Source organism: Allorhizobium sonneratiae, from assembly GCF_023700755.1.
Taxonomy (GTDB): Bacteria; Pseudomonadota; Alphaproteobacteria; order Rhizobiales; family Rhizobiaceae; genus Allorhizobium; species Allorhizobium sonneratiae.
In genome coordinates, this window is sequence record NZ_JAMKOJ010000004.1 from 230,687 (window position 1) to 454,901 (window position 224,215).

The 224,215-nt window shown below is 58.6% G+C and carries 221 protein-coding genes, 15 pseudogenes and 1 riboswitch (2 of these 237 cut by a window edge); of the genes and pseudogenes, 122 read left to right on the forward strand and 114 right to left on the reverse strand.

Translation table 11 applies throughout. The annotated features are described in order from the left end of the window. The 4 genes from NAC44_RS09220 to NAC44_RS09235 form a co-directional block, all read right to left on the reverse strand. Positions 1-329 carry the start of an ATP-binding protein gene (locus NAC44_RS09220; protein ID WP_250940116.1) on the reverse strand. The gene continues 730 nt to the left of window position 1, outside the view, so the window shows 329 of its 1,059 coding nt (coding positions 1-329); the start codon lies at positions 327-329; its stop codon lies off the left edge, out of view. Further along, positions 322-1,017: a response regulator gene (locus tag NAC44_RS09225; RefSeq protein ID WP_250940117.1), complete on the reverse strand. Its 696-nt coding sequence runs from the start codon at positions 1,015-1,017 to the stop codon at positions 322-324. The genes NAC44_RS09220 and NAC44_RS09225 overlap by 8 nt, the downstream gene beginning before the upstream one ends. Before the next feature lie 251 nt (positions 1,018-1,268). Next, the gene (locus NAC44_RS09230) at positions 1,269-2,246 is read right to left on the reverse strand and encodes a malate dehydrogenase (protein WP_250940118.1); all 978 of its coding nucleotides are present in this window, start codon (positions 2,244-2,246) and stop codon (positions 1,269-1,271) included. 24 nt (positions 2,247-2,270) lie between these two features. Next, a complete protein-coding gene (locus NAC44_RS09235) occupies positions 2,271-3,032 on the reverse strand; it encodes a substrate-binding domain-containing protein (protein ID WP_250940119.1) in 762 nt (253 codons plus the stop codon). Between the two features lie 127 nt (positions 3,033-3,159). On the opposite strand from NAC44_RS09235, the gene NAC44_RS09240 reads away from it, so the two are divergent. Then, positions 3,160-4,068 carry a LysR family transcriptional regulator gene (locus NAC44_RS09240; RefSeq protein ID WP_250940120.1) on the forward strand — a complete coding sequence of 303 codons (909 nt, stop codon included), beginning with the start codon at positions 3,160-3,162 and terminating at the stop codon, positions 4,066-4,068. A gap of 202 nt (positions 4,069-4,270) precedes the next feature. On the opposite strand, the gene NAC44_RS09245 is transcribed toward NAC44_RS09240, so the two are convergent. Further along, positions 4,271-4,594, reverse strand: a complete 324-nt coding sequence (locus NAC44_RS09245) for a winged helix-turn-helix transcriptional regulator (protein WP_250940121.1) — start codon at positions 4,592-4,594, stop codon at positions 4,271-4,273. A gap of 142 nt (positions 4,595-4,736) precedes the next feature. On the opposite strand from NAC44_RS09245, the gene NAC44_RS09250 reads away from it, so the two are divergent. Further along, entirely contained in the window at positions 4,737-5,372 is a 636-nt protein-coding gene (locus NAC44_RS09250) for a glutathione binding-like protein (protein WP_250940122.1), read from the forward strand. Between the two features lie 165 nt (positions 5,373-5,537). Here NAC44_RS09250 and NAC44_RS09255 read toward each other — a convergent pair whose 3' ends face one another. Together NAC44_RS09255 and NAC44_RS09260 are read right to left on the reverse strand one after the other, a co-directional pair. Beyond that, positions 5,538-7,166, reverse strand: a complete 1,629-nt coding sequence (locus tag NAC44_RS09255) for a thiamine pyrophosphate-dependent enzyme (RefSeq protein WP_250940123.1) — start codon at positions 7,164-7,166, stop codon at positions 5,538-5,540. A 32-nt stretch (positions 7,167-7,198) separates the two neighbouring features. Then, positions 7,199-8,386, reverse strand: coding sequence for an amino acid aminotransferase (locus NAC44_RS09260; RefSeq protein WP_250940124.1), 1,188 nt, complete (start codon positions 8,384-8,386; stop codon positions 7,199-7,201). 133 nt (positions 8,387-8,519) lie between these two features. On the opposite strand from NAC44_RS09260, the gene NAC44_RS09265 reads away from it, so the two are divergent. Both NAC44_RS09265 and NAC44_RS09270 read left to right on the forward strand, forming a co-directional pair. After that, a complete protein-coding gene (locus tag NAC44_RS09265) occupies positions 8,520-9,005 on the forward strand; it encodes an Lrp/AsnC family transcriptional regulator (RefSeq protein WP_250940125.1) in 486 nt (161 codons plus the stop codon). Between the two features lie 247 nt (positions 9,006-9,252). Continuing rightward, a complete protein-coding gene (locus NAC44_RS09270) occupies positions 9,253-9,480 on the forward strand; it encodes an SGNH/GDSL hydrolase family protein (RefSeq protein WP_250940126.1) in 228 nt (75 codons plus the stop codon). Positions 9,481-9,687: 207 nt separating this feature from the next. On the opposite strand, the gene NAC44_RS09275 is transcribed toward NAC44_RS09270, so the two are convergent. Continuing rightward, positions 9,688-10,161 (reverse strand): VOC family protein, encoded by a 474-nt coding sequence (locus NAC44_RS09275; RefSeq protein WP_250940127.1) that lies wholly within the window; start codon positions 10,159-10,161, stop codon positions 9,688-9,690. 535 nt (positions 10,162-10,696) lie between these two features. On the opposite strand from NAC44_RS09275, the gene NAC44_RS09280 reads away from it, so the two are divergent. The 6 genes and pseudogenes from NAC44_RS09280 to NAC44_RS09305 all read left to right on the forward strand — a co-directional run. Further along, positions 10,697-11,167, forward strand: a complete 471-nt coding sequence (locus NAC44_RS09280) for a hypothetical protein (protein WP_250940128.1) — start codon at positions 10,697-10,699, stop codon at positions 11,165-11,167. Between the two features lie 153 nt (positions 11,168-11,320). Next, the gene (locus NAC44_RS09285) at positions 11,321-11,647 is read left to right on the forward strand and encodes a hypothetical protein (protein ID WP_250940129.1); all 327 of its coding nucleotides are present in this window, start codon (positions 11,321-11,323) and stop codon (positions 11,645-11,647) included. Positions 11,648-11,827: 180 nt separating this feature from the next. Beyond that, positions 11,828-12,595: a TylF/MycF family methyltransferase gene (locus tag NAC44_RS09290; RefSeq protein ID WP_250940130.1), complete on the forward strand. Its 768-nt coding sequence runs from the start codon at positions 11,828-11,830 to the stop codon at positions 12,593-12,595. A gap of 13 nt (positions 12,596-12,608) precedes the next feature. Next, positions 12,609-13,496: a CgeB family protein gene (locus NAC44_RS09295; RefSeq protein WP_250940131.1), complete on the forward strand. Its 888-nt coding sequence runs from the start codon at positions 12,609-12,611 to the stop codon at positions 13,494-13,496. Further along, on the forward strand, positions 13,493-14,518 hold the full coding sequence (locus NAC44_RS09300; RefSeq protein ID WP_250940132.1) for a glycosyltransferase family 2 protein: 1,026 nt from the start codon (positions 13,493-13,495) through the stop codon (positions 14,516-14,518). Before NAC44_RS09295 ends, NAC44_RS09300 begins: the two co-directional genes overlap by 4 nt. 64 nt (positions 14,519-14,582) lie before the next feature. After that, positions 14,583-15,023 (forward strand): annotated as a pseudogene (locus NAC44_RS09305) (IS6 family transposase); the annotation flags it as partial. A gap of 63 nt (positions 15,024-15,086) precedes the next feature. On the opposite strand, the gene NAC44_RS09310 reads toward NAC44_RS09305, so the two are convergent. Then, positions 15,087-15,815, reverse strand: coding sequence for a GntR family transcriptional regulator (locus tag NAC44_RS09310; RefSeq protein WP_250940133.1), 729 nt, complete (start codon positions 15,813-15,815; stop codon positions 15,087-15,089). A 136-nt stretch (positions 15,816-15,951) separates the two neighbouring features. Here NAC44_RS09310 and NAC44_RS09315 point away from each other — a divergent pair, with 136 nt between their 5' ends. The 8 genes from NAC44_RS09315 (at position 15,952) to NAC44_RS09350 (ending at position 22,723) form a co-directional block, all read left to right on the forward strand. Beyond that, positions 15,952-16,986 carry an ABC transporter substrate-binding protein gene (locus tag NAC44_RS09315; RefSeq protein ID WP_250940134.1) on the forward strand — a complete coding sequence of 345 codons (1,035 nt, stop codon included), beginning with the start codon at positions 15,952-15,954 and terminating at the stop codon, positions 16,984-16,986. Next, complete coding sequence (hydA, locus tag NAC44_RS09320) at positions 16,983-18,422, forward strand: dihydropyrimidinase (RefSeq protein ID WP_250940135.1); 1,440 nt, start codon at positions 16,983-16,985, stop codon at positions 18,420-18,422. The genes NAC44_RS09315 and hydA overlap by 4 nt, the downstream gene beginning before the upstream one ends. Beyond that, on the forward strand, positions 18,413-19,174 hold the full coding sequence (locus NAC44_RS09325) for an SDR family oxidoreductase (protein ID WP_250940136.1): 762 nt from the start codon (positions 18,413-18,415) through the stop codon (positions 19,172-19,174). Before hydA ends, NAC44_RS09325 begins: the two co-directional genes overlap by 10 nt. Next, positions 19,167-19,928 carry a D-glutamate cyclase family protein gene (locus tag NAC44_RS09330; protein ID WP_250940137.1) on the forward strand — a complete coding sequence of 254 codons (762 nt, stop codon included), beginning with the start codon at positions 19,167-19,169 and terminating at the stop codon, positions 19,926-19,928. Before NAC44_RS09325 ends, NAC44_RS09330 begins: the two co-directional genes overlap by 8 nt. A gap of 16 nt (positions 19,929-19,944) precedes the next feature. After that, entirely contained in the window at positions 19,945-20,379 is a 435-nt protein-coding gene (locus NAC44_RS09335; RefSeq protein ID WP_250940138.1) for a GlcG/HbpS family heme-binding protein, read from the forward strand. Further along, entirely contained in the window at positions 20,376-21,215 is an 840-nt protein-coding gene (locus NAC44_RS09340; protein WP_250940139.1) for an ABC transporter ATP-binding protein, read from the forward strand. The genes NAC44_RS09335 and NAC44_RS09340 overlap by 4 nt, the downstream gene beginning before the upstream one ends. Next, positions 21,212-21,991 (forward strand): ABC transporter permease, encoded by a 780-nt coding sequence (locus NAC44_RS09345; protein WP_250940140.1) that lies wholly within the window; start codon positions 21,212-21,214, stop codon positions 21,989-21,991. The genes NAC44_RS09340 and NAC44_RS09345 overlap by 4 nt, the downstream gene beginning before the upstream one ends. Before the next feature lie 384 nt (positions 21,992-22,375). Next, positions 22,376-22,723 carry a serine hydrolase gene (locus tag NAC44_RS09350; protein WP_338022079.1) on the forward strand — a complete coding sequence of 116 codons (348 nt, stop codon included), beginning with the start codon at positions 22,376-22,378 and terminating at the stop codon, positions 22,721-22,723. 57 nt (positions 22,724-22,780) lie between these two features. On the opposite strand, the gene NAC44_RS09355 is transcribed toward NAC44_RS09350, so the two are convergent. Further along, on the reverse strand, positions 22,781-23,680 hold the full coding sequence (locus tag NAC44_RS09355; RefSeq protein ID WP_250940142.1) for a LysR substrate-binding domain-containing protein: 900 nt from the start codon (positions 23,678-23,680) through the stop codon (positions 22,781-22,783). 136 nt (positions 23,681-23,816) lie between these two features. Between NAC44_RS09355 and NAC44_RS09360 the strand changes: the two genes are divergently transcribed. The 3 genes from NAC44_RS09360 to NAC44_RS09370 are packed head-to-tail and all read left to right on the forward strand — an operon-like array spanning position 23,817 to position 25,579. Next, the gene (locus NAC44_RS09360; protein WP_250940143.1) at positions 23,817-24,362 is read left to right on the forward strand and encodes a sugar ABC transporter; all 546 of its coding nucleotides are present in this window, start codon (positions 23,817-23,819) and stop codon (positions 24,360-24,362) included. 6 nt (positions 24,363-24,368) lie between these two features. After that, a complete protein-coding gene (locus NAC44_RS09365) occupies positions 24,369-24,695 on the forward strand; it encodes a hypothetical protein (protein WP_250940144.1) in 327 nt (108 codons plus the stop codon). Between the two features lie 20 nt (positions 24,696-24,715). Next, on the forward strand, positions 24,716-25,579 hold the full coding sequence (locus NAC44_RS09370) for an MBL fold metallo-hydrolase (protein ID WP_250940145.1): 864 nt from the start codon (positions 24,716-24,718) through the stop codon (positions 25,577-25,579). Here NAC44_RS09370 and NAC44_RS21425 read toward each other — a convergent pair. After that, complete coding sequence (locus tag NAC44_RS21425) at positions 25,543-25,689, reverse strand: hypothetical protein (protein WP_420839910.1); 147 nt, start codon at positions 25,687-25,689, stop codon at positions 25,543-25,545. The genes NAC44_RS09370 and NAC44_RS21425 overlap by 37 nt on opposite strands. Here NAC44_RS21425 and NAC44_RS09375 point away from each other — a divergent pair. Then, a complete protein-coding gene (locus NAC44_RS09375) occupies positions 25,677-26,138 on the forward strand; it encodes a winged helix-turn-helix transcriptional regulator (protein WP_250940146.1) in 462 nt (153 codons plus the stop codon). The two genes, NAC44_RS21425 and NAC44_RS09375, sit on opposite strands and share 13 nt — an antisense overlap. Positions 26,139-26,146: 8 nt before the next feature. On the opposite strand, the gene NAC44_RS09380 is transcribed toward NAC44_RS09375, so the two are convergent. Next, positions 26,147-26,707 (reverse strand): GNAT family N-acetyltransferase, encoded by a 561-nt coding sequence (locus NAC44_RS09380; protein ID WP_250940147.1) that lies wholly within the window; start codon positions 26,705-26,707, stop codon positions 26,147-26,149. Positions 26,708-27,103: 396 nt separating this feature from the next. Here NAC44_RS09380 and NAC44_RS09385 point away from each other — a divergent pair, with 396 nt between their 5' ends. Continuing rightward, positions 27,104-27,247 (forward strand): hypothetical protein, encoded by a 144-nt coding sequence (locus NAC44_RS09385; RefSeq protein WP_250940148.1) that lies wholly within the window; start codon positions 27,104-27,106, stop codon positions 27,245-27,247. Positions 27,248-27,270: 23 nt separating this feature from the next. Here NAC44_RS09385 and NAC44_RS09390 read toward each other — a convergent pair whose 3' ends face one another. The 3 genes from NAC44_RS09390 to NAC44_RS09400 are packed head-to-tail and all read right to left on the reverse strand — an operon-like array spanning position 27,271 to position 29,295. Then, a complete protein-coding gene (locus NAC44_RS09390; RefSeq protein ID WP_250940149.1) occupies positions 27,271-28,179 on the reverse strand; it encodes an alpha/beta fold hydrolase in 909 nt (302 codons plus the stop codon). Continuing rightward, positions 28,176-28,631, reverse strand: coding sequence for a DUF1330 domain-containing protein (locus NAC44_RS09395; RefSeq protein ID WP_250940150.1), 456 nt, complete (start codon positions 28,629-28,631; stop codon positions 28,176-28,178). Before NAC44_RS09395 ends, NAC44_RS09390 begins: the two co-directional genes overlap by 4 nt. A gap of 22 nt (positions 28,632-28,653) precedes the next feature. Next, positions 28,654-29,295, reverse strand: coding sequence for a DUF2239 family protein (locus tag NAC44_RS09400; protein ID WP_250940151.1), 642 nt, complete (start codon positions 29,293-29,295; stop codon positions 28,654-28,656). A gap of 291 nt (positions 29,296-29,586) precedes the next feature. Between NAC44_RS09400 and NAC44_RS09405 the strand changes: the two genes are divergently transcribed. Continuing rightward, positions 29,587-30,168 (forward strand): LysR substrate-binding domain-containing protein, encoded by a 582-nt coding sequence (locus NAC44_RS09405; RefSeq protein WP_274706843.1) that lies wholly within the window; start codon positions 29,587-29,589, stop codon positions 30,166-30,168. Positions 30,169-30,335: 167 nt separating this feature from the next. On the opposite strand, the gene NAC44_RS09410 is transcribed toward NAC44_RS09405, so the two are convergent. The 3 genes from NAC44_RS09410 to NAC44_RS09420 all read right to left on the reverse strand — a co-directional run bounded on the left by NAC44_RS09410 (position 30,336) and on the right by NAC44_RS09420 (position 32,550). After that, positions 30,336-30,971, reverse strand: coding sequence for a TetR/AcrR family transcriptional regulator (locus NAC44_RS09410; RefSeq protein ID WP_250940153.1), 636 nt, complete (start codon positions 30,969-30,971; stop codon positions 30,336-30,338). Between the two features lie 185 nt (positions 30,972-31,156). Further along, complete coding sequence (locus NAC44_RS09415; RefSeq protein ID WP_250940154.1) at positions 31,157-31,459, reverse strand: putative quinol monooxygenase; 303 nt, start codon at positions 31,457-31,459, stop codon at positions 31,157-31,159. 74 nt (positions 31,460-31,533) lie between these two features. Next, positions 31,534-32,550: an NADP-dependent oxidoreductase gene (locus tag NAC44_RS09420; RefSeq protein ID WP_250940155.1), complete on the reverse strand. Its 1,017-nt coding sequence runs from the start codon at positions 32,548-32,550 to the stop codon at positions 31,534-31,536. Positions 32,551-32,641: 91 nt separating this feature from the next. On the opposite strand from NAC44_RS09420, the gene NAC44_RS09425 reads away from it, so the two are divergent. Next, positions 32,642-33,544 carry a LysR family transcriptional regulator gene (locus tag NAC44_RS09425; protein WP_250940532.1) on the forward strand — a complete coding sequence of 301 codons (903 nt, stop codon included), beginning with the start codon at positions 32,642-32,644 and terminating at the stop codon, positions 33,542-33,544. A gap of 52 nt (positions 33,545-33,596) precedes the next feature. Here NAC44_RS09425 and NAC44_RS09430 read toward each other — a convergent pair whose 3' ends face one another. From NAC44_RS09430 to NAC44_RS09440, 3 genes are all read right to left on the reverse strand, one after another. Next, positions 33,597-34,328 carry an SDR family oxidoreductase gene (locus tag NAC44_RS09430; protein ID WP_250940156.1) on the reverse strand — a complete coding sequence of 244 codons (732 nt, stop codon included), beginning with the start codon at positions 34,326-34,328 and terminating at the stop codon, positions 33,597-33,599. Between the two features lie 294 nt (positions 34,329-34,622). Further along, positions 34,623-35,384 carry an MBL fold metallo-hydrolase gene (locus NAC44_RS09435; protein ID WP_250940157.1) on the reverse strand — a complete coding sequence of 254 codons (762 nt, stop codon included), beginning with the start codon at positions 35,382-35,384 and terminating at the stop codon, positions 34,623-34,625. A gap of 134 nt (positions 35,385-35,518) precedes the next feature. Then, on the reverse strand, positions 35,519-36,421 hold the full coding sequence (locus tag NAC44_RS09440) for an alpha/beta fold hydrolase (protein WP_250940158.1): 903 nt from the start codon (positions 36,419-36,421) through the stop codon (positions 35,519-35,521). A gap of 186 nt (positions 36,422-36,607) precedes the next feature. Here NAC44_RS09440 and NAC44_RS09445 point away from each other — a divergent pair, with 186 nt between their 5' ends. Then, on the forward strand, positions 36,608-37,561 hold the full coding sequence (locus NAC44_RS09445; protein ID WP_250940535.1) for a GlxA family transcriptional regulator: 954 nt from the start codon (positions 36,608-36,610) through the stop codon (positions 37,559-37,561). 257 nt (positions 37,562-37,818) lie between these two features. Here NAC44_RS09445 and NAC44_RS09450 read toward each other — a convergent pair whose 3' ends face one another. The 4 genes from NAC44_RS09450 to NAC44_RS09465 are packed head-to-tail and all read right to left on the reverse strand — an operon-like array spanning position 37,819 to position 40,773. Beyond that, complete coding sequence (locus NAC44_RS09450; protein WP_250940159.1) at positions 37,819-38,448, reverse strand: NAD(P)-dependent oxidoreductase; 630 nt, start codon at positions 38,446-38,448, stop codon at positions 37,819-37,821. Between the two features lie 51 nt (positions 38,449-38,499). After that, positions 38,500-38,889 carry a hypothetical protein gene (locus tag NAC44_RS09455; protein ID WP_250940160.1) on the reverse strand — a complete coding sequence of 130 codons (390 nt, stop codon included), beginning with the start codon at positions 38,887-38,889 and terminating at the stop codon, positions 38,500-38,502. 2 nt (positions 38,890-38,891) lie between these two features. Further along, a complete protein-coding gene (locus tag NAC44_RS09460; protein ID WP_250940161.1) occupies positions 38,892-39,851 on the reverse strand; it encodes an alpha/beta hydrolase in 960 nt (319 codons plus the stop codon). A 43-nt stretch (positions 39,852-39,894) separates the two neighbouring features. Beyond that, entirely contained in the window at positions 39,895-40,773 is an 879-nt protein-coding gene (locus tag NAC44_RS09465) for an NmrA/HSCARG family protein (RefSeq protein ID WP_250940162.1), read from the reverse strand. 116 nt (positions 40,774-40,889) lie between these two features. On the opposite strand from NAC44_RS09465, the gene NAC44_RS09470 reads away from it, so the two are divergent. Then, entirely contained in the window at positions 40,890-41,789 is a 900-nt protein-coding gene (locus tag NAC44_RS09470) for a LysR family transcriptional regulator (protein WP_250940163.1), read from the forward strand. Between the two features lie 532 nt (positions 41,790-42,321). Here NAC44_RS09470 and NAC44_RS09475 read toward each other — a convergent pair. Beyond that, positions 42,322-42,951 carry a TetR/AcrR family transcriptional regulator gene (locus NAC44_RS09475; protein ID WP_250940164.1) on the reverse strand — a complete coding sequence of 210 codons (630 nt, stop codon included), beginning with the start codon at positions 42,949-42,951 and terminating at the stop codon, positions 42,322-42,324. A gap of 102 nt (positions 42,952-43,053) precedes the next feature. Here NAC44_RS09475 and NAC44_RS09480 point away from each other — a divergent pair, with 102 nt between their 5' ends. From NAC44_RS09480 to NAC44_RS09505, 6 genes are all read left to right on the forward strand, one after another. Then, positions 43,054-43,437: a DUF4267 domain-containing protein gene (locus tag NAC44_RS09480; protein ID WP_250940165.1), complete on the forward strand. Its 384-nt coding sequence runs from the start codon at positions 43,054-43,056 to the stop codon at positions 43,435-43,437. Between the two features lie 38 nt (positions 43,438-43,475). Further along, positions 43,476-43,910, forward strand: coding sequence for an ester cyclase (locus NAC44_RS09485; RefSeq protein WP_250940166.1), 435 nt, complete (start codon positions 43,476-43,478; stop codon positions 43,908-43,910). A gap of 168 nt (positions 43,911-44,078) precedes the next feature. Continuing rightward, positions 44,079-44,522 (forward strand): MarR family winged helix-turn-helix transcriptional regulator, encoded by a 444-nt coding sequence (locus tag NAC44_RS09490; protein WP_250940167.1) that lies wholly within the window; start codon positions 44,079-44,081, stop codon positions 44,520-44,522. A gap of 33 nt (positions 44,523-44,555) precedes the next feature. After that, positions 44,556-45,119, forward strand: a complete 564-nt coding sequence (locus tag NAC44_RS09495; protein WP_250940168.1) for an isochorismatase family protein — start codon at positions 44,556-44,558, stop codon at positions 45,117-45,119. 2 nt (positions 45,120-45,121) lie between these two features. After that, positions 45,122-45,451: a hypothetical protein gene (locus NAC44_RS09500; protein WP_250940169.1), complete on the forward strand. Its 330-nt coding sequence runs from the start codon at positions 45,122-45,124 to the stop codon at positions 45,449-45,451. Positions 45,452-45,534: 83 nt separating this feature from the next. Next, positions 45,535-46,911 carry a DHA2 family efflux MFS transporter permease subunit gene (locus tag NAC44_RS09505; RefSeq protein WP_250940170.1) on the forward strand — a complete coding sequence of 459 codons (1,377 nt, stop codon included), beginning with the start codon at positions 45,535-45,537 and terminating at the stop codon, positions 46,909-46,911. Positions 46,912-46,922: 11 nt separating this feature from the next. Here the strand turns inward: NAC44_RS09505 and NAC44_RS09510 are convergent, their stop codons facing one another. Next, entirely contained in the window at positions 46,923-47,831 is a 909-nt protein-coding gene (locus NAC44_RS09510; protein ID WP_250940171.1) for a LysR family transcriptional regulator, read from the reverse strand. Between the two features lie 96 nt (positions 47,832-47,927). On the opposite strand from NAC44_RS09510, the gene NAC44_RS09515 reads away from it, so the two are divergent. Beyond that, complete coding sequence (locus NAC44_RS09515) at positions 47,928-48,749, forward strand: SDR family oxidoreductase (protein ID WP_250940172.1); 822 nt, start codon at positions 47,928-47,930, stop codon at positions 48,747-48,749. A gap of 211 nt (positions 48,750-48,960) precedes the next feature. Here NAC44_RS09515 and NAC44_RS09520 read toward each other — a convergent pair whose 3' ends face one another. Then, on the reverse strand, positions 48,961-49,827 hold the full coding sequence (locus tag NAC44_RS09520) for an aldo/keto reductase family oxidoreductase (RefSeq protein WP_250940173.1): 867 nt from the start codon (positions 49,825-49,827) through the stop codon (positions 48,961-48,963). A 117-nt stretch (positions 49,828-49,944) separates the two neighbouring features. Here NAC44_RS09520 and NAC44_RS09525 point away from each other — a divergent pair, with 117 nt between their 5' ends. After that, positions 49,945-50,847 (forward strand): LysR family transcriptional regulator, encoded by a 903-nt coding sequence (locus tag NAC44_RS09525; RefSeq protein WP_420839917.1) that lies wholly within the window; start codon positions 49,945-49,947, stop codon positions 50,845-50,847. 184 nt (positions 50,848-51,031) lie between these two features. Here NAC44_RS09525 and NAC44_RS09530 read toward each other — a convergent pair whose 3' ends face one another. Together NAC44_RS09530 and NAC44_RS09535 are read right to left on the reverse strand one after the other, a co-directional pair. Next, a complete protein-coding gene (locus tag NAC44_RS09530; protein WP_250940537.1) occupies positions 51,032-52,285 on the reverse strand; it encodes a type II toxin-antitoxin system HipA family toxin in 1,254 nt (417 codons plus the stop codon). After that, the gene (locus tag NAC44_RS09535; RefSeq protein ID WP_250940177.1) at positions 52,278-52,589 is read right to left on the reverse strand and encodes a helix-turn-helix domain-containing protein; all 312 of its coding nucleotides are present in this window, start codon (positions 52,587-52,589) and stop codon (positions 52,278-52,280) included. The genes NAC44_RS09530 and NAC44_RS09535 overlap by 8 nt, the downstream gene beginning before the upstream one ends. Positions 52,590-52,829: 240 nt before the next feature. On the opposite strand from NAC44_RS09535, the pseudogene NAC44_RS09540 reads away from it, so the two are divergent. After that, positions 52,830-52,982 (forward strand): annotated as a pseudogene (locus tag NAC44_RS09540) (DDE-type integrase/transposase/recombinase); the annotation flags it as partial. On the opposite strand, the pseudogene NAC44_RS09545 reads toward NAC44_RS09540, so the two are convergent. The 3 genes and pseudogenes from NAC44_RS09545 to NAC44_RS09555 all read right to left on the reverse strand — a co-directional run. Continuing rightward, positions 52,983-53,359: pseudogene (locus NAC44_RS09545) on the reverse strand (helix-turn-helix domain-containing protein); the annotation flags it as partial. 207 nt (positions 53,360-53,566) lie between these two features. After that, the gene (locus NAC44_RS09550; protein WP_250940179.1) at positions 53,567-54,331 is read right to left on the reverse strand and encodes a class II aldolase/adducin family protein; all 765 of its coding nucleotides are present in this window, start codon (positions 54,329-54,331) and stop codon (positions 53,567-53,569) included. Further along, positions 54,328-55,470, reverse strand: a complete 1,143-nt coding sequence (locus tag NAC44_RS09555; protein WP_250940181.1) for a TauD/TfdA family dioxygenase — start codon at positions 55,468-55,470, stop codon at positions 54,328-54,330. The genes NAC44_RS09550 and NAC44_RS09555 overlap by 4 nt, the downstream gene beginning before the upstream one ends. Before the next feature lie 114 nt (positions 55,471-55,584). Between NAC44_RS09555 and NAC44_RS09560 the strand changes: the two genes are divergently transcribed. Then, positions 55,585-56,472 carry a LysR family transcriptional regulator gene (locus tag NAC44_RS09560; RefSeq protein ID WP_250940183.1) on the forward strand — a complete coding sequence of 296 codons (888 nt, stop codon included), beginning with the start codon at positions 55,585-55,587 and terminating at the stop codon, positions 56,470-56,472. 140 nt (positions 56,473-56,612) lie between these two features. Here the strand turns inward: NAC44_RS09560 and NAC44_RS09565 are convergent. Continuing rightward, positions 56,613-56,789: pseudogene (locus tag NAC44_RS09565) on the reverse strand (IS3 family transposase); the annotation flags it as partial. On the opposite strand from NAC44_RS09565, the pseudogene NAC44_RS09570 reads away from it, so the two are divergent. Continuing rightward, positions 56,783-56,983: pseudogene (locus NAC44_RS09570) on the forward strand (ISL3 family transposase); the annotation flags it as partial. The pseudogenes NAC44_RS09565 and NAC44_RS09570 sit on opposite strands and share 7 nt — an antisense overlap. A 282-nt stretch (positions 56,984-57,265) precedes the next feature. Here NAC44_RS09570 and NAC44_RS09580 read toward each other — a convergent pair. From NAC44_RS09580 to NAC44_RS09630, 11 genes are all read right to left on the reverse strand, one after another. Beyond that, a complete protein-coding gene (locus NAC44_RS09580; RefSeq protein ID WP_250940185.1) occupies positions 57,266-58,516 on the reverse strand; it encodes a Zn-dependent hydrolase in 1,251 nt (416 codons plus the stop codon). A gap of 10 nt (positions 58,517-58,526) precedes the next feature. Beyond that, positions 58,527-59,297, reverse strand: coding sequence for a glutamine amidotransferase (locus tag NAC44_RS09585; protein ID WP_250940186.1), 771 nt, complete (start codon positions 59,295-59,297; stop codon positions 58,527-58,529). Between the two features lie 18 nt (positions 59,298-59,315). Further along, on the reverse strand, positions 59,316-60,416 hold the full coding sequence (locus tag NAC44_RS09590; RefSeq protein WP_250940541.1) for a phosphotriesterase family protein: 1,101 nt from the start codon (positions 60,414-60,416) through the stop codon (positions 59,316-59,318). Between the two features lie 2 nt (positions 60,417-60,418). Then, a complete protein-coding gene (locus NAC44_RS09595) occupies positions 60,419-61,429 on the reverse strand; it encodes an ABC transporter permease (protein ID WP_250940188.1) in 1,011 nt (336 codons plus the stop codon). Beyond that, entirely contained in the window at positions 61,426-62,226 is an 801-nt protein-coding gene (locus NAC44_RS09600; protein WP_250940543.1) for an ATP-binding cassette domain-containing protein, read from the reverse strand. The genes NAC44_RS09595 and NAC44_RS09600 overlap by 4 nt, the downstream gene beginning before the upstream one ends. A 92-nt stretch (positions 62,227-62,318) precedes the next feature. After that, positions 62,319-63,221, reverse strand: a complete 903-nt coding sequence (locus NAC44_RS09605) for an ABC transporter substrate-binding protein (RefSeq protein ID WP_420839918.1) — start codon at positions 63,219-63,221, stop codon at positions 62,319-62,321. A gap of 190 nt (positions 63,222-63,411) precedes the next feature. Beyond that, positions 63,412-64,023, reverse strand: a complete 612-nt coding sequence (locus NAC44_RS09610; RefSeq protein ID WP_250940545.1) for a cupin domain-containing protein — start codon at positions 64,021-64,023, stop codon at positions 63,412-63,414. A gap of 150 nt (positions 64,024-64,173) precedes the next feature. Beyond that, positions 64,174-65,091: a ribokinase gene (locus NAC44_RS09615; RefSeq protein ID WP_338022076.1), complete on the reverse strand. Its 918-nt coding sequence runs from the start codon at positions 65,089-65,091 to the stop codon at positions 64,174-64,176. A gap of 104 nt (positions 65,092-65,195) precedes the next feature. Continuing rightward, entirely contained in the window at positions 65,196-66,038 is an 843-nt protein-coding gene (locus NAC44_RS09620) for a BtpA family protein (protein ID WP_250940194.1), read from the reverse strand. A gap of 331 nt (positions 66,039-66,369) precedes the next feature. After that, positions 66,370-66,663: a type II toxin-antitoxin system RelE/ParE family toxin gene (locus tag NAC44_RS09625; protein WP_250940196.1), complete on the reverse strand. Its 294-nt coding sequence runs from the start codon at positions 66,661-66,663 to the stop codon at positions 66,370-66,372. Further along, positions 66,663-66,917 carry a type II toxin-antitoxin system ParD family antitoxin gene (locus NAC44_RS09630; RefSeq protein ID WP_250940198.1) on the reverse strand — a complete coding sequence of 85 codons (255 nt, stop codon included), beginning with the start codon at positions 66,915-66,917 and terminating at the stop codon, positions 66,663-66,665. The genes NAC44_RS09625 and NAC44_RS09630 overlap by 1 nt, the downstream gene beginning before the upstream one ends. 129 nt (positions 66,918-67,046) lie before the next feature. On the opposite strand from NAC44_RS09630, the gene NAC44_RS09635 reads away from it, so the two are divergent. Then, positions 67,047-68,036: an IS5 family transposase gene (locus tag NAC44_RS09635; RefSeq protein WP_250940200.1), complete on the forward strand. Its 990-nt coding sequence runs from the start codon at positions 67,047-67,049 to the stop codon at positions 68,034-68,036. 74 nt (positions 68,037-68,110) lie between these two features. On the opposite strand, the gene NAC44_RS09640 is transcribed toward NAC44_RS09635, so the two are convergent. Continuing rightward, the gene (locus NAC44_RS09640) at positions 68,111-69,007 is read right to left on the reverse strand and encodes an AraC family transcriptional regulator (protein ID WP_274706846.1); all 897 of its coding nucleotides are present in this window, start codon (positions 69,005-69,007) and stop codon (positions 68,111-68,113) included. Positions 69,008-69,183: 176 nt separating this feature from the next. Here NAC44_RS09640 and NAC44_RS09645 point away from each other — a divergent pair, with 176 nt between their 5' ends. Next, entirely contained in the window at positions 69,184-70,134 is a 951-nt protein-coding gene (locus NAC44_RS09645) for an aldo/keto reductase (protein ID WP_250940201.1), read from the forward strand. Between the two features lie 264 nt (positions 70,135-70,398). Here the strand turns inward: NAC44_RS09645 and NAC44_RS09650 are convergent, their stop codons facing one another. Continuing rightward, entirely contained in the window at positions 70,399-71,004 is a 606-nt protein-coding gene (locus NAC44_RS09650; RefSeq protein ID WP_250940202.1) for a TetR/AcrR family transcriptional regulator, read from the reverse strand. 76 nt (positions 71,005-71,080) lie between these two features. On the opposite strand from NAC44_RS09650, the gene NAC44_RS09655 reads away from it, so the two are divergent. Continuing rightward, positions 71,081-71,503: a DUF1330 domain-containing protein gene (locus NAC44_RS09655; protein WP_250940204.1), complete on the forward strand. Its 423-nt coding sequence runs from the start codon at positions 71,081-71,083 to the stop codon at positions 71,501-71,503. A 212-nt stretch (positions 71,504-71,715) separates the two neighbouring features. Here the strand turns inward: NAC44_RS09655 and NAC44_RS09660 are convergent, their stop codons facing one another. The 6 genes from NAC44_RS09660 to NAC44_RS09685 all read right to left on the reverse strand — a co-directional run bounded on the left by NAC44_RS09660 (position 71,716) and on the right by NAC44_RS09685 (position 75,194). After that, positions 71,716-72,078, reverse strand: a complete 363-nt coding sequence (locus NAC44_RS09660; RefSeq protein WP_250940205.1) for an FMN-dependent NADH-azoreductase — start codon at positions 72,076-72,078, stop codon at positions 71,716-71,718. Positions 72,079-72,132: 54 nt separating this feature from the next. Further along, entirely contained in the window at positions 72,133-72,597 is a 465-nt protein-coding gene (locus NAC44_RS09665; RefSeq protein ID WP_250940207.1) for a nuclear transport factor 2 family protein, read from the reverse strand. Next, on the reverse strand, positions 72,594-73,211 hold the full coding sequence (locus NAC44_RS09670; protein WP_250940209.1) for a pyridoxamine 5'-phosphate oxidase family protein: 618 nt from the start codon (positions 73,209-73,211) through the stop codon (positions 72,594-72,596). Before NAC44_RS09670 ends, NAC44_RS09665 begins: the two co-directional genes overlap by 4 nt. Continuing rightward, on the reverse strand, positions 73,211-73,606 hold the full coding sequence (locus NAC44_RS09675; RefSeq protein ID WP_250940211.1) for a nuclear transport factor 2 family protein: 396 nt from the start codon (positions 73,604-73,606) through the stop codon (positions 73,211-73,213). Before NAC44_RS09675 ends, NAC44_RS09670 begins: the two co-directional genes overlap by 1 nt. Positions 73,607-73,690: 84 nt before the next feature. After that, positions 73,691-74,551: an alpha/beta fold hydrolase gene (locus tag NAC44_RS09680; protein ID WP_250940213.1), complete on the reverse strand. Its 861-nt coding sequence runs from the start codon at positions 74,549-74,551 to the stop codon at positions 73,691-73,693. An 88-nt stretch (positions 74,552-74,639) separates the two neighbouring features. After that, entirely contained in the window at positions 74,640-75,194 is a 555-nt protein-coding gene (locus tag NAC44_RS09685) for a carboxymuconolactone decarboxylase family protein (protein ID WP_250940215.1), read from the reverse strand. 114 nt (positions 75,195-75,308) lie between these two features. Between NAC44_RS09685 and NAC44_RS09690 the strand changes: the two genes are divergently transcribed. The 3 genes from NAC44_RS09690 (at position 75,309) to NAC44_RS09700 (ending at position 78,047) form a co-directional block, all read left to right on the forward strand. Then, positions 75,309-76,253 (forward strand): LysR family transcriptional regulator, encoded by a 945-nt coding sequence (locus tag NAC44_RS09690; protein ID WP_250940217.1) that lies wholly within the window; start codon positions 75,309-75,311, stop codon positions 76,251-76,253. A gap of 187 nt (positions 76,254-76,440) precedes the next feature. Next, positions 76,441-77,007 (forward strand): TetR/AcrR family transcriptional regulator, encoded by a 567-nt coding sequence (locus NAC44_RS09695; RefSeq protein WP_250940219.1) that lies wholly within the window; start codon positions 76,441-76,443, stop codon positions 77,005-77,007. A gap of 53 nt (positions 77,008-77,060) precedes the next feature. Then, positions 77,061-78,047: a quinone oxidoreductase family protein gene (locus NAC44_RS09700; RefSeq protein WP_250940221.1), complete on the forward strand. Its 987-nt coding sequence runs from the start codon at positions 77,061-77,063 to the stop codon at positions 78,045-78,047. A gap of 771 nt (positions 78,048-78,818) precedes the next feature. Here the strand turns inward: NAC44_RS09700 and NAC44_RS09705 are convergent. Then, positions 78,819-79,847 carry a threonine ammonia-lyase gene (locus NAC44_RS09705; protein ID WP_250940223.1) on the reverse strand — a complete coding sequence of 343 codons (1,029 nt, stop codon included), beginning with the start codon at positions 79,845-79,847 and terminating at the stop codon, positions 78,819-78,821. A 353-nt stretch (positions 79,848-80,200) separates the two neighbouring features. On the opposite strand from NAC44_RS09705, the gene pyc reads away from it, so the two are divergent. Then, entirely contained in the window at positions 80,201-83,662 is a 3,462-nt protein-coding gene (pyc, locus tag NAC44_RS09710; RefSeq protein ID WP_250940225.1) for a pyruvate carboxylase, read from the forward strand. A gap of 163 nt (positions 83,663-83,825) precedes the next feature. On the opposite strand, the gene NAC44_RS09715 is transcribed toward pyc, so the two are convergent. Next, positions 83,826-84,731 (reverse strand): LysR family transcriptional regulator, encoded by a 906-nt coding sequence (locus tag NAC44_RS09715; RefSeq protein ID WP_250940226.1) that lies wholly within the window; start codon positions 84,729-84,731, stop codon positions 83,826-83,828. A gap of 148 nt (positions 84,732-84,879) precedes the next feature. Here NAC44_RS09715 and NAC44_RS09720 point away from each other — a divergent pair, with 148 nt between their 5' ends. The 9 genes and pseudogenes from NAC44_RS09720 to traR all read left to right on the forward strand — a co-directional run bounded on the left by NAC44_RS09720 (position 84,880) and on the right by traR (position 92,845). Further along, complete coding sequence (locus NAC44_RS09720) at positions 84,880-86,052, forward strand: aminotransferase class I/II-fold pyridoxal phosphate-dependent enzyme (RefSeq protein ID WP_274706847.1); 1,173 nt, start codon at positions 84,880-84,882, stop codon at positions 86,050-86,052. Between the two features lie 104 nt (positions 86,053-86,156). After that, positions 86,157-86,813: an RraA family protein gene (locus NAC44_RS09725; protein ID WP_250940228.1), complete on the forward strand. Its 657-nt coding sequence runs from the start codon at positions 86,157-86,159 to the stop codon at positions 86,811-86,813. A 65-nt stretch (positions 86,814-86,878) separates the two neighbouring features. Next, a complete protein-coding gene (locus tag NAC44_RS09730) occupies positions 86,879-87,715 on the forward strand; it encodes an ABC transporter substrate-binding protein (protein ID WP_250940230.1) in 837 nt (278 codons plus the stop codon). A gap of 74 nt (positions 87,716-87,789) precedes the next feature. Next, positions 87,790-88,488, forward strand: coding sequence for an amino acid ABC transporter permease (locus NAC44_RS09735; protein WP_250940232.1), 699 nt, complete (start codon positions 87,790-87,792; stop codon positions 88,486-88,488). 9 nt (positions 88,489-88,497) lie between these two features. Then, complete coding sequence (locus tag NAC44_RS09740) at positions 88,498-89,247, forward strand: amino acid ABC transporter permease (RefSeq protein ID WP_250940233.1); 750 nt, start codon at positions 88,498-88,500, stop codon at positions 89,245-89,247. Next, on the forward strand, positions 89,244-89,969 hold the full coding sequence (locus NAC44_RS09745; protein ID WP_250940235.1) for an amino acid ABC transporter ATP-binding protein: 726 nt from the start codon (positions 89,244-89,246) through the stop codon (positions 89,967-89,969). Before NAC44_RS09740 ends, NAC44_RS09745 begins: the two co-directional genes overlap by 4 nt. 34 nt (positions 89,970-90,003) lie before the next feature. Continuing rightward, the gene (locus tag NAC44_RS09750; RefSeq protein WP_250940237.1) at positions 90,004-91,236 is read left to right on the forward strand and encodes an NAD(P)/FAD-dependent oxidoreductase; all 1,233 of its coding nucleotides are present in this window, start codon (positions 90,004-90,006) and stop codon (positions 91,234-91,236) included. Then, positions 91,233-91,985 (forward strand): prephenate dehydrogenase, encoded by a 753-nt coding sequence (locus NAC44_RS09755; protein WP_250940239.1) that lies wholly within the window; start codon positions 91,233-91,235, stop codon positions 91,983-91,985. Before NAC44_RS09750 ends, NAC44_RS09755 begins: the two co-directional genes overlap by 4 nt. Positions 91,986-92,141: 156 nt before the next feature. Further along, positions 92,142-92,845: pseudogene (traR, locus tag NAC44_RS09760) on the forward strand (autoinducer-binding transcriptional regulator TraR). Positions 92,846-92,848: 3 nt separating this feature from the next. Here the strand turns inward: traR and NAC44_RS09765 are convergent. The 3 genes and pseudogenes from NAC44_RS09765 to NAC44_RS21435 all read right to left on the reverse strand — a co-directional run. After that, the gene (locus NAC44_RS09765) at positions 92,849-93,157 is read right to left on the reverse strand and encodes a transcriptional repressor TraM (protein WP_250940240.1); all 309 of its coding nucleotides are present in this window, start codon (positions 93,155-93,157) and stop codon (positions 92,849-92,851) included. A gap of 322 nt (positions 93,158-93,479) precedes the next feature. Then, positions 93,480-93,731 (reverse strand): annotated as a pseudogene (locus tag NAC44_RS21430) (lysozyme family protein); the annotation flags it as partial. Then, positions 93,698-93,835: pseudogene (locus NAC44_RS21435) on the reverse strand (MobA/MobL family protein); the annotation flags it as partial. The pseudogenes NAC44_RS21430 and NAC44_RS21435, both read right to left, overlap by 34 nt. Positions 93,836-94,000: 165 nt before the next feature. On the opposite strand from NAC44_RS21435, the gene traC reads away from it, so the two are divergent. From traC to NAC44_RS21440, 3 genes and pseudogenes are all read left to right on the forward strand, one after another. Next, complete coding sequence (gene traC, locus NAC44_RS09775) at positions 94,001-94,327, forward strand: conjugal transfer protein TraC (RefSeq protein WP_250940243.1); 327 nt, start codon at positions 94,001-94,003, stop codon at positions 94,325-94,327. Further along, positions 94,302-94,379, forward strand: a pseudogene (locus tag NAC44_RS09780) (hypothetical protein); the annotation flags it as partial. The gene traC and the pseudogene NAC44_RS09780, both read left to right, overlap by 26 nt. A 259-nt stretch (positions 94,380-94,638) precedes the next feature. Then, complete coding sequence (locus NAC44_RS21440; protein WP_420839911.1) at positions 94,639-94,896, forward strand: WGR domain-containing protein; 258 nt, start codon at positions 94,639-94,641, stop codon at positions 94,894-94,896. A gap of 45 nt (positions 94,897-94,941) precedes the next feature. Here NAC44_RS21440 and NAC44_RS21445 read toward each other — a convergent pair. Continuing rightward, positions 94,942-95,590 (reverse strand): annotated as a pseudogene (locus NAC44_RS21445) (IS5 family transposase); the annotation flags it as partial. A gap of 149 nt (positions 95,591-95,739) precedes the next feature. Between NAC44_RS21445 and NAC44_RS09800 the strand changes: the two are divergent. After that, on the forward strand, positions 95,740-96,204 hold the full coding sequence (locus NAC44_RS09800) for a nuclear transport factor 2 family protein (protein WP_058321991.1): 465 nt from the start codon (positions 95,740-95,742) through the stop codon (positions 96,202-96,204). A 2-nt stretch (positions 96,205-96,206) separates the two neighbouring features. Then, complete coding sequence (locus NAC44_RS09805; RefSeq protein ID WP_250940247.1) at positions 96,207-96,830, forward strand: TetR/AcrR family transcriptional regulator; 624 nt, start codon at positions 96,207-96,209, stop codon at positions 96,828-96,830. Between the two features lie 154 nt (positions 96,831-96,984). On the opposite strand, the gene NAC44_RS09810 is transcribed toward NAC44_RS09805, so the two are convergent. Then, the gene (locus NAC44_RS09810) at positions 96,985-97,257 is read right to left on the reverse strand and encodes a helix-turn-helix transcriptional regulator (protein ID WP_250940250.1); all 273 of its coding nucleotides are present in this window, start codon (positions 97,255-97,257) and stop codon (positions 96,985-96,987) included. Between the two features lie 107 nt (positions 97,258-97,364). Continuing rightward, positions 97,365-98,021 (reverse strand): annotated as a pseudogene (locus NAC44_RS21450) (cupin domain-containing protein); the annotation flags it as partial. Here NAC44_RS21450 and NAC44_RS09820 point away from each other — a divergent pair. Both NAC44_RS09820 and NAC44_RS09825 read left to right on the forward strand, forming a co-directional pair. Further along, a pseudogene (locus tag NAC44_RS09820) lies at positions 97,950-98,330 on the forward strand (SDR family oxidoreductase); the annotation flags it as partial. The pseudogenes NAC44_RS21450 and NAC44_RS09820 sit on opposite strands and share 72 nt — an antisense overlap. Positions 98,331-98,343: 13 nt before the next feature. Then, positions 98,344-98,982 (forward strand): annotated as a pseudogene (locus NAC44_RS09825) (site-specific integrase); the annotation flags it as partial. Between the two features lie 67 nt (positions 98,983-99,049). On the opposite strand, the gene NAC44_RS09830 reads toward NAC44_RS09825, so the two are convergent. Together NAC44_RS09830 and NAC44_RS09835 are read right to left on the reverse strand one after the other, a co-directional pair. Then, positions 99,050-100,735, reverse strand: a complete 1,686-nt coding sequence (locus NAC44_RS09830) for a Na/Pi cotransporter family protein (protein WP_250940254.1) — start codon at positions 100,733-100,735, stop codon at positions 99,050-99,052. Between the two features lie 225 nt (positions 100,736-100,960). After that, positions 100,961-101,968: a LacI family DNA-binding transcriptional regulator gene (locus tag NAC44_RS09835; protein ID WP_250940256.1), complete on the reverse strand. Its 1,008-nt coding sequence runs from the start codon at positions 101,966-101,968 to the stop codon at positions 100,961-100,963. Positions 101,969-102,154: 186 nt separating this feature from the next. On the opposite strand from NAC44_RS09835, the gene NAC44_RS09840 reads away from it, so the two are divergent. The 11 genes and pseudogenes from NAC44_RS09840 to NAC44_RS09890 form a co-directional block, all read left to right on the forward strand. Then, a complete protein-coding gene (locus tag NAC44_RS09840) occupies positions 102,155-103,183 on the forward strand; it encodes an ABC transporter substrate-binding protein (RefSeq protein ID WP_250940258.1) in 1,029 nt (342 codons plus the stop codon). 69 nt (positions 103,184-103,252) lie between these two features. Next, positions 103,253-105,493 (forward strand): ABC transporter permease, encoded by a 2,241-nt coding sequence (locus NAC44_RS09845; protein WP_250940260.1) that lies wholly within the window; start codon positions 103,253-103,255, stop codon positions 105,491-105,493. Next, positions 105,490-106,554: an ABC transporter ATP-binding protein gene (locus tag NAC44_RS09850; RefSeq protein WP_250940262.1), complete on the forward strand. Its 1,065-nt coding sequence runs from the start codon at positions 105,490-105,492 to the stop codon at positions 106,552-106,554. The genes NAC44_RS09845 and NAC44_RS09850 overlap by 4 nt, the downstream gene beginning before the upstream one ends. A 47-nt stretch (positions 106,555-106,601) precedes the next feature. Then, the gene (locus NAC44_RS09855; protein WP_250940264.1) at positions 106,602-107,402 is read left to right on the forward strand and encodes an inositol monophosphatase family protein; all 801 of its coding nucleotides are present in this window, start codon (positions 106,602-106,604) and stop codon (positions 107,400-107,402) included. Positions 107,403-107,453: 51 nt separating this feature from the next. Next, a complete protein-coding gene (locus NAC44_RS09860; RefSeq protein WP_250940267.1) occupies positions 107,454-107,879 on the forward strand; it encodes a MurR/RpiR family transcriptional regulator in 426 nt (141 codons plus the stop codon). 134 nt (positions 107,880-108,013) lie between these two features. Continuing rightward, positions 108,014-109,324, forward strand: a complete 1,311-nt coding sequence (gene ugpB, locus NAC44_RS09865) for a sn-glycerol-3-phosphate ABC transporter substrate-binding protein UgpB (RefSeq protein ID WP_274706848.1) — start codon at positions 108,014-108,016, stop codon at positions 109,322-109,324. A 57-nt stretch (positions 109,325-109,381) separates the two neighbouring features. Continuing rightward, positions 109,382-110,263: a sn-glycerol-3-phosphate ABC transporter permease UgpA gene (ugpA, locus tag NAC44_RS09870; protein WP_250940269.1), complete on the forward strand. Its 882-nt coding sequence runs from the start codon at positions 109,382-109,384 to the stop codon at positions 110,261-110,263. A gap of 9 nt (positions 110,264-110,272) precedes the next feature. Continuing rightward, complete coding sequence (gene ugpE / locus NAC44_RS09875; protein WP_250940271.1) at positions 110,273-111,121, forward strand: sn-glycerol-3-phosphate ABC transporter permease UgpE; 849 nt, start codon at positions 110,273-110,275, stop codon at positions 111,119-111,121. Then, positions 111,121-112,200, forward strand: coding sequence for a sn-glycerol-3-phosphate import ATP-binding protein UgpC (locus tag NAC44_RS09880; protein WP_250940273.1), 1,080 nt, complete (start codon positions 111,121-111,123; stop codon positions 112,198-112,200). The genes ugpE and NAC44_RS09880 overlap by 1 nt, the downstream gene beginning before the upstream one ends. Positions 112,201-112,293: 93 nt before the next feature. Beyond that, positions 112,294-113,001 (forward strand): annotated as a pseudogene (locus NAC44_RS09885) (IS6 family transposase). 54 nt (positions 113,002-113,055) lie between these two features. Next, positions 113,056-113,274, forward strand: a pseudogene (locus tag NAC44_RS09890) (ATP-binding protein); the annotation flags it as partial. A 347-nt stretch (positions 113,275-113,621) separates the two neighbouring features. Here the strand turns inward: NAC44_RS09890 and NAC44_RS09895 are convergent. Both NAC44_RS09895 and NAC44_RS09900 read right to left on the reverse strand, forming a co-directional pair. After that, entirely contained in the window at positions 113,622-115,010 is a 1,389-nt protein-coding gene (locus tag NAC44_RS09895; protein WP_250940275.1) for an MFS transporter, read from the reverse strand. A gap of 170 nt (positions 115,011-115,180) precedes the next feature. Continuing rightward, entirely contained in the window at positions 115,181-116,128 is a 948-nt protein-coding gene (locus NAC44_RS09900; protein WP_250940277.1) for a dihydrodipicolinate synthase family protein, read from the reverse strand. 163 nt (positions 116,129-116,291) lie between these two features. Here NAC44_RS09900 and NAC44_RS09905 point away from each other — a divergent pair, with 163 nt between their 5' ends. After that, positions 116,292-117,317 (forward strand): LacI family DNA-binding transcriptional regulator, encoded by a 1,026-nt coding sequence (locus tag NAC44_RS09905; protein ID WP_250940279.1) that lies wholly within the window; start codon positions 116,292-116,294, stop codon positions 117,315-117,317. 249 nt (positions 117,318-117,566) lie between these two features. Here NAC44_RS09905 and NAC44_RS09910 read toward each other — a convergent pair whose 3' ends face one another. The 4 genes from NAC44_RS09910 to NAC44_RS09925 are packed head-to-tail and all read right to left on the reverse strand — an operon-like array spanning position 117,567 to position 121,303. Continuing rightward, positions 117,567-118,340: an ABC transporter permease gene (locus NAC44_RS09910; protein ID WP_250940281.1), complete on the reverse strand. Its 774-nt coding sequence runs from the start codon at positions 118,338-118,340 to the stop codon at positions 117,567-117,569. Then, positions 118,324-119,157 (reverse strand): ABC transporter ATP-binding protein, encoded by an 834-nt coding sequence (locus tag NAC44_RS09915; protein WP_420839912.1) that lies wholly within the window; start codon positions 119,155-119,157, stop codon positions 118,324-118,326. The genes NAC44_RS09910 and NAC44_RS09915 overlap by 17 nt, the downstream gene beginning before the upstream one ends. A 12-nt stretch (positions 119,158-119,169) precedes the next feature. Then, positions 119,170-120,171, reverse strand: a complete 1,002-nt coding sequence (locus tag NAC44_RS09920; RefSeq protein WP_250940283.1) for an ABC transporter substrate-binding protein — start codon at positions 120,169-120,171, stop codon at positions 119,170-119,172. A 49-nt stretch (positions 120,172-120,220) separates the two neighbouring features. After that, positions 120,221-121,303, reverse strand: coding sequence for a 4-oxalomesaconate tautomerase (locus NAC44_RS09925; protein WP_250940284.1), 1,083 nt, complete (start codon positions 121,301-121,303; stop codon positions 120,221-120,223). Between the two features lie 105 nt (positions 121,304-121,408). Here NAC44_RS09925 and NAC44_RS09930 point away from each other — a divergent pair, with 105 nt between their 5' ends. The 3 genes from NAC44_RS09930 to vapC all read left to right on the forward strand — a co-directional run bounded on the left by NAC44_RS09930 (position 121,409) and on the right by vapC (position 123,306). Beyond that, positions 121,409-122,311 carry a LysR family transcriptional regulator gene (locus tag NAC44_RS09930; protein ID WP_250940286.1) on the forward strand — a complete coding sequence of 301 codons (903 nt, stop codon included), beginning with the start codon at positions 121,409-121,411 and terminating at the stop codon, positions 122,309-122,311. Between the two features lie 363 nt (positions 122,312-122,674). After that, the gene (vapB, locus tag NAC44_RS09940) at positions 122,675-122,911 is read left to right on the forward strand and encodes a type II toxin-antitoxin system VapB family antitoxin (RefSeq protein WP_250940288.1); all 237 of its coding nucleotides are present in this window, start codon (positions 122,675-122,677) and stop codon (positions 122,909-122,911) included. Further along, the gene (gene vapC, locus NAC44_RS09945) at positions 122,905-123,306 is read left to right on the forward strand and encodes a type II toxin-antitoxin system tRNA(fMet)-specific endonuclease VapC (RefSeq protein WP_250940290.1); all 402 of its coding nucleotides are present in this window, start codon (positions 122,905-122,907) and stop codon (positions 123,304-123,306) included. Before vapB ends, vapC begins: the two co-directional genes overlap by 7 nt. Before the next feature lie 228 nt (positions 123,307-123,534). Here vapC and NAC44_RS09950 read toward each other — a convergent pair whose 3' ends face one another. After that, the gene (locus NAC44_RS09950) at positions 123,535-124,431 is read right to left on the reverse strand and encodes a helix-turn-helix transcriptional regulator (RefSeq protein ID WP_250940292.1); all 897 of its coding nucleotides are present in this window, start codon (positions 124,429-124,431) and stop codon (positions 123,535-123,537) included. 62 nt (positions 124,432-124,493) lie between these two features. Here NAC44_RS09950 and NAC44_RS09955 point away from each other — a divergent pair, with 62 nt between their 5' ends. Beyond that, positions 124,494-125,744: an MFS transporter gene (locus NAC44_RS09955; protein ID WP_250940293.1), complete on the forward strand. Its 1,251-nt coding sequence runs from the start codon at positions 124,494-124,496 to the stop codon at positions 125,742-125,744. Positions 125,745-126,212: 468 nt separating this feature from the next. Here the strand turns inward: NAC44_RS09955 and NAC44_RS09960 are convergent, their stop codons facing one another. Next, positions 126,213-127,220: an ABC transporter substrate-binding protein gene (locus tag NAC44_RS09960; RefSeq protein ID WP_250940295.1), complete on the reverse strand. Its 1,008-nt coding sequence runs from the start codon at positions 127,218-127,220 to the stop codon at positions 126,213-126,215. A gap of 129 nt (positions 127,221-127,349) precedes the next feature. On the opposite strand from NAC44_RS09960, the gene NAC44_RS09965 reads away from it, so the two are divergent. The 11 genes from NAC44_RS09965 (at position 127,350) to NAC44_RS10020 (ending at position 138,753) form a co-directional block, all read left to right on the forward strand. Further along, positions 127,350-128,399 (forward strand): amidohydrolase family protein, encoded by a 1,050-nt coding sequence (locus NAC44_RS09965; RefSeq protein ID WP_250940297.1) that lies wholly within the window; start codon positions 127,350-127,352, stop codon positions 128,397-128,399. Further along, entirely contained in the window at positions 128,396-129,316 is a 921-nt protein-coding gene (locus tag NAC44_RS09970) for an SMP-30/gluconolactonase/LRE family protein (RefSeq protein WP_250940557.1), read from the forward strand. Before NAC44_RS09965 ends, NAC44_RS09970 begins: the two co-directional genes overlap by 4 nt. A 39-nt stretch (positions 129,317-129,355) precedes the next feature. Beyond that, entirely contained in the window at positions 129,356-130,063 is a 708-nt protein-coding gene (locus NAC44_RS09975; RefSeq protein WP_250940299.1) for an IclR family transcriptional regulator, read from the forward strand. 132 nt (positions 130,064-130,195) lie between these two features. Continuing rightward, a complete protein-coding gene (locus tag NAC44_RS09980) occupies positions 130,196-131,209 on the forward strand; it encodes an ABC transporter substrate-binding protein (protein WP_250940301.1) in 1,014 nt (337 codons plus the stop codon). Further along, on the forward strand, positions 131,209-132,039 hold the full coding sequence (locus tag NAC44_RS09985) for an ABC transporter ATP-binding protein (protein WP_250940304.1): 831 nt from the start codon (positions 131,209-131,211) through the stop codon (positions 132,037-132,039). The genes NAC44_RS09980 and NAC44_RS09985 overlap by 1 nt, the downstream gene beginning before the upstream one ends. Continuing rightward, a complete protein-coding gene (locus NAC44_RS09990) occupies positions 132,032-132,922 on the forward strand; it encodes an ABC transporter permease (RefSeq protein WP_250940306.1) in 891 nt (296 codons plus the stop codon). The genes NAC44_RS09985 and NAC44_RS09990 overlap by 8 nt, the downstream gene beginning before the upstream one ends. A gap of 111 nt (positions 132,923-133,033) precedes the next feature. Continuing rightward, on the forward strand, positions 133,034-134,035 hold the full coding sequence (locus tag NAC44_RS09995; RefSeq protein ID WP_250940308.1) for a hydroxyacid dehydrogenase: 1,002 nt from the start codon (positions 133,034-133,036) through the stop codon (positions 134,033-134,035). Positions 134,036-134,056: 21 nt separating this feature from the next. Then, complete coding sequence (locus NAC44_RS10000; protein WP_420839919.1) at positions 134,057-134,734, forward strand: RraA family protein; 678 nt, start codon at positions 134,057-134,059, stop codon at positions 134,732-134,734. Between the two features lie 156 nt (positions 134,735-134,890). Further along, positions 134,891-136,222: an MFS transporter gene (locus tag NAC44_RS10005; RefSeq protein WP_250940312.1), complete on the forward strand. Its 1,332-nt coding sequence runs from the start codon at positions 134,891-134,893 to the stop codon at positions 136,220-136,222. A 398-nt stretch (positions 136,223-136,620) separates the two neighbouring features. Further along, positions 136,621-137,106: a MarR family winged helix-turn-helix transcriptional regulator gene (locus NAC44_RS10015; RefSeq protein WP_250940314.1), complete on the forward strand. Its 486-nt coding sequence runs from the start codon at positions 136,621-136,623 to the stop codon at positions 137,104-137,106. A gap of 243 nt (positions 137,107-137,349) precedes the next feature. After that, positions 137,350-138,753 (forward strand): M20 family metallopeptidase, encoded by a 1,404-nt coding sequence (locus tag NAC44_RS10020; protein WP_250940316.1) that lies wholly within the window; start codon positions 137,350-137,352, stop codon positions 138,751-138,753. Positions 138,754-138,759: 6 nt separating this feature from the next. Here NAC44_RS10020 and NAC44_RS10025 read toward each other — a convergent pair whose 3' ends face one another. Next, positions 138,760-139,233, reverse strand: coding sequence for a 6,7-dimethyl-8-ribityllumazine synthase (locus tag NAC44_RS10025; RefSeq protein WP_250940318.1), 474 nt, complete (start codon positions 139,231-139,233; stop codon positions 138,760-138,762). A gap of 116 nt (positions 139,234-139,349) precedes the next feature. Next, a riboswitch (FMN riboswitch) is annotated at positions 139,350-139,498 on the reverse strand. Between the two features lie 87 nt (positions 139,499-139,585). Then, positions 139,586-140,485, reverse strand: coding sequence for a LysR family transcriptional regulator (locus tag NAC44_RS10030; RefSeq protein WP_250940321.1), 900 nt, complete (start codon positions 140,483-140,485; stop codon positions 139,586-139,588). Positions 140,486-140,595: 110 nt separating this feature from the next. On the opposite strand from NAC44_RS10030, the gene NAC44_RS10035 reads away from it, so the two are divergent. Then, positions 140,596-141,879: an NAD(P)/FAD-dependent oxidoreductase gene (locus NAC44_RS10035; protein ID WP_250940323.1), complete on the forward strand. Its 1,284-nt coding sequence runs from the start codon at positions 140,596-140,598 to the stop codon at positions 141,877-141,879. Positions 141,880-141,898: 19 nt separating this feature from the next. Here NAC44_RS10035 and NAC44_RS10040 read toward each other — a convergent pair whose 3' ends face one another. Continuing rightward, a complete protein-coding gene (locus tag NAC44_RS10040; RefSeq protein WP_250940325.1) occupies positions 141,899-142,792 on the reverse strand; it encodes an SMP-30/gluconolactonase/LRE family protein in 894 nt (297 codons plus the stop codon). Between the two features lie 159 nt (positions 142,793-142,951). On the opposite strand from NAC44_RS10040, the gene NAC44_RS10045 reads away from it, so the two are divergent. After that, positions 142,952-143,371, forward strand: coding sequence for a GlcG/HbpS family heme-binding protein (locus NAC44_RS10045; RefSeq protein WP_250940327.1), 420 nt, complete (start codon positions 142,952-142,954; stop codon positions 143,369-143,371). Beyond that, positions 143,368-144,243, forward strand: a complete 876-nt coding sequence (locus NAC44_RS10050; RefSeq protein WP_250940328.1) for an NAD(P)-dependent oxidoreductase — start codon at positions 143,368-143,370, stop codon at positions 144,241-144,243. The genes NAC44_RS10045 and NAC44_RS10050 overlap by 4 nt, the downstream gene beginning before the upstream one ends. Before the next feature lie 99 nt (positions 144,244-144,342). Here NAC44_RS10050 and NAC44_RS10055 read toward each other — a convergent pair whose 3' ends face one another. After that, a complete protein-coding gene (locus NAC44_RS10055; RefSeq protein WP_250940330.1) occupies positions 144,343-145,371 on the reverse strand; it encodes an L-idonate 5-dehydrogenase in 1,029 nt (342 codons plus the stop codon). Positions 145,372-145,450: 79 nt separating this feature from the next. On the opposite strand from NAC44_RS10055, the gene NAC44_RS10060 reads away from it, so the two are divergent. Genes NAC44_RS10060 through NAC44_RS10075 form a run of 4 tightly spaced genes read left to right on the forward strand, consistent with a single transcriptional unit; the run spans position 145,451 to position 148,479 of the window. Next, positions 145,451-146,209 carry an SDR family oxidoreductase gene (locus NAC44_RS10060; protein WP_250940332.1) on the forward strand — a complete coding sequence of 253 codons (759 nt, stop codon included), beginning with the start codon at positions 145,451-145,453 and terminating at the stop codon, positions 146,207-146,209. Between the two features lie 20 nt (positions 146,210-146,229). Next, positions 146,230-147,126 carry an NAD(P)-dependent oxidoreductase gene (locus NAC44_RS10065; protein WP_250940334.1) on the forward strand — a complete coding sequence of 299 codons (897 nt, stop codon included), beginning with the start codon at positions 146,230-146,232 and terminating at the stop codon, positions 147,124-147,126. Further along, positions 147,123-147,458, forward strand: coding sequence for a hypothetical protein (locus NAC44_RS10070; RefSeq protein WP_250940336.1), 336 nt, complete (start codon positions 147,123-147,125; stop codon positions 147,456-147,458). The genes NAC44_RS10065 and NAC44_RS10070 overlap by 4 nt, the downstream gene beginning before the upstream one ends. A 7-nt stretch (positions 147,459-147,465) precedes the next feature. Continuing rightward, positions 147,466-148,479 carry a LacI family DNA-binding transcriptional regulator gene (locus tag NAC44_RS10075; RefSeq protein WP_250940338.1) on the forward strand — a complete coding sequence of 338 codons (1,014 nt, stop codon included), beginning with the start codon at positions 147,466-147,468 and terminating at the stop codon, positions 148,477-148,479. Between the two features lie 240 nt (positions 148,480-148,719). Here NAC44_RS10075 and NAC44_RS10080 read toward each other — a convergent pair whose 3' ends face one another. Continuing rightward, positions 148,720-148,899 carry a hypothetical protein gene (locus NAC44_RS10080; protein WP_250940340.1) on the reverse strand — a complete coding sequence of 60 codons (180 nt, stop codon included), beginning with the start codon at positions 148,897-148,899 and terminating at the stop codon, positions 148,720-148,722. Between NAC44_RS10080 and NAC44_RS10085 the strand changes: the two genes are divergently transcribed. Then, complete coding sequence (locus NAC44_RS10085) at positions 148,882-149,736, forward strand: hypothetical protein (RefSeq protein WP_250940342.1); 855 nt, start codon at positions 148,882-148,884, stop codon at positions 149,734-149,736. The two genes, NAC44_RS10080 and NAC44_RS10085, sit on opposite strands and share 18 nt — an antisense overlap. 159 nt (positions 149,737-149,895) lie before the next feature. Beyond that, positions 149,896-150,726, forward strand: a complete 831-nt coding sequence (locus NAC44_RS10090; RefSeq protein ID WP_250940344.1) for a hypothetical protein — start codon at positions 149,896-149,898, stop codon at positions 150,724-150,726. 55 nt (positions 150,727-150,781) lie between these two features. Here the strand turns inward: NAC44_RS10090 and NAC44_RS10095 are convergent, their stop codons facing one another. Next, on the reverse strand, positions 150,782-151,645 hold the full coding sequence (locus NAC44_RS10095) for an alpha/beta hydrolase (protein WP_250940345.1): 864 nt from the start codon (positions 151,643-151,645) through the stop codon (positions 150,782-150,784). A 117-nt stretch (positions 151,646-151,762) separates the two neighbouring features. Between NAC44_RS10095 and NAC44_RS10100 the strand changes: the two genes are divergently transcribed. From NAC44_RS10100 to kynU, 4 genes are all read left to right on the forward strand, one after another. Further along, complete coding sequence (locus NAC44_RS10100) at positions 151,763-152,263, forward strand: MarR family winged helix-turn-helix transcriptional regulator (RefSeq protein WP_250940347.1); 501 nt, start codon at positions 151,763-151,765, stop codon at positions 152,261-152,263. Positions 152,264-152,392: 129 nt separating this feature from the next. Beyond that, entirely contained in the window at positions 152,393-154,012 is a 1,620-nt protein-coding gene (locus NAC44_RS10105) for an AMP-binding protein (RefSeq protein WP_250940349.1), read from the forward strand. Then, positions 154,009-154,848 (forward strand): tryptophan 2,3-dioxygenase, encoded by an 840-nt coding sequence (locus tag NAC44_RS10110; protein WP_250940351.1) that lies wholly within the window; start codon positions 154,009-154,011, stop codon positions 154,846-154,848. Before NAC44_RS10105 ends, NAC44_RS10110 begins: the two co-directional genes overlap by 4 nt. Before the next feature lie 2 nt (positions 154,849-154,850). Beyond that, positions 154,851-156,047, forward strand: a complete 1,197-nt coding sequence (kynU, locus tag NAC44_RS10115; protein WP_250940353.1) for a kynureninase — start codon at positions 154,851-154,853, stop codon at positions 156,045-156,047. A 74-nt stretch (positions 156,048-156,121) separates the two neighbouring features. On the opposite strand, the gene NAC44_RS10120 is transcribed toward kynU, so the two are convergent. Both NAC44_RS10120 and NAC44_RS10125 read right to left on the reverse strand, forming a co-directional pair. After that, on the reverse strand, positions 156,122-159,217 hold the full coding sequence (locus NAC44_RS10120; protein WP_250940355.1) for an efflux RND transporter permease subunit: 3,096 nt from the start codon (positions 159,215-159,217) through the stop codon (positions 156,122-156,124). Between the two features lie 9 nt (positions 159,218-159,226). Then, a complete protein-coding gene (locus tag NAC44_RS10125; protein ID WP_250940357.1) occupies positions 159,227-160,351 on the reverse strand; it encodes an efflux RND transporter periplasmic adaptor subunit in 1,125 nt (374 codons plus the stop codon). Between the two features lie 922 nt (positions 160,352-161,273). Between NAC44_RS10125 and repA (NAC44_RS10130) the strand changes: the two genes are divergently transcribed. The 5 genes from repA (NAC44_RS10130) to NAC44_RS10150 all read left to right on the forward strand — a co-directional run bounded on the left by repA (NAC44_RS10130) (position 161,274) and on the right by NAC44_RS10150 (position 167,269). Next, a complete protein-coding gene (gene repA, locus NAC44_RS10130; RefSeq protein WP_420839920.1) occupies positions 161,274-162,440 on the forward strand; it encodes a plasmid partitioning protein RepA in 1,167 nt (388 codons plus the stop codon). A 98-nt stretch (positions 162,441-162,538) separates the two neighbouring features. Continuing rightward, positions 162,539-163,522, forward strand: a complete 984-nt coding sequence (gene repB / locus NAC44_RS10135) for a plasmid partitioning protein RepB (protein WP_250940361.1) — start codon at positions 162,539-162,541, stop codon at positions 163,520-163,522. Between the two features lie 293 nt (positions 163,523-163,815). Beyond that, positions 163,816-163,953: a hypothetical protein gene (locus NAC44_RS10140; RefSeq protein ID WP_250940363.1), complete on the forward strand. Its 138-nt coding sequence runs from the start codon at positions 163,816-163,818 to the stop codon at positions 163,951-163,953. An 11-nt stretch (positions 163,954-163,964) separates the two neighbouring features. Continuing rightward, positions 163,965-166,301: a glucose/quinate/shikimate family membrane-bound PQQ-dependent dehydrogenase gene (locus tag NAC44_RS10145; protein ID WP_250940365.1), complete on the forward strand. Its 2,337-nt coding sequence runs from the start codon at positions 163,965-163,967 to the stop codon at positions 166,299-166,301. A 461-nt stretch (positions 166,302-166,762) separates the two neighbouring features. Further along, positions 166,763-167,269, forward strand: coding sequence for a sigma-70 family RNA polymerase sigma factor (locus NAC44_RS10150; RefSeq protein WP_250940366.1), 507 nt, complete (start codon positions 166,763-166,765; stop codon positions 167,267-167,269). A 45-nt stretch (positions 167,270-167,314) separates the two neighbouring features. Here the strand turns inward: NAC44_RS10150 and NAC44_RS10155 are convergent, their stop codons facing one another. From NAC44_RS10155 to NAC44_RS10185, 7 genes are all read right to left on the reverse strand, one after another. After that, positions 167,315-168,085 carry a cyclase family protein gene (locus NAC44_RS10155; protein ID WP_250940368.1) on the reverse strand — a complete coding sequence of 257 codons (771 nt, stop codon included), beginning with the start codon at positions 168,083-168,085 and terminating at the stop codon, positions 167,315-167,317. A 99-nt stretch (positions 168,086-168,184) separates the two neighbouring features. Then, positions 168,185-169,333, reverse strand: coding sequence for an MFS transporter (locus tag NAC44_RS10160; protein ID WP_250940370.1), 1,149 nt, complete (start codon positions 169,331-169,333; stop codon positions 168,185-168,187). Between the two features lie 150 nt (positions 169,334-169,483). Next, positions 169,484-170,614 carry an FAD-dependent oxidoreductase gene (locus NAC44_RS10165; RefSeq protein WP_250940372.1) on the reverse strand — a complete coding sequence of 377 codons (1,131 nt, stop codon included), beginning with the start codon at positions 170,612-170,614 and terminating at the stop codon, positions 169,484-169,486. A 1-nt stretch (position 170,615) separates the two neighbouring features. After that, positions 170,616-171,041 (reverse strand): Rieske (2Fe-2S) protein, encoded by a 426-nt coding sequence (locus NAC44_RS10170; protein ID WP_250940374.1) that lies wholly within the window; start codon positions 171,039-171,041, stop codon positions 170,616-170,618. An 87-nt stretch (positions 171,042-171,128) separates the two neighbouring features. Beyond that, positions 171,129-172,079 carry a VOC family protein gene (locus NAC44_RS10175; RefSeq protein WP_250940376.1) on the reverse strand — a complete coding sequence of 317 codons (951 nt, stop codon included), beginning with the start codon at positions 172,077-172,079 and terminating at the stop codon, positions 171,129-171,131. Positions 172,080-172,136: 57 nt separating this feature from the next. Beyond that, positions 172,137-172,781 (reverse strand): EthD domain-containing protein, encoded by a 645-nt coding sequence (locus tag NAC44_RS10180; RefSeq protein ID WP_250940377.1) that lies wholly within the window; start codon positions 172,779-172,781, stop codon positions 172,137-172,139. After that, the gene (locus tag NAC44_RS10185) at positions 172,781-173,950 is read right to left on the reverse strand and encodes an alpha/beta hydrolase family protein (protein WP_250940379.1); all 1,170 of its coding nucleotides are present in this window, start codon (positions 173,948-173,950) and stop codon (positions 172,781-172,783) included. Before NAC44_RS10185 ends, NAC44_RS10180 begins: the two co-directional genes overlap by 1 nt. Positions 173,951-174,201: 251 nt before the next feature. On the opposite strand from NAC44_RS10185, the gene NAC44_RS10190 reads away from it, so the two are divergent. The 6 genes from NAC44_RS10190 (at position 174,202) to NAC44_RS10215 (ending at position 182,093) form a co-directional block, all read left to right on the forward strand. Beyond that, positions 174,202-175,125, forward strand: coding sequence for a LysR substrate-binding domain-containing protein (locus tag NAC44_RS10190; protein ID WP_250940381.1), 924 nt, complete (start codon positions 174,202-174,204; stop codon positions 175,123-175,125). A gap of 556 nt (positions 175,126-175,681) precedes the next feature. Then, complete coding sequence (locus tag NAC44_RS10195) at positions 175,682-176,581, forward strand: SphA family protein (RefSeq protein ID WP_250940383.1); 900 nt, start codon at positions 175,682-175,684, stop codon at positions 176,579-176,581. 343 nt (positions 176,582-176,924) lie between these two features. Further along, complete coding sequence (repA, locus tag NAC44_RS10200) at positions 176,925-178,100, forward strand: plasmid partitioning protein RepA (RefSeq protein WP_250940385.1); 1,176 nt, start codon at positions 176,925-176,927, stop codon at positions 178,098-178,100. Then, a complete protein-coding gene (gene repB, locus NAC44_RS10205; protein WP_250940387.1) occupies positions 178,097-179,101 on the forward strand; it encodes a plasmid partitioning protein RepB in 1,005 nt (334 codons plus the stop codon). The genes repA (NAC44_RS10200) and repB (NAC44_RS10205) overlap by 4 nt, the downstream gene beginning before the upstream one ends. A gap of 153 nt (positions 179,102-179,254) precedes the next feature. After that, on the forward strand, positions 179,255-180,988 hold the full coding sequence (repC, locus tag NAC44_RS10210) for a plasmid replication protein RepC (protein WP_250940389.1): 1,734 nt from the start codon (positions 179,255-179,257) through the stop codon (positions 180,986-180,988). Positions 180,989-181,616: 628 nt separating this feature from the next. Then, positions 181,617-182,093, forward strand: a complete 477-nt coding sequence (locus NAC44_RS10215; RefSeq protein WP_250940558.1) for an Lrp/AsnC family transcriptional regulator — start codon at positions 181,617-181,619, stop codon at positions 182,091-182,093. Between the two features lie 36 nt (positions 182,094-182,129). On the opposite strand, the gene NAC44_RS10220 is transcribed toward NAC44_RS10215, so the two are convergent. The 6 genes from NAC44_RS10220 to NAC44_RS10245 all read right to left on the reverse strand — a co-directional run bounded on the left by NAC44_RS10220 (position 182,130) and on the right by NAC44_RS10245 (position 189,930). Next, a complete protein-coding gene (locus NAC44_RS10220) occupies positions 182,130-183,794 on the reverse strand; it encodes an ABC transporter ATP-binding protein (protein WP_250940390.1) in 1,665 nt (554 codons plus the stop codon). A gap of 2 nt (positions 183,795-183,796) precedes the next feature. Then, positions 183,797-184,645: an ABC transporter permease gene (locus NAC44_RS10225; protein ID WP_250940392.1), complete on the reverse strand. Its 849-nt coding sequence runs from the start codon at positions 184,643-184,645 to the stop codon at positions 183,797-183,799. Next, positions 184,645-185,595 carry an ABC transporter permease gene (locus NAC44_RS10230; protein ID WP_250940394.1) on the reverse strand — a complete coding sequence of 317 codons (951 nt, stop codon included), beginning with the start codon at positions 185,593-185,595 and terminating at the stop codon, positions 184,645-184,647. Before NAC44_RS10230 ends, NAC44_RS10225 begins: the two co-directional genes overlap by 1 nt. Before the next feature lie 295 nt (positions 185,596-185,890). Then, complete coding sequence (locus tag NAC44_RS10235; RefSeq protein ID WP_250940396.1) at positions 185,891-187,492, reverse strand: ABC transporter substrate-binding protein; 1,602 nt, start codon at positions 187,490-187,492, stop codon at positions 185,891-185,893. 189 nt (positions 187,493-187,681) lie between these two features. Then, on the reverse strand, positions 187,682-189,055 hold the full coding sequence (locus NAC44_RS10240) for an aspartate aminotransferase family protein (protein ID WP_250940399.1): 1,374 nt from the start codon (positions 189,053-189,055) through the stop codon (positions 187,682-187,684). 20 nt (positions 189,056-189,075) lie between these two features. Beyond that, positions 189,076-189,930, reverse strand: coding sequence for a GNAT family N-acetyltransferase (locus tag NAC44_RS10245; RefSeq protein WP_250940401.1), 855 nt, complete (start codon positions 189,928-189,930; stop codon positions 189,076-189,078). Positions 189,931-190,264: 334 nt separating this feature from the next. Between NAC44_RS10245 and NAC44_RS10250 the strand changes: the two genes are divergently transcribed. After that, positions 190,265-190,933 (forward strand): haloacid dehalogenase type II, encoded by a 669-nt coding sequence (locus NAC44_RS10250; RefSeq protein ID WP_250940403.1) that lies wholly within the window; start codon positions 190,265-190,267, stop codon positions 190,931-190,933. 47 nt (positions 190,934-190,980) lie between these two features. Next, on the forward strand, positions 190,981-192,255 hold the full coding sequence (locus NAC44_RS10255) for an NAD(P)/FAD-dependent oxidoreductase (RefSeq protein WP_250940560.1): 1,275 nt from the start codon (positions 190,981-190,983) through the stop codon (positions 192,253-192,255). Positions 192,256-192,447: 192 nt separating this feature from the next. On the opposite strand, the gene NAC44_RS10260 is transcribed toward NAC44_RS10255, so the two are convergent. From NAC44_RS10260 to argE, 6 genes are read right to left on the reverse strand one after another with little or no spacing between them, the layout of a single operon-like run. Continuing rightward, positions 192,448-193,905 (reverse strand): NAD-dependent succinate-semialdehyde dehydrogenase, encoded by a 1,458-nt coding sequence (locus NAC44_RS10260; protein WP_250940405.1) that lies wholly within the window; start codon positions 193,903-193,905, stop codon positions 192,448-192,450. A 13-nt stretch (positions 193,906-193,918) separates the two neighbouring features. After that, complete coding sequence (locus NAC44_RS10265; protein WP_250940407.1) at positions 193,919-194,962, reverse strand: tartrate dehydrogenase; 1,044 nt, start codon at positions 194,960-194,962, stop codon at positions 193,919-193,921. A 10-nt stretch (positions 194,963-194,972) separates the two neighbouring features. Then, on the reverse strand, positions 194,973-196,436 hold the full coding sequence (locus NAC44_RS10270) for an aldehyde dehydrogenase family protein (RefSeq protein ID WP_250940409.1): 1,464 nt from the start codon (positions 196,434-196,436) through the stop codon (positions 194,973-194,975). Between the two features lie 36 nt (positions 196,437-196,472). Next, positions 196,473-196,826, reverse strand: coding sequence for a cupin domain-containing protein (locus NAC44_RS10275; RefSeq protein ID WP_250940411.1), 354 nt, complete (start codon positions 196,824-196,826; stop codon positions 196,473-196,475). A gap of 20 nt (positions 196,827-196,846) precedes the next feature. After that, positions 196,847-197,770 (reverse strand): 2-hydroxyacid dehydrogenase, encoded by a 924-nt coding sequence (locus NAC44_RS10280; RefSeq protein WP_250940413.1) that lies wholly within the window; start codon positions 197,768-197,770, stop codon positions 196,847-196,849. An 11-nt stretch (positions 197,771-197,781) separates the two neighbouring features. Beyond that, positions 197,782-198,906, reverse strand: coding sequence for an acetylornithine deacetylase (gene argE / locus NAC44_RS10285; protein WP_250940415.1), 1,125 nt, complete (start codon positions 198,904-198,906; stop codon positions 197,782-197,784). A 234-nt stretch (positions 198,907-199,140) separates the two neighbouring features. Between argE and NAC44_RS10290 the strand changes: the two genes are divergently transcribed. Beyond that, the gene (locus NAC44_RS10290; RefSeq protein ID WP_250940563.1) at positions 199,141-200,031 is read left to right on the forward strand and encodes a GNAT family N-acetyltransferase; all 891 of its coding nucleotides are present in this window, start codon (positions 199,141-199,143) and stop codon (positions 200,029-200,031) included. A 32-nt stretch (positions 200,032-200,063) separates the two neighbouring features. On the opposite strand, the gene NAC44_RS10295 is transcribed toward NAC44_RS10290, so the two are convergent. The 10 genes from NAC44_RS10295 to NAC44_RS10340 all read right to left on the reverse strand — a co-directional run bounded on the left by NAC44_RS10295 (position 200,064) and on the right by NAC44_RS10340 (position 210,081). Beyond that, on the reverse strand, positions 200,064-201,074 hold the full coding sequence (locus tag NAC44_RS10295; RefSeq protein WP_250940417.1) for a zinc-binding alcohol dehydrogenase family protein: 1,011 nt from the start codon (positions 201,072-201,074) through the stop codon (positions 200,064-200,066). Next, positions 201,071-202,387, reverse strand: a complete 1,317-nt coding sequence (locus tag NAC44_RS10300; RefSeq protein ID WP_250940420.1) for an L-fuconate dehydratase — start codon at positions 202,385-202,387, stop codon at positions 201,071-201,073. Before NAC44_RS10300 ends, NAC44_RS10295 begins: the two co-directional genes overlap by 4 nt. 30 nt (positions 202,388-202,417) lie before the next feature. Continuing rightward, the gene (locus NAC44_RS10305; protein ID WP_250940422.1) at positions 202,418-203,263 is read right to left on the reverse strand and encodes a fumarylacetoacetate hydrolase family protein; all 846 of its coding nucleotides are present in this window, start codon (positions 203,261-203,263) and stop codon (positions 202,418-202,420) included. A gap of 26 nt (positions 203,264-203,289) precedes the next feature. Next, a complete protein-coding gene (locus tag NAC44_RS10310) occupies positions 203,290-204,024 on the reverse strand; it encodes an SDR family oxidoreductase (protein WP_250940424.1) in 735 nt (244 codons plus the stop codon). A 27-nt stretch (positions 204,025-204,051) separates the two neighbouring features. Continuing rightward, a complete protein-coding gene (locus tag NAC44_RS10315; RefSeq protein WP_250940426.1) occupies positions 204,052-204,381 on the reverse strand; it encodes an L-rhamnose mutarotase in 330 nt (109 codons plus the stop codon). Between the two features lie 10 nt (positions 204,382-204,391). Beyond that, a complete protein-coding gene (locus NAC44_RS10320; RefSeq protein WP_250940427.1) occupies positions 204,392-205,204 on the reverse strand; it encodes an amidohydrolase family protein in 813 nt (270 codons plus the stop codon). Continuing rightward, positions 205,201-206,211 (reverse strand): aldo/keto reductase, encoded by a 1,011-nt coding sequence (locus tag NAC44_RS10325; protein WP_250940429.1) that lies wholly within the window; start codon positions 206,209-206,211, stop codon positions 205,201-205,203. The genes NAC44_RS10320 and NAC44_RS10325 overlap by 4 nt, the downstream gene beginning before the upstream one ends. 57 nt (positions 206,212-206,268) lie before the next feature. Next, complete coding sequence (locus NAC44_RS10330) at positions 206,269-207,210, reverse strand: ABC transporter substrate-binding protein (RefSeq protein ID WP_250940431.1); 942 nt, start codon at positions 207,208-207,210, stop codon at positions 206,269-206,271. 95 nt (positions 207,211-207,305) lie between these two features. Then, entirely contained in the window at positions 207,306-208,355 is a 1,050-nt protein-coding gene (locus NAC44_RS10335; RefSeq protein WP_250940433.1) for an ABC transporter permease, read from the reverse strand. Positions 208,356-208,533: 178 nt separating this feature from the next. Beyond that, positions 208,534-210,081 carry a sugar ABC transporter ATP-binding protein gene (locus NAC44_RS10340; RefSeq protein ID WP_250940435.1) on the reverse strand — a complete coding sequence of 516 codons (1,548 nt, stop codon included), beginning with the start codon at positions 210,079-210,081 and terminating at the stop codon, positions 208,534-208,536. A gap of 169 nt (positions 210,082-210,250) precedes the next feature. Between NAC44_RS10340 and NAC44_RS10345 the strand changes: the two genes are divergently transcribed. After that, on the forward strand, positions 210,251-210,922 hold the full coding sequence (locus tag NAC44_RS10345; protein WP_250940437.1) for a FadR/GntR family transcriptional regulator: 672 nt from the start codon (positions 210,251-210,253) through the stop codon (positions 210,920-210,922). A 58-nt stretch (positions 210,923-210,980) separates the two neighbouring features. Here NAC44_RS10345 and NAC44_RS10350 read toward each other — a convergent pair whose 3' ends face one another. The 3 genes from NAC44_RS10350 to NAC44_RS10360 all read right to left on the reverse strand — a co-directional run bounded on the left by NAC44_RS10350 (position 210,981) and on the right by NAC44_RS10360 (position 215,654). Further along, entirely contained in the window at positions 210,981-211,631 is a 651-nt protein-coding gene (locus tag NAC44_RS10350) for a BON domain-containing protein (RefSeq protein WP_250940438.1), read from the reverse strand. Positions 211,632-211,740: 109 nt separating this feature from the next. Beyond that, on the reverse strand, positions 211,741-214,152 hold the full coding sequence (locus tag NAC44_RS10355) for a YbcC family protein (RefSeq protein ID WP_250940440.1): 2,412 nt from the start codon (positions 214,150-214,152) through the stop codon (positions 211,741-211,743). Between the two features lie 11 nt (positions 214,153-214,163). Further along, positions 214,164-215,654 (reverse strand): proton-conducting transporter transmembrane domain-containing protein, encoded by a 1,491-nt coding sequence (locus NAC44_RS10360; RefSeq protein ID WP_250940442.1) that lies wholly within the window; start codon positions 215,652-215,654, stop codon positions 214,164-214,166. Positions 215,655-215,800: 146 nt separating this feature from the next. Between NAC44_RS10360 and NAC44_RS10365 the strand changes: the two genes are divergently transcribed. After that, positions 215,801-216,691, forward strand: coding sequence for a LysR family transcriptional regulator (locus NAC44_RS10365; RefSeq protein WP_250940444.1), 891 nt, complete (start codon positions 215,801-215,803; stop codon positions 216,689-216,691). 3 nt (positions 216,692-216,694) lie between these two features. On the opposite strand, the gene NAC44_RS10370 is transcribed toward NAC44_RS10365, so the two are convergent. Next, positions 216,695-217,072 (reverse strand): hypothetical protein, encoded by a 378-nt coding sequence (locus NAC44_RS10370; protein WP_250940446.1) that lies wholly within the window; start codon positions 217,070-217,072, stop codon positions 216,695-216,697. Here NAC44_RS10370 and NAC44_RS10375 point away from each other — a divergent pair. After that, the gene (locus NAC44_RS10375) at positions 217,028-218,047 is read left to right on the forward strand and encodes an NAD-dependent epimerase/dehydratase family protein (RefSeq protein WP_250940448.1); all 1,020 of its coding nucleotides are present in this window, start codon (positions 217,028-217,030) and stop codon (positions 218,045-218,047) included. The genes NAC44_RS10370 and NAC44_RS10375 overlap by 45 nt on opposite strands. A gap of 6 nt (positions 218,048-218,053) precedes the next feature. On the opposite strand, the gene NAC44_RS10380 is transcribed toward NAC44_RS10375, so the two are convergent. Continuing rightward, a complete protein-coding gene (locus NAC44_RS10380) occupies positions 218,054-219,079 on the reverse strand; it encodes a GlxA family transcriptional regulator (RefSeq protein WP_250940450.1) in 1,026 nt (341 codons plus the stop codon). A 288-nt stretch (positions 219,080-219,367) separates the two neighbouring features. Here NAC44_RS10380 and NAC44_RS10385 point away from each other — a divergent pair, with 288 nt between their 5' ends. Then, positions 219,368-220,624, forward strand: a complete 1,257-nt coding sequence (locus NAC44_RS10385) for an ATP-grasp domain-containing protein (RefSeq protein ID WP_250940452.1) — start codon at positions 219,368-219,370, stop codon at positions 220,622-220,624. Next, the gene (locus tag NAC44_RS10390; protein WP_250940454.1) at positions 220,621-221,871 is read left to right on the forward strand and encodes an MFS transporter; all 1,251 of its coding nucleotides are present in this window, start codon (positions 220,621-220,623) and stop codon (positions 221,869-221,871) included. Before NAC44_RS10385 ends, NAC44_RS10390 begins: the two co-directional genes overlap by 4 nt. On the opposite strand, the gene NAC44_RS10395 is transcribed toward NAC44_RS10390, so the two are convergent. After that, positions 221,834-222,547 (reverse strand): GntR family transcriptional regulator, encoded by a 714-nt coding sequence (locus NAC44_RS10395; protein WP_250940565.1) that lies wholly within the window; start codon positions 222,545-222,547, stop codon positions 221,834-221,836. The two genes, NAC44_RS10390 and NAC44_RS10395, sit on opposite strands and share 38 nt — an antisense overlap. 129 nt (positions 222,548-222,676) lie before the next feature. Between NAC44_RS10395 and NAC44_RS10400 the strand changes: the two genes are divergently transcribed. Both NAC44_RS10400 and NAC44_RS10405 read left to right on the forward strand, forming a co-directional pair. Beyond that, positions 222,677-223,729: an amidohydrolase family protein gene (locus NAC44_RS10400; protein WP_250940456.1), complete on the forward strand. Its 1,053-nt coding sequence runs from the start codon at positions 222,677-222,679 to the stop codon at positions 223,727-223,729. After that, on the forward strand, positions 223,722-224,215 hold the 5' portion of the coding sequence (locus tag NAC44_RS10405) for a VOC family protein (protein ID WP_250940458.1). The gene runs 400 nt beyond the window's last position; the window shows 494 of its 894 coding nt (coding positions 1-494); it begins with the start codon at positions 223,722-223,724; its stop codon lies beyond the right edge, outside the window. Before NAC44_RS10400 ends, NAC44_RS10405 begins: the two co-directional genes overlap by 8 nt.

The following is a 224,215-nucleotide window of genomic DNA, read 5'->3' on the forward strand; positions in this document are numbered from 1 at the left end:
CCGAAGCTCCAGCGCACGTTTTCAGCACGGGTCGAGAAATCGCCGGCCGCAATGGCGCGAGCGGCGGTTGCGACGGAATGGAGTGGCGCCGCGATATTGCGCGCCAGCCGCCAGCCGACGAATGACGCCGCCACGATGCCGGTTGCAAGGATCAGTCCCAGCACGACGAAATCAACCAGCTGCCATTTCTCTTCATAAACCGCGTCAGGATAGAGGGCGGGGTAGATGACGAAGTAAAAGAGCGTGATGCCGCCATACATGACGGCAAAAGCCAGAAGCGTCAGCCCGATCATGCTGATGAGGATATGGGTGTTGAGCGGTTTAGCCATGCGGTGCGGCCACCTTGTAGCCGACGCCCCGCACACCGGTCAGCAGGCCTTCGGCACCAGCGGCAGAAAGCTTGCGCCGGAGATTGGAGAGATGGCTGTCGACCGTGCGGTTCAGCGCATCGCCTTCCGGCAGGCAGGCGTCCACCAGCTCAGAGCGCTCGAACACCCGGTTGGGTGCGCTGGCCATGTGGCTGAGAAGCCGGAATTCGGTTCTGGTGAGTTCCAGCGGCACGACCCCTTTGGCCGAGTCCACCTGCGCGGAATGCGCTTCCGGATCGATGGTAAGCGACCCGACGCGGATCACGTTTCCGGCCTGCCGGCGCGAAGTCCTGCGCAGCACGGCCTTGGCGCGCGCCACGACTTCCAGCGGGTTGAAGGGCTTGACGACATAATCGTCGGCCCCGATGCGCAATGCCTGCAGCTTGTCGAGATCTTCGGCGAGCGCCGTGACCATGATCACAGGCGTGTCGCCGCGCCGGCGAATAGCAGCCAGAACCTCGTAACCGTCCTGTCCGGGAAGCTTGACGTCGAGGATCACGAGGTCCGGCTTGAGCGTGGCGTGGTGCGCCAAACCGATCACGCCATCGCCGGCGCTGATGGTCCGGAACCCCTCGCGAATGAAATAGGCTTCGAGAATTTCGGCAATCTCAGGCTCGTCTTCGATGATCAGAACGAGTGCGTTGTCCATGCCGCCCTCCCTGTTGCGTCTCTTCAATATGAGCTCAAAAGAAGCTGCCCAAACGCAAAGGTCAACGCGTTCTTTGCGCCTCCATCAAATCTCCACGGAAACTGCACGGAAGCTGAATGGCTGGAGACCCGATAGGCTCAGGCACAGGAGACGGCCATAGAAGACAGACGTTCGATCATCATGGGGCAAATACCAACGGTATCCTGCCATCCATCTGGTGATCCAGGTTCAATTTGGATCTCGCGACGACCTCAGGATAACGCGTCGCGCTCGCCAACGAGTTCTGCGATCGTCTTCTCCAACATGTCCCTTGCGAAGCCGTCGAGATCGAGCCCCGAAACGACGCTGTAATCACCCTCTGCACAAATGACAGGTACGCCACAAACCAGTCCTTCCGGAATGCCATAGTGGCCCTCCGAGGAAACGGCCATCGACGTCCAGCGTCCATCCGTCCCGTGCACCCAATCACGCATTTGATCGATGGCGGCATTTGCGGCGGATGCGGCAGAGGATGCACCCCTTGCCTCAATGATTGCTGTGCCCCGTCTTGCCACCTCTGGGATCAGCACCTCCTTGTACCAGTGATCGTCGGCGATAATCGTCGACAGGGGCTTGCCTGCAACCTTTGAAAAGGTCCAATCGGCAAACATGGTTGGGGAGTGGTTGCCCCAGACCACAAGCTGGTCGATTTCGCCGACGCCGCAGCCGGCCTTCCGCGCAAGTTGGGTCAATGCCCTGTTATGATCGAGCCGGATCATGGAGCTGACTTGTCTGCGATTAAAGTCCGGAGCATTGGCGATCAGGATGGAGGCATTGGTATTGGCCGGGTTGCCGACGACGAGGATTTTGGCCTGACGTCCGGCGAATTCGTTGATCGCCCTGCCTTGAACCTTGAAAATCTCTGCATTTGCTGCGAGCAGGTCCCGCCGTTCCATGCCCTTTGAACGCGGCCGCGAGCCGACAAGAAACGCTGCATCGACACCCTCAAACGCCTGGCTGGGATCGGCAGTCATGACGATGTTGTGCAGCAGCGGAAAGGCACAGTCTTCAAGCTCCATGACGACGCCGCGAACGGCATCCTGGGCTTGGGGCAGGTCGAGAAGTCGCAGTTCGATCGGCTGCGACTTGCCGTAAAGATCACCATTCGCCAGCCGGAACAGAAGGGAATAGCAGATCTGGCCAGCTGCGCCGGTCACGGCAATTTTTTTGGGAGTGGATTGCATTGCCATTTGTCTTTCCTGAGTAGAGTTGGGTTATTTCCTGGCCGTAGTCCAGCCGGCCTTTGCAAAGATGGCCTTGGCTTCAGAGCCCTGAAGAAACTGCGAAAACGCCCTGGCGCTGGCATTGCTGGCACCACGGTCGGTCAAAACGATCGCTGTGTCGCGATAAATGCGATAATCCGGTTCAACCTCAACAACGTCCGCAAGCGTGGGATTGGCAACCCGCCAGATGTTCCAGATGATCCAGGCGTCGAACGACTTGTCCTCGGTCCATATTTTCTTGGCTTCGGCGCTATTGGCGGCAAACGTCCTGATGTTGGCGCGAAGAGCCTTTACCTTCTCGATGTCGCCGGTGCGCCCCGCCATGTCTTCCCAGAGACCGTTCTGCCCGGCACCGTTGACAACCAGCACCTTGTGGCCCGGCTTGAACAGATCGGTGAGGCCTGTGATCTTGTCCGGGTTGCCTGGACGCACGAGAATTGTCGAGGGGCGCAGGTAGAGCGGTACGACATCGGCATCCTTGATCTGGCCATCCATGGCTTTCACGAAGTCCGACATCATCGTTTCGGAGCCACTGAAGATCAGGTCGGCATTGTTTCTCGCCATACCAATCCATTGTGATGTCGGGCCCGCCGTAACGATCACCTTATCACCGGAACTCTTCTCGAAGGCCGCCGCAGCCTCTTGAATGGCCGGCAGTGGACCACCTGGACCATAGACGTGGATCTCGGCGGCTAACGTTGGCGCTGTTGTGGCAATGAGTACGGCCGCGCCGGTGATGATGGATTTGAGCATCGTGTTTCTTCCTTGTCTGACAGGAAAGAGATTAGCCCCATCCCGCATGAGTTCCATCGCATAATTTCGCTACGAACGTTCGATAAAATCGATTATACTGGAGAATAAATCAAAGGTTGTAATTCCCATGACACTCGATCAGTTGCGCATCTTCGTCGAAGTCGCACGCCATCAGCACATCACCAAAGCCGCCAAGGCGATGAACATGACACAGTCGGCTGTCAGCGCCGCCGTCATCACCCTTGAGGAGCGGCATGGCGTGGCGCTGTTCGACCGCATCGGCCGCTCGATTGTGCTCAACCAGACTGGAGAAATTTTTCTGGAACACGCGCTACAGGTTCTCGCCGAAGCAAAGGCTGCAGAGGCCGCGCTCAGCGACTTGGCGGGTCTGTTGCGCGGGGAACTTTCGGTCATGGCCAGCCAGACGATCGGTGCCTATTGGTTGCCGTCGCGGCTTGCCAAGTTTCATGCGCTCTATCCCGGCCTCAGTCTTGATGTCGGGATCGGGAATACAGAAGCGGTCGCCGATGCCGTCCAGTCCGGGCGGGTCGAGCTTGGCGTGGTTGAAGGCACGGTCGGTCGCCCTAACTTGTCATCGCGAATTATCGCCACGGATCAGATGATCATCGTCGTTTCGCCAGCCCATCCCTGGGCCGAAGGCAAAAAGCTCGCTCATGCGGATTTTGCCAAAGCGACATGGGTACTGCGCGAAGCCGGATCAGGCACCCGTCTCGCCTTCGAGACCATGATAGCCAAGGAGAAGGAGACGTTGAAGCCGCAGGTCTTAGATGTTGCGATCGTCCTGCCCGGAAACGAGGCTGTACTCGGTGCGGTCAAGGCTGGCATGGGGGCGACGCTGATCTCGCGAAGTGCTGCCCAGACTGAACTCGCCAGCGGCCTGCTGGTCGAAGCAAACCATCCCCCGCTTCCACGCCCATTTTTCCTGATCAGGCACAAGGAACGATATCGCTCGAAGGCGGCGGATGCATTCGAAGAGCTGCTATTAGAACAGGCCGACAACCTATCACGGAACTGAGGCGAAGCTGCTCTGTGATTAAGCTTTGAAGTTTGACCGCTTTCGGCGCAGAAGAGTGACCCCGGTTAGTACAGGTTAACACGCTGATCTATTTTCCGTTTCTTCGGCGTGGCGGGGCAGCCTTCGGCGCCGATGGTGGGTCAAATGCCACGCCGGAACACACACCTTAAATCACACCCGATTTAAGAAATGATGCAGTAGGTCAGCTTGCATCCCTGTCCTTCAGCCAAAGCCCGAATTCCTTCACGACTGCGACAACTTTACCCAGCCTGCATCCTTCTTCGGTCAGCGCATACTCCACCCTTACGGGAACCGTGGGGTAAACGGTTCTGGAGATCAAGCTAGCGTCCTCCAATGCGCGAAGGTCAAGGCTCAGCATCCTATGAGAAATGCCAGGTATGAGCCTCCTGAGCTCGTTGAACCGTTTCGGACCATCGATGAGATAGGATGCGATGAGCAACCGCCATCGTCCGCCCAGCAGATGCATGGCGAGCTCAACGGAACAACCGGTGACGGTGTCTTTCAAATTCGCACCTCGTGAAAGCAGGGATAATTTATGTACCTAGATGACATTATTTTGCGTTCTTACATTTTTATACCGTCACAACTAAGTGGGTTTCGGTTCTCGCACAACATGTCGCGAGGTGTTGAAATCCAGGAGCCGATTCATGAAACTCTACTACATGCCCGCCGCTTGCTCGCTCTCACCACACATCGTTGCCAATGAACTGGAGTTGGATATCGAATTTGTCAGGGTGAACTTCAAAGATCATAAAACTGAAGAGGGCCAAGATTATTACGACATCAATCCCCATGGCTACATTCCAGCCTTGGACCTGGGGAACGGCACGATGCTTTTCGAGGGGCCAGCCATCGTCCAGTACATGGCCGATCTGAAGCCGCAATCCGGCCTAGCTCCGGCCAACGGCACTTTCGAGCGTTACAAGCTGCAGGAGATGCTGAGTTTCCTGTCGACCGAAATCCACAAGGGCTTCATTCCACTTCTTTATGCGAAACAGGCGGGCGCCTATCTCGAAACAGCAACGCCGAAGCTGGAAAAGCGTTACGCATGGATCGACAATTTGCTGGCATCGCGGCGTTTTTTGATGGGCGAGAATTTCACGGTCGCCGATGCCTATCTGTTCGCTCTCACAAGCTGGGGGCAGGCATCGTGGCTGACGTCATACTATGATGCAAATATACACTTTGACGACCTTCTCAATCTCAGAGATTGGTATCTATGCGTCAAGGAACGGCGCGCGGTGAAACAGTCCATACTTGAAGAAGGCTTATCGCTGAGCTGAGTTCATCATTTTTCCAGCGCGCTCTATGACCGCTTTTGTCATATTCCTGTGTTTCGGCGTGGCATTTGCCCCCTTTCGGCGCCGAAAGAAGGCAAACTTCAAAGCTTAATCACAGGGACCGGCATAAATGTCTGTCATGTCAACAACTCGCATCGATAGCGGAACTTATGCCGTCGGCGGCGCCGGGTGGATGAACGGCCACGGGCTGGCCTCGGAGCCCTTCTCGATCGGCACTTCGATCAACACCGGTGTGTTCAGTTCCAGTGCCTCTGTCACCATGGCCTTCAATTCCGCCGGAGACGTTGCCCGATAGGTCTTCACGCCGAAGCTATCGCCCAATTTGACGAAATCAGGGTTGGTGAGGTCGGAGCCGATGTATCGGCCGGAATAGGTCTGCTTCTGGTCGCGAAGAACGTTTCCGTAGGCATTGTTGTTGAAGACGATGGCAACCACGGCAATGTTGTGCTGGACGGCCGTTGCAAGCTCCTGAACGCCGAACATGAAACCGCCGTCGCCTGACACCGAGACGACCGCTTTGTCCGGGTTGCCGACTTTCACGCCAAGCGCCGTGTTATAGCCGAAGCCGAGATTGTCTTGGTAACCGCACGTCACGTACTGGCGCGGGCCGTAGACCGGGAAAGCAAAGCGGGCGGTAAAACCCATCTGGCTGACTTCCTCGACGAAGAAGCCATCGCGCGGAAGTGCTTCACGAATAGCGTTGAGATAGTCCACTTGCGGCTGTACGACAGAGAACCGTTCCCGGGCCTGCCGGTTCAGATCCGCAAATTCCCCGACGCGGCTCGGCATTGCCTTCCGGGCAATGGCCTGTGTCAGTGCGGCAGTTCCCGCCGTCGCATCAGCGACGATCGCAACATCGGGCTTCAAACGCACCATTTCCGTCGGATCGATGTCGATGCGGATGACCTTCAGCCCCTTGGGGAGCCATTTCCAGCGCATGAACTCAAGTTCAAGACGGCTACCAATGCCGATCAGGACGTCGGTCTTCTTCCAGTAATCGAATGCCGCCACGAAGTTGAGGTAATTCGGATGGTCGTCGCTGACGACGCCCTTGCCGGAGCGATGCGACGTGACTGGAGCATTCAGCGCCTCTGCCAGTGCAGCGATCTCCAGACCGGCATTGACTGCGCCGCCGCCGACCATGATCAGTGGGTTCTTGGCGTTGGCGAGGATCTCAGCTGCGGCCTTGATCGCATCCGGGTTGATCTTGGGATTTGCAGCAGGCCGCGTTTCAGGAAGATCAACTTCCGGTCCAGACATGCCAAAAACATCCCACGGCGCTTCCACCGCTCCCGGTCCCTGCCGCCCCGAGAGCATCTTGCCGATGACATCCGCCATCACGGCCCCGGTCTGGGACTGATGGTCAATGCGCTCGGCAATCTTGGTGATACCGCGCATTGTCGCCAGTTGGTCCGGCAACTCGTGCAACTGACCCCGGCCCTGCCCGATCAGATGCGACATGATATTGCCGGTCAGACAAAGAACGGGCGAGTTGGCGCCGTAAGCGGTGCAAAGCGCTGCTCCAGAATTGAGGACCCCTGGGCCGGGAACAACGGTATAGGCACCGATGCGGCCCGTGGACTTCGCATAGCCGTACGCCATGTAGCCAGCGCCTTGCTCATGACGGGTATGGATGAAGCGGATCTGATTGCGCCTCTCATAAAGAGCGTCATTGAAGTCGTACATGTGGGCACCAGGGATACCAAATACGGTATCAACTCCATTCTGTACGAGAGAGCGAGCAATGGCCTGACCAGTCGTTTCCTTGTTTGTCATCTTGTTATCCAGTCTTTCTGTCCAGGTCCCGTTCAGGCTGCGGTGCGGCTGCCGATCGTTCCCTCGGCGACGAGAGCCTTCACGATTGCCTTCGCATCGGCTGGCTGCATTCCTGCCAGATTCATCCGGCCAGAATCAGCCATGTAGATCCCGTGCTTGTTGCGCAACGCAACCGCGGTGTCCTTGGACATGGACAGATTGGAGAAAAGGCCGCGCTGCCTGGCGATGAATTCCAGTTCAGGGTGAGCCGACGCAAGAGCGGTCCGGTTACCGTTGATGCGCGCGCACATCTGCAGGAGTTCCTGCCTCCAGATCTCCGTGAGCTCAGCGCTTTGAAGAATAACCCGGACAATTGCGGCCCCATGATCCGGCGGCATTGACCAGTTGACACGTGCCAGCGCGGCCATGTTGCCGTCTGCGACCTTCAATTGCTCAGGGTCCCGACTGACGAGATAGAGCGCACCCACACGCTCGCGATAGAGGCCGAAATTCTTGTCGCACGAGTAGGCAACCAGGGCTTCATCCACGGAATCAAGAATGAGACGTGTTGCTTCGGCGTCCTGCTCAAGCCCATCACCCAAACCTTGATACGCCAGATCGATGAAGGGGATCAGCTTCCGCTCGGTCAGCAGGGCTGCGATGTGCTCCCACTGCGCCCGGTCGAAATCAAGGCCGGTCGGGTTATGGCAGCATCCGTGGAGAAGAATGATGTCGCCAGCGCTGGCAGCACGCAGAGCGTCGAGAACACGATCGAACTCGATCTGCTGCTTGGCGAGATCGACAAAGCGATAACCTTTTACCGCAAGACGAGCAGACTGGAAGATCGGTGCATGGTTCGGCCAGCTCGGCGTTCCCAGCCAAATTTTGGCATCAGTGCTCGCGGAGGCGATCAGTTCGGCACCGAGCCGCAATGCACCGCTGCCCCCCGGCGTCTGAATTCCGACAACCCGCGTCTGATCGAAATCCGGGCCGAAGATGATCGGCTTGAGGAGATCGACAAACGTAAGATCACCCTCAGGGCCGAGGTAACGTTTGCTATCCTGCGTCTCCAGCAAATGCGTCTCGGCAAGCTTTACAGCACGCATGACCGGGGTGTGGCCGTTTTCGTCGCGATATACGCCAACGCCCAGATCAACCTTGTCGCTGCGTGGATCAGCCTGAAATGCCTTGATGAGAGCCAACAGACTGTCGGCAGGCTGCGCATTGAGTTTTTCGAACATGATCTTTCCTCCGTGGGACATGACGTGAATGATATAGCCGACTGGAGGAAGAAAACTTGCAATTTTTCGAATATTTTGCCAATATGATGCAAGGAATTTTCGATTTATCACCATTCAATGCAAGAGATTCGACATGAGGCCCGCATTTTCGTCGCTCGATCAATTTGACGTCAAGCTTCTGGCAGCCATTCAGAAGAATGCCGAGCTTACGCAGGTCGAGTTGTCGCAGATGGTAAACCTGTCGGCGGCGCAATGTTCAAGACGGCTGGAGCGACTTCGTGGAGATGGGCTGGTCCAGAATGTTGTTGCGATACTGAACCCGGAGAAGCTTGGTTTTTCCGTGGTGGCCCACACTTTGGTGAGCTTGCGGTCCCACACGGACGAGGGAAACGCGCAGCTTCATCGCTTCATCGAGACTGCGCCGGAGATTCTGGAGTGTTATTCTCAAACGGGAGACGCCGACTTCCTGATGAAGATCGTCGCGCGAGACCTCGATCATCTTAGCGTATTCCTGGAACGGATGATCAAGGTGACAGGCGGGCTGGCGTCTGTAACATCCAGCATCGTCCTGAAGACATTGAAAAAAAGCACGGAACTGCCCCTGCAGATCTTGCAATGAACAAGCCCCCTCGTCCTTACCGAGTTGTTCAATTGACTTTGTTATAGGTCAGGATAACGGCGTCTATTCCTCGCGATATGATAGGTCGATCAGCGAGAGAAACCACGCCCCATGAGCTTAAGATCGTCGCCGCCGCGACAAGGCCAAAATAGAGCAAGCTGCGATTCCGTACAAACTGCTGCATTGCATTCTTGATCACGACGCCAATAAGCATCACACATGATGATGGGGAGGATGGTGGAAGACATTGCTGTCCGACATCAGCGAGCACCTAAAAGGCATCGTTGAGCAACGTGCGCACGACGACGCCAACATCCGTTATCTCGACGGGCTGGAGCTTTACGGCGCGTTGGACCATGCACGTCTGCCGCTGCCAGATCGACTGCACCCTGATGCCGACACCCATCGCCTTATCGGGGACCGGTTTGCGCCCATCCTGAGAGAAATGATGCGGTTGGTGACAAACAAAAGCTGATCGCCCAACATATTCCAAAGTCGTCCACGCGGCGTCTGCTCTGCGCCATCCTCGTTTCGAAGCAGACACTCCGCTAACCACCCCTTGTCGTCATTGCCTTGAGGTGAGCGGATCTTCCGTTTTCAGGACATCGGAGCGGCGGCTTGAACGGCCCGAATGGGGCCCCAACTTCAGCTCTTGAAAACGGCACCCCCGCCCGGCAGGGTCTCAGTCATTTTGGGTGGTTGCTAACGGTTGCATGAACTCGATCGTCGCGCCGTCAGGGCCAACGACGTAGATCACCCGTGTTCCAGCCCGCGCGCCACCGGCGATCGACTGCGGCGTGCCTTGTGCCTTCCAGCCATATGCGGCGATTTTCAGGAGGAGTGCGTCGATGTCGTCGACCACGAGTGCGAGATGCGCGAAGCCTGGGTCAAACGGCTTGGCCGATGCGCTCGGCCGATCTACGCCTTGGTACTCAAGAAGTTCGATCGTCTGATCCGCCAGCGACACGATCGCCATGCGCACCTGTGCCCCATGCGCACCCGTCACTTGGCCGAGGAACTCGCCCCCCATCTCGCCGGTGCGCAAGAGCCGCGCGCCGAGTCCATCAACCCAAAACGAAAGCGATTCATCGAGGGATGCGACCGCGAAGCCTACGTGGTCAGCACGCCGCACCTGAAAGTTTGATTGCTTGGTCATGCGCTAGGTCCTACCGGCAAACGGGCAGCTCGTCCACTGTTGTGTGTGATTAAGCTTTGAAGTTTGACCCCTTTCGGCGCAGAAGAGTGACCCCGGTTAGTACAGGTTAACACGCTGATATATTTTCCGTTTCTTCGGCGTGACGGGGGGCAGCCTTCGGCGCCGAAAGGGGTCAAGTGCCACGCCGAAACACAGGATGCCCATTCAGGGGGGAGATGCAGCGCTCTCCACGTGCGTTCAAGGCTGCCTGATCGCCGCTGCTGCAGGGCTCCCCGGTGCCCTGTGGCGACGCACGGTGACTGCGGCATCACGCGACCAACATACGTGAGGTGAGAACAGCGTTCGTAGCATCAGCGCGGGATGATCAATGGCTGCCCCGTCTCGCTGGAAAATGATACAACTTTCCGCTCGCAGCTTCTCAGCCTTACACATCTCCGCTACGACGGTCGCGTAAATCTGATTGGTTGGTCCTTAGAGCATCGTGCGATAGCCGCATGCGCGCGGTGGTCTTGGGCGGTGCAGGGAGATGGTTTGGATGCGTGCCTGGGTTCAGGGAAAGTTGATCGCCATGGATGCCGCGGTGCTGATGTGGGTGGCGCATCGTCTTCCCCTTGGTCTTGGTCGCGGCTGGGCGACGGTGCGCGGCGTGATTCATGCCGGGCTGGGCTATGACTGGCTGTCCATCGGAACGGGCCGCTATCCGGTTCGCCCCATGACCTGGCGGGCGCTGCGCCGGCTGGCGCCAGAGCAACCTGCATGGCGTCGGCTGTTCTGGCTGTTTGAGCGATATATCCACTTTTCACGCGCAGAATGGGAGGGGCTGGCCTTGCCGCGCCTCGTCGACAGTCTGCCGCCCCCTTCCGCACCGAGCGAAGCTGCGAACCACGCTGGCAGCGTTCGGCGCGGGACTGTGCACCTCATGTTTCATTACGGCTCGCTCTATCCCGGAGTGGCCTGGCTATCGAAAAGTGGAATCAAGCTGAACTGGATGACATCCGACATCTAAAATAGAATCCCGGGACTTTCTCCGGGAATAGCGAAAATTCATAACAAAATAAATGGAAATTTGGATCTCTATAACAACGGAGGGGGCATAATTTTTAACAATAAGAGCATCCGAGATGTTTACAGAAAGCTACTCTCTGGAGAAGATATTGTCATGGTTGTCGATCGCACCATGGCCACGGGACCCGCAATCATGATCGATCTGCCAGGCCCATGCCGCGTACCTTTGGCGCGGGGGGCCTGGGCGGCACTGCGCGCCACCGGCGCCAACTGGACCGTAACGGCCTGTGAATACCGGCAGGGACGCTTTCACATCTTCCATGAGCGATCGACCGGACGGCCAGGCGATCCGATGCCCGATTTGCAGTTGATCAGCCGACGTATCTCCCACGCTCCGCAACGCTGGTGGGCATGCCATGTATTGGATTTCGTGCCACAAAACTACGATCCCGCAATCGCGGCCAACAGCCGAGATAAATAACCGCTATTCCGCCCCGGTTCGGCAATTTTATGCCCGATTGATAGAACAATGATAGCGATATCTTCGGCAGCCTCAACCAAACCGATTAGTCGCTTGACACTGCCAGCCCGATTGTTTAGCGGCTTCGATAGTTTTTATGCAATCACCTACCATTATTTACCCCTCGGGAGACAATCACCAGTGGATTCAGATGATGATAACTTGCTAGGCTTTACTCGCGCATTGAGTGAGAGTGAGCAGATCGCGCGATCTGAATTGGTAGATTTGTTCAATGCCACGCCAATCCCGAAGGGTGAGCGTCTGGATAACCTTGGCCTGCACATGGACCATTTGGCATTGGGCCGTGCGCTGTTCATGGATCATCTTTATCGGCAAATTCTTGGCATGCCTGGCGTGGTGATGGAGTTTGGTTGCCGCTGGGGGCAGAATCTCTCTTTCTTTCTGAATCTCCGGACACTGTATGAGCCGACGCATTATTCCCGTCGGATTATTGGCTTCGACACCTTCTCCGGCTTCGTGGACGTGGCAGTCGAGGATGGTGACAGCATCTACGCCCGCCCGGGCAATGTACGGACCACTGCGGGCTACGCTGCCTATCTCGAGCGCGTGCTCGCGGCACGCGAGAGTATGGCGCCACTGTCGCACAAGCGTAAGTTTGAAATCGTGACCGGAGACGTGCGGGAAACCCTGCCGCAATATCTTGCAGCCCATCCGGAAACGATTGTGGCCCTGGCTTATCTGGACATGGATCTGTTCAGCCCGACGCGTGACGCCTTGCTGGCACTCAAGCCGCGGCTCGCCCGTGGCAGCGTGGTTGTCCTGGACGAGATCAACGATGCCGGCTTTCCCGGTGAGACCACGGCCCTGCGCGAGGTCTTCGGACTGAACGGCCTGGCGCTGCGGCGGGTTCCGTTCTTGAACGGCCCCGGATATTTCATCGTCGAATAACGAAAGCCGCCGAATGTCGCGTGTTCATATCGTTATTTTCGACCGCACGCCCCAATGGACCATCATGAAGGAGGATATCTATACGAGCCTTCTTCATTGGTTGACCCAGATCGGGCATGTCGTGACAATCGAAGCGCGTTCATTCGAGCCAGACGCACTCAATATCATCATTGGCCTTCAATATCTCACGCCTCAGGAAATAGAGGATATTGCGGCCTCCCCATATCAATTTGGGGTTTTCGACGTTGAATACATCGCCGCTGGCATGGTGAATTTCAAGCCGGAGACATCGTGGCTTTTCGCCGATCAGGCCCGAAAATTTCGCGACCGCTGCCGGTTCTTTTTATCCTATTTTGAGGAAAGCACCCGGGAAATGGCGCGCCTGGGGGTTTTTTCCCGGCGGATCATGCCCGGTTACGTAAAGACCTTCGAACCGGAAAGCTTGATCAGCGAAGACGACAGGACCATAGACCTCTATTTCTTCGGCAATGTCGATGCGCATCGTGCCGCCATTTTGGAGCGGATCGAGAAAACGGTGCCAGTGCTGGTGCAAACGCCCTCACAGGCTACGCCGCTGTTTTTGCGCAATGCCCGTGCAGCGCGGTCGAAAATCGTCCTCAGCCTCGGGCGCGCGCTGCCTTTTACCCATATCGGCCCGATGAGGCTGGTGGAAATGGCGCATCTGCGCACCTTCGTCTTATCTGAAACGCCTGCTGTTGCCCAACCGGATCTGGACGGGCTTTGCGCCTATTGGTCGGCGGCCGAGGATCCGGGCGAGGTGGCCCGGGCTTGGCTTTTCGAGCCCGAACGCCGCTGCGCGCAAGCCGCGGCAGCGTTCGAACGGATCAAGGCGTTCGATCCCCTGCTCCCTCTCTCTGAGGCTTTGGAAGCGCGACAATGACGACCGAAAGCGAACCGCGGAAGGTCGCGGCAATCATGATGATCCGCGACGAAGGCGATATCATCGAGGCGAATATCAGGCATCATACCCGCTTGGGCGTCGATCATTTCGTGATTTTGGATCACGGTTCGGCCGATGCGACGGCTGACATCCTGCGTGCCCTGACTGCCGAGGGTTTGCCACTAACGGTTCTCACCTATGCGCGAGACGCGAAAATCGAGTTGTCGCAGTGGTATGCGGCCCTGTTCGCGCGGGTACGTGAACTTGGCGCCGAAATCATCGTGCAAATCGATGGCGACGAGTTTTGGCATCTGACGACCGGCAGCTTCGCCAAGCTCGATTGGAGTGAGCCGGTTATCACCGCTCCGCGCTTCAACATGTTCGCGCCTCGCGCGGCGGTCGGCTCCTGCGACAGCGCGCCAACGACCCATATCTATCGTAACCGGCGCCCCTTTCACCCCGAGGACTATCTCGGCAAGGTGATTCGCGGCGACCGCGACATCGCATTCGACTATCCCGTCCATATGGTCCGAATTGGACCAAAAGTCGTCTTCCTTCTCAAGGAGATGGGGGAGATCATGATGGCGGGGCACGGAATTATCTCTCATACCGGAGAAATGCTGCAGCCGAAGCCGAATGGATCAGCGATGATCTTCCATTATCCATTACGCAGCTTCGAGCAGTTCGCCAAAAAGGTTGCTGCTTTCGGTGTCCTTTTTGAACAGCATCCCGATCTGGATCGCGGAATTTCCTGGCAAACGCGCTATCTGTGGGAACTCGATGAACCAGGCGCACTGGAACGGGCGTTTCTGCGCTGCTTTCCGGAGGAGGCAGAGTTGCGCCACTGGCTCGACACGGGCGTCCTCGTCCGCGATACCCGAATGGTGCGCGTCCTCGCGGATGGGCCATGCACGTTTGATGCCGAGCTTGAACACCTTGCGATGACGGCTGATCGCGTGATCCTGGATCTCATCGAAGATCTGTCCGCCAAACAACGGACGACAGCGGATCGTGTCCCATGATGTGGTTTAGGTGAGCGTTGGTGCACGGATCATTCATGGGCGGTGACATCACCATCGGTGGACGAAACACTGGCTTTGGCGCGCCGTTGATCAGGATGGCTTTGTTCTCGACGTGCTGGCGCAAAGCCGCTGCAATACCAAGGCGGCAAAACGTTTGATGCGCAAGCTGTTGAAAGCCCAGGGCCGCACGCCGCGTGTGATGATCACCGACAAACTGCGATCCTGTGGTGCAGCAAAGCGGGAGGTCATGCCCGGCGTTGAGCATCGTTCCCACAAGGGAGTGAACAATCGGGCGGAGAGCTCCCATCAGCCCGTCCGACGACGGGAGAGGATCATGACGCGCTTCACGTCAACACGACATCTTCAGCATTTCGTTTCCATTCATGCCCCAGTCGCCAACCTTTTTCACATTCCCCGCCACGATATTCCAACCAATCACCATCGCGAACTGCAAACAGCAGCCATGCCAGCATGGCACCAAATCGCACGCCTTCACGCAGCATGAACTCATTACTCATGCCCAGATGTTGCGCTCAAGCCGGTAAGTTTACAGTGCCATATGATCACTTCAGACCCTTCCCGTACCAAACACCCCAAGCATATCGAACGCAACGGGACGCCGTCGATCAAATGCCAAACCATCTTGAATTTCGATAATGTGCTCGCGCATCAACGAAACCGCTTTCTCGACATCGCCGGAAGCACAATGCTGGACAAGATCGTCGTGGTGGTCATGCCATCCGGCCAAACCGACCTGATTGTCGAAGAGATGCACGATAAGGCTTGTGCGGGCTACCAGCAGCCGAACCTGATCGGCTAGAATGCGGTTTCCTGACAGTTCGGCCATGAGTACGTGGAACCCGCCTGAAAGGTGGATCGCCTCACGTATATAGCCCTGCTGTCTCAGCTTGTGCTCTTGCTCGATATTTTCACGAAGCCTGGCGATCGCTGCCGGGTCAGCAGCACGTGCCACGGCTTCGGTAGTTCCGGCCTCAATCGCTACACGGGCGGCAAATACCTCAACTGCCTCGGCTGCATCCGGCGCCGCTACGAATGCCCCGCGGTTGGGAAAGAATACGACGAGCTTCTCCCAGGTCAGCCGCTGTAGCGCAGTCCCGATCGTCCGCCTGCCAGCTCCGAACGCCTCCATCAGCGCGAGTTCGGTCAGCTTGGTCCCAGGCGGAAGCCGTTGATCGACGATTGCAGCAAAGAGGTGCGCGTAGGCTTCGTCCGCATCATCGACTTTGGGCCGATTGCGGTCATTCATCACGCCTACCAAACGCTTGTTCTGCTTCACTGATGTTCTCTTTGACGATCTTTTTCGCGGAGGATTGTGCGCAATTTATAGCGCACCATTGTTTTTATTCAAGTTCGCGAGTTGGCACGTGCCTTGCTACTTCCTCTACAGGCATGATCAAAACAGGGGAATGGATATGAACAAATTTACCTCTTCGCGTCGCACCATCCTTCAACTGGGCCTCGCGGCACCTTTTATCCTTAAAGCAGGCCGTAGCCTTGCAGCGACAGCGGTGAAATTCTCATTCTCCGCACCTTTCGACGGCTCGAACGCCCCATTCCTTCTGGCTGAGAAAAATGGCTGGTACAAAGAAGCCGGGCTGGAATGTCAGTTTGATGCCGGCGGCGGGTCTGGTGAAGCTGCTGCTCGCACGGGATCAGGTGTTTACGATGGCGGAACGGTCGACATCAACAACGTCGCCGAATTCAATTCTAAGAATCCGACAGCCGAAATCCGCGCGGTCTTCATGCTCTATTTCAAGAGCCCTCTTTGCGTAGCGACGCTATCAAAATCGGGCATCACCAAACCGTCCGACCTCGCTGGAAAGACGGTTGGTGCGGCTGCGCCAGATGGCGCCTACCGGCTTTTTTCGACCTATGCAAAGGCCACGTCGATCGATCCATCGACCATCAAGTGGAACATGGTGGGCCTCCAGTTGCGTGAGGCGGTGCTTTCTGGTGGCAGCGCGGATGCCATTCTCGGATTTGATTCAACCATGTATTTTGGGCTGGTCAAAGCGGGCATCGCACCCGCCGACATCAAGTTTCTCTACTACGCCGATGCAGGTCTTGACTTATACGGTAACGCAATTGTCCTTTCGAAGAAGTTTCGCACCACCAATCCCGAAGCTGCAAAGGCATTCGTTGCCGCCAGCGCACGTGGTTACCAGGCGGCTGCGGCAGATCCGAAGGCCGCCATCGCCGCGCTCAAGGATCACTCTCCTCTGATCAATGCGGCTTTAGAGGAAGAAAAGCTGCGTTGGCTGGTGAAGAACCAGTTCACGACCGAGGAAACTAAGAAGAATGGTCTCGGTGGCATTGACGCCTCGCGCCTGTCCAAGTCGATGATCGCGGTCGCCGAAGGTTTCGGACTGCCCTCTGTGCCCAGGGCGGAGGACCTGTTCGATGCCTCGTTCCTGCCCTCCGCCGACATCCGGAAGCTGCCGGCATGAGTTTTGACTTGGTGATCCGCGGCGGGACGATCGTGACCGCGTCCGACGTGACGAAAGCCGATCTCGGTATTCGGGGCGGCCGCATAGCGACCATTGCAGATCATATCTCCGGCGGTGATACCGTCATCGATGCCGGAGGGCTGCTGGTCATGCCCGGCGGCATCGATGCCCATTGCCATCTCGACCAGCCTCAGGCGCCAGGACTTGCATCCAAGGGCGCTACGATGGCAGACGGGTTCCGATCAGGAAGCATCAGTGCAGCCTTTGGCGGCACGACAACCATCGTACCCTTTTGCGTACAGCACCGGGGCGAGTCCCTGACGGCAGCTGTCGCGGACTATCACAAGCGCGCCGCGGGTCAGTCGGTTATCGACTATGCGTTTCATCTGATCGTCAGCGATCCCTCACCCGCCGTTCTTGGCCAGGAGATGCCAGCGCTCATTCGCCGCGGCCATACCAGCATCAAGGTCTACATGACCTATGACGCGATGGTCCTCAGCGATCGTCAGATCCTCGACGTCTTCGAGGTTGCGCGCCGGGAAAAAGCCGTGATGCTGATCCACGCGGAAAACCACGAGATCATCGGCTGGCTGGCCGAGCAGCTGGAACAGGATGGCCGCACGAGGCCGCTCGGCCATGCTCAATCCAGGCCGCTACCCGTAGAGCGTGAAGCGACACATCGGGCGATGACACTTGCCGAAATTGCCGGCGTGCCGCTGGTCATCGTGCATGTCTCAGGCGGCGATCCGCTGGACGAGATCCGCCGCGCACGCGCGCGCGGCTACGTCGTGATTGCCGAGACATGCCCACAATATCTGCTCTTGACCGAAGCTGACCTCGACATGCCTGACATGCTGGGTGCCAAGGCGATGTGCAGCCCTCCACCCAGGGACACCCAGGCGCAAGCTGCACTGTGGCGCGGGATCGAGGACGGCACGATCGATATCTTTAATTCCGATCACGCCCCCTACCGTTTCGATTCTGACGGAAAGCTGAAAGCCGGCCCCGCCCCGTCGTTTCGCGCCGTGGCAAACGGCATACCGGGCCTCGAGACCCGACTGCCCATTCTGTTCAGCGAGGGCGTCGTCAAAGGCAGGATCGACCTCCAGCGCTTTGTGGCGCTTACATCGACGAATAACGCCAAGCTCTACGGACTTCACCCTCGCAAGGGCACGATTGCGGTCGGCGCGGATGCCGACGTTGCGCTCTGGGACCCGGAGCGGCGTGTGACCATCACAAACTGCCTGCTGCATCACAACGTCGACTACACTCCGTTCGAGGGTCTTGAGGTGCAGGGCTGGCCCGAAACTGTGATCAGCCGTGGCGAGATCATCGTCCACAAGAACGAACTGAAGGGCGCGCCGGGCCGAGGCCACTTCCTCAATCAGGAGACGTCATCCGCCTGGAAGACGAGGGAGATCAAGTCATGGATCTGAAAATCGCAGGTAAACGCGCGCTGATCCTGGGCGGCAATCGCGGCATGGGGCTTGCCATTGCTAAAGCGCTTGCCGCCGAGAGTGTGTCTGTCACGATTGCCGCACGCGACGAAAAAGCGCTTGCCGACGCGGCAAAGGAGATCGGTGCGGCCGATATGGTCAGGGTTGATCTTTCCGATACCGCATCGCTTACCGCGTTTGCGGCAGAGGTCGGAGACATCGACATCCTCTTCAACAACACCGGTGGTCCGCCGTATGGCAGCGCCATCGGGCACGACCTTAGTGACTGGGAGGAGAGCTTTCGCAGTATGTCCCTCTCGGTCATAAGGCTGACAGATCTTTTCCTTCCAGCGATGCGTGCCAAGGGCTGGGGCCGCGTAGTGACCGTCGTCAGCACCGGGGCGATACAGCCGATCCCTGTGCTTGGCATATCAAACACGCTTCGAGCCGGGCTGATCGCCTGGTCGAAATCTCTCGCAGCAGAGGTGGCGGTAGACGGAGTGACGGTGAATGTCCTGATGCCTGGACGCGTTGCGACGGAGCGCGTCGGCATAACGGACGAAGCAACGGCCGCCAGAGAGAAGATCGATGTCGAAAGTGTCAGGCAGCGATCTTTTTCCCAAATCCCTATGGGCCGGTACGCCGAACCCGAAGAGATAGCCTCGGTCGCCGCCTTCCTGTGCGGCCAGCCCGCATCCTATGTCACCGGGAGCGTCTATCGAGTTGATGGGGGATATGTTCGCCATGTGTGAAACCGACGTCGAAAGTACGGCCGTTGCGGTAAGGCTGGCCGCGCGCGCCGGGTTTTCAGCAACCACCGTCGGGCAGGCGCCAGGCTACGCTCAGGCTCATATTTACATCGTGCCGGAAACCCATGCGGAAGATTTCGCGACCTTTTGCAAACGCAACCCCGAAGCCTGCCCCCTTTTGGCACAAAGCGAGCCAGGGCGTTATCTCATGCCAGCGCTTGGGCGAGGAACAGACATACGGAGCGATCTGCCTGCCCACCATGTCCACGAAAACGGGACGTGGCGCGCGGTAGCGGATATCGTGGAATTATGGCGGCCGGATCTTGTCGTCTTCGCCATCGGATGCTGGCTTGGGGCTGAAGGCGCTCTCGCAGGCGAAGACATTCCTATGCGTCACCGCGAGCTTGGCCTCCAGGGAAGCCCCTACAGAACGAAACTTAGCGCGAACGCAGCCGGCTCCTTCGAGGGTCCGCTCGTCGTTTCAATGCGGCCGTTCAGAAGCAGCGACCTTACGAGGGTCATCGACATAACCACGGGAATGCCACTCAGCCATGGCGCCCCCCTGCATGTTGGCGATGCACAAGAACTCGGCATTGAGAATCTCGCCCAGTCGGACTGGGGCGATCCTGTTCTGCCTGAACCGAATGAGACCGCTGCCTTCTGGACCTGCGGCCTAACGGCGCTCGCCGCACTACAGAATTCGGGATTGCCGTTTTTATCAGCCATGCGCCGGGCGCCATGCTCATCACCGATCTGAAGGAGGTATTCCGCCCATGCCCGCCATCCGCCCTGCCCTCAAGCTCTCACACGAGGGCGCGTTGCTCGTCCTGAATGCGGCGGTCGCCGCGGCGACGGAACTGTCAGTGCCGCAATGCATCGCTATCGTCGACGAAGGCTGCAATCTCATGGCTTTTGTCCGGATGGATGGTTCCCGCGTGCTCTCCATCGAAAGCGCCACCCGCAAGGCGATGACCGCTGCGACAACAGGAGAACCCACCGGCGGTATTGCCGCCGACAAAGCCCTTCTGCTTGCGGAAGCGACATCCGGAAGGATGACCAACCTGTTCGGGGGCCTCCCACTGATTGCCAATGGCCATATTGTGGGCGGCATAGGAGTGGGCTCCGGCACGGGTGAACAGGATCTAAAGATCGCGGAGGTAGCGGTCGCTGCCTTCAACCGTCATATGAACGGAGGCACGTCGGAATGATAGCCACGAACGATCTCGCACCACACTCTACAAAAAGAATTGTACAGCTTGAAAACGTGCAGGTCCGGTTCGGCCAGGGAGACGATGCTTTCCTTGCCCTAGATCGGACCAATCTGGTGGTTCATCCCGGTGACTTTGTGGCAATGGTGGGTCCATCCGGCTGTGGAAAGTCGACGATACTGAAGCTCGTCGCCGGCCTGCTCCGTCCGACTGAAGGCATGGTGTTCGTTGCAGGCCGGGAGGTGGGCGCCGAGCACGTCGGGATCGGCATGGCCTTCCAGAACCCGACCATGCTGCCCTGGCTGACGATACGGCAGAATATCATGCTGCCACTCAAGATCGTGAAACCCTACGCTGATACTTTCCGGCGCGACAAGCACACCGCTTTCCGCGATCGGGCCGACGCGCTTCTCGCTAAGGTGGGCCTTACCGGCTTTGGCGACCGTCGGCCTTGGGAGCTTTCCGGCGGGATGCTTCAACGTGCAAATCTGTGCCGCGCGCTTATTCACGCGCCTCAACTGCTCATGCTGGACGAACCGTTCGGTGCGCTCGACCAGTTTACCCGCGAGGAACTTTGGTCCGTGCTGCAGGATCTCTGGATCGAAACCAAACCCACCGTCTTCCTGGTAACCCATGACCTGCGGGAGGCGGCATTTCTTGCCAGCCGAATTCTCGTCATGAGCGCGCGCCCCGGCCGCGTTACCGAAGATCGGAGGGTGGAATTTGCCCGGCCACGCACGCTCGAAACAACGTTTGAAACCGAATTCACCGACCTGACGAACGATCTGCGTCGCATGATCTTCGCAGCCCGTCAGAGCAAGGAGATAACGGCATGAGTATCTCCAGAAAATCACAGGAAAACTTGAAGGCGGCCGGCTTGATTGTCGCGCTGTTCGTGGTCTGGGAGGTTGCTTGCATTGTCCTGCAGGTCAGTCCGATCGTATTGCCGCGACCGAGCGCAATCTTCTCGACGCTTTTCGTGCAGATGCCAGCCTTGTGGCCACACATCCTACAGACGCTCGCGACAACGATGATCGGATTCCTGCTCGGAACCGTGGCTGGGCTGGCACTTGGTGCCTTTGTCGGAATTTCGCGAACCGCCTACAACACGGCCTATCCCCTGCTGGTCGGGTTCTCGTCAATCCCCAAGGTGGCAGTGGTACCGATCTTTGTCCTATGGTTCGGCTCTGGAACGGTTCCGGCTGTTCTGACTGCGCTGACGACCTGCATTTTCCCAATCGTCGTCAACGTCGCGACCGGCCTTGCCACAACTGAGCCAGAGATGGAGGACGTTCTGAAAGCGCTCGGGGCAACCCGCCTCCAGGTGCTGTGGAATGTCGGGCTGCCGCGGGCCATGCCCTATTTCTTCGCTTCTCTCAAGGTTGCAATCACGCTTGCCTTCGTCGGAACGGTCCTTTCGGAAACGGTTGCCGCAAACCGAGGTATCGGAACCGTGATGATGATGGCAACTTCGAGCTTTGATGTGCCGCTTGCCTTTGCAGGGCTTTTCGCGCTCGCGATACTCGGGATTTCGCTCTACGCCGTCTTCGCCGTCATCGAACGGCGCGTCTGCGGCTGGGCCAATCGAAAACAGGAATTCGCTCTGAACTAAGTTTCAGGCCAGATCACATCTTCGAAACGGGGACGCAACGTCCGCGAAGGAAGATGTGTGTCTTCCACTCGAAACGTATGAGGTTAGGAAATGGCATTGGATCCCGCAAATGGATACCCGTATACACCAGAAAGCTACGCAAAATTTGCCTTCGCCGAGGATATCTATTCACTGTCGACACGCAGAGACCTTCTTTCGCAAGCCGTAGAGAAGGTTCTTAATGGTCGAACGGCCGGAACTGCAGGCTCATCTATAGGATGCCCACATCTGCGTCATTAGGATCAAGCCGCGGAGCGACTTTAGTCTCCCGCTTGGTGCGGGAGACTAAAGCGGAGTGATTCCATGTATTCCAGCGCTTGAAGGGACGCGAACCGTCGGCCCGCCATAAGGTCCGATGCAACTCGGCAGTTAAACAAGGCAAGTGAAGCATCTAGCCTAGCGCTCGGCTCCGCTCTGTCGCCGACGTTGCGGGCGCACCTGACCGAGTGGATGATGGCGTCCAGAGATGCAGCCGCACAGCGCCTGCTGGCTGGTTTGCCGGCGGGGTGGCGGATCGCGAACAAGCCCGGGACGTGGGAAGGAAGCGCGACCAACCATATCGGCGGGCTCTTTCCACCCAATCGTCCTCCCATCGTCGTCGCTGCTTATCTCGGCAGGGCGCGCGGCTCCGTGACTGATCAGGAAGCAGTTTTGGCTGAAGTCGCGCGCATCATTATTATGAGAAGCGCATAATCGAAACAGCCTGCCAACGGAGGCAGAAGGGCTGCTGTCGATCGAGCAGCCAGCATCTTAGCTGTTGCGGGGCAGAGTGTGCGCTTCCGAAAGCAGCCAATCCGCAAACGCCTGTATCGGACCGTCACTCAACTGGATCGGCTCTGGGAGGATCAGGCTGAAGGTCTTGGAGATCGACTGGCCTGCAGGCCAGGGCGCGACCAGACGACCTTCCGCCAATTCCGTCTCGACATAGAGGCGCGGCACCAGTGCAACGCCAAGTCCCGCCAAAGCCGCCTCGATCAGCATGATGTGGAGGTCGTAGTATGGACCGATCGCGGGATTGGTCAGCGTGATTCCGGTCTCCTGCGCATAACGCTGCCAGGCATCCGGGTTCTGGCGACGATGCAGACGTGGCAGATGGTCGAGCGATGCCGCGCCTGCGGCTTTGTCGAGAAGAGCCGGATGGCAGACAGGCACCAGCGTTTCGTGCAGCAACCGGTGTGTCCTCATTCCGGTCCATGCGGGATGCTCGAAATGGATGGCGGCGTCGAAACCGCTTCCGGCGAGCACAAATGGTTCCATTCGTTCGGCAATATGCACAATGATGTTCGGGTGGCGCTCCTGAAATCGCCCAAGGCGGGGAATGAGCCATCGCGTGGCGAAAGTCGGGATCGTGGCGATATCGATGCTGGCGCCATCGCTGGGCTGCCCCATCAGATACTGGCTGTCACGCTCCAGCCGGTCGAGAGACTCGCGAACCTGGACGGCATACCGCTCCCCGCTTGGCAGAAGCCTGACACGGTTGCCGACGCGCTCGAACAGCGTCACGCCGAGGAAAGCCTCCAGCCGACCGATCTGGCGGCTGATTGCTCCTTCGGTCAGTGCCAGCTCGTCCGCTGCGCGCGCGAAGCTGCCATGACGCGCCGATGCCTCGAACGCCATGAGAGCGGAATTGCTGGGAATTTTACGGCGCATCGGCGGCCTCCACGGGTTCGATCGACTCCAGCTTGACATTAGATCATTAAAGGGTGACCCAATATCGATATCCATTGGATCATTCGCCTCCTATCATGACAAAATATCAATGACTAATAAAGCCGGAGGCGATAAGATGATCTATACAGTTGAATGCAGCTTTGCTGACCCGCACAGCGAGGCGGAGTGGAACGCGTTTTACAGCCTGGATAAGCTGCCCGCCCTGATTTCTGTGAGCGGCTTTCACACCTCACAGCGTTTCAAGGCGTTGAGAGGCGGCTGTCCCATCTACCTCGCTCTCCATTCGATCGACGGCCTCGATATTCTGACCGGCGAGGAATATCGCCAGAAGGGCGGCGGTAACTTCGCCCGCTGGCAGCAACACATCACCGATTGGCATCGGAACCTGTATGAGGGCGTCGAGCGCGCCCCGGCCGTCGGCGAAACCGAATATCTGATGCTGAGCACAACAGGCCCTCATCCGCTGCGCCAATTGGGCGTAACGCCCTATGCAATGCATGCGGTCGCCATGGAGAAGTTCCCGGAACATCGCTGGCTCGCGAAAGCAGGTCGCGACGTGATCGGAGATATCGGACATCTGCCGGACGATGTTCACCTCTATGCGCCGATGACGCCGCAATTGACGAACGGCGATGACGTCGCCTCCGCCAGCGCGCGGTGAACGTCGATGCCCAATGTCACCCTCTACATCTCGCAAGACAGGATGCCGCCGGAGGAGACGCTCGTGGCGCTCACGGAGCGATGCATAGCGCTCTGCACCGGCATCCTTCGGGCGGCCTTGGAGAATGTGCATGTCATTTTTGTCACCGTTCGGCATGGCCGGGGGCATCCGGCCTTTGTCGAGATCCAGTATCGCCTCGAACCGTTCCGGACAATGGCCGTGATGGACCGGTTCATGATGGAATTGGACGACGTCATTCAGTGCAGCACCGATCTGACCGCGCGCATTCGCTGCTTCGGCTACGAAGCGTCGAGCATCCACGCACGCAACTGAACTCACGCCAGAGAAAAACCATGACGATGACCGATTTTCCCAGCCAGACGGTTGGCGACCTGACCCTCACAGCCATCAGTGACGGCTATCTCCACGCCAGTTTCGGCCTACTCTCGAATATCGATGCTGACGATGCCTCTCAAATGCAGGAGAATGCGGGGATACCAGATCACACCGCTATCCACATCAACTGCTATCTGGTGCGCGGAGGTGGTCGCACGGTCCTGATCGATGCCGGCGCGGGCGGTTTCAAACAATGGGGCGGCCGGCTGAAGGACAACCTCGCCCAGGTGGGCATCCAGCCTGCCGCTGTTGACGCCATCCTGTTGACGCACGCCCATCCCGACCATGTCGGCGGCCTGATCGAGTCCTCCGGCGAAGCCGCATTCTCGAATGCCGAGCTCATCGTGTCTCAACAGGAAGTCGCGTTCTGGCAGGATGACGGTAATCTGAGCCGCGCGCCCGAGCGTGCCCATGGCAACTTCATCTTCGCCCGTCAGGCGTTTGCTGCCTATCGTGGCAGGTTGCGCATGTTCGAGACCGGCGACGTGCTTCCCGGCATGACGGCGGTTCCGCTCCCTGGTCATACGGCAGGACATACCGGCTACCGCCTTGAGTCCGGTGGCCAGAACCTGTTGGTCTGGGGCGACATAGTCCATTTCCCTCAGATCCAGATCTCACGGCCGGATGTGTCGATCGCGTTCGATCAGGATACGCATCTCGCCGCAGCGACGCGATCGAGATTGCTGGATATGGTCAGTTCGGAACGGCTTCTGATCGCCGGGATGCATCTTGGTGAGCTCGGTTTCGCGCGCATCGAGCGAACGGGGGGAAATTACCACGTCGCCTATGAGGAACGAGCACGGCATTCTCCACATGCGTGACAGAAGGTGTTCACGCTCGTTGGGTATTTGGGAACGTGAGACCAACTTCCTGCCAAGTCCTCCAGATCGCCCAGAAACCAGCACGACGATCCCTGATTTGTTTCATACACGAAGTCCTTCAGCGCTCTGCTTCGGCATTCGCCGTTATGACGACCTGCGCCAATCGAGCGGTGTCACCAACGCCCCCCTGTCGGACCGGCTGAAACTGCGGGAGCAAAACGGGCTCGTCGAGCGACGGCAGTATCAGACACGGCCCGATCGGTTCGAATATCCGCCGACCGGAAGAGGTCGCGATTTCGGCCTCCTCATGCAGGCAATGGTGCAGATCGGCGACCAGTGGAACCTGTCCAACCTCGACGGACAGCCTCTCGACTTCATCGACAGGCGAACGGGCCAAGGCGTCAAATTGATTACCGTCAATCGGGAAACGAGCGAGCCAGTCGAGAGGGATCATTTCGGCGTGCGGCCAGGTCGCGGCGCCGACGCGTTAATGACCTGGCGGCTCTCACGGGGATGCGAAAGCGCAAAGTCCTATGCAGTCCGTTCCGGCCAAAGTTAGGGCGCGGACTATCCCGCAGTCCGGCATGACCATTCCTCCGCCAGAAGCCCGTAAATCAGAGAATCCCGAACGCCGATATGCGTCTGCCATTCGGCCCGCAGGCGCCCCTCCAGCGTGAAGCCGAGCCTCGTCAACAGCGCGATCGACGGCTGGTTGTCCGGATCGGTATCGGCGAAAATGCGCCGTTGTCCCTCGGCGAATAATTGGTCGATCAGCATGGCGACAGCTTCACGTGCATACCCATGCCCCTGTGCTTCGCGCGCAAGCAGATAGCCGATCTCGGAAACACCTTCGCGTTTCTGGCCTGCCGCCACGAAGCCAACGGCAAGCTCTTCACCTGACCGTACAATCGCCCATGAGCGCCAGTTCGATTGATCGTCGTTGGCGAAATACTCCCGCAGATCCTCGACATACTCAAAAGGTGCGCGAGACCACCACCGCATCATCTCTGGATCGGCCATTGTTAAAAATAAGGCGTCAGCGTCGGACGGACGGCGTGGGCGCAGTGTCAGGCGATGCGGCTTTGACGTGTCGTCGATCAAAGTCAGTTCTGCTTTTGGGAATGCCATGCTTACTTCCTTTCCGAATGTGTATGCGGTGCAAGACGACGAGACTCGATCAGGCTTTTGCAGCTCACGCTCGAACAACGTCGCCAGCGTCCGGCGGCGAGGTCATCGGAGCAAACGGGCTGCTGTAAGACACCAATTGCCCCCCGTCGAGCAGTATGGCGTGCAAAGGCCGCCAGTTGCTCATGGTCATGACGATGTCGACCGCGATGACGACTTCTGTTCAGCGAAAGTGAGCGCATATGTGATCAGCGAAAGCGCGCACCCTGGGCACCATGTCTGCTCGATTTGGGAACGTTTGATTGAGCCGCGTCGGACGGAGGCCGGCGTGCGGGAGATCGGCTCTTCGTTGCCAAAGGCGTCACCCATGGCTTTTCCGCGATGGGAGGCGTGGCGCGCGTGATGTTGATATCGACACCCGCACGCCATGACCGCTTTTTCCGGGCCATGGATGCTCTGCCGGTTCCGCATGACATCAACGACGTCCAGTCCGTCTGCGAAACATTTGGCCAGGCCATTGTTGGCCCGGTTGTGACCTCGTAAAGTTGACTGGCGCAAGGCCATGGTCAGGTTCCTTCAGCTGACGATTGGCCTGCTATCACGTTGCAGATCGCGTTGATGGTCCGTTCTTCAACGTCTCGTGGCAAATCATGACCCATGCCCTCGATCGGCAGGTAGACTGCGTTCGGTATGGAGCGTGCCGTATCCTGACCGCAGGCGGGCGGGACCAATGGATCATCTGTGCCGTGGATGACAAGTGCCGGGACCGTGATGTTTGCAAGGCGTGCGCGCCGGTCTCCAGCGACCGCCATGGCAGCCATCTGCCGCGCAGTGCCTCCTGGATCGTAGCAACGCGTTACTTCATCAAGGAGAATGGCGCGATGAGCCTCTTCATCGAAGGAATAACCCGTCCCGGCGATTCTGCGCGCGAACGCGAGGCGCACCGCGAGAAAGCCTTCCGGATCGATCACAGGATCAGGCGCAGGGCGCATCATCATCGCCATGACATCGGGTGCCGCCTGCGGCAGGACCGGATTGCCGGTGCTTGACATGATCGACGTCAGCGAAAGGACCCGATCCGCATGATTGCTCGCGAGAACCTGCGCGATCATTCCCCCCATTGAGCGCCCGACGACATGCGCCTTGGCAATCCCGAGCGCATCAAGCAGGCCGATCGCATCCGCTGCCATGTCGTCAAGCGTATACGGCACATCAGGTCTGCGCCCGGCCATCAGGGCAGTTGCGAGCGCGCCGAAATCCGGCGCGGGCGAAGCGCTGAAATGCGTCGAGCGGCCCGCATCGCGGTTGTCGAAACGGATCACGCGATAGCCTCGTGCGGCCAGCCCTGTACAGAAAGGCTCGGACCAGCGGATCATCTGCGTTCCAAGCCCCGAAATCAGCAGGATCGGTTCCGCATCGGCATGGCCGAAACTGTCCCACGCGAGCTCGATGCCATTGGCCTTTGCAATATTCATGGCCTCGCTCCTGCGGCGGGTAGCGCCATTTCGGACAATGGCAGAAGTCGAGAATCCGTCACCGCCGCTGTGCGGTGACCAAGTCCAGCGAGATAGCCCTTATGGCTGGCGAAGGAGAGGAAGGACGCAGCACTGGCCTGCCTGATCATCATCGCCAGATCCCAATGTTCATCGGCCGGTCCGATCAGGAAGGGACCGCCATGGCCGAGAAAGAGGATATCGCCGCCGGTTTCTCGTAAGAAGGGCAGCGTGTGCTCAACATAGAGATTGAAGGCCTCAGCACCGCTGATCGGCCTGGAAGGTGCCAGCTCAGGGTGGTCCGAATAATCGGCGACACCCCTGAAGCGCAGCAGGTTGAGCATCACGACGGGACCGGCAAGGTTGCGCTGTACGAACCTGCGGCCAGCCTCCTGTGTCGGTTCGAGGTAGGAAATGGGGTCGGCTCTGGTCATCGGTGTTCCGTTGAATGGCGGGTTAAGCACTTTGGTTCTCGCCCGCGCCGAAGGCGAGACGCAGCGCATAGGTGCGGATGTCTTCAGGCCACGTAGCGACCTGTTGTTCCAATGATGTCCGATCGTCGGCGAAGAGGGCCCGGGTCGCGTCTTCGTATCCGGGCAGATCTCCCGCGATCGCCTGCATGAATTGATACGCAGCCTCTTGCGCCGCCTGCCTCTGCTGGCGGGGGCTCGCTGTTTTACGCGCTTCGTCGACGAGACGCCTCAGCGTCGCCGACGCCCCGCCGGGCTGGTTCGTCAGCCAGTCCCACTGCCGGGGCAGCAAGGTGACCTCGCGCGCGACGACTCCCAACTTCGGTCGACCTCGGGTTTTCTGGCTCTGGGCTTCGTCCAATCCCTGGGGGGTCGATATCGCATCGATATTGGGGCGATAGCGCCCCGCATAGGTCGCGGGGGGCTGGGAAATCCGTTCAAGAATATCGGCGTTGCTGCCACGCAGGTCGAGATCGACGATGCGACCCGTTGCGTCGTCGAAAACGAGAACCATGTCCGCCTCGCCGGTCGATTGCCGTACGGCCAGGGCCACGTCAGGAAGGGGACCTGAGAGCAGCAATCGATGCCCGACAAATGCCGTGCAGGTCTTGAGAGTAGGATCGGACATGGGATGCTCACTTATGGATCGCCCGATTAATACCCGGGTAAAATGCCTTAGTCAATTCGATCCGGGTAAAATATTATGCCTTTTTTCTCGATTCGCTTGACACCGTTCTCGCCGAAAATCTGGACCTCGGTGCATCCTGATCTTCGGAACATGCCGCGATCTGATCCATGATGGATTTCGTTTCACTGATGATCACCAAGAACCAGCCTTGAGCATATGAAATGCCATGTTCCCGGCGGTGACACGGCTCTGCTACGCGCCTTGATATCAAGCGGAAAAACGACAATCCGAATGCCGGCATCGCCTTCACCCGCAAGGCCCTGCAGTCGCTGGTATCCGGGCATTGAAGTGGAGGTCTGTGTGGAGGGTGCGATGATCGATATAGTGGCAGGCCGCTTTGATGCGGGCATCAGGCTTGGCGAGCGGCTGGAGAAGGATATGATCGCGCTGGCCATCGGTCCAAAGCTTCGGATTGCGGTTGTGGCCTCGCCTGACTATCTGGCCGCCCATGCGCCGCCATCAGAACCCTCTGAGCTCAGCAAGCATCGCTGCGTGTCCTATGGCGACGCCGACGGCAATCTCTCTCCATGGTCATTCGAGCGCAGGGGCCGCGCTGTGACAGTTATCCCTGGGCGCGGCCCCGTCTTCAACGACGCGGACCTGCTGATCGCCGCAGCCACCGAAGGTTTCGGGATCCTGTACATCCTGGAAGACCTCGTTGCAGCCCAATTGGCCGATGGCAGTCTCATCCGCCTTCTGGAACCCTGGTGCAAGCCGTTCGCGGGCTATCACCTCTATTATCCCAACCGAAACGGGACTGCGGCCTTTGAGCTGTTCAAACAAGCGCTCCGGGAACGAAGAACGCTTCGATGACCATCCCCCAACGCGCTCGACGGCGAATTCACGTTCGTGCGCTCGGTTGGCGTCGTGCCCAGGACCGAAATTACAGATCCTCTAGACAATCTCGACCTTTGGCAAAAGGCCCGCACGACCGATTCCGCCTTCATTGAAAGCACGAGCCGATAACGCATAAACGCCGTCTATGACCCGGATCGCACCGCCATCAAGTTCAACACGGTGTCGGTCGCCAATTGAGCTTTAGCGAGATCATGGGCATCCGGTGGTCGGTTGTCGCCCAGCAACATGCGAAGCACATCCGCGCCAAGTAGACAGTCCACGTAGATGCGCGAGAGGGCGTCAACATCTCCTGAATCCTCGGGAAATCCAATCCTGATGACTTGCGACGCCAACGTTTCGAAGTGTTCCAAGAATGCCTTGTAAGCGAGCGGTAGCAGATTCGGAAAGCTTACGGCTTCCGCGATAACCAGGCGCATGAGCGCAATGCTGTCCGCGTGCAGGATCTTCATGCGCATCTGAACCGCGTTGCTCATCAGCAGCTCGCGAACCGGCAAGTACACGAGTCCTTCGTAATATTCTCGCTCGTCTTCATCGCGCGCGCGGCAGGCATCGCTGATCGCCACCGCAAAGAGATCCTCCTTGCCTTCAGCGAACCTGTAGAGCGTCATGAGAGAAATGCCAGCCGCGTCGGCGACCGCTTCCATCGTGGTACCGGCATAACCAGTTCGAACGAAACAGAGTTTTGCGGCATCGATGATCTGCCTCCGTCGCTTCGCCATAGCTTTGGCCTTCGGATGGTTTTCCGGCCATTCCCGCATGCTGTTGACTCCACATGATAGTCCAGACCATCAGATATAAGTTGCCCGATCACCTGGCGACTTTAGCATATCGTCGTGGAGCCAACATGAGCGTAGCGGGTCTGAAATCCTCCGACCCCGGCACCACTGCCCGACCAGCCGGGGTACCTACGGACGCGGCGAATCTGTCACGGCTTGCCTGAAAGTCACTCCTCGCCAAGTTCCCGCTCGTTCGAGGCATCATATTTGCGGATGTCGCCGCGCATGCGTCCCCGCCAGCGATTGACGAAAGCCAGCGTGTCTTCGGCTTCAAGATGAGCCGTCAGCGCTGCTTGGTCCGCCCATCGTTCCACGATAAGCAGCCGTCCGTTTTCACGATCATCCAAGGCGGCGTCATAGGAGATGTTGCCCTCACGCTGGCGCGTGGCCAACGCGAGCGTTTTCAGGTCGGCCCTGAATGCCGCCAGATCGGCGGGGTCGACATGCATGTATCCGGTGACAATGATCATTCGAGGCTTCCTATGATTTGGGTCTCCCTGACTGGCTTGTGCTCAGGGAAACCGGAATTCATCTGGCGATGAGGTCACTTGGCAATGAGGACGATCTTGCCCTGAATACCGCCCTTTGATGCCCGCTCATGCGCGGCAGACGCCTCTGGAAGCGGAAACTGGCTATCAATGACGACCCGGACCGTCCCCTCGTCCAGCAGACGTCCGGCCTCTGCCAACTGCGCACCGTTGGAGCGCACCTGTGTCGTGGAAACGGTGATCCCGCGTCTTGCCGCCTCCTTACGGCCGGAAAAGCCGAGCGGATTGACGAGATAGAGCGCGCCGTTGTCCTTGACCACGCTGAGAAACCGTTCCATGCGGGAGCCGCCCACAGCATCGATGACCAGATCGATGTCGTGCGCAACCGTTTCTGCGGGCTGTCTGGTATAGTCGATGAAGGCATCGGCACCGAGATCGCGCAGCACGCTTTCATGTTTGCCCGATGCGACGGCAATGACGTGGGCGCCCTTCCATTTGGCCACCTGAACCGCCAGGTGACCAACGCCGCCGCCGGCGCCATTGACCAGCACGGTTTTTCCTTCAAGCGCGATCGGCGCATGGTCAAAGTCCTGGAATGGATTGGGTGCGTCATGGCCAAGCTCAACAAGAAACTGCCATGCCGTGAGCAGCGACATCGGAGCACCGGCGGCCTGAATGTGGTCGATGCCGGCAGGCTTCTTCGCGAGGTCGACCGCCGGGACTTTGACATAGTCGGCATAGGCATTGCTGCCAGTCATCAAATCATGCGGAAAACGCACCATTGAAAAGACTTCGTCGCCCATGCTGAACCCTGAAACGTGTTCGCCGACCGCAGCCACGACACCCGAGATATCGGTCCCGAGTATCAACGGGAAGTCCGGGCTAGGTCGCCATTCGGGTGGAAGCGCGCGGTAGCCGTCGCGCAGGTAAAGATCCGGGGGATTGATGCTCGCTGCATGTACCCGAACAAGCACTTCATCCGCACCGGGCACCGGTCGCGGGACATCTTCGTACCGTAGGACCTCAGGGCCACCAAATTCGTGTAGGCGTACGGCTTTCATCATTTCGGTCATGGCTTTTGCTTTCCATCGCTGGTTTCGTCGACCGGATCTAGCGACTGCCATCGTGATTGATAATGGCTCTCGAATTCGCAATAATAGTGCCATGAAGGAACAAATCGGAATTGAGAGGCTGACAGGGCTTATCGCCTTTGCCCGCGCGGGTTCACTGGGTAGCTACACTGCTGCCGCGCGCTCGCTGTCCATTTCGCCTTCGGCCATCAGCAAGAGCATCCAGCGTCTGGAACGTCAGCTTGGTGTTTCCCTCTTCTCCCGAACGACGCGCTCGCTCACGCTCACCAACGAAGGTCGAGACTTACACGAAAGAGCGTTAAAACTGCTTCGCGATGCTGATGAGATCGAACAGGCTGCGAAAGCCGCCGTATCGGAGCCCACTGGAACGGTACGCATCGCGGCCTCATTCCCAATCGGACTGCATGTGATTGCTCCTTTGCTGCCGCGCTTTCGCACGCTCCACCCAAAGGTCTCGATCGACCTGAAACTGAGCGATCACAGGGTGGATCTGATCGAGGAAGGGATCGACATTGCCGTGCGCATTGGTGATCTTCCGGACTCGCGCCTCTTGTCCCGGAAACTCGCGCCGCACCGGCTATCTTGCTACACCTCGCCAGTTTATCTGGCCGCGGCAGGCGTTCCCGCCCGTCCCGATGACCTGCAGGCGCACGAGACTGTGAATCTGCGCTACCAGAGCACCGGCCAATTGTTCCGATGGCCGTTCAGGGTGGGAGACCGAGAGATCGAGATTGTGCCGCCATCTGCGATCATCGTCGATGCAAGCGAGGCCGTGATCTCGACCGTTGCGGCGGGTGCGGGTATCGGAATGGCCACCAGCTTCATGGCAGCGCCATGGGTCAGGCGTGGAGAATTGGTTCCAGTTCTTACCGATTTCTCGGTCGAACGGCATAACATAACAGCCGTCTGGCCGGAAAGCCGCCGGACAAACCCGGCAGTGCGGGCCTTCCTCACAATCTTGACGGAGGCATCTTGAATTCCAGGGTCTCCACCATGGGCAGGCATGCTGCCCATGGTGGATATCGGCATCACCAGGCAACGACACCCTGCGGTTCGACAAAGCGTCCCGACACGGCATCGTCCCCGAGCAAGGCATATTGAACGGGCAGACGCGCACCCTCGGCGGCGGTCATGAAGCCATTGCCTCCCTTCAGGTCCGTTCTCACATAGCCGGGAGCGACCGAGTTGACGACGATCGACGTGTCCTTCAACTCTGCCGCCAGTTGCACTGTCAACATGTTGAGAGCGGCCTTGGAGGCATTGTAGCCGATCAGGCGCGCATCGTAATAGGGCGACGTGGGATCCCCGTTCACGCTCAGGGATGCAAGTGTCGTCGACAGATTCACGATGCGACCGGCCTTCGACTGTAACAGCAGCGGAAGCATGGCCTGCGTGACGCATAGCGTCCCGATGAAGTTCGTCTCCATGAGCCGTTTGACCGCCGCCGCTGTTGCCTTGGTGGGCGGTCCATCCTCTGCATCAACGATGCCGGCATTGTTGATGAGAATGTCAAGGCGCCCATATTTGGCAGACATGGCCTGAGCAGCGGCGTCGATGGTCTCCTGCCTGTGGAGGTCGATTTGCATCGCCTCCACAGCCAATCCCGCTTCGGCAAGCGCGTTGGCTGCGGTCTGTCCAAGCTGGGCATCGCGGGCTCCCATGATGACGGGCACACCAGCCTCGGCGAGTTGGCGGGCGATCTCGCGTCCGATGCCCTTGTGGGCGCCGGTGACGAGAGCAATTTTGGTCTTTTCGTTCATGTCGGGGCTGCGCAGTAATGGGAGCAGACATTCTGGCATCTGGCGATCGGGTCTGAGTTTGAGTTATTTTGGATATTTCACCACGCTGCAATATATCATCTTTTACCCCTGCAATATCCGCATTGGGTTGTTATATGAGGTGAACCTCGATCGTTTTCGTGGGTATCCGCTTTGTCCTGGATCGTCGATTCGATGGAATGAACCGACGATCCAAGCTCTTGGTCCAAGACATTTTTCTGCACAATGTGGCACGCGTCATTATGCACGTTGGCATAAGCAATCACAGCTATCGTCTCAATGCGAGTTATGATCGCAATGTGCATGCGCGCAAGCGTGCCTTGGCAGTTGGTTCAGAGCGTGAACGTGACGCATCACCTCAGGCGCCTGCAAAGGACCGCCATGCCCCATGTAGAACCGCTTGGCCCCGCTTTTCACGAGGCGTTCGAGTTCCTCCGCGACGCGGTGCGGATCGTCTTCGAAGGGCGGACGGATCGCGCGACCGGTGAAGGCGATGCCGCCGATCAGGATGCCAGAAGCGATCAGATCGCCGACCAGAGCGTCTTCGGAGGATAGCTCGACCGCGATCGAGCCGTCCGTATGACCGGCTGTGTGACGGACGATACCGTCGACGCCAAAGTCCTTCAGGCTCATGACATCGGCGTTCGACATCAAAATGTCCGGTTCGAACGCTTCGAACGGTTGATGCGGCACCGGCGTTTTGAAGAAGAGCCGACCGGCCAGACCGGTAGTGCAGTAGGTCATGGGCTTTTTGCGGGTGTAGTAATCCATGTCCCCCTGGTGGGCCATGATGGGGGCGCCCGACAGGCTGCGCAAGCGTGCGGCACTTCCGGCGTGATCCGTGTGGGCGTGTGTCACGATGATCAGCTTGATATCGCTGTAGAACATGCCGTTCCGAGCCAGCACCTTGCCGATTTTATGCTCTGAACCCGGGATGCCGGCGTCGACGACAATACAGCCGTCACCGGTCTTGATGATGTGGGCATTGACCATCCGGAAGGGCAGGATGGGTACGCGAAGGATTTGTGCGATGGACATATGCGTTCTTTCTTTTCAAGTCTTAAAGCCGCCTGGCGTCAGGCTGGCATGGCCGCGGTCAAGTTGATGTCTGGCCCAGAGCCTTGGTTGCCGTCGTCGTCGCCGTTTTATTGGATGGCGGGTTCGCCGTGGGTTTAGGAGGATGTGTCACTGAATCGACCGAGGCGACGTTCAGCTGCGGCCTTGAGGGACATGCCGCACCATGTGCAGCGGCGCGGCTCAGAGGCTTCGTCACGCGCCGTCGAACCAGGAGAACTGCCTATCACCAATGGCGCTATCGCCCTGAGGATGTCGGCGATGTCTGTCGGTGCCTCCAGTGGCGACAGGTGCCCGACGCCGGGAAGCACCAGAAGCTGGGCCTGCGGGATGTGCGTAAGCAGGTCGCTGCGCAGAACCGCCGGGGGATCGACACGGTCGTCTTCGCCTGAAACAACAATGACGGGGACATCGATATGGGCGACCGCAGCGGTGATATCCTCCTGGCTGGCGACCAGTGGCCAGGCGGCTTTGGCCGCGTTGCCGCCCACGAGACTGTCGGCAATCACAAGCTCCAGATCATCGGGCGCAAGACCATGTGGCGCCAGCACCTGACGAACCGTGGCGACGATGCTGTCGCGTGTCGCATAGGCCTGAACCATGCCTGTGCGCACCTCTTCCGGTATAGCCAACGGCGTTGGCGCGGCTGGCGCAATCAAGGCCAGGCCGACAAGCCCTTCAGGGCGGCGTGAGGCGATCAGCTGGGCAACCTTGCCACCCATGGAATGGCCGACGAGGATGTACTGCTCCAATTGCAAGGCCGCGATGACGCTTTGCGCATCGTCGGCCAGATCGGCCAAAGTATACCCGGTCTCCGGCTTGTCTGACTGCCCCCAACCTCGCTGATCGATCGTGACCGTCCGAAACTCCGGCGCAAGGGCTTCGACGACGTGGCGCCATGTACGCGAAGAGCCACCCCAGTAATGCAGGAAAACCAGGGCTGGCGCGCCGGCGCCTCTCTGTTCAACGTGCAGTTCAATCTCGTTTGAACGAACCTTCATGATGTCGCTCCTTTCCATCGTAGCATGACAATCGACAGGCGCTGGAACTTCGGTCGCGGCATGGGGCAATGCCCCGGATTTCGCGAAGTGGGTTCGTCATTCCAAAAGCCTGACGACACATTAAGCTTTCATTTGAATGGCAGAAATGACATATATCCCTCAAATAATGACATGAGGGATATGGGCATGGCACCGGCGGCAAGGACAGTTTGGTTCGTGGTTTTCCCGGGATTCGAATTGCTCGACCTCGGCGGTCCCTTATGTGCATTCAATCTAGCGATCGATTTCCATCAGGCCGCCTATGATGTGAAAATCGTCTCGGCCCATGGGGGATTGGTCGCTGGCAGTAGCGGCGTCAGCATCAGCACGGTTCCCGCCGCTGCCCCGAACCACATCGACACCCTTATCGTGGTCGGCGCACCGACTATCGACACCCTCTATGGACAGGATGAAACGATAGATATCATCCGGAACATTGCCGCTCGAGCCCGGCGCATAGCCAGCATTTGCACAGGCGCTTTTCTGTTGGCGCAGGCAGGATTGCTGGATGGTCGACGCGCGACGACCCATTGGCGCTACGTCGCCGAACTCCAGCAGCGATATCCCTCCATCAAGGTCGATGGCGACCCGATCTTTGTTCGTGAGGACGATATATGGACATCGGCGGGCATTACGGCCGGGATAGATCTGGCCCTGGCCATGATTGAAGAAGATTGCGGGATTGAGACGTCCAAGTCGATTGCACGGGACCTTGTCGTTTACCATCGCCGCAGCGGCGGACAGTCACAGTTCTCGACCCTGCTCGAACTCGAACCCAAGCCGGGCAGGATCAGGGATGCCTTGGCCTATGCGCGTGCGAACTTGCGTGAACGACTGTCTGTCGAAAGGCTTGCCGAGGTTGTCAGCATAAGCCCGCGGCAGTTTGCGCGTCAGTTTACGGCGGAAACCGGGGAGACGCCAGCGCGCGCCGTGGAACGTCTTCGCTGTGAGGCCGCCATGCCCCTCATAGAAGGCACGAAGACGCCCATCGACCAGATCGCCATGCAGGTTGGATTTGGCGATCCAGAACGCCTGCGTCGCGTCTGTGTGCGCATCTACGGACAATCGCCCCAGGCGCTTCGGCGTCGTGCGCATGAATGATTTCGGAGGCTGACCGGCATCATTGGCAAAGGCGCGGCACTCATGGCTGCCCTTTGCAGACCTCGGTAGAGGTCATGAGCGCATTCGAACCAGCGGCACTGCCCCCAACAGCATCTGTCCGCGTAAAAATTTTTCCAGCCCGACATTCGCTTTGCTTTGGCGGAACGCGGCCTTACGGCTTGGAACCTCTCACGCCGTACGATATCAACCGAGCTGATGGCAGGGGTGCTTGCCAACGGTGAGTCAGCGGGACATCCTTACCAGGTGATCAGCGGCGCTTTGTGCAGCCACGTCTCGGTGGCGAGTTGCTGCACGACGAACTCAGCGACATCGGCTCGCGCGATGGTGCCGCCATGGACGCCGGACAGGTCGGTGAGTGCCTTGACGCCACCTTGCGCTGGCTTGTCGTTGAGCACCGTCGGGCGGACGATGGTCCAGTTGAGTGTGCTGGCACGGATTGCATCTTCCTGGCGATCCTTGTCCTGATAGACCTTGCGCAGCAACAGGGGCAGGAGCAGGCGGTCGAAGAAAAAGCCTCCATGGCCGCGACTGTCACCGGCACCCAGGCCGGTGATGCAGACCAGATGGTGGATGTTCTGCTGCTCCATCACGCCGACCAGCGTGCGCGTTGCTGTCGAGAGCAGGGTCACCTCCTTGAACGGGCTCATGGCGGTACCCAGCGAGCTGATGACGGCATCGCAGCCGGCGATGGCGCGGGCAAGGGCTACGGGATCGCGGGCATCGCCTTCGACAAGTTCGGCGCCGACAAGGTCCTTGGCTTTTGCCTTGGAGCGAACGAGGGCAACGACCTCGTATCCCTTTGCGATGGCCTTGCTGACGATCAGCCTGCCGGTGGCGCCGGTCGCGCCCAATACCAGAATTTTCATGTCAAATCTCCGTAGTTGTATTGGCATGCCCGAGGGTATGGCCGAGTGAAATCACCGCTGATGTTCGCCGGCCCACCGGGCCGCGGCTTCCGCCGTATCTTCGGGACGGGTGTTGAAGGCGATCGCTGCTTTTGGAGCGCCCTGATGGATCGCGTTGATGACTTTCTCGAAGAACACCAAACCCTTGGGCGGAATGCGCAGGCCGCCGCCGACCACAACGGCATCATAATCAACGCGGGCGAGCTGTGCGGTGAGGACGGCGATGCCGCTATCGTCGGGAGCGATCATGCAGATGTCGTTGTCCCAGCCGCGTTCGGTCATGGTTGACTCTGCGAGGTCGATGCCGGCCTGAATTTGTTTGGCATCGAAACCCGGCGGCAGGGCGGGATCGGAAAAATCGACGGTTTCGGGCTTCTGTCCTACAAACAAGACGCGGGTCATGATCAAGCTCCTTTGATCGGGTTGGAAGGGATAGTGTCGATGGCAGCTTTATCGAGCCGCTGGCGAAGGAATTCGCTAATGGCATTGATGGATTGTTCGGCCGCAAGGAACTGTCCGAGGGAGGACTGGAAGACATGTGCCATGCCCTCCCAGACCGACAGCGTGACCTCCACGTTCGAAGCCTGCGCCAAGTCGGCGTAACGGATCGAATCCGAGAGCAGAACTTCGTTGTCGCCGACATCGATGCGGACCGGTGGCAGGCCGTTGAGTGGGGCATAAAGCGGTGATGCCTTGGGGTTCGTGGCATCCTGGCCTTGAAGGTACATGTCGGCGAAGGCCGCAAGTACCTCGCGCGTGAAGATCGGGTCCGCCTCCGCCCTCGTCTGATAGCTTTCGCCGGTGAGCGCCAGGTCGGTCCAGGGCGACATCACCGCCGCGCCAACAGGCTGCACCAACCCCTTCGTCCTGTCGGCGGCGAGGATTGAAACCAGCGCCAGCGTCAGACCCCCACCCGCCGAATCGCCCGCAACAACGATCTTCTCAGTGCCGTCGGCAACGAGGCCGTGATAGGCGGCGACCACATCGTCGATCGCAGCCGGGAACGGGTGCTCGGGCGCCAACCTATAATCCGGGGCAAATGTATCGACGCCGGCGCGGGCGGCGATCTGCCCGGCAAAATGGGAAAGCCCCTGCGCCGAGCCGAGTACATAGCCGCCGCCGTGAATATAGAGCATTCGGGCGCCCGACCGGGCGTTTGCCGGCCGAAGCCAGAAGCCCGCGATGCCACCGATTGTTCCGGCCTCGACCCGCACGTCGGCTGCGGCAGGGGTTGCGGCCAACATGGCATCGAACATCGGGCGCGCCTCAGGCCCGAATATCTCGCCTTTGTGGGTCGAAGTGACCTGTCGCAATGCGGCCACGGCGGGCGCGTCTTCCGACGAGAGGGGGTGGATCGTTGTCATCGTAGGTCTCCTTGTTGGCGAATTCGTGTGTGGAAAACTAAGCTCAGCTCTTGGCCCATTGGGCAGCGGCATCCTTGGCAAAAGCGGCATAGGAGCGCGGGGCGTGACCGAGCAGTGTGGTCAGCCGGGCGAGGTCTTCGTCGCTAGCCACGGCACCTTCGGTCTGGTAGCGGCCAAACATCAGGCGGAGATCCAGCGCATGCCAGGCGGGCAGCATGGTTTTCGTGCGCTGCTCCATGGCAACCAGATCGTCACCACCGTAACGGACGGTACTACCCAGCGCGGCACTCCAGATGGCGGCGATGCCTTCGCCGGTCAGGCTGTCAGGACCGACCAGAGAATAGATCTCGCGGCCGAGCGGTGACGGTGCGCGTTCACGACGAATGAGTTCGATTGCGGCGGCTTCGCCGATATCGCGGATATCGACCATCGACACGCCCTTGCCGCCGATCGGCGAGGCATAGACGCCAGCCTTCAGAAGCCCGTCCTTCTGGCGAAGATCGTTCTGGATGAAATAGGAGGGACGCAGGATCGTGGCGGGGAGATCAAGCGCCTCGATCATGCGCTCGACCGTGTACTTGCCGGCGAAATGAGGCACGTCGGCATAGGCATCGCCGCCGAAAACCGAGAGATAGACGATGCCCTTGATGCCGGCCTCGCGCGCCACTGTCAGCGTGAGCATCGCCTGGGTCAGTTCATCGGCGACATTCGGGGCAAGCACAAACAGTGTGCTGATGCCTTCGAGTGCTGCGCGCACCGAGTCCGGATTGGCGAGGTCGCCGCGGACCGCCGTGACGCCTGCGGGAAGCTGCGCCGTCTCCGGTGAGCGCGTCAGGGCGCGGACGTCGGCATTGCGGGCTTGAAGATGGGCCAGGACCTGCGCCCCGATGGTTCCTGTGCTGCCTGTCACGAGGATGCTCATGTTGAAATCTCCGTTCGTTGATGTGCGTTGATCTTGTGAGACCGAAGATACGTGTTTCATTTTCGTTTAGGAGATGCCAATATCGAGATTGCTAGTCTCAAATACGGAACACCCAGATGGACCTTCAGGCTTTGTCCGACTTCGACCTTGTCGCTGCCCATGGTGGTTTTGGCCGCGCGGCGCGCGTCTCCGGACGCTCGAAAGCCACACTGTCGCGGCGGGTCGCCGAGCTTGAGGACAGTCTGGGCGTGCGGCTGATCGAGCGCGGCTCCCAGACCCTGCGATTGACGGATGAAGGACGAGCCCTTCATGAGCGCACGCACGGTTTGCTGAGCGAAATCACCGAGGCCGGCGAGGCGGTCGTGCTCGGCGCATCTACGCCAAGGGGCAGATTGCGGGTGAGTGCGCCCGTCGTCTTCGCGCATGTCGCACTGCCTCGGATTGCCACGCGGTTCGCCTTGGCCTATCCGGAGGTCCAGCTCGAGATCGTGGCCGAGGATCGCAAGGTCGATCCCATCGAGGACGGTTACGATCTGATCATCCGGATCGACCCGTCGCCAGACGAGCGCCTCGTCGGCCGCCGTTTCCTCAATGACAACCGCCTGATCGTCGCGCCGCCCGATATGCCGCGCCCCTCTCCGCCAGCCGATGGCGAAGGCGCAGCTGTGCGGGCCGTTCTGCTGTCGGCGACACCGCCCGGGACCCTTTGGCGGATCAGCTCAGGCGCAGATGCTGATATCGTCCTCAAACCGGAGCCGATCTTGCGTTTCTCTTCACTCCTGATGGTTCGCGACGCCGTGCTGGCAGGCGCCGGTGCCGCCATTCTGCCGGAACTCCTCGTCGCCGAGGATATAAAGGCCGGCAGGCTTGCCTATTGGGGTCGGCATGCCGGTCCACCGGTGGAGATCTGGGCGCTGCAGAGCTCGCGCCGCCTGATCGGCGCAAAGGTGCGGGCATTTCTCGAAGTGGTTGGCAGGACGTTCCCGGAGAAGACTTTCGTCACGCCGTCGACGTGAGTGAAATGGGGTGACAGTCTCGCTTCTGAATTCCGCTTACGGGACCTCAAAAGCGTCAGCCGAACGGCCGATTTGAGGGCGCAAAGCGGTCGTTTCGCACGAGCCGCATATGGCTCAAGAAAATACCATTCAGGCGTCTTCGCCTTGAAGGGATTAAAATCGGCGACCCGTTGAACGCCTTCCAGTTCGTCGGCCGCCGGGAAGGCCTCGCTCTCATGAAGTTATATTTTCCATAGAAATTTTATACCTGCAGCTTTCGTCGAGGCTTTGGGTCTTGCTTAATGTCGAGAAAGCAGGGGTGATCGGCGCGTGTGGGAAGCAACCATCACGCCCAAGGGCAAAGCGATGACCGAGTTGGTGGACTAGGCGCGAGAGCGAATTGGCAGCCGTATCTTTGCAGGCTGGCCACAGCGCGACGTCCAAGATCTGGTCAGATTGATACGCAGGTTCGCTGACGATATTCAAGACGATACGATTCAAGACGATACGCGAAACCACCCACCTGCTGATGTGTAGACGCGAACCATCGACATCATTGACGCTCCAACTTGGTTGGCGATGTGACCGCGGCGGGCTCGACCGTGCAATCACCGGCGTGCGCTTCGTCGCTGAACTTTGCGACCAGGATGTCAAGGCGCGTCTCAGCTCCCGAAGCGGGAATTCGTCCTGATTGCGTCAGGACGACGAGGCCATGCAACGCGCCCCATAGCACCTCAGCTAAAAACACCGGGTCTCGCCGATTGGGCCCAAGTGCGGCGACCAACGCCGCGAAGGCGGCGCGAAGCGCTGGAGGCGTCTCATCGCTGGCGAATTTGATATTTGTCGGCAAGACGAACATCGCCTCGTAGACGATCGGACTGGAACGGGCAAAATCGATATAGGCGGCACAGACGTTCCGCAATATGCCGCCGGCAACATGCCGGGTCTCGGCCTCTAGCCGGCCTGCAAGTTCCTCAAATCCCCGCGTGGCGACAGCGGCCATAATCTCGGCCTTGCCCTTGAAGTGGCTGTAGAGAACGGGCTGGCTGTAATTGATCAGGTCTGCCAAGCGCCGTGTGGTCACGGCGTCCCAGCCTTCGGCCTCGGCCAGTTCGCGCGCTGCGGCCAGAATGAGTTCGTAGCGTTCTGCGCGCTGGCGTTCTTTGCGTTCTGCTATCGACATGCGCAAAAGTCTAACGACGAGTTATTTTCTGTCAATGCTAGATTTCCACTTGAAATGCAGTTCTAGCATTGCTAGATTTTCTGCAGATGACAGGAGATTGCCATGCTGCAAACCGGATACGTGCTTTCAGGCCTGATCGCGGCCGCAATTATATGTCTCGGCGCTCGCTTTTGGGTGGCGCCGGCGGCCGCATCGGGCGGCTTCGGTATCGCTGAGTCCCCCTCGCTATCAAAGGGATTCATCGCGTGGCTTTCGGTGAAGGGCACGCGCGACATCGCGTCAGGACTTTTCGTCATCATTCTGATGACCAATGGAACCCCGCTCGTACTGGGCGAATTCATGTTCGCTGCGAGCCTCATCGCCTTTGGCGACATGGTCACTGTCCTCCGCTCCGGCGGAAGTCGCACCCTCGCGTTCGGCATGCACGGCCTCACCGGTCTCGCCATCGTCGCAACCGGCGCCTGCCTGCTCGCCGCCACCCGGTAACCCCCTCTCCATTCAATCAAGCCTACAAAGGACGACCCATGACGACGACAGATTCCACCGATCTCACCCGCCTCGGCCATGCATTCGCCGAGATCATGTCCAGCCACGACGTTTCACGCCTCGACGAGATCAAGGCACCCCACTATGTGAACCACAACGCCTTCGCCGAGCCGGGCCTGGAGGGTTCGAAGAAGGTCCTTGGGGCCATCATTGCCGGTGTACCCGACCTCAAGGTCACTGCCGAGGACGTTTTCGTCTCGGCTGATGGCTCCCGCGTGGTCGGCCGCTATCGCTATGAGGGCACGCACACCGGAAACCTCCTCGGCTACCCAGCCACCGGCAAGCCGTTCCTCATGCACTCGATCGACATCTGGCGGGTCGAGGACGGAAAATTCGTCGAGCATTGGGATGAACTCAACACGCTCGACGTCTTCATTCAGATCGGCGCCGTGCCTCCGCCTCGCCAGCCTTGACTCGGGCTCAGGCGATCATCTGATCCAGAAGCTCTCGTTAATCGGAGCAGTCGAGGTCCCCGCCAACGAGCCTTCCGGCGCCCAACCAACGGCAACCCATCGTTGGCACGGCACAAATATCATCAGATAAACTTGTCAGTTTTACTGATGATATGCTATACAACGGCCATGAGCCATGATCCCGACACTTTGACCTCGCCTGAAGCCGTCGTTCCAGCCCTGACCCAGGCCATTGGGCAAATCCTTCGCCGCCTGCGTGCCGAAGCAAATCCCGATGGCTTGAATCTCTCGCAAACAGCAGCGCTCGCGTTGCTGGACACTAAGGGCGGCATGACAAATGCCGATCTCGCGCGCGCGCAGGCAATGAAGCCCCAGTCGATGAGCCCCATCCTGGCGAGCCTTGAGCAAGAGGGGCTGGTCGAGCGCGGTCCTCATCCCACGGACGGTCGGCAAATCCTGTTTTCACTAACGGCGAAGGGCGCCGAGGCGAGGCGGAAGAGGAGCATTGCAAAACATGATTGGCTGCTGGCAGCCGTTGGCAAGCTCAGTCCGGACGAACGACAAATCCTGCTCTCGGCCGCCGGAATCATCCGCGATCTCACAGCCTCTTGATGGCTCCCATTCTCCGAAAAAAAGGTATAGGCCATGACCGTAACGGCTCTCGACCCAAAGACGGCGCTTATTGTCATCGATCTTCAGAAAGGCCTCGTGTCGCTGCCGGGCGGCGCGACTCCTATGGAGGAGATCGTGAGACACGCCTGCATCTTGGCGGCGGTGTTCCGCAAACATGGCCTGCCGGTCGTGCTGGTCAACGTCGCCGGCGGGCCGCCGGGCCGGACGGAGCAGCCGCGAGCGCCGCAGAACCTTCCGGATGACTGGACCGATCTCATTGTCGAATTGGATCGGCGGCAAGAGGACCATGTGGTGACGAAGCACACACCTGGCGCCTTCACCAGGACCGGTCTTGAGGTGCATCTGCGATCGCTGGAAGTCACCCAGGTCGTGATCGTCGGCATTGCCACCAGCAATGGTGTGGAGGTGACCGCACGCCAAGCCTACGAGCTGGGTTTCAACGTCACGCTCGTGACCGACGCCATGACCGATCGGCAGGCTGACGCCCACGTTTGGAGCATTACGCGCGTTTTCCCGAGGATCGGCGAGACCGGGACAACGCAGGAGATAATCGACCTTTTGACTGGTAGGGTCTGATTATGAATTGGCTTCACGACATATCCTACCTTTTCGGTGGCGCCTTCCTCTCCAACGCCATTCCGCATTTCGTCAGTGGCGTGATGGGACGGCCGTTCCAGAGCCCGTTCGCCAAACCCTCTGGCCAAGGTCTCTCGTCCTCGACCGTGAACGTGCTTTGGGGATTTGCAAACCTCGTCATCGCCTATCTTCTGATCGCTCGTGTGGGTAACTTCGATCTTCGCGCGGCGGACCAGGCCGCTGCGGCGGGGGTCGGCTTGCTGCTGATCGGCTTGTTGTCCGCACGCCTATTCGGGCGGTTCCATGGCGGTAACACGTCCATGAGCGCCTGACGGTGGATCGGGGCATGTCCGAAGACCCTCGCGACCCTCGACTTAATGTGGACGTTGCGGCCCCGGGCGTCCCGGGCAGCGATATGCTTGATCCCTCCGTCTGGAAAATCGCCGCCGTAGCTCTGTTCGGTTCGCTGCTTGCGCAGCTCGACACGACGATCGTCAACGTCTCCCTGACGAATCTTGCTGCGGATCTGCATGCCAGCTTCGCTACGGTCCAGTGGATCATAAGCGCTTACCTTCTGGCACTCACCCTGGTCCTGCCACTGAACGGATGGCTCGTCGACCGCATCGGGGCCAAGACGCTCTATCTCTGGTGCTTCGCAGGTTTTACAGTGTCGTCTGCGCTGTGCGCGGTCGCCTGGTCGGCGGACAGCCTGATCGCATTCCGTGGCCTCCAAGGGATTAGTGGCGGGTTGCTCGCCCCTATGGCGCAAATGATGATCGCGCGGGCAGCCGGCAAGCAGATGGCGCGGGTCGCTGGTTATATGGCCTTGCCGGTGCTGATGGCGCCAGTCTTTGGTCCAATCATTGCTGGCGCCATTCTTCAGTATGCGTCATGGCGTTGGCTCTTTCTCGTCAACCTGCCAGTTGGGGCGCTCGCTATCTGTCTAGCGATCCTGTTTCTGCCGGGGGGCTGGGACAAGGTGGCGCCGCGAAAACTGGATTGGCTTGGTCTCGCGCTGCTTTCGCCGGGGCTGGCACTGTTTCTCTATGGCTCGGACAAGATCGGAAAGACGACAGGCCGTATTTTTCTTGCTGCCGGTATCGTTATGATGACGTCCTTCGTCTGGACGGCCCGGCGAAAAGGCGGCAGCGCGCTTATCGATCTGCGCTTGTTCAACGGTAAGGTCTTTTCTACCGCCGCTGTAACACAGTTTTTATCGAATGGCGTCCAGCTTGCGGGACAGATGCTTGTCCCCGCCTTTTTGATCCAGGCCTGCGGTCGTACGCCCGGCGAGATGGGTTGGATGCTCGCTCCCGTCGGGCTTGGAATGCTGGTCACCTTTCCCTTGATGGGTAAGCTGACGGACAGGTTTGGCATCCGCTACGTGTCGGCCGGCGGCGCACTTCTGGCGTTTGCCGCCACGATGCCTATTCTCTACCTCGCCATTCATGGCTTTGCGATGTTGGTGCTCATGCCGGCACTCTTCTTCAGGGGCATGGGCATGAGCGCTGTGGGACTGCCCTCAATGACCGCAGCCTATACATCGGTCAGTCAGCAAGACCTGCCAACCGCGACGACCTCGCTCAACATCGTCCAGCGTCTCGGCGGCCCGACCTTGACGACACTCTGCGCCTCCTTCCTCGCCTGGAGGCTCGAACCTCATGTCGCTGGACATACGGTTTCGACGGCTTATGCCTGGGCGCTTCTGCTTCTGTGCGGCCTTCACGCACTCACCTTCCTCTCGGCGGTCCGCTTGCCACGTCGGCTCGACAACGGAGCAAGCCATCGCTGACCCCATCAACATCACGCTTGTCGCGCTTTGCGCGCCGTATCCTTCAGGATATCGATGAAGGCTCGAAGCGAGGACGGAACATGGCGATTGCGGGGATAATAGAGCGCGAGCCCTGGAATGGGCGGACACCAATCCTCGAGGGCCAGCACTAGACGGCCAGAATCCAGCATTGGGCGGGCGAAACTTTCCGGCACGTAGGCGATACCGAGACCGGCTGCGGCCGCCTCGACCATCAGATCATTATCGTCGAGCGTGAGTGCCCCTGGCACGTCGATGGCAATTTCGTCGCCATGCTTGGCGAATTCCCAGCGATAGCGTTTTCCGCTCGGTAACCGCTGGCGAATGCAGCGGTGCCTGTGGAGATCCTCAGGGATCGCCAGGGGCTCGTTGCGGTCGAGATAGGCTGGCGAAGCGACTAAGACGAAGCGGACGTCGCCACCGATGCGCACGGCAATCATGTCCCGTGGTACAGCCTCCGCAAGACGCACGCCCGCATCGAAGCCCTCCGCGACGATATCGACGAGCCGGCCCTCGGACACGAGATCGAGCTGCACAGCCGGATATTTTGCAAGGAATTGTGGCACCACCGACCGCAGGAGCATTCGCACGGCGCCTTTGTTGGCATTGATCCGCAGAACGCCGGCGGGCGCACCGCGTATCTCGGTCAATGTATCGAGTGCGGCGTCGAGGCCCCGCAGTACCGGCCCGAGATCGGCGAGTAACCGCATCCCGGCGTCGGTGGGGGAGACGCTTCGCGTCGTCCGGTTAAGGAGGCGGACACCCAGAGCCTGCTCCAACCCGAGCATACTGTGGCTTAATGCCGAGCGTGAGACACCGAGCGCATCAGCCGCCTTTCGGAAGCTGCGGTGACTGGCGATGGCCTCAAAAGCCGCAAGGTCGTTAAGACTTGGTCGTTTCATTGGTGAATTTCTGACACGAGGTTGTCCAATATTGGCGCTCTTATCGGACCAATAGGTGGCCTCTATATCATAAGCGTCAGCATTGAGGAGATTCTTATGAGCAAGACCTGGTTTATCACCGGCGCATCTTCCGGTCTCGGAAGAGAAATGGCAGAGCGCCTTCTTACCCGTGGTGATCGGATTGTGGCGACCATCCGGCGGAACGGCGTTCTCGCCGATCTCGAGCACAAGCATGGCGATGCCCTTGTCGTGGCAACGCTTGATGTAACGGATACAAACGGCATTCGAACGATCGTAGACGAGGCGTTCCGCAGAATGGGTCGGATCGACGTCATCGTGAGCAATGCCGGCTATGGCCTCTTCGGCGCGGCAGAGGAACTTAAAGACGCGCAGATAGACCACCAGATCGCGACCAATCTGACAGGTTCCATCCAGTTCATCCGCACTTGTTTGCCCTATCTACGCCGGCAGGGCGGCGGTCGCATTGTGCAGGTTTCGTCAGAGGGTGGGCAGGTGGCTTACCCCAGCTTCAGCCTTTATCACGCGACGAAATGGGGCATAGAGGGCTTTGTCGAGGCCGTCGCCCAGGAGGTTGCGCCCTTCGGGATCGACTTTATGATCGCCGAGCCCGGTCCGACTGCAACCAATTTCGGTGCCAACGTGGTTTCCCCCGCACCAATGGAGATCTACGAAGAAACCCCCGCCGGGGCGATACGGCGCGCGATCAGCGGCGGAAGCTTCGCGATAAGGGGGCAAGCTGGGCGCACAGCCGAGGCGATGATCGCCGCCGCCGACCTCAAGGAAGCGCCCTTCCGCCTTCCCCTGGGCAGGACGGCGTTCGAACACGTTACGGGAGACCTGTCGAAACGCCTCGTAGCAGTTGAAGCACTCCGTGAGTTGGCCCTCTCGGCTGATTAGTCTTCGTGCGGCAACGGCCGTGACCGCCTTGTTTGTTTCTTCAGCTGACCTGTGTCTGCCCACCTCTCATGCCGCCGGAGGCCAAAACCGTTCCAGTTAGTGCCTTTCAGTGTTTCACGGAAACACTGAAAGGCACTAAATCATTTTTATCTGGCCATCCGTTCAGCTCGAGCATAACGTGTGCGGAGGGAGGCAGCCGTTTCAAACGGCATCAGGCCGCGAGATCATCCAGCTCTGCCAGGGCCTCCGTGGGAAGCTTGATTTTCGCCGCTTCCAGGTTCTCCCTGAGATGGGCACGAGACGAGGTTCCGGGGATCAAGAGAACGTTCGGTGATCGCTGGAGAAGCCAGGCAAGCGCAACCTGCATCGGCGTGGCGTCGAGCTTGGCCGCAACGTTTGATAAAGCCGAAGACTGCAATGGAGAAAAACCGCCGAGAGGAAAGAACGGTACATACGCGACGCCCCGAAACGCCAGCGTGTCTATCAATGCATCGTCTTGGCGATGAGCGAGATTATATTGGTTCTGCACGCACGCGATTTCGGTGATCTTTCCGGCATCTTCGATCTGCTTTGCAGTGACATTGGAAAGCCCGATATGACGGATCAGGCCTTGCTGTTTCAAGTCTGCCAAGACCTGAAGCGGTTCGTCCAGTGAGCCTTCTGCGGGACCGTGTACATTGAACATCGCGCGAAGGTTCACGACGTCGAGCACATCCAGGCCGAGATTGCGCAGATTGTCATGGACAGCCTGTTTTAGTTGCTCTCGTGAAAATGCGGGATTCCAAGACGCGTCAGCTCCCCTGACCGCTCCGACTTTCGTGACGATCACAAGGTCGCTGCTATAGGGGTGCAAGGCTTCACGTATAATCTCGTTTGTGACATGCGGCCCGTAGAAGTCGCTGGTGTCGATGTGATTGACACCACTACTCACAGCCTCCCGCAGAACGGCTATGGCCTCAGGGCGATCGCGCGGAGGCCCGAATACGCCCTGACCCGCAAGCTGCATGGCGCCATAGCCCAGGCGACTTACCGTTCGATTGCCAAGCTTGAAGGTTCCTGAATTTTCGATAGTGCTCATAGTTCATCTCCTTGTGTCCCTCAAAAATAGAAGGATGGTATATGCGCCACAAGAAGCTATAATCCGGACAGGCTGTCCGCCATGGTGGACAATAGGTTTGAGCCTTTGGAGAGGATTTTGTCGGACATAACGGATGTGAATTCGTTTTTATGGGTTGCTCGCGCAAGAGGTTTTCGGCAGGCCGCACGCGAAAGCGGCATCAGCTCCTCGGCCTTAAGCGATGCGGTGAAACGTCTGGAAGACGATCTTGGCGTAAGATTGCTCAATCGCACAACCCGGAGCGTGCTTCCTACGGACGCTGGACGTCTTTTGCTGAAACGCCTCGGACCCGCATTTGCAGAGGTGGCATCGGCACTCGGCGAGGTGAAAAGCAGCCGTGGCCTCACTGCGGGGGAACTCAGGCTAAACGTTCCGGTGAGCGCGGCAAGGCTGGTTCTGCCTGCGATCGTGCCGCCATTCCTGAAGGCCTATCCGGACATAAGGCTGGAAATCGTGACCGACGAGAATTTCGTCGACATCATTGAAAGTGGCTGCGATGCGGGTATCCGTTATGACGAACGCCTAGAGCAAGATATGGTGGCTCTGCCGATCGGCCCACGCCAGCAAAGCTACGCTTTGGCCGCCTCGTCACATTACCTTGCAAGAAAGGGCAGGCCAGAACATCCACGCGACCTGCTCGCGCATGATTGCATTCTCGGGCGGTTTTCCGGTCGCGCCATTTCTCCCTGGGAATTTGAGCGCGATGGCGAGGAGATCGCAATCAATCCTAAAGGTAACCTCATCGTGCAATTCGGCGGGGGTGTCGATCTTGGTATCGACGCGGCCATCGCCGGCTCGGGTATGGTGTATGTCTTTGAGGACTGGCTAAAGCCGCATTTCGATCGAAAGGATCTTGTGCCGGTGATGGAAGAATGGTGGCTGCGATTCCCGGGACCATTTCTCTATTACCCAGGCCGGCGCCTGGTGCCCGCACCTCTGCGCGCCTTTATCGATTTCGTCAGGCAACTGCAAAAAGTCTAGCAAGGCCACGAATTCATGAAAGGGGCGGCCCCGGCTTTGAGCATCAACGGTGTTCCGGACACCAACAGCCATCATTCGTGACATTGGGAGCCGAGTTCTCGCTCTTGAAGGGATACGAACCAGCAACCCGATCGGTACTGGTGGACCACCAAACTGCTAACGCTTTGCGGAAAAACACAAATTGCTAATCCGCGCAGGTGCCGAGGATCGGTAGCATCAGCTTGATATGGGCATCAACCCGTTCCAACACTCTATCGGGTAGAACAGCTCGTTCAGGCAGAGACCACCAAGACTGGTTGACGCGCTCCACCGTCTCCTTAACAGCCTTCAGCACAGCAGCTTCCGGCAGTCGCGCACGATGAGCGAAGACTTTCCATCGCTGGTCGTTCATTGCCTTGAACGACCTTTCACCGGCCAGCGACAGTGCCATGGCGTCCGACGGAATGTAAGGGACAGTCGAGAGCACATCATAGACTGGGGCGAGTGCAGGCACGTTGCCCTTCCCATGATAAATCAGCGACCAATTCTTGAGGTGCATGTCGCCATTGCCTGTCAGCACAGCCAAAGCCAGTCGTCGAACGAACTCAAGGGCTGCCGCTGAAGAAACGGCGACCCCAAGAGCCGCAGCGATATCATGATAAGCGGCCCCCTCATATTTTCGAGACGGATAGACGCCGAATACCTGAGCGAAGTCTTCGATATGGACGCGCTCACCACCGGCAACCCGATCGAAACGTTTGACGAGAAGCACCTTGCCATCGGACAGCGTCTCAAACTCCTCCGGGATACCCTCGAACTGCGATTGTTCCACGAGTTCGCGTTCCGGCACGTCCATACCAATCGCTTCGGCCAATGCGAGATTTGCAAATTCGTTTTCCGAGACGCCGGGAAATGATGTGGATGGAAACTTGGCGATATATGAACCCTGCTCGTCGCCTAAAGGGATCGTCAGCCCGCCGCCCTTGCCTGGGTTTTTGATGACGGAGAGTTTCATTTGCACGCCGGCGAGCGAAAACCGGGCCTTCGGTCTGGGGGGTGTCAAACCCTCATTACAAACAACGCTGCCTTCGCTCGGCACAATTCGGACAGCCCCCGGCAGATCCGATCCGAGTGCGGCAAGCAAATCGAAATCATTTCCTGCTCGCACGCTGCCTGAATGGTGCCTCTCCATCGCCTCGCGCAGTTTATCCTCTGGAAGAAGGTTCGCAAAGAACGGTGGCAAAGCCCTTGCGACTGGCTTCGGGTCCTTCCGCAACCCTCCATGTGCCGCGCGAAATGACAGACTGAGCACTGGGAAACCACCCGTCTGACGATAGCTCTCCTCAAAGCTGAACGCGTTGAAGTCTCCCGGCGTCCTCACGATCTGGCCTACCTTCAGGTCATTTAGCAGCACGTCAAGTGAGGTTACAGATCTTGGATCAAGAGGCGCATCAGACATTGCCATCACCATCAGGGCTGACGACGAAAGCAGGAAGGTCATCTTCAGTGTCACCTGGCTGCAGTAAAGCTTCAACCGCCGGGACCATAGCCTGCGGGATGAGCATCAGCTCCAGACCAAGCGCACGACCAATGTTGATCAGTGTGGTCGCACGGGCAGCGCTCGCTCCAGCCTCAATCTCGCGGTAGCGCGGACGCGATAGACCCGCCATATCCGCAACCTGCTCCTGGGTGAGGCCCAAAGTCTTGCGCGATGTCTTGAACAGCCGCCCTATGTCATGAAGAGCCTCCGAATCCGACTTCATGTGATACCTTAACGCTTCATATTTTCTATTATGATATGTTTACGTATCTCATGATCTCTGTGCATGTCAAGCTAAATGACTGCAATAGGGATCATGTGAGACTAAACGATCTCTTTACAGATCACTTTTGCCTCGTTTACTGATAGGCACCGAAACTGGAAGCACACCCGCGATACACGCTTCTTTAAATGTCCGCTCCGACCCGCCCGCGCTCGGCACTGGTGCCCAGAGAACGGAAGCGGCAAAAAGCACTGGCTGTGGCGGGCCGTTGATCAGGATGGCTTTGTTCTCTATGTGCTGGTGCAGAGCCGCCGTAATACCAAGGCAGCCAAACGTCTTATGCGAAAGCTTCTCAAAGGACAGGGTCAAGCACCCCGTGTGATGATCACCGACATAGTAGAGCGGCACATAAGCCTGCGCCGTCGCTGATCCGCGGTGCTTCGCCCAACCTTGGCGTAACGGCGGATCGCATCATAGCTGCCGTCATATCCGAGTGCGCGCAGCTCTTCGTAAATCCGGATCAGCGTCAGCCGTTCGCGCGATGACCTACCTTCGTTCGTCGCAAGAAGCCGCTCGATCTCCGCCTTCCAGACTCCCGTCTTCGGCAAAGGCTGCCGCTCGCGCTCGTAGGAGAAGTCGGTCTCGTCGCTGCGCAATATCTTGCGGACCGTATTGCGGGAAACATGCAGTTCACGGGCGATCTTCTTCATCGACCAGCCTTGAACATGAAAGGCCCGCCGGACGCGCGCAATCGTATCCACTCGCTTCAACTCCCTCTCCATCCGCCGTCAAAAAACGGATGGTCAGATAAATCCGAAGGGGGTCAAAATTCGACGCCGATCACCCCGCTAATGGGGTCAATTTTGCACGCCGAAACACAATTCCGCACTTGCACATGGAGAGATTGAATGTCTCCGTGCCAGTCGTGGGGCGGCAACACGCGTCCCCTCGGGACACTGCACAAGGCGCACGCAGCATCAATCCCGCCAGGAGCGATCGTCCGCATCTAGCGCGGATTTCAGATAGTCGAAATGCTTTGCGGCCATGCCGCGATACGGTATCCAGCCCTCCGCGGTATTGCGGGCGACCGCATCGGAAAGCACAGCAAGCGGCTGCCCCGTGGACAGGGCAAGAATCTGCGTCTTGGCGGCCTTTTCGAAGAAGTAGAGGTCTTCAAAGGCATCCGCCACAGTATTGCCGGCGATGGAGACACCGTGATTTCCCATCACCAGCGCCGTCATGCCCCGCATTGCTTCCGCAAGATGCTGGACTTCGTCGTCATTGTCCGAAATGCCCCCGAAATCGAGGCTGTAGCCGGTCTTGCCATAAAAGCGCGCGGTATTGTTGTCCAGCGGCAGCAAGGTGGGGTCTTTGAGGCAGGCAAGCGCAGTGGCATAGGGCGAATGGCAGTGCAGGATCACCCGCGCCTGCGGCAGCGCCCTGTGCAGGCCACCATGCACCGCCCAGGCAGAGGGATCCGGCGCGTTGGCGGACCACATCACGCTTTCGTCTTCCGCGTCGAGCAGCAATAGATCGCTCGCCCGGACAGTTGCGAAGTGCTGCCAGCGCGGGTTGAGCAGGAAGCTACGTCCATCAGCGGACACGGCCGCGCTGAAGTGGTTGCCGACCGACTCACTCCAACCGAACTTGTGGCAAAGCCGGAAGGCGGCAGCCAGATCCTGACGCAAGGCCAGAAGCTCGCCTTCGTCGAGGCCGTCTCGAATGTGGTCAAACCGGCTCATGGCTTGAACCGTCCTTCGCTAACGAGCGCCCTGTATGTGGAGCGCATTTCGGCCCGGTCGGCATAGCAGCCGCGCAGATAGCGGTCGCCGCTGGTTGCGGAATAGGCAAGACGACCGTGCACGATGCGATGGTTGTCGAACACCATGCATTCTCCGGCCTTCATCAGGAAACGCATCATGAACCTATCGGCCTGCAACATTTTTCCGAAACGGCAGAATGCCGGATAGTAATCGTCCAGCATCTGCTGCGGCAGGTCGATGTAGTCGAGCATGTGCTGGCTGATGGTCAATCCCGCCACTTCGCCATGCAGGTCGAGCTCGATCACACGTTGGCGTGAGCGCATGTCATAGCTGTCGTGCTCGCAATAGAACGGGATGTCAGTCTCGGAAAGGAGACGAAACCCTTCCGGGTCGATGGCGCGGAACGCATTGGCGACCGCAACGCCATCTGAATAGATACTGAGCCCTCCCTCGACGGAGTTGGCGCGGCAGTGGAGGAACTGGATGCCGGGCGCATAATCCTCGGCGGGCGTATCGGTATGCAATTCGAGTGCGGCGGCGGTATAGGCGGTGTTGGTCGGGTTGATATGGGTCTTTACATCGAAGTAGTCGCCGAAGAATGTCGGACGGACCTGACCCATGAGGTTAACGAGTTCGGTCAGGCCTGCATTCGTATTAGGCATGTCGGTCACGATCGTGAGGCCCTCGACGATCATTGCCTCGATCCACCGGGCGACTGCCGTCTTGTCGGCCCTCAGTTCCGGATGGGAGAAGCGCGCAATTGCGGAATAGTGATCGCTGTACCACGCCTTTCGCGGCAGGTCGGCGGGATCGTGGCGGATCCCCCCATCCGAATAGATCGCAAGGACAGAAAGCGGCATATGGGTGACATGGTCTTCGTCTGCCCAGTCGATAACCAAGACATCGCCTTCGATCGCGGCCCGCGCGGCGCGCGGTGCCGTCTCAAGGTGGAAAATGTCGAAGCTGCGCTCGCGCGTGACGCTCGAAAACGAACTTGGGCAATTGTCGCGCAGCCAATAGTAGTTGAAATAGTTCCTGGTCCCGTCAGGCAGGACGATGTAGAGCCCCTTTTCCTTCAGTTCGATGGGACCGAACGAGCCCGATGGCATAATATTCATGGCAAAATCCTGAAAACTGGGGTTGGGGAATTTTGTTTCAGCGTCATTGTCTCCGCACTTTCCAAAAAGAAAAGAACGATTATCATGATAGTAAATTAAGCCCTGGGTTAAGTCATGAACCGCTTGCCACCTTTGCGTCTTCTCACCACATTCAGCGAAGTGGCACGCCTCGGATCAATGCGCGAGGCGGCAAACCGGCTGAACGTGTCTCAACCGGCCGTCACGCAGGCGCTGCGCGACCTTGAGGATCACATCGGTGTCGAGCTCCTTGACCGCAGCAAGCGACCGGCACGGCTGACCGAAGACGGGCAGCAACTGGCGATCGCGACCCGCGATGGCCTAGGACAGATTTCCGCAGCCATAGAGGTGATGCGGGCGCGCGGCCTGTCCCGCGAGAAGCAGGTCACGGTCGCATGCACGCTCGGCATGGCAACCTACTGGCTTATGCCGAGATTGCCGGATTTTTACGCACGGTGCAGCGACATCACAGTCAATGTTCAGGCGCCACCGAGTGATCTGCCTGCACTCATTCCCGGCATCGACATCGTCCTGCGCTATGGAAATGGCTCTTGGGACGGAACAGGCAGCGTCACCAAGCTGTTCGAGGAAAGGGTCTTTCCTGTCGGAAAGCCCGAACTCGTGCAGCGCCTTCTCTCCAAGAACGAAACCCTGGAGACGGCGCCGCTGATCAATGTCGCGAGCCCCGAGAACTTCCACTGGGCAGGATGGCAAAAATATCTTGAACGGCGGACGATCCGGCGTGCCAACACCAAAGGCCCCACGTTCAACAATTACGTTCAGGCGACCCAGGCCGCACTTGATGGCCAAGGCCTGATGCTTGGCTGGCGATCTATCACGGGCAAGCTGGTAAGGGACGGAAGCTTGATGGAATGGCCGCACGGCGAGCTCGATCTCGACACCGCCTATTACGTTATCGAATCCGAAACGCGCTCGGCGGCGGCCGTCGTCTTCACGGAATGGCTTTGCTCGCTGCGAAACTGACGTGAAGGGCATCGCTGGCAGCCCACCAAGCCAGCCTTCATCTCCATTCGCCAGAAAAAGACGGATAGTCCTAAAAAACAGGTGAGGGGTCAAAATTGGGATCTGACCCTTATGGGGTGCGGATAAAAAGTTGGACTGTTTCATAAGATCAGGCCGAGGCTTTTACGATACTCGACCGGGCTGAGTGATCCCAGCGATATTTTGATGCGCCTCTCATTGTACCATCGGATGTAGGCGTCCACCTCGGCGACGAACTGCTCGATCGTGATGGCCTTCCAGTATCGTGGATAGAAGACCTTTGTTTTCAGGCGGCCGAAGACCGGCGGCGACTATCGCCCGCAGGCTAATGGTGCCGGTCAGCAACGACACCTTGTTGCGTGTCGTCCGACGGCGTGGCACCCCGCGTTGCGTTCCGCCGACGGTGATCGGAATCGACGACTGGGCGTGGCGGCGCAACCAGCGCTACGGGACGATTATCTGCGATCTCGAACGGCGCAAAATCATTGCGCTTCGACGTTGGTCGGCACTGTGCGACAGGCGGCGGTTGCTCAGGAACGCCGAGCCCTCTTCGCATTTGAGCAAGGCTGCGTCCTCAGCGTTCAGCATTTCGATATCGACCCATTCTTTGCCGTTGGCAGCGACCAATTCTTGCGCACGCCCACTGGCTCACTTTCTGCGCGAAAATCAACAGGCGGGCCTCTCTCCACGCGATTGGGAGCGGCAATTTCTTCGTTCATGGTCAACATGCCGTTAACCCCCAAAATTTGCGACACGCCCGGAGGCATCCCATCGCCTACCCGACGTTAAGTTTACAGTACCCAATGGCGGTATGCAGGAGTAGGTTACAGCCGGCAATGGTGGCTGAAGGCTCGACATGCTCATCCTCGCAGTGGCTCCTCCCTTTGCGGCAGGGGACGAAGATCATGCCAGCTGGCGCGACGCCAGCGACGAAAAGCGCATCGTGAAATGCGCCTGACACGAGGCGGCGCGCAGGCAGGCCGAGCTTCCGGGCAGCCTCTTCTGTGACCTCGATCATCTTGTCTGGGAAAGCGACCGGCGCCATGTCGAGAACCTTCTCGATAACAACCTGGCATCCGGTGGAACGCGTTTCGGCAAGACAGATATCACGAACACGCGCTTCCAGGTCATTGAGACGTTCATTGTTTCTATGCCGAAGGTCGACATAAAAATCCACTGCTGCAGGAATCGTGTTGATTGATCCGGGCGAGACGGACAGGCGGCCGATCGTCAGCCGCGCGTTTTGATCTTTCGGCATGATCTCATCGTAAAAACGCTTCATGACAGACGTCGAGGCGGCCAGTGCGTCCTTGCGAAACGCAAGGCCAGTTGTTCCGGCATGGGCGGCCTCTCCGGAAACGCTGATCTTGAGCCATCGCGTGCCCTGTATGCCCGTCACGATTCCGACTGGGATCTCTTCCTCCTCAAGAACGGGGCCCTGCTCGATATGGAGTTCGAGATAGCCTGCGATTGGGGCTCCAAGTGGTCTCAACGGTGCTTCGGGCAAAGCGGCGACGGTTGCCGTAAGCTCTTGATCGAGGCCTACGCCGTCTTGATCCTTGGCTTCCTTCCATTCGGGGGGGATTGCTCCACTGCTGAAAGCACGCGAGCCCATGGCTCCAGGTGCGAAACGCGAGCCCTCTTCGTTTGTCCAGACCACGACCTCCACAGGCGTATGCGTTTCGACACTCCGGTCCTCAAGCGTTTCTAGCACTTCGAACGCTGCCAGTACCCCGAGCGCACCATCGAAACGGCCACCCATTGGCTGGCTGTCGAGATGGCTGCCTATGACGAAGGGGGGTACGTTCGCCGCCCCTTCGCGGCGGATGTAGAGGTTTGCCATCTGATCCTGTTCGACCCGGAAACCGCGCGCGAATGCAAGCTCGCTGAGCAATCGCCGTGCCTGCTGGTCCAGAGCCGAAAGTGCCGGTCTGTTGACACCGCCTCCCGGCGTCGCGCCTATGGCAGCAAACTGGTCCAGCCGCTTCAGAAGGCGGTCGCCATCGATATGCAGTGTTGTGCTCATAGCGTGGCTTTCAGCGCTGGCCGACAGACCAGAGCAGCATCTGTTCGAAGAGTGTCTTGTAACCGTCCCAGGCTATGAACCGGGGCGGCAACCAGTGCGGTCCCACATCCGAAGTCCAGGCGAGCGTGCGGCCCTTGCCATAAGTGCCCGTGATGAGAAGCGGCAGGCTGCCATAATCCGTCGAGACAGTTGCCAGAACCTCTGCGCCATCCTTGACCTTCACTTCGTTGAAGCCGAGCAGGTAAGGCCAATCCTTGCCAAGGCCCTTCAGGATCGGGTGATCGGTCGCACCAGTGACGACAGGGTCAAACCCTTCCGGAACTTCGACGCGGTCATCAACCGGAAGGCAGGTGACGGGGAGAACCTCCTCGACCGGCGTTCCCTTGAAACGCGCTCCGCCATTGATGCCCTGGAAGGAATAATAGCCGCCGAACATCAGCAGCGCGCCGCCATTTTCGACATAGGTCTTCAGGGCCTTCAAGCGGTTCGGCGTCCGCTTGGAGTGGATCCAGGTGTCGGGATGCAGGAGCAGGGTGTTTGCGCCGATGTCGGACAGGACGATGGCGTCATAGGAGGCCAGGGCTTCCGGCGTCTGCGGAAATTCCTTCTGAGCCAGATGGGCGGGCATGAATTCGACGTCGAAGGCGCTGTCCTTCAGCGCGGCCAGCAACTCATCGGCACCGGTATGATAGGTGACAGTTGGAAACTGGTCGAACCCCTTGATGTGGGTCGCTGTGGAAACCCAGGATTCGCCGGCCAGCAAGACCTTGTACTTCTTCATGTTCTGACCCTTTGTGTTTTACGGTTTGCGCGCGGCTTGAGTGCTGAAGACCGATTGTGGATTGTTGACCAGAATCTGGTCGATTGCGGCCTGCTCGACGCCATGCCGGTGCAGCCGCGCCAGAAAGTGCTTGAGGATGTAACCGTAACCAAACCCGCCATAACGGGTGAGCATGATCTTCAGGAAGACGTCCTGGGACAGCAGCAGCCGATCGGTGTGGCCGAGTTCAATCAGCCGTGTGAGAGCTTTGGCATTCTGTTCGTCCGAAGGCGACTGGGCATCCTGATCAGCATAATAGTAATCCATGCCGATCATGTCGTATTCTAGGAATGCGCCGCGCCGTGCGAGGCTGATTTGATAATCGAGGTCTTCGTGGCTCGGATTCATATGGCAAAGCACGGTGTGGGAAAGATCCGCGCCTTCTTCTTCCACCACGTCGAGAACTTTGTGGGCCAGCCTTTCCCATCCGGGAAGATGGATGGTCAGCGGCACACCGGTCAGGCGCGAGGCGCGTGCAGACGCCCGCAGCGATTTCATTTCCTCCTCTGTGAAGTCCTTGCTGATCCCGACTTCGCCGATAATGCCTGCCATAATTGGCGGCTGTTCAGCACCGCCGCCGACATCATCGACGAGAAACCGGGTCACTTCGTCCACATCCATGGCCTTCAGCCATTCGGGGTGCGTGTGCTCCAGATAGAAGCCGCTGCCCATGACGATCTTCAGATCGGACATGCGGGCGAGCCGGGCGAGCTTGTCCGGCGCGCGTCCGATACCGATATTGGTGGCATCGATCACGGTTGCACCACCGAGCGCCTGGAATTTTCCGAGCTCCGACAGGGCCAGATCGCTATCATCAAGCGAGACGTTGTCGCGGTTCATATACGGGTTCATCCGCAATTCGCCGATGATCTCGATATTGACGTCCTGCTCGCCAATCACCTTTTCGTCGGGATGGCACGGGCATTTCCACGACTTGGAACCATCGAGAAATATGTGCTCGTGCATCAGCGTGACGCCCATCTCGCCAACCGGAACCGGTCCCAGCACCGTCATCACATTGCCGGTCGTCACGCCGATCGGATGCCTTGGGCGCGGCTTGTCTTCGAAGAGTGCATTCATTGTCATTCGCCGCGCCCAGAGGTCTTGAAGATGCGGAAGTTGAGCCAGATGGCAATCAGGATGATTGCGCCGGTAACGATTGGAGTGAGGAAGGGTGACATATGGGCGAGGATCAGCCCGTTGGCGATGACGGCGACGGTCAGCGCGCCGAGAATGGTACCAATCACCGAGCCACGCCCACCAAAGAGGCTGGTTCCACCAACAACAACGGCGGCGATCACATCCAGCTCAAAACCTTGACCCGCATTGGAAGACCCAGACCCGAGGCGAGCAGCCAGAATGACGCCGGCAAAGGCTGCGGCAGCGGAAGACAGGACATAAACCATCAGGATCATCGCTTTGGTGTTCACGCCAGCGCGACGGACGGCTTCTGTATTGGCACCGATGCCGGTGACATATTGCCCGAAGCGGGTTCCGGTGAAGACGATATGTGCGGCGACGAGCACGACCACAGCAAGAAGAGCGGGAACGGGAAAGCCGTGGATCCAGCCTCGGCCGATCTCCGTGAACGGGCTATCGGTATCGATCGGGATTGAATAGCCACCCGTGATGAAGAGAGCGACGCCACGGATAATGGACAGACCTGCCAGAGTGACAATGAACGCCGGTATCTTTTCATAAGCAATAAAGAAGCCCTGAATTGCGCCCAACAAGCCACCAATGATCAGCATGAAAAGCACAACAAGCGGCCATGGAAGCCCGGCCTTAAGGGCCACTGCGGAAAGTGTTGCTGTCAACGCAACCACGGAGCCGACGGACAGATCAATGCCGCCTGTTGTGATTACAAAAGTCATGACCGCCGCCACGATCAGCAGCGGCGCAGACTGCCGGATAACGTTCAGCAGGTTGGCATCCGTTAAGAACACGTCGGTTGAGACCGAGAAAATGAAGCAGACGACAACGAAGAAGACCGCAATGGAGAAAACACCACCTTTATCCAGCAGGCGCTGGGATAGTGTCGCCTTGCGGATGCGGGAATCTGCGGCCGAGTTATGGGTTTGTGCGGCGCTCATTGGGCGGCTCCCTCGACATTCATGCTGTTGCGCGCCGAAGCCGCCCGAAACTCCCGGCCAACGATCAGGTTGACGATCTCTTCGATCGATGTTTCGTTGATATTCCGCTCAGCAACGTTGCGGCCTTCATACATGACCTGAATCCGGTCGCAGACAAGAAAAAGGTCCTGCAGGCGGTGTGTAATCAAGATGACGCTAACGCCTTGGGCGCTGACGGTTCGGATCAACTCAAGCACGGCCTCCACCTCGGCCACGGCCAGTGCCGCTGTCGGCTCATCCATGATGAGAACCTTGGGCGAGAAGGACGCCGCGCGACCAATGGCAATCGACTGACGTTGACCACCGGAGAGGTTCTCAACCTTCATGCGTGTATCGGCAATCACGATACCAAGGCGGTTCAGCATTTCACGGGCGTCGGCGTGCATGCGTCTCTTGTTCAGAAACGGCAGGCCGGTGATCCGCCGTATTGGCTCGCGACCTAAAAACAGATTGCCAGCGACATCAATCGTGTTGCAAAGCGCAAGATCCTGATACACCATTTCCACATGTGCAGCGCGCGAATCTGCCGGTGAAAGAAACGATACCTCCCGTCCGTCGATCTCAATCGTGCCACTGTCGGGTATAACAGCACCCGAAAGAACCTTGCTCAATGTCGATTTGCCTGCACCGTTATCGCCAACCAGCCCCAGCACTTCGCCCGGCTTCAGCTTAAGAGTCACATCGTTGAGTGTTTGAAGCGTGCCATAGCGCTTGGATATTCCGCGCATCTCCACGCGGTAGGGTATACCGTTGGTCATTGTCAATCTCGCTAAGAAATCTGGTCCGATCAGATCGCCAAACAACGATTATGGCCAATGAGCATCGGCCATAATTGTACGCATCGGGAGGCTTATTTGAACATCGCGCGGAATTTGTTGACGTTGTCCTTGGTCACAAGCGTCACCGGCACGTTGATTACGGGATCGATCTTTTCGCCCTTTTTGAGCTTCATGAGGGCATCGACGGCTGCCTTGCCTTCGCCAGCAGGGTCCTGCTGGACAACACCGACAACCCAACCCTCATCAATGCCTTTAATGGCCTGCTCGCTGAGATCCCAGCCGAACACCTTGACATCTTCCTTGCGGCCCTGGCTTTCAACCGCAGAGACCACACCGATCAGAGCTGGCTCGCCAGTGGCATAGATCGTCGACATGGTTGGATTGGCTGTCATGAGGTTTTCGGCAGCGCTGAGAGCGACATCCTGCACGTTCTTACCATCAACGGTATCAAGAAATTTCACCTTCTCGCCGCTTTTCGTCACAGCCTTCTTAAACCCATCAAGACGTTGGTTCTGGATGAAGGAGTTCAGCGCGCCAACAACGCCGACAGTTGCCTTGCCCTTCATCTGGTTTTTAACGTAATCAGCATAAAACTTGCCAATCTCTTCGCCTGCCTTGGTGTTGTCGACGCCTATAAAGGCGGCATTGTCGCCGCCGGGTATCTGTGCATCAATGGCAATCACCGGGATACCAGCCTTCTTGGCTTCGGTGATGGCGGGCTTCACGCCGTTGACGTCGATGGCCACCAGGATGATCCCGTCAACCTTCTGAGTGATGTAGTTTTCAATGGCGTCATTCTGCGCCGAGGGCACGTTGTTCGCATTGAAGATGACCAGCTTCGCGCCGGCCGCCTTGGCAGCCTTCTCCGCACCATCGTTAATCTGATTGAAGAAGAGTGCCTGCTGATTGATGTTCACGAGCGCGAACGTTTCCGCATGTGCTGCGGTTGCTGCAAGCGAGACTGCAACGGCCATGGTGACGACACAGCCGGAAAGAAGCCTGGAAATGCGCATTTGGGTTCCCCTTTTTTTATGGCCCAGTTTGCTCAGCCCGAGGGCCGACGACGGAGGCTATAATTCAAGGGCATTTCATTTTTGTCAAGTTACTTGAATGAGAATAATTTCACTTTCATTTTTTGTTCAATAATTTGATTTTTATCTCATATTAGAATGTCGGAGGGGTGTTTACCCAGAATATGCTGGCCCGCTCTTCACCGACGTTTTGGTAATGATGGGGCAGTTCAGAATTGAAAACGAAGCTGTCGCCAGCCGAGAGATTGAAAACTTTTCCGTCAATGATGAGTTCAATGCGACCAACGAGAACATAGCCCACTTCCTCACCGACATGCTGGATCGGTCCGGCACTTTTGCCGCCCTTTTCGATGTGGTGGATGTTGCATTGAAGGAGATGCCCTGGAGAGTAGGGCACGACCCTTTCGAGCGATATGCCCTCACCGCGCCGCAGTGGATCCAGCGCGATCAAAGGTCGCTTGCCCTCGCGGAAGATCATCTGCTCGTCGCCATCTGCCTCCTCGAACATCCAGCCGATATTCGTTCCAAGTGCACCGACCAGACGGTGCAGCATCGGCAGGGAAGGCGTGGCTTTGCCATTCTCAATCTTGGAAAGCAGGCTTTCCGAGCAATTGGCAGCCTCGGCAAGCGCCTTGAGTGTCATGCCCCGCGTCTGGCGCGCGAGCTTCAGCCGCATTCCCAGGCGGGGAGGATTGATCGAAAGCGTGTCTTCCATATCGACGTGGGTAGGTTTGACAAAAGACATTAAATTTCCTTGGCTGCAAATAGGGATGCAATTGCACCCGTGATGCTCTGGCAAAGCATAGTCAGCTTGAACCATAATTTTCAAGTGCCTTGAAGGCGGTTCAATAGAAACGGAATGGGGAGCGCTGCTGTTCTGACGATACGCAGAGTTTCAGAGCTCGGGTCGCGGCAGAACCAGTACTGAGCGGAGTTCTTCTCGCGTAGGGAGAGCCCTGAACGTTCCTTCCCGCGCCACCGCGATGGAGGCTGCTCGTACTCCGTGGCCTATGGCGATGTCATCGATCATGCCATTGCGGTTTAACGCCGAACTCAGTGATGCCGCGAGAAAGACATCGCCAGCGCCAGTCGTGTCCTGGACCGGCACCTTTATGGCCGGAATGAAAAAGGATGTGGCCGGCCTATGCAGTTCAGCACCCTTTTCGCCCAACGATCTGACGACAGCCTTCATTCCTTTCGACCAGCAGAAGTCTGGATCAAAGCGCTGGCCATCGTCACTCAGTAGCTTCGCTTCACTCTCATTCACAAAAACCGTGTCGATGAAGGACCAAAGCGACGCAAAATACTCCCGATAGGGCGAGGGATTTGCCACCGCGGTCATGCCGATCGATTTTGCCCGTTCCAGACAGGCCCTTGCGGCCTCCGAAGAAAGGTTGCCCTGAATGATCAAGACGTCTGCGGGCGTCGCGGACGAAAGCGCGGAGAAAACAGCCTGTGCGTCGAGACAATTTGCCGATGCGGTGGTGGTGATATTGGCATTATCGCCGAGCCGGTCTCTGAGGATGATTGAGCTGTCGGTCGGGTATGCAGTGGAGAGGAAGACACATTGCAGCGGTTCATCCGCCAGCCCGTCGCGGATGATGTCCGCGCGGGCGTCGTTTCCGATCGCCGCGACCAGTGTTGTCGGGACGCCGCATCGCGCGATCACAACAGCCTGGTTCAAGCCCTTCCCGCCAAGGTCCTGCCCAATGACCTGACCGTGGATCGACGACCCTGCGACAGGAAAATCTTCAACCACGATCGTCTCATCGACAGCGGCGTTCCCGACTACGAAAACATGTCTGCTGGGCACTTCCTTCAGCCTCTCGAAACTTGTGCATCACGAAAACGGATCATTGGACGCCATCAATGGTTGGACGGCGGCGCAACCGCCACCTCCGCATCGCCATGCTCGTTTCAGAGATAAGCATTTGCTGCCTGTACGAAGGTTCGCGTGCGCTCCCGGTCGACGGGGTTCCACCACACGCCGTCCTGCTTTAGTGACGAGGCCACGATCACGCCATTCGTCCGCTCCAGAATTGCGCCGATATTGGAGGCGTTGACGCCGGAACCGATCAGAAGCGGCAGATGCGTCGCTCCGCCGATCTCGGCAATTTCATCGAGGCTAGCGCTGTCGCCCGTCCGCTGCCCTGTCGCGATGACACAATCGGCGTCGAAAAAGGCGAGATCGCGCGTCAGCTCGACAATCGAACGATCGGCGACGATGGCATGACTACCATGTTTCACATGACTGTCGGCAAAGATCTTGACGCGCTCGGCGCGGAGCAGAGACCTGTAGCGCATGGCCTCGGCGGCCCGTCCCTCCATGAATCCTTCGTTCGCCACATAGGCATTCGCCCATTGGTTCACACGAATGAAGCTGGCTCCCGATGCCGCAGCAATGGCCAGTGCTGGTATTGGTGCGTTCGCCAGGACGTTGATCCCGATCGGTACACCAGTCGCTCTGGCGATTCGATCCGCAACCACGGACATGAATGCCGCGGTTTCCGGACCAATGTCCTCAGGTTTTGAAAACGGAACATCGCCGTGGTTCTCGACGATCAGCCCATGAAAACCTTCAGAGATCAGGATCTCTGCATCACGCATGCACGCATCGTAAATTGCGTCATTGCTCGTTCCCCGAAAGCGAGGCGCGCCCGGAAATGCCGGGCAATGGACCATCCCTATCAGAACTTTCTCCCGCGAGAAGATTTCCTGAATGGCATTGGCGGCGTTGTCAGAGATTATTGTACCGGTCACCGATCATCTCCTGCTGCATCATCTGGTCTATTGCTGTAAAACAAATGGGTGGTCTTTCTGTGTTTCGGCGTAGCATTTGCCCCCACCCTCGGCGCTGAAGGCCGCCCCCCGCCGCGCCGAAGAAACGGAAAATAGATCAGCGTGTTAACCTGTACCAACTGGGGGCTGCCTTCTGCGCCGAAAGGGGGAAAACTTCAAAGCTTAATCAAACATTTAGCACAGAAACCGGGCTAAACACTCGACCTGGCTCTGATGATGTCTATCTGGGGACCGGAATAACGAAGCAAGCGGCGTCATCACATCTCAGTTTATGAATCAGCGAACGGATCGATTAGAAAGAATCTCCCGCCCAATCTTCATGGCCGTGCCGGATACGGATCACGAACATGCCCCCATCTTCAACGACGCGATACACCATAAGGTGAGCCTTGAAGGGATGAATTCTGACAGGAGGAGAAATTTCATGTCGTTCGCACGCCATTCCTGGGTTGTTGGCGATGAATTCGAGCAAGGCAAAAAGCTCATCGTGATATCGTTTGGCAACCAGTGTTCCAAAGATGCTGATACCTTCTTCTGCAATGGAAACAATATCCTCTTCCGCTTGAACCGAAAGGCTGAATGGCATCAAGCACGTCCGCGGCTGATTTCGGCTCGAGCCGTCGCTGCAGCAAACAACTCGTCGCTTGAACGGCTCCCAACTCCGCTTCTAATCCCATCGTCGACAAAGCGCTGCATCTCGGCAATCTTATCCGTACGGACTTGGTCTCTGCGGATCAGGTCCCTCACATAATCGCTCGCGTTCGAGTAGCGACCCGTCTTGGTCTGTGCTTCCACCCAATCTTTCATGAGGTCTGGAAGGGATACATTCATCGTCGCCATTCGAGTCTCCTTAATGTGTCAAGATACTGTTTGATGGCAAAGTTTGTCAAATTGAAGCCTTGGTGCACGGATCCTTCATCGGGGGTGTCGTAGTTGGCTGGGCCAGCTCCATAACTGGTTTCCGCCACGATGCCTTTCAAACAGAATGCCTCCCGCCGCTATTATATCGGTAAGATGAAGTTCAGGGTCACGAACTGGGCGGAATACGAGGCAGGCCTTCGTCGGCGTGGCAGCCTGACACTTTGGATAACGCCGGAGGCACAGTCTTCCTGGCAGGCCCCGATGCGGACGACGCGCGGTGGACAGCCGCGCTACTCCGATCTGGCGATCGAGACTGCCCTGACGCTGGGGTTGGTGTTCGGCCTTCGACTGCGTCAGACGGAGGGCTTTTTGACCTCCTTGCTGAAGCTGATTGGGCTGGATCTCGCCGTTCCCGATCACACGACCCTGAGCCGTCGTGCAAATAAACCGAGAGCGCCAAACAAGCGCCCAGATAGGGGCATCCCTCGGGAAGGTCCCGCACACGTATTGATCGATAGCACAGGGCTGCAGGTCTACGGCGCTGGCCAATGGCTGGAGGAAAAGCATGGCGTCAAATCCCGTCGGGGTTGGCGCAAGCTGCATCTCGCGCTGGATGCCGATAGCGGCGATATCATCGCGCACGTTATGACCGATCAGGATGCCGGCGATGCCTCGCAGGTGGAGCCGCTGCTCAACCAGATCGATGACCCCATCGACCAGTTCACGGGCGATGGCGCTTATGACGGCAACCCCACCTATGGCGCCGTCACCAAGCATAGCGCCGGCGCTGCGATGGTCATTCCGCCACGCGCCAATGCGGTGGAACGGCCGGACGCCGATCCTTCGAGCCAGCGAGACCGACACATTGCGGCGATCAACACCGCTGGCCGAATAAAGTGGCAGGTCGCGACCGGCTACGGAAAACGATCCCTGGTCAAGACCGCGATCGGTCGTTACAAATCGATCATCGGAACCCAGTTGCGGGCGCGCTCATTCGGAGCGCAGCGGACGGAAGTCGCCGCAGGCTGCTCGGTCCTCAATAGAATGATGGCATGCGCACGCCCGAAATCCGTCCGTTGCAAAACTGCAACGCCGTAGCAACAGCATCAAAGACGAAATGCCGTTCTTTCAACGACCCGCGCACCAAAGCCGAACCAAGTCGCTGGTCGCCTTCACGCGACGCCGGCCATGATCGGCAGAGTTCGCAGGCGAGCGACATCGCGCGCCGGCGGCTCGCCGAAGAGGCGACGATATTCACGGCTGAACTGCGACGGGCTCTCATACCCCACTCGCAAAGCGGCACTCGCCACATCGATGTCTTCGACAAGCATCAGGCTGCGCGCATCCTGCAACCGCAACTGCTTTTGGAACTGGAGCGGTGTCATCGCGGTCACGGCGCGAAAATGTTCATGAAGGCTAGACGGGCTCATCCCGACTTCCGCAGCGAGCGTCTCTATGCTGAAGCGCTGCCGGAAGTTCTTGCCAATCCAGGCGATTGCACGACCGACCTGGGCAACCCGCCCTTGGTTGGAGGTGACGCTCCGCATCCTGCCCCCGTCCGGCCCAGCGAGCAGTCGGTAGAGGATTTCCTGCTCCGCGAGCGGCGCGAGGACCGGAAATGCTGCCGGATCGTCCAACAACCGCATCAGGCGCAGCACCGAGTCGAGCAGGGCAGGATCGGCGTCGGTTACCGTCTTGCCGATCGGCGCAAAGACGCCAACTGGCGGCGGTATGCGATGCGCCAGATCGGCCAGCATCACCGGATCGAATTCGATGAATAGGCAAAGATAGGGGTTGGCCGGCGTGGCCTCGACCACATGGCCGATCACCGGCAGATCATAGGTCACGACCCCGTATCGACCGGGGCTATATGTGAACAACTGATCTCCGAGCGAAACCTCCTTTTGCCCCTGTGCAACAAAACAAAGCTGCGGCCGATAGACGTTGGGCATCGGGATCGTCACGGTGGACGATCGCGCAAGCGTTAGCCGTGCGATCGGCGTTGTATGAAACCCGTCCGCCGGGACGTGTCGGGCAATAAGCCCAGCGATTTCGTCAATTCTGTCCATACCCAATCATCCCATCTGCAGAGCAAGCACGCAATGTGCATCTCGCCTGTCTCGGAGGATCGTGCAGAAATTCCGGTGCATCAGACTCACGGTACGGCACGGCTTGCACCATCCTGCCCGAGCAGTGTGTCGGATCACAACAGATCTGGCGGCAAACGGAAACGGAAGCAAGGACGATGAACGACACAATGAAAACGCCGAGGGTAGCGTTGGGAACCTGGGCCTGGGGCGACAGCGGCGATGCAGGCGCTGGCTATTTTGGCAGCTCGCTGAGCCGCGATGGGCTGGACGACATCGCCAAAGCCGCCCAGACCGCCGGGTTCACCCTGTGGGATACGGCCGTGGTCTACGGCATGGGGCGGTCTGAAACGGTGCTCGGGGAGGTATTGAAACGCTATTCCCGCAGCGACTACCAACTCTCGACCAAATTCACCCCGCAAGCCGCAGGCACCGGCGATGATCCGGTCGCGGATATGCTCGAACAGAGCCTCGCCCGCCTTGGCACGGACTACATCGACCTTTACTGGATACACAATCCGGCGGATGTAGCGCGGTGGACACCTCACCTTATTCCGATGCTCGACAGCGGGAAGGTCCGGCATATCGGCGTCTCGAACCATAACCTGGACGAAATCAAACGCGCCAACCAAATCCTCGAAGACGCCGGGCATCGGGTCGAGGCCGTTCAAAATCACTACAGCCTACTTTACCGCGCACCCGAGAACGCCGGCCTTCTGGAGTACTGCCGCGACAGAAATATCCCGTTCTTCGCCTATATGGTTCTCGAACAAGGCGCGCTGGGCGGAAAGTACAGTGCCCAAAACCCATTGCCCAGCGGCACCAACCGGGCGGAGGTTTACAACGCCATACTGCCCCAGTTGCAGTCCCTGTTGGACGGACTCTACAACATCGGTCAACGCCATGGGGCGACGGCTGCGGACATCGCGACGGCCTGGGCCCTTGCCAAAGGGGCAACCCCTATCATCGGCGTTACCAAGCCCCACCATGTCGAGGGCCTGATCCGGACCGCCGCACTGGCGCTCTCGGATGATGAGATCGCCGAGTTGGAAGTCCTCGCTCAGTCTACAGGCGTCAACACCCGCGGCTGGTGGGAGAAGGATATGTGAGACTACGGTAACCCCGCTGTTGCATCGCGAGGGACGCATGGACATGCCGACACGCCAGCGGGCTGCTCCATCGGCCGCTGGCGGAGACGGCTATTTGTAGCCGGATCGAGTTCATCCGGCTGACGTCTCGTTCCGCTTGAAGTGTTCGCCGGAGATAGCTTTGCACGCCTGTTCACTATTCCATTGATCGGGAACGTCCGCCGTTTGCCAGAAACGATAGATACCACACGAAGCGCCTCATCCCCTGGAACGAGAAGGCTTCTCTTAACGCGGTGGCTGAAGGACCGTTGCGAACAACACACGCTTGAATTGCTCGATCGGCTGAGGAGAGCGATCGACCTTCATCCGCATCATCGCGCCCTCCCAAGAGGCGAGGAGAAATGTCGCGACGTCGTCGGCGTCAAGGTCAAGGCGTATCTCGCCCTGCTCCTGCCCGACCCGCACGACATCAGCGAAGGCATCCGTAAGCGACCGGCACACCTCAATAAGATGGCTGCGCAGCACCTCGCTATGCTCGGGCATCTCAAGGCTTAGATTTCCGACGAGGCAACCATACCGCCAACCGGCCTCTTCCAGCCATCGGGTTACCTCATCGAAATAGGCGCGGAGCCGATTGACCGCAGGCAGCCTCTCATCACGCAGCGTCAGGTCCATGATGGCCTGCGTACGCTGATGATAGCGATCGAGGACCACGCTCGCGAAGGCCTCCTTCGATCGGAAATGGTTCGTGAAACAGCCTTGCGGAACACCGGCATCCGCCGTGATTTCACGCACGCCTGAACCAGAATACCCACGCTCATGCAGCGTCTGCACGCCGGATTCGATGATTTTTTCGCGAAGAGAAGGTCTTGCCATTGCCAATAAATACATTTGTACGTATTCAATTGCAATAACAAATGCTGAGACACTCTAGCCACATCGGGACCCCATCAAGCGAGGAACAAAGATGACTAGAACTGAATACGAGAACGCTGCGATCGAAACTGCAGCGAAAGCACTGGCAGACGCGGGCCCAGTCTATATGGTCAACATGGTGCGCTACCGCGAGATGGCTGCCTATGAAGTCGCCAGCGATCTTCCTGCCTGCTCAGGACGCGAGGCCTATTTTCAGAGGTATGCGCCCGCCTTCAACACGGTCGCACAAGGAGAAGATTTCTCCGTCTTCTGGGTCGGAAACGTTCGTGGCGTTCTGGTCGGACAGGACGGCGAAGCTTGGGATGACATCGTCATCGTCCGGTATGCGAGCTTCGACGTGCTGCGGAAGATCCTTCAAAGCCCGGTGTATGCGGCACAGGCCGCACCGCATCGGCGTGCCGCGCTTGCGGACTGGAAATTCCTCGTCACGACACAACCTTATTTGCCGCGGTGAGCCCCGCTTACTTTCCTCCGAGAGCGCCAAGATGGCGCTGGGCAGGCATCATGCTCCGATGCGGGCCGGAGGGGGCAAGGGCCGATATGAAGGCGCTTTGCAGACTATGCGAGCAGACCGGCAGGTTTTCGGCAAACGACAGAACATGTGGAAGGACCAATACGGGGGCGCGAAGCTACCTAGCGGTTTCGGCAACTGTTGGCCCGAAGCGGTCAGAGCAGGCCCGGCTGGTGGATGACGTCGATATAGGGCTTCAGCCGGTAGGGGACGCCACTGTTCCACATCGGCACCGAAAACAGGTAGCGATCGGCCGAAATGAAGCGGTTCGCGATCTCGGCGATCTGGTCCCAGGCGGTTCTTTGGACGCTATTATGATCCTGTCCGGTCATTACGTTGATCTTGGCGGCTACCTTGTCGCCGTCAAAGACCGGCAGATCGATATCCCAGACCGAGAGTGTGTCGACCTCGATACCTGGATTTGCGGCTGTCAGGGCGGCGAGATAGGTGTCTGCCACCTGCCCGGATTTCGAATTTTCGCCCCGGGGCGAGGCTTGTATGTACAACAGCTTGGTCATGATGGTCTCCTTCAGGTCTGGTCTCGGTTGGTGTGTGCTGGTATGCGCGTCGCGTCAGAAACCGAAGTCGCTAAGACCGGGATGTTCGTCGGGACGACGGCCCAGAGGCCAGCGGAACTTGCGATCCGCCTCGGTGATCGGATGTTCGTTGATGCTGGCGAAGCGAAGTTCCATCAGGCCGTCGGCATCGAACTGCCAGTTCTCGTTTCCGTAAGCGCGAAACCACTGACCGCTATCATCGTGATATTCGTAGGCGAACCGCACGGCGATGCGGTCGCCAGCGAAGGTCCAGAGTTCCTTGACAAGTCGGTATTCGAGTTCACGCACCCATTTGCGCGTGAGAAACGCCTCGATTTCTGCGCGGCCGCGAGGGAATTCGGCGCGGTTGCGCCAGCGGCTGTCGGGTGTGTAGGCCAGCGCGACGCGCGCGGGATCACGGCTGTTCCAGGCATCCTCGGCTGCACGAACCTTCTGGATGGCGCTTTCCTCGGTGAAGGGCGGAAGCGGTGGGCGGGTCATGGCTTGTCTCCTTTCGAGGCCTTCAAGGCGGCGAGTTCAGCTTTCAGACTGGCTATTTCGGCGTCGCGCTCGGCAAGCGCGGCTGCGACCAGATCGGCGTCGATCTTCTGCGGGATATGCTGGGGGCAGTTGATGTCCCAGGCGGTGATTTCGAACAGGATCGCGGCTTCCGGCCGCGCTCCGTAGCCTTCCGGCATCAGTCGCTCGATCAGCTTGTTGTCGTCAGATATTACGCGTGCGCTGCCCCAGATCTTGATGCGGCGGCGGCGCGCATAGTCCATCAGGAACAGGAAGGCTTGCGGGTTTTCGGCAAGGTTGCCGACTGTGATATATTGGCGGTTGCCCGAGTAATCCGCAAACCCGATCGTTCGGTCATCGATTATCTGGATGAAGCCGCGCGGGCCACCGCGATGCTGCGTATAAGGTTGGCCGGTTGCGCTGGCTGTCGACAGGTAAGCCGAATTCGCCTCGGACAGTGCGGCCCTCAGTCGATCGTCAATTCTTGCTCGAAAGCCTCCGTCCATCTCGACTTTCTGGTAAAGCTCCCTGGAGCCGCGCATTGATTGGATGGCCTTGACCGAAGGGGTGAAGGCGATGTCGCTATTAGCAGCCATCACAGCTCCCTCTCCCGCCGCGCCTGTTCGATGGCCAGCGTGTCGATATATTGGCGGAAGGTGGTGATCTTGCCGTCACGAACCGTCCAGACATGGGCATAGCGGGCGTTCGACGTCTTGCCGGTCGCGCCGTGGACGCCGGTGAAGTCGCCAAGAGATACGACAGTCTCGCCTTCGGTGATGAACTCGGTTGGGACGAGCGCGAAGCTCACCCATTCCGCCATCAGCGGCTTGAACAGGCCTTCGGCAACCTTGTCCGGGCCACGACCATCGACCTTGTAGTGCCACATCGTGGTCCATTCGATGTCGGGTGCCATCAGGCCGAGAGCGCCTTGCGCATCGCCGACGGAAAGCTTGTTGTAAAAGTCGCGAACGATATCACGTGCATGTGTCATGGCTGGTCTCCGGAAATTCAGGCGGACGGTTACGGTTCCTGATTGCTAGGTCCGGGCGCAGAATGGTGCGCCCGGACAGGTGGTTCAGCCGATATGCTTGCCGAGGAATTCCCGCATCGCAGCGCCGATCTCGGCGGCGTGGGTTTCAAGGGCGAAGTGCCCGCTGTCGACAAAGCGAACGTCCGCAGTCGGTACATCGCGCTTGAATGCTTCGGCGCCCGGCGGAATGAAGAACGGATCGTTCTTGCCCCAGATCGCCAGCACCGGCGGCTGATGCGCGCGCAGATAACCCTGGATGGTGTCGTAGAGCGCGACATTGGTCTGGTAGTCGAGCAGCAGATCGAGCTGGATCTCGTCGTTGCCGGGCCGCGACAGATAGAAATCGTCAAGGTTGCGGCCGTCAGGTGAGACCTTTGTCGGATCATCGACCCCGTGCGTGTACTGGAAGAGTGTCGTCTCGGGCGCCAGGAAGCCGCGCAGCGCGTCACGGTTGGCCTGGCTTGGCTCGTTCCAATAGGCCATGACCGGCGCGAAGGCATCCGACACACCTTCAACATAGGTGTTGCCGTTCTGGGTGACGATCGCGGTGATCCGCTCAGGATGCTTGACCGCCAGTCGGAAGCCGACCGGAGCGCCATAGTCGAAGACGTAGATTGCGAACTTGGTCAGACCGAGCACCTCGGTAAAACGGTCAACGACATTGGTGATGTTGTCGAATGTGTAGCCGAACCGGTCGCGGACAGGCTGTTCGGTCATGCCGAAACCAGGCAGGTCCGGGGCGACGACGTGATAAGTGTCAGCCAGTTCAGGGATCAGGTCGCGAAACATGTGGCTTGCGCTCGGGAAACCGTGCAGCAGCAGTACGGTCGGGCGGCTCGCATCGCCGGCTTCGCGGTAGAACAGCTTGAGGCCATCGACACCGACGGTGTTGAAACGAATGGTCATGGGAAGTCTCCTTGATCGGAAGGTGTACGGAAGGGTTTGCAGGCGCGGCGGCGCGCCCGCATCGTTCTTGCCAAGCTTGTGCGAAGGATCAGGCGGCGGCGGCCGTGCGAACCGGTACGACCGGGAAGTCGATTTCAGTCTTCAGCGCTTCATTGACGTAGTTGGTGAAGGTGTTGAGCGCGACATGGGCAATGATCTCGACGATCTCGGCATCGGAATATTCGGTATCCTTGAGCGCTGCGATATCGGCATCGCTTGCCTGTCCGCGTCCACGGGCGAGCTTGACGGCGAAGCGCACGGCTGCATCCGCCTTGACATCGTTGGAGGCGCCGTTGCGGTTGGCGGTGATTTCCGCGTCATCGAACTTGGCGAGGTTGCGGGCGATGTAGGTGTGAGCGGACAGGCAGTAGCCGCAATCATTCACCTGGGCGATCGCCAGCGCAATCCGCTCGCGGGTCTTGGCGGATAGCGCACCTTTACCGAGGGCACCAGAAAAGCCGAGATAGGCTTCCAGTGCTGCCGGGCTGTTGGCGACGATACGAAAAAGGTTCGGCACTGTGCCGAGCTGCTTTTGAACTGCCGCAAGCAGCGGCTGGGACTTTTCGGGGGTCTGTTCGGTGGCGGGGGTTGGAATTCTTGACATGTGCTTTTCTCCTGAGCGGGTTGTCTTGCGGCTGCAGGATTGAAGTACCCCCTTCCGGATCCGGAAGGCAGATGCTAAGTCCGGAAGCCTAACTTCCGCTAAACGAGAGGGACGATGGACAGGTTCGAGGCAATGCGCACGCTGGTCGCTGCGGTCGATGGAGGGAGCCTGTCTGCGGCATCCCGATCTCTCAACGTTCCCCTTCCCACCGTCAGCCGGCGCGTGTCCGACCTCGAGACCTTTCTCGGTTCGCAACTCGTCGTTCGCACAAGCCGCAAGCTCCTTCTAACCGAGGCTGGTACGGCCTATGTCGCTTCGGCGCGACGGGTACTCGAGGAACTCTCGGAGGCAGAGCGCGCCGCCTCGGGCGAGTATCGCGCGCCGCGAGGCGAGTTGCTGGTGACCGCTCCCATCGCATTCGGCGCTCTCAATGTCGCGCCGATCGTCCACGATTTTCTCGGCGCCTATCCCGACGTGACGGTGCGGCTCGTCCTGTCCGACAGCAACATCGATCTCATCGAAACGCACGTTGATGTCGCAGTCAGGATCGGCCGCCTGCCTGACAGTTCGCTGGTCGCGCGCAGGGTCGGCGAAATCCGATGGGTGATCTGCGCGAGCCCGGATTATTTGGAACGGCGGGGCAAGCCGGAGACGCCCGACGACCTGGCCCAACACGATTGCATCGCGTTCGAGGGACTCCAGCGCTACCGTGAATGGCCTTTCGGCGAAGGAAATGCCCAGCAGCAGGTGACAATTAATCCACGCTTCTCGGTCAACACTGCGGAAGGCGTCGTAGCTGGCGCGGTCGCGGGTGTGGGCATCGCCCGTGTGCTTTCCTACCAGGCGGCAGCAAGCATCAGGGCGGGCTTGCTATGGCCGGTATTGACGGATAGGGCGCCTCCAGCGATGCCCGTGCATCTGGTCCATGCCCCGCACCAGCAGCAGCCGTTGAAATTGCGCGCCTTCCTTGATTTTGTCGCGCCACGGCTGCAGCAGCGCCTCCAAGTTATATCGCATGACATTGCCGGCGCCAGGCAAGGCACTTCAACAGCCCCCTAACCCACCCTCACGCGACGCGATCACAGCGGGGAAGGCACGCCAGCCCGAAGATGGTGCCCCGGCGAACGGGCCCTCATCCTTTGGAATATGTGGACTCGCGTCGGCGGAAGGGGTGATTCAGGAGAAATGGCGCCTCTATTGACAATGCGTGAGTGAACAGTCATCTTTTGACCGAGGATGATGGCAAATGGCGCGACCCAGAAGCGAAGAGAAACGTGATGCGATCCTGACGGCGGCGATGGAACTGATTGCCGAACACGGTCTTGGTGCCGCAACGGCCGAAATCGCCAAGGTAGCTCAGGTGCCGCATGGATCGGTGTTCACATACTTCGGCACGAAATCCGCTCTGCTCAATGAGCTCTATGTTGAGTTGAAGACGGAGCTGTCTGAGTCCATCCTGGAAGCAATGCCTGGCGATGGTGATGTTCGCGAGCAATTGCATCATCTGTGGGGGCGTTGGACGGACTGGGGCGTTTCCAATCCGCCTAAGCGGCGAGCCCTGGCGCAACTCGGGGTCTCGGACCAGATCACCGAAACCAGCCGAAAGGCGGCGGCAGTCGTCGCAGGCCCAGCCGTTGAAATTGTGGACCGCGCGCGGTCCTCCGGCGCATTGCGCGACGCGCCCCTGGCCTATGTCGGAGCGCTTGTTGAAGCGATGGCAGGGACAACGATCGATTTCATAATTCAAGACCCCGGCAATGCAGAGCGTGTCCGCGATGCCGGGTTCGAAGCCCTATGGCAGGCAATAAGTTGAATTTTTCACCACAAAAAATGAGTGTCTACTCAGTCAAATAAGGAAAAATTTGCATGAAAGCTGTCCAAGCCACCCAATTCGGCAGCCCGAGTGTTTTGAAAGTGGTCGACCTCCCCGATCCGACGCCGGGGCCGGGCCAGATTGCGATCGACGTCAGCCATGCGACGGTCGGTCTCATCGACGTCCTTTTCCGCCAGGGGCAGTTCAAGGATGTGCCCGGCATGGCGCAGCCGCCGTTCGTTCCCGGTCTCGAGGTAGCTGGCACAGTGCGAGCGTTGGGCGATGGCGTGACCGGGTTCGCGATCGGCGAGAAGGTCGTGTCGATGTCGGCTGGCGCCGGCACCGGGGGGTATGCCTCCGTGTACATCGCGCCCGTGCAGGGCGTTGTGTCAATCGAGAGCTCTCATGTCGATCCTGCTCTCGCTGTCGCGATGATCCCCAACGCCGCGATGGCCCACGTCGCGCTCACTCTGGTCGCCAAGCTCGTAGAGGGAGAAAGCGTGCTGGTGCACGGCGCACTCGGAGGCTTCGCCTCCGGATTCCCCAGCATCGCAAGGCAGCTCGGCGCTTCACGCGTCGTTGGCACGGTCCGTTCAGGCAAGCTGGAAGCGGCGGCAAACACGAAACTGCCCTACGATCGGATCGTCGATTCCGCAGAACTGCCCGGCGTCCTCGCAGGCAAAAGATTCGATGTCATCATCGATCCCGTCGGCGGAGCCGTCCGAGACCAAAGCTTTGCATTGATGAAGCCGGGCAGCCGTCTCATCGTCGCAGGCAATGCTGCCGGTGACTGGACCCATGCCGTCAAGACGAACGACCTCTGGTTGGGCAGCATGGCGGTGACCGGCTTCAATGCAGGAGCTTTTCTGCCGTCGCATCCACAAGCTATCCGGCCAGGTCTTGAGGCAGCCTTAAAAGCGGTAGCCTCAGGACTGTGCGACATTCCGGTCGATGTACTCCCCTTCAGTGAGGCCGTGACCGCTCACGAACGGATGGAGAGCCGCGATCTGAACGGCCGCATCGTGCTGACACCGCAATAGCGATCAAAGGTAACCGGCATGGCTGGTGCGATTTGATTTTGGCACTTGGGGGACGGCCTTGAGGCAAAGCCGAGGCCGTCCTCACGAGGCTAGCAATCAGTTGGCATCGAAAGCTATCGATGTATTTCCGGTTGTATACGAAACCACGCCCAGTCTAATATTCTCTTCATCCTGAGAAATTGAATTTTATGTAACAAATGCAGCGTTTGTCTTACGCTTTTTGCATAAAGCGCGGCATGGGAACGTTTTGTATTGCCTAAGCTCCTGATACGATACGAACCGTCGACCCTGTCAATTCGGACACTGATGCGACGCGTGAAGAACCCCACCTTTGGAAATTATGAGCCATGGCGTTACCGGGTACTTGGCGCACTCATTCCTGATCTCGATGATGTCGTTGATTGGTAGAGTCTACCAATGTCGTCATGCCCAATCTCCTGCCCCTGTACCTGCGGCCGGCTCTGCTGGCCGGAATAGCTATGGTTGAGCGCTCAGGGCCAGAGATGCTCCAAATGCTTCAGAGCCATATGAAGGGCGAGAACAAGGTGCGTTTCAGCAGTGCCATCAACGAGATCACGAGGCGGACCTGCCGATCAACCGCGTCATCTCAACTGCAGTTAATCTGAGAATCTTCCCGGGCTGATTCTCACGTTAACTGCCAATCTGGCTCGAAGCGGCCGCATTCTCACGGTTAACTGCCAACCAACAACTCGTATCACTTTGGAGCTTAGCGGATGTATATTTAAAAAACACTTTGAAAACGAATTGTTGTCAGAGAATCTTTGGCGCAGAAACCAAGGCCTTCTCAAAAATCGGTCGATCTACATTTGATCCAGAAAGCACGACAACGACGGTCTTGCCTTTCACATCGATCTTTCCAGACAAAACAGCGGCCAGACCTGCGGCGCCGCCAGGTTCCACTACGACCCTATATTCGTGGAAGGCAAATTGCATCGCCTGAAGTACGTCCTCATCGTCAATCGAAACGGCACCAGCCAGATATTTGGACATAACGCTAAAGGTCAGTTCACCCGTCTTAGGTGCGATGAGAGAATCACAGATCGATGTGCCGGAACCGCTGTTGGCAACAACCTGACCAGCAAGTAAGCTACGCCGAAGATCATCAAAACCGGTCGGCTCCGTGGTCCAGACCTGCGTCGTAGGTGACAATTTTCGAGCCACAAGCGCTGATCCAGCAGCCATTCCTCCGCCAGAACAATTTGTAACGAGGATGTCGAGCGGGGGTTGACCTGTAAGCGTTTCGAGGACCTCTAGGGCAAGCGTTCCGGCGCCGGCCACAATTCGCCGATCCTCAAATGGCGGGATGATCGTCAGGTCTCGTTCACGAGCCAACGTCCTTCCTATCAACTCACGGTCGTCTCCAGGTCGATTATAAAGAATGACTTCGGCTCCCCAAGCCTTCGTCAAGCGAACTTTCGTTGCAGGAGCGTCATGTGGCATCAAAACGACGGCTGGCATTCCCAACTTTCGTGCAGCCCAAGCCACTGCCTGCCCATGATTACCCGAGGAAAATGTCAGCAGACCACCCTTTCCGAGCGCGTTGTCTTGAGCGAGCAACGAGATCATGTTCAAGGCACCGCGGACCTTAAAGCTGCCGGTCGGCTGCAGACCTTCGGCTTTAACGAGAAGCCTCGCGCCCATCAAATCGTTCGCTCGCTCATTCTCAAGCAGCGGGGTAGGCCTAAGGTCCTTGCCGATCCGTTCTCTTGCCTGCTGAACCTCTTCGATATCGGGTTCCAGGAGGTTCCACGGCCGGCCGAAAGAGACTACTTCGTTCATTTTATCCTCATGCGGCGAGAGACTATTCGTCACCTTTCCACAGAACCATAAAGCAGCAAAAACCATCTCAAAAGCGATACAAATTAATGTCTTTAAATCGCTTTATAGAATAAAATGCAGGCGCAAATTCAGCGTTAACCGCCTTTTTGTTGCAGTATTATGCCTCGCCTCAGGATACACGTGCTTATTTCATCACACTTTACGATGCCACTACATGCTTTTAATTCGCTTTTAAGACTGTTCGTTGGTTGGCACCCTCTCATTCATGGGACCCACCGGATTTAGCGGCCGAACGGTAATGGTGCCGTTAAACGCATTACTGCCGGTCTTTTGTGTGCGGGGGAGCGCAACATATGGCGTGGATTAAGAAGATACTCGTTGCCAATCGATCCGAGATCGCCATTCGCGTGTTTCGCGCGGCCAATGAGCTTGGCATCAAAACGGTTGCTATCTGGGCAGAGGAAGACAAACTCTCGTTGCACCGGTTCAAGGCAGACGAAAGCTATCAGGTCGGACGCGGTCCGCATCTTGTAAAGGATATGGGGCCGATCGAGAGCTATCTGTCGATTTCGGAGGTGATCCGGGTCGCAATGCTCTCTGGCGCCGATGCCATTCATCCCGGTTACGGCCTTTTATCGGAAAGCCCGGAATTCGTTGAGGCCTGCGAAGCGGCGGGCCTGATCTTCATCGGCCCGGGCGCCGATACGATGCGCCGGCTGGGCAACAAGGTGGCGGCACGCAATCTCGCCATTTCGGTTGGAGTGCCGGTGGTGCCTGCCACCGAACCCCTGCCCGACGATATGGTCGAAGTCGCCAGGATGGCCGATGAGATCGGGTATCCCGTCATGCTCAAGGCATCCTGGGGCGGCGGTGGACGCGGCATGCGCGCCATTCGCGATCCGAAAGATCTGGCGAAGGAAGTCGTTGAAGCCAAGTGCGAAGCCATGGCGGCCTTCGGAAAAGACGAAGTCTATCTCGAAAAGCTGGTAGAGCGTGCGCGCCACGTGGAAAGCCAGATCCTGGGCGATACGCATGGCAATGTGGTGCATCTGTTCGAGCGCGATTGCTCTATCCAGCGCCGTAATCAGAAGGTGGTGGAGCGTGCGCCGGCACCTTATCTTTCGGAAGCTCAGCGGCAGGAACTGGCGGGCTACTCGCTCAAAATTGCAGCGGCCACCAATTATATGGGCGCTGGCACTGTCGAATATCTGATGGATGCCGATACGGGCAAATTCTACTTCATCGAAGTCAATCCGCGTATTCAGGTCGAGCATACGGTGACGGAAGTCGTGACCGGTATCGACATCGTGAAGGCGCAGATCCATATTCTTGAAGGCTTTGCGATCGGCACACCGGAATCCGGTGTGCCTGCACAGGAAAACATCCGGCTCAGCGGTCATGCCCTTCAGTGCCGCATCACGACGGAAGACCCGGAACAGAACTTCATTCCTGACTACGGCCGTATCACGGCCTACCGTTCGGCGGCAGGGTTCGGTGTGCGTCTGGACAGCGGCACGGCCTATACGGGTGCAGTCATCACCCGCTATTACGATCCGCTCCTTGAAAAAGTCACCACATGGGCACCGACTACCGAGGAAGCGATCACCCGTATGGATCGCGCTCTGCGCGAATTCCGTATTCGCGGCGTCGCGACGAACCTGACCTTCCTGGAAGCCATCATCGGCCACCCGAGCTTCCGCGATAATTCCTATACGACCCGCGTCATCGATACGACGCCAGAACTCTTCCAGCAGGTGAAGCGTCAGGACCGCGCGACGAAGCTGCTCACCTATCTGGCGGATGTCACCGTCAACGGCCACCCGGAAACCAAGGGTCGGCCGATGCCGTCCGCCAAGGCACCGAAGCCGATCGTTCCCTACATCAAGGCGGAGGTTCAGCCCGGCACCAAGCAGAAGCTGGATGAGTTGGGGCCGAAGGCGTTTGCCGAATGGATGCGTAACGAAAAGCGCGTTCTTCTGACGGACACGACGATGCGCGACGGACATCAGTCGCTGCTGGCAACCCGCATGCGTACCTTCGACATTGCCCGCATTGCACCCGTTTATGCCAAGGCTCTGCCGAACCTCTTTTCGCTGGAATGTTGGGGCGGTGCGACCTTCGACGTCTCCATGCGCTTTTTGACGGAAGATCCGTGGGAGCGCTTAGCGCTCATCCGTGAGGGTGCGCCGAACTTCCTGCTGCAAATGCTGCTGCGCGGCCCCAACGGCGTGGGCTACACCAACTATCCGGACAATATGGTGAAGTACTTCGTGCGTCAGGCGGCGAAGGGCGGCATCGACCTCTTCCGCGTGTTCGACTGCCTGAACTGGGTGGAGAACATGCGCGTTTCCATGGATGCCATTCAGGAAGAGAACAAGCTCTGCGAGGCGACGATCTGCTATACCGGCGATCTGCTCAATAGCGCGCGCCCGAAATATGATCTGAAATACTATGTGTCGCTGGCGCAGGAACTGGAAAAGGCAGGCGCTCATATCATCGCGCTGAAGGACATGGCTGGTTTGCTGAAGCCCGCCGCTGCCCGCGTTCTGTTCAAGGCACTGCGGGGCGCCACCAGCCTGCCGATCCAATTCCATACGCATGATACATCCGGCATCTCGGCCGCAACAGTGCTTGCCGCCATCGATTCCGGCGTGGATGCTGTGGATGCGGCCATGGATGCCTTCTCCGGCAATACTTCGCAGCCATGCCTAGGCTCCATCGTCGAGGCGCTCTCTGGTACGGATCGCGATTCCGGCCTCGATCCGGAATGGATCCGCCGCATATCGTTCTACTGGGAAGCGGTTCGCCACCAGTATGCGGCCTTCGAAAGCGACCTCAAGGGACCGGCCTCGGAAGTCTACCTGCATGAAATGCCGGGTGGTCAGTTTACCAACCTCAAGGAGCAGGCGCGCTCACTGGGTCTGGAAACCCGCTGGCATGAGGTGGCACAGACCTATGCCGACGTGAACCAGATGTTCGGCGATATCGTCAAGGTTACGCCCTCTTCGAAGGTCGTCGGCGATATGGCGCTGATGATGGTGAGCCAGGACCTGACGGTTGAGGATGTAGAAAATCCGGGCCGCGACATCGCCTTCCCGGATTCTGTTGTCTCCATGCTTAAAGGTGATCTGGGTCAGCCTCCGGGCGGATGGCCGGAAGCACTGCAGAAAAAAGCCCTGAAGGGTGACAAGCCCTACACCGTTCGCCCCGGCTCGCTGCTGAAGGAAGCCGATCTGGATGCGGAGCGCAAGCTGATCGAGGAGAAGCTTGGCCGCACGGTCGATGACTTCGAATTCGCCTCCAACCTCATGTATCCCAAGGTCTTCACGGATTTTGCATTGGCCTCCGATACCTACGGTCCGGTCTCCGTTCTGCCGACACCGGCTTACTTCTACGGCATGGCGGATGGCGAAGAGCTGTTTGCCAATATCGAGAAGGGCAAGACGCTGGTGATCGTCAATCAGGCCGCCAGCGCTGCCGATGCGCAAGGTCTGGTCACCATGTTCTTCGAGCTGAACGGCCAGCCGCGCCGCATCAAGGTGCCGGATCGCAGCCGCGCCGCCACCAGCATCGCCCGCAGCAAGGCCGAAGCCGGAAACGCCGCTCAGCTGGGTGCGCCCATGCCGGGCGTCGTGTCGCGCGTCTTCGTGTCCTCCGGCCAGAAGGTCAAGGCCGGCGATGTGCTGCTCTCCATCGAAGCCATGAAGATGGAAACGGCACTGCATGCGGAGAAGGACGGCGAAATCACCGACGTGGCGGTGAAGACCGGCGACCAGATCGACGCCAAGGATCTGCTTTTGACATTTAAGCACTGAGAAAAGAAGCGACATGATGGCTCGCCAGGAACAAATAATCGAGTTCCCATATCGCTCTTACTTTCCCCGCGGGCCAAAACCCGCCCCCTCGCCCGGCAAGCACTGCCGGGCGTTTTTCCCGGATTCGGCAAGCTGCCGTGCGTCGACGTAACACCGTCTGCGTTTAACTCTGCAATTGCCGGGAAAAGTCGCAAATATCACACATAAGATCTGCTATCGATGCCACGAAAGCAGACGGCCGATCATTTCGGTACACCACGCTATATGGGATAGGCGGTAGAACAGGTCGCGTCGGAATAACGACGAGTTTTCCTTCATCTACCAGTGGCCGGAAGCATTGGCGTGGCAGGTAAGAAATACCCACTCCTGCGACCGTCAGACCGAGTAGAGCCATTAAGTTGTCGCTAATGAGCGACTGATTGAACATCAAGCCCTGCGACCGCATCCATCTGTTATAAAATAGACCGGTTCCAGATTGCCCTCCTTGCAGAACCGCAGGATATGCGGCCAGTTGCTCAAGGGTCAGTGCTTCGTCGGTCTTTACAAGGCCAGGACGCGCCATCCAAACATTCGATACATCCGCGAGACGTACATACGTAACGTCCTCGGACGGAAAGACTTCGGGCACAACAATCAAATCCAGATCGCTATCTTTGAGCATGTCATCAAGGGTTCGACTTGTTGCTACAATAGGCTCGAGACTTACGTTCGGATACGTTTCGCGAATGTGTGAGACCAAACGAGGAAACCAGGTGAGAGCGGAAAGCTCGGTGATACCAATTCTTAACCGTCGCGCCGGGGTCTCTTCCGAGGATTTCAGTTCAAGAACTCGGTCATGTAGTTTGAGCATTTCCAGGCCTAGAGCCAGAAGATGCTCGCCTTTTTCCGTCAACTTGGCTCCTCTTTGATTCCGATCGAAAACCGCAAGGCCCGCGGTTATCTCGAGTTCCTGAATTCTCTTCGAAATGGCCGATTGGGTCGTGTTCAAGCGAGCCGCCGCTCGTTCGAATGTCCCGAGCTGCGAGATCCAGTAGACGGCTTCCATTTGTTTCAGAGTGATAAGGGTCACGGTATCATTCCAAATAGCGATTTCCTGGAATTCCTTTTAATCTGTTTTTCGCATGACCGAAAGACCCTATTGCTTGTTCAACGACGACGTGACCTCCAATGAAAAGGTACCCTCTGTGTCAACAACTCTCGCTCACCGAGTAACCCAAATGAAGCCTTCAGCCAGCATCGCGGCGAAGAAGAAGGTAACAGAACTTCAGGCCGCAGGTCATCAGATCATCGATTTTACAGTTGGCGAACCCGATCTCGACACGCCGGCCCATATCGTAGACGCTGCAATTCAAGCGATGCGGCACGGTGAGACCCACTATACGGCTACACCCGGCACGCCGGCCCTTCGCGCCGCAATCGTTGGAAAACTGCGCCGCGAGAACGGGCTGCAATATGGTTCAGAAAACATTGTTGTTGGAAGTGGTGCTAAACAAATAATTCTATCCGCTTTCGAGGCAACGCTGAATGAGGGCGACGAGGTCATCGTGCCCGCACCTTTCTGGGTGTCCTACCCAGACATGGTGAAGCTCTACGATGGAAAGCCAGTCATCGTCGTTTGTCCGGAAAAGGACGGCTTTAAGCTGACCGCCGAAGCCCTCGAAGCGGCTATTACACCGAAAACACGCTGGCTGGTCCTGAATTCCCCCAACAATCCGACCGGTTCTGTCTATAATCGCCATGAAATCAATGCATTGGCGGATGTTTTGGCACGTCATCCGCAGGTTATGGTGCTCACCGACGATATCTATGAGCATATCATGTTCGATAACGCCGAGTTCGTTAACGTCGTCCAATGCGCGCCAAACCTGTTTGATCGGACGCTTGTGGTGAACGGATTGTCCAAGAGCTTTGCCATGACCGGATGGCGGGTCGGTTATGGTGCAGGACCGGTTGATCTCGTCAGTGCGATTGTGAAATTGCTCGGTCAGAGCACCACCTGTGCCAGTTCCATCTCACAGGCGGCAGCGGTTGCAGCACTGGACGGAAAACAGACGTTCGTCACCAATTCCTGCGCCGAATATCTGAAGCGGCGAGATCGGATGCTGGAACTTATAGGCGAAATTCCTGGCATTTCGGTCACAAAGCCACAGGGCGCTTTCTATCTTTACCCTTCGGTCGCTGGACTGATTGGACGCACCACGCCTGACGGGAAGACTTTGCAGACCGACCTCGACGTATCGATCTACCTTTTGGAGGAGGCGAAAGTCGCAGTGCTCGATGGCGCGGCTTACGGGTTGTCGCCCTATCTGCGGTTATCATTCGCGACGTCCCTATCGGCGATCGAAGCAGGATGCGCCCAGATTGCGGAAGCCGTTTCAAAGCTACGCTGATTTTCATTCCTTATAGAGATGGCGTTGTATCTAATAATATCTCTTTACGGACTTTTGGAAGATACTAACGTCGTAAAGAACACCGTGAACTGAAGGCAACTACAATGGTCGAGATCAAGAAGAACCCCAGCCCTGTGCAGGCAGATCCTGCTCTTCTCGAAGGCTTTCGTACTGCAGCGACCGCCGTCATCAGCGATAATCTGCAACGCCTTCCAGGCGTTGCCGGCTTGCAGCCGTATCATAATCACGGCGGCGTCATGGTTGGTACGGCCTTTACCGTCAAAACGCGCCCCGGCGACAACCTCGCCATTCACAAAGCCTTGGAACATGTTCGTCCCGGCGACGTCATCGTCGTCGACGGCGGTGGTGACTTGAACCGCGCCCTGATCGGCGAAATCATGGTGAACATCGCCATCTGGAAGAAGGCAGCTGGTTTGGTAATCGATGGCGCAATTCGGGATGTCGGCGCCATCGCTGGCCTCGGCCTGCCCTGTTTTGCCCGCAGCGTCATCCACAAGGGGCCATACAAGGACGGGCCGGGTGAGATCAATGTCCCGGTATCCGTCGGTGGTATGGTCATCCAACCTGGCGACATAGTCGTTGGCGACGAAGACGGAGTGGTGGCGTTTCCGCAAGATATTGCCGCCGAGCTTCTCAACGCTGTGAAGGCGCAGGAAGCACGTGAAGCCGAAATGATCAGGTCAATCCACGAGGGCACGTACAAGGGGACCTACGGCAAGCCCGCCACTGCCGCTCGATAAACCATAAAACTTAAAAGAGCTTTGCCAAGAAGCCACTCACCTAAACCGAACCAGAGGGAATGAACATGATTTCTTTGAAGACAATTTGCGGCGCTACCGTTCTTTCCGTAATGGCCTTGACTGCGGCAAAAGCTGATGAACTCGCCGACATCAAAGCCAAGGGCACACTCGTCTGCGGCACGATGGGCACGTTCGAGCCCTTCAGCTTTCAGGACCCGAAAACCCGCGAAACCGTCGGTTATGAAATCGACCTTTGCCAGAAGGTCGCCGACGCGATTGGCGTGAAGCTCAAACTGAAGCTTCTGGCCGTCGAAGCTCGCATTCCGGAATTGACCCAGGGTCGCGTTGACATTCTCTCCGCTGCCATGGGTTATTCCGACGTGCGAGCCAAGCAGATCGATTACAGCCTGACTTCATTTGTCAGTCGTCAGATGTTCATGACGAAAGCGGGCAGCGGGATCAACAAGATCGCCGATCTCAAGACTGACAAGATCAGCGCCCCCAAGGGTTCAAGTTCGGAGAAGTATGTGCGCGCCCTTCTGCCAGACGCAACGCTCCTGACGTTCCAGGATCCGCCTAGCGCATTCCTCGCTCTGCAGCAGTCCAAGGTCAAGGCACTTATCCTGTCTGAATTGGCGCTCAAACAGTTTCAGGCTCAGGCCGGAGACGGCCTGGAGTTCATCAAAGAGCCGGCTGCCATCGAATACTGGGGCCTGACTGTCCGCAAGGGTGAACCAGCGCTGCTTGCAGTGGCCAATAAGACACTCAGGGATCTGGAGGCTTCCGGTGAAGCCCAGAAGATCTTCGACAAGTGGATCGGCAAGGACTCGCCCTACAAGCTCGAGCGCACCTTCACCTTGGATAAGCCGGTCAGAAATCCTGTTCTCGCCGAAGTCAAGTAACTGACAATTACCGCATTGGCCCGGATATTTTAAATAATATACGGGCTTATTCGGTTCAGATGAGGAGCGCTCGCATGGCCTACTCGTTCGATTTCTCGTCGGTTCTCTCCGGCGATCATCTTCATTGGCTAATAGACGGCCTGATTCTGACGCTTGAACTGACAGTCTGTTGTTGGCTGCTGGCCTTTGCTTGGGCGGTCGTGTTGCTGATATTGCGCAACTCCACCTTCAAGCCTGCAGAATGGTTCGTTGCCGCATTCGTAGAAGTTCACCAGAACATTCCCCTGCTGGTGCAGGTCCTTTTCTGGTATTTCGCAATGCCGGAATTTTTCCCCGAGGCGATCCGGACCTGGATCAACGAGCGTAATAGTGAATTCATCCTGGCGATGTTTGCCGTGGCGTTTTGCATGTCTGCCTATATGTCAGAGGCGCTCCGCAGCGGGATGCGTGCTATACCTCACACGCAATACGAGGCAGGTCGCGTTCTCGGCTTCGGTTACTTGCGGACGATGCGATACATCGTGTTACCCCAGGCGATCAAGCACGCTATTCCGCCATTACTCAACTATTCGCTGCTTTTATTCAAGAATACCAGCATAGCGATGGCGATCGGCGTGCACGAACTCACGTACCAGAGCCGGGAGATCGAGAACGATACTTTTCGCACCTTCGAAACTTTTGCAGTCGTGACAGTTATCTATATGGCCATATCGTTCCTGATCATGATGGCTGGCGCTGCTTACGAGCGCCGTCAACTCGTGCCAACGCGGTGAGGAACAGCCATGATTGACGTAATTCGTGACAATTGGCTGCTTTTGTTGATCGGCCAGTATCCCAATGGCCCGTTGGGTGGACTCGTAGCAACCCTGCTGATCGCAATAACAGGCCTGCTTCTCGCTCTCCCCTGCGCGATGTTGCTGGCACTCGGCCGGATCAGCCCATACCGAGGCTTCCGCTTACCTGCGAGCGCGATCGTTCAGACGCTACGTGGCACGCCCTTCATCATGGTGATCTTCTGGAGCTATTTCGCGCTACCGTGGCTCATAGGTAGGCCAATTAGCGGCTTCTGGACCTTGGTGGGCGCTTTGGTCATATACGAGGCGGCCTATCTGGCAGAGGTTATCCGTGCTGGTATTCTTGCTTTGCCCAGAGGGCAGACGGAGGCGGCGCGTTCACTCGGCCTCGGTTACTGGAGGACGATGATCTACGTCATTCTCCCGCAAGCACTCTATAACTCTCTGCCCAGTCTTCTCAGCCAGTTCATTTCCTTAATCAAGGAAACCTCACTCGGTTACGTGATCAGCGTGAACGAATTCACTTTCGCGGCAGCTCAGGTCAATACAGCACTTCTGACAAAGCCCGTGCAGGTCTTTTCGATCCTCGCAATCACATACTTCTTGCTCTGCTTCTCGTTGACCGAGACGGCACGTTTCATCGAACGCCGTATCTCACGGCGCCGCAAGGGGCAAGGAACTGCTCAGGCAAACCCTAGCCCCATCATCAACCCGCTCACGACGGAGCCGGCCCCATGATCGAATTCCAAAATGTCAACAAGTGGTATGGAAACTATCAGTGCCTGACGAATGTCTCGGCCACCGTGCCGAAGGGACAGGTTGTCGTACTGTGCGGACCTTCCGGTTCGGGCAAGACTACGCTGATACGTACGATAAACCGACTGGAGGAAATCCAGAATGGCAACATCATCGTCGACGGTCGTAACGTGCATGAGAAAAAACTCGATGTTAATGAGTTACGAATGTCGATCGGTTTCGTCTTTCAGCAGTTCAATCTCTTTCCGCACATGTCGGTGATGGACAATCTGACGCTTGCGCCCCGAAAGATCCGGGGACTTTCGAAAGAGGAGGCCATCGAGAACGCGAAAAAGCTTCTTGACCGCGTGGGACTCGCATCGAAGGCCGAAAGCTATCCGGGACAACTCTCAGGCGGCCAAAGCCAGCGTGTGGCGATCGCCCGTGCGCTTGCTATGGAACCTCCGATCATCTTGTTTGATGAACCGACCAGCGCTCTGGACCCGGAAATGGTCGGCGAGGTCCTGTCCGTCATGAAGAGCCTTGCCCATAGCGGCATGACGATGATGTGCGTGACACACGAGATGGGTTTTGCGCGCGACGTTGCAGATCGTGTGTGGTTCCTGGATGGTGGCGTCATCCTGGAGGATAGCACGCCTGAGGAATTCTTCACGAACCCGCAGCATCCAAGGGCGAAGCAGTTCCTCTCCGACATCAGGCACTGATCCGATGCGGTCTTCTTCTGATGTTTCGGGTACGATGCCAGTCGCCATTGTGGGCGCCGGGGTCATCGGGCTTTCTCTTGCGGTTCAATTGCAGCGCGAAGGTCAAAGGGTCACAGTCATCGATGCAGGTGAGCCTGGAGGGGGAGCATCCTACGGTAACGCCGGCTTTATCAGTCAGGGAAGCATTTTTCCGCCAGCCTCCCTTTCTCTTCTCAAAAAGTTGCCCTCAATGCTTTTGGACCCGGATAGCCCGTTGGTGATCCGGCCATCCTATCTCACCCATCTCCTGCCGTGGGGTCTACGGCTCCTCCTGGCCCTTCGCACGCCAAGGCTCCGTCGGATTATCGAGGCGCTAGCGGCAATGAATCGACAAGCCATACCAACCTACCGCAATCTTCTTTCTGCCGCGCAGGCAGAAGATCTCTTCGTTCAAAAAGGCAGTTTGTTGGTCTGCCGCTACGGCGCGACACTTTCGGAAAAGACTGCTCTGATACCGACGTACCGTGAAAATGGTATTGCGGTCGAAAAAATTGACCGGGATACACTGCTCGGCCTTGAGCCTTCCTTAAGTGCTGATCTCGCCGGCGGCCTTTATTTTCCGACGAATGCACATTGCGTGGATCCTGGAGAATTGTGCCTTCGTTTTGCACGAAGTATAGTTTCTCACGGCGGGCAGATCTTAAGGGCAGAGGTGGCAAGAATCTTCCACGAAGGCGATGCTTGGCGCATAATGACGCCATCCGGAGATTTGTTCGCAAGCCGCATCGTCGTCGCAGCAGGACACCGTTCGGGAAGCCTTCTGACAACTCTCGGTTTGAAAGTTCCGTTGGCATCGGAGCGGGGCTACCATTTGATGTTGCCGACGCCGGGCCTAAAGTTGACGCGGCCTGTCGTCATGGCGGAGCCGTTCTTCGCAGCGACACCGATGCAACATGGTATGAGGTTGGCCGGAACGGTGGAGTTTGCAAATGCTGACGCTCCACCGGATTTCCGACGCTCCACAAACCTCTATAAGCTGGCATTACCCTACTTACCAGGGCTCAAGAATGACGACGAAGCAACATGGATGGGCATTCGCCCGTCTCTGCCGGACGCTTTGCCTGCAATAGGTCGATCATTCACGCATCCCGATCTTTACTACTCCTTTGGCCACCAGCACGTGGGCTTGACCCAAGCAGCCGCCTCCGCGCAGCTTCTTACAGATGTTATCCTGAACCGGCCAAGCTTTATGGACGCTGCGCCATTCGGCCTGGAGCGGTTCGGATGAAGCTGGATCGTACGTTTAACACCCTTGGAATCGTTGGCTACGGGGCCTTCGGGAAGTTGATAGCACACTATCTTTTCCCGCATTTCGACATCAACGTTTATGATCCGGCGATCGCCGCCGAAGACAATACAGGTATTGATCGGATCAACGTTGTGAATTTGCGTTCGGCGGCCTCTTGCGACATCGTCGTCTTGGCCGTTCCCGTTGCGCGCATGGAAGAAGTCATTCGGGACCTTCTTCCTTACCTCGCTCCTGATGCCATCGTCGTGGACGTAGGATCGGTAAAGATGTCGTCCGTTTCGGCCATGACGCGACTGATACCAGAGACGGTCGAGGTCATCGGGACACATCCACTGTTCGGACCTCAAAGTGCCAAGGCCGGAATAGAAGGGCGGAAAATCGTTGTTTGTCCCGTCCGTGGCCGGCATGCAAGACGTGCCGGGGCCTTCTTCAGAAAGGTCCTTGGACTCAACGTGATATTTGCGAGTCCTGAGAAGCATGACCGCGAAATGGCCGTTGTGCAGGGTATTACGCATTTGGTCGCGAAAGTTCTGGTGGAGATGGAACCGTTACCCACGGCCATGACAACCGCAAGCTTCGATTTTCTCATGGCTGCTGTGGACTTGGTCAGATACGATTCACCCGATGTATTTTGTGCTATTGAGCACGAAAACCCATTTGCATCAGGCGTTCGAACGAACTTCGCCGACATTATCAATGAATACAACCGCCATCCAAGCAAATATTAGCTAACTATCAATATATTTCTTATGTATTCAGTTATCAACACTGAGAATTAACTAATGCAAAAATCTTAGGAACTGGATAAATATTTCAATATTTTGTCTGAAAACGCAGAAAGGGTTCTATGATCAGTTCCACCTAACGATTATGAGTATCTCCTAATGCAATACTGGTTGGACAAGTTGACCGATCTCCCGCGATCCCTGGCGACGAAAGCGTCCTGAAAGACGCTCTGGCAACCTTCACCAACCAAACTGGCTTTGCCGGGTACGCCTATCTCAACATCCAACCAGGCCGCTCTATCGCAATTTCGAACTACCATCCGGAGTGGCAGTACGATTATTTCAAGCGAGACTATTTCGCAATCGATCCGGTTATGCGACGCGCCAAGTCCCTGAAACGAGCCTTCACTTGGGGCGGCGAGCACCATGTACCACGGGCCTCAAAGGCCGAGCGTTCATTCTTCGCGCATGCTGCCGAGTTCGGCATCAGGTCTGGCATCACAGTCCCCATCAAGACGGCATACGGCTCAATCGCGATGTTCACACTTGCCTCAGAGAGGCCTGCAATCGACATGGACCGCGAGATCGACCCTGTCGAAGGTGCATCCGCAGTCGCACAACTCCACGCCCGCATCAATTTCGCTGATCCGACCCCGAGTATCGAAGAGCCGATTGCTCTGGATCCCAAAGGGGCGGCCTATCTGAGTTGGATAGCTGTCGGGAAGACCATGGAGGAGGCAGCGGACCTCGAGGGCGTCAAGTATAACAGCGTTCGCGTCAAAATCGCCGAAACAAAGAAGCGGTTTGACGTGCATACGCTGACCCATCTCACTGCCGTCGCTATCCGCCGAAAGCTGATCTGAGCCTCAGTTCACCGACACTTTCGGAATATGACCAAGAATGGTGACCAGCGTGTTCACCACATACATCTGCGCATGCATCTCCATACAGGACTGGATGTAAGTAAGGTGCTGCGCGCCGCCCGCCCCCTTACCGGATTTGTAGGTGTCGGGCAGAGCCTGGAACAGCCGATCTGCGTTGTCGACCAGACGCAGATGGGTCCGAATAGCATCCACTGTCAAGCTCTCCAGGTCAGCCTTGGGCAGACCCCGCGTCAGCCCGTACACGGGACGCATTTCGAGTTTGTCTTCCGATGTCGGCGCGTCCGGTGTCATTCGATCCAATCTTCGGCTTATCCGCGGTGCGCCCCCGCAAACGTTAATCCCTGATCCCAAGCCGGGGGTTGGAAACTGTACTCGGACAGTCCTGCGACATTTAGTACCGAGGCACCTGGACATACGTCACAGGCCCCCGGCCAAATGGCCAGAGGATTCTGATGTCGAAACGGCCGACATCAACTGCTAGCAGGGGTTTCCACACCCCGAGGCAGAGCCCGTACTGCCTTACCCGCCCTTATAGAGGGCGGACGCTGAATTCGCCAGTGCAAACATGCACATGATCACGTAGGTCGCATAGTGACCTTCGGGGACATCAATGTTATTTGGCACCGATCCCAGAGAGATCGACACGAATGCCCGCCTTGTTGGGATCGTTGCTGCGGGCCACATCCTCGGAAGGCATGCTCGCCTCCAACCCGGCAGAATCTGCAGACACCTCAATCGCGTCGCTCGTTGGCTCGTCCCTACCAGGTTCAGGGGCCTTCACCTCACCAGGGTCCGGCGCGCGGAATACGGCCATTCCCTCGAAATACCCCGTCTGCCAGGCGATGATCGCATCATCGAATACCCGTCTTCGCGGAGAATCGGGACCTTCTTTGCGCCAAATCCGTTCTCGGTCAGCGGACGCAGGGTCATCATCAGGTGGATGTGCGGATTGCCCGGATTGTCGTGGTAGCGACGTATAATTGCGCCCTTGGAAGCCGCTCCTTCGGAACGGCGGGATCATCCACCAAAGTGTCGGCCTTGCCGACGTGCAGATCTGCACATTCCCTCCCAAGGGCATCCGGGAGAATCTGGGCATCGCAAGTGCAACGCCCAGACATCATAGGAGCAACCGGAATGAAGAAACCGTTGTCCAGGATCAGGGAAGAAATCGCCAGGCTGCAGGACCAGCTGAAGCAGGCAGAGACCCTTGAGGCCGAACGGATCGGCCGCATCGCGCTGAAGGCCGGCATTGGTGAGGTTGAGATTGACGAAGCAGATCTTCAAACAGCGTTCGAAGAGATTGCCGAGATGTTTCGCGCAGCAAAGGCAAGGTCGGCTGGAAAGAAACAAGCCGGGGGGAGCAGGACCGGCGGCGAAACATCTGCGCGGCGACGAACAGATCGTCTTCACCGCAGGCAATCCTCCGCTCAGATGCGGGCGCGTGATCTGGTTCCAGCGTGACGACATGAAAGCCTGTGTCGGGCAGAACAGGTTTCATCGTGAAGGTGAGTAAGGTGAATGAGAACCACGCTCGAAGGATTGCGATCTGCTGCCAGCGACCGGCTGGTCCGCGAGAGGATCGCAACCCGCATGGACGAAACCGTCTGGCGGGTTCGTCGGCGCGCTCAAGCGCATAGAGCCGTGCGGCAAAGCCGCCTCGCCCGCCCCCATTTCCTCCGGAAGGGAAAACCATCAGCGAGATGAATCGATCACACCGAACCGATTCATGGAAGTCGTTGGACGCAGGCTCGCGTAGACGCGAGAATCCGGGCATGCAAAACGAGGAAACACGCCCGGTTCATCTTCATCGCATCGACGCTACACAGAATATGCGGCGCTTCTATATGCTCGCGGTTCAGCCGACCCTGTTTGGTGGAGCCTCCATCATCCGTAACTGGGGCCGGATTGGATCCAACGGCCAGACGATGATGGAAATCTGGCGGCGCTCGTTGGCGTTGCACGCGTTCTTCAATTCCGCACGTTATCCTGACAGTCGAGCGTCACTGCGATCGGTCCCCTGGCGACATTGAAGGAGCCCCGGATCTTACAGGAAGAGGTGGTGGTAATTTTAAGGCCCTGTTGACAAAGTATGGCAGCCATATCTTTGCGGCGGCCAGGGCGAGGAATGCCGAGAAGGATATTCGTGGCTTGTCGTATCGGGTCGCAACGCGACGGAACTGCTTGAGACGATTGAACATCCGCTCATTGCGGTTTCGGTCCTTGTAGGCTCGGTAATCGCAGACAAGCGGGTTCTTCCGGTTGGCTTTTGGCGGAATGACCGGCCTGATCCCATGGATCAGGCGTTCTTCACGCAGGAAATCGCCGTCATAGCCTTTGTCAGCAAGGAAGAACCTCGGCTTGCCGACCGGTATCGGCAGCAACTCATGAACGGCGTTGTAATCCGAAGCCTCGCCACCCGCTAGGATGAAGCCGAGAGGGCGTCCTTGACCGTCTGCACGGCGTGGATTTTTGTCGTAAAGCCGCCACGTGATCGACCAAAAGCCTCCTGATAAGTCCCCCTTTGGCGCCCCCAGCCTGAGATTGGCCGCGAACCGTGGTGCTGTCGATCATGTGCCGCCAGTCATCCGTCAGACCCAGTTCGACGAGGGTCTCAAGCAGAGCGTCCCAAACGCCTTGTTCGGCCCAACGGCGGAAGCGCACATAGACCGAATTCCACTTTCCATAGCGCTCATGCATGTCGCGCCAAGGGCAGCCGACCCGAAGAAAACGAGTCTACCACGCGCCGCTCCAAATCGATCTCAAACAGCCAGACGGAAATGCCACTTGACAACGATATAGTCATGCATGATTTTACCGATTGGTAAAAATATTACCAATCGGTACAATCGCTTCAACCAGAAAAGGAACTGAAGATGTCACGCCCACCGCTTCCCCCTTTCACTCGCGAAAGCGCCATCGAAAAGGTTCGGCTGGCCGAAGACGGCTGGAACACTCGAGACGCGGCCAAAGTCGCTCTGGCCTATACGCTCGACACCCGCTGGCGGAACCGCGTCGAGTTCGCGAGCAATCGCGAAGAAGCTCAGGCATTTCTGACACGCAAGTGGAACAAGGAGCACGAATACCGCCTCATAAAGGAGCTTTGGGCTTTCACCGGCAACCGCATCGCGGTACGCTACGCGTATGAATATCGCGACGATGGCGGCCGCTGGTACCGCGCATATGGTAACGAGAACTGGGAATTCGCAGAGGACGGTCTGATGGCGCACAGACACGCGAGCATCAATGAAATGCCGATTGCTGAAAGCGATCGTCTGTTCCACTGGCCTCTTGGCCGTCGGCCGGATGATCACGCCAGCCTCAGCGATCTGGGCCTCTAATCATGGCCCGCATGGTCGCTGAAAGAGCCGACGCCATAGCCCCGTTGGCCGAAGTTTTCCGCGAACATGGCTATGAAGGCGCAAGCCTTGCCTTGATCGGCAAGGCTACCGGTCTCGGCAAGGGTAGCCTCTACCACTTCTTCCCGAACGGAAAGGAAGAGATGGTGCGGGCTGTTCTCGACGAAATCGGCCAATGGTTCGAGGATGCCGTATATTCCCCGTTGCGTAACGAGAGCGATGTTAACGGCGCCATCCGTGAGATGCTCGCCTCGACGGACCAATATTTCAAGTCCGGCAGGCGCGTGTGCCTCGTCGGTGCCTTGGCAGTGGCCAATACGCGTGACCTCTTCGCGCAAGCCATCCGAGGTTATTTCGTAGCTTGGGTGGACGCATTGCAGTCAGCGCTTATTCGGCAGGGCCGTGAAGCCGATCAATCGCGCCTCCTCGCGGAAGAGGCAGTTCTTGCCATACAGGGAGCAATCGTTCTTTCTCGGGCAATGGACGATCCGGCCGTTTTTCAACGGGCTATCGACCAACTCCGGAGACGGTTGGTGATCGAAAGCGATACCTCTAACAACGAAGGCCCAACCGACGTTTCACCGCAAAATGAAGGTCGGCTTGTCTAAGATTGGCGGAGATATCAGCACAACGCGGAGCGGCAGGATTTCGGGCAATCTTGCCACTCCACGAGCGGTCAAAGGCTAGCGGCAAGAGTTTCGGCAAAGCGTCCGCAGGGAGACGGGACAAAACTCTGTCAACCGAGCCTAGACCCTGTCACCATTAGTCCGATCGTGGCGTCCGTCCCAAAGTACGCTTGAAGGCATGAGCAAAGGCGCTTTGGGAATTGTAGCCGACCGCGGCGGCGACCGTGGCCACTGTTTGGTTCTCCTTGAGTTTCTGCTGCGCCAGAACCATGCGCCAGCGGGTAAGGTAGTCGAGAGGCGGTCGACCGACACGCTCGGTGAACCGTTTCGTGAAGGCCGAGCGTGACATGCCGACCTCCGACGCCAGCATTGGCACTGTCCAGCGGTACGCGACATCGGCGTGCAGCAATCTGAGCGCCTTGCCGATCCTCGGGTCCGCCAGCGCGGTGATGTGGCCACGAAAGCGCGGACGGCCGCAATGACAAGAATTTCCGCCAATCGCTCGGCGGCGAGCGAACTGCCTAGTTCCGCGCAGGCCACCTCCGTCCTTAGTGCATTCAGCGTTCTCGCGACAGCCTCGGCGGTGGACGATGTCGGATCGACGCGCAGAAATTTCGGCAGCGCGTCCAGAACGAATGCGGCGCTGCCATCGGCAAAGCCGCTGCCGCCGCCTAGCAGCGCCGTTTCGTTTGCAGCGCCTAGGCGCACGAGGTCCTGTCCCGGCGCAGCGAAGAGCGGCATTCCATCCATCGGTTCGACCGCCGGATCACTCGCCACCGTGTAGCGCGTGTCACTGATGAGAACCAAATCACCTTCCATAAGTGCTTGCGGCGAATGCTTCGGAAGCAGAAGCCAGCATCGACCTCGTGTGACGGTGACGAACTTCAATCTCATTCGCCCGTCGAAGTCCAGTGCCCAGTCTCCCGCCGCTTCGAGTCCGGTCCCGCGAATGCTCCGCGCACCCAGAGCCGCAAGAACCTCGGAGAATGGATCGGCAATTATTCTGGCGGATCGCGACAAAGACATGGCCATTCGAGCATAGATCATCCGATCTCCGCTGTATAGAACTTGCTTCTCATTGCAAAGGACGGAGCCCCTATAATGACCATAGAGAACAAGATCGTCGCCATCACAGGAGCCGGACGCGGTATTGGCCGGGCGACAGCTATTCATCTTGCAGCGCGCGGCGCGCGTCTTGTGCTCGGTGCACGAAGCGAAGCGGAAATCGCGACTGTAGCAGGAGAGATAGAAGCGGCAGGCGGCAAAGCCGTTTACCGGGCCATCGACGTTACCAGACCTATGTATCTGGAGGTTCTGGTCAAACTTGCTTGCGAGCGCTTCGGGCGGCTTGATGTCATCATCAACAATGCGGGTATCGGCCCGCTCTCTCGTTTTGACGCGCTGAAGGTGGATGACTGGGACGCCATGATCGACGTGAATCTGAAGGGCGCGCTCTACGGCATCGCTGCGGCTTTGCCCGTGTTCAAGCACCAGGACCCCGAGACCACGCATGCGCAAGAGCGCCAAGGCGGTGACCGGCGACGTCCTCAAGCGATTGCTGGCCACCTGCCATACAGACAGTCTGAAGGACCTTCGCGATCGAGCGATCCTGATGGTGGCCTTCGCCTCCGGCGGTCGACGCCGCAGCGAGGTTGCGGGGCTTCGCAAGGAACAACTGACCGTGGAAGCTCCCGTTCCTGTTGATGGCGGCGTTCAGCTCCCCTCGCTCTCCATCCATCTGGGACGCACCAAGACCAGCGGTGGTGACAATGACGAAGTGGTCTATCTCACTGGTCGGCCCGTCGAGGCACTGAATACCTGGATGGCTGCTGCGCGCATTGAACGCGGCAGTGTGTTCCGGGGGATCGATCGCTGGGGCAATGTCTCACAACGTGCGCTGGATCCGAAGGCTACCAACGATATCGTCAAGCAGCGCGCGCTTTTGGCGGGATTGGATCCGGCGGAATTTTCCGCCCATGGTCTGCGATCAGGCTATCTCACCGAAGCGGCCAATCGCGGCATTCCGTTGCCGGAGGCGATGGAGCAGTCGCGCCATCGATCCGTGCAGCAGGCGTCAGAATATTACAACAGCGCCACTAGGCGGAGTGGTAGGGCTGCAAGGCTGATGGATTGAAAGGGCACTGTAAACTTACCGCCGATCGGCGTGCTCGGCTAGCTGCCCTAGGTAAGTCTTGCGTCTCTTAGGCATGCTTTTCCGCAATCGCTCTTCCATCCGGCTTCGGGGTCCGGCTTTGCAGAAGTTCGCCACGTTCTTCAAGAACGGGATAGGCCGCAGCAGCCACAAGGTGCGAGTTTATCTGCTTCAGGTCGCGCACAAGGTCGAGGTGAAGCGAACTGGTTTCCATCGTTGCGATACTGCCCTCGCGAAGCCTCTGGAAATGGGCCTCCGTCCCTTCCCGCTCTGCCTTCCGAAACAGGACCTTTTCATCTGCCAGCAGGCGGGCAGCCCGTTCGTCCTGCGTCATGAACAGAGCGGCCGCGGTCTGCAGATTGGCGATCAGGCGATCGAACAGTCGCGACAACTCTACCTGCCCCTCCCTGGAAAAGTTCAGGCCCCGGCGCAGACGTTTGGCCAGATGCGGCAGCAGGTTCTGATCGAGCACATCGCCGGCATGCTCCATGTTCATGGAGAACAGCAGGATCTCGTTCAGCCGTCGCTTGTCGGCGTCGCCAAGTTCGTCAGGATCGATGGAGGTGAGGTAGGTTTTGACTGCGGTGTTGAGGCTATCGAGGACGTTGTCCTTGGCCCGCAATGCCGACAGTGCCTTGCGGTCCGTGTTGGAAAGCGCGGCCTTCGCACCCGTCAGCATCTCCGTCAGGACATCGACCAGCCGCAGTGTTTCGCGCGCGGCTGCCCCAAGCGCGACGACGGGCGTTTCACGCGCCGCCGGGTCGAGATACCGCGGTCGCGCCGGATCTGCCTCGTCGATCTTGCGGGGAAACATCTTGGTCAGCAGATCCGCATAGGGCGCCAGGAACGGCAGGAACAGCGCGGCGAGCACGAGATTGAAGGCCGTGTGGAAGTTGGCGACGGCGCGCGCGCTGTCATCGTCAATCATCGCCGACAAGCGGGCGATCGGCGACAACAGGGGCAGAACGACCGCAACCCCGATGATACGGGTGATCAGGTTTCCGATCGGCAACCGCTTATGCGACAGATCCGATCCCGAGTGGCCCTCGACGACGGGATTGACCGCAGTGCCGAGATTGGCACCAAGAACAAGCGCGAAGGCCTGTTCCGGCTGAATCAGTCCCTTGCTGGCCAGCGATACGATCAGCAGGACGACGGCGACGCTGGAATGCGCAGCCCATGTCAGAACGGCAGCCAATAGAACGCTGAGCACCGGCGTCGCGGAGATCGCGGCGAGCACGGAGGATAGTGCGTTCGAACCTTCATATTGGGTCATGAGGTCCAAGAGCTGGTGGAGCGCCAGCAGCATGAAGCCGAGTCCGATGACGACACGGCCGAGATCATGGATCTGCGGGTTGGAAACACGGCGGAACATCAAGACGCCGATGAGGATCAACGCAGGCGACACAGCCGAAACGTCAAAGGACAGTACTTGAACGATCAGGGTTGTGCCAACATTTGCCCCAAGCATCACGGCCAGCGCCGGCACCAGATCGACGAGGCCACCCGCTGCAAAGCCCGATGCCATCAGTCCCGTGGCGGTACTACTCTGCAGGATTGCAGTGACGCCCATGCCTGCGAAGAACGCCCTCACCCGATTATTCAGCGCATGACCAAGGAATGAACGCAGGTCAGGACCGAACGCTCGCTGAATGCCTGTCTGAACCATTCGCGTGCCCCAGAGCAAAAGGGCAATGTGCCCCGCGAGCGTGACCAAGCCAATCAGCAAAGCCATGGTGATCCCTTCGATTGAGCAGGCTGTCCGGCAGCTTTCGCCGCCATGCAGAATCGTAACGTTTCGTTAGCTGACTATGTTTCTTCCGAATAACCGCTAATGCAAGCCAGATTTTCATAAAACCGTCATATATCTTATTTTTATTCATCCTAACAATAGGTTAGGCGTTTTCATGAACGAGCGTACCCCGTTCTCCGGAGACTGAATCGGTCGGCGCGATTTATCCTAACCTGCCCTCACCGACCCTCTCCACACCAGCTCCGCATGTAGGCGTTTGGATGTCTGTTCATTTTCGCTCGACGGCTCCGCCGACAGCCATCGCACCGCCTCGCCGGCGATGACCTCCACCGGCTGTGCGAAGGTCGTCAGCTGATAGGAGGACCAGGAGGCTTGCTCGATATCGTCGAAGCCGACAATGCTAAGCTGTTCCGGGATTGAAATCGAGAACTGGTGTCGAGCAGCATCCATGAAGCCGCAGGCCAACAAATCGGTCGCGCAAAACACCGCATCGGGGCGCTCGGTTCTGGTCAGCATCCGCTGAGCGAGCATCTTTCCGGAATCGTAGCTGGTAAAGCCGTAACGCTCTACGGTTACGTCCAACCCCTGTTTCTTGGCGGCCGCAACAAAACCCCGCTCACGAGCCATCAAACTCGGCGTTCCCGCATCGGAATTTGCAAAGGCAAGCCGCTGGCATCCGGCCCGTAGAAACGCAGTCACAACCCTATGCGCCGCTTCCGTATCATCGAGGTTGATACGCAGCGGGCCTGGTTGATCGTCGTCTCGATTGATGAGCACAAGCCTTTGGCCGCTGCGAAGGCACAGCTGCGTGATCGACTTGTCGGGAAGTCCCGACAAGATGATCGAAGCATCTGCCCGGTATCGTATCGCCTGCTGCAAGGCCCGATCAACGCTACCGTCAGACCGATCGGTGTTGACCAACATCGCAACCTTGCCCGCGGTCTGCAACTGTTGGGTCAATTCCCTCAGGAGCGCTGAGCGATAAGGCGTTGCAACATCAGATACGATCAGACAAACAATGCCGCTTTCGTTGCGCATCAACCCACGCGCAAGCTGATTGACATGATAGCCAAGCTCTTCGGCCGCTTCAATGACCTTTCGCCGGGTCGACTCAGACACGGAAGCACCGGGCGTGAACGCCCTGGACACGGCCGAACGCGACACCCCCGCACGCCTGGCAACCTCATTTGCACTCACGAAGAGTTTTTGAGACACACACCTGCTCCACAAAGCCTTGCACGGATATTTGCGCCGTTTTGCAATGCCGTGCAATAGTGAATTTGTCCAATTTCACGACGTTTTTGTGACAAATTGGTTGACATACCCGTTAATCACCGGCAGCATTTGCACACGCTTGCAAAAGGCGATCGGCGTGGAGGCGCCGTCTTAACGGAGGAAATCATGCGATCAATCAAATTGGCTGCGGCATTGCTTGCCGCGGGTGTGTCCTTTTGCGCCTATTCGGCTCATGCCGCCGGCGAACTGAACATGATCTGCTCAGCAGATCCTGAAGTTTGCGACGTCATGAAAAATCTTTTTGAGAAGCAGTCCGATATCAAGGTGAACATGGTCCGCCTGTCTGCGGGCGAAGCCTATGCAAAGATCCGCGCGGAAGCGCGCAACCCGAAGACTGATATCTGGTGGGCGGGAACTGGCGACCCTCACCTGCAGGCTGCGGCGGAAGGGTTGACGCAAGAATACAAGTCACCGCTTTTCGACCAACTCCAGGACTGGGCAAAAAAGCAGGCTGAAACCTCCAAGTTCCGCACAGTCGGCGTCTACGCCGGCGCGCTCGGTTGGGGTTACAATACGGATCTCTTGAAGAAGAAGGGACTGAAGGAGCCCAAATGCTGGGCGGATCTTCTCGATCCCTCCTATAAGGGAGAAATCCAGATCGCCAATCCGAACTCTTCTGGCACGTCGTATAACACCCTTGCCACGCTCGTGCAGATCATGGGGGAAGACAAGGCGTTCGACTACCTTACAAAGCTGAACGCCAATATTTCCCAATACACGAAATCCGGATCAGCTCCCGTGAAGTCTGCGGCACGCGGAGAGGCGACGATTGGCATCGTCTTCATGCATGATGCGGTGGCGCAAACGGTCGCGGGCTTCCCCATCAAGACAGTCGCTCCATGCGAGGGCACCGGGTACGAGATCGGCTCGATGTCGATCATCAAGGGTGCGAAGAACCTCGAGAATGCCAAGAAATGGTATGACTGGGCGCTGTCAGCTGAAGCACAGTCGCACATGAAGGATGGCAAGTCGTATCAGCTACCGTCCAACAAGTCCGCGGAAGTGCCGAAGGAGGCGCCGAAGTTCGAGGACATAAAGCTCATCGACTATGATTTCGCCAAGTACGGCGATCCGACGGTGCGCAAGGCACTGCTCTCGCGCTGGGACAAGGAAATCGGCGCCAAGGCCAACTAAGCCAAAGGCCTCGGGCTGCCGCCCATGCGTGTTCGGCAGCCCTCATCGGACGTGAGCGGGAGACGAGGCATGATAAAAGCCAATCGCAGGCAGGACATCGCCGTCATTGTCGGCATCCTGGCGATGTTCATATTGCCCTGGTACCGGATAGACGGCGGGTTTTATGGCTTTGGATGGCTCGCCAGCTTCCCCAATGACGCGGCAACCGGTCCCGCTGTTGTGGAAATCTTCGGCTTCGGCCGATGGTGGTTGCTGGCCGCGCCTGTCATCCTTGTGGCAGCCGGGACTGCGCGATTCATGCGGACGCCTCAGCGGCAAGGCGCTGTTCTCGCCTGGGCTGGCGCACTCGGGGTGGTATTTCTCGCATTGCAGGGCCTTGCGATCAACTTCACAGGTTGGAGCTGGTCCTTCAGCGAGACCCTGTTTGGCCCCCTTGCCGATGGCCAACCGTCTATGGGCGCCGGGGCGATCCTCACCGCGATTGTCTTTGTCATGCTGTTTTCGATCGGATTGGCAAAACGAGGCGTCATGAAGGGGGATGGATTCGTCGTCGCCTCCATCACAATGCTTATCTTTCTCGTCGCAATCTTCGTGTTCTACCCTGTTGGCAGCATGTTCGTCGCTGCTTTCCAATCGATCGATGGTTCATTCGATCCGACCGGCTTTATAACCAACATTCAGGATCCTTCCGTCTGGAGCCTGAGCTGCGTGGTTGGTGGTGATAGCTGTGGTGTCGCCTGGCGCACGCTTTGCCTCGCCGTCCTGACCGCCACAGGCGCAACCGTGCTCGGTCTTTGCTTCGCACTTGTAGCGACCCGGACCCGATTTCCCTTCAAGAAGGGCTTGCGGCTATTGACGATCCTGCCGATCATCACACCGCCTTTTGTCATCGGGCTCGCCCTGATCCTGTTGTTTGGCCGCTCAGGCGTGATTACCGAATGGGTCGCCGGCGTCACCGGTGCCGAACCAAGCCGCTGGCTCTACGGACTGACCGGCATCTGGATTGCCCAGGTTCTCTCTTTCACGCCGATTTCCTTTCTGGTTTTGATTGGGGTCGTTGAAGGTGTCAGTCCCTCCATGGAGGAAGCCTCACAGACCCTGAGAGCCAATCGCTGGCGCACCTTCTGGCGGGTTTCCCTACCGTTGATGACGCCAGGCCTGGCCAATGCATTCCTGATCGGCTTCATCGAAAGCATGGCTGACTTTGGCAACCCGATGGTGCTCGGCGGAAGTCATGGCGTCCTTTCGACGGAAATCTTCTTTGCGGTGGTCGGCTCGCAGAATGATCCTTCACGGGCAGCTGTTCTGGCCATGATCCTTCTGGTCTTCACCATGACCGCTTTCATTGCACAGCGCTTCTGGCTCTCGGGCAAAAGTTTCGCGACGGTAACGGGCAAGGGTGACTCCGGCGCGCACATTGCCCTGCCTAAAGGCCTCTCCGTTGCCGTCCATGCCCTCGTCCTTCCCTGGATCGCATTTACGCTGGTCGTCTACGGGATGATCCTGTTCGGCGGCTTCGTCAAAACCTGGGGCCTGGACAATAGCCTGACCATCGAACACTACGTCAAGGCGTTCTCCATCGGGTTCAGAAACGATGGAGGGCTGGAGTGGTCCGGTGTTGCCTGGAACTCCTTCTGGACGACGATGGAAATCGCCCTGATCTCGGCCCCTCTGACTGCTGCCGTCGGACTGCTCACGGCCTACATCATCGTCCGCCAGCGTTTTGTTGGCCGAAACCTCTTCGAATTCGCGTTGATGATGAGCTTTGCCATTCCGGGTACGGTCATCGGCATCAGCTACATCATGGCCTTCAATCTGCCGCCCCTTGAGATGACGGGAACCGCACTGATCCTTGTCGCGTGTTTCGTCTTCCGCAATATGCCGGTTGGCGTGCGCGGAGGTGTCGCCGCCATGAGCCAGCTCGACAAGAGCCTTGACGAAGCATCGCTGACGCTGGGCGCAAACAGCTTTAGAACAATCCGAAAGGTCATCCTGCCTCTGCTGCGGCCGGCGATCAACGCAGCCCTCGTCTATTCGTTCGTGCGCGCCATCACATCGATCAGCGCCGTGATCTTTCTCGTCAGCGCGCAGTACAACATGTCGACGGCATTCATTGTCGGGCTAGTGGAGAACGGCGAGTACGGTGTTGCAATCGCCTATTCTTCAGCGCTGATCGTCGTGATGATCGCTGTCATCACAGGCTTTCAGTTCCTCGTCGGCGAGCGTCGTCTGAGACGCGAGAACCGCGTCGCCATGGCTGCGCCCGTCGCAACAGCCGCCACTCCGATCGGTCAGGAGAGACCCGCATGAGCATGATCAAACCTGGATCTGTCGTCTTTGAAAACGTGAAAAAGACGTTCGGCGCCTTTACCGCCATCCCGAACCTGTCCCTGACGATCGAGCCTGGCACCCTCGTCACTTTGCTTGGACCCTCCGGCTGCGGCAAGACGACGACGTTGCGAATGCTTGCGGGCCTTGAACACCCCTCGTCCGGCCGCATTTCGATCGCCGGCAAGGACGTCACGATGCTGCCTGCGAATGAACGCGACGTGTCGATGGTGTTCCAAAGTTACGCACTGTTCCCGCATATGACCTCGTTGGACAACGTCGCCTATGGCCTGGAATCATCTGGCATGAAACGGAAAGAGGCCCGCGAGCGCGCTGAAGAAGGCCTGCAGCTTGTCGGCCTCAGCGGCATGGGCAAGCGGCTGCCCGCCGAGCTCTCCGGTGGCCAGCAGCAGCGTGTCGCTGTCGCAAGAGCATTGGTTCTCGAACCACAGGTTCTGCTGCTCGACGAACCGCTTTCAAACCTCGATGCGCGTCTGCGTCGGCGGGTTCGTACGGAAATCCGGGAGCTGCAGCAGCGCCTGGGCTTCACCGCCGTCTATGTCACCCATGACCAGGACGAGGCACTGGCGGTGTCCGATCAGATCATCGTGATGAAGGACGGCGCGATCGCCCAGCAGGGTACGCCCCGGGATCTCTATGAAACACCCGCGTCCGCATTCATTGCAGACTTCATGGGAGAGGCAAACGTGGTCACATGCAATGTTATCGACATTGAAGGTGGCCACGCCATCATCGATGTCGAGGGGCTGCGCCATCGAATGGCAACAGCCAAAGCGGTGAAAGGTCCCGCTCAACTGGCCGTGCGGCCAAACGCCATAAGCCTGTCGCCGAGCACCGCGGCCAGCGGGTTTCGCGGTCAAATCATCCACGCAGCCTACCTCGGCGACCACGTCGAATACGAGGTCAAGACGCAGAACTCGACCCTCTTCGTGGTCGATGATGGCATGGAGCAGCCGCTCCCGACATCGACGGAGGTCGCGATCGGTTTGAAGGATCGCGGCATAGCAATTATCGGCAGCTGAGCCCGCGTCCCCGGCGCAATCGACACATTTGGCACAAGGAAAATGCAATGAACTCCCAGTCTGTCACCGGCATCGAAGAACGCTTTGCGCTTGCCCAATCCGTAGCCCGCGAGGCCGGCAAACTCGCGCTCGATTATTTCAAGCGTCGTGACACGCTGGTCATCGAGACGAAACGCGATCTTCAGGATGTCGTCTCGGTTGCCGATCGCGAAGTTGAAGAGTTGATCCGAAACCGTTTCGGAGAGGCCTACGACACCGACGGCATCCTCGGCGAGGAATATGGCCTTGAAAAGGGCCTCTCTGGCTATACGTGGGTCGTCGACCCCATCGATGGCACCAGCCCATTTGTCAACGGCATGCCAAACTGGTGCGTTTCCATCGCGCTTCTACATGAGGGCATTCCTGTTGTCGGCGTGATTTACGCTCCCTGCTTCGACGAGCTCTTTGCAGCAAGACTTGGAAATGGTGCAACGCTGAACGGCAAGCCGCTGACAGTCGATCCGAAGAGGACGATCCAGAATGCGGTAACCGGCTTTGGCGCAAACAGTCATGTTACGCCGGCGTCGGTCGGCAAGATCGTTGAGGGCATTCTTGAGGCCGGGGGTAACTTCATCCGGAACGGGTCGGGTGCTTTGATGCTGGCTTACGTGGCGTCCGGTCGCCTTGTTGGCTATTACGAACCCTACATGCACGCCTGGGATTGCCTTGCCGGCTATTGCCTCGTGAAGGAAGCGGGTGGCTGGTATCATCCTTTCCCGGCAGAGGGCGACCGCCTGACGAAGGGTGCGCAGGTGCTGGCAGCCGCTCCTGGCGCAATCGACGATCTCAAGAAGATTGCGGGCTTGTAGCTTTGCCGGTCTACGTGGACGCGAACCGATCGGCCTGACAAGGAGGCATGCATGGCTCTGGAACTCCCCTCTCCTCGAAACAGAAGCGAAAGGCTCGGCTGTCTCGCGACGTTGGGCCCGTTTCCCGCGCCGCTCACTCGTCTGGCTGAATATGCGTTATGCCATCCGGACGTCATGGCATTTGAATCCTGTACTCTCATCGCGTCGGCTGCACGCGTGTCGCCCAGCACAGTGTCCCGATTGGCGGCTGCGCTTGGTTTCGGATCGGTCAGGGATTTCCGCGGCATCTTCCAAGAAGAGTTGAAGCGGATCTCACGGCGACACGAACCGCCAGAGCTCAAGAACGCCGAGGACCGTCGGTCAGCGTCATTTGAAATGGTCGCGGGTGACCTGATTTCAGGCGGTGGCGGCACCAAAGATTGGAAGGTGGATAGCTGGCTTATCAATAAATCTCGCCATCTGGACGGGCAAGCATGACACGCTAACTCTGATGAACGCGCTTGCAGAAAGCACCGAACGGCCGCGATGTTTGGAAACCTGCAGCAGGTGTAACGGCAATCTGGCAGGATCGCCACTGCCGCGCGAAAAACCATAAACTCTAGGGAGGAAATATGACCAATCGTCTCATTGTAACTTGCTCCATCATGGCAATGGCCTCCATTGCCAGCACTTCGCACGCCCTTGCAGCAACCGAACTTCAATGGTGGCACGCTATGTCGGGGGCAAACAACGAGGTCGTCGATCAACTCGCCAAGGAGTTCAACGACAGCCAAAAGGACTATAAGGTTGTTCCAGTGTTCAAAGGCACTTACCCGGAGACGCTCAACGCGGGCATCGCCGCGTTCCGCGCAAAACAGGCGCCGGCAATCCTTCAGGTCTTCGATGCGGGTAGTGGCGTGATGATGAGTGCCGGAGGGGCGATCATGCCCGCGGCCGATGTTCTGAAGAAGGCGGGCTACGACTTCAACAAGTCAGACTATCTGCCGGGGATTGTCTCTTATTACTCGAGACCCGACGGCACCATGCTGTCCTTCCCTTACAATTCCTCCTCGCCGATCCTCTATTACAACAAGGACATTTTCAAGAAAGCCGGTCTGGATGCGGACAACCCGCCGAAGACATGGAAGCAGGTTTTTGCCGCCGCCAAAAAGATCAAATCAAGCGGCGCTGCGAGTTGCGGATTGACATCCACCTGGCTCACCTGGATCCAGACAGAAAACTATGCGGCCTGGAACAATGTCCCCTACGGCACAAAGGAAAACGGCCTCGGCGGCACCGACGTGAAGCTAGAATTCAACGCTGCGCCCTTCGTCCAGCACTTCCAGGCGATTGCCGATCTCGCGAAAGACGGGACCTTCCGATATGGCGGGCGCACGTCCGAGGCCAAGCAGCTATTCACCTCGGGCGAATGTGGCATCCTGACGGAATCCTCCGGTGGCCTCGGGGACATTGTCAAATCCGGCATTCCTTATGGAATAGGCCAGCTTCCCTATGATGAAGGTGACGGACGCCCTCAAAATACCATTCCCGGCGGAGCAAGCCTGTGGGTTTTTGCGGGCAAAACCGATCAGGAATACAAGGGGATCGGTGAGTTCTTCCATTTCCTCTCACAAACCAAGATTCAGGCCCGTCTGCATCAGGTCTCCGGCTATCTGCCGGTGACGATGGCCGCCTACGAGGAGACCAAGAAATCCGGCTTCTACGAGAAGAACCCTGGCATGGAAACACCCATCCTCCAGATGATTGGAAAGCCGCCGACCGCAAACTCCAAGGGCGTCCGCCTCGTCAATCTCCCTCAGGTGCGTGACATCATGAACGAGGAATTCGAGGCGATGCTCGCCGGCAAGGAGGATGCCAAGACGGCACTCGACAAAGCGGTCGAGCGCGGCAATGCAGCGATCGCTGAGGCAAACGGCAACTGACAACGAGACATTTCGGTCCGCATGCACGTGTGGACCGCCCGCCCCTAGGAGATCGTCGTGCAAACCGTCGCCTTTCCCAATAAGATACTTCCCTATTTCCTCATCGCACCACAGATCGTCCTGACCGTGGTTTTCTTTTTCTGGCCTGCTAGCCAGGCACTCTACCAGTCCTTAGAGCGCGAGGATCCTTTTGGGATGAAGAGCCGATTTGTCGGACTGGCAAACTTCCGCCAGGTTCTTCACGATCCAGGCTACTTGCACTCCATGCAGGTCACCGTGCTCTTCAGCGTTGCGACCGCCGCTCTGTCCATGATCGTCGCGCTGGCGCTGGCGACTGCGGCGGACAGGGTCGTTCGCGGGCAAACACTTTACCGGACACTTCTGATCTGGCCCTACGCCGTAGCACCTGCCGTTGCCGGCATGCTCTGGCTGTTCATGTTCAACCCGGCAATGGGAACGTTTGCCTATATTCTCCGACGCAATGGCATCGCCTGGGATCCACTCTTGAACGGCAATCAGGCGATTTCGCTTGTCGTCGTCGCAGCAGCATGGAAACAGATCAGCTACAACTTTCTATTTTTTGTCGCGGGCTTGCAGGCGATTCCAAAATCGCTGTTGGAAGCGGCCGCCATCGATGGCTCGCGCGGCGCCCGGCGCTTCTGGACAATTGTCTTTCCACTGCTGGCGCCGACCACCTTCTTCCTGCTTGTCGTCAACACCGTCTACGCCTTCTTCGATACGTTCGGTATCATCGACTCCGTCACGAAGGGCGGCCCGGCCAGGGCAACGGAAACGCTGGTCTACAAGGTCTACAATGACGGGTTCGTAAACCTCAACCTCGGCTCGTCAGCGGCGCAATCGGTCATCCTCATGATCATCGTCATTGGGCTCACCGCTTTTCAGTTTCGCTTCGTCGAGCGACGGGTGCATTATGGGTGAGGCACATTCATGATTGAAAAGCGCCCTGTCGCCAATCTCGTCGGCCACCTGATGCTTGTCCTTGGCATCGTCGTCGTGGCTTTCCCGATCTACTATACCTTTGTCGCATCGACGATGACGTCGGCGGAAATCCTGAAGCCACCGATCTCGCTTTTGCCCGGCGGACATCTCGTCGAGAATTACAGCGATGCTTTGTCGGGAGGTGTTGAGCGCGTCGTCGGCGTCAGCCTCGAACGCATGCTCTGGAACACGATCGTTGTTTCTATGGTGATTGCTCTCGGAAAGATCATCATTTCGTTCCTGTCCGCCTATGCGATCGTGTTCTTCCGGTTCCCGCTCCGCATGGTGTTTTTCTGGATGATTTTCATCACGCTGATGTTGCCGGTCGAAGTGCGCATCCTTCCGACCTACAAGGTCGTGGTCGATCTCGGTTTGATCGACACCTATGCGGGTTTAACCCTTCCCTTGATGGCGTCCGCAACCGCGACCTTTCTGTTCCGGCAGTTCTTCCTGACGATACCGGGAGAACTTCTCGAGGCGGCACGGATCGACAATGCCGGACCATTCCGCTTCATGCGGGATATCCTGCTTCCGCTGTCGACCACCAATATCGCTGCCCTGTTCGTCATTTTGTTCATCTACGGATGGACGCAGTACCTCTGGCCTTTGCTGGTGACGAACAATGCGCAGATGACCACCATCATCATCGGACTGCGCAAGATGGTGGATTTTACCGATGCTTCGACGCCCTGGAACCTCGTCATGGTTACGGCAATCGTCGCAATTATTCCGCCCATTGTCGTTGTGGTGCTGATGCAACGCTGGTTCATCAAAGGACTCGTGGAGACTGAGAAGTAATGGCTGCAATCACCCTGAAGGACGTCCGCAAGATCTACGGCAAGAGCGTGGAGGCGATTTCCGGTATTTCATTAGAGATTAAGGATGGCGAGTTCGTTGTTCTCGTTGGCCCATCCGGATGCGGGAAATCGACACTATTGAGAATGATCGCCGGGCTCGAAAGTATCACATCGGGTGAGATTTCGATCGGAAACCGGGTCGTCAATGACCTGGAACCTTCAGAGCGAGACATTGCCATGGTTTTCCAGAACTACGCTCTTTATCCGCATATGACAGTGCGCCAGAACCTTGCCTACGGCCTGAAAAACCGAAACATGCCGAAAGCGGACATTGAAAAGCGCATACAAAAGGCCGCATCGTCATTGGAGATCGAACCATTCCTCGAGAGGAAGCCGCGGCAACTATCCGGCGGCCAGCGTCAGCGTGTGGCGATGGGTCGCGCGATCGTTCGTGAGCCATCGGCGTTTCTGTTCGACGAACCGCTGTCAAACCTGGATGCAAAGCTGCGGGTGCAAATGCGTGTCGAAATCAAAGGACTGCAAAACGCTCTCAAGACGACCAGTGTCTACGTCACGCACGATCAGATGGAGGCGATGACACTTGCTGACCGGCTGGTCGTTCTCAATGCGGGCCGGATCGAACAAGTTGGAACACCCATCGAACTCTATGAACGGCCAGCCACAACGTTCGTTGCGACCTTTATCGGTTCACCCTCAATGAACCTTCTTCGGATGACAGATGGTTTTGTGTTGTCAGCCCCTGGCTCATGGAGCGGTAGCAATGCGACAGTCGGAATTCGTCCGGAAGATATTCGCTTGGCCGAAAGCGGAAGCGCGGCTGCCTTTAGCGCACGGGTACGAGTCCAGGCGGTGGAACTGGTCGGCGCAGAAAGCTACGTCTACGGCATTCTTGCCGATGGCCAACCGATCGTCTTTCGCGTTCCGGGCCGATCGCTGATTGCGATCGGCAGCGAGCTCGACATCGCAGCTTCCCTCGAAGCTCTGCATTTCTTCGATACTGCTGGCAACCGTCACGAACCGACAGCGTACGCAGGGAGTTCGATGCCCGCTAGCATTTGACCGATGCTCAACAACGAGGCTGAACGAAAGCCAATGGCATTCCTCGGGTATTGCCAAGTTGTTTGAGGCATGCGTTTCAGGTATCGAGGCACGATGAAATTGCCGAGCGCTTTTCCCCGTCTGAAGGGTTTTCGTTTTCCACGTGAGATCGTCGCTTATACGGTTTGGGCCTACCATCGCTTTGCCCTGAGCACGGCCGATGTGGAGGATCTGCTCGCGGGCAGCGCGACGTGCTCGTCAGCCGGGAGACCGTTCGTCTTTGGATCAATCGCTTTGGCCGCCATTTTGCCACCTGCATTCGCCGGGACCGGCCAAAGCCGAATGACAAATGGCACATGGATGAAGCTGTCATTGTGATCGGCGGCAAGAAATTCTGGCTCTGGCGGGCAATCGACGCTGACGGTGATGTACTCGACATCCTGGTTCAGCCACCTCGCAACACCAAGGCCGCCAGACGCTTCTTCTCCAGGCTGGTCAGGCGGCGAGCCGCGCGTCGTCGTGACAGACAAGCTCGGCAGCGACTTCAAGCCGATACAGGCCATCGCGCCAGATGCCGATCATCGGGCGCACAAGGGCCTGAACAACAGAATTGAAAACTCGCATCGCCAGACACGGAAACGCGAGAAGATCATGGGGCGTTTCAAATCACCTCGCCAGGCGCAACGCTTTCTGTCAGTCCACGACCAGATCAACACGATCTTTCTCCCCCGCCGCTACAATCTCTCAGCCATGTCATACCGCCACGCGCGGATTGATGCATTCGGCCTGTGGGCCGAGTACACCGCTGAAATGGTCGCATAAAATACTCGCACCATGGTGGCGCGCGACCAGCCTCAAACAACTTGGCAATACCTCATCATCACCACCACCAACCTCAGCTTCAGTGAAGGGGCAAGCGTCTTCGGCGACGCAAAGATGACAACCGCGCTGCTCGACAGGCTCACCCACCACTGCCACATCCTCGAAACCGGAAACGACAGCTTCCGCGTCAAGAACAGCTCGGCGCATCAGCCCAAAACAGCAAAGGAAAAACGCAGGAACTTGACCCCGAACAGCAACACGAACGATACCTAAAGGCGGGTCACGTCTTGGTGGAAACGCCGGCTCAGCTCTCAATGGAATCAACAATGAGCAGCAGTGCAGCAGCCTTTGTTGCTATTGAGCACAATTTTTGCGAGTGCAGTGGCTGGCAATAGCTCGACGCAAGGATTGGTCAAGGCGCTGCCAGGGCTTGCTTCCCCTTAGAGCATTTCACTGTTTCACGGAAACAGTGAAATGCTCTAACTCATTGTTTTTCCGCATTTCCGGACGGAAAACCAATTCACACTTTTCTCGGGATACTGCTCTAAGAGGCCTGATCGATCACAAAAAGGCCGGGACGTCGATCCCGGCTTTTTGTGTCCTCAGGCTGAGAAGCCGTCTTACGGTGACAATTCCTCGAGAACCTTGCCCTTGGTTTCTACCGCAAACAGCATCGTCACGATGGCACCGATGACCAGAATGACAGCGAATGTGGCGAAGACATATTGGATGCCGAAGGACGACATGACGAAGCCGACGAGCATCGGGCCGGCGGAGGAGCCGAGACGCAGCCAGGCACTACCCGTGCCGGTACCGATTGCACGCATACGGGTCGGATAGATTTCCGCCGAATAGAGGTAGAGTGAGAAGGTAACCGTCTGCACGATGGCGTAGGCCAGCCCCGCCAGGATAAGCACCTGCAATGGCGAGGTCGCGCCGAGCCAAGCAAGGATGACAAGCGGTACCGGAGCAAGAAGCAAGGCGCCAGCATACCAGCGTTTACGGCCGACCTTATCTATCAGAAGCGCGCAGATGACGGCCGCAACCACGCCCGCAGCAGAGGTCATAAAGCCATAGAGAATGCTGGTTTCGAGAGGCAGGTTGAAGGCCTGGCGATAGAGCGTCGGCAACCAAGTGATCGTTCCGTTTGCCACCATGTAGGCGCAGAACCACATCGCCCAGATCGAGAGCGTCCGCTTCAGATAGATACCTTGGAACAGTTCTTTCCAGTCAGACTTGCGTCTCTCAGGCGTTGCCGCAAGGCGCGGTTCAGGAAGCTCTCTGCCGGATACGCGCGCACTTTCCTCCATGCGAGAAACAATAGCGTCGGCCTCCTCATAGCGGCCATTGGCGGCAAGCCAGCGGGGCGATTCCTTCAAGAACCAGCGCAGCGGGATCATCAGGACGGCGGGCACCAGACCGACAACAAACATGGCTTTCCAACCATAGACGGGCACCATGAAGTAACCGATCAGACCGGCGCCCAAGAGACCGAGCAAGAACATGACTTCGTAGAGCAGAAAGAAGCGACCGCGTCCTTTGGAACCGATCAGCTCGTTGATGTAGGCGCTGGCAACCGGCACTTCGCCGCCCGTGCCAATACCCTGCACAAAGCGGAAGGCCATCATCATGCCAGCACCGGCTGCAAAGAGGCAGGACACATCCATGCTGACAAAGAGAAGGATCGTGAAGAGCAGCACTTTCAGGCGCCCGACCTTTTCGGCCATCCAGCCGAACAAGATTGCACCAATGAGCTGACCGAGATATCCCATCGACAGGATCATGCCTGTTTGGGCCGGTGTGAGGCTCCACTCCCGCACCAGGACAGGCATCGCATAGGCAATCGCGATCACCGTGTAGCCGTCGAAAAACGTTGCTGTTCCAATGATGTTGCGCGCCCAGAAGACTTCTCTGGTAATCGGAAGGCGCTCCAGTCGGGCGCTGATGTCAGCTTGCGGATCGGCGACAGCCGTCGCGTCAGCCATCTGTGGCTGCACCACGATATTCATGATTTTCTCCTCACCCTCGCCGCTCTCTCCCGACGACGACCTTGTTTCTGCTCTTCTGCTTCTTTCTAAGACGTTCCTGTCAGACATCGATCAGGGGAGCTGAATCAGCTGGAATGCCGATCCGTCTCCAAGTGTTTGCCGTCCCGACCAAAGCCGAGACGGCATGATAATCATTCGGCAGCGAGAAGATGCTCGACGCGGCCGATGCCCGCAGCATCGAAGGCGGCGAAGATTTCCTGCTCCGCCTTTTCACCAAGGTTCTTCAGTGGCTCGCGGATCGTCGCGTGATCAAGAATACCGCGATGCACGAGACCCAGCTTAAGCGCCACAGTGCCTTCCATATGGGAACCGCGGTGATACACGGCGCGAGTGACGGGCAGCAACCGTTCGAAAATCTGGCGGGCCTGCGGATAATCCTGGGCCTTGCCAGCCTCGATCAGATCAATCAGAAGTTCTGGCGCGATGTTGCCATAGCCGACGAGAAGACCATCGACGTCAAACATGGTCGGAAGCAGCCATTCGTCATGGCAGCTCAAAACCTGCAGATTCGGATTGGCCTTCTTGAGTTCAGGAATTTCGACATACCAGCGCTTCATATTGCGCACACCGTTCTTGGTGGCGACCACACCTGGCTGCGTGGCGATCGCGAGCTGCGTATCGAGATCGTAAGAAGCCTTTGTCACATCCGGATATTGGAAGAGGATTTCCTGAAGACCGGATTCTTCCCAGATCGCCTTGTAGCGATCCTGCGGAGCACCCTTCTGGAAGCCAAAACGCAGCCAACCGTGATTAGGATAGACGAGTGCGCCGGTAGCACCGGCAGCCTTGCACTTCTTGGCTTCTGCTGCGGCAACACGTGTGCCCTCACCGGTGATACCGGCGATGATCGGGATTTCCCCACCGACAGCGTCGACATAGACACGGATGAGTTCGAGACGTTCGTCTTCCGTGAGAAATGTGCCCTCTCCGGCATGACCGAGAATAACGAGGCTCTTCACGCCCTCCATCGAGGCCAACCACTTGGCGATTTTTGCATTGGCTGCGTAATCCACTTCACCATCACGGGTGAAAGCGGTGACGGGTGCCGGGCTCAGGCCACGAAGATCCATGGGTTGCATCTGATTTCTCCTCCTTATCAGCTGCTGTCCTCTACTGATCAGCAGTTGGGATCGTTAATGGGAACGTTCCCGTTATCGATCTTTATTGTTCTGGAGTCAACGACATTTTTCGTGCAATGTAATACTCACTGGCACGGCCCAAACCTGGAATGGAAAGAGACAAATGGAATCAAGAAAGCGTTCGCGTCAGGCGAGAGTTACGGTTCACAGCGTGGCGGCTGCCGCAGGCGTATCGAAATCGACCGTATCGCGTATTCTGGACGAACGGCTTCCGCGGTCCGACAGCGAGACGGCACAGCGCGTGCGCAAAATCGCAGCGGAGCTTGGTTATGTGAGGGACGTCTCCGCGGCCAGTCTGCGGCGTGGCAGTACGATGACGATCGGCGTCATCGTGCCTCGTCTGACGGATACGGTGATGGCGATGCTTTATGAGGCAATCGTCAAAGCCTGTGCCCGGACTGGTCGTTTCGCCATCGTGGCGACGACGGAAGATAATCCGGAGGCCGATCGTTTGGCTGCGGAATCGCTGCTCAACCGCGGTGTCGATGGGCTTATTCTTTCAACGGCACGTGACGGCGACAATTTCCCGGATGAACTGCGGGAGCGTGGTGTACCCTATGTCCTGGCGTTGCGAACGGATCATCATAGCCTCTCCGCCGTTGGCGATGATCGACTTGGTGGCTATCTGGCGACACGCCATTTGCTGGATCTCGGACATCAAAGGATCGGCGTGATTGCCGGACCGCATTATGCATCCAGCGCCACCGGACGTGTCGAAGGGTATAAACAGGCGCTTGCCGAGGCATCCATTTCGGTCGATCCTGCACTCATCGTCCCATCGACATTCGGCATCCAGTCAGGCGCCGAAGCGGTGCAGACACTCATGGCACTCGACTGTCGACCCACGGCCATTTTTGCCGTTAATGACAATACGGCGATCGGCGCGCTGTCTGCGCTGAACAAGATGGGCCTATCGGTCCCCAATGAAGTTTCGCTGGTCGGCTACAATGACATCCCGATCGTCAGCCATCTCTCGACGCCTTTGACGACGTTACGCGTTCCCTTCGACCAGATTGCGTCGCATGCGTTGGACTTGCTGACCTATACCACGGCTCCGCGAGAGAACCGCATTCTTGTATCCGCCCCGACACTCATTCCGCGAAAATCGACCGCAAAGTTCCGCATTTAGCGAGGGGTTGTCCACAAATGGCGTCAGGCTGCTATCGATCAGGCGCGGAAGAGATCACCCAAATCGTTCACTCCGCTAGAGCATTTCACTGTGTCACGGGAACATTGAAATGCTCTCACTCATTGTTTTTCCGCATGTCCGGACGGAAAACCGTTTCACACTTTTCTCGGGACAATGCTCTACCCGGCATCGGGCTTGCGCCGGATGCCGGGTATTGGAACCGGCGAACCCGGTCCTGCGATCTGGCCGTTAAGCCGGTCGCTCGGATAGCTTCGGCCGCCAGGTGATCAGCCGATGTTCGACGAAGTCGAGCACGAGGTCGATCAGCAAAACGAACACAGCCAGGATAAAGATACCCGCAAACACGCCGACCGCATCGAAGTTTCCTTCCGCCTGGGCGATCAGGTAGCCAAGGCCAGCGGATGCGCCGAGATATTCGCCGATGATGGCGCCGACCACGGCAAAGCCGACCGAGGTGCGAAGCGAGGACAGGATCCAGCTTGCCGCTGCCGGAAAGTAGACGTGGCGAAGGAGATCGAACCGCCGCGCACCAAGGATCCTGGTATTCGAGAGCACGACCGGGTTCACCTCACGCACGCCCTGCATCGCATTGAAGAACGTGACGAAGAAGACGAGTGTTACGGCAAGCGCCACTTTCGACCAAAGGCCAAGTCCGAGCCAGAGAACGAAGATCGGGGCAAGAACGACGCGCGGTATCGCGTTGAGGCCCTTGATGAAGGGGTCCAGAATGCGCGCGGTCGACTGCGACAAGCCCAGCCAAACACCGGCGGCAACCCCGACAGCTGTGCCGATGATGTAACCAAGCATGGTCTCGGTCAATGTCATCGTCACGTGCTTGTAGAAACCGGGATCGATAACCCAGGCAACGACCTGCTTGATGATTTCGATCGGAGAGGGAAAAAAGAAGACGTCGATCAGGCCGGAATTGACGCCCAGTTGCCAGCCGCCGACAATCACGACAAGCAGGACAAGCTGGACAAGACGTTCAGTCGTGGCGTTCATAGCTCTTCTCCACTTCGCCGCGCAGCGACGACCAGATGTTGCGATAAAGTTCAGTAAAGCGCGGGTCGAGCTTGATCTCGGCCACGTCGCGCGGTCGCTCGAGCTCGATCTGGAAGCTGTCGATCACCCGCGAGCGGGGGCCAGAAGCCAGCACGACGACGCGGTCGCCGAGCGCGATTGCCTCTTCCAGGTCATGCGTGATGAGAACGACGGCCCGCCGTTCTTCCTGCCACAGCCGCAGAAGCTCATTCTGCATCAGATGGCGGGTATGGATATCAAGTGCCGAAAACGGTTCGTCCATCAGGATCACCTTGGGACCTGTAATCAGCGCTTGCGCCATCTGAACGCGCTTGCGCTGGCCACCGGAAAGCTGATGGGGGTAGCGTTCTTCGAAACCCTTGAGTCCAACCTTGGCTAGCCACTTCAGGGCATTTTCACGTCGTTCGGCGGCCGGCACGCGTTTGAACATTGGCCCCAGTTCGACGTTTTCGATTGCGGTCTTCCAAGGCAGGAGTGCATCCTGCTGAAAGAGATAGCCGATATCGTTCTGGACGCCGTCAACCCGGACACCATCGATCGCGACAGAGCCCTTTGCGGGCTTCAACAGGCCGGCAATTGAATTGAGGATCGTGCTCTTTCCGCAACCTGTCGGACCAACGATAGCGAGAAACTCACCATCCGCCACGGTCAGATTGACATCCTGTACGGCCACAAAAGAACCAAATGCCATCGTCACGGAGTCGATAGAAACCATTGCCTTGGCAGGCGCCGGCACCGGCTGTGCAGTATTCATGGATTTCACCACTGCGAGGGACATCTTCTTCCTCCGTTAGTTTGACGCGGTCTTGGGGACCTTTTTGACAAATTCGTTCGTGTAGGTTTTCGACAGGTCGATTTTGGCGTCGGCAACCTTTTCGTTGAACGATTTCAGGACATCCAGCGGCGTCTTGACGTCGGTTTCGTTGATCAGCCCATCGGTCGAAAAGATAGCCCGAGCGTTCTCGACAGCCTTTGTGTAAGTCTCCTTGTCACCGGAAATGAAGTCGGCCGGAAGCTTGGCGACGATTTCGGCCGCGCTGTGCTTCTGCATCCAGTCCAACGCTTCTACCGTTGCATTCGTTACCTTTTGAATGGTCTGCGGGTGGCTGCTGACGAAATTCTGGGTGGCATAGAGGACCGATGTCGGATAGATGCCGCCATAGATCTCCTTGGCGCCCTCGTCATTGCGGGCATCAATGAGGATTTTCCCCACGCCCTTTTCAACAACGAAAGTTGCCGCTGGGTCGTAGTTGACCAGAAGGTCGATCTTGCCTTGCTGGAGTGCGGCCACTGCCGAACCGCCAGAGCCGACGGCAATCAGCGAGACGTCGTTGGCCGAAAGACCATGGCGTTGCAGATAATAGCGGACAAAGAAGTCGGAAGAGGAACCAGGCGAGGTGATGCCGATCTTCGCGCCCTTGATGGTCTCTGGCTTTGCCGGATCGAATTTGCCATTCGGCGTTCCGGCAAGGACCAGCCCCGAATTGCGCGCGAGATCGACGAAGGCAATGATGTGCTTGCCTTGAGACTGCATCTGGATCGTGTGGTCGTAGAAGCCGACGGCAATGTCAGTGGAGCCAGCCACAAGCGCCTGCAGCGTCTTCGATCCACCGGAGGCGAAATTATCGACCGTGACATCGAGGCCCTGCTTGGCATAAAGGCCCAACCCTTGCGCAACGACAAATGGCAGGTTGTTGATATTGTAGGAGCCGACGCTCATGCGGACCGATTCCGCCCAGGCTGAGCCGCTGAATACGACTGTGGCGGCAAATGCTAGCAACAACTTTCTCATGGATACTCCTCCAGTTTTCGCGCCCTCCCGGCGCACACAGGTTGACATATTATGCAGCGCAAACCAGCGCTTTTGTCGGTTTAGCAAAGACTTGACCTTCGAACAGGCGGCGGGCGGTTCTCAGAATGCCCGCAACCACCTTTCCGTCGCGACATTGCAGACGGACATCCAGGTGCCCGCTCGGATGCTCGAGTATGAGCGTGACGGGAGCACTCTTCAGGCCAATGAGTTTCGATGCCACCGTGCCAGCGCTTATACAGGCCGTCGAGATGCCGACCGCTCCGGTCGTCGCCAGTGACGGATGGCATTCGTGCGGCATAAAATAGCGAACGTTCAGGCTGCCGCCGTTTCTAGGTGCTGAAAGAATGACCGGCTTCGGCGTGACCTGCCGGCGCACATCACCCATCCCCATCATTTCGCCAGCACGGATGCGCATGGCCTCCAGTCGGTTGAGCAGATCGACATTGGCGTTGAGCTCGGACGCGGTTTCATAACCGTTGACACCCAGCGCTTCGGCGGACAGGAGCAGCATAGGCATCGCGCAGTCGATGCATGTCGCCTCCACTCCATCGATCATGTCGGAAGGATTGCCTGTCGGGAAAAGCTGTCCCGTCCGGGCACCTGCCGCGTCCATGAACGTCAACGCGATCGGTGCGGCGGCTCCAGGCACGCCATCGATCGCTGCATCTCCCAGATAGGATACCATGCCATTCGGTGTCGGCACCTCAGCTTCGATGAGTTTCCCCGTGTTGACGTTGTGGATGCGCACGAGCGTCGTATCGCCACGCGGAGCAACAAGACCCGCTTCGATGGCGAAGGGGCCGACGGCGGCGAGCATGTTGCCGCAATTCGGCGATGTGTCCACGATCTGCTCATCTACACGGACCTGCGCAAAAAGGTAGTCGACATCTGTGCCGGGAACAGAGCCAGGCCCGACGATCGCGACTTTGCTCGTAACCGGGTTTCCACCACCAATTCCGTCGATCTGCAAGGGATGACCGGAACCCATGATGGACAGCAGAATCTGGTCGCGAGCCGCTGGATCGGCTGGCAGGTCGTCGGCCAGAAAAAACGGGCCGCGCGACGTGCCGCCTCGCATCAAAACACAGGGGATCGATATCAAATCATTCATTGCAGCGCCCCGAACTTTTACGATATGTGGAACAATGACTATCTTTATTCCTAATATCGGAACAAAGATTGATATGTGAAATGCTAAAATCGAGGCTATTGATGCATGAATAACATCAATTTTGAGATATTAGATCTGCGGGCATTTCTCTCTGTGGTTGAACTCGGAAGCTTCCATAGGGCTGCGGAATTTCTGAATCTGTCGCAGCCTGCCCTTAGCCGGCGCATACAGAAACTTGAGCAAAGCATCGGAGCCCCCCTGCTTGAGCGAACGACGCGCCACGTGGCGGCAACCGCCATGGGAAGCGAGCTTTTGCCCTTGGTTCAGCGCATGTTGGAGGAATTTGACACATCGCTGTTTGCAATGCGTGACCTCGGGCCGAACAGGGGGGGACTGGTAACAATCGCCTGCATTCCCACTGCAGCGTTCTACTTCCTGCCTAAAGTAATACGACAATTCAAGGTTGAATACCCCAATATCCGCTTCCGAATTCTCGATCTGACTGCGACGGAGGGGCTAAAGGCGGTGGCGCGCGGCGAAGCGGAATTTGGCATTAACATCGTCGGCAACTCCGATCCCGACCTTGTCTTCGATAAGTTGGCCGACGATCCGTTCGTGCTTGCCGCACGCAAGGATCACCCTCTCGCGTCGAACCCGAATATCGGCTGGCGCGATCTGGAGCCTTATCCTTTGATCACAGTGCACCGATCAAGCGGGAACCGCACATTGCTCGATGCCGCACTGGCAAGGTCGAACATGAAGCTCCGCTGGTTTTATGAGGTCACGCATCTTTCCACCTCGCTGGGGCTCGTGGAAGCAGGGCTCGGAATTTCCGTTTTGCCCAAGATGGCCACACCTCAGGAGGATCACCCCTTTCTTGTCACCCGGCCAATCAGAAATCCGGAGATTTCGCGCGCGATTGGGATCGTGCGGCGCAGGGGTGGCTCTCTCTCGCCGGCTGCCGAACGGTTCATGACGATGTTGCTTGGACTGTGGACGCAGAAGTGAAACGCTCTAACTCTTTGTTTTTACGCATTTTCGTCCGGAAAACCGTTTCACACTTTTCTCGGGACAATGCTCTAGGACACGCGAGTTTGTAATCAGCGGAACGCTTTACGTTGCGGCATACGCAGCTTACGAATCGATGATCCGCATCCTACGTGTCCTGCACGGGGCTCAGGAATGGACTGAAGCTTTTTCAATCTGTTAGCCTATTCTGATCGCTTTTGGATCAAGGTGGTTGCGGTTCAAGTCTCTTCAAGGCGAATGAAGTACAAGCTGGATTCATTCTTTCGTATATCCCATTGACATATCCAGTTCCTATCAATATCTTTTGGGATATGCCAGACGTAGATCCCAAAGGAACCTTCAATGGAACAAGGTGCAGTCTTTCAAAGCAATCGTAGCCAGGCCATTCGGTTGCCTAAAGCTGTTGCCCTGCCCGATGACGTTAAGCGTGTTGATATCGTAGCGCTTGGACGCACGCGAATCATAGCGCCTGCCGGTGAGGTCTGGGATAGCTGGTTCGAGGGAGTTGAGGTGACATCCGATTTTATGGGAGACCGTGATCAGCCTGCCTTGCAGGAGCGTGAAGCATTGTCATGTTGAAATACATGCTTGATACCAATATCTGCATTTTCACCATCAAGAACAGGCCGCAGCAGGTGCGAGATGCGTTCAATCGCCACCATGGTCGGCTATGCATAAGCTCAGTTAGCTTGATGGAATTGATCTATGGAGCAGAAAAGTCGTCGAACCCTGAACGTAATCTGGTTATTGTCGAGGGCTTCGCGGCACGCCTTGAGGTGTTGCCATATGATGAACTTGCTGCCAGCCATACTGGGCAATTACGAGCCGAGCTCGCCCGAAATGGAACGCCTATCGGGCCTTATGACCAAATGATAGCAGGGCATGCGCGCTCTCGCGGACTGATCACTGTGACAAATAACCGGCGCGAGTTTGATCGCGTGCCCGGTTTGCGTGTTGAGGATTGGACGGCTTGAATTCGCACGGCGCTCTAGATATTGGCAATTTGTTTAACGTTGGCGTTTCGGGTATTGCGGCTTCATGGACGTACCGACAACCAATCTCCGGTTGAATTTGTTTCATTTTCCGCGTGAGATTATCGCATATGCCATATGGAAAAAGCATGCCCTCAATGTCTCGGTCTTCGACATACGGCTTCTGCTTTGAAGTCATCAGTGAATTTGGCCTGGCGGCCAGGTGAAGTCTTATTCGTGTTCGTCATGCGGCGAAATCCTATCAAAGCTGAGGGATTCGCTCTCCACTTTTTCCGGGTAAGTCCCGACTGCCAGCTTTTTACCAATCTCATCGTCTTCGGCAGCATAAATTGCTAAATAGAGATTTTGCTCTTGGTCTATCGTTATTGTGGAATGATGAAAGAGAACAGGACCAATGCCATTCACCGTGATCGTCCGCTGGCCACGACAACGACCGTGAACATTTTGAGAATTCCACAAATCTTTGAAATAGGCTGAACGCTCTTGTAGTTGAAAAACCAACTCCTGCATCGCTTCGTCTTCTGGAGCCTGGGCAAAATTTCTCCTGAAGCTCGCGACAAAGAGCGCTGATTGCGCCTCCCAATTATCGATGTTTCGGCTCAGGCGCTCATCAGCGAATAGCATCCAAAATATGTTGCGCTCTTCAATGTGGCGGTCCTCGAAGCCGAAGACCAACTGTGCCGCTGGGTTCCAGGCCAGAACATCCCACCTTAAATTGAAGAGATAGGCTGGTCTCGTTTTCAGGTCGTTTAGGAGTAAATGCGCGACGGGAGGATTTTCAACCGTAACGTTTCCCCGGCAAATTGGCGGCCGTTTTTGAGCCAGAAGAAACAAATGACGGCGCTCAATCTCGTCCAAACTGAAGACGGTCGCTATTCGGTCCAGAAAATAAGACGAGACGCTGATATCCCGACCTTGCTCCAGCCAAGTGTACCATGTGAGACCGACGCCAGCCATTGCTGCGACCTCTTCCCGTCTCAATCCCGGCGTTCTTCTGCGAGTCGTTGTCGGCAGACCAAGACTCAACGGTGACAGGCTTTCGCGCTTTTGGCGCAGGAATGCGGCCAGCTCTCCGCGTGTCCTATCAAGCCGTTCGACAGACATCATGATACCTTTAGCAATAGGATAACTTCTCCCATAGTAACCGGATAAATTCCTGACCACAATGCATGGCTGTAATCGCCATGCGTAATGCGCCTGTAAAAGGGTCCCTGAAGGGGGCCACTCACCTTGGAACAATCGCCGAAATGAACCGCTCGATCTACATATTGTCTGCTGGCATGTTTGCCCTTGGCCTTGATGCCTATGTGATCGCGGGTATTTTGCCGTCTATTGCTGGAAGCTTTGAGATCACTGTTTCAGCCGCAGGGTTAGCAGTCGCCGTCTTCACTTTGTTTTACGCGATTTCGGCGCCAGTATTTGCGACTGTGCTTGCTGGAAAGTCGGCAAAAGCGATCCTGTCGATTGCGTTGGCAATATTCGCTTCGGCGAATCTTCTCAGTGCATTGTCACCTCATTTCGATGTGTTCTTGATCTCTCGCGCACTTGCCGGTGCGGGTGCTGGTCTCTTTTCGCCTTCAGCGGCGGCCGCAGCGACGACACTCGCCAACAAAGAACGTCATGGGCGTGCGCTTGGGTTCATTTTGGGCGGTATGAGCTTGGGTACCGTCATCGGTGTTCCCGTTGGATTGCTTATCGCGGACAAGGCCGGATGGGTCGTCTTGTTCTATTTGATCGCAGCCGTGGCGGTCGTGGCGCTGATCGGCATTCGGGTAGCCTTCCCGGCGTTCATACCTCGACCTGCTCCTGGTCTGCGCGAACGTTTCAATTTGCTACGCGACCTTAACGTTCTCGGTGTGATCCTCGTCACGTTTTTTCTTGGTCTGGCGAGCTTGGGCCTTTACACTTACACGGCTCCATTGCTTGCCGCCGTTGACCAAGAATCTCGCCTGCCAGTCTTTCTCTGGGCTTGGGGATGTGGCGGCATTATTGGAAGTTTCTCGGTGGGCCACGTTATCGATAGGGTAAAATCGAAAGAGCTGATCATCGTCTGGATAGCGTTTGCGCTGCTGGTGACTTTGGCCGCATTGCCAACATTTGCCCCTCATGGCTTCGCCTCCCTGATCATTTTTTTCCTATGGGGTCTGTTGGGATGGGCCTCGCAAGCACCTCAACAACATGCTTTGCTCACGATGCATTCTCGGCATGGTCCCGCAAGTGTCGCCCTGAACAGTTCAGCAAATTATCTCGGAAGTGCTGTTGGAGCAGCGCTGGGAGGCTGGTTTCTCAGCAAAACGGGAGCGCCCATCTTTTTGCCCTATGCAGCAGCCATTCCAACGCTTTTTGCGCTGGCGTTGTCCCTGATCAACGCCCGAAACGCCCGGCAAAGATGCCTCAAACACAATGGTTTAGGCTCATGAAGCCCCTTATCGCTGGTCTACAGCATCACTCCTTAAATCGGAATGGATTTAAGGAATTATGCTGTAGATTAAAAGTCTTACAGCGAGTTTTGTGCACCATATTTGGCGCACAAAACTCGCTGTAGGATAGACCGGTACACCTTTCCTCCATGGGTGGCGTCGTCTTAACGGTTGGAACGCTTGGTGATAACCTGTGTCGCCTGTTTCAGGCAGCTATCGAGCCAAAGATTTCACGCCAGATCGAGAGGGCGCAAGCTTCACCTTGGTCTCGATCTTGTCAGTGGAGACATCATCTGCTCGGAACTGAAAGCGAGGACCTTCGACAATCAGACGACAGAAACAAAGATCGGTGTCCGAGCTCTCAACCAGAGGACCAAACTCGGCCGCCCGGAATTCAGGCGCGTGACCTGAAAAATCCAACGGGTCGGGTTAATCCGTCGGGAATCTGATCGCTGCAACACGGCCGCTTCAGCTGCCCTGCCCACTGGCCACCGGGGCAAAGAACACGTCCTGCCATTTCTCCAGCTTGCTTTTCAGCAATCCGCTCGTCGTCATGAAATCCGCGAAGGTCATGACGCCTTTCGGCTGCACGCCCCATTCGGATTTCACGCTTTCCAGCATTTTCTGAATTTGTTGGGCAGACAGCGAGGACTTTTCGCTGGCGAGAAAGATATCGGCGGCTTCCTTCGGATTGGCCTTGATGAAACTGTCAGCCTCGTCGATGGCCGCCACGACTGCCAGCGCGGCATCCTTGCGGTCATCAATGAATGTCTGCGTGGTCGCCAGCAGGCCGCTGGTGACCTGCTGTCCCAGATAATCGGAGAAATTGAACAGCCGATGGATCTTCGGATCCGCTCCAACAACGTCGCTATAGGGATGGGGCGCCACATACGCGCTGATCGTACCGCCACCGATCAACGCGCTGGTCGCATCCGGATGCGGTAGCTGCACCATCATCGTATCGAAATGCTTCGCATCGCCGAAGGCTTTCTGTGCCGCCATGCGCACTAGCAGACCCTGCTGACCTGTGGTCGACGTCACGGCAATACGGTCGTTGCTGGTGAGGTCCTTGAGATCCTTCACCTCGGGCTTGTTGACGTAAAAGCCGTTATCACCCGCCACAAGTGCCGCCAAACCGCGAATCTTGATTGATGTCTTGGTCTTTTCGGCTGCAATCAGCATGCCCGGAAGGCCGTAGGCACCGATGTCGACGGTGCCGCTGATGAGTGCATCGTTGATGGCGGGCGCGCCGCTGATCTTCTTGATATCGATCCTGGCCTGAATGCCCTTCGCTTCCAGTTGCTTGGTGAAAAAGCCTTTTTGTTCCGCGACGACCACGGGCAGATAGGCATAGCCATACTGAATGGCAATCGTGATGGGTTTTTCCTCGGCGGCGGTGGTTGGATGCGCAAAGCCAAGGGCGCTTGCGAGCGCGAGCCCCATGACGAGACCGCGGCGACTAAGTTTCTGTTGCATACTTCCTCCCGAAGTGCTTTTTGAAACGGCGTTGCAAAACAAAAGAAACAATGATCAACTCGTTGTCAACATCCGAGTTTCAGTCACTTGAAGTTGTTGCGCCGCACAATGGAAAAGTGAGGAGGCACGATGTCCAAGGATTCCCCGCATATTCCCGTCGTCGAAAGCTGGCTGGCGCTCAGGCGCGAAGAGCCTCTATTTCCGCAGTTGCCGATCGTGGATGCCCATCATCATTTGTGGGATCGTCCGGGCCAGCGCTATCTGTTTGCGGAACTGCTGGACGACGCCAATCAGGGGCATAACGTCCTTGCGACCGTTTTTATCCAAAGCAGGTCGATGTATAATTCCGATGAAGCCGACCCGTCTCTCAGACCAATTGGGGAGGTTGAGTTCGCCAATGGCATCGCCGCCCAATCCGCGTCCGGCGTTTATAGCCGTCTGCGCGCATGTGCGGGCATTATCGGCTTTTGCGACCTCATGCAACCTGAGCGGGCGGAGGCTATCCTCGACAGGCTGGTTGCGGCAGGCGGCGGACGCTTTCGCGGTGTTCGAAACCAGACGGCCTGGCATGAGGATGCCGCGATTTCGTCCAATCCGATCCCTCCCGTCAAAGGGCTCCTTCTCGAGGAAAAGTTCCGCACCAGCGCAAGCCTGCTAGGTCAGCGTGGGTTCACTCTGGATGTTTGGGTCTACCATACGCAGCTTGATGAGGTTTACGCGCTGGCGCGGCATTGCCCGGACACCATGATCATTCTGGATCATCTTGGCGGCCCCCTGGGCGTTGGACCCTATGCCGGCAGGCGTGAAGAGGTGTTTGCGGAATGGGCGGCGTCGATGACGCAAATCGCAAACCTGCCCAACGTCTTCGTCAAGCTTGGCGGCTTGGCGATGCGGGTAGGCGGTTTCGAATTTCACAGCGAGCCGGTTCCTCCATCTTCCGAATTGCTGGCCAAGGCATGGGCGCCCTATTTTGAGCGCGTGATAGAGCTCTTCGGTCCCAAACGCTGCATGTTCGAGAGCAACTTTCCGGTTGACAAGGGCATGGTGTCCTACGGCGTTCTCTGGAATGCATTCAAGCGGATGACGCAGAGCTACAGCGAAGCGGAACGGCTCGACCTGTTTTTTACCACGGCTGCCCGTGTCTACGCCCTTCCTGTCCAGCCAGAGGATCAGCACTGATGTTTTTCGCTCCACCACCGATCGTATCGACCGAGATTTTCACGACATTGCCGGAGATGTTCAGAACCCCGCGCCGGACGCGATGGGCCGATGTGAACCGGTCCGGGCAGGAGGTGCATTCATTCCTTGAGGGTCCCTGCTTCGACAGACAGGGAAGCCTTTACGTCACGGACATACCTTACGGACGCATCTTCCGTATCTCACGGGCAGGGACGTGGGAACTTGTCACGGAATATGATGGCTGGCCAAACGGGATGAAGTTCTTCAATGAGAGCCAGATCGTTATTGCGGACTACAAGAACGGCATCATGCTGCTGGACATCGCGACCGGGCACGTAACGCCGCTTCTTCAGGACTACCGGTCCGAGGGCTTCAAGGGCGTGAATGATCTCGTCTTCGCCGCCAATGGCGATCTCTACTTTACGGATCAGGGGCAGAGCGGACTGCAGGATCCGAGCGGCCGGGTCTTCCGCTATTCGAAGGACGGCAGACTCGATTGTCTTCTGTCGAATGTGCCGAGCCCCAACGGAATCCTGATTTCCAAAGACATGAGTTCGCTTTTCGTGGCGGTCACGAGGACCCAGCAGATCTGGCGTGCACCACTGCATGACGGTGTCGCGACCAAAGTGGGTGTCTTCCTGCAGCTCCATGGCGGCATGGGCGGCCCGGACGGATTGGCGCAGTCGGACGAGGGCGAGATTCTCGTGGCACATACCGGCTTCGGGTCGATCTGGCATGTGTCGCGATATGGCGAGCCGCTGCATCGAATCGTGTCGTCTGCCGGAATTTCAACGACAAACCTGGCATTCGATCCGTTGAACCCAAGCACGGTCTACATCACCGAATCCCAGTCCGGGAGCATTCTGCGTGCCGAGCTGCCGATCCGAGGTGCGGAATTGTTCGATAGCGGCCGTTGAGGTATCAATCCCGTATGATGACCGGTGAGTGGGAATGAAATGATCGACGACAATGAAAACGCATCTTCGAGTGTCAAAGGCGTGGCCGCGGCCGACCGCCTGCTGACGGTTCTGACAGCCTTCCAGCGCGGCGATGATGCGCTGGAACTGGCGGAACTGACGAAGCGCACGGGGCTGGTCAAGACAACCATCATGCGCATGTGCGTTTCCCTGCAGAGTTTTGGTTTGGTGGAGCGCATGCCGGATGGCCGCTATCGGCTCGGAACGGAGATTGCCCGGCTTGGCTCCGCTTATCTCCAGTCCTACGCCCTGGAATCGGAGGTGACGCCTGTTCTGGAGAAACTCGTCACGATATCGGGTGAAACCGCTTCCTTTTACATTCGCCGTGGCGACCAACGGCTCTGCCTTTTCCGGCATGATTCGCCTTCGCCCCTGCGCATGCATGTCAGGCCGGGGGATTTGAGACCCATGGACGGATCGTCCATTGCGCAGGTCCTGCGGCGCTTTGAAGTGGAAGGTCGAGACCTGGCCACGCTCGAGGAGGTCCCGATCTACTCCAACGGTGTAACAGATCCGCATGTCGCGTCGATGGCGACGCCTGTTTTCGGTGCCGGACAAAGGCTTCTCGGGGCATTGGCGATCTCGGGGCCGGCGTCTCGCCTGACGGCAGAGACCGCTGGTGAGGTGCGTGAGAGACTGTTTCAACTGGCCAATGGCCTGACGCGCTCGCTCGGCGGCGACCACTGACGAAAATAATGAAACGCCGTTGCATTTTATATTTGCAACGGCGTTTCGAAATGTTATGCCTTCCTCGTGGAATGCAGGAATGCGGTCGTCGGAGGAGAATGACGGCCTGTTCCTCGGCATGTGGAGGAATTTATGATTTCCGTGACAAGAAGAAGAGCGCTTGCCTTCGGAGGGATGGGCTTACTGTCTGCGCTTGGCGCACCGGCGATTGCGCGTGCGCAGGAAAAGAAGCTCATCAAGATCGCTATCCAGTTTGGCACCAGCCATCTGGCGACAACGGTGGCAGACCAGTTGTCGTTTTTCAAAAAGCACGCCGCAAAGAATGGCATTGACGACGTTGCCTTTCAAATTCAGCGCGTCAGCGGTTCTCCCGTCATCAATGATGGCATTTTCAGCGGCAGCCTTGATGTGGGAGCCTATGGAACAACGGCTCTGATTGCCGCCTGGGCCAAGACGAAGGGATCCTATGACCTGAAGGGAATTGCAGCCTGCAATGAGGCGGTGCTGGCCCTCTACTCCAATGATCCGGCGGTGAAGTCGATCAAGGACATCCGTCCCACGGATCGCATTGCGGTGACGGCCACGACCTCCCCACAGGCGATCATGCTGCAAATGGCAGCGGAAAAGGCTTTTGGCAAAGGTCAGGTCAACCGCTTTGACAAGCAAATGGTCCAGCTTCCCCACCCCGATGCGACCGCCGCCCTGATTTCGAGAACCGACATTACGCTTTATTTTGCGGCACCTCCGTTTATCAGCACCCTCGAAGCATCCGGTAAATGCTACAAGGTCATCGATGGCCAGGAGATTGTCGGTGGCCCTTATTCGGGTGCCTTGCTTGCCTCGACGAAAAAATTTGCTGACACCAATCCGAAAGCCGTTGTCACCATTGTCGATGCGCTGAAGGAAGCGATGGATCTGATCAAGCGCGACCCCAAGCAGGCCGCCGAAATCTACAGATCGGTCGAAAAGACGAGCCTCTCGAACGATGAAGCCGAGGCGGCCATCAGGGGGCAGGTCTTCACCACTGAACCCCGCGGCATGCAGATGTTCGCGAATTTCCTGGCCAGTACGGGTAGCATCAAGCAGGCTCCTGCGAGCTGGAGGGAGATGTTCTTTGATCCGATCGCTGAGGGGAATGGCAGCTGATGAACGTCGTGCTCAATCCCAAAGCCCCTCTGGAGGCAGGTGCTGTGAACAGTGCGGCAGATCCGCTTCTCTCCGTTGACGGGGTGACGCTCCAATACAAGACCGGTGCAGCGATTTTGACCGCAACCTACAGGGTCAGCTTCAATGTCTTGAAAAATGACCGGTTCATTCTGCTTGGCCCGTCCGGCTGCGGCAAATCCACATTGCTGAAGAGCGTCGCCGGGTTTTTACCTCCCGTCGAAGGCAAGATCAGCCTGAACGGCAAGACCGTTCAGGGGCCCGGGCCAGATCGAATGATGGTATTCCAGGAGTTCGATCAGCTGATGCCGTGGATGACGGTCATCGACAATGTCATGTTTCCGATGAAGCGCACGTCCCGCTTCCCAGGTTCGGACATCCGCGACCGCGCCCGCAAGGTCATTGCCAAGGTCGGATTGTCGAAATTTGAAAACTCCTATCCGCACATGCTGTCGGGTGGCATGAAGCAGCGCGTGGCGATTGCACGGGCGCTGGCCATGGAACCGCAGATGCTGTTGATGGATGAGCCCTTCGCTGCTCTCGACGCTTTGACGCGCCGGCGGATGCAGGAGGAGCTGCTCGAATTGTGGGACGACGTGCGGTTCACCTTGCTGTTCGTCACGCACTCCATCGAAGAGGCGATCATCGTCGGTTCCCGCATCCTGGTCCTGTCGCCGCATCCCGGTCAGGTCCGCGCGGAACTTGACGCAAGCGCCTACGGCCACAGCCATCAGGGCGACGCCGATTTCATGGCCTTCAATCGCAAGATCAACCAGATGCTCTTCGGAGACCAGGAGGTCGCCCATGAGTAATGTCATGTCGGCACAACCGCAGCTTCCGGCACGGCCGGACCACGAGTACCAGGTTCTCGACATCGCGCAGATCGGCCGTGTCCAGCAGGATGTCGGCTTTGTAGAGATGCTGTTCAACATTACCGGTTTTCGACGAGCCCTCGTGCTTGTCGGCCTGTGCATCGTTTGGGAAGCCTACGCCCGATATCTGGGCAATCCGCTGATGTTTCCGTCCTTTACCGATACGATCACGACCCTTTGGGCCGACATTCTGTCGGGGCGTCTGCCTTCGGCGGCCATCACCTCTCTCAAGATTCTGGTGTCGGGTTATTCTGTCGCGATCCTGCTCGCCGCCGTGATGACGACCCTTGCCATCTCGACCCGGTTCGGAACCGATTTGCTCGCCACGCTGACGGCGATGTTCAATCCGCTTCCGGCGATTGCCGTGCTGCCGCTGGCGTTGCTGTGGTTTGGCCTTGGCACCAGCAGCATCATCTTCGTCATCGTCCATTCCGTGCTCTGGGCGGTGTCGTTGAATACATTCAGCGGATTTCTGTCCGTGAGTCAGACCCAGCGCATGGCGGGACGCAATTACGGACTTGGCGGTTTGCGGATGGTGTTCTTCATCCTCATTCCGGCGGCCTTTCCGTCGATTCTGGCAGGGTTGAAGATCGGTTGGGCCTTCGCATGGCGTACCCTGATTGCCGCCGAACTGGTTTTTGGCGTTTCGGGCAATTCCGCCGGACTTGGCTGGTACATCTTCGAATCCCGCAATGCGCTGGAAACTGCGGGCGTCTTTTCCGGCTTGCTGACGGTCATCGTCATCGGGCTTGTCGTGGAAGGCCTCGTGTTCCGCACGATCGAAATCCTCACCGTTCGCAAATGGGGCACCCAGTACGGCTAGTTCCGCCGTCTCTTCGTCTCCCGGAAAGCTGCAGTCTGGTCATGTAGGTCAGGCGAACGCTTTCCCATGCCCAATCATCAGATCACTTGAATATCCTATGAGGCTTCTTCCATGAGTTTGAATAGCCAGACAACTTCGGCAAAAAAGGCGCGTGTCATGGTGACGGGAGCGCAACTCGTCCCGGAAGCCGAAAGTCTCTTACAGAAACATCAGGTCGAGGCCTTGTATGCCCCACCCTATTCGACCTCGCAGCAACTGGCGGCCTTGGCGCGAGAAAACGAGATCGATGCCATCCTCGTTCGCCAGGGGAAAATTGATCGGGAGGTCATCAATGCCTCACCGCGCCTGAAGGTCATCGCAAAGCATGGCAGCGGGGTGGACAACATCGATCTCGCTGCCGCCTCGGACAGGGGCGTGCCGGTCTTGAGAGCATTGGCTGCCAATGCACAATCGGTAGCGGAACTCGCGATCACGCTCACCGTGACAGTGATGAAGGATGTGTCGCTGCTCGACCGGCAGGTCAAGGCGGGCGAGTGGCCGAAGTCGAGCTATGTCGGGCGCGATCTGGCTGGCGCGGTTTTCGGCGTCGTCGGCTTTGGCGAGATCGGCCATCGGGCGGCAGTCCTGGCGCGGGCGCTTGGCATGCAGGTCATCGCTTACGATCCCTTCGCGCAGGATACCGCTGAGTTCACGGTCAGCCGCGATCTCGATGCGATCCTCGCAACGGCTGATGTTGTGAGCCTGCACTGCCCGCTGATGCCCGAGACGCATCATCTCATCAATGCCGCCCGGCTCTCTCTGATGAAACCCGGCGCATTTCTGATCAATACCGCACGCGGCGCGGTCGTGGATCAGGCCGCACTGGTGACGGCGCTTCGTGCCAATACCATTGCCGGTGCTGCGCTTGACAGTTTCGAGGAGGAGCCACCGGCACGCGACAGCGAACTCTGGAGCCTGCCGAACCTGATCGCCACACCGCATGTCGGCGGCGCAAGCCGCTCTGCACTGCGCAACATGGCGGTTCAGAGCGCCACCCACATCATCGGTGTGCTGGAGGGCCGCGGCTATGACAGCCGCGCGCTGGCGAACACCAATCTGACGGCAGCAGCCTGACCCTATTCGTATAAGGAGACTATTATGATCGGATTTCGCGTCTGCAAGCGTGAGCGGAAAATCGAGGCAAAATGGGTTGAGGCTTTTCGCGCCTTGCCCGTTGCCAATGTCAGCGACGTGATGTCGCGCATGACGGCGGCGGGGCCTGCGCTGCGCCCCTACTATACCGGCGGAACGATGACCGGTGCGGCCGTTACCGTCAAAGCTCGTCCCGGCGACAACCTCATGGTTCACAAGGCGCTCGACATAGCCGAGCCGGGCGATATCGTGGTGGTGGATGCGGGCGGTGATCTGACCAACGCCATTATCGGCGAGCTCATGGTTGCGCATGCTGCTCAGCGTGGCCTCGGCGGTATCGTCATTTTCGGTGCAATCCGCGACAGCGCCGAACTGCAGGCGGGCAGCTTCCCGGTCTTTGCTGCCGGCGTGACCCACCGCGGCCCCTACAAGGATGGTCCGGGCGAGGTGAATGTCCCGATTTCACTGAACGGCATGGTCATTCATCCCGGTGATCTGATCTGTGGCGATGCCGATGGTGTGCTGTCAGTGCCTATCGATGCTGCCGAGGCAATCTTTGCGGCAGCGACGAAGAAACATCAGGCCGAAACGGCGCAGATGGCCAACATCAAGATTGGCAAGAATGAGCGAGCCTGGGTTGACGCGACGCTGAACAAACTCGGCTGCGAAATCGCCGTCTGAACTGTGTTCGCTTTTCCCTGTTCACGCCGAATGCCAGCTGTTGGATAGTGTTCGAAGGTGCAGGGCACGTTCAAAAAAACATCGTGAAAGAAGAGACCCCGCCGGCGTGTCACGCCGGCGGAGCAAGACGCCTATAGTGTTTTAAGGGAGGGGGCCATGCCCGCACAACAGCAAAGCGTATCGCCACTTGAACGTTCCACCATGCGCCGGATCGTCTGGCGTATCGTGCCTTTGATGATGATCAGCTATCTCTTTGCCATCCTTGATCGCGCCAATGTCGGCATGGCATCTTTGCAGATGGTGAAGGACCTGAACATGACAAAGCAGGCCTTCGGTTTTGGGGCCAGCCTTTTCTTCATTTCCTATTTTCTGATGGAAGTGCCCAGCAATATGGCGCTTCAGCGTTTCGGCGCACGCATCTGGATCGCCCGGATCATGATCACCTGGGGGCTGATTTCGGCTGCCATGGCCTTCGTGCAGGGCGAGACATCCTTCTACATCATGCGATTTTTACTCGGTGCTGCCGAGGCCGGCTTCTTCCCCGGTGTATTGCTGTTTCTCACCTATTGGCTGCCGTCACGCTATCGGGGCCGCTATATTGCGATCTTCGGGATTTCCATTCCCGCAGCGACCTTCATTGGTTCTCCGACGGGTGGGCTCTTGCTGAACCTCGATGGACTAATGGGGCTGAAGGGGTGGCAATGGCTATTCATTCTTGAGGGATTGCCGACAGTTGTGCTGGGCGTGATATGCCTTCTGATTCTGACGGATAAGCCCGAAACGGCGAAGTGGTTGTCCGATGCGGAACGCCAGTGGCTGGTCGATGAACTCCGCAAGGAAAATGGTGGTAACGCTGGCACCGCCAAGAAAGCTCTGGGTTGGGGGTCGTTCGGCGTGCTCCTGCGCAACCCCTATGTGTGGGCCATGGCGGTTGCCTGCTCCGGAGCCTCCGCCGCCGGCTCGGTTCTCAGCGTATGGCAGCCACAGTTTTTGAAGTCGTTCGGCCTCAGCAATTTCCAAACAGGACTCATCAACGCCATTCCCTATGGCCTGGCCTGCGTGCTCATGGTGCTCTGGGGCCGCCACTCCGATCGAACCGGCGAACGGCGCTGGCATACGGCATTGGCTCTTCTCATGATCACGCTGGGCTTCACCGCAGTCTTCGCCATCCATTCTCTGGCCGGAACGATCGTGCTTCTGAGTTGCGTGCTGGTTGGCGCCTATTCCTTCAAGGGCCCCTTCTGGTCGCTGTCGTCAAGCACTCTCGGCGCCGCGCAAGTCGCCATCGGTATTGCCATGATCAACGCGATCTCAAACCTCATTGGTGGGGGGGTGATGGTCAATGTCTATGGCAGCCTGCTGGACGCAACCGGAAGCCATGGACTGGCATTGTTGCCTGTGGCCGCGGTTTCGCTGATCGGTGCCGTTCTTGTGCTGAAGATGAATGGTTCTTGGAAACTGTCTGTGCAGGGCGTGAGCCACGCGTGAGCAGGACGTTCCGAAGCGACGCTATACACGCAGACCGCGCCCGCGCTATGTATGGCGTCAACTCAAGCAAGGCTTGAGGCGGCGCCAACGCGCCGCCGCCATAGCAGCTTGCTGAAGTCATTGCTCACACCGGGTGGCTGTATGACCGTTTCCCTCTCAGCCTGCGAATGGTTGAGGATTTGCTGGCTGCCCTTGGCATCATTAACCCTGTGGGAAAAAATTGCCCGAGCATGAGAGGTATCTGCGGATGGCCTCCTTCGCTCGCCTTTCATCCGTTAAGTTTACGATGCCCCCGCGAGACTTGGGGGCAATGGCTGCAGACATCAAGGAAAGTCTTGACGCGGCCTGGCACTTCCCGCAGGTAAGGTTCGGTTTATCACGCGCATGATGGACAAGCGATGGATCTCGAACTGGTTGTCAGCGACGCCCAGGAAGGCAAGAAGCAGGAGCTGAAGCTCTGGCTTCGTCTGCTTGCCACGACCAAGCTGATGTCGCAGGAAATTCGCCGCAGGCTCCGCCGTGAATTCGGCGCGACACTGCCTCAGTTCGACCTGCTCGCTCAACTCTATCGCGAAAAGGATGGACTTCGCCTCGGCGAACTCTCCAGCCGCACCATGGTGACCAACGGCAATGTCACCGGTCTCGTCGAGCGCCTGGAGGCCGATGGCACGATCATCCGCGAGCGCCTTGAAGACGACAGGCGCGTCACCGTCGCCCGCCTCACCGAAAAGGGTCGTACCTATTTCGAAGGGATGGCGGATGCGCATGAGCGCTGGATCAAGGAAATGATGGCCGAAGTCGAGCCCGCCGTTCTCAAGCGGCTTCTGGCCGACGTCGGCCAGGTCAAGGAATCGGCCCAGCGGCATTTGTCCGAAGAGGATTGAAAGGCGATGTGCCTCCCACGTCAAGCGCGACCATGGTCAAGGGTCAGCGGGGACTTGTGGCGTTGGTGCGAGGATCAGATTTCAACGTCTTACAGCATCCCGCGTTTTATCAAGCGCACATAAGATGCTGTCATGTCAGCCTTTCAGCCCATGTTAACCTGACATCACCCTCCTGTGATATTGACCTCATGATCATGGACCGGCAATGATCGGCCATACAACTCTCAGGATCGAAGGTATTTCATGTTACGAGACGATCTTCTGCGGCAGGCGTCGCATTATGCAACGGATGGCGGGCTGGTTGGCGACCTCACCAGACTGATCGCCCACGCCTCCGTCAGCCAGTCAGAGGGCACGCGTGAGGCGCTTTATGCCTATCTCGCAGAAGAAATCGACCCGATGCTGACGGCGCTCGGCTTTGAAACCGAGACATTCGACAATCCGCTCGAGGGCGGTGCGCCGCTTTTGATCGCCAGCCGCATCGAGGATGCCAGCCTGCCGACCATTCTCATCTACGGCCATGGCGATGTCTGCAACGGCGAGGCCCATCGCTGGCGCGAAGGGCTTTCCCCTTTTTCGCTCACCGTGGAGGGCGAGCGGCTTTACGGACGCGGCACCGCCGACAACAAGATCCAGCATCTGATCAATATCAAGGCGCTCGGCTTGTTGATAAAGGCACGCGACCGTCTCGGCTTCAATGTGAAGATCATCATCGAAATGGCCGAGGAAACCGGCTCCTACGGGCTTCGCGAATTCTTCCAGGCCCATCGGGGCAAGCTTGCCGCCGATGTGCTGATCGCCTCCGACGGGCCGCGCCTTGCCGCCGACACGCCAACCATGTTCATGGGTTCGCGCGGCGGGCTCGCCTTTCATCTTGAGGTCAATCTCAGAGACAGTGACCATCATTCCGGCAATTTCGGCGGGCTGCTCGCCGATCCGGCGATCATTCTTTCCCATGCCATCGCCTCGCTCACCGACCAGCGCGGCCAGATCCGCATTCCCGAATGGCGGCCAACCAGCCTGACGCCCGATATTCGCGCCGCCCTGAAAGACCTGCCGCCGCGCAAGCATGACGCCGATTGGGGCGAGGCGGAGCTGACGCCATCGGAGCGGGTGTTTGGCTGGAATTCGCTTGCCGTTCTTGCCATGTCGTCCGGCAATATCGCCGCGCCGCAAAACGCCATTTCCGGCGCGGCCCGCGCCACCCTGCAGCTTCGCTTCGTCGTCGGCACCGATATGGACAATATCCTGCCATCGCTGCGCCGCCATCTCGATGCCCATGGCTTTTCCATGGTCGAGGTCAAACCTGCCCGCGGCAATGTCTTCCCGGCCACGCGGTTTTCGCCGGATCATCCCTGGGTACGGTTTGTCCAGCAATCCCTGACCCGCACGGCGGGCAAGGCGCCGCATGTATTGCCCAATCTGGCCGGATCGCTGCCCAATGACGTCTTTACCGACATTCTCGGCCTGCCGACCATCTGGGTGCCCCATGCCCATGCCGAATGCGGCCAGCATGGACCCAACGAACATGCGCTGATGCCGATTGCCGAAGAGGGCATGCGGCTGATGACCGGCCTGTTTCTCGATATCGCCGAGAATGCGGCAAGACTCAAACAGGAAGCGGCGGAGTCATCCGCCGCCCCTTGATCGCGCTCAGACCTCGGCCATCACCGCGGCGCGGGCCTTCAGGATCGCCTTGCAGGCGCTGGCGGCTTCCTTGCCCTTGATGACGAAATGGTCCTTGAAGAAGGCGATATGGGCCTCGCTTTCCTGGAAATTGTGCGGCGTCAGCACCGCCGACAGCACCGGCACATCGGTATCGAGCTGCACGCGCATCATCGCATCGAGCACGGTTCCTGCAACGAAATCATGGCGGTAGATGCCGCCATCGACGACAAAGGCCGTACCGAGAATGGCGCGGTATTTGCCGGTGCGGGCAAGAAGCTGCGCATGGAGCGGAATTTCCAGCGCGCCGGGCACGTCGATGATGTCGACCTCTTCGGCATTGCCGCCAAGGGCTTTCCATTCCTCGACGAAGGAGGTGACGCACCGGTCGACGATATCGGCGTGCCAGCGGGCACGGATCACGGCGATGCGGCTGCGGTCAAGTCTTGCTGCTATGGTCATTTCTTTAGCCTTTCAAGGGTTGGGCCGATATTTCGGCCTGCTTTCGTGCACACGCACGTCAACTTTCCCTTGGGCGAACAGGCCCTCCACGCCTCTGCAGACCAGAGGCGTTTCCTGCTTGTCCTCTTCCATCCGGACTATACCGTCGGCTCCGGCCTCTCACCGGATCTGCTGACCCTTGCCTTCATCAGGCAAGGCGCTCGCGGGCTCGAAGGTTTCCCCTCATACCGCCGGTGGGGAATTGCACCCCGCCCTGAGAACATGTCGTCAGCGTTTTAAACGCCAACGACCGACACCATAAAATCCGAATGCGTGCGGCGCAAGCAGGATTTTTGCCCTGCAACAGCAAGGGTCAACTACGCTCAGGGGCCGTTTCTTCCAGAAGCCAGTCCCGGAAAGCCTGAAGCGGCGGATAGGTGGCGCGGTCGCGCGGCCAGACCAGAAAATAGGATTCGGCACTTTTCATCGGTCGATCGAGGGCTTTTACCAATCGTCCGCTGGCCAGTTCCTCCTCAATCAGAAACTCCGGCAGAAGCGCCACGCCCAGGCCCGCCATGGCCGCCTGCGCTGCCGTGGCAAACTGATCGAACAACATGCCGCGAACACTTTCAGCATCGGCACCATGGCCGGTCAGCCAGCGCTCCCAGGCATCCGGGCGAGTGGCAAGATGCAGAAGCGGAGCCTTGCGCAGATCCTCGGCCTGACGAAATGCATAGAGGTCACGCAGGCCGGGGCTGCAGGCCGGTACCACGGTTTCGCCGCGCAGCAGCGCCAGCTCCGCCCCCTGCCACACCGGTGGGCCGAAATGAATGGCCGCATCGACCGGCTCCAGCCGGAAATCGAAATAGGACATTTTCGTCACCAGATTGAGGGTGATGCCAGGATGCTGCTTGAGAAATGCAGGCAGGCGGGGTGCAAGCCAGCGCGTGCCGAAAGTTGGCAGGATAGCAAGGGTCAGCGTTCCGCCCAGCGGATTGGCCTTCAGCGTCAGCGAGGCGGTGCTGATCATTCTCAGCGCATCGCGGATGTCGCGGGCATAGGCCTCGCCGCCGGGCGAGAGCCTGATGGTCTGACGCTCGCGATGAAACAGCGCCACGCCCAATTGCTCTTCCAGCGCCCTGATCTGACGGCTGACCGCACTTTGCGTCAGGTTGAGCTCCCGCGCCGCCGCCGTGACACTGCCGGTTCTGGCGGCCGCCTCGAAAGCTGACAGCAGATTGAGGGAGGGAAGAAAACGGCGCGGTGGCTGCATGGACGATCAATTTTGATGGAGGTCATTCCGATAGGACAAGAACTCTTGCAAAATCATCGATAGAAACGCAACACCGCCACTCTTAAAACCAGACAAAACAGGGGAATTTCATGCGCAACGATCCACGCTCCCACGGGCTATGGGAAAAGACAGCCCCACCCGCGCCCAAGACGGCCGCTTTGACGGACCGCATTTTCAAGGATGTCGTGGTGGTCGGCGCAGGCTATACCGGGCTTTCGGCGGCGCTGCATCTGGCCGAAGCGGGCGTCTCCGTTGCCGTCATCGAGGCCGTGGAAGCGGGCTTTGGCGGGGCTGGCCGCAATGTCGGGCTGATCAATGGCGGCATGTGGGTGATGCCGAAGGAAATTCCCGCCGTTCTCGGCGACACCCATGGCGAAAGAGCGCTGAAGCAATTGGGCGAGGCCCCGCTTCTGGTGCGCGAGATCATCGAAAAACATGCAATCGACTGCGAATTGCAGCCCAATGGCACGCTGCATCTGGCCGTCGGCGAGAAGGGACTGGCCGAACTGAAGGACCGCCATGCCCAATGGCGCGCGCGTGGCGCACCGGTCGAGCTTCTCGATGCGGCGGAAACGGCCCGGCGGGTGGGCTCAGACGCCTATGCCGGTGCGCTCTTCGATCCGCGTGCGGGCACATTGCAGCCGCTCGCCTATGCCCGTGGCCTTGCCCATGCGGCCATCCGCGCCGGTGCTGCGCTTTACACCGCAAGCCCGGTGACGGCGGCGGTGAAAAGCGGTGACAGCTGGCGCATCACCACGCCATCCGGGGAGGTGACGGCGCGCTGGGTGATCGTGGCCACCGACGCCTTTTCCACCGGCCCCTTCCAGCATGTGCGGCAGGAGCAGGTGCGCCTGCCCTATTTCAATTTCGCCACGGTTCCGCTCGGCGACAATGTCAGAAAGTCCATTCTGCCGGGGCTGGAAGGCTGCTGGGATACGAAGGAAATCCTCTCCTCCTTCCGCATGGACAAGGCCGGACGGCTGGTGTTCGGCAGTGTCGGAGCGCTGCGCAATACGGGTGCGGCCGTGCACCGCGCCTGGGCGAAACGCAGCCTGAAACGGCTGTTCCCGGCGCTCGGCGACATTCCCTTCGAGGCCGAATGGTTCGGCTGGATCGGCATGACAGGCAATGCCGTGCCGCGTTTTCACCGCTATGGCGAGCGCTGTGTTGGCTTTTCCGGTTATAATGGCCGCGGCATCGCGCCGGGCACCACCTTCGGCAAAACGCTGGCCGCACTGGTGCTGGGAACCATCACCGAGGCCGATCTGCCCTTGCCGGTGACAGAGCCGGAAACCGTTCCGCTTCTGCCGCTCAAGGAGGCCTATTATGAAGCGGGCGCGCAAATTGCCCATTTTGCCGATGCCAGGTTTTGATGAGGCCCCTGAGCAATCCTTATAAAGCGCCGCGGCGGTTGAGCGAGACGGCGTAGAGGCTGGTGGTGGCGGTGATGAACAGCCGATGCTTGCCCCGCCCGCCGAAGCAGATGTTGGAGACGGTTTCCGGCACCAGGATTTTGCCCATCAGATGCCCGTCGGGGGCAATGCAATGCACCCCGTCGCGGGCCGACGACCAGAGATTGCCGTCGCTGTCCACCCGCATCCCGTCGGCGCAGCCCGGCGAAATCACGTGAAAAACCGCACCCCCCGTCAGCCGCCCGTTCTCTGCGACATCGAAGACGCGGATATGCTGCGGATCGTCGCTGTGCATGCGCCCGGTATCGGCCACATAAAGCCGCTTTTCATCCGGGCTGAAGGCAAGACCGTTCGGGCAATAAAAATCGGTCAGAACGGCGGCGATCTCACCGGTCTGCCCATCGACACGATAGACATTGCAGGGCAGTTCCTGCTCGCTTTTATAGCCTTCGTAATCGGTGGCGATGCCGTAATGCGGATCGCTGAACCAGATCGCCCCATCGGAGGCGACAATCACGTCATTGGGGGAATTCAGCCGCTTTCCCTGATAATGATCGGCAATCACGGTGATCGTGCCGTCATAGTCCGTCCGCGTCACCCGGCGGGTGCCATGTTCGCAGCTCACCAGCCTGCCCTGCCGGTCACGCGTATGGCCATTGGCGAAATTCGACGGTTCGCGAAACGGGCTGATGCCCACGCCCGGCACCCATCTCAGAATACGGTTGTTGGGAATATCGGAAAACAACAGGCAGTTCAGATCGCCGAACCAGACCGGCCCCTCCACCCAGTCAAAGCCGGTGGCAAGCTGCTTGACCGGAGCATTGCCCATGACAAAGCGCGAAAATTGCGGATCGACGACCTCGAAAAACGACATGCGGAACCTCCCGATATTTTCATGCCGGCACACAGCACTTCATGCCCTGCGCAGCTTCCTCTTTTCATGATCCTATTCTATGGTATCGATAACATAAAGAGCAGCGTCACGAAAAACCGGCTGCGGCAAGACGCACGAAACGAATAAGGGGAGATGATCATGGCCATGTTCCAGTCATCCACGGTGTTGACCGACGAGGGGGCGATCACCATGCTGAAAGCCGCAATCGAGACGGCAGAGGCCATGGGCCAGCCGCAATGCATCGCCATTGTCGATCAAAGCGGGCTGCTGCTGGCCTCCTTCCGCATGGCGGGTGCGCGGTTCCTGTCGGCCAAGAGTGCGCTGGCCAAGGCCCGCACCGCCGCCTCGCTCAATGCCGCCAGCAAAAGCGTGGCCGAAGAGGCAAAGCTGCTTCTGGCCGCCGCCACGCAAGGCGAGGCCACCGGCCTGCCGGGCGGCTTGCCGATCCGCTTTGCCGGTCAGCTTGCCGGCGGCATCGGCGTCGGCTCCGGCTCTGGCGCCGAGGACGAAGCCGTGGCGCTTGCAGCACTGAAAGCCATAGGAGCCGATCTGCCATGACCTCTGGAATGATGAAACTGGCCTTTCTCGGAACCGGCCTGATGGGCGCGCCCATGGCCCGCCATCTGGCAGGATATTACGAAGTCACCGTCTGGAACCGTTCCCGCGAGAAGGCGGAAGCACTGGCCGACGTGGCAAAGGTGGCAGACAGCCCGCGCGCGGCGGCAGAGGGCGCGGAGATCGTCATCTCCATGCTGCTTGATGGCCCGGCCAGCCGAGAGGTTTTGCAGGAGGGCGGCGTGATCGATGCGGCAGCGCCACATGCGCTGATCATCAACATGGCCTCGGTGGAGCCGGATTGCGACCGGGCGCTGGCCGAGTACGCCCGCGCCAGAGGCAGGCGTTTCGTCGATGCGCCGGTGTCCGGCGGCGTCAAAGGCGCCGAGGCGCAAAGCCTCGCCATCTTTGCCGGTGGGCGCGAGGAGGATGTGGAGGCCGCATGGCCGGTTCTCGAATTACTGGGACGCCCAACCCATATGGGCCCGGTCGGCACCGGCCAGACGGCCAAGCTCGCCAATCAGCTGATCGTCGCCATCACCATCGGCGCGGTGGCGGAAGCCTTCCGGCTGGCCGAAGCCGCAGACTGCGATCCGGCGCAATTGCGCAGCGCCCTGAAAGGCGGCTTTGCCGACAGCCGCATTCTTGACCTGCATGGCGAGCGCATGGTGACCGGCAATTTCACTCCCGGCGGCCGCTCCGTGGCGCAGTTGAAAGACCTGAACAATGCGCTGGCCGTGGCAGACGCCCATGCGCTCTCTCTGCCGCTGTCACAAACCGTGCAGGCAGGCTTCGACGATTTCGTCAAAAATCATGATGGCGGCGAGCTGGACCACGCCGCCTATTATCTCTGGCTGAAGCAGAGGCAAGATTAGAGCAGTGTCCCGAGAAAAGTGTGAAACGGTTTTCCGTCCGGACATGCGGAAAACAAAGAGTGAGAGCATTTCGCTGTTTCCGTGAAACAGTGAAATGCTCTAAAACACGATCTGCGCCTTCATTGCTTTGCTGCGGTCCGAGGCGATCTCGAAGGCGTTGACGGCCTCATCCAGCGGCAGCGTGTGGGTGATCAGCGGTTTCACATCGATCAGGCCCTTTTGCATCAGCCCGACGCCCACGGCAAATTCCTCATGGAAGCGGAAAGAGCCGCGCAGCTCCAGCTCCTTGGAGGTGATTGCCATCATCGGCAGGGTCATATCCCCGCCAAGGCCAAGCTGGACGATGATGCCGCGCGGGCGAAGGGCTGCTATGCCGCCAGCCAGCGCCGAGGCCGCGCCGGAGCATTCATAGAGCACGTCGAACGTGCCCTTGTCTGCGCCATAGGCGGCCAGCGCCTCCGGTTCTTCCGCCATATTGATCACCCTGTCCGCGCCCACCTGTTTTGCCAGAGACAGGGTGAAGGCGGAAAGATCGGTCGCGACAATCTCGGACGCACCGGCGCGCCGCGCCGAGAGGATCGACAGAACCCCGATCGGCCCGCAGCCGGTCACCAGCACCCGCTTGCCCAGCATCGGCCCTGCCCGGCGTGTGGCATGAAGCGTTACCGCCAGCGGTTCGGCCATCGCCGCCTCCCCCGGTGTCAGCCCGTCGGCAGGCACACATTGCAGCTTGTCCGCGACAAGGCTTTGGCGAAACGCCCCCTGAATATGCGGAAAAGGCATGGCGCTGCCATAAAAGCGCATATTCAGGCACTGATTATAAAGCCCCTCCTGACAATAGCGGCAGGACCGGCAGGGGCGCGAGGGTGACACCGCCACCAATTGCCCCACCGCAAGCCCGCTGACCCCCTCACCCAGCGCCGTCACATAGGCACTGACTTCATGCCCGAGGATCATCGGCTGTTTCAACCGCACCGCGCCAAAGCCGCCGTGATTGTAATAATGCAGATCGCTGCCGCAAATGCCGCCGGTGGCAAGCGCAAGCTTCACCTCCCCCGGTCCCGGCTCTTCCTCCACAACCTCTTCGATGCGCAGATCCTTTGCCGCATGGGCGATGATCGCTTTCATGACTTTCCTCCCTTGACTCAAAATGTTATCGATAACATAAGCAAAAGAGAGAGATTGTCGAGATCAAAGGGAGGACGACATGTCGCTCGATCTGTTCACACTATCGGGAAAACGGGCGCTCGTCACCGGCTCATCGCAGGGCATCGGGCTGGCGCTGGCCAAAGGGCTTGCCGCGGCAGGCGCCGAGATCCTGCTTAATGGCCGCGACAGCGCCAAGCTGGACGAGGCCGCGAAAGCCTTCGACCGCCCGGTACATCGCCTGGCCTTCGACGTGACCGATCACGCGGGCGTTCGCACCGCCATTGACGACTTTGAAAGCACGGTCGGGGCCATCGACATTCTGGTCAACAATGCCGGCATGCAGTTTCGCACCCCGCTTGAAGATTTTCCCGCAGAGGCTTTCGAGCGGCTGCTGTCCACCAATATTTCCAGCGTCTTCAATGTCGGTCAGGCTGTCGCCCGCCATATGATCGGCCGAAAACAGGGCAAGATCATCAACATTGCCAGCGTCCAGACGGCGCTTGCCCGCCCCTCCATCGCCCCCTATACGGCGACCAAAGGCGCGGTCGGCAATCTGACCAAGGGCATGGCGACCGACTGGGCCAAACATGGCCTGCAATGTAACGCGATTGCGCCCGGCTATTTCGACACGCCGCTCAATGCCGCGCTGGTGGCCGATCCGGACTTTTCCACCTGGCTGGAAAAGCGCACGCCCGCAGGCCGTTGGGGCAAGGTGGAAGAACTGGTGGGCGCCTGTATTTTCCTCGCCTCCGATGCTTCTTCCTTCGTCAACGGCCATATTCTCTATGTCGATGGCGGGATTACCGTCTCGCTGTAACCAGCATCAGGGAGGAGAGCATGGCGGAAAAACTGGCACTGATCGGGGCAGGCGCCATGGGCGGCGCCATCGGCACACGGCTGGTTGAGACAGGTCATGACCTGACGGTGTTCGATCTCGACCCGCAGAAACTGGCGGAACTGACGGCGAAAGGGGCAAAATCCGCATCGAGCGCCGCCGAGGCCGCGAAGACCGCCGATGCGGTGATCCTCAGCCTCAACACGGGAAAGATCGTCCGCGCCGCCGTCTTCGGTGAGAGCGGCGTGGCGAAGGGCGCGCGACCCGGCACGCTGATCATCGACATGTCATCCATCGATCCGGAATCGACAAAGGCGCTGGCGGCAGAGGCAAAGGACGCCGGGCTGCGCTGGGTGGACAGCCCGCTTTCCGGCGGCGCGCCAAAAGCACTGACCGGGGAACTGACGCTGATGGCCGGTGGCGAGCCGGATGCCGTGGCCGAAGCCGGGCGCGTGCTTGCGCCCCTTTACGCCAATTTCACCCCTATGGGGCCACCGGGAGCCGGCCAAACCACCAAGCTGATCAATCAGGTGCTCTGCGCACTGAATTTCATGGCCGTGGCCGAAGCTGCGCGGCTGGCGCTCGATGCCGGGATCGATGCGGCAAAAATCCCTGAGGCGCTCAAGGGCGGACGCGCCGACAGCGCCATTTTGCAGGAATATATGCCGCGCTATATAAGCCGGGATTATCGCCGCACCGGGCGCATCGACAATATGGTCAAGGATTTGAACGGCGTGCAGGATCTGGCCCGGCTGACCAACACCGCCATGCCGCTGACCGCTGCCTGCGCCGAAATTCACCGGCTTTTGACCTCTGCCGGTCTTGGGGGGGAAGATCAGGCGGCGCTGATGGAATTTTTCAATGGGCCGAGACTGGAAAACGGGGAGGAAACGCCATGATCACACGCTTTGCCATGTTTGAGGGAAGGGTCAAACCCGGCGAGACCGCATCCTTTCGAGATGCCGTTTTGAGCGAGCTTCTGCCGCTGTGGCAAGCCTTTCCCGGCGCGCTTGCCGTTCGCGTCAGCTTTTCGGACGCACGCGATGAGGGCGCGCCGGAGTTTCCGCTGATCCTCGCCATTGATTATCCCGATCTGGCCACTGTGGAAAAAGCGCTGGAAAGCCCGGTCAGGGCGCAGTCCCGGGCGGTGACGCAATCGGTGGTGGCGCGGTTTTTCGAAGGCCGCATCCATCATCACGTCACCGAATGCCATGCCCTGTCGCTGAGCTGAGGCGCTGATGATCCCGCCGCGCAAACCGCCAACCATGGTCGATATCGCCCGCGAAATGGGCGTGTCGCCGATGACGGTGTCGCGCGCCTTCAAGGCCGACAGCCTGATCAGCAAGGAAACCCGCGAAGCGGTGCTGGAGATGGCGGAGCGCCTCGGCTATGTGTTTGACAGCACGGCGGCCAATCTGCGCTCGCAGAAATCCGATTTCGTGGCCGTCACCATTCCCTCGATCAACAACGCCAATTTTGCCGATACGGTCGGTGGCCTTTCCGACCGGCTGGCGGCACACGACCTGCAAATCCTGCTGGGCTATACCAATTACGACATGCAGGAAGAAGAAAGGCTGATCGAGCAATTGTTGCGGCGCAAGCCGCAGGCCATTGTCGTGACCGGCGGCAAACACACGGCCCGCGCCCGCCGCCTGCTGGAAACCGTGTCGATCCCGGTGATCGAGACCTGGGATGTGCCGGCAGAGCCGATCGGCCATTATGTCGGGTTTTCCAACAGCGACGCGATCCGGCAGATGGTCGATCATTTTGTCGCCGTCGGCTATCGCAAACTGGCCTTTATCGGCGGCGATGCCGGGCGCGACACCCGCGGCAGCGAACGTCGCAGCGGCTTTATCGCCGCCCTTCAGGCGCATGGGCTTGACGATACACGGCTGATTGGCGCCGGAACGCCGCCGATTTCCATGCGCGAAGGGGCTGCCGCCATGGCGCGACTGCTCGACACCTATCCGGATACGGAGGCGGTGATCTGCGTCTCCGACCTCTCCGCTTTCGGCGCGCTCACCGAATGCCAGAGGCTTGGCATCGACGTGCCCGGCCGCATCGCCATCGGCGGCTTCGGCAATTACGACCTCGGCGAGATCTGCGTACCTTCGCTCACCACCATCAACGCCTTTTCCCGCGATATCGGTGAGAAGACCGCCGAGCTGATCCTTGATATTCTGGCCGGGGAAAAGCCCGTGCGCAATATCCAGATCGTACCGGAGCTGATCTTGCGGCAGAGCAGCCGGTGAGCCAGCCAGACTCTCACCCATGTCGCGTTTCATGTCCCCCAGAAATGATAGGGGACATGCGACAAAACAAAGGCTTAGGGTCAAAACTCGGCGCATGAGGCTGATAAGCCGCAACCTGCTTGATAATTTCAGTTCGATTTAAAATATGAAAATATAATAATAAGCGACTGAACCTCCTTGAATTCAAAAACCTGAAGTTTTATTTACGATATAATTAACCATTGAGAGTCGTAGAGAAACTTAATAGAGCATTGTCCCGAAAAAAGTACCGAGCGGTTTTCCGTCGAAAATACGGAAACGCTCTAACTCTTTGTTTTTATGCAATTGCGGACGGAAAACCGTTTCACACTTTTCCTGGAACTGCTCTAGAGCCGCATATTCAAATGGATAAGGACTGACGCATTGAGAATCATTTTCCACGCTGGCACTCCTAAAACAGGAACAACAGCGCTGCAAAACTTTCTCCATAACCATCGAGAGCACCTTCTGGAACATGGCGTGCTTTATCCGAGAGCAGGTATTGCCCAACCTCCTGCCTACAAGCACCAATGGATCGTCGGCAACTTGATGAAAGACACGGCTGACGATTTTTCCACAATGATGGACGCAGTATTTGCCGAAGCACGCCCGGACACCCATACGATCCTCCTGTCAACCGAAGGACTGTTTCATCGCTGGTGGGATTATTCACCGGCAGGCTTACAGGCACTCGCGACACTGGCTGCACGCTTTCCTGTTGAGCTTTGGGCATTTTTTCGTGAGCCGGTCGCTTTTACGCGGAGCTTTTACATTCAGATGCTGAAGAATCCTCACGGGCTTGGCCCGTGCTATGGACTGGATGTATCTTTGCAGGAGCTTCTTGATGAGCCACGCTTTGCAATTCACCTCGATTATATCGGCTATATTAGAGCCGTCGAAGCCGTTTTGGGCGCAGGAAAGGTACGGCCCTTTCCCTATCATGGACATACAGTCGCAGATATTTTGCAAGCGCTCGCAATTGCTGATCTTGATCCTGAGAAAAGCCAGGAGAACCGAACTGTCGGAGAATTCGGGGTGGCACTGCTTCGCCAGATCAATCGCCAGCAACTGGACGTCGAGCAGAAATGGCGCGCCGTTAAATTGATTAATGATCTAGACACTTTGATAGATGGCTATAAAACCCCGTTACAGCTTGATCAAACCGTGCTTGACCGTATACATGAACTGGCAGCAGACAGCATGGAGTGTCTTCGCCGTGAATACGGCATATTGTTATAAAACAAATCGATGATGTAGAATTTTTATTACTGGCATTATCAACCGAAAGGTGTGTGGAATTTTTCAAGAAAAACATGCGGTAAAATGAAAAATTACCACTATTATTTTACAATAAAATATAGAGAATATCTAAAGGGCATCGACATTTAAAGGCGCCATATGAGTTTGATATATTCCTGTGTTGTCGACGGAGCGCCAAAATTCCAGGACCAAGCGCAGATATTTTTGCGCAGCCTTCTCGCAACAGGTGTTGAGCCGAACCATATTCATATGCACCTGACCACTCATGCCCGCCAGACCCATGGCCTTGCGGAGGCGATGGCCGAATACGGGATCGTGTTGCATGATCTGAAACCCTTTCTTGACGGCGCTTACTGCAACAAACTGGTACAACTCGATACTTTACCTTTGGGCAGTGCGGATTGCGTGGCGCTATGCGATACGGATCTTGCCTTTCTTCACTCCCTGGAAAGCGAGGCCAGTTCAAGGGTCGTGCGTGCCAAGCCCGTGGATTTACCCAATCCACCGATTGCCTTTCTTGAACGATCCCGTGAAATCTGCGGCCTCAATGGCAACCAGCCGGTTGTTCGCACCAGTTGCGAGGACGCGCCGACCTGGATTTCCAATTGCAATGGCGGCTTATATCTATTGCCTTCCATCCTGGCTCCCACAATCGCCGCATCATGGAAAAAACACGCAACCACCCTTCACGCTACCCATAACGCTCTGGAAGGGTATGCACACCACATCGACCAGATCTCTTTCGCTATGGCCATGCTCGATCTGGGACTGGAGATTGATCCACTGATGATTGAAGATAATTTCCCCCTGCATCTGTCCGATCGTTTTGCGCCCGATGCTGAGATCAATCCGCGTGTTCTGCATTACCATTGGCTTCACGATGGTGGTGACCGCCTCCTGGAAACTGGCCATGCCAGCCTGGATCGCGCTGTTCGCGCGGTCAATCTTCGACTGAAGGTCAACCGTTAGAGCATTTCATGAACGTCAAAAACATTCTCACGGAGCGCTGAAAACTCCGTCAGCCTCAGATTGAAATTTGGGGGTTGTTCTGCTCCAAATCTGGTGAAAACCTTTTGCCACAAAAGGCATGCGCCAGCGGGTGATCCGCCTGCTTGAGGCCGTCTATGACATTGAAATGATGGGTGCCGCTTTCGACCACAAGGCGGGTGGCGGCCCCCTTCAGCCGCCATGCCTCCGCCAGAAAGGCCGCCTGACGCAGAAATTCCGGCCGCTCCTGCCCGCCCACCCAGGCAATCACCTCCGCACGTCCCTTCGGCGCATGAAGCGCCGGGCTTTCCGTCAGCGCCTCCTCTTCAGAGAGCATCAGCCGCTCATTCATGCTGTTCAGCCGCAAGGGCCGCAGATCATGCAGACCGCTGATCGACACGACCCGCTCGATCCGGTTGACGACAGCATCGGCAAGCGGCGTGTCGTCGCAGACCATGCGCGTCACCAGATGCCCGCCCGCCGAATGCCCGGCAAGCCGGATCGGCCCCTCAACCTGAGAGGCCGCGACGGTGATGGCCTGACCGATAGCCTGTGTCATGGCCGAAATCCGCGCCTCAGGCGCCAGCGGATAGCTCGGCAAAGCCACGCTCCAGCCCTTTGCCAGCGCCGCAGCGGCAAAAGCAGACCAGACCGATTTGTCGAAAGCCAGCCAGTATCCGCCATGGACAAAGACGGCAAGACCGTGAGAGACGCCTTGCGGCATCAACAGGTCCATGACCATGCGGGGGGCCTCACCATAGGCAAGATCGGCGCGATGCGTGGTTTCGGCGCGAAACCGGGCGGCCTCCTCGGCCCAGCGTTGCGGATAGTCCACCGCCCCTTCGATATAGGCGCCATTGGCAAAGGCGTCTTCCCAGTCGATACCGCTTAAACCGATCATGGCTTTCTCCCATCCGCAATGGATCATAGCCATACTGCTCAAGCTTCAATAGTTCAAGCTTGAAATAAATTCTGACCCGGATTATGGTCTCGCCATCATGTCGAGCAGGAGAGCAGCATGAAGGCCGAACCGAAGACCGTCAGGAACGCTGGCCAGAACATTGGCCAGGATGCAGGCAGCCTGTCGAAAAACCGGCTGCGGCTGTGGCTCAAACTGTTGAAATCGGCTGGTCTGGTGGAGGATGAAATCCGCCGTAGGCTGCGGCAGGATTTTTCAACGACGCTGCCGCGCTTCGATGTGATGTCGGCATTGTCGCGTGCGCCGGGCGGGCTCAAGATGAAGGAAATTTCCCATCTTCTGCGCGTTTCCAACGGCAATATCACCGGCATTGTCGACAAGCTCTGCGAGGATGGTTTCGTGCTGCGGGTGACACCGCCAGACGACCGGCGCACACAGATCATCGTCCTCACACCCAAGGGCCGCAGCGAATTCGACCGGCAGGCAAAAGCCCATGAAGGCTGGATCGACGCGATCCTCGGCGGCCTCGATGCCGATGATGTCGATGGCATGATCCGCCGGCTCGACCATCTGACCCATACGCTGGAAGAGGGTGACTGAGACCGCTCACATCCGGGAGATGACTGACCCATAGAGCCGACTTTGAAAAGCCCGTCAGAGGCTTGTGCGGCGCGCCTATCATCAAGAATAGCCTGCTATAAATCAGGCATTTGAAGGGGAACTGAAACCATGTTGCGACCGACCGGTCATGAAGACAGATTTACCCGCGACAACCTGCCGCCACCCGACATGTGGCCGGATCTTCTTCTGTCGCAATTTTCCTATCCCGACCGGCTGAACGCCGCGGTGGAACTGACCGACCGCATGGTCGAGAAGGGTTTCGGCGACCGGATTGCCCTGATCGGCAACGGGCGCAAGCGCACCTATAAGGAGCTAACCGACTGGACCAATCGGCTTGCCCATGCGCTGGTCGAGGATCTCGGGGTCAAATCCGGCAACCGCGTGCTGATCCGCTCGGCCAACAATCCGGCCATGGTCGCCTGCTGGCTGGCCGCCACCAAGGTGGGCGCGGTGGTGATCAACACCATGCCGATGCTGCGGGCGGGCGAGCTGAAAAAATATATCGACAAGGCCGAGATCAGCCATGCCCTGTGCGACACCCGATTGATGGAGGAGATGCAGGCGGCGGCAGACGGCAGCCACTTTCTCAAAACCCTGGTCGGCTTTGACGGCACCAGCAATCACGATGCCGAGTTGGACCGGCTGGCGCTGGAAAAGCCTGTGAACTTTACCGCCGCCGATACGGCGCAGGACGATGTGGCGCTGATCGGCTTCACCTCCGGCTCCACCGGCGATCCCAAGGCGACGCTGCATTTTCACCGCGACCTGCTGATCATTGCCGATGGCTATGCCAGGGAAGTGCTGAAGGTAACACCGGAGGATGTTTTTGTCGGCTCGCCGCCGCTGGCTTTTACCTTCGGCCTTGGCGGGCTTGCCATCTTTCCCCTGCGTTTTGGCGCCACCGCCACGCTGCTGGAAACCGCCTCACCGCCGAACATGGTGGAGATCATCCAGAAATATCGCGCCACCGTCTGCTTCACCGCCCCCACCGCCTATCGCGCCATGATGCGGGCCATGGATGCGGGCGCCGATCTTTCCTCGCTGCGCGCTGCCGTCTCGGCCGGCGAAACCCTGCCCGGTCCGGTCTATCGCGACTGGATGGAAAAGACCGGCAAGCCGATGCTGGACGGCATCGGCGCCACCGAAATGCTGCATATCTTCATCACCAACCGTTTCGAGGACCACAGGCCCGGCTGCACCGGCAGGCCGGTTGCAGGCTATGAGGCCAAGGTGGTCGGTTCCGATGGTAAAGACCTGCCGCCCGGAACGCCGGGCCATCTGGCCGTGCGCGGGCCGATCGGCTGCCGCTATCTGCGCGGCGAACGCCAGAGCGGCTATGTCCAAAACGGCTGGAACATCACCGGCGACACCTTCATTCAGGATGAGGACGGCTATTTCCACTTTGCCGCCCGCAGCGACGACATGATCGTCTCGGCCGGCTACAATATTGCCGGGCCGGAGGTGGAGGCCGCCCTTCTCGCCCATGCCGATGTCGCCGAATGCGCGGTGATCGGCGTGGCAGACGCCGATCGCGGCAGCATCGTCCAGGCTTTCGTCGTGTTGAAGGGCGATAAATCCGGCAGTCCCGATATGGCGCAGCGGTTACAGGACCATGTGAAGGCGACCATCGCACCTTATAAATATCCGCGCTCAATCGTTTTCGTCCCTGCTTTGCCGAAAACCGAAAGCGGCAAGATTCAACGTTTCAAGCTCAGGAGTGTCGCGTGAGCCAGGAGGTCTATAATCCCGGTGCCGAGGGGGCGAAGCTGAATTTCAGCGACGCCATGTCCTATGGCGATTATCTGCATCTCGATGGGATTTTAAGTCAGCAGCATCCGTTAAGCCCCGCCCATGACGAGATGCTGTTCATCATCCAGCACCAGACCAGCGAATTGTGGATGAAGCTGATCATTCATGAAATGATGGCCGCACGCGACATGCTGAAACGCGGCGACACCGCCAACATGTTCAAGATGCTGGCGCGTGTGGCGCGGATTTTCGAGCAGCTCAACAGCGCCTGGGATGTGCTGCGCACCATGACGCCCGCCGATTATACGCGGTTTCGCCAGAGCCTTGGCCCCTCCTCCGGCTTTCAGTCCTATCAATACCGGCTAATCGAATATCTGCTCGGCAACCGCAATCCTACCATGCTGAAGCCGCATGAGCATGTGCCCGAGGTCCACGCCCTGCTGAAGGCCGAGCTTGCCCGGCCGAGCTTTTATGACGAGGTGGTGCGGCTGCTGTTCATCACCCTCGACGGTTCCGATGCCGCCATGCCCGCGCCGGAGCTTGAGGCGCCGCACAGCGCCCATCCCGAGATCATGGCCCGCTGGAAGATCGTCTATCAGGATATCGACCGTTACTGGATGCTCTATGAACTGGGCGAGAAACTGGTCGATCTGGAGGATTATTTCCGCCGCTGGCGCTTCAATCACGTCACCACGGTGGAGCGCGTCATCGGCTTCAAGCGCGGCACCGGCGGCACGTCCGGCGTGAATTATCTGCGCCGGATGCTGGGCGTGGAACTGTTTCCCGAACTTTGGCAATTGCGTGGAGAGCTTTGAGCATGACACCCCCTCTTCTTCCGAGAAAACACCTGTTCGACCTGCCCGAGGGCATTCTTTATCTCGACGGCAATTCGCTCGGTGTCTTGCCCAAGGGCTGTGCTGAGCGCGCCGCCCATGTCATCGGCCAGGAATGGGGCAAGGAGCTGATCAAGGCCTGGAATACGGCAGACTGGATTTCACTGCCCGAGCGTGTCGGCTCGCGCATCGCCGCCTTGATCGGCGCGCCCGCAGGCTCTGTCGCCACCGGCGACACGCTGTCGATCAAGGTCTATCAGGCGCTGGCTTCGGCGCTGAAAATGCGGCCGGATCGACGTGTCATCCTCTCCGACACCGGCAATTTCCCGACTGATCTCTATATGGCAAGCGGGCTGATCGAGACGATCGGCAAGGATTATCAATTGAAGGTGATCGCGCCGGAAACGGTCGCTGACGCCATTGACGAGAGCGTGGCGGCGGTGATGCTGACCCAGGTGGATTACCGCACAGGACGGATGCATGACATGGCCGCCCTCACCGCTCGCGCCCATCAGGCCGGAGCGGTGATGATCTGGGATCTGGCCCACAGCGCCGGTGCGGTGCCGGTGGAGCTGACGGCCAGCAAGGCCGAATTTGCCGTGGGCTGCTCCTATAAATATCTGAATGGCGGACCGGGTGCCCCGGCCTTCATCTATGTGCGTCCCGATATCGTCACAGAAGCCCAGCCGGCACTGGCGGGCTGGATGGGCCATGACGCACCCTTTGCCATGGAGCTTGGCTATCGCCCTGCCCTCTCGACCGAGCGTTTTCGCGTTGGCACGCCGCCGATCGTTCAGCTGTCCATTCTCGATCAGGCCCTTAACGCCTTCGAGGGCGTCACCATGGCCGATATCCGCGCCGCCTCGATCACGCTTTCACAGCGTTTTGTCGCGGAGGTGGAGGCCGCCTGCCCGGCGCTGGTGCTTGCCTCGCCGCGTGATCCCGAAGGGCGCGGCTCGCAGGTCTCCTTTGCCTTCGAGCATGGCTATGCCGCCATTCAGGCGCTGATCGATCACGGCGTCATCGGCGATTTTCGCGCCCCCAACATCATGCGCTTCGGCTTTACCCCGCTTTATCTCGATGAGGAGGATGTGGTGAAGGCCGCGGCCATCGTCGCCAGAGTGATCAATGAACGTCTTTACGACAATGATCAATATCGGCGGGTATCGCGGGTGACGTGATCAAGCGACGTTCTGCATGAGACAAAAAAGGGCCGGAGATGATCCGGCCCTTTTTGTTGTTGTGACAAACCCTGTCAGTGACCGGCAGGGGTCGGCTCGCCGCCATGGACTTCGACATCGTCCTCATGTGCCTTGGCCGGACCGCTGGCGATCAGGATATAGGCTGCGGGAACGACGAAGAGGGTGAACAGCGTACCGATAGCCAGACCGGTGGCAATCACCAGACCCATGTTGAAGCGGGAGGCTGCACCGGCGCCGGTTGCGGTGATCAGCGGAATAACGCCGAGCACCATGGCCGCTGTGGTCATCAGGATCGGACGAAGACGAACCGTGGCCGCTTCGATGATCGAATGACGCTTGTCCATCCCGGCATTGCGGTGTTCGTTGGCCACTTCGACCATCAGAATACCGTGCTTGCTGATCAGGCCCATCAGGGTGACGAGACCGACCTGGGTATAGATGTTCAAGGACGCACCGCCCACGCCAATGCTGATGAAGATCAGCGCGCCTGCGAGCGACATCGGCACCGAGACCAGAATGACGATCGGGTCACGGAAGCTGTTGAACAGGGCCGACAGCGCCAGGAAGATGATGATCAACGCAAACATGAAGGTGTTGACGAAGCCACCGGATTCCTGCTCCAGCTGACGCGACTGACCACCGTAATCGACGGTGTAGCCCTGCGGCAGGGTTTTTGCCGCCAGAGACTTCAGCGTATCAATTGCCGTGCCCATGGCCACACCCGGCATGGCAACGCCCGAAATGGTTGCGGCGTTGAGCTGCTGGAAGTGGTTGCGTGACTGCGGCACCGTTTCCGTCTCGATATGGGCAACCGTCGACAGCGGAATGGTCGTGCCGGTGCTGGTGTTGATGTAATAATTCAGCACCTGCTCGGGATTGAGCCGGTAATCCTGCTGAACCTGCGGGATCACCTTGTAGGAACGACCGTCCAGGCTGAAATAGCCGGTATAGTTGCCGCCCAGCATGGTGGCCAGTGCTGCACCGACATCCGACATGTTCAGACCCATCTGCGCAACCTTTTCCCGGTCGAAGACGATATTCACCTGCGGTTGGTTGAGCTTCAGGTCGTTGGACAGAAAGATGAACTGGCCGGTCTTCAGAGCGTCCGCCATGAATTTCTGCGAGACATCGTTGAGCTGCGAGAAATCGCCCGTCGTGGAAATGACGAACTGGATCGGCAGACCGTTACTGCCCGGCAGAGGCGCCGGCTGGAAGGCCACGGTCTGGACGCCGGCAATCTTGTTCAGCTCCTGCTGGATCATCGGCTGCAAGGTTTTCGTGGTTTGCGTCCGTTCATCCCAAGGTTTCAGCACCCAGCCGGCAATGTCCTGGGCCGGCGTGGAAATCTGGAAAACCACCTTGGTTTCAGGCTGTTTGGCATAAATGTCATAGGCCTGCTTGGCATAGAAGAGTTTCTGGTTGAGCGTGGCCGTCGGTGAAGGCGTGGTCAGTGTCAGAATGACACCCTGGTCCTCTTCCGGTGCCAGTTCAGACGTCGAGCTGGAATAGAGCCAGTAAAGGCTACACAGCACGATCAGGCCGAAGGTCACCACGACCGGCAGGGTTTTCAGCGTGCTTTCCAGCATTCTGCGATAGGTGCGGGTCACCGCCCCCATCACCCTGTCGATCAGATGGACGATCCGCGCTTCCAGCGTTTTCGATTCACGTGTGATCGGTTTCAGCAGATAGGCGCAGTTCATCGGCGACAGCGTCAACGCGAGGATGGCCGACACCGTGACCGCACCGGCAAGGGTGAAGGCAAACTCGGTGAAGAGCGCACCGGTCAATCCACCCTGGAAACCGACGGGAACGTAAACGGCAATCAGAACCACCGTCATGGCGATGATCGGGCTGCCGAGGTCGCGCGCCGCCTGCAGGGCGGCGTTAAACGGCTTCATCCCCTCTTCCATATGCCGGTTGACGCCCTCCACCACGATGATGGCGTCGTCCACCACAAGGCCGATGGCAAGCACCATGGCCAGAAGGGTGAGAAGATTGATCGAGAAGCCGAGGAACAGCATCATCGCGAAGGTGCCGATCAGCGACAGCGGAATGGCAACAATCGGAATGAGAACCGCACGCCAGGAACCGAGGAACAGGAACACGACCACGGTAACGATGAGGCCAGCCTCGAACAGCGTATGGATCACTTCATTGATCGAGCTGTTCACGAAGTCGGTCGAGTCATAGATAATCTGGCCGTCGATGCCGCTCGGCAGTTGTGCCTTTATCTCCGGGAACACGGCCTTGACGCCGTTGATCACGTTGAGAAGGTTTGCTGTCGGCGCCACCTGAATGCCGATATAGACGGCCCGCTTGCCGTTGAAGCTGGTTGCGGAGTCGTAATCGTCGCTGCCAAGCGTGACATTGGCGATATCGCTCAGGTGGATGGTGGCGTTGTTGACCTGTTTGACAATCAGGTTCTTGTACTCGGCCAGCGTATGCAGGTTGGTCGAGGACGACAGGTTGACCTGAATGAGATTGCCCTTGGTGGTGCCGAGACCGGAGATATAGTCATTGCTGGTGAGCGCGGTTTTCACGTCGCTGGCGCTCAGACCATAGGCGGCCATCTTCACCGGATCGAGCCAGGCACGCAGGGCAAATTTCTTCGCACCGAGCAGTTCGGCCGTCTGCACACCTTCAACGGCCTGCAGTTTCGGCTGGACGACGCGGGTCAGATAATCCGTCACCTGGTTGGCGTCCAGCACGTCGCTGGAGAAGCCCATATACATGGCGTCGATCGTCTGGCCAACCTTCAGCGTCAGGGTTGGCTGCTGCGCCCCGGAGGGCAGCTGGTTGATGACCGAATTGACCTTGGTGTTGATTTCCGTCAACGCCTTGCCGGAATCATAGTTCAGGCGAAGGTTGACGGTGATCGTGCTGGTGCCGGTCTGGCTGGTCGAGGTCATGTAGTCGATACCGTTGGCCTGCGCGATGGCATTTTCCAGCGGCGTGGTGATAAAGCCGGCGATGATATCGGAATCGGCACCGGCATAGGTCGTCGTCACCGTCACGATGGCATTCTGCGTCCGCGGATATTGCAGGATCGGCAGAGAGAACATCGATTTCAGTCCAAGCACCAGGATGAGCAGGCTCACCACCAGCGCCAGAACCGGGCGACGAACGAAAATATCCGTGAAGCTTTTCATGGTTCAGCCCTATTGATCGACGATCTGCGGCGCATTTTCGGCAGTCGGAACATGACTGTTGTCAATCATAACAGGGGTACCGTTGCGCAGCTTCAGCTGACCAGCCACAACCACTGTATCGCCCTTGTTGATACCGCTGGTGATGGCAACATTGTCGCCGCGCGTGTCCCCGGTCTTGACGAAGACCTGCTTGACCGTTTTTTGGCCCTTCTCGGTGCCGGATGTGTTTTCAACGACGAACACACTGTCACCATAAGGATTGTAGACAATGGCCGTCTGCGGCAGCGTGATGAACTGTTTTTCATTGCCGATCGAGATCGTCACCCGGGCGAACATGCCCGGCAGCAGCAGCTTTTCCGGGTTTTTCAGCACAGCCCGGACCTGCACGTTGCGCGAGGTGGAATCGACCTTGGAGTTGATGGCGGAGATTTCGCCGTCAAAGGTCTTGCCGGGGAAGGCATCGACCGTCAACTTCACCGGCTGGCCCACCTTGAGCTCGCTGATCCTCTGCTGCGGCAGGTAGATATCGACATGCAGCAGATCGAGCGCCTGCAGCGTGACGATGGTCGTGCCCGCTGTCAGATATTCACCGACATCGACGGCGCGGATGCCCAGACGCCCGGAATAGGGTGCTTTCAGCGTCTTTTCGCTGAGCACCGCCGCCTGCTGGTCAACGAGCGCCGTGGCGTTCTTCAGATTGGCCTTGTCGGTATCGACCGTGGCCTGGCTGACGCCGTTATATTTGAACTGTTCCTGATCGCGCTTCAGCGTGATGGCGTAATTGTCGGCCGTTGCCTGCAGCGATTGCAGCTTGGCAATGTCGTCATCGGCGTAAAGCTGCAGCAGCGTCTGGCCTTCCTTCACGTCATCGCCGTTCTTGAAACTGATGTTCTGGACAATGCCGGACACCTGAAGGGCAAGATCGGCGCCGCGCTCGGCTCCGAGCGTACCGACAGCCTGGATCTGGTCCTGCCAGTTCGTCACATTCGCAACAGTCGTCGAGACGGTTTGAGGCGGATTGCTCATACTCGCCATGACCTTCTGAATGATCCCGGCCTTGAAATTCTGAAACCAGAAAAGCCCGCCCAAAACCGCTCCTGTTGCAAGCAGCATGATAATCATCCGCTTGATCATTACGCTCAATCCTTTCTAATTTAAGCGTTTATTCACCGCTTACCCATGTTGGCCGCTATGTTCTGAAGGCAAATAGCAAGAGAAACTTGCCGAAGATCCGTCAGATGCAACTTATATCCAAAATGCTTGCAATTTTATTGTCGTTGATCTTATCGGGAAACAACATGAGATTTACCTCTGACTGCGACCACCCTCGACACATAATCCTGTCAGGCTCTGTTTCTTTTTGTGCCGAGAGGCCCTCAATTCCCGTTGCGCATCTGAAAGGCCCATCAGATATGAGAGAGCCTGTTGCAGTGCCTAATCTATCGCCGACTAAATTGAACCGAACCGTTCAGTATGGCGATAAATGCAATGGAATGATGATGAAAGTCAAGAGGGCATTGCAACATGAAACATAGCTGTGCCACAAGGTGCGGGAAAGATGAAAACGATCCCGGCAGCCCTGCACCTGACGGCCTCCATCGGGAAGCTTTTTCCTGTTGTTTTCCTAAAGCATGTCGCGTTTTCGTGTCCTCGATAAAACGATAACGGACATAAGAGAAACAAGGACTTGAGGCCCCATGACTGAGGCTGACAAGCCGCAAGCCGCTTAACACAATCGTGCGTTTTATCAAGTGCACATAAGATGCTGTAACAGTTTCAATCGGCTGCATCATTTTGACCTTCAATCTCAACCGGCTGAACGAATGATGCAGTATCGCAATTCCAGCAAAGGCGTAACACGGTGTTGCCTCTGGGCTTGCGTGGAAACAGAAAGTGAGAGCGTTTCTACCTTGCCGTGAAACACTGACACGCTCCAAGGCCGGATCAAAGCGGCAATATTCCTTGCCAAATCGATAGAATCCGATATTGTCACGTTACTAAGGCATTTTTCCAAAAAATATCGTGACAATCAGGTTTTGGGACAAGACTCATGACAATGACCTCGCTGGACTCCGTCTCAAGCTTTGCGGATATCATTCTCGATCAGGGGGATGAGATTTCCTCCAAGCTCGACCTCCTGCGCATCGAGCGCTTTCCCCCCAATGCGCAAAAGACCCTGCGCCAGTTTTCTCTGGCGGAGGTCGCGGATTTTATCGGCGTGTCGCAAAGTTATCTGAAGAAGCTGCATCTGTCCGGCAAGGGGGTCGAACCGAGCGTGACCTCCACCGGACGACGCTTCTATACCGCGTCCCAGATGGATGATCTGCGCGCCCTGCTCGACCGGGTGCCGCATCGCCGCGACGGTGAAAAGCTTCAGGTGATTGCCGTCGTCAATTTCAAGGGCGGCTCGGGCAAAACGACGACCTCGGCCCATCTGGCGCAGTATCTGGCGCTGCGCGGCTTTCGCACGCTGGCGGTCGATCTCGACCCGCAGGCCTCGCTGACTGCCCTTTACGGCATTCAGCCGGAGCTGGACAACAAGCCGTCCTTTTACGAGGCCATCCGCTATGATGGTGAGCGGCGTCCGGTGTCCGAGGTGATCCAGCCGACCAATTTTCCCAATCTCGATATCGTACCCGCCAATCTCGAATTGCAGGAATATGAATATGAGACGCCGCTGGCCATGCAGCGCCGCGACAGCAATGAGGGCAAGCTGTTCTACACCCGCATCGGCGCAAGCCTTGCCGAAGTCGAAGACCGCTATGATGTGGTGGTGATCGACTGCCCGCCGCAGCTTGGCTATCTCACACTGACGGCGCTGACGGCGGCCACCTCGGTGCTGATCACCGTGCATCCGCAAATGCTCGACATCATGTCCATGTCGCAATTCCTGTTGATGCTGGGCGGCATTTTGAAAAGCGTCGAAGGTGCCGGGGTCAATGTCTCGCTCGACTGGTTCCGCTATCTGATCACCCGTTACGAGCCGATGGACATTCCCCAGCAGCAGATGGTTGGCTTCATGCAGTCGATGTTTGCCCGGCAGATGATGAAGAACCCGATGGTCAAATCCACGGCGGTCTCCGATGCGGGTCTGACCAAGCAGACGCTCTATGAAGTCGACCGCGCGCAATTTACCCCCTCCACCTATGACCGCGCCCGCGAAGCCATGGATGCCGTCAACGCCGAAGTGGTCGATCTCATTTTACAGGCCTGGGGGCGCTGAGATGGGAAACCACGTTTCAGGGGCTTTATTGTCAGCCGTACAAATGGCCAGTTTCACCAACAATTCCATAGGCTTGTTCTTTCGGGGAGATCAGTGACATGGCGCGCAAGGATGTGTTTGCCAATATCAATTCCATGCAGCCCGCCGCCGAGCGGCGCAGCTCGCCCGGTTACGCCACCCGCGGTGCCAGCCGCTCCATGGTCAACTCCTTGAGCGAGTTGGCGGAAAAGGCCGCACTGGCCGATCAGGCCGTGGCGGGCGAAAAAGTGGTGGAGATCGATCCGGCGCTGATCGACCCCTCCTTCATCACTGAGCGGATGGAAGAGGATGAGGCCGCCTTTGCCGAACTGGTCGAGGCCATTCGCGAGCGTGGACAGGATACGCCGGTGCTGTTGCGCCCGCACCCGGATGAGGAAGGCCGCTTCCAGACCGTGTTCGGCCATCGCCGCGTGCGGGTGGCGAAACATCTGCAAAGACCGGTCAAGGCCGTGGTCAAGGATGTGTCGGATGTCGATCATATCATTGCCCAGGGGCAGGAAAACTCCGCCCGCGAAAATCTGTCCTTCATCGAGCGTGCCTGTTTTGCCCAGAACCTGATCGCGCTGGGCCATGAGCGGCGCGTGGTGCAGCTGGCGCTTTCCGTCGATGCGCCGATGCTGACGCGGATGCTGTCGGTGGCAGGCCGCATTCCCGCCGATGTCATTGCCGCCATCGGCCCGGCCAAGAGCGTGGGCCGCGACCGCTGGCTGGATCTTGTACAGGAAATCGAGCCGCCCAAGGCGCTGGCGCTGGCGCGCGAGATCATCCTTGCCGACGGTTTTCAGGATGCGCCTTCCGAAGCCCGCTTCGACAGATTGGCCGGTGAGCTGAAAAAAGCCCGCCGCCCGGCAAAAAAGACCAGCCCGGTAGGCGAGTGGGTGTCGCAGGATGCAGCCCTCAAGGCGGAATACAAGACCAGCGGCCGCAGTTTTTCACTGGCGCTGAAATCGCGCGATGCCGCCCGTTTCGGCGCCTATCTCGCCGACAATCTTGAGCGTCTGCACGAGGAATTCAAACGCGCCCGTCAGGACGAGGAGGGCTGAGCGAAGCCCGCCATTCACCCTCCCCTTCATCACAAGCCCGCTTCACTGAAGCGGGCTTTTTTTATGGGAACGCGCCAGCAATGCCTTAATCAGGTCTTTCTCATGGAACAATTCGGGCGAGATTGTGTTGACCCCATCTCCAGCATGATCTGCCCGGCCTGCTTCTCTTTGGCTCCGGCCTCTTCCTTCCGGACTGAACCGGCTCCCGTCACGATCATGCGTCCATACGAAAAGGTGGCGATATGCCGGGCAATACCCGTGACCCGACATCTCCTCACCCTCAGGAGTGGTCGATGAATAAGACGTTTTTCTGGCTGGCGCTTGTCGCCGTGGCTGTCCTTGTCCTCCTTCTCTTCTACAGTCTGCGGGATGCAGATCCCCCCTCACCCCAACAGCAACCCTCACCCCACGCTCTGGAGCAAAGCCAGTAAGGAGATGAATCGTGGCTGTTACCATAACCTCTATCTTGTTCGCCCTGATCGGTGTTTTTCTCACAGGCGGCGGCCTCTGGCTGGTGCTTCTGGGCGGAAGCTGGTTTTATCTTTTTGCCGGTCTCATGTTCCTGCTGACAGGCTTTCTGCTCTATCGTCGCCGCTCATCGGCTTTTCCCGTTTATGCGTTGCTGGTGATCGTCTCGCTTGCCTGGGCGTTATGGGAAGTGGGGCTGGACTGGTGGCAGCTTGCGCCGCGCGGCGGCGTGATCATTCTGCTCGGTCTTTGGCTTCTCACGCCCTGGATATGCCGTCCTCTCAGCCGTGCTGAACACCGCTATCGCCTGCCCTGGTCGCTGGCCGGAGCCAACCTGATTGCGATTATTGTTGCGGTCGTGTCGATGGTCGTGCCCTCCAACGATCTTTCCGGTTCGCTGCCGACGCTTGCTGCCACGGCCTCCCCTGCCTATGGCGGTGATGTGCCGGATGGTGAATGGCACCAATATGGCCGCACACCTTTTGGCCAACGCTATTCTCCGCTGACCCAGATCAACACCACCAATGTCGATCACCTCAAGGTCGCCTGGGAATATGAAACCGGCGATAAGAAACAGCCGGACGATGTTGGCGAAACCACCTATGAGATTACGCCGTTGAAAATCGGCGATACGCTTTATCTGTGCACACCGCATAACTGGGCCATTGCGCTGGATGCGCGAACCGGCAAACAGAAATGGAAATTCGATCCGCATGTCGGTTTCAACAATCAGCGTCAGCACCAGACCTGCCGCGGTGTCAGCTATTATCGTGACACGGCCGCAACACCCGGTCAGTCCTGCGCGCAGCGCATCTATCTGCCCACCTCCGATGCACGGCTGATTGCGCTGGATGCCGAAACCGGCGTGGTCTGCGAAGGCTTTGCCGACAATGGCGCGCTGCATCTCGAACAGCATATGAAATACAAGCCGAAGGGCTATTATTACTCAACCTCGCCGCCGGTCATTGTCGGGCATGAGATCATCATTGGCGGCTCCGTCAACGACAATTACTCGCTTCAGGAACAGTCCGGCGTCATCCGTGCCTTTGATGTCGATACGGGCCGATTGCTGTGGAACTGGGATGCGGGCAATCCTGAAAAGACTGCGCCGCTTGGCCCGGGCGAAACCTATACGACCAATTCGCCGAACAGCTGGTCGGTGTTCAGCGTCGATCAGCAATTGGGCCTCGTCTATATCCCGCTCGGCAATCAGGTGCCTGACCAGCTCGGCATGAACCGCAGCGCCAATGTGGAGAAATATTCCTCCTCCATCGTCGCCCTCGACATCAACACCGGGCAGGTGCGCTGGGTGCAGCAATTCGTCCATCACGATCTGTGGGATATGGATGTGCCAGCCCAGCCGGTGCTGTTCAACCTGACGAAAAAGGACGGCACCGTCATTCCCGCCCTCGTCGCGCCAACCAAGCAGGGTGATATTTACGTGCTCGACCGGCGCACCGGCCAGCCGATCTTTCCCGTCAAGGAGCTTCCCGCCCCCGGCGGCGCAATTCAGGGCGATCACACCGCCCCCACCCAGCCGAAATCCAGCATCAGCTTTTCCCCGCCAAAGCTGACGGGCAAAAACATGTGGGGCATCACGCTGTTCGACCAGCTTGCCTGCCGCATCGAGTTTCACCGGTATCGCTATGAGGGGCGTTATACGCCGCCCTCGCTTCAGGGCAGCATCATCTATCCCGGCAATTTCGGCACCTTCAACTGGGGCAGTGTGGCGGTCGATCCTGAGCGGCAGGTCATGTTTGGCATGCCGACCTATCTCGCCTTCATTTCTCGCCTGGTGCCGGCGGCTGACATGCCGGCGAAAAACGCCAGCGACAAGGCCAGCGAACACGGGCTGAACCGCAATACCGGCGCAGCTTATGGCGTCTATCTCGGTCCCTTCCTCAGCCCGCTGAAAATTCCCTGCCAGGCGCCGCCATGGGGCTATGTTGCAGGTGTCGATCTCACCACCGGCAAGATCGTCTACAAGCACAAGAACGGCACCGTCTACGACATGACGCCGCTGCCGCTGCCCTTCAAGGTGGGTGTGCCCGGTATTGGCGGACCGATCATCACCAAGGGCGGGGTCGCCTTCCTTGCCGCCGCCGTCGATGATTATCTGCGCGCCTATGATGTCACCACCGGCAAGCAGATCTGGCAGGCGCGCCTGCCCGCCGGCGGACAGGCAACGCCCATGACCTATAAGGCCAGCGACAACAAGCAGTATGTGGTGATCGTGGCTGGCGGCCATGGCTCGATCGGTACCAAGCCGGGCGATTATGTCATTGCCTATCGTCTGCCCGACCAGACCTGACGGGATGACCCAGATCTGACACCAGATCTGACACCAGATCTGACAGAGTCCATCGCCATGCGATCTGACAACGCATGGCGATGGACACAGCCGGACACAACTATAAACCTATTGTCTGGAACCTTTGCCGCATTCCATTGTTGTGGGAAAACAGGTCATCTGCACAGCGGCGGTTTGAACAGACCGGCGCATAAGATGAAAATCAATGCCTGAAAAGGCTTGCGCGCATGTGCGTGTCAGACAAAGCGGCAATCTCCGCACAGTCCCAACTCTCTGGCTCCAAACCTATGGCGCCGTCGTTTTATAAAATAAACACAGGATATCAGGACATAAGAAACACCAGCATTTTCCCGTGATCTGGGGGAACGGATGCACAGTCTTCAAGACCAGAGCCGGGTAGGGGCCGGGCTCTTTGTCAACTGCATCCCTGCGTCCGAACCTCGACACCGAAAGGAACCATCATGGACAGTCATGCCGCTCACAGCCGAGCTTCACTTCACGCCGATATCGTTGCTCTTATTCCAGCACTCAAAGCCTTCGCCCAGACTTTTTGCCGCAACAGAACCGATGTGGATGATCTCGTTCAGGAAACGCTGGCCAAGGCATTGGCGAATATCGACAAGTTCGAGCCTGGTACGCGGCTGAAATCCTGGATGTTCACCATCATGCGCAACACCTTCTACACCCGCGCCAAAACCAGCCATCGGGAGGGGCCGAGCCCTGTCGATGGCGTTGCCGATGGCCTGCGGCAGGAGGCGACACAGGACTGGTCGGTACAGGGACAGGAGCTGCTACATGCCATGAACGTACTTCCCGCCCATTACCGTGACGTCCTGATTCTGGTGATTGTTCAGGGAGAAAGCTATTCCCACGCCGCCGATGTCTGCGACTGCGCCATCGGCACTGTCAAAAGCCGTTTGAACCGGGCGCGCCATCTGTTGCTGGAAGAGCTGGACCATACGATGTAAGGCCCAGCCCTGATATGATGATAAGAACGTTACGATCTTGCGTGGTCAAAGATCGAAAATCGCCGCCGCGCGGCACCATCCGGCCGATCCACCCTTGATCTTCACTGGCAGGCAGGAAACCGTAAAGCCGGAAGAGGGCAGTTCATCGAGACGAGCCAGCTTTTCCATATGCAGGAAAATGCCTTCGCGCCCGGCCTTGTGCCCCTCCCAGATCAGGGAGGCGTCTTTGGTTTCGGCAAAACGCTTGATCGTCACCGGAAAAGGCGCATCCCAGGACCAGGCGTCGGTGCCGGCAATGCGGATGCCCTTGTCCATCAGCCACAAGGTCGCTTCCCGCCCCATGCCGCAGCCGCGTCCCAGATAGTCAGGACGGCCATAGGCAGCGCCCGCCGCCGTGTTGATCAGCACGATATCGAAGGGCTGGAGATCATGGCCGCTGGCTTTGACGGCAGCTTCCATGTCCGCTGCCGTTGCGACATAGCCATCGGGCAGGGCGGTGAGATCGAGCTTCACCCCCGGACGCAAACACCAGTCGAGCGGAATCTCGTCGATGGTCATGGCCCGCTCGCCCTTGTTCATGGTCGAGGCGAAATGCCAGGGGGCATCGAGATGGGTGCCGTTATGGGCGGTCAGCTGCAGCTGCTCCACCGCCCAGCCTTCCCCCCCGGGGATATCGGCAATGTCGAGACCGGGGAAGAATTGCAGCACTTCGGCACTGCCTTCGGCATGGTTACAATAGGTGATTTTCGGCCCGAGCCCTGGTGGATCGGCTGGCACATCATTTTCAATGGCAACCGACAGATCGATAATTTTCATGAAGTGTCTCCCTTACAGGGCCGTGCGTTATTTTCTCCTTAAATCCTACCCGATTTAAGGAATTTTGCAGGAGAGCGGTCTGCCGTAACAGCGCGCCGCTCAGGCCGCCAGAGATGCCAGCAAGGGCTGGCATTCCGTCTTGGCCTTGGTGAAAAACAGGATGGAAACGCCGCTGACGAAAACAGCAGCCACGCCCAGAGCGGCAAAGCCGAGATTCTGTCCCAGAGCACCGCCGACGATCGGCCCAAGTGCTGCGCCTACCATCAACATGGCAGGCGTGGCGGCAGAAGCCCGCCCGCTTGGGTCCAGCCGGGCCAGCAGACCGAAAACGAAAGTATGGGTGAAAATCTGCACGGCAACAAAGACAGCCGCCGCCGGAGCCCAGACAGGGAAAATCGTGGCAGAGGTGACGATAACCGCCAGAACCGCCTGAATGGCCGGACCGATCTGGGCGATGAAGGTTGCCGAAACCCGCCGCTGGAGAAAGGCGGCCAGCGGTGCGGGCACGATGAAATTGACAAAACCCAGCGCAATCAGCACGGCCAGCACATGGCCAGCCTCAAACCCGCGGGCCTTGCCAATGACCTCAACAAAGGAAAACACCATGGACTGATTGAACGTCATGACGCTGATGCCGAAGATGGTGAACCACGTCGCCCGGCTGAACCCCTTATGCGCCTCCTCCACCCGCGGCGGAGGATTGCGAAACAGCAGGACCGTGCTCAACCCTGCAATCAGCATGACGAGCGCAAAGGTCTGAAACAGCGCCGGGCCGCCTTTCAGGATCAGAAACTGCGGAATCGCCGCCAGAAGAACGATACCGAACAGACCAAGCGCCATGCCCGCCGCCGCAAACAGCCGGTGCGGATTGGCAGAGCGCCCCATGCTTCCATGCACCATGGACAGCGCGGTGCCGACGGAAATCCCTGCCAGAAGATGCAGGCCCGACAATGCAATCAGGCTCGTCTCGAAGGAGGCGATCAGAAAAAACAGCGCCGCCAAGCCAAAACCAAGGCTGGCGACCAGCTTCTGGTTCATGCGGTGAAAGCGCGGCGCCGCAAAGGTGCTGGCGCCGACGGCGCCCAGCAGAAACAGGGTCGCCATCATGCCGGCCTGCTGCGGACTAAAGCCGAACCGTTCGACCAGCGCGCCCACCCAGACCGGCAGCGCGACCAGATCCAGCATCCCCGCACAATGGGCGATGACCAGCGCTGCCGCTCCTGATACACTCAATTTCATGGCCGACATGCGTTCCTCCTCAAGGATTGTCACCATTCCCGACATCGCACCGGTCTGCCTGACCAGAATGGATGCCAACTCCCGAAACCCGTCCTGAAACGGGCTTTACCTGTCCGCAACCCCTGTGGTTTGCAGCGGACAGGCCTCTCCTGTGGCTACTCAGATGGCCTCGGCCAGCGTTTTCATCGACACTTTCATGATTGCGGCGTGATCTTCGCGGCTGCCATTATTGATCTCGATATCGGCAAGCTTGCCGGAATTCTCCACCACCATACGGCAGCGTTCCCAGCGCCGGTCCTCGAAAGCAGCAAGGGCGGCGGAAAGCGTTGTGTCGCGTGCCAGCTCCTCTGCCAGAACCATGGCATCCTCGATACCGATACAGGCTCCGGCCGCCAGATGCGGCGTGGTGGCATGCACGGCATCGCCGATCAGCACCACTCGCCCGCGATACCAGGGGCGGGGCAGCAACATCTGCTCCAGCGGGCGATAAATGATATGGTTCTCATCAGACAGGTCAGCGGCAATGCGGCGGATGATCGGCGACGGGAACTGGTTCAGCAACCCCCTCAGGATCTCGACGAAACGTTCAGGCGCAACATAATCGTTGCGGGGCTTGTCTTCCGTCAGGAACAGATAGGCCTGGCCTTTGCCAACGCCGTTCAGGCCGACTTTCAGCTTCGGCCCCATCCACATGGTGATGGTGGGAATATCGTCCGGCAAGGGCAGAACCGCCCGCCAGACCGCCTGTCCGATAAAACGCGGGCGCGGTGCATCGGGAAAGATCGCCGCGCGCACGGCGGAACTGAGCCCATCGGCGCCAATGACCAGATCGTAACGTCCCTGGCTGCCATCGCTGAAGGTCACATCCACACCGTCATCACTCTCGACGATCTCGGTAAAGCTCATGCCGAGACGAATGGTCGTCGTCGAGGCACGCACAGCATCGGCCAGGATTTTTGCCAGCGCCGGACGCATGATGCCGCCACCGCCGGGCACGTCGGGGCTGGCGACACGCGGCGTCGGCAGGGTCACCAGCACGGCATCGTTGGGGCCGCGAATGTCCACGCCATCGCTGGCATAGCCTTCTTCCAGAAACTGCGGCAAAAGGCCCAGTTCTTCGATGACCCGCAAGGTCGAACCATGCAATGAAATACCGGCCCCGTAAGAGCGCCACCCGGCGTCGATTTCAACGAGATCGACGGCAAAACCCTGACGAGAAAGCTGCAAGGCTGCCGTCATGCCGGAAAAGCCGCCACCGACGACCAGTATTTTTTTGAGCCCGGAACCCATATTATTCCTCCTTTACGGTCTGAACGACGAAAACCTGACCGTCATCGTTCACCGTGATATCGATCGCTGTCAGTCTCTGGCCCAGACAGGGGCCAAGAACACATTCACCCGTGTCCATCTCGAACAGGGCATGATGGGAATGGCAGGTGAGGTGGGTTTTCTCACCATTGAGATAGGCATCCGTCTTCCAGGCCATGGGCGTGCCCGTCGAATAATGCGGACAGGCATCGAGCCAGGCATGGAGCCTGCCCTTATGCCGGATCAGAATGATCTTTCGCTTGAAGCCGGGCAGCGGGCCAAAGCCCTTCGCCACACCCTCGCCGATCTCACCAGCATGACAGAGCGGCAGCAAGGTCCGGGTGATCTCCGATTGCCGGAAGCCACTCCTATCCATCACCGTTTCTGTGCTGGTATCGACATATCCCATGGACTCCTCCTCCCGGAGATCATGACGGTCTGCGTATCCTACTCCTGCGCAGACAGCCTTGTCTGCGCAGGGGCCTTGCCGTTGATGTCAGTGCTTGTCGCCTGCCGGGGGCGGGCCTCCGCCCGGCGCCCATTTTTCCCGCATTTCGAACAGCACGATCTGCGAGGCTTCCGCACCGTTTTGCGTTTCGCGGGCCACCCAATTATCGTCATGCTTGTCCATATCGGCGTCATATTCGATGTGGCAGCCGAGCGGGCTGTTGAAATACCAGAACCAGTTCGACCCGAATTTATGACGACCCGGCCCCCAGAAGCTCTGATAGCCCTTCTTGACGAAGCGGGTGCCGGCCACCATCAGCTCCGTCGGCCCGCCCATGTGGAAGGCCAGATGCTCACAGCCCTTCATGTAATCCGGTGTGCGGATGAAGAAGAGCGTATGGTGGTCGTCATTGGCTTTCGGCCGCAGGAAGGGACCTGCGCCGGTCAGAATGTCGGTGATGACAAAACCGAGGCGAGTGCAGTAAAAATTCGTCGCGATCTCGATATCGGGCACGAACAGCACCACATGGCTCAGCGTGCGCGGCAAAGCGGGCATCTCTTCCCAAACGCCGATCTCGTTCGGCTTGCGCTGGGCGGGCGCGCCCGGCGCATTGATCTTTTCCGCCGGCATATTGAGGACGCGGCGTTTCGTGACCTGAAACTTCAGCTCGAAACCGTGGTCATCCTTCACCTCGATCGAGCCATCGGCCAGACGGGTGACACGGCGATCCTTCGACAGTTCCGCCTCAATGGCGTCGATGTCTTCAGCCGCGCGCACGCCGTAAACCTGCTGGCGCAGCATGTTGGCTGTCGGCAGCGGCGGCGGCAGGGCCGGGTCGGCCTTGTGGCGGATGATGATCCCGGTGCCGTCCAGCGTCTCGAACAGCCCGCCCTTCTCGGTCACATCGACCGGTTTCAGACCGAAATCCGTCAGATATTCACAACAGGCAGCGACATCGTCGACGCCGAAAACAACATAATCAGGTCCAATGATATTCACGGGACAATCCTTTCGATTCTGGCCATTCAAGTCTGGCCTCTCTGGCGCAGGCTCTGATCAGCCCGCGTGAAGAACAAATTCACGAGCAAGTGCTATGCAGTAACGACCCGCCGCCGCCGTCTGATCGATGATCTCGCGGCAGGCCGCAGCCGCGGCAAGCGCAGATGCCTCATCGCCAAACCAAGCCTCATCAATGGCCTGAAGCGGTCCGGGAAACATCGCGCTGTTATGGCAAAGCCCGAGAAGGGTGGAGCCTGCCGCCTGCGGCAGGATGGCCGCTCCGGGCCGGCCCGAAAACCAGATCAGGAAGAGTTTCATCAGACCCGCCTGCGCCTGCGGCGGTACGATCATGTCTTCGTTGACCGGCACCTTCACCACACTGGTCTCATCCACCATCTGTGGCTCGTCCGGCTCCAGCTTTTCCAGATAGAATGGGGTTTCGAGCGAGGATTTCGCTGCAGCCAGATCGGGAAACGAAACCTCGGTGACAAAATCCAGCCCATAGGCAAAGGCTTTGGGCAGATCGCCACCGAAATACAGACCATCGAAAGCATGGTTCTGCACATAGCGCCGCGGCGCCTGCTCCGGTTCACGCCCGATATAATCGAGCACCATGGCGCCATGCCGGTCCTTCATATGGCTGCGGTGTTCGCCAAGCGTCTGACCCAGACGCCGACGACCGAAGATCATCATCTTAACCATCAGCCGTGCCTCGCTGCGGTGTTGCCGCCCAGAACCTCCGCCACCCAGTCGGCGATATAGGCGCCGGCATTGGCGGAATTATCAAAACTGGAATGCTGCACGCCGCCGGTGCGCTCATCGAAAATCTTCAGCTCGCGCTTCGGGCTGTTGACCAGCTGGTCATAGGTAGCATGCGCCCATTGCAGCGGAATCTGGCTGTCCTTCTCGCCATGGGTGACAAGGAAGGGCACGCGGATACGGTCCAGAATGCCATGCAGATGCACGTTTTCGGCAATCTCCATGAAGCTGTCGATATCCTTTGCTCCCCAGACCCATTGCACATGGCTCCAGTAATGCGGCACGGGAAAATTGCCTTCCTTTGCCAGCCGCTTCTTCTGCACATCGCGCCAGTCGTGATTGGCGCCCCAGACAACGCCGCAGGCAAAACGCGGCTCAAAGGCCACCGCGCGCGGACAATAATAGCCGCCCAGCGACACGCCTTCCATGCCGATTCGGGCGGGATCGACGAAATCCTGCGTCTCCAGCCAGTCGACCACCCGGCTTGCCCAATGCTCGCTGTCATAACGCGCCGTCAGACCCTGAAGACGCAGCGCCTCGCCGGTGCCGGGCTGATCGACGATCAGCGAGGCCACGCCGCGCTTGGCCAGCCAGGCCGGCAGACCGACCAGATATTTCATTTCCTTGGTGCTATCGAGCCCATTGACCTGGACAAGCAGCGGCTGTCTGCCGGCAACACCTTCGGCAGGCACGTAAAGCGCCGACAGATGCGTCCCCTCATAGGGGATTTCAACCCGGCGACAGGCCGCACCCGAAAGCGCAAGCCCCTTGGCAAAGGCCTCGAGAAACCGCTGATAGAGCGCCATGCGCCCTTCCGACCCGTGTGCCAGCAGCCGCTCGGCCGTCAGCATATAATTTCCGGCGCGGATCAGCTTGTCACCGGCGGAGATCAACCGACCGCGTGCCTCATCCTCATCCGCCAGACCCACCAGCTTGTCGGCCATCTTGATCCAGGTTTCACGAAAAGCCTGGGTGCCGGCAGCATCCGGCGCCTTGGCCGCCTCCTGCAGCGGCGCGCACATTTCTTCGATCTCTCCCATCCGCGCGCCCATCTCGATGGACAGGTTGACAGACAGGTTCCAAACATAATTGGTCGGAAAATACTTGAACATAAGCTCTCCTCACACACACCCGGCGACGCAATGGAATGCCAGGCGTTGATCAACAGGAGGCTTTCGCCAAAACAGCCTTGACGGCTGTGGCGACATCTCCTCCCGTCCATAGATTTAGCGAAAATCAAACTGTTTACAAAATTGCTTTGATGAATGATTTGTATTGAAGTTATGAATAGTGCGTTGGGAGACGTAATGGCCGCAGGGATCGTTATGAACCCGCCTGAGGATATCGTGGAGGAGGAGCCTCGATGCGTTTCAAGAATCTCGATCTCAATCTGCTGGTGGCGCTGGATACGCTGATCCGGGTGCGCAATGTCAGCCGGGCGGCCACGGAAATGTTCATGACGCAATCGGCCATGAGCAATGCGCTCGGTCGGCTGCGCGATTATTTCGACGATCCCCTGCTCATTCAGGTGGGGCGCTCAATGGAGTTATCGCCGCTGGCCGCTTCCTTGCGAGAGCCCCTGCGCGATATCATCGTGCGGATCGAAGCGGCGGTGGTGTCAACCCCGTCTTTCGTGCCGGAAGAGGCCGTGCGCACCATTCGTCTCATCGTCTCGGATTATACGCTGGTCACGACGATTCCGCCGTTTCTGCGACGGGTGAGCGCTGCCGCACCTGGCATTCATATCGACATCCGCGCACAGCAGAATTTTCCACATTTGTTGCTGGAGCGCGGCGAAGCCGATCTGCTGGTTGCTCCCCGGCTGTTCTGCTCGACCCAGCATCCGACGGAACTCCTTCTGGAGGACCCGCTCTGCTGCGTGGTCGATGCAGATGCTCCCTATCGCGGCGAGACGATGACGCAAAAGGATTTTGAGGCGGCGGGTCATATCGTGATGCGCCCGACCAATGGCGGCGAAAGCTATGCGCAACTGGTCTGCCGTCAGGCGGGACTGACACTCAAGGTGGAGGTGACCTCCTTTTCTTTTGTATCCCTGCCACTGCTCGTCGAAGGCACGAACCGCATCGCCATTCTCCAGCGCAGTCTCGCGAACCGCATGGTCAAACTTGGCAATCTGCGCATCATCGAGCCGCCGCTTGCTCTTGCGCCCCTCGAACAATCTCTGCAATGGCACAGCTATCGCACCCGCGATCCAGCCCTTGTCTGGCTGCGCAACCAGTTTCATGCGAGCCTGAAAGATCAGGATAAGAGCGACATGCAGTCATGAGTCCGTTGCGTCAATCGATACCACGTCACCGCACTATTGATATCGTGAATATCAAGCATTCTTAAACCCCATTTTACTTTCGTCAACTCCAAGGTTAATCGCTGTCAAAGGGGCTCGCTGACGCTTCGGGTGGAGAATGGAGGCAACGGGACGGAGTGGAGGAAGCTCGTCGTTTTTTGTCACCGTCAAAACGGGTAGGTCGGTCAAAAGCCAACAGACAGTTCACGACGACCTCTCGAGAGGGAATGTTCCGGTTTTCAATATGAAGAGGCCGGCTTTTGACACATCATTGCAAAAACGGAAGCGCGCTGACAGGGTAAGCGCGTTGCCCAGTCTTTGTATCTCATTTTCCGTCCTGACCGACATGAACCACCTGAGACCCGACTGCAGAACGGCGTGAAACGACGCCGTGATCAGGGGACGCTTATGCAGTCGTTTTAAGGCGTTACGGCATCATTGTGCGGTTCTACCGCATAACGTTGTCTGCCCTTTATGGTTTTAGAAAACGCACGGTGCTTGAACGCCCGCGCCGGTCTGTCTGGATGAGGAGGATGGAATGACCCGAATGAACTGTTTGAAATGCCTGATGCTCGGTGCTCTGCTTGCAGGGACAGCTCTTGACGGAGCCTTTGCAGCGGAAAACGGCAATACCCAATATTCGCCGGGCGCCGCGCAATTTTTCGCAGGTGGCATACCGCCTATTTCCGGCTTCTATTTCCTCAATCAGACCAGCTACTATACCGCCGATCGCATGAATGACGCCCACGGCAACAAAGAGCCCATTCCCTTCAAGGTCCACGCAATATCCGATACGATGCGCTTTCTCTATGTCTCCGATCTGCAGTTCGCCGGTGGCCGGGTCTGGGCACAGCTCGTCGTGCCGGTCGTCAACCTCAATCTGGATCTGCCGACGGTCAGCAGTCACAATTTCAATATTGCCGACATGACCGCCACGCTCGGCATGAACTGGACTCTGGACCGTTATAACTCCCTGACCGCAGGTCTGGATGTCGGCATGCCGACCGGCTATTATAACGTCTCCGATCCAGCCAGCATCGGCCTCAATCACTGGTCTATCCAGCCGACGGTCGCCTATCATTATTACGATCCGAAAGGTCTCGAAATTGCCACGTCGTTTCGCATGATCTTCAACACGCGCAACAATGACACCGATTACAAGACCGGCACCGAAATTGACCTCGACTATGCCGTCGGTTGGAATATCAATCAATGGCGCGTGGGGGCTGTTGGCTATTACCTTCAGCAGATCAGCGATGATACCGGACCGACCGCACCGGCAAACGGCAATCGCGGCAAGGGCCTGGGGCTTGGCCCGTCACTGAACTATAGTTTCAAAACCGGCCAGCAGCTCGGTGTGTCCTGGGTGCATGATGTCGTGGCGGAGAACCGCCCGCAGGGCGATACGCTCTGGCTGAACTTTGCCACGAAATTCTGATCGCTGTCGCGTTCATCTGACGTGACGGTCTGCCAGCATCGGTGCGCTGACCCAACCGCCCTCTCTTGTTGAGGGCGGTTTTTTTATGCCACTCTGTGACCCGCATTGTCACGATTCGACGGCACCGTGAAAAGTTCCCCGCGGGGAACGGGTCCCCTCTGGCGACCACCACTTTTATACTACCCCAGAAGTGAGTCGGTTTTGCGTCAAATCCCGAATCGAGATAGGTTTGTAGTTGCGCTTTTTGTCAGAAGTTTTCAATTTTTGCGAAACAACGGCATCATTAAGCAATGCTTAACCATGGCTGGCCTTATCATCGGCAAAGCCAACAAGGATCAGACCTGTGAATCGCAGCCTCAGCAGCCAGGACTTCATGCAAAGCTTTTCGACCAAGCTCGAAAACGCCCTGCAAAACCTGTCCCTTGCGCAATATCCGCCGGATGCGCGCCGCCAGATGCGCCTGTTTTCCTCAACCGAGGTCGCAAGCCTGCTGGACGTGTCTGAGGCCTATATCCGTCAGATCGTGCAGAAGGAAAATAGCCCGACACCCGAAATCCTCGGCAATGGCCGGCGGATGTATTCGCTGGAGCAGATCCTGGAATTCCGGATGATGCTGGCTGCCAATGGCCGCAAGAAATGGATCAATCCGCGCCGAACGGAAGGGGAGGCCTGCCAGATCCTCGCCATCACCAATTTCAAAGGCGGCTCCAGCAAAACCTCGACCACCATTCACCTTGGCCATTATCTGGCCCTGAAGGGCTATCGGGTGCTGGCCGTTGATCTCGACCCACAGGCCTCACTCACCAGCCTGCATGGCGCGCTTGCCGATTTCGATCCGCGCAAGGACGACACTTTCTATGCCGCCATCCGCTTCGACAATCCGCGTCCCACCGCCGAAATCATTCACAAGACCCATATTCCAGGCTTCGACGTGATCTGCGCCGGTCTGGAACTGACCGAATTTGAAACCGCCGTGGCGCTCGAAATGCGCAAGAACGGCACCTCGTTTCTCCTACGGATTTCTATGGCTTTGGAGCAAATATGTGAGGATTACGACATCATTTTAATGGATTCGGCGCCATCGCTGAATTTTTTGACGCTCGCCTCGCTCACGGCGGCAACCGGCGTGCTCATTCCCGTTCCAGCCCATATGCTCGACGTCGACTCGACGGGAAAATTCCTAGAACTTGCAGCATCTTACATGCAGATCCTCAATGAAATCGGTGCCAGTGTCTCCTGGGATTTCGCCCGGTTTCTGATCACCAAATACGAGCCGAACGACCATCCTCAGGCCAATATGGCAGCCCTGATGCGGCAGGTTTTCGGCGAAAATCTGCTTCTCAACATGGTCACAAAATCCACGGCCATCGCGGATGCCTTAACATGGAAGCAAAGCCTCTATGAGGTGCAGCGTTCACGGTTCTCATCGCCCAAGACCTATGACAGGGCGATCGAATCTCTGAACGCGGCGAATGAGGAAATAGAAAAGCTGATCTGGTCAGCATGGAGGCGGGAATGAGCAGAAAGGACTCACGCGGAATGTTTGCCAATGTGCTGGGACAAATGCAGCAGTCTGAACAGGCTGCGCATGCGCCCGCACAATCGCAATCGCCGCATCTGAAAAAGGTGGCGGACGGTATTCGCCAGATGAAGGAGCGGGGCGACATTCTCGACCGGCTGCTGAAGGAGGGCGACCGCATTGTCGAGCTCGATCCGGCCATCATCGCCCCTTCGGCGATCCGCGACCGGTTCGACAGCGGCTATGACGATGCCGCCCTCGACGAGATCCGCCAGTCGATGCGGGCGCAGGGCCAGATCGTTCCCGGTCTGGTGCGTCCGGTCGAGGGTGGCTCCATGCCCTTCCAGATCGTTTATGGCCGGCGCAGGCTCGCCGTTGCCAGAGAATTGGGGCTTGCCTTCCGCGCCATCGTCAAGGAACTCAGCGACGAGCAGGCGATCATCTATCAGGGTGAGGAAAACACCAATCGCGATGATCTCACCTTTATCGAGAAATGTTCTTTTGCCGCTGCCCAGGAACAGGCCGGTTTTCGCCGCGATGTCATCTGCGCGTCTCTCTCGACCGGCAAATCGCATGTCTCGGAAATGATTCGCATTGCCGCTTCGGTGCCGGCCGAGATCCTGCATCTGATCGGCAGGAGCCCGCAGACCGGGCGGCGGCGCTGGATTGAATTTGTCGAAACCTGGCTCCAGTCCGAGGACGGCATGGACAAGATACGCCACGTCCTCGATAACGCCAGTGCAAGAGATGGCGCCAAGGACGTCGATCGATTTGCGCTGGCGCTGCACGCGCTGCGCACGGCAAAGCCCGCCACACAAGGCCCGGCCAGCGCCAGCCGCGACATTCGCACCGGCGGTCTCGTCATCGGCACACTCGCGCATGGCAAAGCCGGCTCGAAAATCAGTTTCAGCAAAGCGGTTTCAGCGGATTTCGTCGAGTTTCTCGGCGAAAAACTGCCGGAACTGCATCGTCAATTTTGTGAGGAAAAAGAGAAAGGCTAAGCGCAAAAGAAAAAGGCCCCCTAAACGTTTCCGTCGTGGAAGCCCTTCTCGTGTGTAGCAACTCAAGAATCGCATTTCCACGAATCATAGTCAAGAGTCTTTGGCACCGTTTTGGTGAGCGGATTTCTTTTGCCTGAGGACAGGTGAAAGACAATGCAGAACAAACAGGTGACGACGCCCTTCGGGCGGCGTGCAATGTCGTTTGCGCTGGTGAACCGCCAGATGCAGACGGCAAAGGCACAGATTTGTGCTGAGGCTGTGGAAAAGTGGCGGGTGTTCCGCGATATCACCACGGCACGTGACCGACTGGGGCTGAAGGACAGGGCGCTTGCCGTGCTCAATGCCCTGTTGAGCTTTTATCCGGAAACCCATCTGGCCGACAGCCGGACACTCGTTGTGTTTCCGTCCAATGCGCAGCTGGCGGAACGGGCCCATGGCATTTCCGGCACCACCTTGCGGCGCAATCTCGCAGCCCTTGTCGATGCTGGCCTGATCGAGCGGCGCGACAGCCCCAACGGCAAACGTTATGCCTATCGCAGCAGGGCAGGGGAGGTGGAGGAAGCATTCGGATTCAACCTCGCGCCTCTGCTCTCACGGGCGGCGGAGCTTTCGGCTTTGGCCCGCACGATCACGCAGGAACGCCTGCTGCTCAAACGGCAAAAAGAAGCCCTGAGCATCTGCCGTCGTGATGTGCGCAAACTGATCGATATGGCAATGACAGAAGGATTGGACGGTGACTGGAGTGCGTTCGACGAGCGCTACCGCCAGCTTGCAGCCCCTTTGCCGCGTCACCTGGAGATCGCGCAGGTCGAGGAAAGGCTGAGCGCTTTTTCCAAGCTGCGCCAGGCACTTCTCAAGCAATTGGAAAATCGTTGCAAACAGGAAAAAACAGTCGCCAATGATCGCCAATCCGGCGGCCATAAAGAGAATACAAAACCAGAATCTCTTTTTTATAAAAAAATGGATTTGTATTGTGATTCACGCCCTTCGGGCGCAATTCCCGTTTCCGAGACGCCGTCCGAGAGCGCATCACTGACGCCCCATATCCGCAAAGATCAGAAGATCAGCCCTTCCATCCCCCCAGCACGGCTGCAGGAACTCGTCGCCTCCACCCTCAAAAGGTCATTGCCGCATGACATCGCAGAGAGAGGCCGACAGCATGCATCAAACCCTGTCACAGCAGACAGCCGAAAGCGAAATCGCACATCTCCAGTCACGTTGGTTGCCGGTTACGCGCAAAAACGGCCTCTCGCAGACAGAGCCAATGGTGAACTCCCTTCAGCATCCCTTAAGCGCGATTTAGAACAGCGGGAACCGGTTTTCGCAACGATGGGATGCATCATCAAGACGCCGACGGTCAGTTCCGATCCCGGTATTCTGCACCATGGGCATGATCTCAATGCCTCTCATAGAGAATGGCAGTCTGGGCAAGAACAGGTCGGAGAAGAGCCGCTTCGGTCAGGAGAACATCGTCACCAGCAGGTTTCATCGCCTCAGCCGAAAACACAGTCAGCGATGTCGGCTTTGCCGCTCACTCTGGTGCTGAGAGCCTGCCCGCAGATCGGCGATTATGCTCCGGGACAGCGGATCCGTGACTGGCGCGATCTTCAGACGGCAGCCTTGGTGGTTGCGCGGATGCTGGAGATTTCCCCGGCTGCCTATCAGGAGGCTGTGGGTGTGATGGGACAGGCCGGTGCCGCCATTGCCATTGGCTGCATTCTTGAGCGGGCAGAAAACATAAGCTGTGCCGGTGGCTATCTGCGCAATCTGACGCGACGGGCAAAAAGCGGCCACTATCATGCAGAAGCCGCGATCATGGCCCTGATCCGCACAAGAACGCAAGCGACAGAAGAGGCGGCAAAGGCAGCAGCAGGCGAGGATGCCTGACGACAACCGCGCAAAGACTGTGTTCCTGTTGCATCAGCACGTTGCCATACGGCAGATCATACTTCGGTTGGGAGATGGATCGACATCTTCTGCTTCCTGCGGCATGATGTTCTGGGTCGAGCGTGATGGAACTATAAATTATAAGGGAAATTCAAATACCCTTGGCATTTTCATGCGCCTTGTCAAAGATAGGCTGACGTGGAGAACCGTTGAGATGAGGGACAAAAGGGGGGCTTGCGCTTCCTTTACGACAGGATCAGGCGGCATATTATGCTGAGAGCATCGGCCGAAAAGTGGGAGCTGGTTTTCGGAAAAATCCGATGCGTCAACACAAACGGAGAGCAGTTCCAGCCAATGTTTGACAGGGTTTTGCCTCTGGAATTGCTCTGAAAACAGAGCGTGAGAGCGTTTCCATGCAACACCTGCAATGCTCTACTGCATCATTCCTGAAATCGGGCCTGAAATCGGGTAGGATTTAAGGTGAAAATGATGCCGCAGATGAAATGTGTTACAGCGAGTTTTGTGCGCCATCTTCGGTGCACGGCGCTGTAGGGCTGGTCTATCAGGCCAGACAGATGTGCAGGCAATTGTGTATTTTCCGCAAGGACAGGATGTTGACAGACAGATGATGAAACTCGACCGGACGGATATCAGGATCCTCTATGAATTGCAGAAAAACGGTCGCATCACCAATGTGGAACTGGCTGACCTTGTGCATCTGTCGCCAAGCCCCTGCCTGATGCGGGTGAAGCGCCTGCAGGCGGAAGGCTATATCGAGGGCTATTCCGCCGAAATCAACCTGTCGAAACTGGGACAGACACTGACGGTCTTTACCGAAATCACCCTGAAAAACCACCGTCAGGTCGATTTTGCCCGCTTCCTGACCGTGGTGGAGAAGGTGGATCAGGTGATCGAATGCCACCTTGTTTCCGGCGGCTATGATTATCTGATCAAATTCGTCACCGCCGGGATCGGTGAATATCAGACGATCATGGAACGGCTGACCGACATGGATATCGGCATCGACAAATATTTCAGCTTCGTCGTTTTGAAATCGCCGATCGTCAAATCGCATCTGCCGCTGACGACGCTGTTTCCGCTCTAAATCGTTGTTTTCCGCATTTCCGGGCGGAAAACCGTTTCACCTGTTCTCAGGATCGGCCTTGAGCTGGGCAAGCTCGGCTGTGAGATCGAGCCTGTCCAGCCAGGCGGGATCGAGCTTCGGCACGGACGAAAACAGCAGTCTTGTATAGGGATGCGCCGGTGTGGAGATGGTCTCGCGCGTCAGATGCTCGACCTTTTCGCCGCGATACATCACCATGATCTCATCGCAGATTGCCTCGACCACCGAAAGATCGTGGCTGATGAAGATGTAGGAGAGGTCGAGCTCGCGCTGCAAGTCCTTCAAAAGATCGATGATGGCGGCTGCCACCACCGTATCGAGGGCCGAGGTGATCTCGTCGCAGATGATCAGTTTCGGGCTGGCGGCAAGCGCGCGGGCAAAATTGATCCGCTGTTTCTGGCCGCCCGACAATTCGCCCGGGCGGCTATAGCGCAGGCTTTTGGGAAGGCGCACCATGTCGAGCAACTCGTCCACCCGTCGGCGGCGCGCTTCGCCCTTTAAGCCGTGATAGAAGGCAAGCGGACGGGCGAGAATATCCTCGATGGATTTGGCGGGATTGAGGGCCGTATCGGCATATTGGAAGACGATCTGCATATGTTGCAGCTCGTCGCGCCGGCGCGCGCGCGCCGAGGCGGCCAGTTCGCGGCCATCGAAAATGCTATGGCCGCCGGTTGCGGGTAAAATACCGGCAATCGCGCGCGCCAGCGTTGATTTTCCGCAGCCGGATTCGCCGATAATGCCGAGATTGCGGCCTTTTTCCACCGTCAGGCTGACCGATTGGACCGCCTTGATGAAGGGATGGCCATCCGCCTGTTTTGGGCCGTAACCGGCAATGAGGTTTTCAATATCGAGCAGCGGACGAATTGCTTTGCTTTGCCTTTTGGTAAAATCAGTCTCCTTCGGCGCAAAGGCGGCCAGCAGTTCCTGCGTATAAGGATGGGCGGGCGCGGTCAGGATCTCCTCGGTTGTATTTTCCTCCTGAATTTCACCGCCCTTGAGCACCACGATCCGGTCGGCGATCTGGGCGACGACGGCCAGATCGTGCGAAACGTAAACACCGGCGATCCCCTTGGCCCGCATGACCGATTTGAACGCCCGCAACACATCGATCTGGGTCGTCACGTCGAGTGCCGTGGTCGGCTCGTCGAAAATCACCAGTTTCGGATCGCTGATCAGTGCCATGGCGGCGGCAAGCCGCTGCAACTGCCCGCCGGAAACCTGATGCGGATAACGCTCGCCGATGGTCTCGGGCGCAGGCAGGGACAGCGCGGTGAAGAGTTCGATGGCGCGCCGACGTGCCTGATCGGGCGGCATCAGGGCATGGATGCGGGTCACTTCGATCACCTGATCCATGATTTTTTTCGCCGGGTTGAAGGCGGCGGCCGCACTTTGCGGCACATAGGAGACCTCGGCGCCGCGAAGGATAGCCCGTTCCTTTTCGTTGAGGCTGGCCATATCCTTGCCGTTAACCATGATCGAGCCTTTGCTGATGTCGCAGCCGGGCCGTGCATAGCCCATCAGCGACAGTGCAATGGTCGTCTTGCCGGAACCGCTTTCGCCGATCAGGGCGACGATTTCGCCCTCGGCGATATCGATGTCCACGCCCTTGATGATATCGACCTTTCGCCCGGAATCGGTTCTGGCCTCGACATGCAGATTTCTGATTTCCACCAGTGTGCTCATGGTCAGGCGCTCCGATCCCGGATTTTGCGGGGCAGGTTGTCGATCAGCAGGTTGACGCTGATCGTGAGGCTGGCAATGGCCAGACAGGGGGCAATCACGGCTGCGGCGCCGAAGGACAGGCCTTCGATGTTTTCATGCACCAGCGCCCCCCAGTCGGCCAGCGGCGGCTGCACGCCAAGGCCGAGGAAGGACAGGCCCGACAGGAGCAGCACGATGAAGACGAAGCGGATGCCGACATCGGCCAGCACCGGGCGCAGAATATTGGGCAGGATTTCCGAGCCGATCAGATAAAATACGCTTTCTCCGCGAATGCGGGCCACGGTGATGAAATCCATGGTGTTGACATTGACGGAAAGCGAGCGGGCAAAGCGGAAGGCACCGGGCGTGTAAATGAAGGCCAGCACCAGCACCAGCGAGGTCAGCGAAGACCCGACGGCGGCCACCATCACCAGGCCGAACAGCTTGCTGGGAATGGAGATCATCGCATCCATGAACCGGCTGAGCACGGTGTCAAACCAGCCGCCAGCCACGGCGGCGGCCATGCCGAGCACCACGCCGCTGGTTGAGGCGATCAATACACCGGCGAGCGAAATGCCGAGCGTGTAGCGCGCCCCGAGGATGATGCGTGACAGCATATCGCGGCCCAGATAATCGGAGCCCAGCCAGAATTTGCCGCTCATCTGACCGAAATAATCCATATCGACGATCTTCCCGGCGGGATAGGGGGCAAGCCTGGTGGCAAATGCGGCAACAATGACCCAGAAGACGATGACGCAAAGCGCCATCATGCCGACCGGGCTGAAGGCATAGCCGAACCGTCCGGCTGATCTTGCAGTGGCGTTGTCTGTCATCAGCGCAGCCTCGGATTGGACAGGATTGAAATGATGTCGGCGATGGTGATCAGCACCAGATAACCGGCACAGAAAATCACCGCGCAGGTCTGGATCAGCGGCAGGTCGCGGGTGGCGACCGCATCCACCATCAGCTTGGCGATGCCGGGATAGTTGAAGATGGTCTCGATGATGATCACCCCGCCGATCAGATAGGACAGCGACAGCGCCAGCGCGTTGAGGATCGGCCCCAGCGCATTGGGAAGCGCATGGTTAAGCACCATGCGGCGGCGCGAGGCGCCCTTCAACAGCGCCATCTCGACATAGGGCGTTGCCAGCGTCTCGATCACGGCGGCCCGCGTCATGCGGATGATCTGGGCCGAAACGACGAAGGTCAGCGTCAGAACCGGCATGGCATACATTTTCAAAAGATCGGAGAGCGAATGGATTTCATTGACGAAGGAAATCGCCGGCAGCCATTGCAGATAGACGGCGAAGATCAGAACGGCGGTGGAGGCGATCATGAATTCCGGCACCGAAATCACGCCGATGGTCAGCACCGTGACAATCCGGTCGTAGAGCGAGCCTTTCATCACGGCGGAGGTGATGCCAAGCGTCAGCGCGAAGGGAACGGAGATCAGCGTCGTCAGACCGGCCAGTGCCATGGTATTGGCGAAACGGTCGCTGATCAGTGCCGAAATCTCCATGTTATTGGCATAGGAACGGCCAAGATCGCCGGAGAGAAAGCCGAGCCCCCAATGAAAAAAGCGCAGAATGGCGGGATCGTTCAGATGCATCGCCTTGCGCAGGCCCGCCACCGCTTCCGGCGTGGCTGACTGGCCAAGCAGGATGGTGGCGGTGTCGCCGGGCAACATGGAGGTGGCAAAAAACACCGCGAAGGACACGATCAGCAGCGTGATGACGGCAATGCCCAGCCGTCTTGCGATGAGAATAGCAATGTCAGGGTTCATGGAACTCTCTCCAGCGGCGATGCCCTTTTCCGCAAAAGCGCTGCCGTTTGTCTTGGCTGTCCGCAAAGATGGTGTCCCATGTTCCGGGCAGACAGCCAAAGCACTGTGGCATCGCAATGTGAGCACTGTAGCGTGATGAAGGCGCAAGATAACCGGGCCAACCGGGGTCTCAATTCTTTTTGGGCGCGTCGGGCCGAAAAGCAGGGTTCGCTTTTCGCTCCGACGCTCTCAATCTTTGTTCTTACGCATGTGCGGAGGCAAAATCGCGCCGCACTTTTCTCGGTGCCATACGCAATCAGGGCTCCAGCCAGACATATTCGGCCATGGCATAGCCCATCATGCCGCCGAGCGGGTTGGGCTCAAGTCCCTTCAGCTTGCTGGAGATGGCGTCGATATTGGTGATATAGGCCGGGATGATGGTGCCGGCGTCATCGGAAATCATCGTCTGCATCTCGTTATAGATCTCGTGGCGTTTCTTGTCATCGAGAAGGCCACGGGCTTCCAGCAGCATCTGGTCGAATTTCGGCGATTTGTAATGGCTTTCGTTCCACGGCGCATCGGAGGCATACAGCAGCGAGAAGTAGATGTCCGGCGTGGGACGGGCATTGATATTTCCGAAATGGATCGGCGCCTTCAGCCAGTATTTGCTCCAGTAGCCGTCGGAAGGCACACGCTGAACATCGAGTTTCAGGCCGATATTGGCGCCTGCGGCCTGTACGATCATCGCCATATCGACGGAATTGTCGGCGGCATCGGAGGCAACCACCGGGATGGACTGGCCAAGAACGCCGGCCTTCTGGAAATAATGCTTTGCCTTGTCCGGGTCGAAGGACTTCGGTTTCAGATCGGCATTGTGATACACATTCATCGGCGAAATCGGCTGATCGTTGCCGACAACGCCATTACCGCGCAGCGCCGCACTGATGATCTGCTCACGATCGATCAGATATTTCATCCCGGTGACGAAATCGGGCTTGTTCATGTCCAGACGAATATTCAGATCGGTATAGGTGCCGCTGGTCGATTTCGACAGGGCAAAACCCGGCCGTGACATGACGAGCTTGGTCGAGCGCGGGTTGATGGCCGAGGCAAGTTGAATATCCCCGGCGAGAAGCGCGTTGACGCGGGCATTGTCGTCGCTGATGGCGAAAAACTCGAAACTATCGATATGCGGCAGGCCTGGCTTCCAGTAATGCGTGTTCTTCTTCATCAGCGAGCGCACGCCCGGCTCGAAAGATTCCAGCACAAAAGCACCGGTGCCAATGCCCTTGGAAAAGTCGGTCGTGCCATCCTGCACGATCATGAACTGGTTGAGTGCGAGAATGAAGGGCAGATCGGCATTCGGCTGGTTCAGCACGATTTCGACCGTGTTCGTATCAATGGCCTTGATCTCGCTCATCTGGGCGGCGATCTTGGCAACCTTGGAGCCGACGGCGGGATCAAGATGACGCTTGAGGGTGAAAACGACGTCGGCTGCGGTCAGTGCCTTGCCATCATGGAAGGTGACGCCCTTGCGCAGCGTTGCCGTCCAGGTCTTGGCGTCCTTGCTCTCCAGTTTTTCGGCCAGTTCCATTTGCGGTTTGCCGCTGGCGTCAATGAAGGTCAGCCGGTTATAGAGTGAGCAGCAGCGGACATAGTCGGTTCCAAGCGAGGCTTTCGCCGGGTCGAGTGTATCGGCGTTGGAGGAGGAAATGCCTGCTGCCTTGAAATGCCCGCCGGACACCGGCGTTGCCGCAACGGCGCGGTCAGCGCGGCCCAGCACCGCAGCCCCGGCAGACAGCGCCACGCCGCTGGCCAGCATCAGTTTCAAAAGATCGCGCCGTGAGGCACCGCGGCGAATGGCGTCTTCCACGCGGGCGTCATCGGATGTCGTCCAGTTGGTAATCTTGTCGCTCATGTCATTCCCCTTTTTGTTGAGTTTGACCGGATACCCGTCTTCAATGCGGATTTTGACCGGCTGATCATGGAAAGTGTCTCACGCTGGTTGCGGCGTATCCTGCGCTATAGGCCGGACTGTCAGCATAAAATTGCGAACTTGCTTTGCCCGGCGATATTTCAGCGTTGGATCATAAACATTGTCTTCGCCTTACATCATTGCCTTGCGCACATCCGGGTCTTCCAGCGTCTGATTGAGTGTCTTCAGCGTGCGCTCGACAATGGCGTCGATATCGGCATCTGTGCAGCAGAGCGGCGGGGCATAGCCCAGCACCCCTTGCGCAAAGGCGCGGATGACAAGGCCGTTCTCCCAGGCGCGGTCAAAGATGCGTCGTGCCGGCTGGCAGGCGGCGGGAAGCGGCGTCTTCTTCGCCTTGTCGGTGACAAGCTCGACCCCGTAAAGCAGGCCGCGCCCGCGGACCTCGCCCACCAGCGGGTGATCGCTGAGGCTTTCCAGACCCGCCTTGAGGCGCGCACCTGCCTTGCGGCCGTTTTCCAGAAGCCCGCCTTCATAAAGCTTCAGCACTTCAAGCGCCACAGCCGCACTGACCGGATGGGCCGAATAGGTATAGCCATGCCCGACGGCAGCCTCGCCCGCGCCCTCGGCAATCACCTGATAGACCGCCTCCGACATGAAGACCGCGCCCATCGGCACATAGCCGGAGGTCAGGCCCTTGGCGACTGTCATCATATCCGGCACGATCTCTTCTTCTGAAGAGGCAAAGAGCGGGCCGGTGCGGCCAAAACCTGTTATCACCTCATCGGCGATGAACAGAATGCCATAGCTCTTGCACAGTTCGCGCATGGCCTTGATCCAGCCTTTGGGCGGCACGATGACGCCGCCGGAACCCTGGATCGGCTCGGCATAAAATGCTGCAACCCGATCCGGGCCGATGGCCTCGATCTTTGCCTTCAGCGCTGCAAGCGAGGAAGCGATGATGGCATCACCGTTTTCACCGACCGGATTGCGATAGGGGTAAGGCGAGGGGATCTTGTGCTGGAAGTCGAAGGGCAGGCCGAAACCGGCATGAAAGGCGGGCAGCGCCGTCAGCCCCGCACCCACCGTGGAGGAGCCGTGATAACCCTGCTCGATGGAGATGAACTGGTCGCGCTGCGGCTGACCTTTCGCGTGCCAGTAATAGCGGACGAAGCGGATGGTGGAATCCACCGCATCCGAACCGCCAAGGGTGAAATAGAGGCGGTTGAGATCGCCGGGGGCACGATCGGCAAGCTCTGAGGCCAGCCGGATGGCCGCTTCCGAGCCAAGATCGAAATAGCCGGTGGCATAGGGCAGTTCGCGCATCTGGCGGGCGGCGGCCTCGACGATGCTGTCATGGCCGTAACCGGCATTGACGCACCAGAGACCGGCAAAACCATCGACCAGTTGATGACCGCTGGCATCGGTGACGGTGGCGCCAGAGGCGGATTTCAGCACCCGCACCCCAAGGCGTTCATGGCCGCGATAAGAGGCGACGGGATGGATCAGATGGGCGCGGTCAAGTTCGATCAGGGAATTGGCAAGCATGATAAGTCTCCGCAATAAGATCAGCCCAGCGCCTGACTGGCCAGCGCATAGAGTTTTGCATGCACATCGTCGGCACCGGCTTTCGGCGGACGCTGCATGGTGACGCCGCCACCGGCATGGGCAAGGCCGATCTCGCTCAAAAAGGGGTGAAGGCCGGTTTCGATGTCGGTATCGACACGCAGAAACGCGCCGGGGCGTGAGGCGGCATGATAGGCAATCAGCGTCTTGGCCATCTCCAGATCCGGTGCCACCACCGGGCCGATCACCTCGCCACGTCCGAAGGCGCGAATGGCTGCATAGGCAATGATATGATGATCCTTGCGGACCACGGCAATCTCGCCATGGCGGTGAAGCGCCTCGATGAGCGTGGTGCGGTTGGCGCCGAAGGCTTTGGTGTCCAGTGCCTGGATCGCCGCAAGATCGTCCGGTTGCAAGACCTCGATACCGTCCGGGCGGGCAAGTGTGGTGACCGGCCCCTGATGCTGGCGCACCGCACCGATGGCGACGAAGCCAAGTTTTTCATAGAGCGGCAGGCCTTCCTGCGTGGCAATGAGACGCAACTGCCGATCTCCGGCCAGCGCGATGGCGCTTTCCATCATCCGGCGGCCAAGACCCAGACCGCGCATCGCCTTGTCGACGATGACCATATTGATCGTGCCGCACGTGTCGCCATAGGGCGTCATCATCAGCGTGCCGACAACACGGCCCTCGGGATCGACTGCGACCACACCTTTGCTCAGATGATGGGCCAGCAGCCAGTCTTCCCGGCGATGTGGCCAGTTTTCGCCGCGTGACAGCGCCAACGCGCCGTCGATATGCTCGTGTCCGAAGGCGTTGATCTCGATCCTGGTCTGAACGGGGGTGTTCTGGGTCATTTGGTTTTTCATCATCTGTTTTTGTGTGGCATGTCCTTTTGCTGAACAAAGTTTCAATCAGGATGAAGACGCTATTCGTCTGAATGCTGCACCCGATGCGCTATCTTTCGCCAAAGCCGGTGGGCACCACCGCATCTTATGCTGCAAGGCTTGCTGGCAAGGCTTGATCGCGAGGTCGGATGGCCACATTGTCAGGCGGCTTCTGCAATTCTCTGCCAAAGGGCGGGGCAGATTAAAAACTTTCTGCTTTGCGAGCGGTCGAATTCATCCATCCATCGCTTCATGGCCCACCATAAGATGATTGCATCGAAACACATGGCCAGAGGAAAACATCATGGCGCCCTTCCGTCCGAAATATATCACCTTCGATTGCTACGGTACGCTGATCAATTTTGACATGGCTGGTGCTGCCCGCGATCTTTACGGTGACCGGCTCGACGATCTGGCGATGAAAAAATTCATCTGGAATTTTTCCTCTTACCGGTTGGATGAGGTCATGGGCGCATGGAAGCCCTATGCCGAGGTGGTCTATAATTCTTTGTCGCGTGCCTGCAGGGCCAATGGTGTGACCTTCCGGGATGAGGACGCACAGATGGTGTATGAGCGCGTTCCCACCTGGGGTCCGCATGCCGATGTTCCGGCAGGGCTTGCCAAAGTGGCGAAAGAAATTCCGCTTGTCATTCTGTCCAATGCGATGAATGCGCAGATCATGTCGAATGTTGAAAAACTCGGCGCGCCCTTCCACAAGGTCTATACCGCCGAACAGGCCCAGGCTTACAAGCCGCGCTTTCAGGCCTTTGAGTATATGTTCGATATGCTGGGTTGCGGCCCGGAGGATGTGATGCATTGTTCCTCCTCCTTCCGGTATGATCTGATGTCGGCGCATGACCTGGGCATCAAGAACAAGGTCTGGGTCAATCGCGGCCATGAGCCGGCCAATCCCTATTACGGCTATGTCGAGATTGCCGATATTTCCGGCCTGCCGGGCGTGGTGGGTCTTTAAAAAAAGGCCGGTTTGACAAGGCCAGTTTGCAAATGAAAGTCCAGCCGATGAAATTCCTCTCCTATTGGCATGACACGGCACCGGCCTTTGCCGGTGCCGCACAAGGGCCTGTCAGCGGTCATTATGATGTGGCCGTGATCGGCGCGGGCTTTACCGGGCTCGCAAGCGCCCGCCAGCTTGCCCGGGCGGGGGCGAAGGTCGTCGTGCTGGAGGCCGAGCGCGTCGGCTTCGGTGCGTCCGGCCGTAATGGCGGCCACCTCAACAACGGGCTGGCCCACAGCTATCTCGCGGCCAAGGCGTCCCTTGGCAAGGAGCGCGCCATTGCGCTCTATCATGCGCTTGATGCATCCATCGATACGATTGAGGCGCTGATTGCCGAAGAGGGCATCGACTGCAATTTCCGCCGCGCCGGCAAGCTGAAGCTTGCCTCCAAGCCTCAGCATGTCGAGGCGCTCGTTAAAAATTTCGAGGCGCTGCATGGCGAATGCGATCCCGATACGGCGCTTTTGTCGGCGCAAGACTTGAAAAGTGAGGTTGGTTCGCCTTTTTACGGCGCCATGCTGTCAAAGAAGAGCGCGATGATGCATATGGGCCGCTATGTCGTGGGGCTGGCCGATGCCGCCAAACGCCATGGCGCCGTGATTTTCGAAAAGGCCGCGGTCGCCGAACATCGGCAGGCAGGCGGCGTGCACAGCCTGAAAACCGCGCGCGGCACGGTGACGGCGGCCAATGTCATCATCGCGACCGGGGCCTATACGACGCAGAATTTCTCCTGGTTTCGCCGTCGCATCATTGCCGTCGGCAGTTTTCTCATCGCCACCCGGCCGCTGACGGAAGCCGAGGCGCAGGCGGTGATGCCCGGCAACCGCACCTGCGTTAACACGATGAATATCGGCAATTACTGGCGGCTTTCCCCGGACAACCGGCTGATTTTTGGCGGCCGCGCCCGCTTTTCCGCCACCTCCGACCAGCGTTCGGATGAAAAGAGCGGTGCGATCCTGCGCGACAGCATGGAGCGCATCTTCCCGCAATTGAAAGGCATCGATATCGACTATTGCTGGGGCGGCCTTGTCGATATGACGGCGGATCGTTATCCACGCGCCGGTTTTCACGACGGTCTGTGGTATGCCATGGGCTATTCCGGTCATGGCGCGCAATTGTCCACCCATCTCGGCATGATGGTGGCCGATGCCATTCTTGGCCGCGAAGACCGCAACCCGCTGAAAGGTCTCGACTGGCCCGCCGTGCCTGGCCATTTCGGCAAGCCCTGGTTCCTGCCGCTGGTCGGCCAGTATTACAAGATGCTCGACAGGTTTCAGTGATTTCCCCAGCCAACTTGAAGGCGCTAGAGCATTTCCAGGAAAAGTGTGAAGCGGTTTTCCGTCCGGAAATGCGTAAAAACAAAGAGTTAGAGCGCTTCGATGTTTCCGTGAAACAGTGACGCGCTCTAGCGCCTTCTTTTTGTCGTCTGAGAAAGGAAAGGAGCGGACAACGACCGCTCCTTTGTCATTGGTTCAGGCCAGCCCGCCCATGTGAAAAGCCTTGGTTTCCAGATATTCCTCGATGCCGTTCTGCGCGCCTTCGCGGCCGAGGCCGGATTGTTTGACGCCGCCGAAGGGGGAGACTTCCATGGAGATCGCCCCGGTATTGAGCCCGACCATGCCAAACTCCAGCGCCTCGCCCACGCGCCAGGCCCGCTTCATGCTTTCGGTGTAGAAATAAGAGGCCAGACCGAAGGGCGTGCCATTGGCAATGGCGATGGCCTCGTCCTCGGTCTTGAAGCGGAAGAGGGGGGCGACGGGGCCGAAGGTCTCTTCGCAGGCCAGCAGCATGGCGGTTGTTGCGCCGGTCAGCACCACGGGCGCGGTATATTGGCCGCCTTCCGGCAGGGCGGGCGTTTCGGTGATGATTTTGGCCCCCTTTTCCAGCGCATCGGCAATGTGGCGGTTGATCTTGTCGATGGCAGCCGCATTGATCATCGGGCCGATCGTGGTTCCCGGCGCGGTGCCGGGGCCGACTTTCATCGCCTCCACCCGGGCTTTCAGCTTTGCCGCGAAGGCATCGTAAACGCCCTCCTGCACCAGAATGCGGTTGGCGCAAACGCAGGTCTGGCCGCCATTGCGGAATTTTGACACGAGCGCGCCTTCAACCGCCAGATCGAGATCGGCATCGTCGAAAACGATAAAGGGCGCATTGCCGCCGAGTTCCAGGCTGAGCCGCTTGATGCTGTCAGCGGCACCGCGCATCAAGAGCGAGCCAACGCGGGTTGAGCCGGTGAAGGAAATCTTGCGCACCGTTTCATTTGCCATAATCTCGGTGCCGATGTCGGTGGGCATGCCGGTGAGGATATTGATCACGCCAGCCGGAATGCCGGCTTTTTCCGCCAGCACGCCCAGCGCCAGCGCCGAATAGGGGGTAAATTCCGAAGGCTTGATCACCACGGTGCAGCCGGCGGCAAGGGCGGGGGCGACCTTGCGGGTGATCATCGCATTGGGGAAATTCCACGGCGTGATGATGCCGCAGACACCGACCGGCTCCTTCAGCACCAGAATGCGCCGGTCGGGCGTGGGCGAGGGGATGGTCTCGCCCTTGATGCGCCGGGCTTCCTCGGCAAACCATTTGACGAAGGAGGCGCCGTAGCGGATTTCGCCGCGCGCTTCATCCAGCGGCTTGCCCTGTTCCGCAGTCAGGATCAGCGCCAGATCTTCGAGATTGTCCAGCATCAGATCGTGCCAGGCTGTCAGCAGGTTTGCCCGCTCGGCATGGGTTTTCTTTTTCCAGCTGCCATAGGCTTTCTCCGCCGCTTCGATGGCGGCGCGGGTTTCGCTCCCGCCCATATCGGGCACGGTGCCGATGACCGCCTGCGTGGCGGGATTGATGACATCGACAGTTTTGCCGGAGGCGCTGGCGCACCAGTTGTCGCCGATCAGGCCGGTCTGGCGGAAAAGGCTTTTATCCTTGAGGTTCAACATGAGAATTTTCCTGTCAGATCAGTGCGTTGAGAACGGCTTTTGTGATGGTGCCGGTTGTGTCTTTTCCCGGCACCGTGCCAATGCCTTTTTCGGTGGCGGCGGAGATGGCGCGCATCACCTTTGCCGCGGCGTCCTGTTCGCCTAAATGCTCAAGCATCATCGCGCCGGACCAGATGGCGGCCATCGGGTTGGCGATGTCCTTTCCGGCAATGTCCGGGGCTGAGCCATGCACAGGCTCGAACATCGAAGGAGCGGTGCGGTCGGGATTGATATTGGCCGAGGCGGCAAAGCCCAGCCCGCCCTGAATGGCTGCCCCCAGATCGGTGAGAATATCGCCAAAAAGATTGGAGGCGACGATCACATCCAGGCTTTCCGGCGCCATGACCATGCGCGCGGCCAGCGCATCGACGTGATAGCTCGTCACCGTGACATCGGGATATTCGGCGGCGAGTTGCTGCGTGATCTCGTCCCAGAACACCATGGAATATTTCTGCGCATTGGATTTGGTGACGGAGGCAAGCCGCCTGCGCCGGGCACGCGCCTGCTCAAAGCCATAGCGGATGATCCGCTCCACCCCCTTGCGGGTGAAGATTGCGGTTTCGACGGCGACCTCATTGTCGAGGCCCTGATGCACCCGACCGCCGGCACCTGCATATTCGCCCTCGGTGTTTTCCCGAATGCAGAGAATGTCGAAGCTTTCCGCCTTGAGCGGCCCTTCCATGCCAGGCAACAGCCGGTGCGGGCGGATATTGGCATATTGCACAAAGGCCTTGCGGATGGGCAGCAGCAGACCATGCAGCGAAACCGAATCCGGCACCGCCTGCGGCCAGCCGACCGCGCCGAGCAGAATGGCGTCGAAGCCGCGCAGCGTCTCGATGCCGTCTTGCGGCATCATCCGCCCGGTCTCTTTGTAAAAGGCGCAGGACCAGGGAAATTCCGTGCCCTTGAGGGCAAAGCCGGATTGTCCGGCCACGGCCTTTAACACCGCCCAGGCGGCCTCGGTGACATCGCGGCCAATGCCGTCGCCGGGGATGAGCGCAATGGAATGGGTTTTCATGCGATATTCCTCAAAGATTGATCAGGACACTCTTGCTCTTGCGGTTGGCCTCATAGGCCTCGCGGCCCAGATCCTTGCCGATGCCGGAGCGTTTATAGCCGCCGGTGGGCAGGATATGGTCGCGCGAGCGGCTGTAACGGTTGACCCAGACGGTGCCGGCCTGAAGCGCGCGGGCAAAGCGCAGCGTGCGGGAAAGGTCACGGGTGAAGAGCCCGGAGGCAAGCCCATAGACCGGGTGATCGGCCAGCGCCAGTGCCTCTTCTTCGGTCTCGAAGGTCTGCACCGTCAGCACCGGGCCGAAGATTTCCTCGACAATGGCCGGATTGTGCTGATCGACGCCTGAAATCAACGTCGGGGCGTAAAAATAGCCAGGCGTGTTCATGACATGGCCGCCGGTCAGGCATTCGCCACCTTCTGCCTTGGCCGCTTCCACAAGGCTGTCGATGCGGGCAAGCTGGCGCTCGGAAATGATCGGCGAATATTGCACCCTCTCATCCCAGGTCGGACCGGGGCGGGCGGTTTTCAGGATGGCGGTGATGGCTTCGATCAGCCTTGCGGCAATGGATTTCTCCGCCATCAACCGGGTTCCGGCCACGCAGGCCTGCCCGGCATTGAAGAGGACGCTTGCGGCAATGGCGGCGGCGGCCTTGTCGAGATCGGCATCGGCAAAGACGATCTGCGGGCTCTTGCCGCCCAGCTCCAGCGTCATCGGTTTCACGCCGCAGCGGGCGATGTTTTCCATGATCGCCGACCCCGCCCGGGTCGAGCCGGTGAAGCTGACCTTGGCAATGTCGGGATGGCCGGTGATGGCATTGCCGGTCACGGGGCCATCGCCCAGCACGACATTGATCAACCCGGCGGGAATGCCCGCCCTAACGGCAAGCTCAGCCATATAGACGGTGGAAAAGGGCGTCATTTCCGACGGCTTGATCACCACCGCATTGCCCGCGGCAAGGGCCGGGCCAAGCTTCCAGCCTGCCATGGAGATGGGGAAATTCCACGGCGTGATCGCACCGACCACGCCGTAAGGCTCAGACAGCGTCATGCCGAATGTGCTGTCATCGGTCGGCACGACATCGCTGCCCTGCTTGTCGGCAAATTCGGCAAAGAAGCGGATCTGTTCGGCGGTGACGGCAATGTCCCCGGCAATGAGCTGGCCAACGGGGCGGGTGGATGAGACGGCCTCGATCTTCGCCAGCGTTTCGGCTTCCTGCTCGATCAGGTCGGCCCATGCCTGCAAGGCCTTTGTCCGCTCGCGCGGGCGAAGGCCCCCCCAATTGCTGGCTTTCAGCGCTGTCTTGGCGCTTTCCACCGCGCGGTCCACCATGGCACCGTCGGCAACGGGGCAGGTCGCATAGGCCTTGCCATCGGAGGGACGGCGCATCTCAAGCCCGCCCTTGGCGGCAATGCGCTCGCCGCCAATCAGATGATGGATCGGCAGCGTCAGCTGATCGGGATCGAAACTCAGGCCCATGGCGATATTTCCTACAGGGTGTCTGGACGTGTCGGCTCAGTTGACGACGACATAGATCTTGCGCACCGTCTCGATGGTCTTCCACACGCCGACAAAGCCCGGCTTCATCACGAAACTGTCGCCCGCCTTGTAAACGACCGGCTCGCCGCCCTCAGGGGTGATTTCGATGACGCCGGACAGGATGTGGCAGAATTCAAACACCTCGCCCTTGATCGATTTCGTCTCGCCTGCTGTGGCTTCCCAGACGCCGGAGAGCACTTTGCCGTCCTTGGCCTCATCCATGGCCCAGGTCTTGAAGGTGGGGGAACCGGCAATCAGCCGCTCCGGCAGGGGGCCGGATTCGCGCGGGGTGAAGGTCGGGTTCGGGTCGAGGGTCTTGAGGAGGGACATGGTTTTCCTTTCGTGGATGGTCAATAGAAGCGGCTACGCTCGACAAGGCCGATCGGGTCCTTGCCGGCCAGATGGCGGTTGATGTTGTCGATCACGGCGCGGGCCGCGGTTTCCGGCTGGGTGACGCTGGCGATATGCGGGGTGAGAATGATCTGCGGATGGGTCCAGAAGGCGTGGTCCTTCGGCAGCGGTTCGGGATCGGTGACGTCGATCACCGCGCCGGAGAGATGGCCGCTGTCGAGGCAGGCGAGGAGTGCGGCCTGATCGAGCTGCGGCCCGCGCCCGACATGGACGAGGCCTGCCCCCGGCGGCAAGCGGCGGAAGAGATCGGCCTTCAAAATGCCACGGGTCTGCGGTGTCAGCGGCAAAAGGCAGACCAGAATATCCGTGGTCGCCAGCATGGCGTTGAGGCCCGCTTCGCCGTGATGGCAGGAAACCCCGTCAATGGTGCGCGGGCTGCGGCTCCAGCCGGAGAGAGGAAAGCTGAGCGGTTTCAGCCTGTCGATGGCCGCAGACGCCAGATTGCCGAGGCCGAGAAAGCCGATGCGCCGCTCGCTGGCCTGTCTCTGCGGGCGCGGCGACCATTCCCCGCGCCGCTGGCTGGCGAGATAGGCGGGCAGGTTGCGATGCAGCGCCAGAACCGCCATCAGCACATATTCCTGCATCATCCGTTGAATGCCGTCCTCGACCATGCGCACCACCTTCACCGAAGCCGGGATGGCGGCGAGATCGAGCTGATCGACACCGGCGCCGATGGAAAACAACAGTTCGAGATTGCGGTAGCGGGCGAGATCGGCGGGCGTTGTCCAGGTCAGAAGATAGCGCACCGCGTCAGGATCGACCTTTGCCGCATCCCTGGTGAAGGCAAGATCCGGCAGGGCGCTGGCGAAGGCTTCGGCAAACACCGCCCCGCGCCGGGCATCGGACTGGAAGAGAAAGGTCATTGCCCGCTTCCTCACGCCGCACAGCGCTGGCCAAGCGCTTCGATGAAGGACTGGCAGGCGAAAAGCTCGCTTTCGAGAATGAATTCATCCGGCTTATGAGCGCGACCGATATCGCCGGGACCACAGATCAGCGCATCGACACCGGCGGCCTGATAAAGCCCGGCCTCGGTGCCATAGCTGACGGCGCCGATCGGGGCTTCGCCGGACAATCCGGCGACCAGATGGGCAAGCGGGGCATCGGCAGAGAGTGCCAGCGGCGGATAGGCGCTCAGCACCTGCCAGTCCACCTGAATTCCCTTTTCCCTTAAAGCTTCGGCCCTTCTCCGCACAGGCTCCAGCAAGGCTTTCGGATCGGTGCCGGAAACGGCACGGGCCTCAAGCTCCAGCACGGCGAGATCAGGAATGATGTTGACCGCCTTGCCGCCGGAGATGACGCCTGCCTGCAAGGAGGACCAAGGTGGGGCAAAGGCGGCATCGAAGGGGCCCTGTTGCAGCGCTGCCGCCTGATCGATGGCCGCATTCAGCACCTCTGCCATGGCGTGAATGGCGTTCAGGCCGAGATCGGGCCGCGAGGAATGGCCCGCCCGCCCGCCAAGCGTCACCCGTGCTGCGGCCTTGCCTTTGTGGGCGAGCACGGCGCGCATGCCGCTCGGCTCACCGATGATGGCGCCCAGCGGGGGGGCTGAAAGCTCTGGCAGCTTCGCAATCATATGCGGCACGCCGCGGCAGCCTGCCTCCTCATCATAGGAAAAGGCAAGATGGATCGGCCGTTTCAGACCGGCTGCGACAAGCTTTGGCACGGCGGCAAGGGCGGCGGCGAGAAAGCCCTTCATATCGGTCGTGCCGCGACCATAAAGCGCCGCGCCGTCACGCCGCAGGCGAAAGGGTGGCGATTGCCACTCGCTCGCCTCTGCCGGAACCACATCCATATGGCCGGAGAGAATATAGCCCGGCACGTCTTTCGGCCCGATGCTGGCAAAAAGATTGCTGCGGTCGCCTTCCGGGCCGGGCAGCACGGTGACGGTCACGGACAGGTCTTGCAGATAGGCGCGCACCCACGCGACGATATCGCCGTTCGCAGTGCCGACAACACTTGGAAAAGACACCAGCCGGTCAAGAATTTCGGTTGCGTTCATCAAATCTCCGGTGCAGCCTGTGGCTGTCTTCGCCCTCTGTGATCAAAAATCAGCATGGCGGTTTTCGGCGGGATTCCATGCCGAAGCTTGGCAGGTTTCGGTCAATTGTTGTGCTTCGGCCCGGTGTTTGAGCAAAATCTGCGGCGCTTTGGATGTATGATTGCTATCAACTGCCGCGTCTTGCGCGCGGCGATAACGTCTGTGCGGGGAGGCAGGAAGGTGACGCAAACGGTAATGCCGGAAGACACGGTGCAGATCGACGCTTTTGCCATGGAGATTAGCGATGTGCAGACGGCAGAGCTCGACCAGCTTTATGCGCTGTCGATTTCAGTCGGCTGGCCGCATCGGGCTGAGGACTGGCAGTTTCTGCGCGAGACCGGCAAGGGCGTTGTCGCCACCGACGAGATCGGACGGATCATGAGTTCGGCCATGTGGTTTCGTCAGGCGCCCGATCTCGCCACCATCGGCATGGTGATCACCTCACCGCGCCTGCAGACGCAAGGGGCGGGCCTTTGGCTGATGGACCATGCGCTGAAGGACCTCGAAGGCGTCAATCTGCGCCTCAATGCCACCCGCGCCGCCCAGCGGCTTTATCTGTCGCTGGGATTTCTCCCGGAAAAAACAGTCTATCAATGCCAGGGTGTGGTGACCAACCCGCCGGATGCCGACAGGCCGGTCGAGGGCGAACTGCGTGTTCTGACGGATGCGGACCGCGAGGCGGCGATTGCCCTTGATGCGGGCGCGTTCGGTGTGGCGCGCGCGCCGCTCATGCACCGGCTTTTTGCCGTGGCGCGCGGCTATGGTCTCTTCCGCGAGGGTGTGCTCAAGGCCTTTGCCCTGTGTCGTCCCTTCGGGCGCGGCCATGTGGTCGGCCCGATCGTTGCTGGCGACGATGCCGATGCCATCGCCGTGCTTGCCCCACATCTGCGCGAAGCCGAAGGCCGGTTTCTGCGCCTCGACACCCATTTCAGCACCGGCGATTTTGCCCTTGTGGCCACCGGCAGCGGGCTTTCACTGTTCGATACGGTGCTGACCATGTCGAAGGGCAAGAGCCTTGCTGATTTTCTGGCCGAGGGTGCTCATCCGCCGCTGACCTATGCGCTGGTCAGCCAGACGCTGGGTTGAGCGCCTTTCTCGGCCAGATATGGCGCAGTCCGTCACACCGCAAGAATGGCCTTGATCACCCCGGCTTCGGGCCGCGACCAGTCCTTGAACAGCGCCACACCGTCTTCCAGGCGGCCGTTATGGGTGTTGAGCGCCCGGGTCGGCACATGACCGGCTTCCATCTGGCGCACCACTTCGGCAAAATCCTCCGGCAGGGCGTTGCGGCTGGCCAAAAGGGTCGCCTCGCGCTTGTGAAATTCCGGGTCGGAAAAGCGGATATCGTCGCGCACCACGGAGAGAAACACACAGCGCCCGCCATGGGCCAGATAGGCAAAGCCCTGCTGCATCGGCGCGGCATTGCCAGTGGCGTCGATCACCACATCGAAGCCGTCGCCGCCGGTGATCGCATCGATTTCGTCCTGAACCGTGCCGCCCGACACCAGCGCCCGGTCGGCCTTGAGCCGGTCCATGGCGAAGGTTAGCCGGTCTTCGCGGGTGTCGATCACCGTCACGTCGGCTCCGCGCGCCTTGGCGAAAATGATCGCCGACATGCCGATCGGCCCGGCACCGGTGATCAGCACGCGGTCCTTTTCCGTCAGGCCGGAACGCCTCACTCCATGGGCGCCGATGGCGAGAAATTCGATCATCGCCGCATCGTCAAGGGCAATGCCGCCTGTGGCAATGACATTGCGCTCCGGCACGCACACATATTCCGCCATGCCGCCATCGCGGTGTACGCCCAAAACTTCAATGGACTGGCAGGCATTGGTCAGCCCCTTGCGGCAGGCATGGCAGGTGCCGCAGGAAAGATAGGGGACGATATAAACCGGATCGCCCGCTTTCAGCGCACTGCCTGCGGGCGCTTCCTCGACGGTGCCGGACAGCTCATGGCCCATGATGCGCGGATAGGCGAGAAAGGGATGTTTTCCGGCATAGATGTGAAAATCCGTGCCGCAAATGCCGATATGGCGGATTCGCACCAGCACCTCGCCCTCGCCACGCTTCGGTTCTGCCCGCTCGATCAGGGAAAGGCTGCCGGGTTCGTTGCAGATCAGCGCCTTCATGATGCCGCTCCGGCGAGAACCGCCTGTTCCTCCACCTTGCTCCGATAGGTATAGCGGGCGATGGACTCCGGTTTCATTTCGATGGAAAAGCCCGCCGCCTTGGGCGGCAGATAGGCGGCGTTGCGGATGACGCAGGGGTCGAGGAAATGCTCGTGCAGATGATCGACATATTCGATCACCCGACCCTCTTTCGTGCCGGAGACGGCGATATAATCGATCATCGACAGATGCTGCACATATTCGCACAGCCCGACGCCCCCGGCATGGGGCCAGACCGGCTTGCCGAATTTGGCCGCCAGCAACAGCACCGCCAGCACCTCGTTCAGCCCGCCCATGCGGCAGGCATCGATCTGCACGATGTCGATTGCCCCTTCGGCGATGAACTGTTTGAACATGATGCGGTTCTGGCACATTTCGCCGGTTGCCACCCGGATCGGGGCAATCGCCTCGCGGATCCTGCGGTGGCCTGCGACATCGTCGGGGCTGGTCGGCTCTTCAATGAAGAAGGGCTTGCAGAAAGAAAGCGTCTTCATCCAGTCGATGGCCTGATCGACCTCCCAGACCTGATTGGCATCCACCATCAGATAGCGGTCCGGGCCGATCACCTCGCGGGCAATGGTCAGGCGGCGGATATCGTCGTCGAGATCGCGGCCCACTTTCATCTTGATATGGTTGAAGCCCTGATCGACGGCGTCCTTCGCCAGACGCCGCAGTTTGTCGTCGTCATAACCAAGCCAGCCTGCCGAGGTGGTGTAGCAGGGATAGCCTTCGGCCTCCAGCCGGGCCATGCGCTCGGCCTTGCCGGGCTCGGCTGCCCGCAAAATGGCAAGCGCCTCTTCGCGCGTCAGCGCGTCGGTCAGATAGCGGTAATCGACGATATCGGCGATCTCTTCCGGGCTCATACCGGCGATGAAGGCCCAGAGCGGCTGGCCCGCTTCTTTCGCCATGACATCCCAGAGCGCATTGACCACAGCACCGGTGGCAAGATGCATGGCGCCCTTGTCCGGCCCGATCCAGCGCAACTGGCTGTCGCCGGTCAGATGCCGCCAGAAGCGGCCGGGTGCGGCCCTGATCTGGTCGAGATCGGCCCCGACCACCAGATGCCGCATGGCTTCGATGGCCATGCAGCAGATGTCGTTGCCGCGACCGATGGTGAAGGTCAGGCCGTGGCCGGAAAGCCCCGGCCTGTCGGTGTCGAGAATGACATAGGCCGCCGAATAATCCGGATCGGGGTTCATGGCGTCGGACCCATCCAGGCTTGCCGAGGTGGGAAAGCGCAGATCGAAGACGCGAAGATTACGGATGCGGGTCATGGGCGGCCTCTTCTTGCAACGGTAACGGGATCAGCGATCGGCTTTGAAGGTCTGGGTCTGGCTGCCAAGCCCTTCAATGCCCAGTTCCACCACATCGCCGGGTTTCAGATAACGCGGCGGCTTCATGCCAAGGCCGACGCCGGGCGGTGTGCCGGTGGAGATGACGTCGCCCGGATGCAGGCTCATGAACTGCGACAGATAGGAAACCAGGAAGGCGACGCCATAGACCATGGTGGCGGAGGAGCCGTTCTGCATGGTCTCGCCATTGACCTTCAGCCACATTTTCAGATTTTGCGGATCGGGGATTTCATCCTTCGTCACCAGCCACGGACCGAGCGGGCCGAAGGTGTCGCAGGATTTGCCCTTGGTCCACTGGCCGGAACGTTCCGTCTGGAAGGCGCGTTCGGAGACGTCATGGGAGACGAGATAGCCCGCCACATGATCAAGCGCCTCGGCCTCGGAGACATATTTCGCCGTCTTGCCGATCACCACGCCAAGCTCGACCTCCCAATCGGTCTTTTCCGAACCGCGGGGAATGAGCACATCGTCATTCGGCCCGCAGATCGCCGAGCTTGCCTTCATGAAGATCACCGGCTCCGGCGGCACGGCCATGCCGGATTCGGCGGCGTGATCGGAAAAATTGAGCCCGATGCAGATGAATTTGCCCGTGCCCGCCACCGGAGGGCCAAGACGGGTGGCAGCTTCGATCACCGGCAGCGAGGTCGCATCGATGGCGCCGAGCCTTGCCAGCGTTTCAGGATCGAGATTGGCGCCCATCAGATCGCCGACATGGGCGGACAGATCGCGGATCGTGCCGTCAGCGGCGAGAATTCCGGGCTTTTCCTGTCCCGCTGCGCCATAGCGAAGAAATTTCATCGTCAAATCCTTTCAAACAAACAGGGTCAGATCGACCAGCCGCCATCGATGGCGTAGGCCTGACCTGTGGTATAGGTGGCACCGGAGAGATGCACGGCAAGAGCGGCGATTTCCTCCGCCGTGCCGAGACGGCCCATGGGCTGGCGGGCGATGAAGGCGGCGCGCGCCTCTTCATAATTGCCCTGGGCCCGCATCCGCTCTTCCAGCGACGGGCTTTGCACGGTGCCGGGGCAGATGGCGTTACAGCGAATGCCCTGGCTCACATAATCGGCGGCGACCGATTTGGTCAGGCCGATCACGGCGGCCTTGGTCAGGCTGTAGACGCAGCGGTTTGGCACGCCTTTCACCGAGGAGGCGACGGAGGACATGTTGATGATCGATCCGTCGCCGCGTTCCAGCATGCCCGGCAGCACCGCCTGAATGGTGCGGATCATGGCGCGGACATTGAGGTCGAAGGCAAAATCGAGATCGCGGGCCTGAACATCGAGAACCGTGCCGCCATGCACGACACCGGCGCAGTTGAACAAGACATCGACCGGACCGATCGTCTGGAAAAACGCGGAAACGGCATTGTCATCCAGCACATCCAGCCTTGCCGTGGAAATGCCCTTCTGTCCTTCAAGGCTTTTCAGCGCCTCTTCATTGATATCGGTGGCAAAGACGGTCGCACCTGCCTCGGCAAAGGCCAGTGCCGAGGCCCGGCCAATGCCCTGACCTGCTGCGGTGATCACCACCACCTTGCCGTGAAGAGTGTTGCTCATCCTGTAAACTCCTTAAAAAAACGGGTTTCAATCGAGATGAAATACAGTTTGCATCATCGCCCACCATTCGCCTTGCCTGCGCGTGTCGAAGGGTTTCTGGCAGGGAATGCAGAAAGACCACCATTCCTGATTGCGTTTGTCGGCGGCCATGCGGGCCATGTCTGCGTCGAAATCCGAGCCGTGATACTCCCAATAGCCGAAAAGAAGATTTTCCGGCTCCTTGAGAAAGATCGAGTAGTTGCGAATGTGACAACTGGAAATCAGGGCGAGGATCTCCGGCCAGACAGCACGATGCAGGGTCTTGTACTCTTCCACCTTGTCAGGGTTAAGACCGATCACCATTCCCATTCTCTGCATAGCGTTTTCCTCACACTCCATAAATCTGACGGGCATTCTCGCCGAAAATCCGGGGCCAATCCGCCTCCGGCACGATGGCACGGGCCTGGGCAAACCAGTCGGCATAGGTGCCGGCCAGCTCCACCACCGGCCAGTCGCTGCCAAAGAGCACTCTTTGCGCGCCGAACAGCATCAGCAGGGTTTCGGCATAGGGACGGATTGCCTGCGGCAACTGGTTGCCACGCTCGGTCAAAAGGCCCGATAGCTTGCAGGAGACGTTTTCAAGATCGGCAAGCCGCCCCATGGCCCTGAACCAGTCGCGATAGTGCCCTTCGGCAATGTCCGGCTTTGCCCCGTGATCGATGACAATGGTGAGCGCGGGGTGGCGTCTGGCAAAATTTTCAAGAAAGGGCAGGTGACGCGGCATGACCAGCGCATCGAACACCAGACCGGCCTCGATCATCGCCTCAACCGCCGGGGCAAGGGCCGGATCGTCGATCCAGCCATCCTCGGCGATGTCCTGCAGCATCGGGCGCAGGCCCTTGAGCTTGGGGGCCTTGGCCAGATCGGCAATGGTGGCTTCGGCATCGGGGGCTTTCATGTCAGCCCAGCCGACCACGCCGAGAATGAAAGCGTGCTGGCTGGCCAGATGCAACAGCGCCTCAGTCTCGGCTGAAGAGGGCAGGGACTGCACCAGGATCGTGCCATCAATGCCATGCCGTTCCAGCTGCGGTGTCAGGTCGGCCGGGCAAAAATCGCGGTAAATGGCGGTAAGCTCGGGCGGCGGCCAGGCACCCGCCCTGTCTTTCAGCAGCCAGAAATGCTGATGCGCATCGATGATCATGGTCCGCTCCCGATGGGAGCATTCCCGGCAATGACGCCCTTGTCTTGCAGGGTCTTCCAGAAGGAGGCAGGTATCTTCTCCTCGAACCAGCCGATATTGGCGCGCATCTGCGCGCCATTGCGCGCGCCGGAGACGACAGAGACACTGGCCGGATGCAGCAGCGGAAATTGCAGCGCCGCCGCCTGCATGGAAACACCCTGTTCGGCGCAGGTTGCGGCAATCTTTTCCACCTGCGCCAGCAGTTCTGGCGGGGCCTCGGCATAATTGAACTTGCGATTGCCTGCCAGAAGGCCGGAATTGAAGGCTCCGGCGATGACCATGCCGACACCGGCCTTTGCCGCCCTGTCCATCAGGGTCAGACTGTCCTGCTCCAGCAGCGTATAGCGACCGGCGAGCATGGCGATATCGATATCGAATACATCCATGGCCTCGGACACAGCCTGCCATTCATTGACGCCAAGCCCGACCGCCTTGACCAGACCCTGATCGCGCAATTGACTAAGCGCCTTGAACCCGCCGCCGGTGGTGAGCTGGCTCCAGTAATGTTCGTGCCGGTCGCCATGGGTCACACGGCCAATGTCATGGATGAAGAGAATATCGCAATCATAAACCCCAAGCCGCTGGCGGCTGTCTTCAAACGAGCGCCAGATGCCGTCATGGCTGTAGTCATAGACCGGGCGGAAGGGCAGGGGCCCGACGAAACCGTTCTCCTCCGGTCCCAGATCGGCATCCGGCACCATCAGGCGACCGACCTTGGTGGAGAGCACATAGTCTTCACGCTGATGCTCGCCCAGCATGGTGGCGAGACGGCGCTCCGAGCGGGTATGGCCATAATAGGGCGCGGTGTCGAAATAGCGGATACCAGCCTCAAAAGCCGTGTCGAAGGCGCTGAGTGCCTCATCATAGCCCGTCCAGCGATAGAGATTGCCCATCTGGGCGCAACCAAGGCCCATGACGGTGAGCGAAAGATCGCGATGTTTCAGCCTGCGCCTGTCTTTGACCTGCATGATCGAACCCGTTTGTGAAAGGTGAGGATGCGCGGGGGCCGCGCATCCAAGGAAGGATCAATAGAGAACGTTCTTCGCCTGCGGCGTATCGATATTGGCCTTGGTGACGACGACCACGCCGGTGTCGATGTCCTTCGGCACCTTCTGCTTGTCGAGCACCTTCACCAGCGTCTCGATGCCCTTTTCGCCCATCTGGTAGGAGCCCTGAACGACGATGGCCGCCAGCGTGCCGTCCTTGACGAAGTTCTGCAGATCCTGATTGCCGTCAAAGCCGACAGCGGTGATTTTTCCGGCCAGACCCTTTTCCTTGATGGCGCGGGCCATGCCGATGGCGGTCGGCTCATTGGCGCCGAAAATGCCCTTGAGATCGCTGTTGGCGGCCAGAACATCGGTGGTCTGGTTCAGCGCCGTGGCCATTTGCGACTGCGAATAATAGGGACCGACGATCTTCAGCTTGGAATGGGCCTTGATGTAATCGGTAAAGCCGCCGACACGGCCGATTTCAGAACCGGCACCGGCCACATAGGACATGACGGCGATCTTGCCTTCCTTGCCCACCTTGTCGATCAGCGCCTTGGCGGCCAGTTCGCCCGCCTTGCGGTTGTCGGTGGAAAGGAAGGACTGGTAATATTTCTCGCCGCTTTTCGACAGCATGGAATCGATGATCACCACGGGAATATGCGCCTCCCACGCCTTTTTCACCGCAGGCACCAGCGCATCGGGATCGGAGGGGGCAAGCACGATGCCGTCCACTTTGCGGTTGACGGCGTTTTCCACCATGTTCACCTCGTCGGCGATGGCGGATTCGGATGCCGGGCCCTGAAAGGTCATGGTATAGCCCTTGTGACCGGCAATGGCCGCCTTGGCGCCCTTCTGCACATTCTGCCAGTAGGTGGAGTTGACCGTCTTGACGATGACGGCAATCTCGCCCGCCGATGCGGTGGATGCGGCGGCCAGCGCAATCAGCGATGCGGCAAAACCGAGAGCAAATTTATGCATGTTTTCCTCCTCTTGTGCGAACCCTGCCGGGGTTCTGTCCGGGGGAAGGCTCCTCCCCTTCCCGTATCAGATGAGATTGCGGTCTCAGGCCCTTCTCAGCGGCGGTTGCGCATCTGGTCGATCCAGACCGTGCCGAGGATCACCAGGCCGATGACGATCTGCTGGGTGAAGGCGGAAACGCCGTTCATGTTCAGGCCGTTGCGCAGAATGCCGATGACGAAGGCGCCGATGACGGTGCCGGAAATCGTGCCCACCCCGCCGATCAGCGAAGTGCCGCCGATAACGGCAGAGGCAATCGCGTCGAGTTCATAGCCGACGCCTTCATTCGGCTGGCCGGTGACGAGGCGTGACATCAGCACGCAGCCGGTCAGCCCGGCCAGCGTGCCGGAAATGATATAGGTGAAAGCGCTGATGCGGTTGACATTGACGCCGGAGAGCCGTGCGGCATCGCCATTCGAACCGACCGCATAGATATGGCGGCCAAGCACCGTGCGCCTCAGCACGAAAGCGGCGACAAGGGCAATCACCACCATCAGCACGACGGGATAGGGGATGCCGGGAAAGCTGACGACGGGAAAGCCCTGATCGTCAAGGCTCTCCAGACGAAACAGCGAGCCATTGCCCAGCACGCCGAAGGCATCGCCAAGGCCGGAGACGGCACGCGCATCGGTGATCTGCAGGGCCACGCCGCGGGCAATCAGCATCATGCCCAGCGTGGCGATGAAGGGCGGCAGGGTCATGCGCGTCACCAGAAGCCCGTTGATCGCCCCGCACAGCGCCCCGGTCAGAATGCCGAACACCATGCCTAGCCAGACCGGCGCGTTCAGATCCTTGACCGCCAGCGCCGCCACCACGCCGGACAGCGCCACCACCGAGCCGACTGACAGATCGATGCCGCCGGTGATGATCACATAGGTCGCGCCAATGCCGAGAAGGGCGATGGAGGTGACCTGAAGCCCGATGGTCATGCCATTGCCAAGCGTGAAAAACGCATCCGAGGTTGCCGCAAAGGCTGCCGCCAGCACCACCAGACTGCCGAAGGCGGCAAATTTCTGGATGATATCCTTCTGCCGGTCGCTCAGTCCGAGCGCGCTTTTCGATGTGACAGGCTCAAATCGGCGCTCTGAATTTTTATTGTTCAGCATAATTTTATCGATCCTCGCTGCGCTCCGGTCGAATTATGCTCGCGGCGACGATGCTCGCCCTGCGGCTTTTCAGAAGTCATGTCGGCCATAACGAATGTCCTTGGATTTTCAGGCCGGATGCACAAGGCGGGAAGGGCTTTGCGCAGCGGCGTCAACATAGGATCAGGATAGGAGTGGCTCAGGCGCGGCGCGTGCCGCCCCCGCGCCCGGAGGCATAGAGCATGATCTCCTCCTGCGTGGTCGCGGCGGTTTCAAGCGTGGCGGTGATGCGCCCGCCATGAAACACGGCAACGCGGTCGGTGATGCCGAGAATTTCCGGCAGTTCGGAGCTGATCAGCACGATGCCGATGCCGCGTGCGGCCAGTTCATCCATGATCTGGTAGATGGCGAATTTCGCCCCGACATCGATGCCGCGGGTCGGCTCGTCGAAAAACATCACCTTTGGCTGGCGAAACAGCCATTTGCCGATGATGATCTTCTGCTGGTTGCCGCCGGAGAGCAGTCGCACCGGCTGGGAAAGACCGGGTGTGCGGATCGACAGCAGATCGACATAGGACTGGCTGGCGGCGCGATGCGCCTCCCGGTCGATAATGCCGAAGCGATTGGCGACCGCCGCCATATTCGCCATCGTCAGATTGGCGTCGACCGGCATTTTCACCGCCAGTCCCAGACCTTTGCGGTCTTCCGACAGATAGGCAATGCCCGCCTTGATCGCCGCGCGCGGATCGGTGATCGAAAGCTGATCGCCCTCCAGCAGGATCGTGCCGGCATCGAAGCGGTCGGCGCCGAAAATGGCGCGCGCCACTTCCGTGCGGCCTGCGCCCATCAGGCCGGAAAAGCCCAGAATTTCCCCGCGGCGCAGCTCGAAACCGATATCGGTAAACACGCCGCGCCGTGTCAGCCCGGAGACGGAGAGGACCACATCCGAGCCCGGCTTGCGGGTCGGCGCGGGAAATTTTTCCTCCAGCGCCCGGCCCACCATGCGGGCAACGATATCATCCAGGGTCACGGCGGCAAAATCATCGGTGGAAATATAATGGCCGTCGCGCAGCACCGTCACCCGGTCGACGATTTCCGCCAGCTCATCCAGCCGGTGCGAGATATAGACAATGCCCGCGCCCGCAGCCTTGAGATCACGGATCACCCGGAACAGCAGCCGGGCTTCCTGCTCGGTCAGCGAGGAGGTCGGCTCATCCATGATCAGCACGGAGGCGTCAAGCGACAACGCCTTGGCGATTTCCACCATCTGGCACTGGGCAATCGAGAGGCTGCGCACCTGGGCATTCGGATCGATCCCGACGCCGAGCCTGTCGAGGCAGGCCTTGGCATCCCGGTAGAGCCTTTTGCGGTCAACCAGAAAGCCCTTTTTCGGCTCTCGGGCGAGAAAGATGTTTTCCGCAACGCTCAGATGGGGGACGAGATTGAGCTCCTGATGAATGATGGCAATGCCCGCCGCCTCCGATTGCAGCGGCGAGGTGAACTGCACCGTTTCGCCCTTATAGACGATCTCTCCGGCATCACGCTTGTAAACGCCGCTGATGATTTTCATCAGCGTTGATTTGCCCGCCCCGTTTTCCCCGCACACGGCATGAACTTCACCGGCGTAGAGGTCGAAGCTGACGCCCGAGAGCGCCTTGACACCTGGAAATTCCTTGGAAACGCCCTGAAGCGTCAACAACACGCCATCAGGGGCATGCCGGTCAGTGGCAAGCTGTCTCACTCCCATGAGCCTCCTCCTTCGGACGAACCCGCCTCCTCAAGCGTTTTCGAATGCATTCCTAGGATGGATTTTGGATATTGGTCAAGCCAATTTTTTAATTTTGACTTGTATTTCGGAGATAAACGAAGTTAAACCAAGGAATAGATTGATTTTCATGTGATTGGCCTGACCAGATATGAGTGAACCGAAACGCCTTTATCAGCAGATCGCCGATCAGCTGCGCAACCTGATCCAGACCGTGCCTTATCCCCCCGGCACACGGCTTCCGGCCGAGCGGGAACTGGCGCAGACGCTGGGCGTGTCGCGGCCCTCGCTGCGCGAGGCGCTGATTGCGCTGGAAATTGAAGGGACGATTGAAATTCGCATGGGGTCGGGCATTTATGCCCTGTCAACCGGAAAGACGGCACAGATGAGCCGCTCGCTCGGTGAAAGCCCGATGGAGCTGATGCAGGCGCGCGCGGTGATTGAAAGCGCCGTCATCGTGCAGGTCGCCGCCGTAATCGGGCCGGAGAGCCTGCGCGCTTTGCGCGCCATTCTCGATGCGATGGATCAGGAGATTGTCAACGGGCGAAAACCCATCGAGCAGGACCGCCAGTTTCACCTGACGCTGGCGGGGCAGGCGGGCAATCTCGTCTTGCAGGACATTGTCGCCACGCTGTTCGATGAGCGTCACAGCCCGATGTCGGATCATATGCGCGGCCGGTTTGAAACGCCGGAAAGCTGGCGGGCGGCCTATCATGAACATGAGCGGATACTGGCCTGTCTGGAAAGCCGCAATCCGCTGGGCGCGCAGGCCGCGATGCATCAGCATCTTGTCGCCTCCGGCCGCCGCTGGCTGGAGGGGTAAAACGGCGTAAGGTCGGCAGACAGAACAGCGCGAACGCCGTTCTGCCCGCAAGCACTTATCAGGTTTTCGCCTGATCCGACCCCATATCCTGGGTGCGCACCCGGATATTGTTCTGGACATTGTTCACGCCGGAGACGGAATCGGCAGTGTCCTCCGCCACCCGCTTGTCGGCGCGGTTGGGCACGATGCCGGACAGTGTCACCTCGCCATCCTTGACCGAGACGGAAATGTCGCTGGCATCGAGATAAGGGTGATCGGTCAGCCGGTCATGCACATCCTCGTTGATGCGGTCATCCGAGCGGCGATAGCCTTTCGGCCCCTTGCCGCGATGCTCGTCCTGCCGACGGCGTCTTTCGGCGTCCTCATCGCCGAACCAGGAGGCCATTTCATCCGTGGCCCTGTCCCACATGCCGCGATCCTGATGGCGCTGCCGGTCCAGATCGTAATCGGAAGAACGGCCTCTGTAGCGCTGGTTGGAAGAGCCGGCACCGCGTCCGCCATAACCGGAATAGCTGGAGCCGGAACCCGAACCCGGATAGCCATAGCCGGGAGCCGTGCCGTAGCGTGGTTCATCATAGCCGAGGTCGTCCGTGGTCCACTCGTCGCGACCGCGCCAGTCGCTGCGGCCACCGCCTGCATAGCGGTCCCGGCGGTCACGTCGCATGGAGTTGCGGTCCCAGTCCGGCTGGTAATCATAGTCATACGCCATGTCATTTCTCCCTTGTTTGATCAGGTGCTGACAATGGCTCCGAACAGCGAAGGACTCTGAAGGTTCCCGCATCAAAGCGCGCGGGAACCCCTCTCTCCGGACTGGTTTCTCAGAAACCTGCCGCCTCCGGCAGGCTCTCTTCGGCCTCGCTCCACCGCCCGTTTCCGGCATAGCAGAGGGTGGCCTTGCGGACGGGATCGAGAACGGCAAGCCGCATCCAGCCCTGATCGAAAAGCTGGCAAAGACCGGCATGGCGCGTCAGGATGTCGCCGACGGCCTCGACGGGGGCAGCCAGCACCACCAGCAGCCGGAGCGGATCGTGCCGCAGTTTTTTCCCGTCATGCACCGATTGAAAGGGCAGGCCCGCCCGCATCATGCCGCCATTGCCTTCCAGCACGCCGATACCGCCGACGACATTGTGCAGGAGCTTGTTGCCCGCGCCATAAAGGGCGGGGGCAACGGAGGAGCCATAATATTGCAGGTTGATCCAGCTCGCGACGACGACCGGCGCGGTCATGATCTGCTCCAGGACGGCAAAGCCCTTGTCCTTTTCCCAGCAGTAATCGTGGAGAAACACCTTGCCGTCGAGGCTGGCATTGCGGGTCAGGCTCCGTTCTGCGGCGATAAAGGCGGTGCAGCCGGCAAGGCCCCATTCCGGCCGCAACTCGGCAAAGTCGCGGCTCCGGGTGCTGGGCGACATCTGCGAGGGAACGGGCGCATGGCTCTGCCGCTCGGCCCGGGCCAGTTTTCCGGCGAGCGCCAGATTGTCGGCCAGCCGGGCGATGTCACCGCCATGCGATGCGGCATCCACATCCTCGGCATAAAGCGTGACCTCATCCGTCACCGTATCGTGCAGACCGGCCAGGAACAGCGTATCCGCAGGGATGACGATGCCCTTTTCCACAAGGGCTGCACGCACCGCATCCTCATTCAGGAGGGCCGCCAGCAGCCGGGCATTGACATCACCGGCATGGCCGCCGCAGGCACCGCATTGCAAGGCGCTGGCGAAGGGATTGTTGGTGGTGGTGGCGCCATGGCCGACAAACACCACCAGCCGGGCGAAGTTTTCCGTCATCGACAGGCCACGCAGCACCCGTTCGGCCTGGGCGCACTTGTCCGCCAACGGGGCGGTGCCGAGGAGATGCGGGGCTTTGCCGTGGTTTTTGCCGTTCTTCTTGCCGGAAAGCCTGAGGCTTGCCGCCGCCAGACCGGCGGCATAGACCGGACCCAGCGCTTCGACAAAGGCAAAGGACGACACGGCTGCCTGTCGGAACCGGCCAAATGCGCCGGAGAGGGTTTTCTTCTGCGCGTCATCGGCATCGGCAGGCGTACAGGCAAATTGCCCGGCAGGCAACAGCACCGGCATCCGGTGTTCCCGCAGGCTGGAGCCGCCCGGCTGATGGGCAATGCCCATGCCGAAAAATCCGGCAAAGCCTGAGGTCACGAGGCCAGCATCGGTGGTTTCCAGCGCCCGCCGGAAGACTTCCGAGCGCACATCGATGCAGAAGACGGCTTGTACCGTGGGCCGCGTTGCCGCCGGCTGCTCTTCAGGTTGCGGCGCAAGCCGGGCCAGCAGCTGCCGGGCATGGGCGCGCTCTGCCGCCGCCTGCAGGGCGGCATCGATAAGCCCTTCCCGGTCGGGTGTAAGCGGCTGCCGGCAGGCGGCTAGGCTGGCGCGAAAGCCCATGGCAATGGCATCGTGATACTGCGCATGAAGCGCGGTTTCAAAGCAAAGCCGGATCGCCAGCAGTTCGATCACCGTGTCATCGCCTGCGCCATCCCGTTCGGCGGCAAATTGCAGCTGGCGCGCATATTGGCCGTAACCGCCAAGATCGAGCAGCAGGCTGTGGAAATACCGCTCCGTCTCTGTGGTCCGTTCTTTGCTCCGCGTGGTGAGACCAAGCTGGTTTGCTGCGACAAAAATCGCCTCCCGGGCTGTGGCGGGCAGGTGGGAAACATGGGCGCGAAACTGCTTCAGCCCTGCGATCTCCAGCGTGCGGTCGGCGCTGGCAAAGGCTTTCCAGGCCGCATAGACGCCGCCTGCTTTTGCCTGCGGCCAGAGCGCCTGGCCCTGATCGAACCAGACGCCGAGAAAGGCGCCGATCCGCTCCTTGATCAGCCTCGGCCAGTCGATGCCGCTTGCCCCGGCGGCAAGGTCTGTCATATCGGCGAGCGCAATGGTTTCATCCCTGGCTTGCTGTGTGGCGAAGACAAGCGCCTGCGGGGTCAGGGCGTGTCCGGCTCCGGCATCGCTGATGCCTGCGGCAAGGTCTGCATGGGTGATGTCGCCGCAGGCGATCTGGCTCGCATACCAGTCACGCGGCGGATAAAGACTGATCCCTTTCAGCCTTGCCATCAGGGTGGCGGTTTCGGCCAGTGTCTGGTCCGCCTGACCGACAAAGGGGTTGACGGCCACGGTTGCGGAGAGCGCAAAGGCAGGTGGCAGGGCGCGGGCCGCCCGATCGGCGGTCTGCCAGACGCTGTCGGCATCGCTACAGTGAAATTGCGGCATATGGTTCATGGGAACAATCCTTATTTTTGCAGCGACAGATGGCCGATCAGCCGATCAGTGAGGATATTGGCATAAAGTCCGTTCATCAGATGCACCCGCGCCCTGATGGCGAGGGGATGATAAAACCAGCGGTCAAGCGTCATTTGCGCCAGCGCCGTCAGGGCAAAACCGGCGACGATCAGCGCCAGAAGCACGCTTTGGACCCCGGTGAGAAGAACCGGTGCGGGAAGCGAACCTGCCATCAGCCGGTAGGCGAGATCCTGAAAGAGGAAATAGGCCAGCGCCACCGGCACTGCGATGAAAACCGCCAGCATCGGGCGGCGGCCTGCCGCAGCCATCAGACCGGCCAGACCAAAGAGCAGCACCGAGGCGAGCGCCAGTTCCTGCAGCGGCCGTTCAAGCGCGCCAAATGCCATGGCGGCAAGAACCAGAAGCGTCAGCGCGGCAAGCATCGTCAGGCCAAGATGGGCAAGTGGCACCGGCTTTGGCTGCCCCATGGCGCGGGCAGCCTTGACCTTCTCCACCGCGCTGCCGCTCGTCAGGAAGGCATGGGCCTTGTAGAGCGAGTGGGCGAGAATATGCAGCAGGGCGATGGGGAACAGTCCCAGACCGCATTGCAGGATCATGAAGCCCATCTGCGCCACCGTTGACCATGCGAGCGCGGTTTTCACCGCACTGTGCGTCAGCATGGCGAGACCGGCGATGAGGCAGGTCAGACCGCCCACGGCCATCAGCAGGGTCATGGCCAGCGGCGACAGCGTGACGATATCGGCAAAGCGGATCAGCAGAAACCCACCGGCATTGACCACACCTGCATGCAGGAGGGCAGAGACCGGGGTTGGCGTTTCCATCACCTCGGTCAGCCAGCCATGCAGGGGAAACTGCGCCGATTTGAGCATGGCGGTGAGCGAAAGAAGCAGGGCGGCGGCTTTCACCCCTTCCGGGGTCACGCCCTGGCGTGCGGCCTCGGCCATGGTTTGAATGTCAAACGTGCCATAGGCGCGCCAGAGCAGAAAACCGGCCGCAATCAGTGCCAGATCGGCAAGCCGCGAGACGATGAATTTCTTGCGCGCCGCGCGCTCTGCTGCGGCCCGCTCAGGGTAAAACACCAGCAATTGATGCAGGCAGAGGCTGGAGGCGATGAAGCTTGCAATGAAGGTGATGAGTGAACCGGCCAGCGTCAGGGAGCAGACGGCGGCCAGCGTGGCGCTCATCCAGCCGAGAAAGGCCGCCTGCCGCTTTTCCCCGGCAAGCGCCGTGACACTGTAGCGCAACACGATCCAGCCGATGAAGGAGACCAGCGTCAGCATTGCGGCGCCGACACCGTCATAGTGAAAGCCAAGGCGGGAGGAGAGACCGGGACCCGGCGCAATCAGCAGCAGCAAGGCGCCAAGGGCGCCAGCAAAGGCGAGAAGAGCAAGGCGGGACACGACTTCGCCACGAACAAAGCGGGAGGCGAGCGCGCCAAGCACGAAAAGGGCAGGGACGGTCACGGGCGCAAGATCTAACATGGCATCTCTCTGAAACTTGAGTGTCCGGGCTTTAAGCGAAGGCTGATGAGGTATCCGTCATCGCCTTGCTGCGCTGATGCTTAGCAAGGATGAAAACCCAAATAAAATTCATTGTTTTTGAGAAAACGTTCTATAAAATAGAATGAATGAGCGAGATGAATTATCACCACCTGCGCTATTTTCGTGCCGTTGCCCATGACGGCAATCTGACGCGCACGGCCGAGAGGCTCAATCTGTCGCAATCGGCTTTATCGATTCAAATCAAGCAGCTGGAGGAGCGGCTCGGCCATGCGCTGTTTGAGCGGCGCGGGCGGCAATTGCTGTTGACGGAGGCGGGGCGCATTGCGCTTGACCATGCCGACCGGATTTTCGCCACCGGCGAGGAACTGCTGGAAACCCTGCGCCACACAGGCACGGCACGGCGCGCCATCCGCATCGGCGCGCTGGCAACGCTGTCACGCAATTTCCAGCTTGAATTTCTGCGCCCGGTCATCGGGCGTCAGGATGTGGAAATCATCCTCAGTTCCGGCAGCATGAGCGAGCTTCTCGATGGTCTGCAAAGCCTCAATCTCGATATTGTTCTGATGACCCAGACGCCACTGGCCGAAGCCGGAACGCCCTTCGTCTCGCATCTCATCTCGGCCCAGGCGGTGAGCCTTGTCGGGCGACCCGGACCGGCGGAAAGCGAAACGGGGCTGGCCGAGCGGCTGTCACGCTATCCGCTGATCCTGCCCGTTGGCGAAAGCAGCGTGCGGCAGAAATTCGAATCGCTGGCCGAGCGGCTGGATATCGTGCCGCAGATTGCCGCCGAGGTGGAGGATATGGCGATGATGCGTCTTCTGGCACGTGAAGGCGTGGGGCTGGCGGTGCTGCCGCCGATTGTGGTCAAGGGTGAACTGGAACAGGGCCTTTTGATCGAGCTGGACAATCTGCCGGGGGTGGAGGAAACTTTCTATGCCGTCACCATCCGCCGCCGCTTTCCCAATCCGCTGGCGCGGCTCCTGCTCAGCCATCTGGGCGAGGCCGAGCAGGCGTGATGGCTAGAGCATCGTGCGCCATATGTGGCGCACGGCGCTGTAGGCGCCATTTGCCGCACCGGCCTTGAACGGAATTGCCAGCCAGAGGCTGGAAACCGATGCCCAAGGTGCGTTACAAGGCCTCTTCAAGTCGGTCTTGGCCATCGGCATGAGTGTCGCCCCTTGCTGATGACCGCCATCTTTTATCTTATACCGCGCCGGAGGCAGGCTTTCGCTTTCCCGGCGTTCCTTTTGCTTTGGCGTGCCTTGCTGCAACTGGCAGCGCTGGCGCTCTTTCCCATCACGGGACGACGGAATGTTTCCGCCGCTGCCGTGCAGTCGTAACGAGAAGAGATCATGCGTTATTTCATCACCGGAACCTCCGGCTTTATCGGTTTTCATCTTGCCCGCCGCCTGCTCGAAGCTGGCCACACCGTCGCCGGTTATGACGGCATGACCGCCTATTACAATCTGAAGCTCAAGGAGGCCCGTCAGGCGGGGCTTGCCCAGTTTCAAGGCTTTACCGGCGTCACCGCCATGCTGGAAGAGCGCGCGGCGCTGGAAAAGGCGATTGCGGCGGCACAGCCGGATGTCATCATCCATCTCGCCGCCCAGGCGGGGGTGCGCTACAGTCTGGAAAATCCGAAAGCCTATGTCGATTCCAACCTGATCGGCTCGTGGAATATCATCGACATTGCCCGCACCATCGGTGTCGGCCATCTGATGCTGGCCTCGACCTCCTCGATCTACGGGGCTAATCCGTCCGTGCCCTTCCGGGAGATGGACCGCGCCGACGAGCCGATGACCCTTTATGCCGCCAGCAAGAAGGGCATGGAGATGATGGCGCACAGCTATGCCCATCTCTACAAGGTGCCGACCACCGCCTTCCGCTTTTTCACCGTCTACGGCCCCTGGGGCCGCCCGGACATGGCGCTGTTCAAATTCATGAAGGCCATGCTGGCGGATGAGCCGATCGAGATCTATGGCGAAGGCAAGATGAGCCGGGATTTCACCTATATCGACGATCTGATCGACAGCGTCATTGCGCTTTCAGCCATTGCGCCCTCGGAGGAAAACCGGGTGCGGACCCCGCAGGGTATCGACACACTGTCGCATAATGCGCCCTTCCGGGTGGTCAATGTCGGCGGCGGGCAGCCGGTGGCGCTGATGGATTTCATCGAGACGCTGGAGCAGGCCATGGGCAAGCCCGCCAAGCGCAAGATGCTGCCGATGCAACAGGGCGACGTGCCGCGCACCTTTGCTGCTCCCGACCTGCTTGTGGCGCTGACCGGCTCCAAGCCGGAAACCGGCGTGGACAAGGGGGTCAAGGCCACTGTTGACTGGTATCTGCAGCATTATCAGGAAATGGGTCTCTGAGGGGCCTCATCTTCGCGTCGCATCCGCGCCAAAATTGCGGCGATAGAGCGAGGGCGTAACACCGAAATGGCGGATGAAGCTTCGGCGCATCCGCTCTTCCTCCTGAAAGCCGCAAAGATCGGCAATCCGCTTGATGCTCAGTTCCGGCTGGTCGATCAGCAGGCGCTGGGCTGTTTCCATGCGCAGCGCCTCCACCGCCTTGCGCGGTGTGGTGCCGGTCTGGCCGGCATAATAGCGGGTAAAATTGCGCGGCGACATGAAAAGCCGTTCAGCCAGCACCGCAACGGGCAGCGGCCGATGCAGATTGTCGATGATAAAGGCATGAAGATCGGCAAGCCTGCCATCGGGCATGGCGCTCTGGCTGGCGAGGATCTTGCTGTATTGCGACTGACCGCCACTGCGTTTGAGATAGACGACAAGGCCGCGGGCGAGATCGGCCGCCAGCGAAGGCCCGAATGCGCCTTCGACAAGGGCAAGGGCCAGATCGATCCCCGCCGTTACCCCCGCCGATGACCAGATGCGGCCATCGCGGATGAAAATCGCATCCGGGTGAACGGAGGCCTCGGGAAAATCGGCCTGTAGCTGCCTGCAATAGGCCCAGTGGGTCACCGTCTTTCTCCCCGCCAGAAGACCGGCATGGCCCAGCAGAAAGGCGCCGATGCAGACCGAGGCGATCGCTGTCTCCTCCGGCTGGGCTTTGAGAAAGGCAGCGATCGAGGCCTGTGTCGCCGCATCCCAGACACCGGGGCCGCCGGGCACGATCACCAGATGCGCCGTGCCGGGCGCAAGCGCCTGCCAGCTGACCGCTTCAAGCGGCACGCCTGCATCGCTCATCACGGTTCCGGCCGTTTCTGCCGTCAGCAGCAGCCGGTAGGGTTCGGGCCTGCCCTGTTTGCGGTGGAGCGCATTGGCGTCGGCGAAAACCTGCATCGGCCCGGCCAGATCGAGCAGCGTCACGCCATCATAGGCCAGAAAGACAAGGGTTTGCGGCAAGGCGGTTTTTGCCGCCGGATTGGCCGGAAATGCGGGCATCGCCAATGCTCTCTTTCAGATAGTGTTCTTCTCCATAAAGCGTCTGCGGGACAGGTGGCAACCGCTTTCCCGAAAGACGAGAGAGACGACACGACAGCGCCGTGCGCCATATATGGCGCACGGCGCTGTAACACTTTTAATCTGCTGCATCATTTTCACCTTAAATCTCACCCGATTTAAGGAATTATGCACTATTGCAAGGCTTCTCCATGACCTTTCATTCCCCCGCCAGCCGTCCCAACCCGGATCAGCGCAAAAACAGCNTATGCACTATTGCAAGGCTTCTCCATGACCTTTCATTCCCCCGCCAGCCGTCCCAACCCGGATCAGCGCAAAAACAGCCACGTGATCGGCATCGTCGATCCCGTCTCTGGCGGTGCCTATCTTGCAGAACGCCTGCTCGCACGCGGCATCGGCTGTGTGGCGATCACGACGGCACCGGGACGCCATGCCGGGCTTGCTTATCTCGATGTGCTGGACCTGACATCGACCACCTTCGAGGCAGAGCTGGAACACTATCGTTTCGCCGCCATCCTGCCCGGCGCCGAAAGCGGGGTGCTGCTGGCGGAATTGCTGAGCACCCGTTTTGGTCTTCCCGGCAATGATCCGCTCAGCAGCCATTTACGGCGCAACAAGGTTGCCATGGCCGAGGCAGTCGATAAGGTCGGGATTGCCATTTGCCGTCAGGCGCGCGTCACCTCGCTTGAAACCTGTGTCGCCTGGGCGCGCTCCAGCGGATTTCCTGTCGTGGTCAAACCGGAGGCAAGTTCCGGCAGCGATCTCGTCCGCCGATGCATGACGGAGGCGCAATTGCGTCGTCATGCCAGCCTCATTCTCGGCGGCCCCGATAAATATGGCCGCACCACCGAAAGCCTTCTCCTGCAGGAATGGATGCGCGGCGATGAATATACCGTCGATGGCGTTGTCACGGATGGCGCCTTGCGCGTCTTTGCCGTCGGGCGCTATCGCAAGATCACCCGTGACGGGGCGATGATCTATGACCGGATCGATTTTTTCGCCCCCGACGATCGGCAGATCGATCCGCGCATCCTCGCTTATGCCACAGCCGTCGCCCAGGCGGTCGAGGTGCGGGTCGGGCCGGTGCATGCCGAGATCATGCTGACGCCGGAAGGGCCGCGGCTGGTGGAGATTGCCGCCCGCGCCCATGGCGGCATCGGCACGGCGGTCATCGACCGGCATGTCAGCCCCTCCTTTATCGATGCGATCCTGGCTGCCGCAGAGGGCGGTCAGGCGGACGCCGTTCCTGTCACGCAACGCAGAGCGGCAGCGATTGCCTTTCTGATCAACGATGCGGAGGGCGCGCTGGTGTCGATGCCGGGCGAGCAGATGATCCGCGCCCTGCCGTCCTTCGTCAGCCTGACATGGCTGGCAAAGCCGGGAGAGCGCCTTGCCCGTACGATGGATCTTGCCACATGTCCCGGCCTCGTCGAGCTTGCCCATGACGATCAAGGGCAGATCGATGCGGATATCGGCAGGCTTCGCGGCCTTGAGCGCGATAATCGTCTGCTGGAGATGGCCCGATGAGCGCCAGACCGTTTTCCCTGATGATATTCGTCGCCCTGTTGGCCCTGACCATGGTGGGCGAGGGCATGATCACCGTGACGCTGCTGTGGACCAGCGCCAGTCTTGGCCATTCGCCGATGTTTATCGGCCTTGTGCTGTTTGTCATGAACATCGTGCCGTTTCTGGCGCAGCTTGTGTTTCGTCCCCTGCGGGCGGCCATTGCCGATCAGCCGCTGAGGATGATCATTCTACCGCGCATGGCGGGGGTGGCCGTGGTGCTCTTTGCCGCTCAGGCTTTTTCCGCAGCCCATTTGGGCTTGCTGGTGGCGGTGGCCTGCTGCCTGACCTTTATCACCTTCATCAGCCAGCAATGTCTCGAGACGCTGATGGGGCAATGGACGGTTGCCGGTCTTGTCGATGCGCAGACATCGGCGCGGCTGTCGCAGACAGCGCTGCAAAGCGGGGTCTTTGTCGGCAATGCGCTGGCAGGGCTGATGATTGACCATTTCGGCACGGCCATGGTGTTTGTCGGAATAGGCGCAAGCTTTGCCTGCAGCCTGCTTCTGCCGCTTGCAGCGCCGAATGTCATCGGTGACAGGCCCTTCCGGGGGCAGGCCGCCGCATCCCGGCAGGACGAAAAGGGTGCCGCGGGCCGCAAGGATGCGGTGCTCTGGGGGCTGTTGCTGGCCATGGGGGTGCTGGCAGTGCAGCTGAGCGGTTTCAATGTCTTTGTGCCGCTGATCTTTCAGCACCGGTCGGCAGAGGCTGCCGCCCTTTATGGCATTGTCAGCGCCGCTGCCGGTTCAGGCGCGCTGTTGGCAACGCTGATCCCCGCACGGGCAGGCCAGCGTTATAGCTATGCCGCCTGCTGTGCCGTGGTTGTCGGCGATGCAATGGTGACGCGGGCAGGGCCGGTTGCGCTGACGCTTGGCTATGCCTTTGCCATCGGCTTCGGTTTCAACACCGCCCGTATCCGCATCCGTCAGGCCATGTTCGAGCGACTGGACAGCAAAGCCCAATCGGCCCTGTGGGGTGGGCGGGTGACACTGACCTTTCGCGCCATGACAGCGGGCGCGCCGCTTCTCTTCGCGCTGATGATGCGTGATACAGCCGTGATCGACCGGGGCTTTCTGTTTGCCGCCATCGGTCTGCTGACCATGGGCCTTTTCGTCCCGCTGGTCCTGTTTCTGGCGCGCCGCAGCGCCTGTGATGCCCCGTCCGTCCCGTCGATCAGGCCGGTTGCTGCTCGGCCAGGTCCGCCTGAATGATCTCGGCCGTGCGCCGGTAATGGGCTTGCAGCAGCTCGACAGCCTCCTGGCTCTTATGTTCGAGAGCGGCCTTGAAGATCAGCGCATGTTCATCGCCCACCTTGCGCACGCGAAAGGCCTTGCGGATCGACAGCGCCCGGTAGCGATAGAGACGCTCGGCCAATTGCCTGCAAAAGCCGATCAGCGGCTTTGAGGCGCAATTGCCGATCAGCGTTTCATGGAAATGGCGGTGATGCACTTCCCATAGCGGATTGTCCTCGAATCTTTCGGCGGACAGCGAGCGCGGCGTGCGATCCAGCCGGTGATGGGCAATCAGCAGCGCCTCTTCCCATTCTGCCGTGGCATTGGCAATGGATTCGGCCAGCGCCAGCCCCTCGACCCAGCAGCGCGTCTTGTTAAGTTCGCTCAGCTCCTCCAGCGAGATCGGCTTGACATAAAATCCGCGCTGTTCCTTGCCGATCACCAGTTCTTCGCTGGCCAGCCGGTTCAGCGCCTCGCGCAGCGGGGTCTGACCGGCATCATAATGTTCCGTCAGAAAGCGCAGTTGCAGCTTTCGTCCCGGCTCCAGCCGGGCCGACAGAATATCGGCCTTCAGCCGTTCATAAAGGCTGGTGGCGCGGGTGAGCGGGGCGTCAAGGCTTTTGTCGATGCCCTTGCCGGCAAGGTCGAGTTCCATGGTCATATCCGAAGCTTTCCTCCAGATTTTATATACACATGTTCCCAAACAAATAAAATTTATAAATTTTCACTTTACCTCTGGAATTTTGCAGATTACCACTAGGCCCACAGCAAGAGGAGCAAGAGCATGACAGGGAGGAAGACCGGTCTGTTCAGGCGGGCTTGTGCCTGCTGCGGCATCGATGTGCATTGCCATGTGGTGCCGTCCCATTTTCCGGAGCCCCCTGGCGGGCGTGACATCAAGGGCTGGCCGTCAATGACGCCGGTGACCGATTGCCATGCCACGGTGGTCATCGACACAAAACCCTATCGCACCATCAACGACGCCTGCTGGGCAGCGGAACGGCGGATTGCTGCGATGGATGCTGCCGGTATCCAGATTCAGGCATTATCGCCCATGCCGGAGCTTTTCGGTTACTGGATCGAGGCCGAGGCCGCCGATGGCCTTGTGCGTCACGTTAATGATGTGATTGCCGCCATGGTGGAAGAAGGCAAGGGCCGTTTCGTCGGTCTTGCCGGTCTGCCTTTGCAGGATATCGATCTCTCCTTGAAAGAGCTGAACCGCATTATGAGCGAGCTTGGCTTTGCCGGGATCGAGATCGGCAGCAATATCAATGGCGTGCCAATCGGCGATCCGAAATTTCACCCGCTGTTTGCCGAGGCCGAGCGGCTGGGCGCGGCGGTCTTCGTCCATGCCGTGCGCCCTGCGGGCATGGATCGGCTGGTGGGGCCTGCGCCCCTGCAGCAGGTGCTGGCCTATCCGACCGATGTCGGGCTGGCGGCGGCTTCCGTTATTACCGGCAATCTTCTGACAAAATTTCCGAAGCTGCGCATTGCCTTCAGCCATGGCGGCGGCACGTTTGCCTCGCTTCTGCCGCGGCTGGAGCAGGGCTATGCCACCTTCCCGGCGCTGAAAGAGGCGCTGGTCGAGCCGCCCTCGGTGCAGGCGCGGCGGCTTTATGCCGATACGCTGGTGTTCGACACCGAGACCCTGCGGCGTGTGACGGAGGTTTTCGGGCCGGAGCGCATTCTGATCGGCACGGATTATCCCTTCAATTTCCGCGAGGCCGATCCTTTGGCGCGGATCGTCGAAGCCTTTGACGCACCTGATCTGCGCGAGCGGCTGAGCTTTGCCAATGCGCTTGAATTTTTGAATATCGAGGAGGATGCCAATGACTGACTTTCCCGTCATTGCCCTGCGCAGCGTTGAAATTTCCACGCCGGATCTGGCCGGCTCGGTGGATTTTTACACCCGCGTCTGGGGGTTGGAGGTTGCCGCCGAGGTTGGAGACAAGGTGTTTCTGGCTGCAACCGGCGATGATTTCCACGTGCTGGAACTGAAGGCGGGCAATAAGCCGGAGCTGCGCAAGACGACATTCCGGGTCCGCGCCCGCGCCGATCTGGACAGCCTGCTATTGAAATGCCGTGAAGCGGGCTGCACGGTGATGCGCGAGATCGGCCCGGCGGATGCGCCCTCGGGCGGCGAGCGTTTCGTCGTGCGCGAACCGCAGGGCGCTGTGCTGGAATTTGTCCATGGCGACCGCCGCAAGGAAGCGAAGATCGTTGCCAATCAGGTGCTGCGGCTTGCCCATGTCAATATCAACAGTGCCGAAATCGAGGCGCTGTCGTCCTTCTATCAGACGGTTCTCGGTTTCAAGCTGACCGA

Bases quoted from the DNA above. Each gene is read 5' to 3' on its own strand.
- NAC44_RS10240 (WP_250940399.1), bottom strand. From the start codon at position 189,055: ATGCTTGCCAATTCCCTGATCGAACTTGACCGCGCCCATCTGATCCAT.
- NAC44_RS09400 (WP_250940151.1), bottom strand. From the start codon at position 29,295: ATGTCCGATCCTACTCTCAAGACCTGCACGGCATTTGTCGGGCATCGA.
- NAC44_RS09670 (WP_250940209.1), bottom strand. From the start codon at position 73,211: ATGGCTGCTAATAGCGACATCGCCTTCACCCCTTCGGTCAAGGCCATC.
- NAC44_RS10340 (WP_250940435.1), bottom strand. From the start codon at position 210,081: ATGGGAGTGAGACAGCTTGCCACTGACCGGCATGCCCCTGATGGCGTG.
- NAC44_RS09345 (WP_250940140.1), top strand. From the start codon at position 21,212: ATGAGTATCTCCAGAAAATCACAGGAAAACTTGAAGGCGGCCGGCTTG.
- NAC44_RS09720 (WP_274706847.1), top strand. From the start codon at position 84,880: ATGAAGCCTTCAGCCAGCATCGCGGCGAAGAAGAAGGTAACAGAACTT.
- NAC44_RS10160 (WP_250940370.1), bottom strand. From the start codon at position 169,333: ATGTCGGCCATGAAATTGAGTGTATCAGGAGCGGCAGCGCTGGTCATC.
- NAC44_RS09490 (WP_250940167.1), top strand. From the start codon at position 44,079: ATGAGCCATGATCCCGACACTTTGACCTCGCCTGAAGCCGTCGTTCCA.
- NAC44_RS10280 (WP_250940413.1), bottom strand. From the start codon at position 197,770: ATGACCTTTCTCTTCCAGTCCGATGCCCGGCGCGGGGCGGTGTTTGCC.
- traC (WP_250940243.1), top strand. From the start codon at position 94,001: ATGAAGAAACCGTTGTCCAGGATCAGGGAAGAAATCGCCAGGCTGCAG.
- NAC44_RS09990 (WP_250940306.1), top strand. From the start codon at position 132,032: ATGAGTAATGTCATGTCGGCACAACCGCAGCTTCCGGCACGGCCGGAC.
- NAC44_RS10325 (WP_250940429.1), bottom strand. From the start codon at position 206,211: ATGCAGGTCAAAGACAGGCGCAGGCTGAAACATCGCGATCTTTCGCTC.
- NAC44_RS09900 (WP_250940277.1), bottom strand. From the start codon at position 116,128: ATGCAACCCATGGATCTTCGTGGCCTGAGCCCGGCACCCGTCACCGCT.
- NAC44_RS09230 (WP_250940118.1), bottom strand. From the start codon at position 2,246: ATGGCAATGCAATCCACTCCCAAAAAAATTGCCGTGACCGGCGCAGCT.
- kynU (WP_250940353.1), top strand. From the start codon at position 154,851: ATGACACCCCCTCTTCTTCCGAGAAAACACCTGTTCGACCTGCCCGAG.
- NAC44_RS09655 (WP_250940204.1), top strand. From the start codon at position 71,081: ATGACTAGAACTGAATACGAGAACGCTGCGATCGAAACTGCAGCGAAA.
- vapB (WP_250940288.1), top strand. From the start codon at position 122,675: ATGGAACAAGGTGCAGTCTTTCAAAGCAATCGTAGCCAGGCCATTCGG.
- NAC44_RS09280 (WP_250940128.1), top strand. From the start codon at position 10,697: ATGCGTGCCTGGGTTCAGGGAAAGTTGATCGCCATGGATGCCGCGGTG.
- NAC44_RS09905 (WP_250940279.1), top strand. From the start codon at position 116,292: ATGGAATCAAGAAAGCGTTCGCGTCAGGCGAGAGTTACGGTTCACAGC.
- NAC44_RS10270 (WP_250940409.1), bottom strand. From the start codon at position 196,436: ATGGGCCTGAGTTTCGATCCCGATCAGCTGACGCTGCCGATCCATCAT.
- NAC44_RS09910 (WP_250940281.1), bottom strand. From the start codon at position 118,340: ATGAACGCCACGACTGAACGTCTTGTCCAGCTTGTCCTGCTTGTCGTG.
- NAC44_RS09330 (WP_250940137.1), top strand. From the start codon at position 19,167: ATGTGTGAAACCGACGTCGAAAGTACGGCCGTTGCGGTAAGGCTGGCC.
- NAC44_RS09485 (WP_250940166.1), top strand. From the start codon at position 43,476: ATGACGACGACAGATTCCACCGATCTCACCCGCCTCGGCCATGCATTC.
- NAC44_RS10320 (WP_250940427.1), bottom strand. From the start codon at position 205,204: ATGATCATCGATGCGCATCAGCATTTCTGGCTGCTGAAAGACAGGGCG.
- NAC44_RS09425 (WP_250940532.1), top strand. From the start codon at position 32,642: ATGAAGGAACAAATCGGAATTGAGAGGCTGACAGGGCTTATCGCCTTT.
- NAC44_RS10060 (WP_250940332.1), top strand. From the start codon at position 145,451: ATGTCGCTCGATCTGTTCACACTATCGGGAAAACGGGCGCTCGTCACC.
- NAC44_RS10265 (WP_250940407.1), bottom strand. From the start codon at position 194,962: ATGAAAACCCATTCCATTGCGCTCATCCCCGGCGACGGCATTGGCCGC.
- NAC44_RS09755 (WP_250940239.1), top strand. From the start codon at position 91,233: ATGAAGCTGGATCGTACGTTTAACACCCTTGGAATCGTTGGCTACGGG.
- NAC44_RS09960 (WP_250940295.1), bottom strand. From the start codon at position 127,220: ATGCAACAGAAACTTAGTCGCCGCGGTCTCGTCATGGGGCTCGCGCTC.
- NAC44_RS10330 (WP_250940431.1), bottom strand. From the start codon at position 207,210: ATGCATAAATTTGCTCTCGGTTTTGCCGCATCGCTGATTGCGCTGGCC.
- NAC44_RS09435 (WP_250940157.1), bottom strand. From the start codon at position 35,384: ATGTCCATCGCACAAATCCTTCGCGTACCCATCCTGCCCTTCCGGATG.
- NAC44_RS09355 (WP_250940142.1), bottom strand. From the start codon at position 23,680: ATGCGCCGTAAAATTCCCAGCAATTCCGCTCTCATGGCGTTCGAGGCA.
- NAC44_RS10310 (WP_250940424.1), bottom strand. From the start codon at position 204,024: ATGAGCAACACTCTTCACGGCAAGGTGGTGGTGATCACCGCAGCAGGT.
- NAC44_RS09455 (WP_250940160.1), bottom strand. From the start codon at position 38,889: ATGACCCGCGTCTTGTTTGTAGGACAGAAGCCCGAAACCGTCGATTTT.
- NAC44_RS09745 (WP_250940235.1), top strand. From the start codon at position 89,244: ATGATCGAATTCCAAAATGTCAACAAGTGGTATGGAAACTATCAGTGC.
- repC (WP_250940389.1), top strand. From the start codon at position 179,255: ATGCAGAACAAACAGGTGACGACGCCCTTCGGGCGGCGTGCAATGTCG.
- hydA (WP_250940135.1), top strand. From the start codon at position 16,983: ATGAGTTTTGACTTGGTGATCCGCGGCGGGACGATCGTGACCGCGTCC.
- NAC44_RS10360 (WP_250940442.1), bottom strand. From the start codon at position 215,654: ATGTTAGATCTTGCGCCCGTGACCGTCCCTGCCCTTTTCGTGCTTGGC.
- NAC44_RS10260 (WP_250940405.1), bottom strand. From the start codon at position 193,905: ATGTTGAACCTCAAGGATAAAAGCCTTTTCCGCCAGACCGGCCTGATC.
- NAC44_RS09380 (WP_250940147.1), bottom strand. From the start codon at position 26,707: ATGGCATTCCCAAAAGCAGAACTGACTTTGATCGACGACACGTCAAAG.
- NAC44_RS09415 (WP_250940154.1), bottom strand. From the start codon at position 31,459: ATGATCATTGTCACCGGATACATGCATGTCGACCCCGCCGATCTGGCG.
- NAC44_RS09410 (WP_250940153.1), bottom strand. From the start codon at position 30,971: ATGCGGGAATGGCCGGAAAACCATCCGAAGGCCAAAGCTATGGCGAAG.
- NAC44_RS09915 (WP_420839912.1), bottom strand. From the start codon at position 119,157: ATGTCCCTCGCAGTGGTGAAATCCATGAATACTGCACAGCCGGTGCCG.
- NAC44_RS09470 (WP_250940163.1), top strand. From the start codon at position 40,890: ATGGACCTTCAGGCTTTGTCCGACTTCGACCTTGTCGCTGCCCATGGT.
- NAC44_RS09930 (WP_250940286.1), top strand. From the start codon at position 121,409: ATGAATAACATCAATTTTGAGATATTAGATCTGCGGGCATTTCTCTCT.
- NAC44_RS10275 (WP_250940411.1), bottom strand. From the start codon at position 196,826: ATGTCCCTCCTCAAGACCCTCGACCCGAACCCGACCTTCACCCCGCGC.
- NAC44_RS09645 (WP_250940201.1), top strand. From the start codon at position 69,184: ATGAACGACACAATGAAAACGCCGAGGGTAGCGTTGGGAACCTGGGCC.
- NAC44_RS09585 (WP_250940186.1), bottom strand. From the start codon at position 59,297: ATGAAGAAGTACAAGGTCTTGCTGGCCGGCGAATCCTGGGTTTCCACA.
- NAC44_RS09600 (WP_250940543.1), bottom strand. From the start codon at position 62,226: ATGACCAACGGTATACCCTACCGCGTGGAGATGCGCGGAATATCCAAG.
- NAC44_RS09530 (WP_250940537.1), bottom strand. From the start codon at position 52,285: ATGTCTGATGCGCCTCTTGATCCAAGATCTGTAACCTCACTTGACGTG.
- NAC44_RS09285 (WP_250940129.1), top strand. From the start codon at position 11,321: ATGGTTGTCGATCGCACCATGGCCACGGGACCCGCAATCATGATCGAT.
- NAC44_RS10020 (WP_250940316.1), top strand. From the start codon at position 137,350: ATGTTACGAGACGATCTTCTGCGGCAGGCGTCGCATTATGCAACGGAT.
- NAC44_RS09925 (WP_250940284.1), bottom strand. From the start codon at position 121,303: ATGAATGATTTGATATCGATCCCCTGTGTTTTGATGCGAGGCGGCACG.
- NAC44_RS09495 (WP_250940168.1), top strand. From the start codon at position 44,556: ATGACCGTAACGGCTCTCGACCCAAAGACGGCGCTTATTGTCATCGAT.
- NAC44_RS09560 (WP_250940183.1), top strand. From the start codon at position 55,585: ATGAACCGCTTGCCACCTTTGCGTCTTCTCACCACATTCAGCGAAGTG.
- NAC44_RS09950 (WP_250940292.1), bottom strand. From the start codon at position 124,431: ATGATGTCTGTCGAACGGCTTGATAGGACACGCGGAGAGCTGGCCGCA.
- NAC44_RS09370 (WP_250940145.1), top strand. From the start codon at position 24,716: ATGACGATGACCGATTTTCCCAGCCAGACGGTTGGCGACCTGACCCTC.
- repB (WP_250940387.1), top strand. From the start codon at position 178,097: ATGAGCAGAAAGGACTCACGCGGAATGTTTGCCAATGTGCTGGGACAA.
- NAC44_RS10015 (WP_250940314.1), top strand. From the start codon at position 136,621: ATGGATCTCGAACTGGTTGTCAGCGACGCCCAGGAAGGCAAGAAGCAG.
- NAC44_RS09590 (WP_250940541.1), bottom strand. From the start codon at position 60,416: ATGAATGCACTCTTCGAAGACAAGCCGCGCCCAAGGCATCCGATCGGC.
- NAC44_RS10190 (WP_250940381.1), top strand. From the start codon at position 174,202: ATGCGTTTCAAGAATCTCGATCTCAATCTGCTGGTGGCGCTGGATACG.
- NAC44_RS09880 (WP_250940273.1), top strand. From the start codon at position 111,121: ATGGCTGCAATCACCCTGAAGGACGTCCGCAAGATCTACGGCAAGAGC.
- NAC44_RS10380 (WP_250940450.1), bottom strand. From the start codon at position 219,079: ATGCCCGCATTTCCGGCCAATCCGGCGGCAAAAACCGCCTTGCCGCAA.
- NAC44_RS10055 (WP_250940330.1), bottom strand. From the start codon at position 145,371: ATGAAAGCGATCATCGCCCATGCGGCAAAGGATCTGCGCATCGAAGAG.
- NAC44_RS09985 (WP_250940304.1), top strand. From the start codon at position 131,209: ATGAACGTCGTGCTCAATCCCAAAGCCCCTCTGGAGGCAGGTGCTGTG.
- NAC44_RS10315 (WP_250940426.1), bottom strand. From the start codon at position 204,381: ATGCAGAGAATGGGAATGGTGATCGGTCTTAACCCTGACAAGGTGGAA.
- NAC44_RS09805 (WP_250940247.1), top strand. From the start codon at position 96,207: ATGGCCCGCATGGTCGCTGAAAGAGCCGACGCCATAGCCCCGTTGGCC.
- NAC44_RS09550 (WP_250940179.1), bottom strand. From the start codon at position 54,331: ATGAGCCGGTTTGACCACATTCGAGACGGCCTCGACGAAGGCGAGCTT.
- NAC44_RS09705 (WP_250940223.1), bottom strand. From the start codon at position 79,847: ATGAACGAAGTAGTCTCTTTCGGCCGGCCGTGGAACCTCCTGGAACCC.
- NAC44_RS09740 (WP_250940233.1), top strand. From the start codon at position 88,498: ATGATTGACGTAATTCGTGACAATTGGCTGCTTTTGTTGATCGGCCAG.
- NAC44_RS09255 (WP_250940123.1), bottom strand. From the start codon at position 7,166: ATGACAAACAAGGAAACGACTGGTCAGGCCATTGCTCGCTCTCTCGTA.
- NAC44_RS21440 (WP_420839911.1), top strand. From the start codon at position 94,639: ATGCAAAACGAGGAAACACGCCCGGTTCATCTTCATCGCATCGACGCT.
- pyc (WP_250940225.1), top strand. From the start codon at position 80,201: ATGGCGTGGATTAAGAAGATACTCGTTGCCAATCGATCCGAGATCGCC.
- NAC44_RS10120 (WP_250940355.1), bottom strand. From the start codon at position 159,217: ATGAAAAGCTTCACGGATATTTTCGTTCGTCGCCCGGTTCTGGCGCTG.
- NAC44_RS09520 (WP_250940173.1), bottom strand. From the start codon at position 49,827: ATGAGCACTATCGAAAATTCAGGAACCTTCAAGCTTGGCAATCGAACG.
- NAC44_RS09595 (WP_250940188.1), bottom strand. From the start codon at position 61,429: ATGAGCGCCGCACAAACCCATAACTCGGCCGCAGATTCCCGCATCCGC.
- NAC44_RS10095 (WP_250940345.1), bottom strand. From the start codon at position 151,645: ATGATCGGTTTAAGCGGTATCGACTGGGAAGACGCCTTTGCCAATGGC.
- NAC44_RS09515 (WP_250940172.1), top strand. From the start codon at position 47,928: ATGAGCAAGACCTGGTTTATCACCGGCGCATCTTCCGGTCTCGGAAGA.
- NAC44_RS10230 (WP_250940394.1), bottom strand. From the start codon at position 185,595: ATGAACCCTGACATTGCTATTCTCATCGCAAGACGGCTGGGCATTGCC.
- NAC44_RS10345 (WP_250940437.1), top strand. From the start codon at position 210,251: ATGAGTGAACCGAAACGCCTTTATCAGCAGATCGCCGATCAGCTGCGC.
- NAC44_RS10140 (WP_250940363.1), top strand. From the start codon at position 163,816: ATGAATAAGACGTTTTTCTGGCTGGCGCTTGTCGCCGTGGCTGTCCTT.
- NAC44_RS10105 (WP_250940349.1), top strand. From the start codon at position 152,393: ATGTTGCGACCGACCGGTCATGAAGACAGATTTACCCGCGACAACCTG.
- NAC44_RS10040 (WP_250940325.1), bottom strand. From the start codon at position 142,792: ATGTCGTTTTTCGAGGTCGTCGATCCGCAATTTTCGCGCTTTGTCATG.
- NAC44_RS09225 (WP_250940117.1), bottom strand. From the start codon at position 1,017: ATGGACAACGCACTCGTTCTGATCATCGAAGACGAGCCTGAGATTGCC.
- NAC44_RS09445 (WP_250940535.1), top strand. From the start codon at position 36,608: ATGGCACCGGCGGCAAGGACAGTTTGGTTCGTGGTTTTCCCGGGATTC.
- NAC44_RS09765 (WP_250940240.1), bottom strand. From the start codon at position 93,157: ATGACACCGGACGCGCCGACATCGGAAGACAAACTCGAAATGCGTCCC.
- NAC44_RS10235 (WP_250940396.1), bottom strand. From the start codon at position 187,492: ATGAGCGACAAGATTACCAACTGGACGACATCCGATGACGCCCGCGTG.
- vapC (WP_250940290.1), top strand. From the start codon at position 122,905: ATGTTGAAATACATGCTTGATACCAATATCTGCATTTTCACCATCAAG.
- NAC44_RS09635 (WP_250940200.1), top strand. From the start codon at position 67,047: ATGCCTTTCAAACAGAATGCCTCCCGCCGCTATTATATCGGTAAGATG.
- NAC44_RS09340 (WP_250940139.1), top strand. From the start codon at position 20,376: ATGATAGCCACGAACGATCTCGCACCACACTCTACAAAAAGAATTGTA.
- NAC44_RS10390 (WP_250940454.1), top strand. From the start codon at position 220,621: ATGAGCGCCAGACCGTTTTCCCTGATGATATTCGTCGCCCTGTTGGCC.
- NAC44_RS09980 (WP_250940301.1), top strand. From the start codon at position 130,196: ATGATTTCCGTGACAAGAAGAAGAGCGCTTGCCTTCGGAGGGATGGGC.
- NAC44_RS09800 (WP_058321991.1), top strand. From the start codon at position 95,740: ATGTCACGCCCACCGCTTCCCCCTTTCACTCGCGAAAGCGCCATCGAA.
- NAC44_RS09665 (WP_250940207.1), bottom strand. From the start codon at position 72,597: ATGACCCGCCCACCGCTTCCGCCCTTCACCGAGGAAAGCGCCATCCAG.
- NAC44_RS09735 (WP_250940232.1), top strand. From the start codon at position 87,790: ATGGCCTACTCGTTCGATTTCTCGTCGGTTCTCTCCGGCGATCATCTT.
- NAC44_RS09840 (WP_250940258.1), top strand. From the start codon at position 102,155: ATGCGATCAATCAAATTGGCTGCGGCATTGCTTGCCGCGGGTGTGTCC.
- NAC44_RS09955 (WP_250940293.1), top strand. From the start codon at position 124,494: ATGGCTGTAATCGCCATGCGTAATGCGCCTGTAAAAGGGTCCCTGAAG.
- NAC44_RS09845 (WP_250940260.1), top strand. From the start codon at position 103,253: ATGATAAAAGCCAATCGCAGGCAGGACATCGCCGTCATTGTCGGCATC.
- NAC44_RS09830 (WP_250940254.1), bottom strand. From the start codon at position 100,735: ATGGCTTTGCTGATTGGCTTGGTCACGCTCGCGGGGCACATTGCCCTT.
- NAC44_RS09920 (WP_250940283.1), bottom strand. From the start codon at position 120,171: ATGAGAAAGTTGTTGCTAGCATTTGCCGCCACAGTCGTATTCAGCGGC.
- ugpB (WP_274706848.1), top strand. From the start codon at position 108,014: ATGACCAATCGTCTCATTGTAACTTGCTCCATCATGGCAATGGCCTCC.
- NAC44_RS09680 (WP_250940213.1), bottom strand. From the start codon at position 74,551: ATGACCATTCGTTTCAACACCGTCGGTGTCGATGGCCTCAAGCTGTTC.
- NAC44_RS10400 (WP_250940456.1), top strand. From the start codon at position 222,677: ATGACAGGGAGGAAGACCGGTCTGTTCAGGCGGGCTTGTGCCTGCTGC.
- NAC44_RS09975 (WP_250940299.1), top strand. From the start codon at position 129,356: ATGATCGACGACAATGAAAACGCATCTTCGAGTGTCAAAGGCGTGGCC.
- argE (WP_250940415.1), bottom strand. From the start codon at position 198,906: ATGAACGCAACCGAAATTCTTGACCGGCTGGTGTCTTTTCCAAGTGTT.
- NAC44_RS09700 (WP_250940221.1), top strand. From the start codon at position 77,061: ATGAAAGCTGTCCAAGCCACCCAATTCGGCAGCCCGAGTGTTTTGAAA.
- NAC44_RS09420 (WP_250940155.1), bottom strand. From the start codon at position 32,550: ATGACCGAAATGATGAAAGCCGTACGCCTACACGAATTTGGTGGCCCT.
- NAC44_RS09855 (WP_250940264.1), top strand. From the start codon at position 106,602: ATGAACTCCCAGTCTGTCACCGGCATCGAAGAACGCTTTGCGCTTGCC.
- NAC44_RS09510 (WP_250940171.1), bottom strand. From the start codon at position 47,831: ATGAAACGACCAAGTCTTAACGACCTTGCGGCTTTTGAGGCCATCGCC.
- NAC44_RS09480 (WP_250940165.1), top strand. From the start codon at position 43,054: ATGCTGCAAACCGGATACGTGCTTTCAGGCCTGATCGCGGCCGCAATT.
- NAC44_RS09295 (WP_250940131.1), top strand. From the start codon at position 12,609: ATGTCGCGTGTTCATATCGTTATTTTCGACCGCACGCCCCAATGGACC.
- NAC44_RS09300 (WP_250940132.1), top strand. From the start codon at position 13,493: ATGACGACCGAAAGCGAACCGCGGAAGGTCGCGGCAATCATGATGATC.
- NAC44_RS09650 (WP_250940202.1), bottom strand. From the start codon at position 71,004: ATGTATTTATTGGCAATGGCAAGACCTTCTCTTCGCGAAAAAATCATC.
- NAC44_RS09535 (WP_250940177.1), bottom strand. From the start codon at position 52,589: ATGAAGTCGGATTCGGAGGCTCTTCATGACATAGGGCGGCTGTTCAAG.
- NAC44_RS09335 (WP_250940138.1), top strand. From the start codon at position 19,945: ATGCCCGCCATCCGCCCTGCCCTCAAGCTCTCACACGAGGGCGCGTTG.
- NAC44_RS10245 (WP_250940401.1), bottom strand. From the start codon at position 189,930: ATGACCCAGAACACCCCCGTTCAGACCAGGATCGAGATCAACGCCTTC.
- NAC44_RS09265 (WP_250940125.1), top strand. From the start codon at position 8,520: ATGAGGCCCGCATTTTCGTCGCTCGATCAATTTGACGTCAAGCTTCTG.
- ugpE (WP_250940271.1), top strand. From the start codon at position 110,273: ATGATTGAAAAGCGCCCTGTCGCCAATCTCGTCGGCCACCTGATGCTT.
- NAC44_RS09605 (WP_420839918.1), bottom strand. From the start codon at position 63,221: ATGGCCGTTGCAGTCTCGCTTGCAGCAACCGCAGCACATGCGGAAACG.
- NAC44_RS09235 (WP_250940119.1), bottom strand. From the start codon at position 3,032: ATGCTCAAATCCATCATCACCGGCGCGGCCGTACTCATTGCCACAACA.
- NAC44_RS09325 (WP_250940136.1), top strand. From the start codon at position 18,413: ATGGATCTGAAAATCGCAGGTAAACGCGCGCTGATCCTGGGCGGCAAT.
- NAC44_RS09240 (WP_250940120.1), top strand. From the start codon at position 3,160: ATGACACTCGATCAGTTGCGCATCTTCGTCGAAGTCGCACGCCATCAG.
- NAC44_RS10305 (WP_250940422.1), bottom strand. From the start codon at position 203,263: ATGAAATTTCTTCGCTATGGCGCAGCGGGACAGGAAAAGCCCGGAATT.
- NAC44_RS10365 (WP_250940444.1), top strand. From the start codon at position 215,801: ATGAGCGAGATGAATTATCACCACCTGCGCTATTTTCGTGCCGTTGCC.
- NAC44_RS09465 (WP_250940162.1), bottom strand. From the start codon at position 40,773: ATGAGCATCCTCGTGACAGGCAGCACAGGAACCATCGGGGCGCAGGTC.
- NAC44_RS09450 (WP_250940159.1), bottom strand. From the start codon at position 38,448: ATGAAAATTCTGGTATTGGGCGCGACCGGCGCCACCGGCAGGCTGATC.
- NAC44_RS09460 (WP_250940161.1), bottom strand. From the start codon at position 39,851: ATGACAACGATCCACCCCCTCTCGTCGGAAGACGCGCCCGCCGTGGCC.
- NAC44_RS10215 (WP_250940558.1), top strand. From the start codon at position 181,617: ATGAAACTCGACCGGACGGATATCAGGATCCTCTATGAATTGCAGAAA.
- NAC44_RS10250 (WP_250940403.1), top strand. From the start codon at position 190,265: ATGGCGCCCTTCCGTCCGAAATATATCACCTTCGATTGCTACGGTACG.
- NAC44_RS09695 (WP_250940219.1), top strand. From the start codon at position 76,441: ATGGCGCGACCCAGAAGCGAAGAGAAACGTGATGCGATCCTGACGGCG.
- NAC44_RS10195 (WP_250940383.1), top strand. From the start codon at position 175,682: ATGACCCGAATGAACTGTTTGAAATGCCTGATGCTCGGTGCTCTGCTT.
- NAC44_RS09555 (WP_250940181.1), bottom strand. From the start codon at position 55,470: ATGAATATTATGCCATCGGGCTCGTTCGGTCCCATCGAACTGAAGGAA.
- NAC44_RS09500 (WP_250940169.1), top strand. From the start codon at position 45,122: ATGAATTGGCTTCACGACATATCCTACCTTTTCGGTGGCGCCTTCCTC.
- NAC44_RS09660 (WP_250940205.1), bottom strand. From the start codon at position 72,078: ATGACCAAGCTGTTGTACATACAAGCCTCGCCCCGGGGCGAAAATTCG.
- NAC44_RS09995 (WP_250940308.1), top strand. From the start codon at position 133,034: ATGAGTTTGAATAGCCAGACAACTTCGGCAAAAAAGGCGCGTGTCATG.
- NAC44_RS10395 (WP_250940565.1), bottom strand. From the start codon at position 222,547: ATGGAACTCGACCTTGCCGGCAAGGGCATCGACAAAAGCCTTGACGCC.
- NAC44_RS09625 (WP_250940196.1), bottom strand. From the start codon at position 66,663: ATGCCATTCAGCCTTTCGGTTCAAGCGGAAGAGGATATTGTTTCCATT.
- NAC44_RS10185 (WP_250940379.1), bottom strand. From the start codon at position 173,950: ATGTTCAAGTATTTTCCGACCAATTATGTTTGGAACCTGTCTGTCAAC.
- NAC44_RS09640 (WP_274706846.1), bottom strand. From the start codon at position 69,007: ATGGACAGAATTGACGAAATCGCTGGGCTTATTGCCCGACACGTCCCG.
- NAC44_RS10045 (WP_250940327.1), top strand. From the start codon at position 142,952: ATGGCCATGTTCCAGTCATCCACGGTGTTGACCGACGAGGGGGCGATC.
- NAC44_RS10030 (WP_250940321.1), bottom strand. From the start codon at position 140,485: ATGCAGCCACCGCGCCGTTTTCTTCCCTCCCTCAATCTGCTGTCAGCT.
- repA (WP_420839920.1), top strand. From the start codon at position 161,274: ATGACCTCGCTGGACTCCGTCTCAAGCTTTGCGGATATCATTCTCGAT.
- NAC44_RS10005 (WP_250940312.1), top strand. From the start codon at position 134,891: ATGCCCGCACAACAGCAAAGCGTATCGCCACTTGAACGTTCCACCATG.
- NAC44_RS09725 (WP_250940228.1), top strand. From the start codon at position 86,157: ATGGTCGAGATCAAGAAGAACCCCAGCCCTGTGCAGGCAGATCCTGCT.
- NAC44_RS09750 (WP_250940237.1), top strand. From the start codon at position 90,004: ATGCCAGTCGCCATTGTGGGCGCCGGGGTCATCGGGCTTTCTCTTGCG.
- NAC44_RS09365 (WP_250940144.1), top strand. From the start codon at position 24,369: ATGCCCAATGTCACCCTCTACATCTCGCAAGACAGGATGCCGCCGGAG.
- NAC44_RS10035 (WP_250940323.1), top strand. From the start codon at position 140,596: ATGCGCAACGATCCACGCTCCCACGGGCTATGGGAAAAGACAGCCCCA.
- NAC44_RS10225 (WP_250940392.1), bottom strand. From the start codon at position 184,645: ATGACAGACAACGCCACTGCAAGATCAGCCGGACGGTTCGGCTATGCC.
- NAC44_RS10025 (WP_250940318.1), bottom strand. From the start codon at position 139,233: ATGACCATAGCAGCAAGACTTGACCGCAGCCGCATCGCCGTGATCCGT.
- NAC44_RS10220 (WP_250940390.1), bottom strand. From the start codon at position 183,794: ATGAGCACACTGGTGGAAATCAGAAATCTGCATGTCGAGGCCAGAACC.
- NAC44_RS10335 (WP_250940433.1), bottom strand. From the start codon at position 208,355: ATGCTGAACAATAAAAATTCAGAGCGCCGATTTGAGCCTGTCACATCG.
- NAC44_RS10350 (WP_250940438.1), bottom strand. From the start codon at position 211,631: ATGGCGTATGACTATGATTACCAGCCGGACTGGGACCGCAACTCCATG.
- NAC44_RS09860 (WP_250940267.1), top strand. From the start codon at position 107,454: ATGGCTCTGGAACTCCCCTCTCCTCGAAACAGAAGCGAAAGGCTCGGC.
- NAC44_RS09390 (WP_250940149.1), bottom strand. From the start codon at position 28,179: ATGAATATTGCAAAGGCCAATGGCATCGAGCTCGCGTGGGACAGTTTC.
- NAC44_RS09675 (WP_250940211.1), bottom strand. From the start codon at position 73,606: ATGACACATGCACGTGATATCGTTCGCGACTTTTACAACAAGCTTTCC.
- NAC44_RS10090 (WP_250940344.1), top strand. From the start codon at position 149,896: ATGAGTTTGATATATTCCTGTGTTGTCGACGGAGCGCCAAAATTCCAG.
- NAC44_RS10375 (WP_250940448.1), top strand. From the start codon at position 217,028: ATGCGTTATTTCATCACCGGAACCTCCGGCTTTATCGGTTTTCATCTT.
- NAC44_RS09260 (WP_250940124.1), bottom strand. From the start codon at position 8,386: ATGTTCGAAAAACTCAATGCGCAGCCTGCCGACAGTCTGTTGGCTCTC.
- NAC44_RS09965 (WP_250940297.1), top strand. From the start codon at position 127,350: ATGTCCAAGGATTCCCCGCATATTCCCGTCGTCGAAAGCTGGCTGGCG.
- NAC44_RS10300 (WP_250940420.1), bottom strand. From the start codon at position 202,387: ATGACCCGCATCCGTAATCTTCGCGTCTTCGATCTGCGCTTTCCCACC.
- NAC44_RS09475 (WP_250940164.1), bottom strand. From the start codon at position 42,951: ATGTCGATAGCAGAACGCAAAGAACGCCAGCGCGCAGAACGCTACGAA.
- NAC44_RS09360 (WP_250940143.1), top strand. From the start codon at position 23,817: ATGATCTATACAGTTGAATGCAGCTTTGCTGACCCGCACAGCGAGGCG.
- NAC44_RS10255 (WP_250940560.1), top strand. From the start codon at position 190,981: ATGAAATTCCTCTCCTATTGGCATGACACGGCACCGGCCTTTGCCGGT.
- NAC44_RS10355 (WP_250940440.1), bottom strand. From the start codon at position 214,152: ATGAACCATATGCCGCAATTTCACTGTAGCGATGCCGACAGCGTCTGG.
- NAC44_RS10290 (WP_250940563.1), top strand. From the start codon at position 199,141: ATGCCGGAAGACACGGTGCAGATCGACGCTTTTGCCATGGAGATTAGC.
- NAC44_RS09610 (WP_250940545.1), bottom strand. From the start codon at position 64,023: ATGTCTTTTGTCAAACCTACCCACGTCGATATGGAAGACACGCTTTCG.
- NAC44_RS09440 (WP_250940158.1), bottom strand. From the start codon at position 36,421: ATGAAGGTTCGTTCAAACGAGATTGAACTGCACGTTGAACAGAGAGGC.
- NAC44_RS09690 (WP_250940217.1), top strand. From the start codon at position 75,309: ATGGACAGGTTCGAGGCAATGCGCACGCTGGTCGCTGCGGTCGATGGA.
- NAC44_RS10065 (WP_250940334.1), top strand. From the start codon at position 146,230: ATGGCGGAAAAACTGGCACTGATCGGGGCAGGCGCCATGGGCGGCGCC.
- NAC44_RS10155 (WP_250940368.1), bottom strand. From the start codon at position 168,085: ATGAAAATTATCGATCTGTCGGTTGCCATTGAAAATGATGTGCCAGCC.
- NAC44_RS09395 (WP_250940150.1), bottom strand. From the start codon at position 28,631: ATGACCAGAGCCGACCCCATTTCCTACCTCGAACCGACACAGGAGGCT.
- NAC44_RS09685 (WP_250940215.1), bottom strand. From the start codon at position 75,194: ATGTCAAGAATTCCAACCCCCGCCACCGAACAGACCCCCGAAAAGTCC.
- NAC44_RS10070 (WP_250940336.1), top strand. From the start codon at position 147,123: ATGATCACACGCTTTGCCATGTTTGAGGGAAGGGTCAAACCCGGCGAG.
- NAC44_RS09850 (WP_250940262.1), top strand. From the start codon at position 105,490: ATGAGCATGATCAAACCTGGATCTGTCGTCTTTGAAAACGTGAAAAAG.
- NAC44_RS10370 (WP_250940446.1), bottom strand. From the start codon at position 217,072: ATGAAAACCGATAAAGCCGGAGGTTCCGGTGATGAAATAACGCATGAT.
- NAC44_RS10385 (WP_250940452.1), top strand. From the start codon at position 219,368: ATGACCTTTCATTCCCCCGCCAGCCGTCCCAACCCGGATCAGCGCAAA.
- NAC44_RS09505 (WP_250940170.1), top strand. From the start codon at position 45,535: ATGCTTGATCCCTCCGTCTGGAAAATCGCCGCCGTAGCTCTGTTCGGT.
- NAC44_RS09730 (WP_250940230.1), top strand. From the start codon at position 86,879: ATGATTTCTTTGAAGACAATTTGCGGCGCTACCGTTCTTTCCGTAATG.
- NAC44_RS10150 (WP_250940366.1), top strand. From the start codon at position 166,763: ATGGACAGTCATGCCGCTCACAGCCGAGCTTCACTTCACGCCGATATC.
- NAC44_RS10125 (WP_250940357.1), bottom strand. From the start codon at position 160,351: ATGATCAAGCGGATGATTATCATGCTGCTTGCAACAGGAGCGGTTTTG.
- NAC44_RS10170 (WP_250940374.1), bottom strand. From the start codon at position 171,041: ATGGGATATGTCGATACCAGCACAGAAACGGTGATGGATAGGAGTGGC.
- NAC44_RS10050 (WP_250940328.1), top strand. From the start codon at position 143,368: ATGACCTCTGGAATGATGAAACTGGCCTTTCTCGGAACCGGCCTGATG.
- NAC44_RS09430 (WP_250940156.1), bottom strand. From the start codon at position 34,328: ATGAACGAAAAGACCAAAATTGCTCTCGTCACCGGCGCCCACAAGGGC.
- NAC44_RS09315 (WP_250940134.1), top strand. From the start codon at position 15,952: ATGAACAAATTTACCTCTTCGCGTCGCACCATCCTTCAACTGGGCCTC.
- NAC44_RS09250 (WP_250940122.1), top strand. From the start codon at position 4,737: ATGAAACTCTACTACATGCCCGCCGCTTGCTCGCTCTCACCACACATC.
- repB (WP_250940361.1), top strand. From the start codon at position 162,539: ATGGCGCGCAAGGATGTGTTTGCCAATATCAATTCCATGCAGCCCGCC.
- NAC44_RS09580 (WP_250940185.1), bottom strand. From the start codon at position 58,516: ATGAGCACAACACTGCATATCGATGGCGACCGCCTTCTGAAGCGGCTG.
- NAC44_RS09895 (WP_250940275.1), bottom strand. From the start codon at position 115,010: ATGAATATCGTGGTGCAGCCACAGATGGCTGACGCGACGGCTGTCGCC.
- NAC44_RS10100 (WP_250940347.1), top strand. From the start codon at position 151,763: ATGAAGGCCGAACCGAAGACCGTCAGGAACGCTGGCCAGAACATTGGC.
- NAC44_RS10075 (WP_250940338.1), top strand. From the start codon at position 147,466: ATGATCCCGCCGCGCAAACCGCCAACCATGGTCGATATCGCCCGCGAA.
- NAC44_RS10180 (WP_250940377.1), bottom strand. From the start codon at position 172,781: ATGGTTAAGATGATGATCTTCGGTCGTCGGCGTCTGGGTCAGACGCTT.
- NAC44_RS09405 (WP_274706843.1), top strand. From the start codon at position 29,587: ATGCCGGCATCGCCTTCACCCGCAAGGCCCTGCAGTCGCTGGTATCCG.
- NAC44_RS09630 (WP_250940198.1), bottom strand. From the start codon at position 66,917: ATGGCGACGATGAATGTATCCCTTCCAGACCTCATGAAAGATTGGGTG.
- NAC44_RS09275 (WP_250940127.1), bottom strand. From the start codon at position 10,161: ATGACCAAGCAATCAAACTTTCAGGTGCGGCGTGCTGACCACGTAGGC.
- NAC44_RS10165 (WP_250940372.1), bottom strand. From the start codon at position 170,614: ATGGGTTCCGGGCTCAAAAAAATACTGGTCGTCGGTGGCGGCTTTTCC.
- NAC44_RS10295 (WP_250940417.1), bottom strand. From the start codon at position 201,074: ATGAAGGCGCTGATCTGCAACGAACCCGGCAGCCTTTCCCTGATCGAG.